Genomic DNA, 230,686 nt, shown 5'->3' on the forward strand with positions numbered 1-230,686 from the left:
AAAAAGAGCGCGCCCGTTCACACCGTTTCACCTCAATTCCGGTAAAAACCAACCTGACTGAAGTTCAGGTCGCACGCTTTGCCGTGAATCAATATCGCTTTCCTGGCGTCGAAGTTAAAGGCTATAAACGCCGCTATTACCCATACGGCTCTGCGCTGACCCACGTAATTGGCTACGTATCGAAGATCAACGATAAAGACGTAGATCGCCTGGACAAAGACGGCAAACTGGCTAACTACGCGGCAACGCATGACATCGGCAAGCTGGGTATTGAACGCTATTATGAGGACGTGCTTCACGGCCAAACCGGGTATGAAGAAGTAGAAGTGAACAACCGCGGCCGCGTCATTCGCCAGTTGAAAGAAGTGGCGCCGCAGGCCGGGCACGATATCTATCTCACCCTTGATTTGAAACTCCAGCAGTATATTGAAACGCTGCTGGCGGGCAGTCGTGCCGCCGTGGTGGTTACCGACCCGCGTACCGGTGGTGTTCTGGCGCTGGTATCTATGCCGAGCTATGACCCGAATCTGTTCGTGGATGGTATCTCCAGTAAAGATTACTCCGGGTTGCTCAATGACCCGAACACCCCCTTGGTTAACCGCGCCACACAGGGTGTTTACCCCCCTGCTTCGACGGTTAAACCTTACGTTGCGGTTTCTGCGTTAAGCGCAGGCGTTATCACCCGCAATACCGGCCTGTTCGATCCGGGCTGGTGGCAGCTACCGGGCTCTGAAAAACGTTACCGCGACTGGAAAAAGTGGGGGCACGGCCATCTGAACATCACCCGCTCTCTGGAAGAGTCCGCGGATACGTTTTTCTATCAAATCGCCTATGATATGGGGATTGACCGGCTTTCCGAGTGGATGAGCAAATTTGGCTACGGCAAATATACGGGCATCGATCTTGCCGAAGAGCGCTCCGGCAATATGCCAACCCGCGAGTGGAAGCAAAAACGGTTTAAAAAGCCATGGTATCAGGGTGATACCATTCCCGTCGGCATCGGCCAGGGTTATTGGACAGCAACCCCAATCCAGATGAGTAAAGCGCTGATGATCCTTATCAACGACGGTTTGATAAAAGTCCCGCATCTGCTGATGAGCACGGCAGAAAACGGCAAGCAGGTGCCGTGGGTACAGCCACACGAACCACCCGTTGGCGATATTCATTCTGGTTACTGGGAAATCGCAAAAGACGGTATGTACGGTGTCGCGAACCGCCCTAACGGAACTGCGCATAAGTATTTTGCTGGCGCGCCTTACAAAATTGCGGCGAAATCCGGTACCGCGCAGGTCTTTGGCCTGAAAGCTAATGAAACCTATAACGCACATAAGATCGCCGAGCGTTTACGTGACCACAAGCTGATGACGGCCTTCGCCCCCTATGATAAACCCCAGGTCGCTGTCGCCATGATCCTTGAAAACGGCGGTGCGGGTCCGGCGGTGGGTACCATTATGCGCCAGATCCTTGACCATATTATGTTGGGCGACAACAACACCAATCTGCCTGCGGAAAACCCAGCGGTTGCAGCAGCGGAGGACCAATAATCGTGACGGATAATCCGAACAAAAAAACATTCTGGGACAAAATCCACATAGATCCCACAATGTTGCTTATTTTGCTGGCTCTGCTGGTTTACAGCTCACTGGTCATCTGGAGCGCCAGCGGCCAGGATATTGGCATGATGGAGCGCAAAGTCGGCCAGATCGCAATGGGCCTGGTCATCATGGTAGTGATGGCGCAAATTCCCCCCCGGGTGTATGAGGGCTGGGCGCCCTATCTCTATATCTTTTGCATCATTCTGTTGGTGGCGGTAGACGCCTTCGGCGCCATTTCCAAAGGTGCGCAGCGCTGGCTGGATTTGGGTATCGTGCGTTTTCAGCCTTCTGAAATTGCCAAAATCGCCGTGCCGCTGATGGTTGCGCGCTTTATTAACCGTGACGTTTGCCCACCATCGCTAAAAAATACCGCCATTGCGCTGGTGCTGATTTTTATGCCCACGCTGCTGGTCGCCGCCCAACCAGACCTCGGCACTTCAATTCTGGTCGCCCTTTCCGGTCTGTTTGTCTTGTTCCTTTCTGGTTTGAGCTGGCGCTTAATCGGCGTTGCGGTGGTTCTGGTCGCGGCGTTTATCCCGATACTGTGGTTCTTCTTGATGCATGATTACCAGCGTCAGCGCGTCATGATGCTGCTCGACCCGGAAACCGATCCGCTGGGCGCGGGTTATCACATAATTCAGTCTAAAATTGCTATTGGCTCCGGCGGGTTACGCGGCAAAGGCTGGCTGCATGGTACACAATCGCAGCTTGAGTTTTTACCCGAACGCCACACCGACTTTATCTTTGCTGTCTTAGCGGAAGAGCTGGGTCTGGTGGGGATCTTGATTCTGTTGACGCTCTACATTTTGCTGATTATGCGCGGATTATGGATCGCTGCCCGCGCGCAAACCACCTTTGGTCGCGTCATGGCGGGTGGCTTAATGTTGATATTATTCGTTTATGTCTTCGTAAATATTGGTATGGTGAGCGGTATTCTGCCCGTGGTTGGGGTTCCACTCCCACTGGTCAGTTACGGAGGCTCGGCACTTATCGTGCTGATGGCCGGGTTCGGGATTGTTATGTCGATCCACACCCATAGAAAAATGTTGTCGAAAAGCGTGTAAGGGGTACGCAATGCGTAAGCAGTGGCTTGGTATCTGCATCGCAGCAGGAATGCTCGCGGCGTGTTCGAGTGATGATGGTCAGCAACAGGTTGCTGTCGCGCCGCAGCCTGCGGTGTGTAATGGTCCGATTGTTGAAATCAGCGGGGCCGATCCGCGCTTTGAACCCCTGAACCCAACGGCGAATCAGGACTACCAGCGTGATGGTAAAAGCTACAAAATCGTGCAGGATCCCTCCCGCTTTAGCCAGGCCGGACTTGCCGCTATCTATGATGCGGAACCAGGAAGCAACTTAACCGCGTCTGGCGAAGCGTTCGACCCGATGCAGCTGACCGCTGCGCATCCGACGCTGCCTGTCCCCAGCTATGCCAGAATTACCAATCTGGCAAACGGCAGGATGATCGTCGTGCGCATTAACGATCGCGGGCCTTATGGCAACGATCGCGTGATTTCACTTTCGCGCGCCGCAGCCGATCGTCTGAACACCTCCAACAACACTAAAGTGCGTATCGACCCAATCATCGTCGCCCAGGATGGTTCATTGTCCGGACCGGGTATGGCTTGTACCACGGTCGCGAAACAAACTTATGCCTTGCCTGCGCGTCCTGATTTAAGCGGTGGCGGCAATATGGGAAGCATGCCTTCGCCATCGGATGCAGGTCAGCCGCAAGGCGATATTCGTCCGATCAGCAATTCCACGCTGAAAAGCGATGATCCAACCGGTGCGCCAGTAAACAGCAGTGGATTCCTCGGTGCGCCAACCACGCTCGCATCAGGCGTGCTGGAAAGCAGCGAGCCGACTCCGGTGCCGCAATCGACAACCACCGCACCGGTCACGTCAACCGCGCCGGCAGCAACACCAGCCGCCGTCACAGCTCCTGCGCCTGCGGCAACTGCCAACGGACGCTATGTGGTTCAGGTTGGCGCAGTCAGCGAGCAGTCGCGCGCGCAGCAGTATCAAAAGCGTTTAAGCCAGCAGTTTGGCGTTCCTGGCCGGGTGGTACAAAACGGCGCAGTCTGGCGTATCCAGATGGGGCCGTTTGCCAGCAAAGCCGAAGCCTCCACATTGCAGCAGCGTCTTCAATCCGAGGCGCAATTACAGTCCTTCATCACCGGCGTGTAATAACGTAAATCAGGTATCTGAACTGTCAGTTTCTGTAAATGACATTAACAAAGTCACGCGGAAAGTCAGATGCCTGCCAGTTATGCATTTGCTATAGTAGGGCACTTTTTTAAATTTCATCACGGACGTCGTAGTTCAGACCATGAAGACCACTTTTTCCGCTCGTTTCGTGCAGCGTATGGCGCTCACCGCGGCTCTCTGCGCAGCCTCTCTCTCTGCTGCCCATGCCGATGACCTGAATATTAAAACCATGATCCCGGGTGTTCCGCAGATCGATGCGGAGTCGTATATCCTGATTGATTACAATTCAGGTAAAGTTCTGGCAGAACAGAACGCAGACACTCGCCGCGACCCCGCCAGCCTGACCAAAATGATGACCAGCTACGTCATCGGCCAGGCGATGAAAGCCGGGAAATTCAAAGAAACCGATCTGGTCACCGTCGGCAATGACGCATGGGCTACGGGCAACCCGGTCTTCAAAGGTTCATCGCTGATGTTCCTCAAGCCAGGCATGCAGGTTCCTGTTTCTCAGCTGATCCGTGGTATTAACCTGCAATCCGGAAACGACGCGTGCGTGGCGATGGCAGACTTCGCAGCCGGTAGCCAGGATGCTTTCGTCGGCCTGATGAACAGCTATGTGAATGCGCTGGGCCTGAAAAACACCCACTTCCAGACCGTTCATGGTCTCGATGCTGACGGTCAGTACAGCTCGGCTCGCGACATGGCGATGATTGGTCAGGCTCTGATTCGCGACGTGCCTAACGAATACTCTATCTATAAAGAAAAAGAGTTCACCTTTAACGGCATTCGTCAGTTAAACCGCAACGGCCTGCTGTGGGATAACAGCCTGAATGTCGACGGTATCAAAACCGGTCACACCGATAAGGCTGGCTATAACCTCGTTGCATCCGCAACCGAAGGCCAGATGCGTCTGATCTCCGCCGTTATGGGTGGTCGCACCTATAAAGGCCGAGAAACCGAAAGTAAAAAACTGCTGACCTGGGGCTTCCGTTTCTTCGAAACCGTGAACCCGTTGAAAGTGGGTAAAGAATTTGCCTCAGAACCTGCCTGGTTTGGTAACACCGATCGTGCGTCGTTAGGCGTTGATAAAGACGTCTACCTGACCATTCCGCGCGGCCGCATGAAAGACCTGAAAGCCAGCTATGTGTTGAACACCACTGAACTGCACGCCCCGCTGCAGAAAAACCAGGTTGTCGGCACTATCAACTTCCAGTTAGATGGCAAAACCATTGAACAGCGTCCGCTGGTGGTGCTGCAGGAAATCCCTGAAGGCAACTTCTTTGGGAAAATCATTGATTACATTAAATTAATGTTCCATCACTGGTTTGGCTAAAAATCGAACACTTGAAAGTGTGATTTACGTCCCCATATACTAGGTATCCAGATAACTCCCACGCGCAGTGGGAGTTATTATTTTTTGATGTAACGCCGGAGCTGACATGAAAACCAAACTTAACGAACTGCTTGAATTCCCTACTCCATTTACTTACAAAGTAATGGGGCAGGCGTTGCCTGAGCTGGTTGATCAGGTGGTTGAAGTGGTACAGCGCCATGCGCCAGGTGATTACTCTCCGACGGTAAAACCGAGCAGCAAAGGCAACTACCACTCGGTCTCAATCACCATCACTGCTACACACATTGAGCAGGTTGAAACGCTGTACGAAGAATTAGGCAATATCGATATCGTACGCATGGTGCTGTAAAAACCTGTCGGTTACCCGCTGCATCCCCGCTCGGGTAACCCCTCCCCCCTGTGATATACTTTTCCCCTCTTTAACATTCTCTACGGAGATGCCGTTTTGTATCAGGATAAAATTCTGGTCCGCCAGCTCGGTCTTCAACCTTACGAGCCAGTCTCTCTGGCCATGCATGAATTTACCGATACCCGTGATGAAAACAGTCATGATGAAATCTGGCTGGTAGAGCATTATCCTGTCTTCACCCAGGGTCAGGCAGGTAAAGCTGAGCACGTATTGATGCCGGGAGATATTCCGGTGATCCAGAGCGATCGTGGCGGTCAGGTGACCTACCACGGGCCAGGCCAACAGGTTATGTATGTGCTGTTGAACCTGAAGCGTCGTAAACTTGGCGTGCGCGAACTGGTTACGCTGCTGGAGCAAACCGTCGTGAATACCCTTGCGGAAATCGGCATTGACGCCCACCCGCGAGCCGATGCGCCTGGCGTATATGTGGGTGAGAAGAAAATCTGTTCTTTGGGATTACGTATCCGTAAAGGATGTTCATTTCACGGCTTAGCGCTCAACGTGGATATGGACTTGTCGCCTTTCCTGCGTATCAATCCTTGCGGTTATGCCGGAATGGAGATGGCGAAAGTATCGCAGTGGGATAGCACAGCCACGACCGAGAGCATTCGCCCCCGCCTGCTGGCCAACATCTTCGCGCTGTTGGGTAACCCACCGCACGAGTACATTGCGGACTGAAAATACGGTCATACTTTGCCACGGCATATGTTGTGGCAAATGGCACAAAACAACAACTATTTTACATTTTGCCAGCCTGTCAGGCTGCTTTCTGGCCCGTTTCAATGATATACTGCGTATCACTAATTCAAAAATAGTTGATAAATGCAACATTCCCTTGAATTGAAACGCTTTCCTTCGTAATTCGCAACTGGAACACGCAAGCTATGAGTAAACCCATTGTGATGGAACGCGGTGTTAAATACCGCGATGCCGATAAGATGGCTCTTATCCCGGTAAAAAATGTGGCAACAGAGCGTGAAGCCCTGCTGCGTAAACCGGAATGGATGAAAATAAAACTGCCAGCTGACTCCACTCGCATCCAGGGCATCAAAGCGGCAATGCGCAAAAATGGCCTGCACTCTGTCTGCGAAGAAGCTTCCTGCCCTAACCTGGCTGAATGTTTCAATCACGGAACAGCAACCTTTATGATCCTCGGCGCAATCTGTACTCGCCGTTGCCCATTCTGTGACGTTGCCCATGGCCGTCCGGTTGCTCCTGACGCCAACGAGCCGTTAAAACTGGCTCAGACGATTGCGGATATGGCGCTCCGCTATGTCGTGATTACCTCCGTTGACCGCGACGATCTGCGTGACGGCGGCGCTCAGCACTTTGCTGACTGCATCACCGCGATTCGTGAGAAAAGCCCGTCGATTAAAATCGAAACGCTGGTGCCTGACTTCCGTGGCCGTATGGATCGCGCGCTGGATATCCTCACAGCCACGCCGCCGGACGTGTTTAACCACAACCTCGAAAACGTACCGCGTATTTATCGTAATGTACGCCCTGGGGCTGACTACAACTGGTCGCTGAAGCTTCTGGAACGCTTCAAGGAAGCGCACCCGGAGATTCCGACCAAATCGGGTCTGATGGTGGGTCTGGGTGAAACCAATGCTGAAATCATTGAGGTCATGCGCGACCTGCGTAGCCATGGCGTGACCATGCTGACGCTGGGGCAGTATTTACAGCCAAGCCGCCATCACCTCCCGGTTCAACGCTATGTAAGCCCGGATGAGTTCGATGAGATGAAAGCAGAAGCCATGGCTATGGGCTTTACCCACGCTGCTTGCGGTCCATTCGTGCGCTCTTCATACCATGCTGACATGCAGGCCAAAGGGCTGGAAGTGAAGTAATCGTGTAATACTCACTTACATATCAGCAATAAAAAACCGGCAAATCGCCGGTTTTTTTTCATGCAGAGTTTGCAGTATTACTCTTTATGAGAAAGCTTCTCAGCCTGAACGCTACCATCAGCCTCTTTCTTGGCATCGGCATTATCGTCGTTCATTGCTTTCTTGAAGCCCTTGATTGCCGTCCCCAGGTCTCCACCCAGAGTACGTAACTTCTTGGTACCAAACAGCAGAACAACCAGTGCGGCAACCACCAGCAGTTTGGTAATACTAATCTCACCCATAGATACCTTCTTGACTTAAACCAGGCTACATAAAGCGCCATATTAACCTGAGAATATTAACGGCCTTTCGACGCGCGCACACAATAGCAATCTGTAACAAGGTGAATCAAGCCTTGTTTAAAAAAACGTCATAATAATTGCGGTGGCGCAAAGCGTCGGTTACTTAACACCGGAAGTTGTGCCCTGACCTGCCTCACCCGCTCGGCGGAAACCTCGGCCATAATGAGAGCGGGCGTTTCAGCCGCCGCCGCAATAGTCACGCCAAAGGGATCGATGACCCGGCTTTGGCCGATATTCTTGTTACCGCATTCTCCAGCCGCAACCAGATAACACGTGGCATCCAGCGCTCTTGCCGCCAAAAGCGTGGCCCAATGATGCTCTTTTAACGATCCCCGCACCCAAGCCGCAGGTAAAACGAGAATCTCAGCCCCCTGCAACGCGTGCGCCAGCGCCAGCTCAGGGAAGCGCAGGTCATAGCAGGTCATTAGCCCTACTTTTAATCCGCCTACGTCCAGCAGCGGTGCTATGGCGTCCCCTGCATCGACATTACGTGACTCCTGAATCGAAAAGGCATCATAGAGATGTAATTTAGCGTAATGGGCCACTACCCGACCAGCCCGTAGCGCCACCAGCATGTTAAATGCCCGGCCTGGCACAGAGGGAACATGAATCGTCAGGATTGTCGTCATCTCATTTTGTGCGCTTTCTCGCAACAAATGCGTCAGAAACCCGCCTTCCAAAAGCTGAGCTGATTTCACTGACAGGTCAGGGTCTAAATCGTCACGCGCCAACAATGCCTCCGGTAATACCAGTAGCGACGCCCCCTCTCCAGCAGCCTGAGACATCAGTAAGGCGCAGGTTTCTGCATTTTTTTCCCATGAAGGTCCCACGGCAAATTGCCCTGCTGCAACGAACATATTCCCTCCAGAAAACTTTGTTAAGCTCGCCAACAACAATTATTCAGCGTTACACTCACCCTCTATACAATCAAATAGCAGGATTACGCAGTGTTACAACTCCTTTTAGCGGTTTTTATCGGTGGTGGCACAGGTAGCGTAGCAAGATGGATGTTGAGTATGCGGTTTAACCCGCTGCATCAGGCCATTCCATTCGGTACGCTGGCTGCAAACTTACTTGGCGCATTTATCATTGGTATGGGTCTGGCATGGTTTAATCGCATGACAAATATTGACCCAATGTGGAAGGTGCTGATTACTACTGGCTTTTGCGGGGGACTGACAACGTTTTCCACTTTCTCTGCTGAGGTAGTGTTTTTACTGCAGGAAGGACGCTTTGGTTGGGCTATGGTGAATGTACTGGTTAATCTGTTGGGATCATTCGCGATGACCGCCCTGGCATTCTGGTTGGTATCTGCCTCTCCCGCACATTGAAGCGAAAAAAACCCGCAATTAAGCGGGTTTTGAATGCTTGCTGTCGTATGCTTACAGAGCGATTACGTTTGCAGCAGAAGGGCCTTTGGCACCGTTAGTGATTTCGAACTCTACACGCTGACCTTCAGCCAGAGTTTTAAAACCATTGGTCTGGATTGCAGAGAAGTGTACGAACACATCTTTGCTGCCATCTTCCGGAGTAATGAAACCGAATCCTTTGGACTCATTAAACCACTTAACGTTACCTTTAATCTTAGACATCAAAATTACCTTTACATGAAAAATAGACACAAATGCTGTGTCGGGTATCAGTACAACAATTGTGGTGCACTTTGTCCAGTCGAACTTTATCAAAAAGTGATAAATGTCGCGTTATTTTTCAGTTAAACTTCCTATCACTATGTTTTTAAAAGGCTTTCCAATAAACCACCTGACAATACAGGTAGTACATCAAAACTGGAACCGCATCCACGCAAAGTAGACGTTGCCGTTGTTATACGTTCCAGGAATGTAGGTCATCTGAAACGTTGCCGGACCATAACCAATTGATGCCAGCGGTAACAGCACCGGTACCGGAATGTAGTTCCAGTTATCACGCGCGGTGAAACCGGCGGTAAAGCCGAGACCTGTATGGAAGTTTTCATCAGCCAGCGGTCGCCAGGTTTTTTCCCAGCCATAGCCGCCAATGGGTTCCCATTTATTGTAGGAATCCTTAAACGCCATGATATAAAGTCCGTGCCAGTTACCTTTATCATCCCAACGGGATTGACCAAACCCTGCACCCCACGGCCGTTCATTGTAGCGATCCGTTTTTTCTTTATCGTAGGCAAAACGCGCATGCCAGGTAATAGCAGGTACATACAGATCATAATGTTCCGGCTGCTGCCAGGTCTCACTGACATTATCTTTAAAAGTAGCAAACCAGCCTTTATCTTCAGCAGCAGCCTGGGAAGTGAAAGCTAACTGAATAAAAATAAATGAAAAAATGAGAAAATATCGTTTAGCGAAAATCACAACTTAATTACCATCCTGGGATTTATTATTAATTTTAGCAAACCCAACCTTAATGTCAGCTTAACAAAAATGCGCAAATAAAAAATCAGAATATTCCTCAGCCTATAACCTACCCCTTTATTTACTGAGCCATTTCATAGGAACTATTTTCTCTTTATTGCCAATAAATTGTGCTTTCCTGCGGCGAGAGTTAAATAACATCACAATAAATTAACAATAAAGCATCAATATCACCACAAAACACACACACCAACGCTGCGCTTCACAGTTTTTTATTGTGATATTCTTTTTTTAATCGCGATGCTGAAAAAACGGCTTAGCCATCGCTTGAATCCGTATTTTTATTGATTTCAATCAGCAAGAGTTATCGGTTTATTAGGCACATTCTGTCACCACTTTTTACTTTTTTTAGTTTTTTAACTTTCTGGGCAGCAATGCGACAGGGGAAACAATGTTGACATTTATTGAACTCCTTATTGGGGTTGTGGTTATTGTGGGTGTAGCGCGCTACATCATTAAAGGTTATTCCGCGACAGGCGTACTGTTTGTCGGCGGTCTGGTTTTGCTGATTATCAGTGCGTTGATGGGCCATAAAGTTTTGCCGTCTAGCGCAGCAACAACGGGCTATACGGCAACAGACATTGTTGAATATATTAAAATTTTGCTGATGAGCCGTGGCGGCGATCTCGGCATGATGATTATGATGCTGTGTGGTTTTGCCGCCTACATGACGCATATTGGCGCGAATGATATGGTGGTTAAGCTGGCCTCTAAGCCGCTGCAGTATATCAATTCACCTTATCTGCTTATGATTGCCGCCTATTTTGTCGCCTGCCTGATGTCCCTGGCGGTCTCTTCAGCAACCGGTCTGGGCGTATTGCTGATGGCGACATTGTTCCCGGTCATGGTTAACGTTGGGATTAGCCGTGGCGCCGCAGCGGCCATTTGCGCCTCCCCAGCCGCTATTATTCTTTCGCCAACATCCGGTGATGTAGTGCTGGCTGCAAAAGCCGCGGAAATGCCGCTGATCGATTTCGCGTTTAAAACCACGCTGCCAATTTCCATTGCCGCCATCATTGCTATGGCGATTGCCCACTTTTTCTGGCAGCGTTATCTGGATAAAAAAGAGAACATTTCTCATGAAATGTTAGATGTGGCTGAAATTACCACTACCGCCCCGTCGTTTTACGCCATCTTGCCATTTACCCCGATCGTTGGCGTCCTGATTTTCGATGGAAAATGGGGCCCACAGCTGCATATCATTACGATTCTGGTGCTGTGCATGCTCATCGCTGCTGTACTGGAGTTCGTACGAGGATTCAACACCCAGAAGGTTTTCTCGGGTCTGGAAGTCGCCTACCGTGGTATGGCGGATGCCTTTGCTAACGTGGTGATGCTGTTAGTCGCGGCGGGCGTTTTTGCCCAGGGTCTGAGCACAATCGGCTTTATTCAGAGTCTGATTTCTATCGCCACCTCGTTTGGCTCCGCGAGCATTATTCTGATGCTGGTACTGGTGATCCTGACTATGCTGGCGGCAATGACCACGGGGTCCGGTAACGCACCGTTCTATGCCTTCGTTGAGATGATCCCGAAACTGGCGCACTCTTCTGGCATTAACCCGGCTTACCTTGCTATCCCGATGCTGCAGGCATCAAACCTTGGACGCACAATCTCTCCGGTCTCCGGTGTGGTTGTCGCTGTCGCAGGGATGGCAAAGATCTCTCCGTTCGAAGTAGTGAAACGTACCTCGGTTCCGGTACTGGTTGGACTGCTGGTTGTGATTATCGCAACTGAAGTGATGGTGCCGGCGACGTCCGCCCTGATTGGCGGTTAACGATAACTGTCAGCATCTGACCTTGATACGCAAAATCATTTAAGCTGCATCAAGGCGGCAAGTGAAGACATCCCCAGTACCATAGATAATTATGTGACTGGGGTTTCTTCACGCCGCCCACAAAGAGGCAGCTTCAAGGATGACGTGAATTAGCCGCCGTGATAAATACGCTGCGGCCTCCCCACCTTACCGTGAATAATCTCCGCAATAATCAAATGACGGCTGGCACAGTACTCCAGGTAGCGCCTGGAGGTGGTACGGCTGATAGTGAGCGCCTGGGCGATCGTTTCCGCAGTATGATGTACCGTCGGATCGGCAAATAATTTCAACACCGCATTCAGCGTTAACGCATCAATTCCGGTCGGCAAATCGCCTTTCGGTTCGCCGCGCGCATAAGCATTAAACATTTCATCAATCTGCTTTTGACTGGCGCTGTCATTACCGGCCAACATGCGTCTGCGCTGTTGATAACGCGTCAGCGTCTGTCCCAGGCGCTCGTAGGCAATGGGTTTGACCAGATAATCAAACGCGCCGCTGCGCACGGCCTCGGAGACCGTTTCCATGTCGCTGGCCGCCGTGGTAAACACCACGCCCCCCGGATAACGCGTCTGGGTTAGCTCATGCAACAACGTAATTCCCTTGCCGTCCGGCAAGTAGTTATCGAGCAGAATCAAACCGGGCTTAAAACGCTCAATCATCATCCTCGCTTGCGCAAGATTACCCGCCAGCCAAATCTGGCTGAAGCCGGGTATATGGCGGATATATTCAGCATGCATTTCCGCCAGTAGCGTTTCATCCTCAACGATCAATAGCGTTAATGGTTCCGTCATTATTTTTTTTCACTTTCGGAAGAAATAAAGAAAATAAGGTGCCGCAGGGGGAGTTATCTTCGAGTGTAATCACCCCGTTACAGCGCCTCACATAACTTGCAATCAGATACAAACCGATGCCATGTTCACCTGGTTCATCGGTACGGGTGCTCACACCCTGTTCAAATATTTTTTCACGCAATGCTTCCGGTACACCGCATCCCTGATCGGCAACTTCGATGATCACGTCATCCCCTTCATCGCTCAAATAGAGTTCGACGATCTTGTTGCCTTGCTGGGTGGGCAAGCTCGCTTCAAATGCATTATCAAGCAGATTGCCAACAATTGCTGCAAACTCTGTGCTATCCAGCCCCTCGGGGAGTTGATGCAGTTGACTGCCAGGAACGATAGTCATAGTGAGGCCCAGTTCACGCGCACGCTGCACCTTGCCAAACAACAGACCGGCTACCTGACGATCGGCAAACGCGCCGCGCAGGCTGTCAATCAGTTGCTGTTGCGCCTGCGATTCCCCCTGCACCATTGCCAGCACCCGGTCATACTCTTTCATTTGCAGCAGGCCATTAATGGTCGACATCCAGTTAAGGTGTTCATGACGCAGCGTTCTCAGGCTCTCTACATACTGTTTGATCTGCGTTAATTGCGCATTAAGAGTAGCAATTTCATCTTTACTACGAAAACTGATGATTGCCCCAAGCAGTTCATCGCCGGAGCGAATCGCCTCACGGTTAGCGATAACGCTCAGGCCATTAAAGTTCACCATCGCGTCCTGTCGTTTTTCCGCAATCTGCTGGGTGAAAAAGTCAGTCGGCTGAACCACTTCACTAACCGGTTTTCCAAGCCACTTTCGCCCTGGCGAAGACAGCCCAAGCATTTTCCTCGCGCTGCGGTTTATTGCAGTGATATACCCATCAGGGTCCACGGCGATCAAACCTTCATATACCGAGCTGAATAGCGCTTCCTGCTGACGCACTACCCGCGCGATTTGCTTAGGCTCCATCCCCAACATCTGCCGGCGAATATGGGCGGCAAATAACCAGGAGAGCAGCATAAGTACCAGCAACAGCAGGATAAACACCCCTGCCATTGGGAGTAAAAAGTCCGATCGCCAGCTATCGATTTTACTGATCAGATAGCCAATTGAGACCACGCCAATGATTTTGCCATCGTCATCAAAGATGGGCGTTTTGGCGCGCATCGCCATCCCAATGGACCCTTTGCCGGTAATAAAGTAACTTTCCCCTCTTTCCAGTGCGCCGGGTTTGGTGAACTGCATCGGGTAGCCAATTTTTTCCGGATTTGGGTGGTAAAGGCGGACAGAGTTGGTATCCCCGATCACCACATAGTCGAAGTCAGTCCCGCTCTGCAGTTTGTCGGCAATGGTCGCCAGACGCTTGTAATCACGATGCTTCACCGCCGCGATGATACTGTCGTTAGAGGCGATGATTTTGGCCTGGTTCATCGCCATATCGCGGACATGCGTTGCCAGATAATCTTCAAAACTGGCGGTAAAGTATTGTGCTAACGCGGCGATAATAAAAACAGAAACGACCAAAATAAGCAGAAAGATACGCAATGGAAACGCCAGACTGCGAAAAAAAGGAAACCGTGTTTTATTTTTCTGCTCTGCCATATTTCTTCCTCAGCGACGTTACCCGAAACTTATTTCTCATTGTAGTTGTAATAAAAATGTTTTATTTGCAAGTCGCGGTATAAAACAGGATCGTTGCAGATTCCCCACCTTAAATCAATTAAACAAATTAAAACCACACGCTATTTCGGAGTTAAATTAATTAAAAAACTTAAAACCATAAAACACATTAAAACCTTCTAACTTATTGTGAAATAAATCAAAAATTACCTCCAAAATACTCCTTACGATGTATGCAGCAGGGAAAAAAAGAAATACTCCGTAATAAAAAAACATTCCCTTCAATTGCAAACAAGAAGTTATCAGGTTGCTAAACAGAGCAACAAAAACAGAAACCCAGTAACAAATATAGCATCGGGGCTCTATTCACTATGTTCGGTAATAATATATTCACGCAAGTTAAACGCTCAGAAAATAAAAAGATGGCGGCTATCGCGCAATTTCTGAAAGAGAATGATTTGAGCGTTGATACAACTGTCGAAGTATTTATCACCGTCACCCGTGATGACCGCCTGATTGCCTGCGGCGGCATTGCCGGCAATATCATAAAGTGCGTCGCCATCTGCGAATCCGTAAGGGGTGAAGGCTTAGCGCTGACGCTGGCGACCGAGTTAATCAACCTCGCCTATGAGCGCCACTGTACTCACCTCTTCATCTATACCAAAACCGAGTACGAGTCGCTGTTTAAGCAGTGCGGTTTTTCTACGCTGACCAGCGTTCCCGGCATTATGGTGCTGATGGAAAACAGCACCACACGTCTGAAACGCTACGCTGAATCACTGGCGAAACAGCGCCATGAAGGAAAAAAAATTGGTTGTATCGTCATGAACGCCAACCCATTCACCAACGGACATCGTTTTCTGATCCAACAAGCAGCCGCGCAATGTGACTGGCTGCATCTGTTTTTGGTGAAAGAAGATACCTCGCGTTTTCCGTATGAAGACCGACTGGATCTGGTGCTTAAAGGGACAAAAGACATTCCACGTTTAACCGTTCATCGCGGTTCGGAATACATCATTTCCCGCGCCACATTCCCGTGCTACTTCATCAAAGAGCAGAGCGTTATTAACCACTGCTATACCGAAATAGACCTGAAAATCTTCCGCCAGTATCTGGCCCCGGCTCTCGGCGTCACGCACCGCTTCGTCGGTACCGAGCCGTATTGCACCGTCACCTCCCAGTACAACAACGATATGCGCTACTGGCTGGAGACCCCAACGCTTCCCGCCCCACCGATTGAACTGGTGGAAATTGAGCGGCTGTGCTTCCAGGAGATGCCGATTTCTGCCTCCTGGGTGCGCAAGCTGCTGGTTAAAAAAGATCTCACGGCTATCGCATCCCTGGTCCCTGACGCCACGCTGCACTATCTGCAAAGCATGGTTGAGCGGGCCTCATCGGGTGCGGCAGTCCGCCAAAATACCCCCGCATTAGCAACAGGTGAAAAATGAAAATAAACCAGGCAGCCGTCGCAGGCACACTCGAGTCCGGTGATGTGATGATTCGCATCGCCCCACTCGATTCGCAGGATATTGACCTGCAGGTTAACAGTAGCGTCGAAAAACAGTTCGGTGATGCCATCCGGGCCACCATTCTGGACGTTCTGTCCCGCTACAACGTACGCGGCGTGCAATTAAATGTTGATGATAAAGGCGCACTGGACTGCATTTTACGTGCGCGACTGGAAGCACTACTGGCCCGCGCTGGCGGTATTCCTGCACTGCCATGGGAGGATTGCCAGTGATTAGTGAATCTTTGCAGCAACGTAAAACCCGTACCCGCCGCAGCATGCTGTTCGTACCGGGCGCCAATGCCGCCATGGTCAGCAACTCGTTCATCTATCCGGCAGATGCGCTGATGTTCGACCTGGAAGACTCCGTCGCGCTGCGCGAGAAAGATACTGCTCGCCGTATGGTGTACCACGCGCTGCAGCATCCGCTGTATCACGACGTTGAAACTATCGTGCGCGTAAACGCCCTCGACTCCGAATGGGGCATTAACGATCTCGAAGCCGTGGTACGCGGCGGCGCTGACATCGTGCGTTTACCGAAGACCGATACCGCGCAGGACGTCATCGACATCGAAAGCGAAATCCTGCGTATCGAGAAAGCCTGTGACCGTGAGCCCGGCAGTACCGGTCTGTTAGCCGCCATCGAATCGCCGTTAGGCATTACCCGCGCGGTAGAAATTGCCCACGCTTCCGAGCGCCTGATCGGTATTGCACTGGGTGCGGAAGATTATGTGCGTAACCTGCGCACTGAGCGCTCTGCGGAAGGGACTGAACTGCTGTTTGCCCGCTGCTCTATTTTGCAGGCGGCACGCTCTGCCGGCATTCAGGCGTTCGACACCGTTTATTCCGATGCCAACAACGAAGCGGGTTTCCTGCATGAAGCCGCACACATCAAGCAACTGGGTTTTGACGGTAAGTCGCTCATCAACCCGCGCCAGATCGAGCTCCTGCACAACCTGTACGCGCCGACACGCAAAGAGCTGGCTCACGCGCGCCTGGTCGTGGAAGCCGCTGAAGCCGCCGCTCGCGAAGGCCGTGGCGTAGTTTCCCTGAACGGCAAAATGGTCGACAGCCCGGTTATCGAGCGCGCCCTTCTGGTTATCTCCCGTGCAGAACTTTCCGGCATTCGCGAAGAATAAGGCAAAAAAATGACGCAGAAAATCGAACAGTCTCAACGCCAGGATCGCGTGGCGGCCTGGAGCCGTCATGCAGAAAGTGAGCTTTCCGCTTATCAGAGCACCGCAAAAGTAGAATTACAGGCGCAAAAACCGCGCGACAAAAAGCTGTGCGCTAACCTGGAAGACGCCATTCGTCGTTCAGGTTTACAGGATGGAATGACCATCTCTTTCCACCACGCTTTTCGCGGTGGCGATCTGACGATTAACCTGGTGATGGACGCCATCGCCAGAATGGGCTTTAAAAATCTGACGCTGGCCTCCAGCTCCCTGAGCGACTGCCATGCTCCGCTGGTTGAGCACATCCGTCAGGGCGTGGTCAGCCGTATTTACACCTCCGGGCTGCGTGGCCCGCTGGCGGAAGAGATCTCGCGTGGCCTGCTGGCCGAGCCTGTGCAGGTCCACTCCCATGGCGGCCGTGTACACCTGGTGCAAAGTGGCGAACTCAGCATTGATGTGGCGTTCCTCGGCGTACCGTCCTGCGACCAGTTTGGTAACGCTAACGGCTATACCGGTAAAGCGTGCTGTGGTTCACTGGGCTATGCCCGCGTCGATGCCGAAAATGCAAAACAGGTTGTCCTGCTGACTGAACAGCTGCTGACCTATCCGCATAACCCGGCCAGCATTACGCAGGATCAGGTGGATCTGATTGTACAGATCGATCAGGTCGGCGATGCGGACAAAATCGGTGCTGATGCGACACGCATGACCACCAACCCGCGAGAACTGTTAATCGCCCGTAGCGCGGCAGACGTCATTGCTAACTCCGGTTACTTCAATGAAGGCTTCTCACTGCAGACAGGAACCGGCGGCGCTTCTCTGGCCGTTACTCGTTTCCTGGAAGACAAGATGCGCAGCCGCGATATCCGTGCTGACTTCGCCCTGGGCGGCATCACCGCTACCATCGTTGACCTGCACGAAAAAGGCCTGATTCGCAAACTGCTGGACGTACAGAGCTTTGACCGTAACGCGGCTGAGTCGCTGGCCCGCAATCCAAACCACATTGAGATCAGTGCCAACCAGTATGCCAACTGGGGCTCAAAAGGCGCCTCCGTCGATCGTCTGGACGTCGTGGTGCTGAGTGCGCTGGAAGTTGATACCAGCTTCAACGTTAACGTACTGACCGGTTCTGACGGCGTACTGCGCGGCGCATCCGGCGGTCACTGCGATACTGCGGTTGCCGCTGCGCTTTCCATCATTGTCGCTCCGCTGGTTCGCGGACGCATCCCGACGCTGGTTGATAACGTCCTGACCTGCGTAACCCCGGGCTCCAGCGTAGACATCCTGGTCACTGACCACGGTATCGCCGTTAACCCTGCGCGTCCGGAACTGGCTGAACGTCTGAAAGAAGCCGGTATGAAAGTGGTGTCCATTGAATGGCTGCGCGAACGTGCACAGCAGCTCACCGGTCAGCCACGCGCTATCGAATTCACCGACCGCGTGATTGCCGTTGTGCGTTACCGCGATGGCTCGGTGATTGACGTTGTGCATCAGGTGAAGGAATAAGCCATGCGCCTGCTCCCTGAACACGCCACCCAACACGCGGTTTCGATTCCCGAGCTGCTCGCCAGCCGGGATGAGAGACAAGCAAGGCAACATGCCTGGTTGACGCGTCATCACGCGCCACTGGTCTCATTTACCGTGGTCGTACCGGGTCCGATTAAAGACAGCGCATTAACCCGTCGCATCTTTAATCACGGCGTAACCGCCCTGCTCGCGCTGGCGGAAAAATCCACCTGGATTATCAGGGAGCAAACGGCGCTGGTTTCTGCCAGCGGTCCGGAAGGTCTTTTGTCTATTGAGGCCCCGGCCCACGATCTCAAGCTCGCCACGATTGAACTTGAGCATTCACATCCGCTGGGACGGTTATGGGACATCGATGTCCTGACCCCTGAAGGGGAGATTCTGTCCCGGCGTCATTTCGCACTCCCTGCCCGCCGCTGTCTGCTGTGCGAGCAAAGCGCTGCCGAATGCGCGCGAGGTAAAACCCACGCGCTTTCCGACTTACTCTCTCAGATGGAGGCACTGCTGCATGATGCCGATTCCCGCAACATCAACCAATAACGCAGTCCTTCCTCTGGATCTGCCTGACGCTTACGCAACGCTTGCGTGGCGGGCCATGTTGACTGAAGTCAACCTGTCGCCCAAACCGGGTCTGGTGGATCGTATTAACAACGGCGCACATAAAGATATGGCGCTGGAAGATTTTCATCGCAGCGCTGAGGCAATTCAGGCCTGGCTGCCGCGTTTTATTGAATATGGGGCGTTTAGCGCACAGCTGTCGCCTGAAGATGTGTTGAAAGGACTGCGCCCACTGGGCATGGCCTGCGAAGCCGATATGTTTCGCGCCACCGAGGGGGTAAACACCCATAAAGGGAGCATCTTTTCACTGGGGCTGCTGTGTGCCGCCATTGGCCGACTGCACCAGCTCCAACTGACTGTTACCGCTGAAACCCTTTGCTCAACGGCAGCAACATTTTGCCGTGGCCTGACCGAGCGCGAACTGCGCCAGAACAATCAACAACTCACGGCTGGCCAACGTCTTTATCAGCAACTGGGATTAACCGGCGCACGGGGCGAAGCCGAAGCGGGATACCCGCTAGTCATCCAGCATGCCCTGCCGCACTACCGCGCACTGCTGACTCAGGGCCGCGATCCTGAACTGGCGCTACTCGACACGTTATTGCTGCTGATGTCTATCAATGGCGACACCAACGTGGCTTCACGTGGCGGCGCAGAAGGTCTGCGCTGGCTACAGCAGCAGGCCACCGCTCTATTGCAGCAAGGGGGGATTCGCACCCCTGCCGATCTCGAATACCTGCGCCAGTTCGACCAACAGTGCATTGAACGCAACCTCAGCCCAGGAGGCTGCGCCGACCTGCTGATCGTCACCTGGTTCTTAGCTCAGATTTCACAAGTTCATCATTATCACAATTAAAGATCCTTTCCGGAGAATCACACACATGTCTTTAGCAAAAGATAAAATATGGAAATTACTGGCCCCATTGGTCGTAATGGGCGTCATGTTTCTTATCCCTGTCCCTGATGGAATGCCCCCGCAAGCCTGGCACTATTTTGCCGTTTTCGTGGCAATGATTGTCGGGATGATCCTGGAGCCAATCCCGGCAACAGCGATAAGCTTTATCGCCGTAACGATCTGCGTCATCGGCAGCAACTATCTGCTGTTTGATGCTTCAGAGCTGGCCGACCCGGCGTTTAAAGCGGGTAAGCAAGCGCTGAAATGGGGTCTGGCAGGCTTCTCCAGCACTACCGTGTGGTTGGTGTTTGGCGCGTTTATCTTCGCGCTGGGCTATGAAGTCACCGGTCTGGGTCGTCGTATCGCGCTGTTCCTGGTAAAATTCATGGGTAAGCGCACCCTGACGCTGGGCTACGCGATTGTCATCATCGACATTCTGCTGGCGCCGTTTACACCGTCCAACACCGCGCGTACCGGTGGTACCGTATTCCCGGTTATCAAAAACCTGCCGCCGCTGTTTAAATCATTCCCAAACGATCCGTCCGCGCGCCGTATCGGCGGATATCTGATGTGGATGATGGTAATCAGTACCAGCCTGAGCTCCTCTATGTTCGTTACCGGTGCTGCACCTAACGTGCTGGGTCTGGAATTCGTCAATAAAATTGCCGGTATTCAAATCAGCTGGTTGCAATGGTTCCTCAGCTTCCTGCCGGTTGGTATTATTTTGCTGATCGTTGCTCCGTGGCTGTCCTATGTTCTTTACAAGCCAGAAGTTACTCACAGTGCTGAAGTTGCCGCGTGGGCTGGTGATGAACTGAAAACCATGGGTAAACTGACGCGTAAAGAGCTGACCCTGATCGGTCTGGTTCTGCTCAGCCTGGGTCTGTGGGTCTTTGGCGGTAAACTGATTGATGCGACCGCTGTGGGTCTGCTGGCAGTCTCGCTGATGCTGGCGCTGCACGTTGTCCCGTGGAAAGACATCACCCGTTATAACAGCGCATGGAACACCCTGGTTAACCTCGCCACGCTGGTCGTTATGGCGAATGGTTTAACCCGTTCAGGCTTCATCGACTGGTTCGCCAACACGATGAGCTCGCACCTGGAAGGCTTCTCGCCTAACGCGACCGTGATCGTTCTGGTGCTGGTGTTCTATTTTGCTCACTACCTGTTTGCCAGCCTTTCCGCACACACCGCCACCATGCTGCCGGTTATTCTGGCCGTCGGCAAAGGCATCCCGGGCGTTCCGATGGAACACCTGTGTATCCTGCTGGTACTGTCCATCGGTATCATGGGCTGTCTGACTCCGTATGCAACTGGCCCTGGCGTTATTATTTACGGCTGCGGTTATGTGAAGTCCAAAGACTACTGGCGTCTGGGTGCTATCTTCGGCGTTATCTACATCTCTATGCTTTTGCTGGTCGGCTGGCCGATTCTGGCAATGTGGAGCTAATCATTCGGGTTCCCGCCTGATGAAAATGATGCCAGTCAGCTAAACCTGACTGGCATTTTTTATGATTAAATAGATGATATTCAGAATTGATATAAGTATCCGAAATCATCATGACATCAACATGGCGTTATTCTTCGCTGCTGGCAGCACTTCTGCTCCCAGTTTCTGTAGCTCAGGCCGACGAACTTCAGGCAAAACAGTACGCTGATTTTGACAGCTACGTGCTGGCCCTCTCCTGGCAAACCGGATTTTGTCAGAGCCAACACGAGAGAAATCGTCAAGAGCCCGACGAATGTCGTCTGCAAAAAGAGAGCGCGGACAAAGCAGATTTCCTGACCGTTCACGGTTTATGGCCCAGCCTGCCAAAATCCATAGCCGCCCGTGGAGTAGACAACCGCCGCTGGATGCGCTTTGGCTGCGCAACTCGCCCTATTCCCAACCTGCCTGAAGCGCGCGCCAGCCGTAAATGCGCGGCTCCCGAAACGGGCCTGTCGCTGGAAAGCGCGGCAAAACTCAGTGCCGTAATGCCCGGTGCTGGCGGGAGATCCTGTCTGGAACGTTACGAATATGCCAAACATGGTGCCTGTTTCGGTTTTGATCCCGACGCATACTTCGGCACGATGGTACGGATGAATAATGAGGTTAAGAACAGCGAGGCTGGCAAATTCCTCGCGGAAAACTACGGCAAAACCGTCAGCCGCAGCGCATTTGACGCCGCCGTCGCTAAAAGCTGGGGCAGAGAGAACGTCAAAGCCGTGAAGCTAAGCTGCCACGGCAATCCGGCCTATCTCACAGAAATCCAATTGACCCTGAAAGCCGACACCATTAACCAGACGTTATCCGCACAGTCATTCTTACCGCAACCGCATCCGGGTAACTGCGGTAAACAGTTTATTATCGACAAAGTGGGATACTGAAAATAACGACCGGCGCGGCAAGCTGGCGTCGCTCCATATGGTTAGCGTTTTGAACGGGCATCCGGGCGAATTAAATCAAAGCGGTGTGTTTCACTGATCGAATAATACGCCGTTGGCCCGCCCGCACGCAGTACCGGTTTTGCTTTCGCCGTCTGGTAGATGCCGCCTTCCAGTAGCGTTTCATCAATATGAATACCCACCACTTCTCCCAGCACCAGCCAGGTTTCAACAGGCGAACCATCAGCGGTGGTCAGTTGCAGACTTTGCGATAAGCGACACTCAAAATTGACCGGGCTTTGCGCCACGCGCGGCACGCTGACTATCCGACTATCTGCTTTGCTAAGCCCGGCGGCAAAAAACTCATCCTCGCCGTGAGGCAAGCTGGCTGACGTTTCGTTCATCGCGCTGGCCAGCTCAAGAGTCGTCAGATTCCAGACAAACTCACCGGTGTCGATAATATTCTGCACGCTATCTTTCCAGCCGCTGCTGGCGAAACCGATAATCGGCGGGTGATAATTAAAGCAGTTAAAGAAACTGTACGGTGCAAGGTTATGCCGACCGTCGCTGTCGCGGGAGGCAATCCAGCCAATAGGGCGCGGTCCAATGATGGCATTCAGCGGGTCATGCGGTAAGCCGTGTCCTTGTGATGGTTGATAGAAATACATAGTGTTCTCTGTTGAAGTTAACATCAGCGCAGCACAAATTATGCTTCGCTCATCTCCCTGGAAAAAGAAGATCAGCGTAGAACAATCCGCTAAAGATTACGATTGAATAAAGTTGAGCAGATCGCCGTTGATCTGTTGTTTATGGGTAGTGCAAATGCCATGCGAACCGCCAACATACACCTTCAACTGCGCGTCAGACAGTATTTCCGCCGCAACCTTTCCGCAGGTTTCAAACGGGACAATCTGATCGTCATCACCATGGATCACCAGCGTCGGGATAGTCATCTTTTTGAGATCCTCACGCAGGTCAGTTTCTGAAAACGCGTGAATACAGTCGTACAACGCTTTAATGGAACCTTGTAAGCCCTGTTCAACAAAGCTTTCACGAACGGCTTTCGACGCATTTACGCCCGGGCGGTTGTAGCCATAAAATGCAGCGGTCAGTTCATAGAAGAAAGCAGCGCGATCGTTTATCACTCCCTCACGGATGCCATCAAACACCCCTTTCGGCACACCATTTGGGTTAAAGTCGGTCTTGATCATTATGGGCGTCACCGCGCCGATTAACACCGCTTTGGCTACCCGCTGCGTTCCATGGCGTCCAATGTACCTCGCCACTTCCCCGCCCCCGGTAGAGTGTCCGACATGTACGGCATCTTTAAGATTGAGATGTGCGGTAAGTTCAGCCAGATCGTCAGCATACTGATCCATATTGTGACCATCCCAGGGTTGGGCTGAACGCCCATGCCCACGCCTGTCATGGGCGATCACCCGAAATCCTTTCGACCCGAGGAACAGCATCTGATCCTCAAACGCATCTGCCGTCAGCGGCCAGCCATGGCTAAAGACGATAGGCTGCCCACTTCCCCAATCTTTAAAATGCAAATAGCTGCCGTCTTTCAAGGTAAGTTTGTCGTACTGGCTCATGAGATCTCCTGTCGCGGAACACTGAGTTGTTTGACGCGCCCGCAGCGAGCGCTTAAAAAGCATAATGCAAATTGGAGAACGATCGCGTTTTTCGGCTAAAATCACACCATACGCAACAATATTGATGATTTGCCTGAATGTGAACTAAATCACTTCAAACCAGGGGTAAGTCTCAGTATCATCATAAAAGCTAAACCCTTGCCGCCTGACGGTGAGGGTTTTCTTTTGGGATTATTTACCTGCGCACCCGCAGTATCGACGACATGGAGTAACAAATGTCCAGACCAACTATCATCATTAACGACCTCGATGCGGAACGCATTGACCGCCTGTTGGAGCAACCTGCGTTTGCTGGTTTACCGATTGCCGACGCCCTGAACGCCGAGCTGGATCGTGCCCAAATGTGTTCACCAGAAACCATGCCGCACGATGTCGTGACCATGAACAGCCGCGTGAAATTCCGCAATCTGAGTGATGGCGAAGTCCGTGTGCGTACCCTGGTGTATCCGGCCAATATGACTGACAGCAGCACACAGCTTTCGGTAATGGCACCTGTTGGCGCTGCACTTCTGGGCCTGCGCGTTGGCGACACCATTCACTGGGAACTACCAGGCGGGACCTCAACACACCTCGAAGTCATTGAGCTTGAGTACCAACCTGAAGCTGCGGGCGACTACCTGCGCTAACTCTGTCTTATCAAAGCCACTCGCTTTATCTTACAGGGGATGCATCCGCATCCTCTTTCCGGTTAGTCCCCAGTTCCTGACTCTCACCTTATCTCCTGTTCGCAAAACATAAATCTGTGTCGTGACTGACAGAATCATTTTTAATACTATGCTGATATGTGTTCATGTAATGACAAGGAGAATGTTTATGTACAACACAATCATAATGCCTGTTGATGTATTCGAAATGGAACTGAGCGACAAGGCTATTCGCCATGCAGAATTTCTGGCACAGGAAAACGGGGTTATTCATCTGCTGCATGTGCTGCCAGGCTCAGCAAGCTTAAGCCTGCACCGCTTTGCAGCCGATGTCCGTCGTTTTGAAGAGCATCTACAACACGAAGCGGAAACTCGTCTGCAAACGATGGTCGGTCACTTCAGCATCGATCCTTCCCGTATTAAACAACACGTCCGCTTTGGCAGCGTACGTGACGTCGTCAACGAGTTGGGTGAAGAGTTGAATGCGGATGTGGTCGTCATTGGATCGCGCAACCCATCAATCAGCACTCATCTGCTCGGCTCAAACGCTTCCAGCGTTGTTCGCCACGCTACTCTGCCAGTGCTGGTTGTACGTTAATAGCCTCTAATTTGCTAAATAAATATCCTCCGGCATAGCCGGAGGTTTTTCGGATGCGCCTATAAGGCTCTGTTACCAGCCGCGCCCTAACAGGCGCATACGATCTGACATTTGCATCAGACTTCGTTACTTACGGCCCGTAAACGGGCTACCCGCATAAGGGATCGATAACTGCTCACCCATTTTATCTTCTGCAAGCTGGTGCTTTATGTATTCCTGTATCTTCACCGTGTTCTTACCCACCGTATCTACGTAGTATCCCCGGCACCAGAACTCTCTATTCCTGTACTTGAATTTCATATCCCCAAACTGTTCATACAGCATCAGACTGCTTTTCCCTTTCAGATACCCCATAAAGCCGGATACGCTCATTTTGGGTGGGATTTCCACAAGCATATGGATATGATCCGCACAGCATTCCGCTTCCAGGATCCGCACGTTTTTCCACTCACACAGCTTTCTTAAGATGCTGCCTATCGCCCTGCGTTTCTCACCGTAGAATGCTTGTCTCCGGTATTTGGGCGCAAAAACTATGTGATATTTACAGTTCCATCGGGTGTGCGCTAAGCTCTTTTCGTCCCCCATTGGGACCCCCTTTTGATTTCTTGTTAAACATTTGCAGTTGCCAGACCGCAATGTGTTTTAACAAATCAAAAGGGGTTTTAATAACTGGCCCAAAGCTGAAAGCTTTCCGGAACCCCCAGCCTAGCTGGGGGTTTTCTGTGCACAAGAAAACCCCTGCCAGGTTAATGCCTGGCAGGGGTGACCATGAAAACGTAATGCAGGTTGATATAATAAAGAAAACGCCTCATCTTTCTTTGATGAAACTAATGATCAGACTCATTAAATGAATGTGTTACACGGTTTATTGTTTCAAGAATTGACAATCTGAAAGCGTGGAAATAAAAAACCGCCAGCGGATGGCTGACGGTTTTGGCATTGCAGGTGAGTCTTACTTTTTTTATGCTACTGTCGTGCGAATCAGATAATCAAACGAACTCAATGAGGCCTTCGCGCCTTCACCGGTCGCGATGATGATCTGCTTATACGGTACGGTGGTGCAGTCACCAGCGGCGAAAACCCCTTTCACGCTGGTTTCGCACTTGGCATCGATGATGATTTCACCCATGCGATTACGCTCGACGGCACCTTCCAGCCAGTTGGTGTTTGGCAGCAGACCTATCTGTACAAAGATACCCGCCAGTTCCACACTGTGAACGTCGCCACTCACGCGGTCACGATACTCCAGGCCGGTGACTTTGCTGCCATCGCCTTTCACTTCTGTCGTTTGCGCATTCAGAATAATATCGACGTTTTTCAGACTGCGAAGCTTATTCTGCAGCACCTGATCAGCTTTCATTTCAGGTGCGAACTCCAGCAGCGTCACATGTTCAACAATGCCTGCCAGGTCAATAGCAGCTTCAACACCGGAGTTGCCGCCACCAATCACCGCAACGCGCTTGCCTTTGAACAGCGGGCCATCGCAGTGCGGGCAATAGGTTACGCCTTTGGTGCGATACTGATCTTCGCCCGGAACGTTCATGTTGCGCCATTTCGCACCGGTGGCAATGATAATGCTGCGTGCTTTGAGCACCGCGCCGGATGCCGTTTCAATCTGATGCAAACCGCCTTCCTGCGCCGCCGGAACCAGTTTACTTGCGCTCTGGCTGTCGATCACATCAACATCATAGTCATCAACGTGTGCTTTCAGCGCGCCCGCCAGTTTCTGGCCTTCGGTTTTCGGTACCGAGATGTAGTTTTCAATATCAACGGTATCAAGAACCTGACCGCCAAAACGTTCGCCCATCAGACCGGTGCGAATACCTTTACGTGCAGAGTACACTGCCGCTGCCGCCCCCGCAGGACCGGAACCGACAATCAGCACGTCATAAGCATCACGTTTGTTCAGCTCTTGTGCCGCACGTTTTTCTGCGCCGCTATCTACTTTCGCCACGATCTCAGTCAGCGTCATACGCCCCTGACCGAACTCTTTGCCGTTCATATACACCGCCGGAACGCCCATCACGTTGCGATCGGTAATTTCGTTCTGGAATGTACCGCCGTCAATCGCCGTATGCTTGATGCGTGGATTCAGTACCGACATCAGGTTCAGCGCCTGTACCACGTCCGGACAGTTATGACAGGAAAGCGAATAATAGGTTTCAAACTCAAAATCACCGTCGAGATCGCGGATCTGCTCCAGCAACGCCTGCGCCTCTTTTGACGGATGACCACCGGTCCACAGCAGCGCCAGCACCAGGGAGGTAAACTCATGGCCCAGCGGAGAACCGGCAAAGCGCGGCCCCTGGTGAGAACCTGGATTGGTGATCAGGAACGATGGCTTGCGTACCGCCAGAGTATTGTCTTCTTTAAAGGTGACTTTTTCTGACAGTTCAGCAATTTCAGTCAGCAGTTCCTTGATTTCTGCCGATTTAGCGCTGTCATCCAGCGTAGCAATCAGCTCAACAGGTTTGGTCAGTTTCTCAAGATAAGCCTTGAGCTGGGTTTTCATATTTGTGTCGAGCATTCTTCTTCCCTCTCTGAAAACATCATCATGCAAGCCGACTTTGCGGGACTGCATTAATGCAACTTGCGTCATGGTGCTGGAATGAAACAGGCGCAAACTGCGCCTGTGGAATGGCCGGATGCACTGCGTTTATCCGGCCTACAAATTATGCGACTTAAATCTTACCGACCAGATCTAAGGATGGAGCCAGGGTCGCTTCGCCTTCTTTCCATTTCGCCGGGCAAACTTCACCTGGGTGAGAGGCAACGTACTGTGCGGCTTTAATTTTACGCAGCAGGTCAGACGCATCACGGCCGATACCTTCAGCGGTAACTTCGATTGCCTGGATGATACCCTGCGGGTCTACAACGAAGGTTGCGCGGTCAGCCAGACCTTCATCTTCACGCATGTTGTCGAAGTTACGGGTCAGGGCGCCAGTCGGGTCGCCGATCATCGCGTATTTGATTTTCGCGATGGTGTCAGAGCTGCTGTGCCATGCTTTGTGGGTGAAGTGGGTGTCAGTAGATACGGAATAGACATCTACGCCCAGTTTCTGCAGTTCTTCGTAGTGGTCAGCCACATCACCCAGCTCGGTCGGGCAAACGAAAGTAAAGTCAGCCGGGTAGAAGAAGAAGACGCTCCAGCGACCTTCGGTATCTTTCTCGGTTACTTCGATGAACTCACCGTTTTTGAACGCCTGGTTTTTGAAAGGTTTAATTTTGGTATTAATCAAAGACATCTGTACTTCCTCCGTGTTTTCGTTGAGAGATAAGTTAACGAAAATCTCTTCGCAGGGCTAATGCGTTTCCTTTATCAAATCAATAAGCGTTAACTAACAACCCACTCAAACTCATGTTGTGAACCTAAAGATAAAAGTAAAAAAGGCCCCCTTTGCAGGGAGCCTCATTACCCGAGCTACCCGCAGGTAACGTCAGTGCCAGCAGGGCTGGCTATGTGTTGCGCTCTACATTACCTTAACAAAGGTCGTAACAGCGATTGGGATTACATCACCCCACTCAAGAAAGGGCAATCGACAGACGGTCGATCTTACCTATGGCTGCGATAGGTTTTGCAACTTAGCCCCCTTTCCTTCTGATTTTATAAGGAAAATCAATGTTTAAACGTACCTTACTCTTAACCCTGCTTCCTGCCGTGGTGCACGCCGAAGAACTTCCTGCCCCCGTTAAAGCTATTGAGAAACAGGGCATTACTATTCTCAAACCCTTCGACGCGCCGGGTGGAATGAAGGGCTACCTGGGAAAATACCAGGATATGGGCGTTACTATCTATGTTACGCCTGACGGCAAACACGCCATTTCCGGTTATATGTATAACGAAAAAGGTGAAAACCTCAGTAATACGCTGATAGAAAAAGAGATCTACGCCCCTGCCGGACGCGAAATGTGGCAGCGAATGGAAAAAACATCCTGGATTCTGGACGGGAAAAAAGAGGCTCCAGTCATTGTCTATGTGTTTGCCGATCCCTTCTGTCCCTATTGCAAACAGTTCTGGCAGCAGGCTCGCCCGTGGGTAGACTCAGGTAAAGTTCAGTTGCGCACATTACTGGTTGGCGTAATTAAACCCGAAAGCCCGGCTACCGCCGCAGCGATTCTGGCCGCAAAAGATCCGGCCAAGACCTGGCATGACTATGAGGCATCCGGTGGGAAAATGAAGCTACAAATCCCGACCTCCGTCTCACCGGAGCAGATGAAGGTATTGAATATCAATCAAAAGTTGATGGATGATTTAGGCGCCAACGTCACGCCGGCTATCTATTACATGAGTAAAGACGATACGTTACAACAGGAAATCGGCTTACCGGATAAGGAGAAATTAAACATTATCATGGGTAATAAATAAATGTGAAAAAATGAGTGGTTGTTATCATTCCCATGTCAATCACTCATTTAGATTAACTTTTTTGGTCAAAATTACGCAACATGTGCTATTTTTAGTTTAAATTAATAATTCATTAAGCACACAAACATAAACCACAAGAATATTCACAACTTAAAATATTTCAAAATTAAATTTTTCAAAACATGACCATCACAGGAAGGTATGTATGGCTAACCTCTATGACCTTAAAAAGTTCGATCTCAATCTATTGGTTATCTTTGAGTGTATTTATCAACATTTGAGTATCACTAAAGCTGCCGAAACTTTGTATATCACCCCCTCTGCCGTTAGCCAGTCACTGCAACGGCTACGCACACAATTTAATGACCCACTGTTTATCCGCTCCGGAAAAGGCATAACACCAACGATTATGGGGATTAACCTTCATCATCATCTTGAGAAAAATCTCAACAGTCTGGAGCAGACAATAAACATCATGAATAACTCCAGTCTGAAGAAAAAATTCATTATTTACTGTCCACAACTACCAACAATTATCAACATCGAGGAAATTATTCATTTTGTCAGAGAAGAATCGCATGTCGAAATTGAGCACCATAACATACTCATCACTGCTGAAAGTACGGAAAATCTGTTGGCTTACAGAAAAGCAGATTTAGTCATTGCTACCGCTCCAGTGAGTAATCGCTCGATAATATGCTCGCCATTTAAAACTGTCGAAACAATATTAGTTTGCAACAAAAATCATCCGAGAATTAATGGAGAAAGTACGCTTGAAACAATATTAAAAGAACAGTTCACGCAACTTATTTCTGAAGATACAGGTGTTAAGGAATACTGGCAACAAACCAGCACATTGCTGGCTAATCGAGATGTTGGCTTCCGCAGCGACTCATTAATAACGATCATTAACATTATTTCAAATACGGACATCATAGGTCTGCTACCAAGAGATATTTACGAACAATATACCGGATCATTTAATTTAAAAGAGATCTGTATCGATATTCCCTTACCAAAAATAAATTTATTTTTGATGTATAACAGAGCATCACTCAACAATACTGGCTTCGTTAATTTAATTAATAAAATAAATGATAAACATGATCAAAGAACTACCAAGTAGAACTTTACCTATTCATTTTAAATATTTATGAATGAGCATAATTCAAAATAACCATGAATGTATTAAAACGTTGCACCTGGAAAAAATTAGCATATCTTATTGTCAGCATTTGTTATTGTTTTAAATAATAATTTTGATATGAGTTTAATATGTCTATTTATAAAATCCCGCTTGATCAAAACGTGCTGGACGCCGCTCTGGAGCGCATAACCTGGGCGCTGGAAACTCTGCCTCGAGTTTGTGTCTCTTTCTCCGGCGGGAAAGATTCAGGACTGATGCTACATCTGACAGCTATGCTTGCACGCCAACTGCATAAAAAAATTGACGTACTATTTATCGACTGGGAAGCCCAGTTTTCCTGCACTATTGATTATGTTGAGGCGCTTCGTGCACGTTATTCTGATGTCATCGAGCGCTTTTATTGGGTGGCTTTACCGCTCACCACCCAGAATTCCCTCTCTCAATTTCAGCCAGAATGGCAGTGTTGGGAACCAGGTACTCCGTGGGTTCGCCAGCCTCCCACGGATGCCATAACCGATCCAGAGTATTTCTCCTTCTATCAACCCGGCATGACCTTTGAACAATTTGTTCGCGAGTTCGCTGACTGGTATTCAGAGAAACGTCCAGCCGGCATGATGGTCGGGATCCGCGCCGATGAGTCATATAATCGTTTTGTCGCCATTGCCAATTCGCAAAAGCAGCGCTTTGCCGATGATAAACCCTGGACCACCAGCGCCCCCGGCGGGCATACCTGGTATATTTACCCGATTTATGACTGGAAAACTGCCGATATCTGGACCTGGTTCGCAAAAACCAGAATGTCGTGCAATCCCTTATACAATCTCATGTATCAGGCCGGTGTCCCAACACGTTACATGCGTATTTGTGAGCCCTTTGGCCCGGAACAGCGTCAGGGATTATGGCTATATCACGTCATTGAACCCGAGCGCTGGGCAGCCATGTGCGCCCGTGTCAGCGGTGTAAAAAGTGGCGGAATTTATGCCGGTCAGGACAACCATTTTTACGGGCACCGCAAAATATTGAAACCCGAACATTTAAACTGGCAGGAATACGCCATGCTGCTACTCAATAGCATGCCGGAAACGACCGCTGAGCATTATCGCAATAAAATCGCCATCTATTTGCAGTGGTATAAGAAAAAGGGCATGGACAATATCCCGCAAACTCAGGAAAAAGATATTGGCTCAGCGGATATTCCGTCGTGGCGGCGTATCTGTAAAGTCCTGCTGAATAACGACTACTGGTGCCGGGCTCTGTCATTCAGCCCCACAAAACCCAAAAACTACCAACGTTATAATGAACGCATGAAAATAAAACGCCAGCAATGGGGAATCTTATGCAACACCGACTAACTCAAGAACTCACTGGTTTTCTTTCTGGGCTGTCAGAAGAAGAACGAATTGAAGCAATCAACCAATTCAGAATGGCTATCCACAGCGTCAGCCCTTTTCGTGAAGAGCCAGTAGACTGTGTACTATGGATTAAAAACGAGCATATCTCACCCAATGACTATAACCCTAATAACGTTGCGCCTCCGGAGAAAAAGCTGCTGCAGAAATCCCTCGAAGCAGACGGATTCACGCAGCCCATCGTGGTAGTTCACTCCACGGCGGAAGAATACGAAATTGTCGATGGTTTCCACCGTCACGAGCTAGGTAAAAGTAAACCGTCGCTGAAATCACGCCTGCATGGCTACCTGCCGGTCACCTGTTTACAGCGTGAACGCCATGAACGCATGGCAGCGACAATTCGTCATAACCGTGCCCGTGGGCGGCATAAAATTCATGCCATGTCGGAAATCGTTCGTGAATTATCACTACTGGGATGGAGCGCAGAGAAAATCAGTAAAGAGTTAGGTATGGACGACGATGAGGTTTTACGTCTGAAACAAATTAACGGTCTGCAAGAGTTATTTGCCGACCGTCGCTTCTCCAAAGCCTGGACAGTAAAATAACTACAGCGCAACCAGACGTTCGGCTGCCGCCAGCAGCGTCGATTCTTGCTTGGCAAAACATAGGCGAATCAGCTTATGCGGGAAAGGATCGGCGCAGAAAACCGACAACGGGATCGCGGCAACGCCCACTTCTTTGGTCAGCCACTGGCAAAACTCAACGTCGTTAAGTGTGGAGACGGCACTGTAATCGACCAGCAGAAAATAGGTACCTTCACACGGTAAAATTTCCAGCCGGCTGTCACGCAGCGCGCTCACCAACACATCGCGTTTTTTCTGATAAAAGGCTGGCAACTCACGATAGTGTGTTGGATCCTCCCGCAGCATATCCGCCAGCGCCAACTGAGCCGGCGTATTAACTGAGAACGTCAGATACTGGTGTACCTTGCGTAATTCAGCGCTAATGGCGGCAGGCGCAACGCAGTAGCCGACTTTCCAGCCGGTCATATGGTAGGTCTTCCCAAAAGATGAAACGGCAACGGCGCGTTCGCGCAGCTGTGAATGCGCCAGCACGCTGGCATGTCCTTGTCCGGCGAAGCAAATGTGCTCATAAACTTCGTCGCTGATGACAAAGATCTCGCGTTCTTTAATTGCTTGCCACAGGGCATCAAAATCGGCGTGATGCCATACGGTGGCGGAAGGGTTGTGCGGCGTGTTAAGGATCACCAGTCGGGTACGTTCGCTGAGTACAGCGCTAAATTCCTGCCAGTCGACGCGAAAAGACGGCGGTTGCAGCGCGATACGTTTAACTACGCCGCCGGATAATTCGACCGCGGGCGCATAGCTGTCGTAGCTCGGGTCAAAACAAATCACCTCATCGCCAGGACGCACCAGCGCCGTAATTGCGGCGAACAGCGCTTCTGTGGCCCCTGCCGTCACGGTCACTTCACTATTCGCATCAGGTTTATAGCCGTACAACTGCGCGGTTTTATCCGCAATGGCTTCGCGCAACGGCTGTACGCCCGTCATCGGCGCATACTGGTTTGCGCCATGCGCGACGTGATACGCCAGACGTTCCTGCAAAAAGAGTGGCCCGTCAAAATCAGGAAATCCCTGCGAGAGGTTAATGGCCTGATGCTGCTGCGCCAGCGCGCTCATTTGCGTGAAGATAGTGGTGCCAAGATTAGGCAGTTTGCTTTGCGGAATCAGCGGGTTATTACTCATTATTATTATCCCAGCGGGTGATGTTGTGGTTGAAGCCACTATAGCACGATGCTAGTATTTGGCAATCAAGACGTTCAGACGTCTATATAAAAATAACCTGCATTGACAGGACAGCCAAAAGGACAACACAACATGAGTAATACCGAGATTCGCGTCGTCACCGGCCCGGCCAACTATTTTTCCCATCCCGGCAGCCTGTCAAGACTCAACGATTTTTTCACCGCAGAGCAACTCTCACGCGCCGTCTGGGTTTACGGTGAACGCGCCATCGACGCGGCCCGCCCTTATCTGCCTGAGGCATTTCATCTTGCCGATGCCAGGCACCTGCTGTTTACGGGACATTGCAGCGAAACCGATGTTACTCAACTGGCAAAAGAGTCAGGAGACAATCGCAGCGTGGTGATTGGTGTGGGCGGCGGGACATTGCTCGACACGGCCAAAGCGCTGGCTCGTCGTCTGGGTCTGCCTTTTGTCGGTATTCCTACTATCGCAGCGACCTGCGCCGCATGGACACCGCTCTCCGTCTGGTACAACGATGCAGGCCAGGCGCTGCATTTCGAAATTTTCGCTGACGCCAATTTCCTCGTGCTGGTCGAGCCAGAGATCGTTCTCAATGCGCCTGAAGAATACTTACTGGCGGGGATCGGCGACACGCTGGCGAAATGGTACGAGGCAGTCGTGCTCGCACCTGAGCCGGAAAACCTGCCTCTGACCGTACGTCTGGGTATCCATGCTGCGCAGACGATCCGCGACGTCCTGTTGGAAAGCAGCGAGCAGGCGCTGGTCGATAAGCAACAAGGCACGTTAAGCCGCACATTTTGCGATGTAGTGGATGCAATTATTGCCGGAGGCGGCATGGTCGGCGGTCTGGGTGAGCGCTACACCCGCGTGGCGGCGGCGCATTCGGTACATAATGGCCTGACCGTGCTCCCGCAAACGGAGAAGTTTTTACATGGCACCAAAGTGGCGTACGGCATACTGGTGCAAAGCGCGCTGCTGGGACAAGATGATGTGCTGGCGCAGTTAATTACCGCCTATCAGCGCTTCAACCTGCCAACCCGGTTGGCTCAACTGGACGTGGACATCAACAACCGCGCCGAAATCGACAACGTGATTGCGCACACCCTGCGCCCGGTGGAGTCCATTCATGCGCTGCCGGTAACGTTAACGCCACAGACGCTGCGCGCAGCGTTCGAAAAAGTAGAATCGTTTACGGTGTGATTATGGTGTGGGATGCCTGATGGCGGCAACGCAGCGCCCCCCTGGTGCTTACTAGAGTAAGTGACCAGGGTGAACACGCCTGCAGCTTGAATGATGAAGAGCATTAACAGCAGCGTGCGCCGCCTTTCCCCCCGTAGCGCGCATCCTGGCGTTCGCGGAAAAATTCTTCGTAGGTCATTGGCGTCAGGTCCGGATGCGTGACGCGCATATGCTCAACATAGTTGTCGTAATCCGGCACACCTATCATTAATCGGGCGGTTTGACCCAAATACTTCCCGGCTTTAGAGAGCGTTTCAAACATAGTGGTTCCCTGTCGAACAAACGCCCTCCCCATTCAGGAGAGGGCTCGTTGGTTAAGAGAATATTAGTGCGCGCCTTTCGCCTGCGCCACGATCTCTTCGACATTCTCAGGCATCGGTTCGTATGGCGTTTCTTTCGACGTAGGTTTGTCCTCTTTCAGTGCTGCCAGTGCAGTTTTGATGGAGAACAGACCCAGCACCACAACGACTACCATGAAGAAGATAGTGAGACCCGCATCCAGGCGGTTGTTAAACACCAACTGCGTCAGCTGCGACTGAGTGTACTGCGCCGGAATATTACCGCTGTCGATCATCGCCTGGAACTTGTTAGCGATGGCGAGGAAGCCAATTTTCGCATCCGGGCTAAACGCTTTCTGCCAGCCGGCGGTCAGGGTACAAATCAGCAGCCAGGCCGTTGGCACCAGCGCCACCCACGCGTAGCGCTGACGTTTCATCTTGAACAGCACCACCGCGCAAAGCATCAACGCCATACCGGCCAGCATCTGGTTGGCGATACCAAACAGTGGCCACAGGGTATTAATACCACCCAATGGATCCACCACGCCCTGGTGCAAGAAGTAACCCCAGGCCAGCACGCACAGCGCCGTTGCCAGCAGGTTCGCAGGCAGCGAATCGGTACGTTTCAGACCCGGTGACACCACGCCCAGCAGATCCTGCAGCATAAAGCGTGCGGCACGCGTACCGGCGTCTACCGCCGTCAGAATAAACAGGGCTTCAAACAGAATGGCGAAGTGATACCAGAACGCCACATCCATCATGCCGCCCAGCGCACCATGCAGAATATACGCCATGCCCACCGCCAGCGTCGGCGCACCGCCTGCGCGGGAAATAATGGATTGTTCGCCGACATCGTTCGCAATCTGATGCAGCGTATCAGGCGTGATAACAAAGCCCCAACTGCTCACAACCTGTGCCGCTGACGCAACCACATCGGTGGTTCCGGCAGGTGCCAGTACAGCCATCGGGCTGTTCATCGCAAAGTAGACGCCCGGGTCGATAACGCAGGCCGCCACCAGCGCCATAATGGCGACAAAGGATTCCATCAGCATCCCGCCGTAGCCAATAAAACAGGCCTGACCTTCATTCGCCAGCATCTTCGGCGTGGTGCCGGAGGCAATCAGCGCGTGGAAACCAGAGACCGCACCGCAGGCGATGGTAATAAACAGGAACGGGAACAGGTTACCGCTCCAGACCGGGCCTGTACCGTCAACAAACTTGGTCAGCGCAGGCATGGTCAGCGTCGGACGCATGATCAGAATCCCTACCGCCAGACCAACAATGGTACCGATTTTCAGGAAGGTAGAGAGATAATCACGCGGCGCCAGCAGCAGCCACACCGGCAACACAGCGGCGACAAAGCCGTATCCCACCAGCATCCAGGTCAACTGTACGCCGGTAAAGTCAAAGTACGGTGCCCAGGTCGGGCTTTCAGCCACCCAGCCGCCGGAAATAATAGCAAACACCAGGAATACCAGACCGATGACCGACACTTCACCAATGCGGCCCGGGCGCAGATAACGCAGGTAAATCCCCATGAAGATCGCCAGCGGGATAGTAAAGGCGACGGTGTAGGTTCCCCACGGGCTGTGGGTCAGCGCTTTCACGACGATCATCGCCAGTACCGCGAGGATAATCACCATGATCATAAAACAGGCCACCAGCGCAATGACACCCGCCGTTGGGCCCATCTCTTCTTTCACCAGTTCGCCAAGGGAACGCCCATCGCGACGGGTAGAAACAAACAGCACCATAAAGTCCTGCACCGCCCCCGCCAGTACCACCCCGGCAAGCAGCCAGATCATACCCGGCAGATAGCCCATTTGCGCCGCCAGCACCGGTCCAACTAATGGACCCGCTCCAGCAATCGCCGCGAAATGGTGGCCAAACAGCACTTTTTTATCGGTAGGAACATAGTCCAGACCATCGTTATGACGCACAGCTGGCGTCATACGCGTCGGGTCCAGCGCCAGTACATTTTTCGCGATGTACAGGCCGTAGAAACGGTAAGCGATAAGGTAGACACAGACCGACGCCACGACTATCCACAACGCGTTGATCTGTTCGCCACGATTTAATGCGATATAGCCGAGGGCAAATGCTCCCATAACGGAGAGCACTGTCCAGACGAGGTACTTCCCTGATTTATTCATACTTGGTTTTCCGTTGTCCTGGTCAGAGAGATGTTACATTTTGTTTCTATAACATCTTTTCTGAATTTAACAACCTGACAACCATGTAAACCCGAAGTATCACTGAGTATTTACATTGCATTGTTAACTGGATCACTTCATTTAGCCGTTAACCCTGCAATTTCATTTTACTTTGTCGGGCGACTCACCCCATCACCGCAGTGCCTAAACGACAGGTACAACAGCGTCGTCCCTGCTCATCGAAGATGACGATTTCCCAGCTTTGACTCTGGCGCCCGAGGTGCAGCGGCTGGCAAACGCCGCGCACTTTCCCCTGCGCAACCGCCCGATGGTGCGTGGCGTTCAGTTCCGTACCCACCACACACTGCCCGTCGCGAGTCATCAGATAACCCGCCATCGAACCCAATGTTTCCGCCAGGGCCGCCGACGCGCCGCCGTGCAGCAGACCAAACGGCTGATGCGTCCTGCTATCCACCGGCATTTCTGCTTCCAGCACATCATCCCCCAGTCGGGTATAGACCATGCCTAAATGCGCCACCATCGTGTTCTGACTGGTGGCATTCAGTTCATCCAGCGTTAAATGACGTTTCCAGATCATCGTCATGCCCCCAGCGTGGAGCCGCCGTCCACCACGATATCCTGAAGCGTAATGTGGCTCGCCAGATCGGAAGCGAGGAATAAAATCGTGTTAGAGATTTCCTGTGGACGAGCGATTTTCCCCAGCGGAATGCCGAGCTTAAACTGCTCGCCAAACCCACGAATGCGCTGTTGCTCCGCGTCATCGCTGACCCACAACGTACGCTGCATGTCGGTGTCGGTCGAGCCTGGCGAAACCACATTGCAACGCACACCGCTGCCTGCCAGTTCAAGTCCGACGGTCAGTGCCAGGTTTTTCAGCGCGGCTTTTGACGCACCGTATGCGCTCATACCGATACGCGGCGTGTGCGCCGCATCCGACGCGACGGTCACGATTGCCCCGCCCTGCTGGCGACGAAACTGCGCCATCGTCTGCTGAAACAGATTGAACGCCCCACCAACGTTAACCGCAAACGTCTGCTGCCACTCCTCAATACTCAGCGCATCGGTGGCCCCCATACGCAAAATACCCGCCGCATTGACCAACACATCCAACCGCTCGCGCGTTTGCAGGACGCGCTGACACACCTCAGCCACCTGTTCAGCATTCGCCACATCCAGCACTTCGGTGGCAAACGGGTAGTTATCCTGAGAAAATTCACGATCGAATCCTGTCACCTCAGCACCCGCTTTCACAAACGCCAGCGCGGTGGTGTAGCCAATCCCTTTTCCCGCGCCGGTTACCCAGACGGTTTTCCCTGCGAAGTCAAATCCTGACATTACTTCACCTCGCGAGAGAGCAGCGTCCACCAGGCGTCAATGGTCGGGTTTTTCGCCAGCATCACGAAGTCAATATCGCCATGAACCTTACGCCAGCGCGCCGCCAGCGCCATCATGCGCACGGAATCCAGTCCGTAGTCGATCAGGTTTTCGTCATCCATCGGTTCTTCGGACTCATCGAGCAGCGGCAGAATAATGCTGCGTAACGCATCTTTGCTGGCCGGTACCGGCGTCGGTAATAATTCCTGAGTCATCACCACACGCCCTGAGCGTCCCGCCACGTATTTCAGCGACATCAGATGTTCGTCACGGCTAAAGTCTGCCAACGCATCGGCAACCATAAACGGCTTGATGTCGCGCATAAAGGCGTCCGTTGCGGTGGTCATACAGCCAATATGCGCATACACGCCGGTAATGATCAGTTGATTACGTCCGGTTTCCTTAAGCATCTGTTCCAGCGGGGAGCGATGAAATGCGCTGTAACGCCATTTCACCAGAATGGTATCCGCTTCATCCGGCGCCAGCGCCTCAACGATTTTCTGCTGTTCCGGCGAACGCGTCAGTCCCGGTCCCCACATATCATTGAGCAGAGCGCGGTCTTCATCACTCTGTTCTTTCGGCTGAGCGGTGTAATACACCGGAATGTTATGCTCTTTGCAGTACTGACGCAGTGCGGCGATGTTAGCGACGACCTGCTCCATCATCGGGCAGTTATCGCCCCAAAAGCCGATAAAATAGTCCTGCATGTCGTGGATCAGCAGTGCGGCGCGTTCGGGGTCAAACGCCCAGTCCACTTTGTTCACCGGAACATCAAGCGCCGTGGGTAGCGCATAAGCCTGCAGTTTAGGAATTGCCATCTCTTATTCTCCTTCAGGCCAGTGAACGTGATGCCAGCCACTGACGTAATTGTTTTTTATCTACTTTCCCAACCGGAGTCAGCGGTAACGACTCAACGCACTCTACGCGGTCAGGTAATTTAAATTCCGCTACGCCCTGTTCGCGTAGAAAACGACGCACCTGCACCGCTCGCAGCGGCTCTTTTACCACCAACCAGGCACAGCTTTTCTCGCCCATCAGTTCGTCATCCATACTGACCAGCGCGGCATGGATCACCATCGGGTGGCGCAGCAGCAGGTTTTCAATCTCTTCTGCAGCGATCTTCTCTCCACCGCGGTTGATCTGATCCTTCTCGCGTCCCTGGACGGTGATGTAGCCATCTCGATCGATGGCGATCAGATCGCCGGAGCAGTAAAAACCGTTGGCGTCAAAGGCGCTGGCATTGTGCTCAGGACTGTTGAAGTAACCGCGGAAGGTGTATGGGCCACGCGTCATAAGGCGCCCGGTTTCTCCCTCGGCTAAAGGGTTGCCGTCAGCGTCTGCTACCCAGACTTCATCATCGGGACACATCGGGCGGCCCTGGGTATTGATGATGCGTTCAGGACTGTCGTCCAGACGGGTGTAGTTCACCAGCCCTTCCGCCATGCCGAAGACCTGCTGCAGCTGGCAGCCAATCTCCGCCGGAATACGCGCCGCAAGCGAGGCGGAAAGCCGAGCCCCACCGACCTGTAGCAGCGTCAGCGAAGCCAATTGCGCATTGCTCCCCCACTCCGCAATTGCTTGCAGCCACAGGCTCACCGCTGGCGGCACCAGCGCCGTGACGTTAACCTGATGCTGTTCAATCAGAGGGAAGCACAGGGTGGCGCTCGGGTCAGCCGCCAGCACGACGGTGCCACCAGCCAGGAATACCCCCAACGCGCCAGGCGAACTCATCGCGTAGTTATGCGCCGCCGGGATCGCGCATAAATAACGCGTTTCCCCGGTGAAGCGGCAAATCTCATTGCTGCGACGCACGCTGTAGTAGTAATCGTTATGGGTACGAGGAATCAGCTTTGGCGTCCCGGTAGTCCCACCAGAAAGCTGGAAATAGGCCACCTCATCAGCAGGCGATGGCGTGGCGGAAAAATCAGTCGCAGGCTGGCTTATCGCCGTTTGCAGATTGTGTTCGCCTTCATCATTGCGCAGTTGCACCACGCGCACTGAATTGTGTTCAGCCACAAAAGCGTTAAGAAAATCGTCTCCGCTAAACAACGCATGCTGACGATCGGCAATCAGCAGCGCAGGTTCGATCTGTTTGGCATAGGCGTTAAGTTCGTTTCGCTGATGGCTGAATAATGCCAGCACCGGGGCTACGCCCAGCTTGAGCAGCGCAAAGAAAGTGATATACAACTCAGCCACGTTGCCCAGTTGTACCAGCGCGGTTTCGCCGGGTTTGATCCCCTGACGGCGCAGGCTGCAGGCGAGATTGTCAGTGGCCTGATTCAGTTGGCGATAGCTCAGGTGGCGTTCGCCATCGATCACCGCCGTATGGTCGCTGTCGGCGTGACGGGTCAGAATGTCGGTCAGCGGCAAATCCTGCCAGTAACCTTTTTCACGATAGCGGCGGGCAAACTCCTCCGGCCAACGGGTGAAAGGAATACTCATTATCGCTCCTTAGAGGCCTGGTCAATAAGGCTCTTAATGCAGTCCAAAAACATTCAACATCGTGGAGAGTTTGGCTCCCGTTTCACGCCATTCCGCAACCGGAGACGAAGCCGGAACAATCCCGGCACCGGCAAAGAAACGTACCTGATTACGCAGCAGCTTCGCACAACGGATCGTCACCACCCATTCGCCGTTACCTTGGGCATCACACCAGCCGACAATGCCACCGAACAGTTCACGATCGAACGGCTCCAGCTCGGCGATAAGTTTGCGCGCAACCTGATGCGGGAAGCCGCTCAGCGCAGGCGTCGGATGCAGCAGGCACGCGAGCGTCAGGGCGTTTTCTTGCGCGTTGGCTTTACCCTCAAACGGCGTGCCGAGGTGCCAGAGCGTAGGCGTGGTGACCAGTTGCGGAGAAGAAGGGAGTTGCAGTTCACGGCTGCGATCGCGCAGGACATTTTTCATGGCCTGCGTCACCAGTTCGTGCTCATGGCGATCCTTTTCGGACGCCAGCAGGCGGATGCCCGCCTCACGGTCCAGCACATCGTCCGGTTGACGACGTGCCGAGCCTGCCAGCGGTAATGAGCTGAAACGATCGCCTTCTTTGCGTAACAGCAGTTCCGGACTGGCGCCAATCAATACGCCACCGTCTTCAAGGGGAACGTGAAAGTTGTAGCTCGCCGGATTTTGCGCCACCAGGCGCTCCAGCAGCGCCCCGCTGTCAATATTGGCATCAGCGGTGATATCGATCAGGCGTGACAACACCACTTTGTCGACTTCCGGGGTTGCCGTCAGCGCAGCCGCACGAGCGACCATATCTTCAAAGAAGTTCTGTTCCGGGATCGATTTACGTTCAACAACGTTCAGCGACTGATGCGCGTTAAAGTAACGAGATGATTGCTGCTTCGCCGTTCGGGAGAACGTCTGCCACGACTGGGGAATAAACAGCGATGACGGCTGGCGGGTGTCAAAAGGAATCGCCCCGACCATGATGGGGTTAGCGATACCCTGCGCTTTGGCATCAGCAAACAGTGCATGCATTTTTTGTTGGAAAGGGCTGTCTGGCGAATCGCCATCGATTGCCGGTTCCGCATAGCGGGCGAAGCATCCTGACGTCGTAAAACTACGGTACGGCGACATAAAGAAAAAACTGTCGGGAGCGAGCGTCGGCATAGTCTGCGTTTTTTCCTCGGCCAGTGACGTTTCCATATCATCCTCCAAAAATGATAAAAGCTCTAATAATGATTATCATTTATATTTTCGGTCGCTAACCTAAAAGCAAAGCGGCGGTATGTCAACTCTTGTGGCAGCACAATGTGCGACTTTGACTTGCATCCTTGTCCACTAACAATGAAAATGAGAAGCATTACTTATACTGATAACAGGATGCTGATTCGTGAGTCTCCCCTCTTTTTGCCGCACCGTGCTCTTACTGGCAGGTTTGTCTATTTCAGGAATTTCTTCAGGTTATGCCGCCGACTGGCCGCGTCAGGTTACCGACAGTCGTGGTACGCATACGCTGGAACATAAGCCGCAGCGAATTGTCTCCACCAGCGTCACCCTCACCGGCTCGCTGCTGGCAATTGATGCCCCGGTCATCGCCAGCGGCGCTACTACGCCGAACAATCGCATCGGCGATGCACAGGGCTTTTTACGCCAGTGGAGCGAAGTGGCAAAGGCGCGCAAACTGAGCCGCCTGTATATCGGCGAACCGAGCGCTGAGGCCGTGGCGGCGCAAATGCCGGATCTGATTCTGATCAGCGCCACCGGGGGAGATTCAGCCCTCGCGCTATACGATCAGCTGTCCACCATTGCGCCAACGCTCATCATTAATTACGACGACAAAAGCTGGCAGTCTCTGCTGACGCAGTTAGGTGAAATTACCGGTCAGGAGCAACAGGCGGCTGCGCGTATTGCCGAGTTTGATAAGCAACTGCAGGCGGTCAAGCAGCGTATTACCCTGCCGCCGCAACCGGTCAGCGCGCTGGTATACACCGCTGCAGCGCACAGCGCCAACCTGTGGACGCCTGAGTCGGCGCAGGGCAAGCTGATGGAGCAGTTAGGTTTCACCCTGGCACCGCTGCCTGCCGGATTGCACACCAGCCAGAGTCAGGGCAAACGCCACGATATCATCCAGCTTGGCGGTGAGAACCTGGCGGCTGGTCTGAACGGCGAAGCGCTGTTCCTGTTCGCTGGCGACAACAAAGATGCCGACGCCATTTATGCTAATCCGCTGCTGGCACATCTGCCTGCCGTGCAGAATAAACGTGTTTACGCCCTGGGTACGGAAACCTTCCGTCTCGACTACTACAGCGCGACCTTGCTGCTGCAACGTCTGTCAGCTCTCTTTTAATCGCCAGCGCCGGATACGGCTAACGCCTTATCCGGCCTACAAACCGTAGAGGACAACGCTATCCGGCATTCACAGGCATTTGTCGGAATCGGCGCACTTCTCCCAGCAACAGCAGCAGTAGCAGACCGACAATCACCAGCCCAAACCCACTTACGCTTGCCGAAGCAACCGGTGTCATCATCGCCCCCAATCCCCCTAACAGCGCCGCGCCGATCGCATCTCCTGTAACGTTCTGCGCAGTCCACAAACCGTTAATTCGCCCGAGCATCGCTTCTGGCGTCTGCGTCTGTAACAGGGTGTACTGCAACAAAGAGCTGACCGCACTCAGCCAGCCGAACAGCGCCAGGCAGACAACGCCAAGCTCCCAGACCGGCATCAACCCAAACAGACCGATAGCCAGGAACGAAGCCACGGTCGATACCAACATGATCAGTCCCGGACGAACGCTGTGCGCCAGTTGTCCGCTGGTCAACGCGCCCACCGCCGCGCCAAGAGGAATGGCCGCATACAGCAGACCTATTTGCGCACTCGACATTTGCCAGTTAATCGCCAACGCGGGATACAACACGCGCACGGCGCTCGCCATAGTCAACAGACCGCCAAGCAGCGCAATGCCGCCAATCAGCGGGCTGGCAAGCAGAAAGCGAAATGCCGCCAGCAGCGATTTTAGCGGATGCTCGCGCGGCTGCGGCGGAGGTGGCAGCGCGGGAAGGCTCAGCAACGGCAGCAAGGTAATGAAAGTGCCCGCGGCCGCCAGACCGTAGTTCCACGCCACGCCACCGGTCGCGAGCAATACCCCGCCAAGCATCGGCGAAATAACCGAACCCAGACGTACCGTCAGCATGGTAATCGCCCCGGCCTGCATCAAATTCTCCCGGCCAACCAGCGCCGGTGTTGCCGCCAGCAACGCGGTCACGCCCAGCGAGGCAAAGAAACCGTCCCATAAGCCAAGCAAATAAATCGCCAGTAACGACGGTTCGGGCAGCAGCGCATTCAGACACAGACCAATAAAGCCGATTCCGCAGGTTCCACGAGCCAACAGGATCACTTTTTTACGCTCATAGCGGTCGGCCAGCACCCCGCCCACCATCAGACCAATAAACATTGCGCTGCCTGTCAACGTCACTGACAAACCTACCTGCCAGGTCGACTGGGTCATCATCTGGATCTGTACCGGAACCGCCACGCCGAGTAGCCCCAGAGAGACAATGGAAATAAAACGGGCGAGGAAGACGGCGCGAAATGCAGGGTGGGTCTTTAACAGGCTGAGATTGAGCAGCCAGGATTGTCGATTCATTACAGAGCCTTACCAGGTACTTTTTCAATATCCATTCGATGGCTGCACATGCTAACATATCCAAATAAGATCGATAACGATAATTACTATCATTATCAGGGAAGTTGATATGTCATGCTCTGTTTCCGCGACACGTGCCTTCGCCGTGCCCGGACTATTGTTATTACTTGTTCTCACCACGGTATTAAGTCTGGTTATTGGCGCCAAGTCGCTACCTGCCTCCGTGGTGCTGGATGCACTTACCGGCAGTTGTCAAAGCGCTGATTGCACCATCGTGCTGGACGCGAGACTGCCGCGCACGCTGGCGGGGCTGCTCGCCGGTGGGGCGCTGGGTCTGGCTGGTGCATTAATGCAAACGCTCACGCGTAACCCTCTCGCCGATCCCGGCATTCTGGGCGTTAATTCCGGTGCCAGCTTCGCTATTGTGCTGGGAGCCGCGCTGTTCGGTTTTTCCTCTGCGCAAGAGCAACTGCTGATGGCCTTTTCCGGGGCGCTGGTCGCGTCGCTTATAGTGGCCTTTACCGGCAGCCAGGGCGGCGGGCAGTTAAGCCCGGTACGCCTGACGCTGGCGGGCGTTGCGCTGGGCGCGGTGCTGGAAGGATTATCCACCGGAATCGCCCTGCTCAACCCGGATGTCTACGATCAGTTGCGTTTCTGGCAGGCCGGTTCATTGGATATCCGCAGCCTGCAAACGCTGAAGGTCGTCCTGGTGCCGGTACTGATTGCCGCGGCTATCGCGTTGTTCCTTAGCCGTGCTCTGAATAGCCTGAGCCTCGGGAGCGACACCGCCACCGCGCTTGGCAGCAAAGTCGCTCGCACGCAGTTTATTGGCCTGTTGGTGATTACCGTACTGTGCGGCAGTGCGACCGCGATTGTCGGCCCTATCGCCTTTATCGGCCTGATGATGCCGCATATGGCGCGCTGGCTGGTGGGGGCAGATCACCGTTGGTCGCTGCCCGTTACCCTGCTGGCAACCCCCTCTCTGTTGCTAATTGCCGATATCATCGGTCGCCTGATTGTCCCCGGCGAACTGCGCGTTTCAGTGGTCAGCGCATTTATCGGCGCGCCGGTGCTTATCTTTCTGGTACGCCGGAAACCGCGCGGGGGTGGCGCATGATGCACCTCTCCCGCCGCCTGATAGTCAGCAGCCTGCTGCTGGTTGTAGGTTGTCTCGCCGTTGGCTTGTGGAGCCTGCGTAGCGGCGTCGTTACGCTGGAAACCCAGCAAATTATTGCCGCTCTGCTTGGCGATGCGCCGCGCAGTATTACGCTGGTGGTGACCGAATGGCGTTTGCCACGCGTGCTGATGGCGCTATTGATTGGCGCGGCGCTCGGCGTGAGCGGTGCAATATTCCAGTCGCTGATGCGCAACCCGCTGGGCAGCCCGGATGTGATGGGTTTCAATACCGGTGCCTGGAGCGGTGTGCTGGTGGCAATGGTGCTGTTCGGACAGCATCTCACCGCTATCGCGCTTGCGGCCATGGTTGGCGGGGTCCTGACGTCTCTGGTGGTCTGGGCGCTCGCCTGGCGCAATGGTATCGACACCTTCCGGCTGATTATTATTGGGATCGGCATACGCGCCATGCTGGTTGCGTTCAACACCTGGCTACTGCTGAAGGCATCATTAGAAACCGCGCTGACCGCCGGACTGTGGAACGCCGGATCGCTCAATGGCCTGACCTGGGCCAAAACCTGGCCTTCTGCCCCACTGATTATCCTTATGCTGGTGTGCGCCACGCTGCTGGTGCGCCGGATGCGTTTACTGGAAATGGGTGATGACAGTGCCTGTGCGCTTGGCGTCAGCGTAGAGCGCTCACGTCTGATGATGATGCTGGTTGCGGTTGTACTGACCGCTGCCGCCACCGCGCTGGCTGGCCCTATCTCGTTTATTGCCCTTGTCGCCCCACATATCGCGCGGCGGATTAGCGGTACATCGCGCTGGGGATTAACCCTGTCGGCGCTGTGTGGCGCGTTGCTGCTGTTGATGGCGGATTTATGCGCCCAACAGCTGTTTATGCCTTATCAGCTTCCGGTGGGCGTTGTCACCGTAAGCCTCGGCGGTATTTATCTTATCGTCTTGTTAATTCAGGAGTCCCGCAAAAAATGATCGAATCAGTAGCCCGTTTGCGTGGCGACCAGTTAACGCTGGGTTATGGCAAATTTACCGTAGCGGAAAACCTCAATGTGTCGATTCCAGACGGTCACTTCACCGCAATTATCGGGCCAAACGGCTGCGGAAAATCAACGCTACTGCGCACGCTTAGTCGTCTAATGACGCCCGCGCACGGTAAGGTCTGGCTCGACGGCGAGCATATCCAGCACTATGCCAGCAAAGAGGTTGCTCGCAGAATAGGTTTGTTGGCGCAGAACGCCACCACGCCAGGTGATATTACGGTACAGGAGCTGGTTGCCCGTGGGCGCTACCCGCACCAGCCATTGTTTACCCGTTGGCGAAATGAGGATGAAATCGCGGTCTCAAACGCAATGCAGGCGACGGGAATCACTCATCTTGCGTCACAAAGTGTGGATACCCTTTCCGGTGGACAACGCCAGCGCGCATGGATTGCGATGGTGCTGGCGCAGGAAACGTCGATTATGCTGCTCGATGAACCTACCACCTGGCTGGATATCAGCCATCAGATCGATCTGCTGGAGCTGCTGAGTGAGCTAAACCGGGAGAAAGGGTATACGCTGGCCGCCGTTCTGCACGATCTTAATCAGGCGTGTCGCTATGCGACGCATCTGATTGCGTTGCGTGACGGAAAAATTGTTGCCGAGGGTGCGCCGAAAGAGATCGTCACCGCGCAGCTTATTGAAAAAATCTATGGTCTGCGCTGTATGATTATCGACGATCCGGTTGCCGGAACGCCGTTAGTGGTGCCGCTTGGGCGCAATAAATAGCAAGATTTACCGTCTGGCGGACTGCTCGCCGCCAGACGAAATGTCATCACACCAGTTGTTGGTCAATAAACGTCATTTTTTGCTTACGCGCCACCATGGCGTAATTCAGCAGAACACCACCACACGCCACCATGCCACCCAGCAAAGCTGCCAAAATAACGATCATCGATTTTGCCGGACCATCTTTATGCACTGGCAGCGAAGGTGAAAGTTGATATTTAAATGGCGTAAATTTTACATCATTCACATTCATAGCTAACAGCTGTTCAACGTGATATTGGCGGTTACGTAATTCACCGTTAATTTCAGCAACATCCGTTACCGACTTTTCTATTTCTAATTTACGTGCAATGCCGTCAGCGCCCAGTGAAATAGAGAAATCAGGGTCATCTTTCACCGCCTGGCCATTACTGTAGACCGGTTTTTTAATCCCAGCGGCATTCGCAATTTCCAGTGAATAATGCAGTCGCTGGATTTTGGCGTCCAGTTGATTCTTAAGCCTGATGCGATCCATCTCCAGTCTTTCTTTCTCAAAGCTGGTTTTGATGGACAGTTTATTGCGAATATCTTCCAGCGTTTCTTTCACCACAGCATCAGAAATATACTGGATATAGCCCTTCAGCACAGACTGGGCTTCTTCAGCCTGGGGCGCGGTAAAGCTTAGCGTCCATGCGGTATACAGCGAAGTCTCATTCTTTTTTCCCACATTGCTGTCAACCGCGTTCATTTTTTCACTGAGCCTGACAATTGCCCGATGCAGGTCCATTTCATCGATATCCGCGCCTTTCAGTTGTTCCATCACGTAAGGAGAAGAACGCAGATACTCTTCCAACAATGAGGGCGACTGAAATTTTTTGATAAACAGATTAAATACTTCACCACGGCTAACGTTAATATCCATATCCAGCACGCGCAATTTGGTCAACGTATTTTCGAGGTTCTGCCACTGGACGGGCTCGGCCGGCGTCACGATGGCCTGACTGGTCCATTTTTGCGGTAGTAGAAAAGAGACCAGAATACCCACACAGGCAAAGGCGAAAACGGTCGCCATAATTTTCGTCCTGGCGCGCCATAAGATTTCGATAAGATTAACTAAATCGATTTCATTAGCATTTACCGCTGGCTGAGGATATGCAGTAAAATCCGAAACGTTATCTTGCTTAATATTTAATGATGACATGTGTGTGACCTGAGATCCGTACCCAAAGAAGAACATTTCCGAAAGAGAAGTCTACCAGTTAGTAAGATTTATCCAAAACACTCTTTGTGCTCGAAGCCCTACCAAAAATTATATTCGGAATTTATTCACCCTTTTAATCGCCCTCATCACACCAAAAAAGATCAACCCCATAACATAATTATTACATCATGGGGTTATTTGATCGTCGCGATAGTAAGATTCGCTTTGTTACACCGAATTATTGATCAAGGTGTTTATTATTGGCCCTATCGCCTCAAACGAGCTGGGAGAGATAATATCGACATGCGCGCAGTCCTGACGATATACATCCAGACTGGATATCCACGGTGACCAACTGCGTTCAGGACTGACCCCCGGCACTAAGGTGCGCTCAGCAACGAACAGCGTGGCGTGACCAGCAAACGGCACGCTGTGTGCCGTGGTGAGCAGGCGAACCGCATCGGCGTAGTTGCCTTCGATAGCATTAAATAAGGCCTCTGACGCATTCCCCTGCTGCGCTGCCAGAAACGCTTCACGTTCACGCTCGATCTCGGCCAGTACCGCGGGATCCAACCCATTGGCCTCCTTTTCCTGCCAGTTTTGCGTTTCCGGCGGCCAGGTATCCAGCAGCCCCAGGAATGCAACTGTCTCTCCTCTGGCATGTAAGCGTGCGGCGATTCCCTGCGCCAACGTCCCCCCCAGCGAGTAGCCTAATAAATAATAGGGACCATGAGGCTGCTGGCTGAGCAGCGTTGCCAGGTGATGTTCGCATACCGCATCAAGGTTTTCCGCCGTCTGCATAGGGCCATCCGGTCGCGGCGACTGAATGCCAATAATCGACCACTGCGGACTGAGGTAACGCGACAGCACGCTAAACTGCCAGGCGAAACCCGACGCCGGATGGAAGCAAAACAGCGTTGGGCCATGACTTTCACGCAGCGGCAGCAGCGTTTCGAATCCCAGACGCTGCGACTGTTCATCATCATTGCTCTCCAGCAGTGCACTCAGTTGTTCAACAGTAGAAGCCACCATTATCTGCCCAGGCGTTACCTGACGCTCAAAAATCTGGCTCAACTGCGCTGCCAGCTTCATCGCCAGCAGCGAATGTCCGCCAAGCGCAAAGAAGTCAGCCTCTACGTCATTAACCTCGCAATCCAGCAAAGCCGCAAAAGACTGCGCAATGGCGGTTTCAGTCCCTGCTCGCGGCGCACGTCCTGACGTACGCGACGTCAACTGCGGCATCGGCAGCGCTTTACGATCCAGTTTACCGTTTGCACTCAGCGGCAGCTCCGCCAGTTGCAACAATACCGTCGGCACCATATGCGCAGGCAGTTTTTCACGCAGAGTTTCCCGCAATGCAGACGTATCCAGCGGTAACCCCGATTGCGACACCAGATACCCCACCAACTGTCGCGCATCGCCGCCTGTCGCCGCCGCCTGGTTGAATACGCAGGCGTGGGCAACGGCATGTTCGACATCTGGCAGTTGCTGCATCACCCGATCAATCTCACCGAGCTCAATGCGCTGTCCGCGAATTTTAAGCTGGTCATCGCTGCGCCCGAGGTATTCCACTGCGCCATTCTCCAGCCAGCGCGCCACATCCCCGGTACGGTACATGCGTTCACCAGGGTTAAACGGATCGGCGATAAAGCGGCTCGCGGTTAGATCCGCTCGCCCCAGGTATCCTTGCGCCAGTTGGATCCCCGTCAGATAGAGATCACCTGCCACGCCAAAGGGCACCGGGCGCATCATGGCGTCCAGGATCCGTAAACCGGTATTCCATACCGGATAGCCAATCGGCACGCTATTGCCCGTTACGGCAGCGAGATCGTCCCCCCAGGCCGGATACCAGCTCACATCGACTGCCGCTTCCGTTGGCCCGTATAAATTGTGCAGTGGCGCATGAGTCAACTGTTCCCATTCGCGGCATAAATCTGCAGGTAAGGCTTCGCCGCTGCAGAATACCCGTTTCAGCGAGGCACAGCTCTCCCGCGCGGTTTCCGGCGTCAGTGAAGCAACAAAAGCGGCCAGCATAGAGGGAACAAAGTGCGTGGTCGTCACCCCTGACTGCGCAAAGAACTGCTGCATCGCCAGCGGATCGCGGTGCGCTTCAGGTTCTGCCATGACCAGTTTTGCCCCGGCAATAAACGGCCAGAAAAACTCCCATACCGAGACGTCAAAACTGCACGGCGTTTTTTGCGCCACCACATCATCGGCGGTCAGTGGATAGTGATTTTGCATCCACAGCAAACGGTTAACGATGGCTGTTTGCCCAACCATCACCCCTTTTGGTCTGCCGGTAGAACCGGAAGTAAAAATAATATAGGCCGTATGATTAGGTTGAGATAGCGCCAGCGGTGCAGCATCCTCTTCTGGCAGCGGCGCGTTGTAGCACATACTTTCCAGCTCCGGAATATCGCTAAAGCGCGCCAGTTGCTCTTCGGTCGCGATCAACAATTTTGGCTTCGCGTCTTCGAGCATCATCCGCAGGCGATCGTCCGGGTATCCGGTATCCAATGGCAGCCAGGCGGCTCCCGCCTCAACAATACCGTGCAGCGCCAGCGTGAGGAACACGGAACGCGGTAATGCCACGGCAACGCTGTCACCAGGCTGTACGCCACGCTCGCGCAGGCGGCGCGCCAGCGCCACAACCTGTTGGCGCATTTCACGATAGCTAAACTGATAGCGGGCATCAGCGAGCGCCGGGGCATCCGGCGTTTTATCGGCCTGCTGTGCCACCAGCGCACTCAGCGTGGTGGACGGGATCGCCACAGTCGTGTCGTTAATCTTCGCCAGCCGCTCATGTTCTGTCGGCAACAGCATCCCGGCATCGCCGCAGCATAGCGACGGATTGTCGGCAAACTGCGCGATAAGCGCGGTTAAACGTGATGCATGTTGCGCCAGCGTCGCGGCATCGTAGCGCTGTTTATTGGCCAGGATTTCAATACTCAGCCCGCCGTTTTCATCCGGGAACAGCGCCAGCTCCAGATCGTTCACCGGGCCTGTCGCCAACGTATGGGTTTGCGCCTGAACGCCAGGAATATTCAGCTGATAGTCGAATATTTTCACGTTCAGTACCGGGCCAAACAGCGGTTCGGCACCGGCTGCGCGCCCGCTGTCGCGAACAATTTGCTCAGCATCATATCGCTGATGTCGGCGCATTTTCTTCAACTGTGCGGCCAGTCGTTGGGCAAGTGCAGGCAAGCTTTCTGCCGCATTCAACTGCACGCCAAATGGCAGGACGTTTAAAACCGGTCCGGTGGACGTGAGCGCCGCCGACCCCATACGCCGCATAAAGATAAACCCGGCGGCATATTCCATTCGGCTGCATAAACGTCCGAGCCACAGCGCCACCAGCGCAAGGGCCAGATCCGCACGCTGAACGTCTGGCATACGTGCCGCAAGCCGGCGAAACTCCCCTTCAGGCGCGGTTAACTTCAGACGAATAATATCCGCGCTGGCCGACCGACCTGGCAGGGGTTTGTTAGACAGCGAAGCCGGAGGTGGGAGTTGCTTTCGCTGCTCGGTCCAGAAGGCGCCGTCGCGTTGCCAGGCATCGCTTTGCCGATACTGTTGATACTCTTCCACCACCTCAGAAAATGGCGTAAAAGGTGATTCCGGCGTGGGCTCGCCATGCAGCCATGCGCGGTAAATCGCGGCTATCTGGCGGGTAATGGCCGGGAAACTGAAGCCATCAACCAGCAGATGATGGTAACGCTGATACCAATACCAACGCTTTTCTCCCACCTGAATGAGCAGGTGAAAAACCAGCGGCTTAGTGCCATCAGCACGGATGTCCTGCTGCAGGTCTGCCTGCATCAAGGCGCGCGCTGCCGCATGCGGATCGGATTTTTCGCGCAGATCGATAATTTCTGGTGGCGCAAAGGCAAGCGCAGAGTCTACCCATTGCCAGACCTCGCCGTTATCTTCGCTAAACCGCATCCGTAGGGTATCGGCCTGCTGTAGACCCACCACTACCGCTTTCGCCAGCAACGGTGCGTCCAGTTCGCCGGTTAATTCTACGTAGTGCGCCACGCTCCACGCAGAGGGCAATGTGGAGAGTTTTTCCGCCATCCAGATCCCCGGCTGAGCCGCAACTAACGGTAAACGTTGAGTCATGGAGCCTCCTGCACATCGACGTAGTTCGCTGGCGTCAGCGTGGTCCAGTTTGCATCCAGCCATTGCTGGCAGGCTTCCTGTGATTGGGGTTCGCACGCGACCGTCCAGCCAGCAGGAAGTGAGCATTGCTGCGGCCAAAGGCTAAACTGACGTTGGGGATTTTGCAGAATGTAAAACTGGCCCTGCGGATTATCGAAGGGGTTACTGAATTCCATACTCAACTCCTGTCGTGGAACATCGTCCGGTTAAATCGTGTCGGTAAGCGGTTGCCAGAGCGTGATCAGCCCTTGCATCAGTCCGCCGCGCCAGCAAAGCGCATCGTGTCCACCATCAACCTGACGCCAGAAAATAGACTGTGGTGCAGAGGGTAACTGGGCATAAAGCGCCTGATTTGCGCGATAAATAATGGGTTCGCGGATCCCGGCTTCCAGGACAATACGCAGCCCCTGGGCGCTTATCTTTCCGCTCTTCAGTTGCTCAACGATCGCCCCATCCTGATGACCACCGCGATGCGGCCACCAATAAGAGCCCGACTGGCTGAGCACGCAGCCAAAGCGCGCGGGCCAGTTAAGCCCGGCATACAGCGATGACAGCCCGCCAAAACTTTGCCCGGCGACGACGGTACGCTGCGGGTCGTCACTGAACGCGGTCGTGGTCTTCACCAGCGGCAATAGTTCCTGCTGTACTGCCAACCAAAAATCCGCATTACACGGCAATTCGCGGCTGCGGTGAGCCGTGTCGATGGTATCAATCAGGAGATAAACGGCGGGCGGGAGGTGTCCGCGATGGGTGAGTGAAGTCAGCGCAGGCCAGACCGGCATACTTTGTGCCCAAAACTGTCCGTCCAGCAGGATAGCCAGCGGACGCGCTTCCGGTTGGGCTTCACCAGTGGTAAACACCCACACGCGGCGTGTATTGCCGAGTCTGGCGCTACGCCATTGCAGGCAAACTGCGGGCGAGTCGGGGTTTTCAGGTCGATCCCATCCCGGTTGTACGGGTGCATAAGGCATTTCCAGCGCAGACACCGCATGGCCACGACCGCCCTGCCAACTCTGCGGATTGAGGGGATCGGCAATGGCCTGCGGCAACAATTGCCGCCAGCCTTCACGCAACACGGTTCGGTCAGGGGCTTCGCCCGGCGTCTGCGCGGCAAAAATATCATTTCGTTCTGTTGGGATAAAACAGTAACTGCCGCGCCAGTTGGCGCTGAGGGAAACACTCCAGCACCAAACATTTGTTCCGTCAATGCGTTGCATCGACTGCGGAGTGGCATTTTGATGGTGGTCGGTGACGCCGGTGATATAGACCCATACGCGATGAATGGCTGACTCTTTTTCCGTTCCCTGCGGGTCGCGCCACCAGAAGGTTACCCGATAATTTCCGTTGTCTTCACGCTCCCACTCCGGGCCTTTTTTTGACTGCCACCACGCCTCGCTTCCCATCTTTAACGTCGTCACCGCCATAACCCCATGTTTATTGTCGAATTTTATGATCTAGCGTGAAATATATTGATAATATTATTGATAACTATTTGCATTTGCAATAGCGTATTGTCGCGCTGTGGGAAGCGCGCACAGTTTTTCACCACTTATAAACCGGCCTGGCGCTGCGTACTTTTTCTGGAATGGAGGGTTTACGCGGATGCGGGCGACATCAGACCAAATGCCGCACCACGGCACATTGGTACTCGTGGCTAAAAGAACAGCAGGACATACAATGAACAACAAGATTCATTCACTGGCCTTATTGGTCAATTTAGGGATTTACGGGGTAGCCCTGCCAGCGATGGCAGAAGATCAAACCGATAGCGCCGCTGTCTCTCATGAAGACACCATCGTGGTTACCGCCGCCCAGCAGAACCTGCAGGCACCGGGCGTTTCAACCATTACCGCTGATGAAATTCGTAAGAATCCTCCCGCTCGCGATGTGTCGGAAATCATCCGTACCATGCCAGGCGTCAACCTGACCGGTAACTCAACCAGCGGTCAACGCGGCAACAACCGCCAGATCGATATTCGCGGCATGGGGCCGGAAAACACCCTGATTCTGATCGACGGCAAACCGGTAACCAGCCGTAACTCTGTGCGTCAGGGCTGGCGCGGCGAGCGTGATACCCGCGGCGATACCGCATGGGTTGCTCCGGAAATGATCGAACGTATTGAAGTGCTGCGTGGTCCTGCCGCGGCACGCTATGGCAACGGTGCAGCTGGCGGCGTGGTGAATATCATCACCAAGAAAGGCGGCGATGAGTGGCATGGCTCCTGGAATACCTATTTCAACGCCCCGGAACACAAAGAAGAAGGCTCGACCAAACGCACCAACTTTAGCCTGAATGGCCCGCTGGGCGGGGATTTCAGCTTCCGCCTGAACGGTAACCTCGACAAAACCCAGGCCGACGCGTGGGATATTAACGATGGTCACCAGTCTGCACGTACGGGCGACTACGCAGATACCATGCCAGCGGGTCGTGAAGGGGTAAAAAACAAAGATATCAACGGCCAACTGCGGTGGGATTTTGCGCCAATGCAATCGCTGGAGTTTGAAGCCGGCTACAGCCGCCAGGGCAATCTATACGCTGGCGACACCCAGAACACCAACAACGATAACAAAACCAACGGACTGGTAAAAAAATACTACGGTAAAGAAACCAACCGTATGTACCGTCAGAACTATGCGCTGACGTGGAACGGCGGCTGGGACAGCGGCATTACCACCAGCAACTGGGCGCAATACGAACATACCCGCAACTCCCGTTTGGGTGAAGGTCTGGCAGGAGGTCTTGAAGGGCTATTTAACAGTAATCATTTTACCGACACTGACCTGGCGGATGTCACCCTGCACAGCGAAATTAGCATTCCATTCGACCTGTTGGTTAAACAAAATCTGACGCTCGGTACCGAATGGAACCAGCAGCGCATGAAGGACATGAGTTCCAATACTCAGACCTTTATGGGCGGTAATATTCCTGGGTCCAGCAGCACCAACCGCAGCCCGTACTCAGACGCAGAGATTTTCTCTCTGTTTGCTGAAAACAACATGGAGCTGACCGACAGCACCATGCTGACGCCAGGTTTGCGTTTCGATCATCACAGCACTGTGGGCGATAACTGGAGTCCGTCCCTGAACCTGTCCCAAGGTCTGGGCGATGATTTCACCCTGAAGATGGGGATTGCGCGCGCCTATAAAGCGCCAAGCCTGTATCAGCTCAACCCGAACTACATTCTGTACAGTAAAGGTCAGGGTTGCTACGCCACCGGCTCCGCGACCGGTATTGGTTGCTACATGATGGGCAACGATGATCTGAAGGCCGAAACCAGTATCAACAAAGAGATTGGTCTGGAGTTCAAACGTGATGGCTGGCTGGCCGGGGTAACCTGGTTCCGCAACGATTATCGCAACAAGATTGAAGCAGGAACCGTACCATTAAGCAGAACATCGATTACCCAGAAAAACCCGACCACAGGTAAAACAACAACAACCTACACCGATATCTATCAGTGGGAAAACGTGCCTAAAGCGGTGGTGGAAGGTCTGGAAGGGACGTTGAACGTGCCGGTTAGCGAGACCGTAACCTGGACCAACAACATTACCTACATGCTGCAAAGTAAGAATAAAGAGACCGGCGAACGCCTGTCGATTATTCCTGAATACACGCTGAACTCGACCCTGAGCTGGCAGGCACGTGAAGATCTGTCATTGCAATCCACCTTCACCTGGTACGGCAAACAGCAGCCGAAAAAATACGATTACCAGGGGAAACCGGTGACCGGCAGTTCAGCCCAGGAAGTGAGTCCGTACAGCATTGTCGGCCTGAGTGCGACCTGGGATGTGACGAAAAACATCAGCCTGACCGGCGGCGTGGATAACGTCTTCGACAAACGTCTGTGGCGTGAAGGTAATGCCCAAACCACCAGCGACAACAAAACTGGCTATTACATGGCGGGCGCTGGCGCGTACACCTATAACGAACCGGGCCGGACGTGGTTCATGAGCGTTAACACACACTTCTGATAATGTTTTTCCCTCTCCTCGCTGCGGGGAGAGGGAAACCGTAAGAAATCATGCACACAACGCACATCCCGCTCCCTTTCGCAGATCATACGCTGCACATTGTCGAATTTGATCCCGACACTTTCCATGAGCACGACCTGCTCTGGCTCCCCCACCACACTCAGCTCCACTCCAGTGGGCGTAAGCGTAAAGCTGAGCACTTAGCGGGGCGTATTGCCGCAGTCCACGCACTGCGTGAATTTGGCCACAAAACCGTGCCCGGCATCGGTGTGCAACGCCAACCGTTGTGGCCGCAGGATCTGTTTGGCAGCATCAGCCACAGCGCAACAACGGCGCTGGCGGTCGTATCAACGCATCCCATTGGGCTGGATATAGAAGCTATTTTTACACCACAAACCGCAGTTGAGCTGGCTGATGGCATTATTGATAACCACGAACATCAGATTTTGCAGCATACCTGCCTGCCCTTTCCGCTCGCCTTAACCCTGGTATTCAGCGCAAAGGAGAGCCTGTATAAGGCGTTTTCCAATCAGGCATCGGGGCTACCAGGTTTCACCAGCGCAAAAATCACCGCACTCACGACTCAGCAATTAACATTACAAATCATGCCGTCATTTTCGGCAAACCTCGGCAATCAAGAAGTTAACGTTCATTGGTTTCAGCGTGATAAAAATATCGTGACGCTATTTCCATTCTCACCATCAGGATCGTGATCCTTTTCTCTTTTTAAGAAATTAGCTGCGCAAATCGTAGACAGTTCGATTATCTCGACTTATCGTTATCTTGAATAATAAATCATATTTGAATAAATATTCAAAGTGGAGAAAGAGATGAACAAGACCTTGATTAAATCCGTATTACTGGCCTCGATCCTTACCACATCGGGTTCGCTGTATGCTGCCGACAACGGACTGATTGCGATTATTACCCCTTCTCACGATAACCCGTTTTTTAAAGCCGAAGCCGACGGTGCAGTCGCCAAAGCAAAAGAGCTGGGATACGCCACGCTGGTTGCCTCTCATGATGATGACGTCAATAAACAAAACCAACTGATTGAGACTGCTATTGCTCGTAAAGCAAAAGCGATCATTCTCGATAATGCGGGTGCAGATGCCACCGTAGGGCCGCTGGAAAAAGCCAAAGCAGCGGGTGTAGCTGCTTTTCTGATCGATCGCGAAATCAATAAAACCGGCATCGCGGTCGCGCAAATCGTGTCGAATAACTATCAAGGCGCACAGCTCGGCGCAGAGAAGTTCGCCAGGTTACTGGACGGAAAAGGGAAGTACGTTGAACTGCTGGGACGTCAATCCGACACCAACGCCCATGTACGCTCGCAGGGGTATCACGATGTACTCGATGACTATCCGGACATGAAAATGGTAGCCCAGCAGACGGCAAACTGGAGCCAAACCGAAGCCTTTACCCGAATGGAAGCCATTCTACAAACCAACCCAGATATCGTAGGCGTGATCTCAGGTAACGACACTATGGCGCTGGGTGCAGAAGCCGCACTAAAAGCGGCGGGGAAAAATAATGTCATCGTGGTCGGTTTTGATGGCAGCGACTACACCCGCGATTCAATCATTAATAAAAGCAATATTAAAGCGACAGTACTGCAACCCGGCTGGCAGCAGGCACAAATGGCTGTTGAGCAGGCGGATTACTATCTGAAAAACGGCAAAGCCCAGAAAGAAGAAAAACAGCTCATGGATTGCGTGCTGATTGACGATACCAATGCCAGCAAGCTGAACAAGTTCAACCTGAGCCACTAAGCGGAGGCACTATGTCGTTAACACAATGGGGTGCCGCGCTGGTTGGATGCGCCACCCTGTTGCTGACGGCCTGTACGGTAGTTGACCTCGACGAAAACGGCAAACCAATTATCCCGGCCGATCCTCAGGCCAAAGCCAGTTTCGACAACCAGACTCCCGATCAGATCGCGCAACAAACCTGGCAATCCCGCGTCCTGGAAGCGGCACAGCAACATGTTCTGGATGCTTCAGCGCTGACCACTCGCCTGAAGGCCCCCTCACCCGCTCCTGAAAGCGTGTTTGTACGCCTGACCAGCCAGATTGATAGCGTCGACACCACCAATGGGCGAGAGCACACCATCGTGGTGAGGGTCAATGATATGCCCGTCACGATTCAGATTGGCCCGGTAATGCGTGGCAATGCTATTCGCGATGCCAGTGGTTTCAAGTTTGAAGATTTTACTAACCAGGTTCAGTTTGCCCAACTGTCACGGGCTTATAACCGTGAAGCGGCGAAACAGTTACCCGCCGTAGACACTAGCTGGCAAGGGAAAACTGCCACGGTGCTGTTTGCCGTGACGTTGAATGCTGGAAAAGCGGAAAACGCAGCAGCACTGACGCTGGAACAGGAGGCTCACTAATGCGCAATACCTCAGCTGATGACATCATCCTGCGCACGCATGCCATTTCAATGCTGTTTCCCGGCACAATTGCGCTGGACAGCGTCGATTATCAGGTCTGGCGTGGCAAGGTGAATGTGATTATTGGTGAGAATGGTGCGGGGAAATCGACGTTGATGAAGATCCTCGCTGGCGTTCAGCAACCCAGTAGCGGTGAGATGTCGCTCAATGGAAATCCCGTGCGCTTTGCCAGCACCCGGGATGCTGCGGCACATGGAATTGGTATGGTGCATCAGGAGCTAAACCTGTTTGAGAACCTCTCCGTCGCGGAAAACATTTTCCTCGGTCGGGAGATTCAAAAAGGCATGGCTCCCATTAATGAGGCCGAGCAAGAGAAACGCACCGCGGAATTATTAACCCGGCTCGATCAGCCGATATCACCGCGCGACCTGGTTGGCAATCTCAAAGTAGGGCAGCAACAGCTGGTCGAAATCGCCAAAGCACTGGCTGAAGATGCAGATATCCTGATTCTTGATGAACCCACCTCAGCGCTCAGTAAAACTGAAGTCGAGATTCTGTTTCGCGTGATCCGTGAACTTACTCGCCAGGGCGTATCGATAATCTATATCTCCCATCGCCTCGAAGAATTGATGGCAATTGGCGATGTGATCACTATTTTACGCGATGGTAAATTTCAAGCCGAAGCCAAGGTTAGCGACATCGATGTCCCGTGGATTGTGCGCGAGATGTTGGGCAGTGATCCGGTAAGCAACTTTCTCGAACCCGGCCGCACGTTTGGAGCTCCGGTTCTGGAAGCTGAACATATCACCTGCGTGAATACCGCTGGCAGCGCAGTCGTCAATGACGTCACCTTTAACGTTCATGCCGGTGAAATTGTCGGTATCTATGGACTTATGGGGGCTGGGCGAACCGAATTGTTCGAGTGCTTGTTAGGTACTGAGCGCAACTACCTCGGAAAACTGTGGCTCGACAGCAAACCGGTCCCGCAGCGCTTAACCACCGCCGATCGCATCCGTATGGGAATGAGTCTGGTGCCGGAGGATCGCAAGCGCACAGGGATTTTCCCCATTTCATCCGTCGCCACCAATCTGACCATTGCCAGCCTTTGGCGGCGTCTGCAACGTGGCTTTGCCATTGCCCGCAAAGATGAAGAGGCCGTGGTCGCCAGCACAATTGGCAATCTGTCGATAAAAGTCTCCTCGCCAGAGGTTGAAATTCAGGCGCTGAGCGGGGGGAACCAGCAAAAAGTGGTGATTGGTCGCTCTCTGCTCACCAATCCAAAAATTCTATTTCTTGACGAACCCACACGCGGCATCGATGTCGGGGCGAAAGCCGATGTGTTCCGCATGATGGTCCAGCTTTCCCAGCAGGGTATTGCTGTGGTCTTCTCCACCTCAGATTTAAAAGAAATTATGGCGGTTTCTGACCGCATTCTGGTGATGTCCGGCGGCAAGCTAACTGCCGATATCGCCCGCGATCGTGCCGAAGAATCGGCGCTGGTAACCGCAAGTGCTCAGGGGTTCTGATATGAAAACACTACAATCTGCCGCCATCGCGCCTCGCTCCACAGTCGCCTTCTCTCGGGAAAATATCCTGCTACTAATCCTAAAACTGCGCACTTTTATTGCACTGTTTTTAATCGTCGGGTTCTTTGCCTTCACCGTACCGGGATTTCTCTCTGGCGGCAGCATGGTCATTATGATCAAGCATATCGCCATTAACGCCTTTCTGGCTCTGGGGATCACGTTTGTCATTATTACCGCCGGGATTGATCTCTCAATTGGCGCTACGCTTGGGCTGTGCGGCATGGTCGCGGGATGGCTAATCACTAAAGGCATTGTATTGCCAATGTTCGGCATCGCAATTTTCCCCAGCGTCTGGGTGATTGTGCCTGTCGTCTTGTTGATTGGTGGGCTGATTGGCGCGGCAAATGGTTGGATCATCACCCACTATAACGTCGCACCGTTTATTTGTACGCTCGGAACCATGTACGTTTTGCGCGGGGCGGCGATGCTGACCTCCGATGGGCAAACCTTTCCCGGGCTTTCCGGCAATCCGCAGCTCGGCAATACCGGTTTTGATGAGATTGGTGCCGGTACACTGTTTGGGATTCCGTGGGCCATCTGGATGATGATTGTGCTGGCACTGGTCATTGCTTACGTCGCTCGTCGTCTACCCTTTGGTCGCCACGTTTACGCCATTGGGGATAACGAACGCGCTGCTGAGCTGTCAGGGGTAAAAGTAAAACAGGTGAAAATCTGGGTGTATACCCTATCCGGACTGTGTGCCGCGATTGCTGGAATTGTGGTCTCGGCACAGCTTTCCGCCAGCCATCCGGCCAACGGTACGGCATTTGAGATGAACGCCATTGCCGCAGTGGTTCTCGGCGGTACGTCACTGGCCGGTGGACGGGGCACGATTTTAGGCACGCTGATTGGCGCTTTCGTTATCGGTTTTCTGGCCGATGGTCTGGTGATGATGGGCGTCAGCGAGTTCTGGCAAATGGTGATTAAAGGTATCGTGATTATCGTCGCGGTCATCATCGACCAGATGCAAAACCGGATGCAGCAAAAAGCCGCGGTGGTAGCACAAAAGGCGGCGATGGAAAGTCAGTAATCCCCTCTGAAAAGTCTGATATGCACAACCAGACAGCTCCAGGGGCCTCCTGGGGCTGTCAATTGTTTAACTCACCGTGACATCACCCTTTCACCAGACTGCGGGCTGTCGGGTAGTCGGTGATCAATACGTCAATATAATTCCCCTGCAATGCCCCGCGTATCGCATTCTGTTTTTCCACACCACCAGCCAAAGCAATCACGTGGTTACACTCCCGGATCTGCGAAAGCTCCATTCCGATGACCGGGTCTTCCTCATGGCTGAGTACCGGGTTACCTGCTGCATCGTAATAATGCAGACAGATATCGCCTACTGCGCCGCGCTCGGCGAGCAGTCGCAACATTTCTTCGTTGTAGTAGTTGCCTGAGTTTTTCAGCAATTGAGAAGGCTCCAGTTCGCCAATACCGACAATTGCCACATCCACTTCAGCAAACTTTTCAACCACCGCGGCAACGTCAGGGCTGTTAACCAACCGTGTACGCTCTTCAACCGAATGCTCAATACTTTGTGAAGGCAGCAGCCAGGCCGGACAGCCAAGGTGCGCTGCCAACTGTTGCGTAAGAATCGTGGCCTGCACGTTACCATTCGGCCCTACGCCGCCCAGCAGTTGGATCACCCCCGCCGCACGGATATTTTGCGGGTGCATCTCATCGACCATACAGCGAATGGTGCTACTCCAGGAGGAAATTCCAACCAGATCCTCGGCACGCAGGCGGGTTTCAACGTAATGCGCCGCCGCACTGCCAATAGCATGCTTAATTTGCGTATTGCTGGGGTTGTCACCGACATCCACGACAATCGCCTGACGAATACCAAACTGCTCTTCAATGGCTTTTTCCAGCGCCACAAAGATATTGGTCGGCTGTACGACGGTGATTTTCACCAGCCCTTCTTTCTGACAACGCGTTAAAGCACGGGAGACAAAGGACTGCGACAAATGCAGCAGCGTGGCGATTTCAGACTGTTTTTTATTTTCGGCGTAGTAAAGCGTGGCAATCTTAACCAGCAACCGCTGTTCATCCTGCTTTGACATGGCATTCCCCCTGATAAACTGCCTGTTATTTTTATTCATACCTGAATAGATAACAAGTCATCAGTACCTTTCCAGTTATCACGTTAGTGTGATCCTTTTCTCTTTTCTCCAAAATTTGGTGGCACAAGCCGTAGACAAACCGCCAGACAAGGCATATCTTTAATCATGAATAATAAATCAGTAGTGAATATTTATTCTAACCAATAACGACTGACTGTTTTATCTGCAGATTACGTAGTGGGTAGAGAGACAGTTGCACTACTGCACTCACATGGAATATTTATTCATTCAAGATTAAACATTCAAGAGGTGTCTTATGAATCCGTTTTCGCTCTCAATACCAGAGCTAGAAAAGAAAGCACGTGCCGTGCGTCGCCGCATTATCGTGTTGAATGCTGAAAGCCCGGCTGGCGGGCACACTGGCGCAGACCTGTCGCAGGTTGAACTGCTGACAGCACTCTATTTTCGTATCCTGAATTGCTCCCCGGAGATTAAAGAGAGCGACGAGCGCGATATCTACATCCAGTCAAAAGGTCACGCTGTGGGCGGTTACTACTGTGTCTTGGCAGAAGCCGGTTTTATTCCTGTGGACTGGCTGGCGACCTATCAACACGCTGATTCGCATCTGCCGGGACATCCGGTAAAACATAAAACGCCAGGAATTGAATTGAATACCGGAGCTCTTGGTCACGGTCTGCCGGTTGCAGTAGGGATTGCGCTGGCGGCTAAACGCAGCAACAGCAAACGCCGGGTGTTTGTCGTCACCGGTGATGGTGAACTGGCCGAAGGCAGCAATTGGGAAGCAGCACTGGTCGCTGCCCACTATAAACTGGATAACCTGATTATCATCAACGACAAAAATAACCTCCAGCTTGCCGGATCAACCAAAGAGATCATGAACACCGATCCGCTGGATGAAAAATGGCGAGCCTTCGGTATGCAAGTCACAGAGTGTCGCGGGAACGATATGAGCGATGTGGTGCGCACGCTGGAAGGATTAACCCCTGAAGGCAAGCCATATGTCGTCATTGCACACACCACCAAAGGAGCTGGGATCTCTTTTATCCAAGGACGCCCGGAATGGCACCACCGCGTGCCAAAAGGAGAAGAAGTTGAACTGGCGCTGGAGGAATTGAAAGATGCGTAATAGCGAACACCTCGCCACCGTCATGGTGAACACGTTAATTGCCGCGGTCAAACGTGGAATGGATGTTGTGCCGGTGGTGGCTGACTCAACATCAACAGCAAAAATCGCCCCATTTATGAAGGAATTTCCCGGTCGTCTGGTCAACGTGGGTATTGCCGAACAGACGTTGGTCGGTGCTGCTGCCGGACTGGCGCTGGGCGGTAAAATCGCCGTCACCTGTAACGCTGCGCCCTTCTTGATTTCACGGGCCAATGAGCAAATTAAAGTCGACATTTGCTACAACAATACCAACGTGAAGTTGATTGGCCTGAACGCAGGGGCCAGCTACGGACCGCTCGCCAGTACGCACCACAGCATTGATGATATTTCCGTGCTACGCGGTTTTGGCAATATTGAGATTTACGCCCCGTCCTGTCCGGTGGAATGCCGACAGATTCTCGATTACGCCTTAAGCCACATAGGTCCGGTTTATATTCGCCTGGATGGCAAAGCCTTACCCGAATTACACGACGAAAACTACCAGTTCGCGCCGGGTAATATCGATATTTTGCGCAAAGGAAAAGATGTCGCACTGGTGGCAATGGGCTCAACTGTGCATGAAATTGTCGAGGCTGCCACAGTGCTGGAACAGGCGGGTATTGACGCCAGCGTAATCAGTGTACCGTCAATTCGTCCCTGCAATACCCAACAGTTACTGGCAGCTTTAACCCACTGCAAGGCAGTGGTTAGCGTGGAAGAACATAACATTAATGGCGGCGTGGGAAGTCTGGTGGCTGAAGTGCTGGCAGAAGCTGGCTGTGCCATTCCACTGCGTAGATTGGGGATTGCCGATGGCCAATATGCAATCGCAGCCGATCGTGCAGCAACGCGCGCACGCCATGAAATTGACGCGGCGGGTGTCGTGAAAAACGCCACCGCACTGTTGCTGGCAACACGATAAAACAATAACAACAACAGAACACTTACTGGAGAAAGCGATGTCACGAATTCCTCATCAGTTGACCATGGCGGTGATTATTGGCAATCGGGGATTTTTCCCGAGCTATCTGGTTGCTGAAGCCCGCGAACAAGCCAGCGTGCTCTTTGAGCGGCTGGGCATTAACACCATAATGCTCAACGAAACGCAGACAGAACTCGGCGGTGTTGAAACCCGTCAGGATGCGAAAGTTTGTGCTGAACTTTTCCGCGCTCACCGCGACAAGATTCACGGTGTGGTGGTACTACTGCCGAACTTTGGCGATGAAAAAGCGATAGCGGAAACGCTGCGACTTTCCGGTTTAGATGTCCCGGTTCTGATCCAGGCGCAGGAAGACAACCTAGATAAAATGGGGCTTGCCACTCGCCGTGACAGCTTCTGCGGCAAGATCTCCCTGTGCAATAACATGCGCCAGTACGGTATTCCGTTTACGCTAACCACCCAGCATGTCTGCGACCTGTCAGGCGAGGTGTTTGCACAAGACCTGAAACGTTTCGAACAAATCTGTCGCGTGGTCGCCAGCATGCGCGGAGTTCGCGTCGGCGCTATCGGCGCACGTCCAGCCGGGTTTAATACCGTCCGTTACAGCGAAAAATTGCTCGAAAGACTGGGTATTGCCGTTGAAACACTGGATCTGTCTGAAGTCTTTACCCGCATCAAACGACTGCGCGACGACGATATCCGGGTGGATGAAAAACGCCGCCTGTTGATGGATAACGCCGACGCCAGCGCCATTCCAGCCGACAAACTGGTCACCATGGCAAAACTGTTTGTCGTTATCAGCGAATGGGTCATCGCTAATGATATTGATACAACTGCCATCCAGTGCTGGACCTCGCTGCAGGAAAATTTGGGCATCAACGTGTGCTCAATCATGAGCGTGATGTCCGGGCAGTTAATGCCCAGTGCCTGCGAAGTGGATGTGATGGGCGCGTTGTCAATGTACGCCCTCGCCAGCAGCAACTTAAGTCCAGCATCCATTGCCGACTGGAACAATAATTTCGGCGACGATCGTGATAAATGCGTTCTTTTTCACTGCGGTAATTTCGCATCAGCCAGTCTGGACAGCCCGAAGATGGGGACGGCGGATATCATCGGTACCACCGTCGGTAAAGAGAACACCTGCGGTGCAGTTCATGGTCGTATGAAAAGCGGTGCCTTGACCTACTTCCGCCTGAGTACCGACGATTTAACCGGCGAAATCAAAGCCTACGTCGGTGAAGGGCTATCGGTTGACGATCCGCTGGACACTGTCGGCTGCCGAGCGGTAATCCAGGTACCTCATCTGGAGAACCTACTGGCCTGGATTTGTCGTAATGGCTTTGAGCATCACGTGGCAATGAACCATTCCGCCAGCGCAGAGGTACTGCATGAAGCTTTCACCCGCTATCTCGGGGTGGATACCTTTTTTCATCGCTAATACTCAGGGAAACCGAAGGGCTGGAGAAAACAATGTCAGCACAAAAAGACATTATTATTGCGCTTGATGAAGGCACCACCAATGCCAAAGCCGTAGCGCTGGATGGTCAGGGAAACGTGGTCGCGAAGTTCTCCCGCGCGCTGGCGATCCACACGCCCCGTGAAGGCTGGGTTGAACAGTCAGGTGATGCACTTCTGGACGCATCGCTGGATGTTGTGGCACAAGCCATTACCTGCGTCGGCGCACAACGCGTCGCAGCGCTGGCGATCAGCAATCAACGTGAAACGGCGATAGGCTGGTATCGTGCCAGCGGTCGCCCTCTCGGCCCTGCTATCACCTGGCAATGTTCGCGCACGGCCGATTTTTGCCGTGCATTACGTGAACAGGGGCACGAGGCGTACATAAAATCCATCACCGGATTACCCGTTGCCCCACTCTTTTCCGCCTCTAAAATGCGCTGGCTGCTGGAATCAGTTCCCAACGGTATGACGCTCGCACAGCAAGGGGAAATATGTCTCGGGACCATCGATAGCTGGTTACTGTGGAACTTAACGCACGGCGAGGAATTTCGTTGCGACATCTCCAACGCTTCACGCACGCAGTTGCTCAATCTCAACAGCGGACAATGGGATAACGAGATGTTGGCTCTATTCGGTATCCCGCAGCAGGCGTTGCCCGAAGTTTGCCCTTCCAGCCACCATTTTGGCGTAACAAAAGGTCTGGAGAGGATACCTGATGGAATCCCTATTCTGGCGATGATTGGCGACTCTCATGCTGCGCTTTTTGCCCATGGGTTGGGTATGGAAGGCTGCGTCAAAGCGACCTATGGCACCGGATCTTCCGTTATGGCACCCGTATTCTCGGCGCAGTCCGAGGTGAGCGCGCTGGCAACGACCATAGCCTGGCATGACGGTGACACCCTGGTCTACGGGCTGGAAGGTAATATTCCGCATACGGGAGATGCCGTCGCATGGATGGCCGATAGCACAGGTCTTAGCGAATTACCGGAAGAGCAACTGCTTCATGAGCTCAATACGCTGCCCGCCACGGTTGACTCCACGCTGGGCGTCTATTTTGTTCCGGCCCTTACCGGGCTGGGCGCGCCCTGGTGGGATGAAGATGCCCGGGGGTTGATTCACGGTCTCAGCCGCGGAGTGAAACGCGCACATCTGGTACGTGCGGCACTGGAGTCGATTACCTATCAGATTGCCGATGTTGTTTTAGCGATGCGCCAGCACAACGGTTTTCGACTCAGCGCGTTAATGGTTGATGGCGGGCCAACAAAAAATGACTGGCTAATGCAGTATCAAGCCGATTTATTGGGCTGTCCGGTGATGCGCAGCGATATCCCTGAACTTTCCGCTATCGGTGCCGGATTGCTGGCACGCAAGAAGCTGCAAGGTGCATCTACCAGCCAGTTGCGAGATTATCTGCCCGATCACGTATCGTTCCAGCCAAACATGGCGCGCCATGGGAGATTGCAAAAACGCTGGCATGAATGGCAAGGAGCCGTCGAACGCACCCGTTGGCAAACCCGTTAATAAATCAACGCTAATGATAAATGCGCCCGCAGCCATAACTGACTGTGGGCGCACTGTTAATTCTTCAAAAGCGAGCTACTGCGGCTGACACGCCGCCAGAGATCGGCGTTGCTGCCCTTTTTCGTCGAAGTTGTCGGCAGCCAGCCAGCGCTGCAAAACAGCGTCGCACTGGGGCCATTCGCTATCAATCATCGATAACCAGTCGCTGTCGCGATTACGCCCCTTGCGCACAATCTTCTGGCGAAAACGTCCTTCGAAGATAAACCCAAGGCGCTCCGCCGCCCGACGGGAAGCCGTGTTCAGAGAGTCACATTTCCACTCCACGCGACGATAGCCCAACGCAAACGCCTGGCGCAGCAACAGCCAGATGCTTTCGGTGCCGAGTACCGTATTTTTCATGCGCGGTGACCAGGTTACATGACCAATTTCAACCGAACCATGCTCCCGTTCGATCGCCATAAAGCACACCAGTCCCACCGCACGACCGGAACCCTGTTCAATGACAGCATAGGGAACCAGAGAGGCATCCGTGGATTTGCCCTCTACCCAGCAAGCTGTGGCCTCAACGCTCATGGGGCGAGAACTTGCAAGCCAGGTCCAGTCGCGATCGTCTGGCGCCTGCGCGTAAGCATCAAACAGATCGGCGGCATGGCTGTCGGCATCCAGGGGAACCAGTCGACAATATTGCCCTGCAAGTTCTTCCCGCGGCAGTACGGCGGCACCATTCCAGTCAGGCACAATATCGCCGACGGTCTGTCCATAAAGATTAATTTCCGGCACGATTCAACCCCTGTTGCGAAGTAAAAAATAGTTATAACACCGGCCATTTCGCCTTCAAAGCATCGCGGGGGGATTTCTGACAACGAACAGAAAATCAGCGGCCCTTCTATATGCAGCTTGCAAGATGACGCGTCTATACTGATTAAAAATCAACGCTGAAGAGAACACTATGTCCCTACCCGATTTTCATGTTTCTGACCCTTTTACGTTAGGCATTGAACTGGAAATGCAGGTGGTCAATCCTCCGGGCTACGACCTGAGCCAGGACTCTTCCCGACTGATTGACGCCGTAAAGCCGCAGCTCACCGCCGGAGAAGTAAAGCACGATATCACTGAAAGTATGCTGGAGATGGCGACCGGGGTTTGTCGCAATATCGACCAGGCGAGTGCTGAATTATCCGCCATGCAGCAGATAATCTCGCGGGTTGCTGCCGAGCATCACCTCGCCATCTGTGGCGGCGGTACGCATCCATTTCAAAAATGGCAACGTCAGGAAGTCTGCGATGACGAACGCTATCGGCGCAACCTGGAAAATTTTGGCTATCTTATTCAGCAGGCGACGGTATTCGGCCAACATGTGCATATCGGCTGCGCAAACGGCGATGATGCTATTTACCTCCTGCACGGCCTGTCGCGATTTGTTCCCCATTTTATTGCACTCTCTGCCGCCTCACCTTATATGCAGACGTCCGACACGCGGTTTGCCTGTGCGCGGCTGAATATTTTCTCCGGATTTCCCGATAATGGCCCGATGCCGTGGGTGAATAACTGGCAGGAATTCGAGGGGTTATTTCGTCGACTGGCTTACACCAGCATGATTGATAGCATTAAAGATTTACACTGGGATATCCGCCCCAGCCCGCACTTTGGTACCGTAGAGGTTCGCGTCATGGACACTCCGCTAACCCTTGAACACGCAGTCAATATGGCGGGACTTATTCAGGCTACCGCCCACTGGTTGCTCACTAAACGGCCATTCAAGCACCAGGAGCGTGATTACCTGCTGTATAAATTTAACCGTTTTCAGGCCTGCCGCTTTGGCATGGCGGGAATCATCACCGACGTCAATACCGGCGATGGGCACCGCCTGTCAGATGACACGCTACGGCTACTGGAGAATGTCGCCGCTTCTGCGGACAAAGTAGGCGCGACCAGCGCGATTGAATCCTTACGCCTGCAGGTTAAAAATGGTCATGATGAAGCGCAGAGCATGCGTGATTTTGTCGCCGATGGCGGATCTCTGAGTGGTCTGGTGAAAAAACATTGTGAGATTTGGGCCGGGCTGTAAGCGTGGCGTTTGCGTTGCCCACAGAGATCCCGGACAATGGCTTTTTAACTCAAGTTTAACAATACAATGAAACACCCGCTTGAATCACTGATGACCGCCGCAGGGATCCTGCTGCTGGCTTTTTTGTCTTGCCTGCTGCTGCCCGCCCCCTCACTGGGCATTGTGCTGGCGCAAAAACTCGTCGCCACCTTTCATCTAATGGATCTCAACCAATTTTATACTTTGCTGTTTTGTCTGTGGTTTTTACTGCTGGGGGTGATTGAATATTTTGTACTGCGTTTTATCTGGCGGCGCTGGTTCTCGCTGGCGGATTAGACCCGCGAGAACCCTTTGCCGTTAATGCGTTCGGCTATGATTTTCTTTGCGATACGCGCCCGGCGGCTGGCTGAACGTACGGGTGAAAATTCGCGTAAAGGTCTGCTGCGAATCGAATCCGTATTTCAAACAGATGTCATACACTTTCTGGTCGGTATCGCGTAGATCGCGCGCCGCCAGTAGCAGCTTACGCTCGCGGATGTAGCGCCCGAGGCTTTCACCTTTGTACTGCATAAAAAGACGCTGCAGGTGCCATTTGGAATATCCCGCATGGCGTGCAATATCATCAATGCGCAATGGCTGATTCAAATTATCATCAATCCATTCAACAATCGTATCAATGACCTGAGCAGAAATCGTCATCATGCTCTCCCCTGTATTCATTGAGTCGCCTGTTGCCACCAGGCCGTAAACGGTTGGTCCGGTTCGGACAGTATTACCGGTTCACCCAGCATTGGCGTCAGTAGTCGGTAATCCTGACGACGGCTGGCAAGCGCCAGTCGTTTGTAAGGATCATCCCAAGTATGTTTCGCCAGAACGAAACGGCCGGCATGCCCTGGCAACACGGCTTTCGCATGCAGATCGGCCGCAGCCTGCGCCGTCTCTTCTGGCATCATGTGAATAAACTTCCAGTCCTGGTCATATTGACCGTTCTCCATAATCGCCAAATCAACCGAGCCAAACTGCTCACCGATGGCTTTAAAATGCGGTCCATAGCCGGAATCTCCGCTGTAATAAACGTTCTGCTCCGGCGTTTCGAACATGAAGCTCGCCCATAGCGTCTGGTTGCGCTTGATACCGCGCCCCGAAAAATGACGAGCAGGCAGCACATGAACGATCAGTGAATCCGTCACTCTGACGGACTGATTCCAGTCCCGCTCTTCGATTATCTCGCTGCGCATCCCCCAGTAACGCAGATGCGACCCTACGCCGAGCGGCGTAATCACCCGCTTAATTTTCGGCATTAACGCCTTGATAGTGGCGAGATCCAGATGGTCATAGTGATCGTGCGAGATAATGAGCAGATCGATCTCCGGCATCGTCTGCGCAGTCCACGGATAATCCCCGGCAAAGGCTTTGTTCAGGAATGAAAACGGTGCGGCATAATTGCTAAATACCGGATCAATCAGGATACGTTGACCCGCCAGCTGCAAATACCATGAGGAGTGGCCCAGCCAGACCAGAGTATCCTGCTGTGGCGAAAGTCCGGCGAGATCGGTTGCCACCAGCGGTAACGGCTGCGCCGGGCGCGCATTATCACGCTTAGCGACCAGAAATTCCCACCAGGCCGCCAGCATGCCTTTGTTGCCGGTATAGCCCGGTGTCGGCACCTGGTTATGAAACTGTCCATCACGATAGTGAGGTGACTGTTCAACCAAACTCAGTTGTGCCCCTTGCGGAGCCTGACCAAACCCGGCATTGAGTACAAACGGTAAACTTGCAGCTGCGGCAATTAGCATAATAACAACCACACAAACTGTGAGACGCTTCATATCCTGACCTTAAACGCGCCCCTTTCCGCTGGTTTGCGCGACTGACTCTTGATTATGAGTGAGTAAGCACTCATTATAGAAATCGAAAGTTCGCCGTCAAGATGATTTTCAATCTTTGACATTCGCCGTTGCGGTGCTGCAAAGGCCGTGATTCAATCATGTTTTTTACAGACTTAAGGGTAAAGTGTAGTGGCTCGTCCGAAGAGTGAAGACAAAAAACTGGCATTACTGGAAGCTGCAACCACAGCATTTGCACAATCAGGCATTGCGGCATCTACCGCCGTGATAGCCCGCAATGCAGGGGTTGCGGAGGGGACGTTGTTTCGCTATTTCGCGACCAAAGATGATTTGATCAACGAGCTTTACCTCTTTTTGAAGCAAGACCTTTGTCAGTCGATGATGGCAAATTTGGATCGATCGGTGACCGATGCCAAAACCATGACTCACTACATCTGGAACAGCTACATTAGCTGGGGCCTGAACCATACCTGCGGGCATCGCACGATTCGTCAGTTGGCCGTCAGCGAGAAAATCAGTAAAGAAACGGAACAGCAGGCTGACGATATGTTCCCGGAACTGCGCGATCTTTGTCATCGCTCCGTACGACCTGAGTTTATGTCTGACGAGTATCGCGCCTTTGGCGACGCGCTGTTTCTTTCTCTGGCAGAGACCACCATGGAGTTCGCCGCCCGCGACGCGGCTCGCGCAAAAGAATATATTTCGATGGGATTTGAGGCGATGTGGCGCGCACTCACCCGTGAGGAAAAATAATGGACGGCCAGACTTTACATGCCTGTGCAAAGCGCCTTGCGCTCGAACTGCCTTTTACCGAGCACTGCTGGCCATTCGGCCCGGAATACGATGTCTTCAAAGTCAGCGGCAAAATTTTTATGCTGGTCTCAGAGCTTCGCGGACGCCCGCTGGTTAACCTGAAAGCCGATCCGCAAAAGTCACTGTTAAACCAGCAGATCTACCCCAGCATTGAACCCGGCTATCACATGAATAAAAAGCACTGGATATCGGTCTACCCAGGCGACGACATTACCGAGTCATTACTGACGGAGTTGGTAAATGATTCATGGCATCGCGTCGTAGACGGCCTGGCGAAGCGGGATCAAAAACGCCTGCGTCCAGGTTGATTTATCGTTAACTCCGATAAGTGTTTTTGCATTTTCCTGTCTTATCTTTTTCTTGCTAACCCTGTACCCTGCTGAAACAAAACGCACCCGCAGGGTATGAAAAATCACCAGGAGTAGTTATGGATATTGTTTCTGTCGCCTTAAAACGTTACTCCACTAAGGCATTCGATCCGAATAAAAAACTGACCGCTGAGCAGGCCGAAAAATTAAAAACGCTGCTGCAGTTTAGTCCGTCCAGCACCAACTCTCAGCCGTGGCACTTTATCGTTGCCAGCACTGACGAAGGTAAAGCGCGCGTAGCGAAATCCGCAGCCGGCGGCTTTGTATTCAACGAACGTAAAATGCTGGATGCTTCCCACGTCGTGGTGTTCTGCGCCAAAACGGCGATGGACGATGCCTGGCTGGAGCGCGTGGTGGATCAAGAAGAGCGCGATGGCCGTTTCGCCACCCCTGAAGCCAAAGCCGCAAACCACAAAGGGCGCACCTTCTTTGCCGACATGCATCGCAAAGAGCTGAAAGATGACAACCACTGGATGGCAAAACAGGTGTACCTGAACGTCGGTAACTTCCTGCTGGGCGTGGCGGCGATGGGTCTGGATGCGGTGCCGATCGAAGGTTTCGATGCGGCGGTGATGGATGCAGAATTTGGCCTGAAAGAAAAAGGGTTCACCAGCGTAGTTGTGGTCCCGGTGGGTCATCACAGCGTAGAAGATTTCAACGCCGCGCTGCCAAAATCTCGTCTGCCGCTGGAAACAACACTGACGGAAGTTTAATCCCCGCATTTGCATAAGCTCTACACAGCGGTCATCATAGACCGCTGTTTATTAAGGAGACGTTATGCAGGAATTGATATCTCAGGTAGAAGAACTCGGCATTGAAATAAATCACACCACCTCACTGGTAATGATTTTTGGCATTATTTTTATCACCGCCATTATTGTTCACGTTATTTTGCACTGGGTGGTATTACGCGCATTTGAAAAGCGCGCCAACGCCAGCTCCCGCCTGTGGCTACAAATCATCACGCAGAACAAGTTATTTCACCGGCTGGCATTCACCCTGCAGGGTATCATTGTCAATATACAGGCCGCACTCTGGTTACAGAAAGGCAGTGAAGCAGCAGAAATATTAGTAACCTGCGCACAGCTGTGGATCATGATGTACGCCCTGTTGTCCTTGTTTTCCCTGCTGGACGTCATTCTCAATCTGTCGCAAAAATTCCCTGCCGCATCGCAATTGCCGCTAAAAGGCATATTTCAGGGCATCAAGCTCATCAGCGCTATTGTCGTCGGAATATTGATGATTTCCCTGCTGATTGGTCAGTCACCGGCAATATTGATAAGCGGTCTGGGTGCCATGGCCGCCGTGTTAATGCTGGTGTTTAAAGATCCGATCCTCGGGCTGGTGGCCGGAATACAGCTTTCAGCCAACGATATGTTGAAATTGGGTGACTGGCTGGAAATGCCTAAATACGGCGCAGATGGCGCGGTGATTGATATTGGCTTAACCACCGTAAAAGTGCGCAACTGGGATAACACCATCACCACTATCCCAACCTGGTCACTGGTATCGGACTCTTTTAAAAACTGGAGTGGGATGTCGGCTTCCGGTGGGCGACGCATTAAACGCAGCATCAGCATTGATGCCACCAGCATTCATTTTCTTGATGAGGATGAGCGTCAGCGGCTGCATAAAGCGCACCTGCTGAAACCGTATTTGACCACGCGCCATCAGGAAATTGACGAGTGGAATCAGCAGTTAGATGCACCTGAATCAGTATTAAACCACCGTCGGATGACGAATATTGGCACCTTCCGCGCCTATCTGAACGAATATTTGCGTCATCATCCGCGGATTCGCAAAGATATGACGTTAATGGTGCGCCAGCTTGCGCCAGACGATCACGGCTTACCGATCGAAATTTATGCCTTTACTAATACGGTGGTTTGGCTGGAATATGAAAGTATTCAGGCTGATATTTTCGACCATATATTCGCCGTGATCGAAGAATTTGGCTTGCGCATTCATCAGTCACCCACCGGAAATGATATTCGCGCGCTGTCAGGCGCGTTTCAACGATAACGCTCAGGTACTGGCGCGTGAAATATAGCGCCAGTCCATCATCACCCTTTCCGTCTGCGCGTCAGGATTTTCTATTTTATTCAGCAGCAATCCTACCGCTTTGCGGCCTATATCCCGCGAGGGCTGCTCAATGGTCGAAAGCTGTGGGGAAACCATTTCTGCCAGTTCCGTACCGTCGAAGCCCACGACGGCGATATCCTGCGGGATCTGTAATCCGGCATTGAGAATAGCACGCATCGCGCCAGCGGCCAGCGTGTCCGATACGGCAAACACCGCGTCGGGTTTCACCTCTGCGGCAAGCAATGTTTTCATCGCCGCAATTCCTGCGCTGGAACTTAATTCGCTGGCGTATTCTACGGCCTGATACTCAAGCGACAGCGCATGCAGCGCCGCTTTATAGCCACGTTCGCGCAACCGGGCGTATTTATAACTCAGATCATGATTGATTAGCGCAATGCGTCGATAGCCCTTTTCCACCAGGTGAGATATTACCGACTGCGCAGCGTCAACATCGTTAATCCCTACGCAGGAAACCGCGCCTTTATCAGCATATTCCGCACACTGAACCCAGGGAGCGTCGCCAATCAGCGTGGTCAGTTCCGGTAATTTTGAGAATGCATCCATGGTGATAATGCCATCAACGATTTTCCCAGACAGCAACTTTAGCGCCGATTTTGAGCGGGCGGTATCCGAGCCGGAATTACACAGCAAAATGCGATAGCCATTCTTTTCCGCCTCTTCTTCAATGCCTTTAACAACCTCTGCACAAAAAGGGTTGGCAATGTTGGAAACCATCACCAGAATCATCGAGCTGCGTGCCGTACGCAGCTGACGAGCCAGCAGGTTGGGCTGATAATTGCTTTCTTTAATAGCCTGTAGCACGCGCTCGCGATTTTTGGCTTTGACGGTATCACTGTGATTCAGCACACGCGATACCGTCGCCACCGACACACCGGCAAGCTGGGCGATTTTTTGAATAGACATAACGACGACAAGTCCTGCGGTTTAGGCTTTACGTTGAGGCTACCATAAAATCACTGCCCGGCGAACCGGGTGCGTGTTTAGCGCTGCACTGATACCCAGCGCTGCTGCTGATGGCTTTTTATAATCGCATCAATGATATACATCACATCCGCACCATCAGAAAATGACGCAAATCGACGCTCCGCCGTCGCGGGCATTTTGCCTGCCTGCACCGCCTGATAGAACTGCTGCATCATATTCTTGAACGCATCCGGCCAGCCCTCAATATGCCCACCCGGAAAGTGCGCACTGGCAGCAACATCCGCATTCATCAATCCTGGGTCATCCGTCAGGATCTGGTTCGCCTGCTGACGGTGCCCGATCCAAAGCTGTTGCGGCGTTTCCTGATCCCAGTGCAGTGAACTCTGGCTACCGTTAATTTCAAAGCTCAGGTGATTCTTGCGCCCGGCACTCACCTGTGAAACGCTAAAGCAGCCTTTGCTACCATCGTCAAAACGTACCAGCACCGATCCACAATCTTCCGTCGTCACCGCTTTATTCTCAAATTGCAGGTCAGCCGTTTGCTGGCCAAACGTAGCGTTACTGGCGATGCTGGCTTTTCGTACCGGCCAGACGATAGCCAGATCGGCCATCACCTCGACAATACGTTTTCCAGTGACGAATTGCACCGTGTCACACCAGTGGGAACCGATATCCGCTACCGCCCGTGAGTTGCCGCCTTGTTTGGCATCGACCCGCCAGTTGTAGTCAGTTTCCAGCAGCATCCAGTCCTGCAAATAGCTCCCCTGGACAGCAAACAGACGCCCTACGCTACCGCGCCTGACCATGCTGGCAGCCTGTTGTACCATCGCAAACTGACGATAGACAAAGCTCACCCCGTGCACCACTCCTCCCTGCTCCGCCAGCGTTTCCAGTTCACGAGCCTCATCAGGCGTCATACACAGCGGCTTTTCTGAAAACACGTGCAGACCCGCGCGTAAAATCTGCCGATTGATGTCGGCATGCAGATGATTCGGCGTACAGTTATGCACCACCTGCAGTCCGGGATGCGCCAGCATCGCCTCAACGCTGCCGTACGCGTGAGGAATATGAAGAGCATCTGCACGTTCCTGGGCAACCGCCAGCGAGCTATCGCAGAGCGCCACCACGTTCACACCGCCGAGTCGACGCAACGCCTCGATATGTGCAGGCCCAATAAAACCGCTGCCAATAATGCCAACCTGTATCATTTGCGTACCTCATCGCCAGCGGCGAAATCATCAAATGCGCGTGAAGAAACCGGAATAATATGGCGGCGTATAAAATCACTCCCCTCACGCGCCCCGGTTTGCGCGTCTTTCAGGCAACACTCCCATTCCAGTACCGCCCAGCCAGGGAAATCATATTGCGTGAGCTTGCTGAAGATGGTTTTGAAATCGACCTGACCGTCCCCCAGGGAACGGAAACGCCCAGCGCGATCGAGCCACGGCTGATAACCGCCATAGACACCACTGCGGCTACTGGCGTGGTACTCAGCGTCCTTGACGTGAAACGCTTTAATGCGCGAGTGGTAAACATCGATAAACCCAAGGTAATCCATCTGCTGCAATAACAGATGGCTCGGGTCATAGAGAATGTTGCAGCGAGGATGATGATTAACCAGCGCCAGAAAGCGCTCAAACGTTACGCCATCGTGCAGATCTTCACCGGGATGGATTTCAAAGCAAACATCCACCCCATGATGATCAAAGCGATCGAGAATGGGCCTCCAGCGGCGCGCCAGCTCCAGAAAAGCCTCTTCAAAGCGCTGACGGTTATGCGGTGGCCACGGATAAAAGAAGGGCCAGGCGAGCGAACCTGAAAACGTAGCATGCGCCGTCAGCCCCAGCCTTTGCGAAGCCGCAGCGGCCTGGTGGAGGGTTTCGATGGCCCACGCCTGCCTGGCCTGCGGATTAGCGCGTACAGATGGCGGAGCAAATCCGTCAAAAGCGTCATCGTAAGCCGGATGGACGGCAACCAGTTGGCCTTCAAGATGGGTAGATAGTTCGCTAATCACCAGCCCATGCCCGGCCAGCATCCCACGAATATCATCACAATAGGCCTGACTTCTGGCTGCTTGTTCGACATCAAACAAAGACTTGTGATTACACGGGATTTGTAATGCCTTATAGCCCAGCTCCGCCGCCCATTTTGCCACGCCTTCCAGGGTGTTAAATGGGGGGCGATCCCCGATAAATTGCGCCAGAAAAATGCCAGGCCCCTTGATGGTTTTCATAACCCCTCCTGAAAATTACGCCTGCTCTTTGTCGTCATACTTGAAAGAGAAAAGGAAAATCACGGCAATCACTGCGGCAGCCACTGCCGGGATCCACCAGAATGTGGTCCACGCCTGAGGCACCGTTTGCCCCGCCACCAGACGGTTGTAAAGTGCGCCTGAAATTTGCGAACCAAGCAGCATACCGATCCCATAGGTAAACATAACGATCATGCTTTGCGCCTGACCTTTAACTTTCTCCCCGGCGATACGATCGGTGTAAATAAAGCCGACCACGAAGAAGAAGTCGTAGCACACGCCGTGCAGCAGAATGCCGAGATACAGCAGGAATCGGCCCTCTTCGCTGATGCCGAGGGCAAAGAATGCGTAGCGCACAAACCAGGCGCACATCCCGATTAACAACATGTATTTCACGCCCAGACGCCTGAACAGGAACGGGATCACCAGCATGAAGAAAATTTCAGACATCTGACCAAACGACATCGCCGTACTGACATCGCCAACGCCCGCATCAGCCAGAAACGACGCGGTATATGCGTAATAGGTTCCCAACGGTACAGAAATAAGCGTCGCGCAGAGCGAGAAGACAAAAAAGTGACGAACCTTGAGTAAGGCGAAAGCATCCGCACAAAACAGATCGCGCACTTTTACCGGCAGTCCTTTCGCCGGTGCGGGCGTGTTGGGCAACGTCAGGCTGTAGAGCGCCAGAATCACAGAAATAACCGCCGCCAGCGTAAAGATTCCGGTAGTATCCGAGATTCCGGTTACGCCGATAAAAATCCCCGCGACAATCCAGCCAATGGTGCCAAACACCCGCACCACCGGGAAAGTTTTGTCTTTATCCGACAGGCTATGAAAAGCAATGTTGTTGGTAAGCGCCAGCGTTGGCATGTAGCATAATGTGTAGCCAAACAGCAGACCAATCAACAGCGCACCGTTTTGCGCCACCAATGCCTGCGGAACAAACCAGAGGATCGCCGCGCCTGCAAGGTGCATCACCGCCATCACCTTTTGCGAGGCAAAGAAGCGGTCTACCAGCATCCCTAAGACGAACGGCGACAGAATAGAGGCAATGGGCCCGGCTGAAAACGCATCGCCAATCAGCAGCGACATGTTGTGCTGGCTCATCACCAGCCCCAGCGTGACAGACCAACTTCCCCAGATAAAGAACTGTAAGAACATCATTAGCGACAGCCGGGGTACCAGCAGCCGGTACTGTACGCTCTGTTTTCCACTACTTTCGGTTGTTGACACCATTTTTTGCCTCACCTTTAAAAAGTAATCGATTACAAAATAGATTCAATAGAAAAGTAATCGATTACAAAATAAAGATCCTGCCAGCAAAGGCAAAATTGCGAGAGCGGTCACGATAAACATTGAGAGAAGATCCGCTCCCATCCTGACGATGGGAGCGGTAGAAACTTAGCGGGACTTACGACACAGCAGTTTGAAGGCAACGAACAGGAACAGGATCCACACCGGCAGGAGAATAGCTGACAGGCGCATATCGTCCATCGTACACATCAGCACCAGAATCATGCCAAGGAAAGCAATACACAGGTAGTTCCCTGCCGGGTACAGCAGCGCTTTGAACTGCGTCTCACGTCCCTTACGACGCATCGCCGCCCGGAATCGCAGATGGGCCAGGCAGATCATAATCCAGTTCAACAGCAGCGTCGCCACAACCAGCGCCATCAGCAGGCTAAAGGCCTTTTGTGGCAGGACATAGTTGATCAGTACGACCAGAGACGTAATAGCACCGGAGAGGATCAGTGAATTCACCGGTACGCCGCGACGGCTGACGCGGGTTAAGAACTTCGGCGCGTTCCCCTGGACAGAGAGACCAAACAGCATACGGCTGTTAGAGTAGACGCCACTGTTATATACCGACAGCGAAGCCACCAGAATGACAAAGTTCAGCGCTGAAGCCACCACGTTGCTATCAAGATTATGGAAGATCATCACAAACGGGCTGCTGTTGGATTTCACCTCCACCCACGGGTACAGCGCCAGCAGCACCACCAGAGAACCGATGTAAAACAGCAGAATACGGTACACCACCTGGTTTACCGCCTTTGGAATGCTTTTCTGCGGATCCTGCGCTTCTGCGGCAGTAATCCCGATAAGCTCAAGTCCGCCAAAGGAGAACATAATCACCGCCAGCGACAGGATCAACCCGTTCCAGCCGGTGGCAAAAAAGCCGTTGTAACGCCACAGGTTATCAATGCTTGCATGTTCCCCGCCGTGACCGGAAAACAGCATCCACAGGCCAAAACCAATCATGCCGATAATGGCCAGCACTTTAATCAGCGCAAACCAGAATTCCGTTTCGCCATACAGACGTACGTTGACCAGGTTAACCGCGTTGATGATCACGAAGAATGCCGCGGCCCAAATCCAGGTCGGGACATCGGGCAGCCAGTACTGCATGTAGATCCCAGCCGCGGTCAGTTCCGCCATGCCAACCAGCACAAACATCACCCAGTAGTTCCAGCCGGACAGAAACCCCGCGAACGGTCCCCAGTATTTATAGGCAAAATGGGCAAACGATCCGGAAACGGGTTCTTCCACCACCATTTCGCCCAGTTGACGCATAATCAAAAAAGCGATGATCCCGGCAACGCCGTAACCCAGTAACACCGCAGGTCCCGCCATCTGAATAGCCGGGCCAATGCCCAAAAACAGGCCGGTACCAATTGCGCCGCCCAGCGCAATTAATTGAATATGGCGGTTTTGCAACCCCCGCTGAAGCGTCGGCTCATTCGTTGACGCGGCATCAGACACGCTGGTGTCAGATGCAGTTGACGCGTTTTTCACGCCCTTCCCCTGTGTCGTTTTTATTGAAGGGGCTTCTTTTAACATTTCAACCTGGTTGTCGCAAGGCGCAATAAGGACCCGCTGTGCCCGTGGCATTGCGTTTGTTCATAATTACAGTGAATTATTCTGGACGAAAAGGCATCGCAGGCCACAGAATGCGCTTTACTGTTTTTCTAACATTTTCAAACGGGTGAACCCGCTGTGTTTCAGCCACTCGTTTTTGAGCCAGGCCAGGCAACGACTGTCATGAATAAGATCATCAAACGACTGGAAATCGTCAAAAGCGCTATTGAACTGGAAGATGAGGAGATTATTTTCCAGCAGGTAGATCATCTGAAAAATGAGCCTATGTCAGTCTTGCCAGGCGCCATCGTTCAGGCGCTCGAAGCACGGCGCTTTAGTGATGCCCTACGTGAAATCACGGCCTGGCTGCAATCTCAACGGGCAGTTTCAACGTGGCAGGATCCTGCCATTGCCGCCAGTAAACTGGAACTAAAAGCGCTCGAAACACAGCTGCGTGACCTGATCGATAAGCGCAACACGCGCATTCAAATCCTCGATGATTTCAACGATCTGTATCATCTTCGCCTTGGGCCTCTGATGAGCCGGATCCTCGAGTTGCGTAAACAGCTCGCCGCCAGCGCCCAGCGCAAACAGGAAGCGGAGCGAAAACGCCGGGAACAAGACTATCAATCCTGCCAGCACTATATTTCCCAGGCAGTTGATCAACTGGCCAGGCTTAAGCAGCTCTGGATGAACCAGAATTCAGATTCGCGCGAATCGGTGGAAACACGTCAACGAATTCAGCAACAAACGGAGCTTATTACCGCCCTGCTGGCGGAGATTCGTGAGCTGGAAAACGACTTTTCTCGCCAGGACGACAGCGCAGCCCGTCAGGCACAGGAAGAAGCCAGCCATGAATATAATGAATATCAGGAGCAGCAGCAGGATGCGCAACATCGTTTTAGCCGGGACCAACGACTTTCTTCTGAAGAGCGTAATGAGTTAAAACGCCTGTGGCGTCAGGCCAGCCGTCTTTGTCATCCGGACGTGGTGGCGGACGATCTGAAAGAGAAAGCGCATCAGATGATGGTGCAGCTTAACCAGGCGCGCCAGAATGCCGACCTTGCTGCCGTTCGGGCGCTACTGACTCAATTGCAAAGCGGCCTCGAACCGATGATGGCGAGTGACCGATTGAACGATCTGCAGCATTTACGCAGCAAAATACAGCAGCTCAGAGAACAAATTAACGCACTGCTCAAAGAGATTACCGAACTGGAAGCTGAGAACGCCTGGCGCCTTGCCACTTCCGTGACGGATAAAGAGGCTTACTTCTCCGATCAACAACGGGCGCTTACTGAAATCCGCAATACGCTGGAACAACAGGTGCAACAGGTTGAGCAGGAGCTGTTGGCGGGCTAAGCGCTATCAGCGATAGCAAGCAGAAAATATAACATCTTCAAGCGAGATTTGAAGATTAAGCACTAAATGATAAAAATAGCACAAAATGCTTAGTTATTAAGATAGGTCAGAGTTATCACCTTAAATGCTCGAATTTTAGGTCGATAACTGCAAATAAGACAATATTTCTCTCTCCCGCCGCTCTCCCTCTCTCTTTATCCTGGCCTTGATTAAGAATTCTCCTACCTGCCAATAGTCCCATTAAGAAGAATGGTTATCTGTTTGAAATATAAGATTTTTCATATAAATCCCCTCCAGTATAAATAGGAATACCCTGTCTTTATAGAAATGGCTGAAACATTATTCGCGTGATCCATAAGCGAAATCTATCAATCATTTACTCAGAGCTGAAATAAACGATTTATCTTAAATTTTAACAAAGTGTAATATCTACTTTAAGAATAGTTAATGATTCAAATTAATACAGAAAATATCTGTTGAATCTGCAATAAATAAGGATGCGTTCACACCAAAGAACGTCATACGAGATTTAATTAACATTTCATGCGTCGCAAGAAACTCTTTTTTTAGACTAAAAAAAGAGGCGACCGCCTGCACCAAAATTTCAAGGAGATCGTTATGTCTAAGGCTATTTTTTTGGGTGAATCAATTTATCCCTGGCTAGGCATGCGTGAAATCCTACGTGGTTCATCATTATATATTGATATCGCGTACTACTCCTCTCAGACGCTTTCTGCCGTCAACATAATCCCTTATGAAATGGATTGCATCATTATTAATCCTGACAACTCAGATTTTTTAAAATATGCCAGGATTATCCGCAACATGGCTTTACGCCCTGCCACAAAAATTATTGTTTTGGCAGATGAAGCTACTTTTTCTATTTTTCAAACCGTTTGCGGGAGGAACATGCTGTTCCTCGATCAAGACGCCAGCCTTGATCGGTTACTGCATGCCGTGACGTGCATATCACAAAACAAAAAACCAATTAATATCAAAGAAATAAATAACAAAATCACAGCAAACGAATTTAACGTAATGATGATGCTTGCCCGGGGTTGGTCATTGACTCAAATCGCTGGGGCATCACAAAAAAGTGAAAAAACCATCGGGGCGTACAAAAGCAACATTGCCAGAAAACTCGGGAAAAATAACACCCGGCTCAAGTACACCATTTCTCACTATAGCCAGCCGTAACTGACTTATTTAAGGACAATTATCACGGTTATTATTTAAAAGATTTTCTTTCGGCTCACTTTTTAATTCCGCATCGCACGGAAGGGAATCCTATTTCCAAAAATCTATTACCGGGTAGCACATCCGCGTGCCAACCATAGCCAACAACTCAATGTATTAACAATACACATAACAGGAATGTAGACGAGGGTTATATATGAACAAAGTTTACAGCATTATTTGGAACGCGGCGCTCGGTATCTGGGTGGTCGTTTCCGAATTAACCAAAGGAAAGAAAAAAAGCAGCTCACGTAAAACTGTCGCCGTACTGGCGGCCGGCGCATTAAGCGCCGCTTCAATGCAAGCTTCAGCAACTCCGATTATCGATATCGGTGGACATAATATCTTCGCCGACTACCAGACAGGTATTTCTGTTGGGGATTATGAGGGTGTCCACGACTACGGATTTTTATATGAAGATATCACTGCTGGTGAGGCACTCAATATCAGCGGCGCGATCCCAACCATCAGTCCGGGTCAAAGTGGCGTTGTTGAATCAACGACCATCAGAGAGCTACTGCAAACCGGCAAAATCACCCTGCAGGCCACCAGCCCTGCCCAGGGCGTAAAAACGATTACTACTGCCGAGGAACTGGCGGAATACCTGACTTATAACCAATCATCAACGCCTTCGCAGAGCACAGAATTTGAGATTAACGACCCGGCGTTCCCCGGCGAAAAAACAACTATTAAAGTCTTTGATACCAATGCGTTAAGTAACTTTCTTACCGAATCACAGATTGGCGATTCGGCATTAAACACTTACGATCCGACGCAGTCTAAAATCTACAAACAATTTGGCATCGCGCTGGCGACAAACGGCTCCACGGCCAATCTGAATATTGGCGACGACACGCTCAATGTACGCGCCAAAGCCAATACCATCGAATTACTGGCCAAAGACTCCTCCTTACTGGAGGCTCAGGACGCGGGTAGCCAGGTTTACTGGCAATCCGATAACTTTATAAAATTTAACGCCGCCCCGGTTATTCCTGAAAAAACCTTCGCCGGCTCAGCGCAAACCTCCGTGTTTGGCGATGATGTCACGCTCATGACCTACGGCTATGATACGGACGGCAAAGTCGTCGAAACGGGTGAGCGCACATTTAACATCACCAACACGCAGGAGTTGGCCGAATTTAACGACTGGCTGTTGGGCAATAGCAGCGACGCGGCGGAAAACCCGGAAGGCGAAAAAGTCAGCCAAATCCAGCTGTGGCTGGAAGCGAATGAAGTCACTACCGTCACCGCAGCACAAACGAAGTATGCCGAGCTGATTGATGGTCTGATCAATTCCAGCAAGCCCTCAGACGTGCTCAGTTGGGATTACGACGTCTGGACAGACGGCTTATCGCATGCCAATAACGCGACCGCTGACCGCGGTGAGCTGCATGCTATTTACGCCAACGGCGCAGGCACCTCCGGCACCCTGAACAAAGATGCGATTCTTGCCGTTGACGGCAGTATTAATGGCGTCATGAAAGCCGTTGATAGCGGGGTTATCACAAACTTTGGCGAACTGAACGCATTACGAACGTCTACCGGGCAGAGCCTGGCGATTGGCATGCTGGCAAAAGACGCGACGGCAACCAACAACGGGATGATCAACTCCGGGCTGTTTATCGATAAAGACGGCAACCAAAACGTCAACAGCTATGGCGCATTTGGTATGCAAGGTCAAGGCACCAGCCAGATCGCTAACAACGGCATCATCAACCAGGCGATCACCACCGATAACTTTGGTACCGCTTCGGCAGCCGATCCCTGGAGCAAAAACGTCCCCGCTTCTTCGCTGACGCTGGCGATTGGTATGCAATTGTCTGACGATGCACAAGGGGTCAACAACGGCGATATTAACGTCGTAGACGGACGTAAAAGCGGTACATCCTTTGCCAGCGGCACCGCTTATGGCGTAGAAGTCGCCGGGAATGCCACCTTTACCAACGCTCAGAATGCCTCTATTTATCTTGGTCGCGACGCAAGCGATCCGTCTAAAGATGTCACCATGGCAGGCGGTTCCAGCCTGAGCGCCGGTATTATGATCAAGAGCACCAAAGAGGTGATTAACAACGGCCTTATCACGCTGGGAACCGGCGTCCGTAACGCCGCGGGGATTTTGGTCGGAAATGCCACGGGCAACGTCCTCAATACCGGCAATATCGTGATCAATGGCGGTTCTAAAGGGGGCAGCAGTAAAAACTACGGCATCTCCGTACACGACAGCGGCGCAGAAAATAATCAGGAAATCCGTAACGACGGCAAGATTAACGTGAATGGCACCAACAACGTAGGGATCCACGTTAGCGCCAATAACAAAAATGCCGAAGTCACCACCAGCGCTGCAGGCGCTATCGTGGTGGACGGTGAAGGCGGCGTCGGTAACCGTAACTACGCCATCTGGGCGGAAGGTGACGCCAACGGTCAGGCAGTGGTTAACGTCTATTCCAATATTACGCTGGATAAAGCCGGTAACATCGGCGTCCACGTGCGTGATAACGCCATCGCTAACGTTGACAGCTTAAGTAGCCCCTCATTTAACAGCACCGATCAGATTGGTTATTACCTGTATGGTAAGGGCGCGACCGCCAATATTGGTCAGGCGGTGATGAATGACAACGGTCAGGATCGCACCACCATTTTCCGTATCGCCAATGGCGCATTGCTGGCCGGTAATACCACTAACCCGAAAGATCAGTCCACCTCCAACCTGGATTTGACTCTCAGCGGTAACAATTCCGTGGGCGTACTCGCCACCGGCGCAGGCAGTAACGTAGATACCGGTGAAGCAACGTTCACCGTTAAGGGTACTGACTCTGCGGCGCTGGTTATCGAAGGCGGCGCGAAAGGGACCATCAGCGATAAAACCACCATCAATTTAACCGGTGAAAGAACCGTTGCCGGGGTTGTGGATGGTCAGGCGCATCAGTTGAATGGTAATACGCAGGGCAATGCCACGAGCACGACCCTGACCTCAAACGCGAAGATCACCTCTGAAGCCAGCGGCAACAAGGTAATCGCCTATGTGGCGAGGAATCTGGGCAACCTGATCCTCGATACCAAATCGATTATCGATCTGGCCAGCGTCGACAGTATCGGTGTCGATGTTCAAAAAGGCGGTAGCTTAACCAATAACTCCTCCCTCGCCCTGCATGTCAGCAACGGCATCGGCGTACGCGCCTCAGGCTCCAGCGCGCAGATTAATAAGCTGGGCAAAATTCAGGTTGATGATGGCACCGCTGGCGTTCTGTTAACCCAAGGGGCAAGCCTGCTGATTAACGGTATGACTGGCGACAGCATTACCACCGATGGCTCCGCTGACGGTATTCGCCTGGCCGAAGGCGCTGGCGCTCTGGCCGCGCAAAGCGTGATGATCCGCGCTGATGGTACCGGTGCCGGTATTCAAAACGATGCCAACAACACCAATATCACGCTGCGTGATGTCACCATCGACTCCAACGATGGCCCAGGGATCCGCACCAGCGTGGCGCTGACCATGAACGATGGGCTGAACAACATCCTCAACGTCAACGGTAAAGGTACCGGCTTCGCCTTTGAACAACGCAATGGCGACGCGGTGACGGGCAATCTAACCATCGGCAAAGGTTATACCATTGAGGTACTAAACAGCGAAGGCAGCGGTATTCGCGCCAATACGGACGGTCGTATCACCACCAATGCCGACATCAACGTGCATGACAGCGCAGGTGGTTCAGCAATCATCGCGAAAAACGTTAGCACATTGACCAACAGCGGCAAGATTATCTCTGCCAGTACCACCTCACCGGTAATAGACGCCAGCGGCGACAGCAGTAAAGCCATCACCAACACGGGAACCCTGCAGGCCATCAACGACTCGGCCGTGGCAGTTCAGTCTGGTAAAGGCAATGACACCATCGATATCAGCGGCGGTGTGACCAGCGGCGTAATCAACACCGGTGAAGGTACGGATACCTTCAACTGGCGTAGCGGCTCTTATGCTGGCGAAGTGAATTTCGCGGGTACTGGCGGTAACAATAAAGCCAACATCGGCAATGTGACGCTGGATAAAACGCGCCACATCCTTACCGCAGCGGGAACGGGCAACGCCCTCACCTTCACTGATACAAAAGATGCGAAGATTGGTACGCTGGCTAGCGACAACTTGAATACCGGTACCAACATTGGCACCGGCTGGGATTCACTGACCATCAGCGGGTCAAATGCAGATGTACGCATCGTTGAAAACCTGAATCTGGCGAGCGAAACCCTTGCTGTAAACAATGGCGCCACGCTGCGTACCGGCGACCACGTCGAACCAACCAGCACTGCCGCAAGCATTGGCGATTACAATGTCACCACCCAGGGCGCAGACAGCAAGGTTATCTTCGATACTCAGGGGGATACCTCAACAGCACAGATCTATCGCGGCATCATCAGCGGCGACGGGAAATTTGAACGTGCGGCGGGCGGCACCACGGTGTTTACCGCCAACAATAGCTACACCGGCTCTACCACCATTGATCAAACCGGTACGCTGCAGTTAGGTGACGGTGGAAATGAAGGCGAAGTGAGCGCCGTCTCTGACATCATCGACAACGGCGTGTTGGCGATTAATCGCGCCAACACCGTGCTGCTCAACGGTGTGATCTCCGGTATCGGCGCGCTACAGCAAATCGGCGGCGGCATTACCCGTCTGAACGGTAACAATACCTATACCGGTAACACCACCGTTACCAACGGCACGTTGCTGGTGAATGGCGATCAAAGCGCGGCGCGCGGCGTCACCACCGTCAGCGGTACGTCCACACTTGGCGGTAAGGGCATTATCGGCGGTAACGTGCTGATGAACGATGCCACAACCATCAGCGCCGGTGACGGCGGTGCGGGTACGCTATCTGTTAACGGTAATCTGCAGCTTGGCAGCAAAACGACCTCCGCTTTCGAACTGGGGCAGGCCTTTACGCCAGGCGGTGCGCTAAACGATCTGGTGAACGTGGCAGGCGATCTGCAACTGGACGGGACCCTGGATGTTACCACTTCGCAAGGCGGTAACTTCGGACCGGGCGTGTACCGTATCTATAATTACGGCGGTACGCTGGATAACCAGACGCTGGAGCTGGGCGCAATACCGGACAGTCAGGATAAGAGCAATATTTTTGTCCAGACCTCTATCGACAAACAGGTCAACCTGGTGAACGCCAACGGCGTTACCCTGCAATTCTGGGACGGGGCGACGGTAAGTCAGAGCCACGGCGCGTCGGGCATTGAGGGCGACAGCAAAATTGACGGTGGCGATGGCAAATGGATGGCGATCGGCAGTCAGGGTGATAACAACTGGACCACGGCAACGGGCGAAGGTAACGCACCTTGGGCGCAGAAGTCCTTTGCCGTCTTCACCACCAAAGGTGGCACCGTTACCGTGGATAACGCCGCAGGAGAAGTTAACTTCTCCGGGGCACAGTTTGACGCCGATGGCTATGTCGTTAAAGGCGACGCACTTAACGCTTATGCCACCACGGAAAACGCGACCCACGCCGGCCAGACGCCGGGAACCGGTGAACTGCTGCTGCGCGTTGGCGCGGGTGGCGCGGGGCAAAACTATACCGCGACCATTGAGTCCGTCATCCGCGAAGCCAGCACGACTGACAAGCTGACGCTGGTGAAAACCGACCTTGGCCGTCTGATCCTCAGCGGTGATAACGCGTATCGCGGCGGCACACGCATTGATGGCGGTACGTTGCAGATTTCCGCCGACAGCAACCTCGGTCAGAGCGGAACCGACCTGGCTATCAACAATGGCTCCACGCTGCAGATGGGTGCGGACCTGACCAGCAATCGCACCATTGCGCTGGGCGCGAATGATAACGCGGCGGTGTTTGACCTCAATTCACATAACTTCACGCCAACCGGTGAGATTACCGGCGACGGTAAACTGAAAGTCACCAGCAGCTCAAGCGATGCGGGCAGTACCCTGTCGCTCAATCGCGCGAACAGCTATAAAGGCGACACAGAAATTGCCGGTACCGGAAATGCCAACAATGTGACGGTCAACGTCAGCAAAACCGGGGCCTTTGGTAGCAATGAAAGCAGCACCGTGAACGTCAATAACGGGGCAACGCTCAATGTCAGCGGAACAGAGACCAGCCTGAAATCCCTGACCATGAACATCGCCGACAGCCTGTTAACACTGGCGGATAACGTCACCGCCGCGAGCGCAAAACTGAACCTGACGGGCACAGCGAAAGCGCTGTTAACCGATAATGCCACCGCGGGCGAGGCGACGGTTAACGTGTCAAAAGACAGTACGTTGGCGCTGGAAGAAAACGCCAGCGGTGGTTCTGCTAGCGTGAATAACAGCGGACTGATGACCTTTGCGGACCAGGCGTTAGCAGAGAATACCGTCGTTAAAAACCTGGCGGGCGGCAAGGTCGATATCAGCGCAGTCGACAGCGCAACATCTATCGGCTCGTTGTCCGGCGCGGGGAATGTCGAACTGGGCAATAAAGAATTGTCGCTGGGTAATCTGCACCTTGATGACACCATCAGCGGCATTATCAGCGGCAACGACGGCAGCCTGGTGAAAATCGGTGACGGCACGTTAACGCTGACCGGCGATAACACCTGGACCGGCACCACGGACGTCAATGAAGGCGTACTGCTGGTCAACGGTAATCAGTCTGCCGCGACCGGTCAGGTGACGGTGAAATCTGGGGCAACGCTCGGCGGGAACGGTATTATCGGCGGCGCGGTTGATGTACTGGATGACGGCCATATTACCGCGGGTGCGGCCATCAACAGCGTGGGTAAACTGACTACCGGTTCACTGACGCTCAGCGATAACGCACAGCTTGATTACCAGTTTGGTCAAGCCTATACCCCAGGCGGAGCCTTCAATGACCTGATAGATGTGAATGGCGATCTGACGCTCGACGGTAAGCTCAATATCCAGACCTCTCCAGGCGGAAGCTTTGACGTTGGTGTTTACCGAGTCATCAACTACACCGGCACACTAACCAACAATGTGATGGACATTGCCGACGCGCCGGAAGCTGCGGACAGCCTGTACGTACAAACCTCGGTTAAAAACCAGGTTAACCTGGTCAACCATGCCGGGCTGACGCTGCGCTTCTGGGACGGCACCGGCGGTGAGAATGGCGAGCTGAAAAACAACGGCGTCATCAACGGCGGCGACGGTATCTGGCAATCCAGCCAGGGTAATGACAACTGGACAACGGATGAATCAACGCCAGAAGGCGCGCTGAATGCACCGTTTACCGATGCCGCGTTCGCCGTCTTCCAGGGTGAAGCGGGCAATGTAACCGTCGATAACAGCAAAGGCGACGTCATCATCAGTGGCGCACAGTTCGCCACCGATGGTTATCGCGTGGGCGGGGAAGCCATTACCACCGATACGGCTAATACGCTGATTCGCGTCGGCGATGGCACAGTAGACGGCGCTAACTACACCGCGACTATCGACAGCGTGATCCGCGGTACCGGCGGCCTGAATAAAGGCGACCTCGGTACGCTCATCCTCACTGGTGACAACACCTACAGCGGTGGAACCACCATCACCTCAGGTACGCTGCAGGTGGCGGGTGATACCAACCTTGGCGCACCAGAGACGGGAATTACCTTTAATGGTGGTACGCTGAAATATGGTGAAGCGTTTGATACCGCTCGTCAGGTGACTCTGGAATCCGGCGGCGGGACATTCGACACCAACGGACATAACGTTTCTCTGCTGACGGAAGTCGAAGGTAACGGTCAGTTGACCAAAACTGGTAAAGGCTCCCTCACCCTGACGCTGGATAACACCTACACCGGTGGCACCACCATCGAGCAAGGCGTTTTACAGCTGGGTAACGGCGGTGATATCGGCAGCATTCAGGGGGATATCGTTGATAACGGCGTACTCAACGTCAATCGTGGCGATACCCTGGCGCTGACCGGTAATATCAGCGGCGAAGGCCAACTGCATCAAACCGGCAGCGGTGTTACGGAGTTGCATGGTGAAAACAGCTACAGCGGCGCAACGCTGATTGCCAACGGTGTACTGCAGGCGGGTAATACCAACACTCTGAGTAGCGCATCACACCACTACGTTGTAGCTGACACTACCCTCAACACGCAAGGTTACAACCAGACGGTAGCGGGACTGAGCAACGGCGGCGATGTTTCACTCATCGGCCAGCAGACTGGCACAACGTTAACCGTCAAAGGGGATTACACCGGCGAAAAAGGGACTATCAACATGGCGGCCACACAAAATGGCAGCGGCGCAGGCATTGCCGACCGTCTGATTATCGATGGCGGTAAAGCCAGCGGTAGTACGCTATTGGATGTCGATGGTTCTGGTCTCGGCGCACCAACTATTGGTGATGGTATCGAAGTGGTAACCGCGCTCAATGGCGCAACCACTACGGCACAAACGTCACGAGACGCCTTCCATCTTGCCGCCGATCGTATGGCAGCAGGCGCATTTGAGTATCAACTGCATGCGGGTAACGCTCAGGGTCAGGGTGAAAACTGGTATCTGAGAAGCGAATATCGTCCAGAAACTATGCTGTATTCTGGTCTCGCCAGCGTCGTTCGTCAGGGCGACATCAGCCTGTTAGGCAACATGCACCAGCGTATGGGGGACGAGGTTAAACCGGGTATTGATGAAGACAATCGCGCCTGGGCAAGAATGATTGGCTACTCCGGTAAAACCAAACTGGATGATGCGGCTGGAACGCAAACCAGCTCCCACACCATGGGGATTCAGGTTGGCGTCGATATGTATGCCAACGAAAGCTGGAAAGCCGGGATGTATACCAGCATTCTTGATATCGACAGCAACGTGAAAGGCACGAAGACAGGCAGCGACGGCAAAGGCGGCAACATCGACGACAACGCGTTTTATGTCGGCGGCTACGCCACCTGGTTCTCGGGCGACGGGATGTATGTTGATAACGTCCTGCAATACGGTAACCATAAATCCCGCCTGGCGGCGACCGGTAACAACGGCTCGTATACAGTCAGAGGCAACACGCTGACGGCGTCAACAGAAGTGGGTAAATCGTTCCGTTTAGGCGCCAGCGCATGGAGTCTGGAACCTCAGGCTCAGTTGATCTATCAATACAGCGACTTTGATAACGGGCGGCTTGATGGTGTGACCCAAACGAAAGTGAAAATGGATACCGCGGATTCCTTTACCGCCCGTCTGGGCGTGCGTCTGGTCGCTGACTATGACACCAACCATGGCAAATTCCAGCCTTACGGCAGGGTCAACGTCTGGCAGGGTCTGGGTTCAAAAGACAAAACGCACTTTAGCAATGCGGTAGCCACCACCACGCTTGAGTCTTCACAACAGTACTCCAGCACTGAAGTTGCAGCCGGTCTGTCATGGTCTATCGACAGAAACCTGCAGGTTTACGGAGAACTGGGTACGCAATTTAGTAACGGTGGCAGTAAGTCGCAGGTTGAAGCACCGGTTAATGCATCAATTGGCTTTAAGAAATCGTTCTAAGCTGACATAAACTCGCTAGCCCTCTGTTTAACAGGGGGCTTTTTTTTGCCTGTCCCGGATACAAAGCTACCTGATGCGCTTAACGTATCAGGCCTACGGACTTATTTTATAGGCAGGAAAAGCGCGGGAGCAGCCCTCTGGCAACGCGAAACAATCGAGGTTCAGGGGAACAACAGAGAGGGAGAAGATTAAGGATTATACTGCGTCAGGAGTAACGGGATCTCTTCTGCCAACACCGGGGGAGAAATGAAAAAGCCTTGAATTTTGTCACAACCAATCTGCATCAGCCGGTCCAGTTCGGACTGGGTTTCCACCCCTTCAGCAAGAACTTCAATACCAAAATTGTGCGCCAGTGAAATGATACCCTCGACAATCTTTGTTGAGCGGGTATCGGGTTCAATGCCGGCGATAAATTCCTTATCAATTTTTAAGGTATCAAAAGGATATTTCAACAGATAGTTAAGATTGGCGTGGCCAGTTCCAAAATCATCAAGGGCAATTTTGACCCCTATCGCCTTCAGCTCCGTCATATTTTTAGCCGCGACCTGACTGTCGCACAGCGGCGACGTTTCCGTGACCTCTATCTGGCATCGATGGGGCGGGAGACCACATACAGTAAGATTTTTTCTGACGCGTTGGGGTAACAGCGGATCGCAGAACTCAAGCGCGGAAATATTGACGGACAATACAAGGGGCTCTGGCCAACGGGTTGCCACATCCCAGGGAGTGTGGGTAACCATATCTTCAATTGACATGATATTGCCGCTGTCTTCCAGCAAGGTAATAAAAACATCGGGAGAGATCATCCCCATCTGGGGGCTATTCCAACGCATTAATGCTTCAAACCCGCTAATACGCTGATTACGCAAATTAAAAATTGGTTGATAAACCATATAAAGCTGACTGGTATTCAATGCCTTTTCAAGCGCGGTTAACACCTCACTAGAATTAAACATTCCTCTCTCCCTCAACAAATCATAAAAATTAAAAACCAGTCAATATCACTCCCGAATTGTATCTACTATTAGGTGTGTTACATCAGAATAGAATGGCCAGGTTAGGGTAAAAAAGACATACGATGGGTAAATCTGACAATTAATTTATTTAATTCCGAGGTATTGGTCAGTCCCAGCTTGGTGACGACCCTCATTTTATGCGCCTGGATAGTTTTATAATTCAGGCTGACTAACTCTGAAATTTCTCTGGCGGTATATCCGTTTACCAATAAATTCAGAATCTGCTGCTCTCTCTCGGTTAATCTTTTCTGTGAACGATACAGCCGGGGATTCCATTTCCCGGCCGTTAACGACGCCAGTTGACCGAAATCGCGCAGTGAAGATTTCTCCGTCAAAACTATCGTTTTTTCAACATATAATAACTCTACACATAATTTCGCCACCAAACTATCAGCAATAATTACCACGACATTATTATAAAACTTGAAGCGGTTTTTATTCAAAAACTGCACGATAGCTGAACATGGTTGTTCGTTATCAATGATATTAAAAACCATGGTTTGATGCTGGCATAATGATGACTGATGCAACATATCCTCAAACTGGAATGTTTGTATCGGTACATGTTTGCTTGTCAGGTAGGCGAACAAACCGTTGCCCACAAAATTATCACTGCCACACATCAACATCCTGTTCATCGCTCCTTATCAGCATCAAATCTTGTTACTCATTAAAAATTTAATAATAATCTTTTCGACCTCAGCCTCTTCACGACGATTTTTAAAATCGAACTCACATGAGATCTGATGACAGGCATACAATTGATTATCCTCATCAAATTCATTGATCATGACGACATCGATCACTTTCAAATCCAGCTGTAAACTGCCAAACGTATCAAAATCCAGCGCGGCATTTTTAATCACCGCATCTTTATAGAGAAAACGGGAGTTCACATCTTTAACAATTAATGCACAACCGCCCTGCGAGATGTTTTTAATCTTCAGAGAGTAGTTTTCTCCGTTTTTGTAACGACCAAAACAGAAAAAGTCGTAACCCTTCAGGAAGGAAAAACGCTGATTTTGTCGCTGCTGGGCAAAGAAAATCATATCTGGGATGAAGTAGGATAATCCTGCTTGTGCACCTGCTGATAAGGTTTGTTCGAATCTGGCACTAAATTTTACAATCCCACTTTCACTGTGCAGGATAAAGTACTGGACCTTTTCAGGAACAATATCTTCGTGTCCGGAGATGACAAACCGCTCGAAATCAATCTTCTCTAACTGCGTGATAACACTATGGTTTTCACATAAAACTTCCAGTTTCGTTTTCTTGTGCAACTCTTCACGAAGGGTAGCGATGATTTCAAACTTGTTGTCCTTTGCTAATCCAAAGCTCATTCTAAAACCCTTATTTCCATATTTAAGATATGTCTCGCTTGTGGTTACTCACAAAACGCAAGATCAGCATCCACCCCTGGTGCTTAATTACCATAGTGGATTCCATGTCGAACAGTTGGTTAAAAATTAAGTTTTTAACTATCTTTAGCCATTTATTGATACGTAAAAACATTTAATCAAAGTTAATTCTAGCTGAAGCCATGCCTAAAACCACATGAAGTTGTTGGCTAACTATAACAAAAGAGAATAATAAATTTTTTTGAGATGTCATTTTGAGATAACAAATAGCAAGAACTACACAGAAAAAAAATAGAGGGAAATGAATGGGTTTTGATGGAAGGACCACGCAGTATGCGGACTGGCGTGCTATCGCAAGAAGAAGAGAAAATGCTTACGGCACTATATCATTAACCAGGAATATAGCTCCGACTAGTTATTGTGAAAAAGTGAATAATTATAATTCACCTGTAAAATGAATTTACCTTAGGGCAGAAAAAAGGCCAGCATCCTGCTGGCCCGGTAATTACCGAATCGAACTATAGAGGCTTACAGTCTTACAGAGGGTACAACGTTAAAAATTCAATACTTTTGCTTAATAATTGAGCGCGATGAATCTGCGATGATCATCACCGCTCCCGCCAGCATTAATGTGTCTTTCAACACCAGACGCCCGGCTCCAGACAAGTACGGAAAACCGTGGTGCATATCGCCCAGTGGCATCACCCATGCTTCCGGTGTGGTAATTAAAAATGATAACGTCACAATCGGAGTAGCAAATGCCAGTACGCCACCAATTAATCCCAACCAACGGCTAACAGGATTAGCCAGCACCAGCAATGCGATCAGCACTTCGACTACGCCCAAGCCATTGGAGAACGTATAGGTGTTATTCGCCTTCTGCCATTCCCGCTCCTGCGGTTTAAACTCACCTTCGTGGGTTAAATGCTGCTTATATTCTTCTGGATGTTCATAAAAAAATGACATTACCGGACTATTGGCAACAAATGGCGTAATACTATCGGCTTCGTAAGGTACAAATTTCAATAAGCCAATCCAGATAAAAACAATGGCAATACTCAGGCGAATCAATGTTAATCCAATTCTATCGCCCTTGCTGAGTAAACGCAGATACTTTTCCATTCAGACTCTCCTCACTTGTACAAAATTGCGGTTGCGTGAGTGCTGCTATCAATGCGCATTGAGGTGATTTTCCAGGAAGTTGCCTTCTTTTCCTGCGCCAGTCTGGCGATTGCATGTTCAACAACAGAAGGTGCAGCGGCAATTGCCGACACGCTGACGCGGGCTACTTCGACCGGCTGTTGTGCCAGTGCAGAAAATGTCACCGGCGCAGTCAGTAAAGCAGTCAACAATAATGAAGTTTTAAGCATGTTCATTTCTATTTCCATTAACAAGTGATTTCACTCGTAATAGAATAAAACATTGTTGCTTATCTTATTTCCTCCATAACGCCAGAATAACTGTTCATGAGTATTTCTTTGTATATGATAAAAAAAAGCCCCACACAGGTGGGGCAATCATGCAGACTATATTATTATTTTATAAGAGAGAAGAGATCGTTTAGTGATTCGCTCATACTCGGATGAGTAAATATTTGATCGCGCAATGTCGTGTAAGGTAAACCAGCATCCATAACGGTTTTAATGATATTAATCATCTCATGAGAATCCACGCACAGCAGCGATACGCCTAATATCTGTTTCGTTTCGCGATTTACCACCGCTTTAAGTACGCCACGCGTGTCATTCATCACCCGTGCACGCGGGATAGCCGCGACAGGCAGGGTGACAACCTGGACCGCCGCGCCGCTGGCGCGAGCTTGTTCTTCTGTCATCCCCACGCGGGAAAGCGGCGGCGTCATAAAAACAGAATACGGTACGTTTTGGCGATCGCCGGTGTTACGTAATCCCTCGCCTAACAGGTTGTCGCGCACAATACGGAAGTCATCCAGCGAGATATAGGTGAATTGTAACCCCCCCGTCACATCGCCCATGGCCCAGATATTGTCTGCCGAAGTACGCAGATATTTATTCACTACAATGGCACCGCGCGCGTTGACATCCACACCCGCTTTCTGCAACTGCAGATTTTCAGTTGCCGGTTTGCGACCCGATGCCACCAGTAGCGCATCCACAGTCTGGACGCCTTCCGGCATTTGCACCTGCACCGCGCCGTCATGGGACGAAACCGCCTGCACCCTGGCATTGAGGATAATCTCAACCCCTTTGTCGCGTAAAATGTTGGCGATAGCGTCGGCAATATCCCGATCTTCGCGGGCTAAAAACAGTGGGGCGGCTTCATAAATGGTGACCTTACTGCCAAAGTCGGCAAACATTGATGCGAATTCAACACCAATATAACCGCCGCCCAAAATCCCCAAACGTTCCGGACGTTGCGTCAAATTTAACAACCCGGTGCTGTCAAACACGCCCGGTGTAGTCATTAACCCTGCCACGTTTGGCATCGTTGCCTGTGCGCCGGTATTAATAAAGATCTTTTCGCCGCTTAGTTCAATCTCGCCTGTTGGCTGCACGACCCGCACCGTATGGTTATCAATGAATTCAGCACGACCTTCAATCACATCTACATTTTCCAGATCGGCAAGATTATGGAAGTTTTTATCACGCAGAAAGCTGACAACGGAGGCCTTACGCTGCATCGCCGCAGCAAAGTCATGCTGAAGTTCAGCATCGTGTACCAGGGTTTTGGTGGGAATGCAGCCGATATTGATACATGTCCCGCCATACATGGTGTTTGACTGTTCAACAATCGCCACTCGCCAGCCCGTTTTCGCCAGGGTAGCCGCCAGCGTTTTACCCGCTTTGCCAAATCCGATAATAATCGCCTGATACTGATTCATGCTGTCTCTCCGCCATGTCACTGTTCGTTTGTTGAACTGAAGTATAGGTTTAACGATGCATGAGCAATGTATCCATATCGCGCAAATTACTGTCAAATCGTCTAAATCACTACGTTCTCTCTTCCACTCAATCTATCGAGACAATAAACTAACACCATAAATTTATTTAATAAATAATGAGTAACAGCGTTACTTCATCTCGACAAGCATCAACAAGAACTGCTCAGGAGTCTTTATGGATGCACTTAGCCGATTACTTATGCTTAACGACCCGCAGGGCTCGATTGATCAAAACTGCCTGCTGAGCAGGGACTGGCAACTGCCGCACGCGGCGGGTGAGCTGTCCGTTATCCGCTGGCATACGGTAACCCAGGGATTTGCTCAACTGGATATGCCAGACGGAACGTCTTCTACGTTACGCCCTGGAACAATAGTCATTCTGCCTCAAAACTCCGCGCATCGGCTGTGCCAGACAGGGGAAGAACAAACGCATATTGTCTGCGGAAGCCTGCGATTGCAGGCTTCTTCACGCTATTTTTTAACCGCCCTTCCGGAAGTATTAATACTGGCACCAGAAGATGACAGTCCCATTAGCCACTGGCTGAAGGCCATGATTGCGCTGATGCAGCAGGAATACATCAACGATCTGCCTGGCTCCAACATCGTTTGCAGCCAGCAATGCGCTACGCTGTTCGCGTTAGCCGTTCGAGAGTGGCTATCCCAGCCGACCCCCGCTAAAAATGTGCTGAATTTACTGCTGCACCCAAGGCTGGGTGCCGTTGTCTTCATGATGCTGGAGTCACCGGCTTTTCCCTGGACTGTCGAAGAACTGGCAAAGCGTGCCCATATGTCGCGGGCCAGCTTTGCGCAGCTATTTCGTGAAGTCTCAAACGCCACGCCGCTGGCGGTGTTAACCGAGCTACGCCTGCAATTCGCCGCCCAGATGCTGTCACGCGGATCGCAGCCGTTGATCGTTATTGCCGAGTCGGTGGGTTACGCCAGCGAATCATCGTTTCACAAAGTCTTTTTACGGGGATTTGGCTGCACGCCGGGCGAGTACCGCAAACGCGTGAAAGCGCTGGCGGCATAACGCACCGCCTGCTTCGGCAACAAAACCGACGCAGGCGAGCGCTTCAAGGCACTACTTTTGGCTGCGATGCCTGTGCAGCCACATCAGCTTATAAGCTGCCGGAATAATAAACAGCGACAGCAATGGCGCGGTAATCATGCCGCCAATCATCGGCGCGGCAATGCGGCTCATCACTTCTGAGCCCGCCCCTGTCCCCCACAAGATTGGCAACAGGCCCGCGATAATCACCGCCACGGTCATCGCTTTCGGACGCACGCGCAGCACCGCGCCGTGATACAACGCTTCATCCAGCTTATCCGCCGTAAAGGTTTGCGGATTTTCCAGCGCAGGCTCGGCTTCAATAGCATGGCGCAAGTACATCAGCATCACTACGCCAAACTCCGCGGCAACGCCAGCCAGGGCGATAAACCCGGTTCCGGTCGCAACCGACATATGGAACCCCATCCAGTAGAGGAACCAGATCCCCCCTACCAGCGCAAAGGGCACGCTGGTAATAATCAGCAGCGCTTCACCAAAGCGACGGAAAGCCAGATAAAGCAGGACGAAGATAATCATCAGCGTCATCGGCACCATCAGTTTGAGCTTATGGCTGGCGCGTTCAAGCAGCTCGAACTGCCCGGAAAACGCCACGCTGGTCCCCGGCTTTAACTGTACGTTTTCAGCGATCGCTTTTTTCAGATCGTTCACCACCGAAACCATGTCACGGTCGCGGGCGTCGATATAAATCCAGCTGGTGGGTCGTGCATCTTCGGTTTTCAACATCGACGGACCAGAAACCACTGTCACATCTGCAACATCAGCCAGCGTGATTTGCTGCTTCATGGGCGTCAGAATAGGCAGATTACGCAGCGCTTCCGGGCTATCACGATAGCTCTGCGCATAGCGAAGGTTAATCGGATAACGTGCAATCCCTTCCACCGTTTCGCCCACCATCGCGCCTCCGACCGCTGAGGTGACAAACAACTGTACCGCGCCAACGGTCATACCGTAGCGGGCTGCTTTCTCCCGATTAATGTCCACATTAATATAGCGCCCGCCCACCAGCCGCTCAGCCAGAGCCGAAGCGACGCCCGGCACGGTTCTGGCTACCTCTTCGATTTGTTCCGCCGTGGCGTCGATATCAGCCAGAACGTTACCTGACACCTTTATCCCAATCGGGCTTTTGATGCCGGTAGAAAGCATGTCGATACGGTTACGAATAGGCGGAACCCACAGATTCGCCAGCCCTGGCAAGCGCACGGTTTTGTCGAGTTCGGCGATGATTTTGTCCATCGTCATCCCCGGACGCCACTGATCCTGCGGCTTCAGTTGGATCGTTGTTTCGACCATTTCCAGCGGCGCGGAATCCGTTGCGGTTTCCGCCTTACCGGTTTTACCAAACACACGCGCCACTTCCGGAACGGTCATGATCAGCTTGTCGGTTTTTTGCAGCATATCCGCCGCCTGCGCCGCCGAAATTCCCGGCAGGGTTGACGGCATATACAGTAGATCGCCTTCGTTAATCTGCGGCAGGAATTCACCACCGACTTTATTCAGCGGGTAGATAACCGTCAGTATTGAAAGCACCGCCACCAGCAGGGTGGTTTTAGGCCAATGCAGCACCTTCAACAACAGCGGATGATAAATACGGATCAGGAAACGGTTAAGCGGGTTACTGCTTTCCGCCGGTATTTTGCCACGGATCCAGAATCCCATCAGGATCGGAATGACGACAATAGCCAGAAACGCCGCGCCTGCCATGGCATACGTTTTGGTGAACGCCAGCGGGCCGAACAGTCGCCCCTCTTGCCCCTCAAGCGTGAAAATAGGGATAAACGACAGGGTGATAATCAGCAAGCTGATGAACAATGCCGGGCCGACCTCTACCGAGGCATCGGTAATGACCTTCCAGCGCGTTGCGTTATCCAGTTTTTCATCCGGATGCTGATGTCCCCACTCTTCGAGCCGCTTATGGGCGTTTTCAATCATCACGATCGCGGCATCGACCATCGCCCCGACGGCAATGGCAATGCCCCCAAGCGACATGATATTGGCGTTCAGCCCCTGGAAATGCATCACGATAAACGCGATACACAGTCCCAGCGGCAGGGAAATAATCGCTACCAGCGCCGAACGCAGATGCCACAGGAACAGCGCGCACACCAGCGCAACAACGATAAACTCTTCCAGCAGCTTATAGCTCAGGTTATCAATAGCGCGATCGATGAGCTGACTGCGATCGTATGTTGTAACTATCTCAACGCCTTCCGGCAGGCTGCTTTTCAGCGTGTCGAGTTTGGCTTTAACGGCGGAGATCACTTCACGCGCATTTTTACCGGAACGCAGAATTACCACCCCGCCCGCCACTTCGCCTTCACCATTCAGTTCGGCGATCCCACGGCGCATTTCCGGCCCAATTTGCACACGCGCGACATCGCGCAGGTAAACAGGTACACCGTCGGCCCCTGTTTTCAGGACGATATTATTGAAGTCATCGAGCGTTTGTAGATACCCACTGGCACGGACCATATATTCCGCTTCAGCCATCTCTACAGACGAGCCGCCCGCCTCCTGATTCGACGTATCCAGTGCAGATTTCACCTCCGCCAGGCTGATGCCATATTGCGTCAGCTTCATCGGGTCGATAACAACCTGGTACTGTTTAACCACGCCGCCTACCGAGGCCACCTCTGCCACGTTCGGAATCGTTTTTAACTCATACTTTAAAAACCAGTCCTGAAGAGTACGTAACTCTGCCAGATCGTGTTTACCGCTGCGATCGACCAGCGCATATTCAAAGATCCAGCCGACGCCCGTGGCGTCCGGTCCCATCTCCGCGCTGACCCCTGCCGGTAATTTCCCCTGAACCTGGTTGAGATACTCCAGTACGCGCGAGCGCGCCCAGTAAGGATCGGTGCCATCTTCGAAAATGACGTACACATAGGAATCACCAAACTGCGAGAAACCACGCACGGTCTTCGCGCCCGGTACCGACAGCATGGTGGTGGTCAGCGGGTAAGTCACCTGATTTTCAACGATTTGCGGTGCCTGCCCTGGATAGCTGGTTTTGACGATCACCTGAACATCAGAGAGATCGGGCAACGCATCAACCGGGGTATTGATGATGGTCCAGGTTCCCCAGATACTGAGAAACAGCGCCCCCATCATCACCAGAAAACGGTTTGCCACCGAACGGCGGATAATCCATTCAATCATTTATCATGTCCTCAGTGTGAATGGGTCGCCTGGGCTGGCTTTGCGGATGCGTCTTGCGCACCACTGTTCTGCGCGCGCATACGGTCCAGTGCGCCAGAGATATTCGCCTCGGAATCAATCAGGAACAGACCACTGGACACCACTTTTTCACCTTCAGTCAGGCCTGAGCGGATAGCCGTCAGCCCTTGAGATTCATGGAATACCGCAACCTGCTTCGGTACAAATCGACCTTCGTTATCGACGGTGATCACCCGTTGCTCGGTGCCTGTATCAATCAACGCCTTTGAGGGGATCAGCAGCATCGGTTCACTTTGCGTTTTCAGTTGCAGGTAAGCATTCATCCCCGGCTTGAGCGCCTCATCAGGGTTATTGACCTGCAAACGGATCTGCAGCGTACGCGTGGAGGCATCGACACTAGGTAAGATATTCCACTTGCTAATGGTGAAAGGCTTATCCGGCCAGGCGGGCACGGTGATGGTAAATTGCGAGGCGTCTTTGATCAGCCAGGCGATAGATTCCGGGACCGACGCGCTGACCCATACCGGGTCCATCCCCTGAATTTTCGCGACCACATTGTCTTTGGAAATGTTCATGCCGGTACGCAAATCGAATGCGGTAATCACCCCATCAATAGGGGCTTTCAGGGTAAAGCGAGTCTGAATTTTACGCGTCGATTTTAAGCGCTGAATATCCGCTTCCGGCATACCGGCCAGACGTAATCTCTCCAGAATCCCTTCCACCTGTGTCGCGCTGCCGCCGGTCTCCCGCAGTAACAAATATTCGCTCTGCGCCTCAACCCAGTCGGGAATCGTCAGATCGATAAGCGGCGCACCTTGCTTAATTTTGTCGCCCACGGTTAGCGGGTAAACCTTCTCGATAAAGCCTGCGGAGCGGGCCTGGACAATAACAAACTGGTATTCGTTATAGCTAACGTTAGCCGGGAAAGTTTGCGCATAGTGCAGCGGGCCACGGCGCACAGGTTCTGTTTTCAGACCCAAATTTTGGGTCTGAGTGGGATCGATACGCACGCCAGGCGCTGTCGCGCTCGCGGTCTCTTCATCGGCATATTTCGGGATCAGATCCATATCCATAAACGGTGATTTACCCGGCTTATCAAAGCGTGTGTTCGGGTACATGGGGTCATACCAGAACAACACTTTTCTGGCTTCTTTTTGCGAAGCCTGCCCGGTTTCAGCCGTTACGTTTGCTGATGAATAATAAGTATAAATACCGACAGAAATAACCCCACCGGCAATCATGCCAGCGAGAATAAGCGCGGTATTTTTAATATTTAAAGACGCCATAGTGATTTCCATTGCGCGATAGTCTCACCCGCATTTCGAAGAATCCGGGCAAGAATAAAAGAGACCTGCGAGAACGTTATTTACTGATGTGAATATCGCGTAACACAGAGATATTTCCCTGCTGAACAAACGTAAACACAACCTTATCGCCGGGTTTAATATCGTCAGCCTTGGTGTCGGCAACCCGCGTAAAACGCATCGTCATGGCAGGCCAGTTCACCGCGGGAATGGGATCATGCTTGATCGTGATTTTTTTACTTTCTTTATCAATAGCTTCAATCACCCCGGTGGCGCTAATGACGTCTTCCTGTTGGGCCGCTGGCTGCATGTTCATCATCTCGCCATGCTGATGCTCATTGGCCTGAGCGTTAAACATGACCACAGAGAAAAAGCTAAACAACACGGCTTTGGCGGTAGTATTCATACTTGATGCTCCTGAAAAGTTAATATTAAGGATTACTCCACCCAACCGCCGCCTAAGGCAGCAAACAGCTTAATTTCATTAACCTGTTGGGCGTAATTAAGATCGAGCAGCGATTGCTGCGTAGCGAATAAAGAACGTTCGGCGTCCAGTACTTCGATGTAGCTAACCGCACCATTTTGATAAAGCGCTCTGGCGCGTTGTAAGGTGATTTGCAATGACGTCAGGTAGCGCTGCTGACCACTAATTTGATCGGCAATGCTTTGGCGCAACACCAGCGCATCCGCCACCTCTTTAAACGCGTTCTGAATTTTTTGTTCGTAATTAACCACCGACTGCTGTTGGCGAATTTCAGCGAGGTCGAGATTGGACTGATTACGTCCGGCGTTAAAAATGGGAATATCTATTTTGGGGACAAAATTCCACATGCCGCTGGTCGCATTAAATAAGCTGGAGAGATCGCTGCTGCTGCTGGAAACTGAACTGGTCAAGGTAATCGACGGGAAAAACGCTGCCCGTGCGGCGCCGATATTGGCATTCGCCGCCATTAATCCGTGTTCAGCTTCCAAAATATCCGGGCGCTGCAACAGGATTTGCGACGAGAGCGATGGCGGCAGCGTTACTGGTTTGATATCCCCGCTGCTGCGCATCTGGTCGTTGGGTAATTTCCCGTACGTACCCAGCAACAGTTGCAGCGCGTTGTTGGCCTGCGCCAATTCACCTTTACGCTTCGCGATTTCGCTGCGCGTGCTTTCAATCACGCCCCGCGCCTGTTCCAGCGCCAGCACGTTGGTGCTTCCGGTCAGCAACTGCTTCTCAACAAAAGCGTAAGAACGCTGATAGTTTTGCAGCGTTTCTTCAGCAATTTGCAGTTGTGCATAAGCCAGACGCTGATTGAAATAACTTTGCGATACGTTGGAGATTAATGAGATGTGTACCGCCCGACGCGCCTCTTCGCTGGCAAAGAAGTTCTGTCGCTCGGCTTCACTCATATTTTTCAGCCGCCCAAAGAAGTCCAGATCGAAACTAAGACTGAGTCCAGCTTCGAATTCACGATCGGTGCTGCTATCGCCTTTTAATTTGCCGCTGTAAGTACCACTGGAACCTGCCGTGATTTGCGGATAGCGGTCAGCGTCCGTGACGCCATATTGCGCTCTCGCTTCCTGAACTTTTAGCACTGCCATACGTAAATCGCGGTTATTGACCAGCGCCTCGCCAATCAGCGCCTTTACCTGGGAGTCAACGAAGAAGCTCCGCCAGCCCGTGTCCTGATATCCCACCGGTGCAGAAACCAGGGCATTCTGGCTTAAGGAGAATTGCTGCGGCACAGGCAATGTCGGACGCTGATAATCCGGCGCCAATGAACAACCGGCGAGAACGAATACAGCGCTGAGGGTAAGAAGCTTAAATTTGCTCATAGTTCTTCTCGTCCTGACCGGACTGATGGCCCTAAAAAATGTAGGAATTTATAGCGTTGTACTTTAACGAAGTGACTCTGTTTAAGCGGTGACAGGAAAATGACAAAACTGTCATTTTCCCAATAACCGATTGCTATCCGATCCCGCTTCCCTAGAATTGAAAGTCCGCACAACCCGTGTGAGAAGGAGAATGCGATGAAGGTGTTGATAGTCGAAGATGAGAAAAAAACCGGTGAATACCTGACGAAAGGCCTGACGGAAGCGGGTTTTGTCGTGGATTTAGCGGATAACGGCCTGAACGGGTACCACCTGGCGATGACCGGCGATTACGACCTGCTCATACTCGACATCATGCTGCCGGATGTAAACGGCTGGGATATCGTACGGATGCTGCGTTCCGCTAACAAAGGGATGCCCATTCTTCTCCTCACCGCGCTGGGTACCATCGAACATCGGGTTAAAGGTCTGGAATTAGGCGCTGATGATTATCTGGTCAAACCGTTCGCCTTCGCCGAACTGCTGGCTCGGGTCAGAACGCTGCTGCGCCGCGGGGCGGCGGTGATTGTCGAAAGCCAGTTTCAGGTCGCGGATTTAATGGTCGATCTGGTCAGCAGAAAAGTCACCCGCAGCGGGACGCGTGTTACTCTGACCAGCAAAGAGTTTACCCTGCTTGAGTTTTTCCTGCGTCATCAAGGGGAAGTTTTACCCCGCTCGCTGATCGCCTCCCAGGTTTGGGATATGAATTTTGACAGCGATACCAATGCCATCGACGTCGCCGTTAAGCGTCTGCGCGCCAAGATTGATAACGATTTTGAACCGAAACTGATTCAGACCGTACGCGGCGTGGGATATATGCTTGAGGTTCCTGATGCCCAGTAAACGATGGCGGCGCCCTTTTTCGCTGGCGACACGACTGACCTTTTTTATCAGTCTGGCGACAATTGCTTCATTTTTCGCCTTTGCATGGATAATGATCCACTCCGTGAAGGTCCATTTCGCCGAGCAGGACATCAATGATTTACAAGAGATCAGCGCCACGCTGGAGCGGATTATTAACCAACCCAACGAGCCAGAATCACGCCGCCTGGAAACGCTAAAAAACGTGGTTGAGGGCTACTCGAACGTCATTATTTCTCTGGAAGACAGTAAGCAGAAAGCCATTTTTCATTCGCCAAATGCGCCGGATCTCCGGCAATTTATCGCCAGCGCAAGACCGGATAAAAATGCCCATGCCAGCAATGTTTTTATTATATCCGGCCCAACACTGCAAACGTCCAAACATATTCACGGACAAAAAACGTCGTCTAACTGGCGAATGATTCGCCTGCCGGTAGGAAAGCTGACTGATGGAAAAGCGGCATATACGCTGTATCTGGCGTTATCGATCGATTTTCATCTGCACTATATTAACGACCTGAAAAACAAACTGATTATGACGGCATCGCTGATTAGCATGATGATTGTATTTATCGTGCTGTTCGCTGTGTATAAAGGCCATGAACCGATCCGTAATGTCAGTCGGCGCATCCAAAATATCACCTCAAAAGATCTTGATGTGCGCCTCGATCCGCAAGCGGTCCCTATTGAACTGGAACAACTGGTAAGTTCGTTTAATCACATGATCGAACGCATCGAGGATGTATTTAAACGTCAGTCGAACTTCTCGGCGGATATTGCCCATGAGATCCGCACGCCAATAACCAACCTGGTCACACAAACGGAAATTGCGCTCAGCCAAACCCGTAGCCAAAAAGAGCTGGAAGACGTGCTGTATTCCAATCTTGAAGAGTTTGGTCGTATGTCGAAAATGGTAAGCGACATGCTGTTTCTGGCGCAGGCAGACAACAATCAGCTTATCCCGGAAAAGACAGCGCTTAATCTGGCCGATGAGGTTGGTAAAGTGTTCGATTTTTTCGAAGCCTGGGCAGAAGAGCGCGAGGTTGGCTTACGTTTTGAAGGACGCGCATGCTGGGTTTCAGGCGATCCGTTAATGCTACGCCGGGCAATGAGTAATCTGCTTTCAAATGCCATGCGCTACACGCCAAAGGGCGAGTCGGTAACCGTGCGGGTGAAAGAGGCGGATGGCCTGGTCCAGATAGTCGTGGAAAATCCCGGCCCCCCCATTCCCCCACAGCATCTATCGCGGCTATTTGATCGTTTTTATCGGGTTGACCCTTCGCGACAGCGTAAAGGCGAAGGCAGCGGTATTGGCCTGGCGATTGTGAAATCGATTGTTATCGCCCATCAGGGGAAAGTCTCGGTGACATCCGATCAGCTTGCCACCCGTTTTATTCTGACGCTGCCCAAGCATGCGATGTAATTTATGATAATGGCGTTGATACCTTAAACAATTCGAGTTGCAGGAAGGCGGCAAGAGAGGGAATCCCCAGTCAATTACTTAAGTAAATGACTGGGGTGAACGAGCGCAGCCAACGCATATGCAGCTTGAAGTATGACCGGTATATATATCATCACCGATTCTCTGACATAACCGTCATAGTCCTGTCACGCCGCTGACAGCCCTCACCAATTATAATTTCTTCCGTAAACCCAAACAGGAGAAATATGATGAATAAGATATCTTCTTTTTTCGCTATCGCGTTTTTTATTTCAGCTGGCGTTAATGCGGCAGACGCCCCCAAAATGCATCAACAGGCCGCAGCAGCCCATGAAATGATGAATAACAGCAGTGCCCCTGCACATCAACAAATGGCGCAAGAACACGTCGCGCAGACGAATAATTCAACGTCAACGCCATCCCAGGCACGCCCTTTTTCACAAATGAATAAACATGAAAAAGCGATGGTCGTTCACCAGTCAGTGAATAACGGTCATTCATATGCCCATGAGGTTCAGGCCAGGCAGCACAGCGCACAGATCCCCGCGCAAGGGTAACGTTGCTCTGTGTTGAATAAAATGTCCATCAATACGCTATGTATGAATATTGCGGACAAAACGCGCCACGCAGGCCTGTACATTTACAAGCCTGCGTTCCTGCCATTAATGTCAATATTAATATTTCTTTAAACACTTCATTAAAAAGTAAATATAATTAAGCGTTTTATCTTACTTGTATAAAATACGTAATTCACCTACTTATAATGTTGCATATTACAGCCCCCACGCTCTCACCATTAATATAAATTAGGATTCCCCCTGGTATGCGTCATTAATATTTAATGGGAGACTGCCGTCGTCGTAAACATGACATTCGAACAGTTCGTATTCCTATAAATAAACTTAATGATGATAGTGAGCAAAAAATGAAAAAACGTCTGCTGACCCTCTTTGTCCTCGGCCTGACAACGGCCACAACGGCATGCGCAATTACCCCGGCAATGCAGAAAAAGTATGAACATTCAGGTTGTACACAAATGAGTGAACTCAATGGCTGCGATATCAATAAATCCTATCAGTGGAACCGCGATCATGGTTTTATTGAGAACGGCAACAGCCAGCAGAGCCGTCATCATCGTCATGGTGAAGAGCAGCAAAATACCGCTGACCGGGATAACCACGATAATGCCGATATTTACGGCAAATTCAGCGGAAATTACGTAGCCAAATTTGCCAATGGTCAACGCAGCGTTGATATTCACGTCGAGGGTTCCAGCGTGTACGTCAATGGTAATGAAGTGCGTGACGTAAATACCTATCAGGATACGATGACCTTCCGTGTCGGCTATGCCACTTACACCATTAAAACGAATGGTCGCGGTAGCTGGAATGACAGCGATGCCGGGAATGCTGGCAAAATTGTGCGCGAGTAACGGATACCGCCACAATGAAAAAACTGATTTCCACGTTGGTTATTATGGCTAGTCTGTCGGGCTGTGCCGAACATCCTTACCTTTCTGCAACCGCTGCTGGTATTGGGGCCGCAGCAGTTGCCACGGCGATCGCTAATCACAAAAACCGTGAAGCCAACCGTGATAAAGAGCATGAACGCCAGGAGCGCGAGCAAAGGGAGAACCAGCATGCGTGGCGGCATCGTCACCATCACTCCGATGATGACGGCCATTACTATCACCGCTAAGTCAGCACAAAGAGCGCTGCGATCACAGCGCTCTCAACGGTCATGTATTACAGTATGCCGTTTTAATACTGGAGTCAGGCATGGCATTAACCCTCACGGTATTGCTTGAAAACAGGCGCGCTGCGAGCGCAGATAAATCATTACGGGCAAAGCCTGGATTAAGTCTGTTAGTTCAGGATGAAACCACCACCATACTATTTGATACCGGCCCGGACGACAGCTTCATACTTAACGCCGCGCAAATGGGTGTAGACCTGACGCAATTGACCGCCGTGGTTCTTTCGCACGGCCATTACGATCACTGTGGCGGCGTGCCGTGGCTGGCGGATAACAGTCGTATCATTTGCCATCCCCAAATAGCCTGCGAGCGGTACGCCTCAATAACCCTGGCGGGAACGCCAAGAAAAATAAAAAAACTCTCGCGTGATAACGACTACTCTCGACTAATCATGGAATACACCCGTGAACCGTTGGCGATCAGCGATCGATTTTTGTGGTCCGGCGAAATTAGTGTCGCCACTCCACAGGCCTATGGCGTTATTAGCGAGAAAACACCTCAACCGGATTACATCAGCGACGAAGGCGTATTGATCTATAAATATGATCGCGGGTTAGTCATCATTACCGGATGCGGGCATCGGGGAATAGAGAATATCGTACGCCATTGCCAAAACATCACCGGCGTTAACCAAATTTACGCCCTCGTCGGTGGGTTCCATTTACGCACTGCCTCCCCCGCTAAGCTATGGCGAACCCGACAATTTATTAAGCAACAACAGCCAGAAAAACTACTCGGCTGTCATTGCACCGGTTCGTGGGGTCGATTGTGGCTACCGGGAACTGACGCCCCGGCAACGGGAGATGTGATTGTGCTGGCAGAGTAACGGCGATAAGACATTGCCGAAACAGCAATAAAAAACGGGAACCTTACGGCCTACTGCCGATCAGTTAAATCTGTTTTGCTGTTCAGATAAAAAACGCAGGTGGGCAGGTGTGGGCTGGTCCGGCTGAAAATTGCTGACGAGTTTCCGTAAGGCAGGGAGAACCCGCAGGGATGCGGGTTCAGGGCGCGTTTTGCAGGAACGCTACCTCGCGCCCGGCCCGGTAGCCTGGAGGAATAAACGGAGGGGACCGCGGAGCGGCAATTTTCCCGCCGGGAGCCGGGATTGTTAAGGGTACGGCGATAGTACCCTTAACACGTTCACAGGGAGGATCGTTTCAGAGAAGTGACAAACATAAGGTGAACGTAGCAATATACCGGAGGCAATAGATTCATTACCTCCGTATGTGCCACTCTCCGTTATCGCTACGGCCACTCATCCTCGTTAATTGCCAGCATTCGAGCCTTACGGCCCCCGCTTTTCAACCATCATTACAGAGTGACGATTGCTGGCTCATCAAAGACGGTGAGTTTTGGCGCTTCGCCGGTGAATTTCTCTGCGTATACCAGGCTGGTATTCCCCGCGCAGCCATTCGCCAGCCTTGAGGTTGGGATATCCGCCGTCAGCACGTTCGCGCCGCCATTTTTGCAGATACCGTTCTCAATATCTGGCCATGCGCCTTCATGGATACAGATGATTCCCGGTTTGATACCGTCACTGATGTGTGCCCCCACCAGCACCTGTCCACGCGCGTTCCATACGCGTACCAGATCGCCCTCGGCAATACCTCTGGCTTTCGCATCATCCGGGTGAATCGTTACCGGCTCACGATTGGCAATCGCGTACTCTTTGCGCAGCGAAGCGTAGTTCAACTGACTATGCAGACGATGTGCCGGGTGCGCCGTCAGTAGCTGCAGTTGATCTTTATCCGCAGTTCCTTTCCATTCATCGGGTTCAATCCATGACGCATGCGGCGGGCAATCTTTGTATTGATAGCCTTCAATCGTTTTTGAGTAGATTTCTATCTTACCGCTCGGCGTTCCAAGCGCATTCATCACCGGATCGCTGCGGAAATCCGCGTAGCGTACATATTTGTTATTCTTTTCATTCTCACGCATTTCGATCAGTTTGTTTTGCTGCCAAAACGCGTTGAACTGAGGCATGGCGATACGCTGGGCGCGGGCGGCTTTTTGCGCGGCATCATAGAACTGCTTCAGCCACGCCATTTCATCTTTGCCCTCGGTGTAGACCGCCTTACCGCCAGGCTTGAGCATCTCCGCCAGATCGGCAAATACGTCAAAATCACTGCGTGCTTCAAACTGCGGCTCAATGACCTGCTTCATCGGCACCAGATGTTGGTTACTGTAATCACCGGTCATGGTCAGATCGTTGCGCTCAAACGACGTGGTGATCGGCAGGACTATATCGGCATGTTTGGCCGCTGCGGTCCAGTAGCACTCTGAGATGACAACCAGTTCAGGCTTCTGCTAGGCTTTGATTAAACGGTTAGTATCCTGATGATGGGTAAAGTTAGCGCCGCCCGCCCACCAGATCATTTTGATATCCGGGAAGGTTTGCTCTTTACCGTTATGCTGATATTTGCCGCCTGGATTTTCCAGCGCTTCGACAATTCGCGCTACCGGCAGGCTGATCACCGCATCGGAAACCGCCCAGTCGTTACCCGCAGATGACCCACCCTCAATTTGGGCGGAGATGGCTGGCAATACTCCCCCGGTACGCGTTGGGTTACCGCCGTTGGAATAGTGATAAGAGAACCCGAAACCACCGCCTTCGGTACCAATTTGCCCCAGCATCGCCGCCAGAGTCACCAGCATCCAGTGTTTTTGCTCACCGTATTGCTGGCGCTGAATCCCCCAACCCGCCATGAGCATGGTTTTATTGCTGGAGAAAATTTCCGCCAGCTTCTCCAGTTGCTCAGCAGGCACGCCGCACACGCCGGAAGCCCACTCGGCGGTTTTCTCTATTTTGTCGCTCTTGCCGAGCAAATACTCTTCAAACTGCGGATATCCAGTGGTGTATTTTTCCAGGAAGGCTTTGTCATGGAGATTTTTCTTCACCAGCGTATGGGCGATCCCTAACATCATCGCCACATCGGTCCCCATATGTGGCGCAATCCAGGTTGCATTATCACCAAAGAACTCAATGGTTTCGGAACGCATCGGATCGATGGCGATGACGCTTTTCCCTGATTTCTTCAGCAGATTAAAGTATTCAATCCCCTGTTCATCCGTGCTGCTCCAGGCAATCTTGAGGGTATTGAGCGGGTTCATCCCCCACAGCACCACGACCTGACTGTGCTCAAGCACCATCGGCCAGGTGGTTTGCTGCTCATAGACTTCAACCGATCCCACAACGTAAGGCATGATCACCTGCGCGGCACCGGTTGAATAATCTCCGGTATGACCTGCGTAACCACCGGCCATGCTCATATAGCGTTGCAGTAAGGTTTGCGCTTTATGCAGAACGCCGCTGGAGCGCCAGCCATAAGAACCAGCAAATATCGACGCCGGGCCATAGCTGCTACGGATCCGGCTATGCTGCTCATGTATCAGTTTCAGTGCCTGCTCCCAGCTAACCCGCACGAAAGGATCGCTTCCACGTTTACCATCCGCATTACCCGGGTTTTCCAGATAGCTTTTGCGCACCATCGGATATTTTACGCGGATATTGGTATGGACCTGATCCGGCGCGGTTTGCTGTAACGAGTTCGGCACCGTTTTAGGCAACGCGCCTTTTGAGGAAACCACTTTGCCATCTTTTACTTCCACGTATACCGCGCCCCAACGCGCTGCCGTCAGAATCGCTCCGCCATTTTGGCCTTCGGCCCAGGCCGGCATTGGGATCACCGAAGAAATCGCCATTGTCCCGGTTGCCGCGCCGGCCGTCTTAATAAAGTCACGTCTTGTGAGTTTCATGATTTCTCCTGATTTATCGCTTATTTGTTCATGTCTTTAGCGTTGTACTGGAAGTAACGGCTCAGGATATCCAGTTCGTTTTCACTGATATTGGTGCGAGCGCCCATCCCTTTTGCTACTGAAGGCCAGGCGTTGAGCGTGAAATGATTCGCTGGAATTGGCGCATGGCAGCCCGCGCAGTACACATTGTCGAGTTTGCGTGCGTAATCCCACATCGGTTCACGGCTGGCGAGAGCGGAACCGCTCCATTCACCCTGCAGCACGACATCTCGCCACACATTGCCGTAATCATCTTTTTTCCAGTCGGAGAGGATCTTCAGCGATTGCTGACCTTTTTCACTCAGGCTGGCAAGAATCAAACGCTGTCCTGCCGCGTAGTAAATGACCTGTTCATTTCCCTGCATCTGGCTACCGCGAATCTCGACCTGTCGCGTATTGTCCGTTGTTTTCAGAACCTGCATTTTTGTTGCCGGGTAAACGGTTCCCAAATCGCCCAGCGCAGTGTTGCTTACGGCATAAAGCTCTGTTGCCGAAGCAGGGGTGGAGGCGGACTGCGCTTCAAGCCCTTTGAGCGCGCTGTCATCCATTTTTATTTCAGGTGGGAAATGGGCGACGCCTTTGTGGCAATCAATACAGGTTTGCTTTTCCTCGATGCCCATTTTGTGCATTTTCTGGGCCTCTGCGCTTTGTGCGGCAAGATCCATCGCGTCCATGCTGTGACAGCTACGGCAGGTCGCAGAATCGCTCGCTTTTAGCTGTGCCCAAACGGTTTGCGCCATCTCCAGACGGTGTTCTTCAAATTTTTCTGGGGTATCGATTTTTTTGGTTATGAACTGATGATAAACATCTTTTGAGGCTCGCAGTTTAGCCACCAGATAATCCAGGCCGCCCTGGGGGATATGACAATCAGCACACTCTGCACGAATACCTTTCTGATTCTGAAAGTGAACCGAACCGGTATATTCCTCATACGGTGCCTGCATCGTATGACACGACAAACAGAATTCCGTGCTTGAGGTTTTGTGCAACGTCCATTGCCCTGCCAAAACGATAACAGCACCAAGAACAATGCACAGCAGCATCGTCCCGAGGATGGTTTTATTTATTTTTCTCATCTTTTATTCCCACAAGATGAATACCCTTTAATAGGTAGACAATAATTACCCTAACGCGGCTACTTATTGATATTCATCAAACGCAGAGGGAAATGAGAATCAGCATGTGGGTAAGTTTGAAGGCGCTCGCATAATTAATACGAACGAAATTAAATATAAAATACCTTTTTAAATTCAGACAATTAAACCAAATCCAAGGTTTAATTAACCATTAATTATGGAAACGTCAGAATAAAAGTTTGATGAGTGCTGAATGGCATTAAAATTATGCCCTTGGCAATAGTCGCTATATAATAAAATATACAATAAAAAAACATAAAAACGAACCCTTTTCTATTACGAGATAACACGTATTAATGAAGATACCCCTCTTGTGGTTGTGCTCAGATATACATTCACGACAAGACTTGTGACACACAGCTATCATTGACGCACATTTATGCATGCAATCTTGATCTGGTCGCTTATTATACAGATTCGATTTTCGCTACACTCTGGGTAGAGGTAAACAAACAGGAGGTAGTGAATATGTATCGCTCAATTCTGGTGCCCATTGATATCTCTGAAACCGATTTAACCCGCCATGTTGTTCCACAGGTCCTGGCGCATGCCAAAACCGCTAAGGTCCACTTTTTAGCCGTTATTCCTACCGTTCCGTTCTATGCCTCGCTGGGGCTGGCTTACTCAACAGAATTCCCGGACAGAAGCGGTCTGCAGGCCAAGGCCAGCGAAAAACTCGAAGAGATTATTAAGCAGTTCAATATTCCTGCAGGCAGGAGTCAGACTCACGTCGTTTACGGCCCGCCGAAGGATCAGATCCTCAAACTGGCGGAGGCGGTAGACGCTGAGCTTATTGTTATTGCCTCACATAAGCCTGGTTTTAGCACTTATCTGCTGGGTTCAACGGCGGCTGCCGTAGTACGCCATGCAAAATGTCCGGTGCTGGTTGTGCGGTGATAGGGTCAAAATGGGGGCGAATTTGCACTAACGTTTATAAGTTAAGCATTATTGAGCACATGTGATTCTTGCTCAGGGTTCCGTTCACCTCAGCGGTAAATGTAGCAATATACCGGAGGCAACAGATTCATTGCCTCCGGATGTCCCACTCTCAGTTACTCATTACGGCCATTCATTTTCGTTAAAATGACAAGCATTAGAGCGAATGCATTCCCGTTGTTCTGTGGCTTAGGCCATCACTCAGTTCTGAATATCCAGCCTGACCAGTGCCAGCAACAGCTGACTCAGCGCGCCATAGAAACCAAAGTCATCATAGCGGCGGCATTTGGCGGTGAATTCCGGTAACCAGCGTAACAGCCCCGCCAGCGTTTCTCTGCGCAGCGCATCAATACGCTGGCGGCTAAGCCCGGACTCTCCCAGAGAAAAATGCAGATGACTCAGCAGTTCGATAAAAATTGCCAGATGATCGGCTGACTCGCTAAACGTTTCGCTTACCTGCATGCCAGCATCGGCTAACAATCGTTTAATGACCCCGTAATTCGGCCCTCCTTCAAGATGGGCCGACGCATAGGGTAACGCCGCGTGTTTTTCCGTCATCAGAAACAGGCTACAAAAATCAGCCGCCAGTTCGAGGGTTGCGTCCTCACGCACCTGAAGCGCAGCAATTTTCTCCTCCAGCTGAAGGACTTCCGCTTCAAGCGACGGTTCACCTTTTAGCACCGCGAACCACTCAGCCATTTCGCTGGACTGCAAAAGTGCCAGGCTGTCATCGTCACGTTCCCGGGAAAACAACTGCGCCAGCCAGGCGTAAACACAGGCCATCTGTTCTGTTGTCAGGGAAGAGTGTTTTATCATGACGATACCTTCTCCGCCGGAACATATTCGCACTGCGCCACCATTTTTATCGGGCCGCTAAACGCCGTCACGTTATCCACCTTGCCGGTATATTTCTCAATTTCCACCAGCGTAGTATGAGCGCTGGTCGCCTGCGCCAGTTGAGACGTGCCGATATCGATTGTTAATACGTTTGGATTGCCGTATTTACACAGCGCCCCAGTTTCTCCGCCGTTATCAGGGTCGTACCAGGCACCTTCATGAATACGCGCCACGCCTGGCGAGTAGAGATCGGAGACAACCGCCCCGGCCAGTACTTGTCCACGTGCGTTAAACACACGGACAATATCACCGTTGCGAATCCCCCTGACGCTGGCATCCTGCGGGTTGATAAACACCGGCTCTTTACCACTTACCGCATAATGCTTACGCAGCGCTTCAGATTCACAAAGCTGCGAGTGCAGACGGAAATCAGGGTGAACAGATTGCAGATGCAGTGGCCAACGCTGCGACCCGGGTCCACCATGTGAGCGTTCGATTTTCTCAAACCACATCGGATGCCCCTGGCAGTCGTCATACTGCATACCGGCAATGGTTTTCGAGAAAATTTCGATCAATCCGCTCGGCGTGCCCAGCGGCTCAAGATCGGGGTCTTCGCGGAATGCCTGATGACGTACAAACATCTGCGGATGTTCGAATTCAACGTACTCTTGCTGATTCCAGAAAACGTCAAAAGCGGGGAGATGAACGCCGCGCCCTTTCCCCTGCTGGCTTCCTTCCTGCCAGATCCGTTTCAGCCACCCCATCTCATCCAGCCCTTCGGTAAAGGCTTCTTCACGATTAAAGCGGCGGCAGAGATCGCGGAAAATATCGAAATCATTACGTGCTTCAAATTGCGGCTGCACCAACTGTTTCATGGCGATAATGCCGCGGTTGGAGTGGTTGCCATACTGGTCAAGATCGTTACGCTCAAACTGGGTCGTCGCGGGCAATACGATGTCAGCGAATCGACAGGTCGAGGTCCACTGATTATCGATGGCGATAACGGTTTCCAGCTTACGCCAGCCCTCAATAATACGATTGATCTGCTGGTGACGATGGAAAGGGTTGGTCCCGGCAAAAACGCACATCTTCAACGGCGGCAACTTGACGGTTTTGCCGTTCCAGTTAATTTGTTTACCCGGCTCAAGAATCGCATCGATAAAACGCGCGATCGGGATGGTGCTGCTGTACCCCTTATAATCAGTGCTGTCATGCACAGGAGGTACGGTAGTGGAGCCAGAAAAACCGCTCAGGATAATCCCTTTGCGGCTTGGCGTGCCCGCGCCGTTATAGTGCCAGCCAAAGCCGAAGCCACCGCCGGGTAAGCCGATTTGTCCAAGCATTGAGGCCAGCACCACGATCATCCACGCCCACTGTTCCCCGTGCTGCATACGCTGGACGCACCAGCCGGCAATAATCTGCGTTCTTCCGCCCGCCATTTGCCGCGCCAGTTCACGAATCGTATCGGCATCAATCCCGCATATTTTTTCCGCCCACTGGGCATCTTTAGGCTGTCCGTCACTTTCCCCCAGCAGATAAGGCAGAAACTGCTCAAACCCTACGCAGTAGTTATCGAGAAAATGCTTATCGTAGAGCTTCTCGGTATAAAGCGTGTGCGCCAGCGCCAGCTGTAGCGGCACATCGGCCTGCGGATTCACGGCGACGTGTTTAACCTTGTCGCGGCCCAGGTAGTCGTGCGTCGAGGTGATGACCGGATCAACGCTGATAACCGAGATCTCGCCGCGCGCCACTTTTTCTTTCAGTTGTTCGTAGTATTCATAAACATCATGATCCGGGCACCACCAGTTCGCCTGCTGGTTTTTAATCAGGTCGGAACCCCACAGCACAATCGTTTTGCTGTTTTTCAGCACCAGCGGCCAGGAGGTCTGCTGTTCATATACCTCCATTGACCCGACCACGCGCGGCAGAATCACCTGGGCTGCACCAGTGGAATAGTCGCCCCCGGTACTTACGCTGTTGCCGTGCAGCGCAATGGCGCGCGCCAGCATCCCCGAGGCGTTATGGAACATGCCGGTTGATTGCCAACCGCTGGCCGTCAGCAGCGCGCTCGGGCCATAGGTCTTCTGAATTCGCTCCAGCTCCTGATAGAAGAAGTCAAGCGCTTCATCCCACGAAACGCGCACAAAGCGGTTATCTCCACGCTGCGTGGTATCGCTCTGATGGCGTTTACGCAACCAGTCGACACGGACCATTGGATAGCGAATACGCGCCCCGCCATGCACGTGGTCCGGCAGTCCGGCGATCATTTTTGACGGGTACTTATCACGCTCAAACGGTTTGGCTTCAATAAAACGCCCATCAACCACGGTGGCGCGGATTGCCCCCCAGTGAGATCCGGTCAGGATCCCCTCTTTGACGCCAGTTCCCTGCACCTCTGCGGCGTTGGCGCTGCGCGGTGTGAGCAGCGAAGGTCCTAACATACCAGCGACGGTCAAGCCGCCCAACTGCAGTAGAAAACGACGGCGAGATGCCTGAAAGAGATCGTTATTTTTCATTGCTTTCTCCCTTATCGCCATGCGGCTTGTCCGTGGTGTCAGAGGCATTCATCTGCAGATATTTCAGTAAGGTACGTTCTTCACGTTTATCCAGACTGGTAAATCCAATCATGCCGTTCAACGTGCCAATCCAGCCGTTGGCGTCAAAGTGTTCTTTCTCAGGTGCGCCGTGGCACTGGTTACAGGTTCCGTTATAGAGCGAGTCGGCATAAGCCCAGATTGGCTTAATGTCGTTAACCATATCGCCCTTCTGCATCCAGGCGGTGGCCTGCAGCTTGCTCCACTGCGTATTCGTTTCCGCGACGGTCGTTTGCTCCAGGGTTTTCACGTGCTGCTGGATGTCGCCACGAATGGAGGCCACAAAAATGCGTTTACCCGGCAATTGGGCCAGCACGCGCTGACGCCCGTTACTCTCTGTCCAGCCCACAATTTCAATTTGCAGCCAGTCGCCGTCACGCTTTAACACTTTTACTTCAGAAGCAGGCAGCAGTGAGCCCGCAGGTTCTTTATCCCCTTTGGCGGCATAAATAGGTTTGATGTCCAGGGAATAGAGCGTATCGCCATCGTCGTTTGCGTTGGCGCGTAACTGGTCAAACTGCTTGCGGAAACCGCTGCTCATATCGGGAAGCTGATGCGCAATACCTTTATGACAGTCAATACAGGATTGATTGTCCTTGGCCGCAATCTTCATCTGACGCGCAGCTTCAGGGTGCTGTTTCGCGTGATCCATCGCATCATAGTTATGACAGGAACGACAGGTCGCGGAGTTGTTCTCCTTCATTCGCGCCCATTCGCGCTCCGCCAGCTCGGCACGTTTGGCTTCGAATTTCTCAGGAGTATCAATAGAGTGGGCAACAAAGGTCTGGTAAATATCGTTGCTGGCCTCCAGCTTACGTTTCACCATGCCAGGGATATCGGATGGAATGTGGCAATCATGACACTCTGCGCGCACCCCGGAGGCATTCTGAAAATGCGCAGACTGTTTATATTCTTCATAAACCGGCTGCATGCTGTGGCAGCTCACGCAAAATTCGGTTGAACTGGTTAATTTAATGCCAACGTGCGGTAAGACGATCAGCGCGATACCGACCACCATCCCGATGACGACCAGCGCCAACACTGACCAACGTGCGCTCGGTCTGAGCAGCGCCCTCCATAGTTTCCGCATAATAGCCCCTGTAAATATATGGTTTAGTTACAGAGGATCTTATTTCGCAAATGTGAACGGCAACACTGGTCAGGATGAATGGCTTACGGCACAATGTGAACAGATATGAACAGAAAGAGACAACAACCAGGATGTCGCATCACATTGTCATTGTTGAGGATGAACCCGTTACCCAGGCACGATTACAGGCTTATTTTGAACAGGAAGGTTATCACGTCTCGGTCACAGCCAGCGGAGCCGGCCTGCGTGAAATCATGTCACAACACTCTGTCGATCTTATTCTGTTAGATATCAATCTCCCGGATGAAAATGGCTTAATGCTGACCCGCGCCCTGCGTGAACGCTCAACGGTGGGGATCATCCTGGTCACGGGTCGTAGTGACCAAATTGACCGTATCGTTGGCCTGGAAATGGGGGCTGATGATTATGTCACCAAGCCGCTGGAGCTACGTGAACTGGTGGTGAGAGTGAAAAATTTACTCTGGCGTATCGACCTTGCCCGCGAGGCGCGACCGGAGGCTAAAGACAACTGCTATCAGTTTGCCGGGTATTGTCTGAATGTCTCCCGTCATACTCTGGAACTGGGCGACGAGGCAATCAAACTCACCCGCGCCGAGTATGAAATGCTGGTCGCGTTTGTCACCAATCCGGGGGAAATTCTCAGTCGCGAACGTTTACTGCGCATGCTTTCGGCACGACGGGTAGACAATCCGGACTTACGCACCGTGGACGTACTGATCCGCCGTTTACGCCACAAGCTGCGTGCTGATTTACTGGTAACGCAGCACGGGGAAGGTTATTTTTTAGCGGCTGACGTGTACTGATACAGATAAACAGGACGGAATCCGCCGGGTGACAACGAGCACTTTACATGCTGGCTGTCGGCATTTTTCGGGGTGAGCACCAGGATCGGTGGACTGATATTTTCCGGCACCGGTTGTCCTTGTAATACTCTGATAGCCTGCTGAATCGCCAGTTCACCTTGCCAGACCATTTGATCGCTGGCAGCCATAATGATTCTTTCGCGTTTAAGCCCGCGATACACCTGATGCGACAGATAAAAAGAGACGACAGTTAACGGCGCGCCCTGATTGCGCTTCTCCCCCATTGCCGCTTCAGCAGCAATTGCTGTACCGGCCACCACGTCGGCATCCGGGTGACGCTCAAGCATCTCCTGCAACAGATTACGCTGTATTTCAATATCATTATCGCCCAACGCCACATCCACGATGCGCACCTGACTGCCGGCAATCGCCTGACGGAACCCGGCCACCATCTCACGACTGCCCCCGGCGTCATCAGGTCCTGGCAATAATAAGACCTTTAGCGGTTTGCCCGCGCTCCACTTAACCAAATAGCGGCCTGGCTGATAACCCATCTGGAACCACGGAACCCCAACCCGGGCTTTTACCGTTGCGTCATGGATAGCATTCACCACCTCGATAACCGGTAGCGTGCCAACCTGTGCCTGCAAATCCGGAAAAGTCGTCGTGCTGCTGCCCAACAAAATGGCATCCGCGCCCCATTGCTGGCATTGAGCGATTTGTGATTTTTGCGTGTCGAACTGGCGATACCCTCCCGCCTCGAGCACCTTCAGGCTTACGCCGTATTTTTTCGCCGCCTCCAGCATGCCGTAATTCACGGAAAGCCAGTAGGAATCCTTCAGGCTGGGATACAGCGCGCACAGTTTCCAGACTTTGTTTGCAGTAACGTCCGTTAGCGGTTCCGGTACTGCCTGCTGGGTATCCGGCCAGCGCAGCAGTGCAGACCCGGTCGCGTGACCTAAGCCGGGAAAAAGTGTGATAAGCAGGAAAACCAATACGCGCATGATAGCCTCAACATTGATAAGGCTTTATCCTAGTTGCTTTCCTCTTTTGGACTCAACCTTTTTAATCTGTGGCGACCCGACAGTGAATTTATCTCTGACCAAACGACTGTGGATAGGCTTCGGGCTGATGGCGGCACTGACCCTCATTAGTACGCTGGTTGGCTGGTATAACCTGCGTTTTGTCAGCCAGGTTGAGCAGGCCAATACCCAGGCGCTGATCCCGACCATGGACATGGCGCGCCAGCTCAGCGAAGCTAGCGCCTGGGAACTGTTTTCCGCGCAGAATCTGACCACCGCAGATAATGAAAATATGTGGCTGGCTCAGGGGCGTATGTTAACCGCCCAAAGCCTGAAAATAACCGCTTTACTGAAAACCCTGCGCGAGCAGGGCTTTGATACGTCGGCCATTGAACAACAGGAAAAAGAGATCGCCCAGTCGTTAAGCCATCAGGGGGAGTTGGTTGGCGAACGTCTGAAACTGCGCGATCGGCAGCAACAGCTCAGCCAACATATTGTTGAGGCTACCGCCGACGTTGCCGAAATGGCGCGCGGTCAGGCCAGTAATGCCGCCACCTCGGCGGGCGCTACGCAGGCAAGCATTTATGATTTGATTGAGAGCCATCAGGGGCAGGCGGCAGAACACGCTCTCGACAGGCTTATCGATATCGATCTGGAATATTATAACCAGATGAATGAACTGCGCCTGAGCGCGCTACGCGTGCAGCAAATGGTGATGAATCTGGGGAATAACCAGGCGCAGAATAACCTTGCAGCGCTGGAAACCCAGCTTAATGCCGCCGTCAGAGTGCTTCACCGCCGACAAATACGCATTGAAGATCCGGTGGTACGCACTCAGGTTGCCGGCGCTGTAAATTCGATAAGCCGTTATGTCGATCTACTGGCCCTGTATCGTCAGGATAATGACATCACCACCCGCTTACAGATCTTATCGCAGAACAATATCGAGCAATTTACCCGTTTCAGTAGCGAAGTCAGTCAGTTGGTAGACATCATTGGCCAACGCAATCAGACCGGGCTGGCGCATCTCAAACAAGCCAGCCAGCGCGGGCAAACGCTGCTGCTGCTGTTAGGTGCGGTGTCATTGTGCTTGTTAATTCTCATTCTTTGGCGCGTAGTTTACCGCTCGGTCACGCGTCCGTTGGCGCAGCAAACCCAGGCGTTACAGCGTCTGCTTGAAGGTGATATTGACTCCCCATTTCCGGAAACCGCGGGCGTTCGCGAACTGGATACTATCGGGCGGTTGATGGATGCCTTTCGCGGTAGCGTTCACGCCCTTAATAGCCATCGCGAACATCTGGCCGCTCAGGTAAAAGCTCGCACCGCCGAACTGCGTTCTATGGTGTCTGAACACCGTCAGGCGCGGGCAGAAGCCGAAAAAGCCAACCAGGCAAAATCGGCGTTTCTTGCCGCCATGAGCCATGAAATACGCACCCCGCTGTATGGGATCCTCGGCACTGCGCAGTTGCTCTCAGACAATCCCGCTCTGGCGCAGCATCAGGAGAATCTGCGCGCAATCACCGACTCTGGCGAGTCTCTGCTGACCATCCTCAACGATATCCTGGACTATTCCGCCATCGAAGCGGGCGGAAAAAATGTGGCGATCGGCGATGAACCTTTTGAGCCCAGACCCTTGCTGGAAAGTACGCTTCAGCTCATGCATGGTCGCGTTGTGGGTCGCCCGGTCGTGCTGGTTACGGATTTTGCCGACGATGTCCCCGACTCCCTACGCGGCGATCCGCGCCGCATTCGGCAAATCATAACTAACCTATTAAACAACGCGCTGCGCTTTACCGATCGCGGACACATCACCCTGCGTAGCCGATGTAAAGACCAGGACTGGTATATTGAGGTTGAGGACACGGGATGCGGGATTGACCCTGTCCATCAGCGCGATATTTTTCAGCCGTTTGTTCAGGTTAGCGGTAAACGTGGGGGGACCGGGCTTGGACTCACTATCAGTGCCAGCCTTGCGCAGGCGATGCAGGGAGAACTGAGCGTCACCAGTACGCCGGGAGTCGTAAGCTGCTTTCGTCTTCGTCTGCCATTACGGGCTGGCGCGATGCCGGTAGCTAAATCCGTTCCACGTGCCATATCGTTACAGGGTTTACGCTTACTGCTAATCGAGGATAACCCCCTCACGCAGCGCATCAGTACAGAAATGCTCACCCTCAATGGCGCCCAGGTCACCGCTGCCGACAGTGCGGCTGCGGCGCTCACCATACTGCAGCAAGACGCCCAGTATAATGCCGCGCTGGTTGATTTTGATCTTCCGGATATCGACGGCATCACGCTGGCGCAACAGTTAACCCGCGAGTTTCCGACGTTAAAGCTAATAGGCTTTAGCGCACACGTCATCGACGAAACGCTAAGCCAAAGAACCAGCACCCTGTTTCTCGGCGTTATTCAAAAACCGGTTCCCCAGGATGAACTCAGTCGGCTCATTACCCATTATCTGCACGGTAACGCCCCTCTCCCGGTTGCATTAGAAAATGACGACCAACGGTTAGATACCCAGCAATTAGCCGGGGATATCCAGCTAATGGGATGGCAAAAGGTGCACGAATGGTTAGCGCTCTTTAAGCAACACACCCTTCCTGTATTAGATGAGATTGACGCAGCGCGCGCAGCATATGAGTACGAGAAGATAAAACGTCTGGCACATCAGCTAAAAAGCAGCTGCGCCAGCATGAGGATGCGTTCTGCCAGCAGGATGTGCGCAGCGCTTGAACAGCAGCCGCTAGCTGATTTTTCACTCAGAGAGGAAGTACAACTAAGTCTTACAGAAGTGGAAATGTGGTTGGCAAAAGAAAATTTGTCGCGATTAGCAGAAGCTGAACATCAGAAGTGACGTTGAAATGGTACGCCCTGTAGGATTCGAACCTACGACCTACGGCTTAGAAGGCCGTTGCTCTATCCAACTGAGCTAAGGGCGCATTGCGAAGTGATTACTTCATGCAGATGAAACGCGTGAATTATACGGTCAGCGCTTGCTGAGTCAATGCCTTTTGTTTCGGTTGCTGGCGAAGTGTACGAATGTTGATTTTTTCTGCTCGTTCAAAGGTATCCAGGAAATCACCTGGTAACAACTCAGCCCGCAAAACGTCAGATTTAGGGATACATGTATTTAGAATATTTATGATTTTGCTTAACATTCCTTTATCCCCTCTCCAGTGGTCAGGAACTCTTTAATGTTAAGTATCGCCATCAAGGAAGAAAACAGTCACTTCGAACATGGACTGAAAATCATCATCTCCCATCTGGCAAATCAGTGGCATCAGGAGATTAGCTTTTTACCTGTCGAAGATATCGATCGCGCTGAAATCGCGTTTATCTCACTGGATGAAGATTGGCTCAGCGCCGATTGTTACATGGTTCCTGTCCACACCAGGCGCCAACACCGGGTGGTCATCTGTAGCAAAAACGACAAAGATAAGCTAATGTTCCGCCCCTGCCTGTACATGTTGCCACTGATTTATCGGGAAGATGACGTCGACGAGATAACCAAAAAACTGGTCCTCATCCTGCAAAAACGCGCACTGCGCACTAGCGTGCCCGCGACTATCTGCCATTACTGCACCACCCGCAACTTTTCTATCGAAGAACGCCAGTTCTTAATGTTTCTCGCCAGCGGGTATACGTTAGCCGAAACGGCTCATCTGCTCTCAGTCAGTGATATCCAGGCCAAAGCGACCCGCCGCAGCATTATGAAAAAACTGCATGTGAAAAACGATCAGCAATTCTTAAGATACATCCGCGCACATCTGAACTTTCTGCAAAATTAGACGGGGTGTCTCTGCCTAATTTTTATTGAGAAATATCTCATCATCGATTAAGCATCGGCTCCTACTGTACCTGGCTTCAGGCTGCGAGAATAATCCGGCCATACTATTTCCGGGGTAACAGAAAGACACACCCGGTAATATTTTATCTAATCTCAGAGAGAGGTTGAACTGGATAAAACGATCTTTTGGGCATTGAGTAAGACATCAGAAAACTTCCGGCAGATTATTCTGATGGAGTACGCAATTGCCAGTCTGATGATTGTTGAAGCACTGAAACCCAACGGCACAAGTCAACTCACATTTGCGCTGACAAAAGTTTGGTTCAGGGATGCCTGTAGTCAGCAATTTATCCAGACCTGCCGCAACAGAAATGGAATGGAAAAGGATGCACAGTGCAAAACGCCGGGACCGCTATCGCCGTATACGAAACGCTAACTGTAGCTGGCAATTTCCCCACTGTACCTCACAGGTATTTGACCGGATCGAGTATCTGGCGCAAAAACTCGAATACACCTTACCGGACGGCACTATATCTCAGGCGATAATTACGACAGACTACTATCTGGCCTATGCGCTGAGTCGACATTTATTCTCAGGTACTCGCGCGGCGATCTTCCAGAGCGTTGAATCGACTTTGCTCAGCCTGCAAGAGCCGGTAATTAGCCAGTTAGTGATTGACATTGAAAGCTTAACAACCCCTTATTTCGATATACTTGAAAGCCTGCGCCAGCTAATTAAGAAGCATAATGACATCCAAATCTTCATAATGCTTTCCAGTCGCGATGAAGACCTCACTACATTTATTTCACTGTCCGGTCCATTTTATATCTTGCCACGCAATTTGCGCCTCCCCGAGATGCGCCATGCCTTATTATCTCCGGTTCTTAACTATATTCATTCCAGGCGTATAAATCAGCTCGACTGGGAGCTGATTACCTTACTATTACAGGGTAACTCCTTAAAAAAGATTGCATTGTTACAGGCACAACCCTACCACCGTATCATTTATCGCCTGAATCAGTTGATTACGCGCCTTGGATTACCCAGCAGGCAGCGCTTTTTGCATCTGATCCACCGCCTCAACGTTACCTCTACCCATTTAATTTAACACCATAACTCATTGTGCTATAAGATTTTTTAGGAAATTACTTATTTTTAAATAAGAAAACAGATCTAATTTTTACAAATATTTAATATTTACAACTATTCCTGGTATTATGCCTGGAGCCACTCCCACACTTAACCTTACTGATCCTGTGCATTTCAATAAAAAATAGTCCTATTGCAGCCTTAACAAAACCTAAACAATTGGTTTATTGTGTCGTTTTTACTGTTTAAAAAAAATTTTCAATCTGCCATAATTCGAACCACAGATAAATAATACCAATAGTCATTAACACATCTGGATCTTTCAGAATATCCTAACTGACATTAACAACCAGGATGTTGTAAGTCTTTTCCGAATGAGCAGAGCAGGTATAATCCCCACAGTTTCCTGATTAATTGTTAGTTTTCCCGGTGTGAAATGGATTTTCCACAAATTCATTGTTCTGCAGAAGAACAACCGAATAAACAAGGATGAAATAATATTTATTCGGCTCTCCCTCAGAACAATTCTTGGCTATTTGACAATATTATAACGCCTGATGTTTTATCAAATTCGCAAGATACGCAAACAGTTTGAGGCATACAACAATGAAACCAGCATCCGTTATCATTATGGACGAACACCCTATTGTCAGAATGTCGATAGAAGTACTACTCGAGAAAAACAGTAATATTCAGGTAGTGTTGAAAACCGATGACAGCCGTACGGCAATAGAACATCTGCGCACGTACCCTGTCGATCTTGTCATCCTGGATATTGAACTGCCTGGTTCTGATGGGTTTACATTACTCAAAAGAATAAAGTCATTGCAGGAGAAAACTCGGGTACTGTTTCTGTCCTCAAAATCCGAGTCATTTTATGCCGGTCGTGCTATCCGGGCCGGTGCAAATGGGTTTGTCAGTAAACGAAAGGATCTCAATGATATCTACAATGCGGTAAAAATGATTTTATCGGGATATTCCTTTTTTCCTTCGGATACCCTTAATTTCATTAACAATATAAATGCACAAAAAGGCGTCTTACATGACATGCCGCTCTCTAACCGTGAAGTTACCGTTTTGCGTTATCTGGCAAACGGGCTATCCAATAAGGAAATTGCTGAGCAGTTGTTACTCAGCAATAAAACGATTAGCGCTCACAAGGCTAATATCTACTCCAAGCTCGGGTTGCACACCATCGTTGAGCTGATCGATTACGCAAAAATGCATGAATTAATGTAATAACACTCCCGGCGAGATTTCGTTCGGGAGTGTTTTGTTAGCGCATTGATTAGTTATAGTTAATCATGAACGTGGCATCAGCCCTGGCAATGCCAGGCTGAACCCCAGCAGCTAACGCGATATAGTTTGCGAAAAAGGTCAGCGTGGCGTTGCCGTTCTCATCAATCCCCACCGTCTGACTGGCCTGCTCGAGCGGCAATCGCGTACGGTCGCTGTCGTGCAGTTCGATCGCCACCTTTTGCGCCATCACCGCGTCATCAAGCGCCAGCAACGTCGTGCCCGGGGCCGGAGTTCCGGAAAACGTTATCGAAGCGGAACCCGGCGGGCAGCCTTCTAGCTTCAGCGTAAACGCGACCGGTTGAGTAGTATCTCCGCTGGTCTGAAGCTGCTTGGTCGGCCAGGTGCCTAGCTCCACGGACTTATTGCTGTCGCTGGCAATTACCGCGCAGGTAAAGTCCACCACGTTTCCGCGCAGTTCAATATTGATTTCCCCCAGCGACGAAGCGGCATGGCACAACGAGCTGAATGTCAGCAGGCACACCATTGCCAGAAGTGTCCCTGCGGCTGGCGTTTGCTTGTTAGTCATAATCCACTCGCAGATAGCCACGGGCTGTAAAAGGTCCTTCGGTAGGCTTATTGCCCGTTACGCTAACCGGCCATGTTCGAATACCCACGCTCGCCGCGGCGTTATCATCCAGTTGAAACGGGATAGTGCTGGACAGATTATTGGGCGTCAGCGGTTTACCGCTGCTGTCGGCGACAATAAAACCTAAATCGGGATTGTCAGATACCATCATTTGCCCGGTGGCTTTCTCGGCCTCTACACGCATGGTTAAGTAGGCCTGTGCAGCGACGTTGGTGCATTTTATCGCTACCGTTTTGGTCTGCGGATTGATGCCTTCAGGCCGGTTTCCCGCTCCTGCCTTGCTAAACAGCGATGCGCCAATATCACCAAAATCAAACTCGACAATCTGCCCGGCGTTTACTTCGCAGTTTTGTGGAACCTCCACCTTGCCGCTGTAGCTGATGGTATAAACCGGCACGCTTAGCGCATCTCCGGTACTGGTCGTGACATAGACGCTGAACATCGTCTGCCGCGGAATCGGCACCATGTTAATAAACGGGCGGATTACTTTGAGCTTAAACACCAGCTTTGAATCCATCACGCCAAAAGGCTGCTGCTTAGGTACGTTTGGGTGAGTCCCCATGCGAATGTAATTACGCGGGGGATAAAATAACCCGGCATAACTATCGGTTATGCTCATGGCCCCCAGCAGGTAGTCATTGAGCTTCAGATACTGGAAGCCGCCTTCGGTACTTTGAACCGGAAGTTCAGTGACATAGCTTCGATAGGTGTAATTTACCGTTGTCCCGGCCGGACAGGTGGCATTCACGCCAACCCAGCCAGATTTTTCCGGTAACGTCACCACCTGTCCCGGCTGGTTGTTACTACTGTTGAAGACATTCGACAGATCGTAAAAAACATCCGTTGGCGTGCCATTCGAGTTTTGGCAGACCGTCGCCCAGGACGAATGGGCCATCAGCAGTAAAGCGCTTCCCAGTAACAAACCCGTTTGTCGTTTCATCGTATTATTCCTGTCGTGCTGACGGAGATTCGCACGTCACGTTCGTGAGCGTTACCGCTTGTTTCAGGCTCTCCTCTGGCAAGGCATAGCGCGCCACGCAGCGCGCGTTTGCGCCTTCCCCCCATTGGATCAACAACTCGCCTTTTAGCGGCAGGCCGCTCAGGTAGATTTGCCCGTCTTCACCCACCATGCTGGTCACGCCGCTGGTGTTTTCACGCACGACGGAGCCAAACGGCACTGGTTTACCGGCATGTTTGGCGGTAATCAGCGCCCGCACACCGATTCGTGTATCAAACGCCGCCCGCACCAGCGCCCCTTGCGTTGGCACTACGCTACTGACGTTATTCTCCACATCGGTATTGTTGTTCATGGAATTGGTGTCTAACGCGACGCGGTTATAGCGATAGACGGTGGCATATGGCATCACCGCGTATCCGCGCCAGTCGGTTTGAACGCCGGTCTGGTTCTCTATCCGTACACCCTGCGCACCCGGCGCTTTAATCAGCACGTTGGTATCGCCCAGAGGCTGACTGAGCGTAATGCCGTCCGCATGCCCCACTACGCCGCCGGAGAGCTGCCAGTTGTAGTCATGCTGGTCACGGTCGTAGTTGTAACCCACGCCCAGCGTACCGTAGGCCGCCTGCCAGTTGGCGCTGGCATTTCCGCTATAGCCATTGGTGCTGCTGTGCCCCTGATTCACGCTGTAGCTCAGATTGCGCCCATCCAGCAACGTACCGCCGATCCCGCTCTGCCAGCTGTTCTGTCCGTTGCTATTACGGTTGGCATTAAAGGTGGCGTAGGTGCGATCGAGGGCGTTATCACGCGAGTAACGCCGTCCGCTCAGCAGGCTGAACGGTACAGACATATTGAACGCCAGAATACGATCGGTGTCGGAGATGCCAACCGATTCATTCCACGACCAGGAGAGTGAATAGCTAATCCCCTGCCAGCCGCTGGCATAGCCCAGTTGATACCAGGTATTGGTGTCTGAAGTATTCCAGTACGTCTGCTGACTACCCGAGATATACAGCGATCCGTAATCCCCCAGATTCTGCGAAATGTTGATCTGGAAACGGCCCTTTTTGCTGTAGCTCAGGTTGTGGTAACTCGTCACATTGGGCACGTCGTGGCGATTGCCCTCACTGTCGTATTCGTACTCATAGCCTTCCATACTGCGATACGCCACATCGTCGAGGGTATAGAATCCACGCGTTGAGTAGCGATACCCCAACAGCTGGAAGTTAGTGCCAAAATTGTTCAGCGATTTCGCATACAAGAAACGTAGAGACTGCCCCTGGTGCGTACTGTCATCCGCCAGTTGGCTGCGCGCATGGGTGAGATCGACAGAAACCGCCCCCCAGTCCCCCAGGTTTCGACCGGTGCCTAAAACCACCGCGGTGTAACGTGAGGCCAACTGCGTACCACCGTATGCGGTATAGCCCTCTGGTAACCCGGCAATTAATGTTCCCTGAAAAAAGAACGGTGAAGATTGCTGGCTATTGCCGCTGCGAAAATCCCCGGCGACAACGTCATATTTGAAACGCCCTTCTCGTTGTAATAAGGGAACGGTGGAGTACGGCACCGTATAGCGTTGCTGGCTGCCGTCCTTCTCATCCACCGTGACCTCAAGATCACCGCTGGATGACGTTGGGTTGAGATCGGTTATCGAGAAAGCGCCGGGTGAAACATAGCTTTGATAAATTACATAGCCATTCTGACGAATGGTCAGTTTCGCTGCGGTACGCGCAATGCCGCGCACGGTAGGCGCGTAGCCCTGTAAGCTGTCGGGATACATACTGTCTGAGGAATAGAGCCGCGCACCGCGAAACCCGACGCTGTCAAAAACGTCGTTGCCAGTGTTGCTGTCGCCCATCACCAGTTCGCCCTTCAGCGGGATAATTGCGCGCTGAAGCCATGTACCGATGTTTTTCCAGCTTTGTGAGTGGTATCCGTCGCCCTTGGAGTAGCTCCACGCACCGTTGTTTCTCAGCCGCCAGGGGCCATAGTTCAGACCACTGAGCATACTGAGGAAATAACTGTCAGTATCACTGCCGCGGCTGCCGGTAAAGCTGTAGTTAACCAGTGCGGCTGGGATCCCTTCATCCCACTCTTCCGGTGGAATATAGCCGCGCGCGCTGTTTAACATTGACGCCTGTGGCAGGCTGACGTTTAAGCGCAGGGTAGAAAAATCAAACGCAATCTCGCTGCCGGGAATCGCCTCAGGTAGATTGATACAGGTATCGTTCGGATCCTTACTGAGTGCCGGAAACGCGGCGATATTGACGCCAAGGCGCTTCACCCAGTCGAGTCCAAAGCACGGCATCAGCCCACCGGACTTCTCCCCGGCTTTTGCCGCACTGGTAGTAAAACGAATATCCTGAGTGGCAACAAACTCATCGTTGCGCCAGATATCCACGCGATAAACGCCTTCAGGCTGGTGATTGCCTTTTTCAAAACGTGATAAATCCGCCACGGTTGCCGTATCCGCAGATAAAAAGGCCGGATTAAAATAGCTTTCCCCATAGCTTAGAGAGGGAAAGAGCGCCGCCAGCGTGGACAACGCCACCCCCGCCAGCGGTGGCGTAACCCCCGGTAACAGGCCAGGAAAATACGTTGTCTTATTCATCGTTATCTCAACGCACACTAACCGTTTTGGCCGGGGTCACAGCGCCATAATCGTTGACCGTCTGGAACGTGACGTTGCCCTGAACGCCCGTGGGTAGCAGGACCTGCGCATCGCTTTTCGGCGCAACCATCACGTTATCGACCTTCGTTTTCCCCACATTGAGATTGACCAACGTGACGTAGTACGCTGACGGATTGTTGATTTTCAGGTGGTTGCCGGAGCGGGAAAAGGTCAGCATTCCTGGTGCATCTTCCGGGATTTGCGGCAGATTATTCGGACGAACGAAAAGTTTGATGCGTGACAGAATTGCCAGTTGCAGAACGTTTTTGCCCTCAAGGCTGTTTTTATTGACTGACGGAATGGCTTTGACGTTCATCCAGAACAGCGACTCACGGTCTTTGGGCAGCGGTTCACCGGCATAGATGATACGCAGCGTGTTTTCGCTTTTGGGTTCACTAACAAACAGCGGAGGCGTAACCACAAACGATTTTTCTTTAGCGCCGGCGCTATTCTCAATCCATGAATTTACCAGGTAACGTTCTTTGGTATCGCTATTGCTAATAGACAGGGACGTTTGTTTAGCATCGGCCGGATAAATAACGCGAGTGGCGCCTAATGCAATGCCTCCGGCAGCCTGAACACTGGCAGCAGAAAATAAGGCCAGTAAAAGGATAAAACCTGATTTTAGATAATTAAACATAGCTAAAAATACCTTTGATGCGATTATCGTTGGGAAATAAATCAGGGATAAACCAACGTAAACCACACGTCTGAGCGAAGCGTTCCCGGCGTTATATTTTCCGAGACAGCCCGATAGCGGGCAGTGAAATGAAACGTCATCTCTTGCGTTATAATCGGCGCATAATGAAGCGGCAGGGCATTCGGTATAATTTGCCGTTGGCGCTCGTCAAATAACGCCAGACCAATCCCCGAAGCCGCAGACGCATCGCCGCTGGCAAGAAAAACCTGCGGATCTTCCGCTGGCGTCACGCCCGCAAACGCAATCCCAACATGGTCATAAACATCGGAGCTGCACGACGTTAAGCGCAGTGAAAACGGTACGTTGGTAGAGGCGAAGCTTCCCGTCCCAGAGAAAGCATTGGTGCGATACTGCCCCATTTGCACCCGCATATCCTGACTGTCAGTGGCGACCGTACAGGCGCCGTTGACGAGCTGCCCCCGTAAGTGAACTCGGCCACTTTCCAGTATTACCGTATGTGAAAGCACAGGCATTACGCACAGCATTCCCGCCAGCGCCACGCCTTTCCCTATCATCTGCCGCATCCTTCATCATCCCCGGATATTGCCTCATCCATTGAGGCGAACGTCATCCTTGCGCAAATCAAAACGGCTTATTCGTACTTCATGATGAATGTCGCGTCGGCATTTGCCTGACCCGGCGTTGCGCTTGCGGCAGTGGCTTTGTAACGTGCAGAGAAACGCAGGGTGTTGGTCCCTTCTACCAGCGCCTGAGCGGTAGAGAAGGTTGCGCCATCCGGCTTCAGCGCGGTGGACGTATTGTCCAGAATTTCAATCCCAACACCGCCTGCAGTGGTACCGTTGTCTGCAGAAGTGACGGCCAGCAGGTTGTTATTGGTAATATCGGACTGGCCAGAGAAAGCAACGGCTGCGGTTGCGGCAACGTTCGGGTCACAGTCGTTCAGCACGATAGAGAACGGAATTTGTGCTGTAGTGTCACCCACTGCGGCAAAACTGGCAGTACGATACTGGCCTAACGTCACAACCTGATCGGATGACTGAGTACTGACTGCACAGGCTGCATTGACCAGTTCACCTTCAAAATGCACAGTACCGCCGCTAACGCTTACCGGATCGGCTGCAACCGCTGCACCGGCGACTAACATCAGGCTGGCAATAACAGAAGAGGTCATTAATTTACGTTTCATGGATTTCCCTTGAATTACACACATCCGGCTCCGGCATCCTGCGGGACCCGTTTGAATCATTATCGACATTAAATGTCAGGCTAATTATCTCTGCATCCTGTAAAGATATATATCGCATGAGAATTAGCTAACCTTTTACCCCAACTCTCCTGAGTATTTGATTCACTAATTATTCCTCGCGAATATGACTATTCGTCACAGCGATAAATTAAACATTTCAATTAATGAAAAATACCTGCAAATCCTTTTAATGACCCTGGCTAATTCTTAATGGGACCCAGGAAAAATCTGTGTGGGAATGAGGTAAAATCCCTCATAATTAACCCTAACAGACTGGTTTGTGGCGCATTACCCCTGAAAATACCAGGGTGATGAGTTGTTTCATTCACGTTAATTTTAATTAGCATGCTCATTAATTATCCGTAAGGCTTAAGCCTCTGTACTGACCCCATTCGCAGATCGTGACGCCCCCTGGCGCACGTAAAAATGCAAACGAAAACTGACAGCACGTCCCGCTTCTGACAAAATAGCGGCATCCCCTTCGATTTAACGTAACAGACGGAATCCTCTCTCTGATGGCAGCAAAGATTATTGACGGTAAAACGATTGCGCAGCAGGTGCGCTCTGAGGTTGCTCAAAAAGTTCAGGCGCGTTTAGCGGCTGGATTACGCGCCCCAGGCCTGGCTGTTGTGCTGGTAGGTAGCAACCCGGCTTCGCAGATTTATGTCGCGAGTAAACGCAAAGCCTGTGACGAGGTGGGGTTTGTCTCCCGCTCCTATGACCTGCCTGAAACCACCAGCGAGGCGGAGCTGCTCGAGCTGATCGATACGCTCAATGCAGATACCACCATCGACGGTATTCTGGTCCAGCTGCCGTTACCTGCGGGTATCGACAACGTTAAAGTTCTCGAGCGTATTGCGCCGGATAAAGACGTTGACGGTTTCCACCCGTATAACGTTGGTCGCCTGTGCCAGCGTGCGCCGCGCCTGCGCCCGTGTACTCCGCGCGGTATTGTGACTCTGCTTGAGCGTTACAATATCGACACCTACGGTCTGAATGCGGTCGTTATTGGCGCGTCGAATATTGTTGGCCGCCCGATGAGCATGGAGCTGCTGCTGGCTGGCTGCACCACCACCGTCACCCACCGGTTCACCAAAGATCTGCGTCGCCATGTAGAGCATGCAGACCTGCTGATTGTTGCCGTCGGCAAACCTGGCTTTATTCCCGGCGAGTGGATCAAAGAAGGTGCGATTGTGATTGATGTCGGCATCAACCGTCTGGAGAATGGTAAGGTTGTTGGCGATGTGGTCTTTGAAGATGCCGCCGCACGCGCGTCATACATCACGCCGGTACCCGGCGGCGTAGGCCCAATGACGGTCGCCACACTTATCGAAAACACGCTGCAGGCGTGTGTTGAATATCATGATGTAAAGGACGTTTAAGATGGCCACATTTTCACTGGGTAAACACCCACACGTTGAACTCTGCGATTTACTGAAGCTGGAAGGCTGGAGCGAAAGCGGCGCCCAGGCAAAAATTGCTATTGGCGAAGGGTTAGTGAAGGTCGATGGTGCGGTAGAAACGCGTAAACGCTGCAAAATCGTTGCCGGACAGACCGTCAGCTTTGAAGGCCACAGCATTAACGTCGTGGCGTGATCCCTGGTGCCGGATGAGGTTAACCCCTGTCCGGCCACTTCCTCTCTCCTTTTCAGATAATGACTTCATCACCACTTCACAGTGAACTGTTAGCATGTTGTTTTTCCACACGAAGCGATCATCATGCCAACAATCGTTACCCACGCTGCCGTTCCACTCTGTTTAGGATTAGGTCTCGGGCGTAAAGTCATCCCCCCGCAATTACTGTTTACTGGCGTCATTCTGGCTATGTTGCCGGATACCGACGTACTGTCGTTTAAGCTTGGCGTCGCCTACGGCAACGTGTTTGGTCACCGCGGTTTTACCCATTCGCTGCTGTTCGCCTTCGTAGTGCCGCTGCTCTGCGTATGGATGGGTCGACGATGGTTTAAGGCAGGCTTAATTCGCTGCTGGCTATTCCTGACGGTTTCACTGCTGTCGCACAGCCTGTTGGATTCGGTCACCACTGGCGGCAAAGGCGTCGGCTGGCTGTGGCCGTGGTCGGATGAACGCTTCTTTGCACCGTGGCAGGTGATTAAAGTCGCCCCGTTTGCGCTATCACGCTACGCCACACCATACGGGCACCAGGTGATAATTTCGGAGTTGATATGGGTATGGCTACCGGGAGTTATGATGATGGGTGTGCTGTGGTGGTATCGGAAATATTAATTTGCCGGATACGACAAGCGTCTTATCCGACCGACATTCGTACATTGATTGCCGGACAGGGCGCGAGCCGCCATCCGGCAATCAATATCATTACTTACGGCGCCAGGTAGTGCCCTGCGGGCCATCTTCCAGCACGATACCCATCTCATTGAGACGGTCACGCGCGGCGTCAGCTGCCGCCCAGTCTTTGGCTTTACGGGCATCCAGACGCTGCTGGATTAACGCTTCAATTTCAGCAACTTCACCGTCATCCGCCTGCGCACCGCTTTGCAGGAATGCTTCAGGCTCCTGTTCCAGCAGGCCCAGCACGCTGGAAAGCTTACGCAGATGCGAAGCCATACCGTTAGCCGCCGCCATATCTTCACCCTTCAGGCGGTTAACCTCACGCGCCATATCAAACAGCACGGAGTAGGCTTCCGGCGTATTGAAGTCATCGTCCATCGCTTCAATGAAGCGCGCTTCAAAGGCTTCGCCACCGGCTGGAGCAACGGACTTATCGGTGCCGCGCAGCGCGGTATACAGACGCTCCAGTGCAGAGCGCGCCTGCTTCAGGTTCTCTTCGCTGTAGTTTAACTGGCTACGGTAATGACCAGACATCAGGAAGTAGCGAATGGTTTCGGCGTCGTAGTATTTCAGCACGTCACGCACGGTAAAGAAGTTGCCCAGCGATTTGGACATTTTCTCCCGGTCAACCATCACCATCCCGGAGTGCATCCAGTAATTAACGTATTCACCGTCATGCGCACAGGTAGATTGAGCGATTTCGTTTTCATGGTGCGGGAACATCAGATCCGAACCACCGCCATGAATATCAAAATGGTTGCCCAACTGTTTGCAGTTCATCGCCGAACATTCGATGTGCCAGCCAGGACGACCCGCGCCCCACGGAGACGGCCAGCTCGGCTCGCCTTCTTTGGACATTTTCCACAGCACGAAGTCCATCGGGTTGCGCTTCACATCAACCACATCAACGCGTGCGCCCGCCTGCAGCTGATCCAGATCCTGGCGTGACAGCTGACCATAGTTAGGGTCAGTCGGCACGTCGAACATCACGTCGCCGTTATCAGCGACATATGCGTGACCTTTGGCAATCAGCTGTTCAGTGATTTCAATAATCTCAGCGATATGGTGCGTAGCGCGCGGCTCCAGATCCGGGCGCAGAATATTCAGCGCGTCGAAATCGCTATGCATTTCCGCGATCATTCTGTCGACCAACGCCACAAAGCTCTCGCCGTTTTCATTCGCGCGCTTGATGATTTTGTCATCAATATCGGTAATGTTGCGCACATATTTCAGCTTATAGCCGAGGAAGCGCAAATAGCGCGCGACAACGTCGAAAGAAACGAAGGTACGTCCGTGGCCAATATGACAGAGATCGTAAACGGTAATACCACACACGTACATGCCGACTTCCCCGGCATGAATAGGTTTGAATTCCTCTTTTTGGCGCGTCAGTGTATTAAAGATTTTTAACATCGAAGATTCCGTGTAGACGTGTGTGGATAGTAAAGTCTGTATAATACCCATAATTTAGACCGGAAGCAGCACACTTTGCGAGGTGATCGCAGCTTGCGGTTATGCTATAACACACCCCTAACTCTGACCCTTCACGGGGTCGAAGCACCAATCTATCGGAACAGGATGCAAAAATGGTTACTTTCCACACTAATCACGGCGATATCGTAATCAAAACGTTTGATGATAAAGCGCCTGAAACAGTTAAAAACTTCCTGGACTACTGCCGCGAAGGTTTTTACAACAACACCATTTTCCACCGTGTTATTAACGGTTTCATGATCCAGGGCGGCGGTTTCGAACCGGGCATGAAGCAAAAAGCCACGAAAGAAGCGATCAAAAACGAAGCGAACAACGGTCTGAAAAACACCCGTGGTACGCTGGCGATGGCGCGCACTCAGGCTCCGCACTCCGCAACCGCACAGTTCTTCATCAACGTTGCAGACAACGACTTCCTGAACTTCTCCGGCGAAAGCATGCAGGGTTGGGGTTATTGCGTGTTTGCCGAAGTTGTTGAAGGCATGGACGTGGTTGATAAAATCAAAGGCGTTTCCACTGGTCGCAGCGGTATGCACCAGGATGTGCCAAAAGAAGACGTCATCATCGAAAACGTGACCGTCAGCGAGTAATCGTGACGACACTGTTTATTGCAGATCTTCACCTCTGTACAGAAGAACCGGCGATCACCGCCGGTTTTCTGCGTTTTTTAGCCGGTGATGCGCGAAAAGCTGATGCACTGTACATTCTCGGCGACCTGTTTGAAGCCTGGATTGGCGACGACGACCCAACCCCACTGCATCATGAAATAGCCGCGGCGATAAAATCACTGGTTGATTCCGGCGTTCCCTGCTTTTTTATTCACGGCAACCGAGATTTTCTGCTCGGCAAACGTTTTGCCCGTGAAAGCGGCATGAGCTTGCTGCCTGAGAAAAAAGTACTCAACCTGTATGGCAGCAAGGTATTGATCATGCATGGCGACACTTTGTGTACAGACGATGCAGGCTATCAGGCGTTTCGCGCCAAAGTACATCAACCCTGGCTACAGAAGCTGTTCCTCTCCCTACCTCTGTTCGTTCGCCAACATATCGCCGCGAAAATGCGCGCCAATAGCAAAGCGGCCAACAGCAGCAAGTCACTGGCGATCATGGATGTGAATCCGCAGGCCGTCATCACCGAGATGGAAAAGCATCAGGTCCAGTGGTTAATTCACGGCCACACCCACCGCCCGGCAGTCCACGAGCTTACGGCCAATGAGCAACCCGCTTTCCGTGTGGTATTAGGCGCATGGCACACCGAAGGGTCGATGATCAAAGTCACGCCAGATGACGTTGAACTGATCGCATTTCCGTTTTAATTCCGCAGATATCCAGTTCCTCTTTACACAAAACTCGTTGCGATGTAGCCAACTACAAAGGCTGCCTGAAGGGTGAAGTGTAAAGCGCGCAATCGTTTTCCTTGACGGCGAATTATGCTATTCTCTGTGGCCTCAAAAGTCGAGTGTAGTGCATCACAGGAGTTTTCAGACGCATGTCTTCCCGCAATAACCCGGCGCGTGTCGCCATCGTGATGGGGTCCAAAAGCGACTGGGCTACCATGCAGTTCGCCGCCGAAATCTTCGAAATTCTGAACGTGCCGCATCATGTTGAAGTCGTCTCCGCCCACCGCACCCCTGACAAGCTGTTTAGCTTCGCCGAAAGCGCAGAAGAGAACGGCTATCAGGTGATCATTGCCGGTGCGGGTGGCGCTGCACATCTGCCGGGCATGATTGCGGCTAAAACGCTGGTGCCTGTTTTAGGCGTCCCGGTGCAAAGCGCGGCGCTGAGCGGCGTAGATAGCCTTTACTCCATCGTACAGATGCCGCGCGGTATTCCGGTCGGAACGCTGGCTATCGGCAAAGCGGGCGCGGCAAATGCGGCCCTGCTGGCAGCACAAATTCTGGCAACACACGACAAAGCATTACACCAGCGTCTGAACGACTGGCGCAAAGCACAAACCGACGAGGTGCTGGAGAATCCGGACCCGCGAGGTGCGGCATGAAGCAGGTCTGCGTACTCGGTAACGGTCAGCTAGGGCGCATGCTGCGCCAGGCCGGTGAGCCGCTGGGCATTGCGGTCTGGCCCGTCGGGCTGGATGCCGAACCAGCAGCGGTCCCTTTTCAGCAAAGCGTGATCACCGCTGAGATTGAGCGCTGGCCGGAAACGGCACTCACCCGCGAGCTCGCGCGCCACCCGGCGTTTGTTAACCGCGACGTTTTCCCGATTATTGCCGACCGTCTGACGCAAAAGCAGCTTTTTGACAAGCTCGGCCTGGCAACTGCGCCGTGGCAACTGCTGGCGGATAAAAGCGAATGGCCTGCAGTATTCGACAAACTCGGTGAGCTGGCGATCGTGAAACGTCGCGTCGGCGGTTACGACGGTCGTGGGCAGTGGCGTTTGCGCGCAAATGAAACCGAACAACTGCCGGACGACTGCTACGGCGAGTGCATCGTTGAGCGGGGAATCAACTTCTCTGGTGAAGTCTCACTGGTTGGCGCTCGTGCGCACGACGGTAGCACCGTCTTCTATCCGCTGACCCATAACCTGCACCAGGACGGCATTCTGCGCACCAGCGTGGTCTTCCCGCAGGCTAACGCCAAACAGCAGAAACAGGCCGAAGCGATGCTCTCTGCCATCATGCAGGAGCTGGGCTATGTCGGCGTGATGGCGATGGAATGTTTCATCACCCCGGAAGGTCTGCTGATTAACGAACTGGCTCCACGCGTGCACAACAGCGGGCACTGGACGCAAAACGGTGCCAGCATCAGCCAGTTTGAGCTGCACCTGCGCGCCATTACCAACCTGCCGTTACCCACGCCGGTAGTGAACACTCCTTCGGTGATGGTAAATCTGATTGGTAGCGACCTGAACTATGACTGGCTGAAACTGCCGCTGGTGCATCTGCACTGGTATGACAAAGAGGTGCGTGAAGGGCGTAAGGTGGGACACCTGAACCTGAGCGACAGCGATACCGCGCGTCTTAGTGCGACGCTGGAAGCGCTTATCCCCCTGCTGCCGCCGGAATATGCCAGCGGTATTATCTGGGCGCAGTCAACGCTGAAATAAGCCATTAATGCCGGGGATTTGATTTTATCCTTCCCCGGCCCCTCCTCTGGCGCGTAAAATCCCCTCCATTGCTGTTTTTGTATTTTCAGGATCACACATGAACGATGGAACGGACTATCGCGCAATTTTGCTCGCTGGTACGCCTATAATCGATGTACGCGCCCCCGTCGAATTTCTGCAAGGCGCAATGCCGGGCGCAATCAACCTTCCTCTGATGAACGATGACGAACGTGCCGCCGTGGGTACCTGTTATAAACGTCAGGGACCCGAGGCAGCCCTCACGCTCGGCCATCAACTGGTCTGCGGCGAGACTCGCCAACAACGTATGAAGGCCTGGCTGGATGCCTGTCGTCAAAATCCTGCGGGTTATTTATGCTGCGCGCGCGGCGGTCAGCGTTCGCACATTGTGCAGCAGTGGCTGCACGAGTCCGGGATTGACTACCCGCTGATACACGGCGGCTACAAAGCCCTGCGTCAGGCGGCGATTCAACTGACTGAAAAATTAGTGCAAAAGCCGATCGTCTTAATTGGCGGCTGTACCGGGAACGGTAAAACGCAGCTGGTGCAACAGCAGCCGAACGGCGTGGATCTCGAAGGTCTGGCGCACCATCGCGGTTCCTCGTTTGGTCGCACCGTTGAACCGCAGCTGAGTCAGGCGAGTTTTGAAAACCTGCTGGCGGTCGAAATGCTCAGAACCGACAGACGTCAGGATCTGCGTCTGTGGGTACTGGAAGATGAAGGCCGCATGATCGGGGCTAATCATCTGCCTGAGTGCCTGCGTGAACGCATGACCCAGGCATCTATTGCAGTGGTGGACGATCCTTTTGAGCGTCGTCTGGAGCGACTGCGCGAAGAGTATTTCGTGCGGATGCACCACGATTTTACCCATGCTTATGGCGAGAGTCAGGGCTGGCAGGAGTATAGCGAGTATCTGCACCACGGCCTGTTTGCTATTCGCCGCCGTCTGGGGTTACAACGTTTTGCCGAGCTGACCGCCCTGCTCGACGTGGCTCTGCGCGAACAGCAAGCGACGGGCAGTACCGACGCCCATATGGGCTGGCTGGTACCGTTGCTCAACGAGTATTACGACCCGATGTATCGTTATCAACTGGAAAAGAAAGCCGCGAAAGTCGTCTTTCGCGGCACATGGCAGGACGTTGCCGACTGGCTTAACGCACAGTGATCAGTGTCTGTCGCGCTTATCCGCGCGTTTCGCCAGCCAGTCGCCCAGCACCTGAACGACCTGCACCAGAATAATCAGCGCCACCACGGTGACGATCATGACCTGGGTTTCGTAGCGGTAATAACCAAAGCGAATCGCCAGGTCGCCTACCCCACCGCCGCCAACGATTCCGGCCATCGCGGAGTAACCGATCAGACTCACCAGCGTTATCGTCAACCCACGCAGCAGACCCGCGCTCGCTTCAGGTAACAGAACGGTGCAGATGATGCGCATCGGGCTGGCGCCAAAGGCTTCCGCCGCTTCAATAATGCCTTTATCGACTTCACGCAGTGCGCTGTCGACCAGACGGGCATAAAAAGCGATTGCCGCCACCGAGAGCGGGACCGACGCCGCAATCGGCCCAATGGTATTTCCGAGTAAAAACTGGGTGAGCGGCAGCAGCAGCACCAGCAGGATCACAAACGGCACCGAACGGATGATATTCACCAGCACGGAGCTGAGCAGATACACAAAACGGTTTTGCCAGAATAAATGCCGGTCGGTGACAAAAATAAGAAAACCGAGCGGCAGACCGCCAATAATCGCCAGCACCGTAGAGATACTTAGCATCTGAAAGGTTTCATTAAACGCCAGCGTCAAATCAGGCAATAAATCATCCACGAATCACCTCCACCTGTGCCGTGCGTTGACGAATATGTTCCACGGCGACATCCACCGCAGAAGGGTTATGCGGCGCGGTCAGTTGCACCACCAGAATCCCCAGAGCACGCTCGCCGATATATTCAATTTTGCCGTGCAGAATGTTCACCGCCACACCAAATTTAACCGCGACTTCAGACAACACCGGCTGTTCCGCCGAATCGCCGATGAACAGAATTTTCAGCAACTGGCCAGGCAAATGCTGGCGCAAGCGTTCGGGTAGCGTCAGATTGAGGGTATGCGACACCAGTTGCTGCGTGAAAGCGTGCTGCGGGTGAGCAAAAACGTCAAACACCTCACCGGACTCCACCACCTTGCCGCCGGACATCACCGCCACACGATCGCAAATCGATTTGATCACGTTCATCTCGTGCGTGATCAGCACGATCGTGATCCCCAGCTGTTGGTTGATCTGCTTAAGCAATGCCAGAATAGTGGCCGACGTTTCCAGATCCAACGCAGAGGTCGGTTCATCACACAGCAGCACATCGGGGTGATTGGCAATCGCACGGGCAATACCAACGCGCTGCTTTTGCCCGCCGCTGAGCTGCACAGGAAAGCGGTTCGCCTTGTCAGACAGCCCCACCAGCGTCAGGATTTCGCTGACGCGTGGGCCAATTTTACTGCGCTCCCATCCGGCAGCCTTCAGGCTGAAAGCGACGTTTTGCGCCACGGTACGGGTATGCATCAGATTAAAATGCTGAAAAATCATCCCAATACGCTGACGGGCTTTACGTAGTTGCGCCCCTTCCAGCGCGGAAATTTCTACGCCGTTAACCTTTACGCTTCCCAGGCCTGGTCGCGTTAAGGCGTTCAGGGTGCGCAGCAGCGTACTTTTCCCCGCGCCGCTGGTCCCGACAATGCCAAATATCTCACCTGCGCCTATGCGCAAGCTGACGTCATCAACCGCCCGGGTTGATGGTCCACGGCCTGCGCTAAAATCCACGCAAACCTTTTCTATCTCAATCATAGCCACCTCAGAAATGCGAAAAGGGCAGTCGCCGCTGCCCCTGTTAACCTTGTGCGCAGCGATTATTGGGCTGCCGACATCCATTCCGGTTTCTGGAAGGCGCTGTAGATATTTTGCGGATCGTCGATCACCGCGCGATACGCCGGAGATTTCACCGCCGCCACAATATCTTTCGCGAACGGTTTATCCGCATCTTCACTGCGTACCGCTATGATATTTTTCAGATTTTCGTCCAGATGCTCTTGCTTGATGGCGCTGGCGAGATCCAGTTTTGCCGCCACAGCAAAGTTACCGTTGACCAGCGCGCCTGTCACACCGTCCAGGGTACGCGGCAGCTGTGCCGCTTCCAGCGGTTTAAACACCAGCCCTTTCGGGTTGCTGGCGATATCGCGCTCAGAGGCTTTAGTCGGATCGATAGTGTTTTTGATGGTAATAAGGCCAATAGACTGCAGGAAACGCAGACCGCGAGCCAGATTGGTTGGATCATTGGAAAGCGTGATCACATCCCCTTTTTTTAACTCATCCAGGCTTTTGATTTTATGTGAGTAAAAACCCATCCCGGCCGTCGGGACCACAATCAGCTTGCTCAGCTTCAGTCCTTTATCAGCGGTGAATTTGTCAAAGTAGAGCGAGTGCTGGAACAAGTTGGCATCAATACTGCCGTTGGAAAGCGCCATGTTCGGCTGCACGTAGTCGCTGAATTCGCGCACCACTACCTTATAGCCTTTCTCTTTCAGCGTAGGGGCAATGGCCTGTTTCACCATATCGCCGTACGGCCCAGGTGCGACGCCAAACACGATGGTATGCGGGTCACTGTTCGCATGAGCAAGTTGTAATCCACAGGCCAGTAACAGCGCTCCGGTCGCGACGCGTAAACTCTGACGCAATCCCATAATTTCTCCATTTTAACGTTGTGGTGTCATGTCTCACGCCGTTCTTGCGGCGTTGTTCTTGTTGGCCTGTTAACAGGCTGATTGTTAACATGACACAGATCACAACCTGCTGTCCTTGAAATTATTTCATGATGTTGCGGGATATGTCGTTGAATGTACGTTGAAGGTACTAATGTGTTTTTCAGCAAAGGATAGTAAAAAACCGGATAACCTTCTGGTTACCCGGTTTTGGCAGGGAAATTGACTTAGAAGTCGTAACGCAGACGAACCAGGTTCATATCACCCAAATCGTCGGTGCTGGAGGTGAAGACGTGTTCGTAATCCACACGGAAACCGTAGTCCAGCTGGAAGCTGATACCCACACCATTGTCGGTACGCAGGTAGTTACGACCATTCACGTATTCAATACGGTCGCCCATAACGTAGGGTTGAACGGATTTCAGCGCATACTGACCAACCGGGAAGGTGTAACCCGCGAAGTATTCCAGACCCCAGGCATCACCGGCAAAGTAATCGTTAACGGAGACTTTTTTGGTGGTCATGAAGTTTTGATACCAACCGCCGCCCATCGAGAAGGTCCAGTTGTCCGGTTTCCAGCTCAGCGCGGTACCGACGATGTTTTGATCGTAGGTTTTGCTGGTGTCGCCACGCATTTCCGCGCGGGTGTAGTTCCACGCCGTACCCCAGGTCAGGTCATCGGTGATGTGATAATCCACACCCAGCGAGCCACCGCCTTTACGCTTGTAGCGCAGACCGTTGTTCGGGTTGTAATCATCGCTGAACAGATAAGATGCGTAGAGATCAACATCGCCAACCGTTTTCTTATACTTCAGTGATTTACGCGTACGATAGGAACCATCATAGTCGCCATTGATACCGTTACCTGGTGCCTGACCGATCATGTCGTAGTCCCAGATATCCGTTTTCGCACCAACCACATCATAGTAAATGCTGTTCTGTTGACCGAAGGTCAGCGTACCCCAGGTCGCACTCTTCAGACCGGTGTACAACATACGACGCGTGGTATCGTTGGCGCCGTTAGCATAGTGATTATCCCAGTTGAACATTGCCGGGAAGTTTACGCCCAGCTCGTAATAACTCACCCAGCTGATGTCATCAAACAGATAGTAATCAGCGGCGAAGCGGAAACGCGTCCCGCCGTCGAAACCATTACGTTTGTAGCCATTCTTACCATCATCACCGGCCATATTCTGGAACTGCGGACGAATACTCCCGCCGACGGTGAAGTTAAGACGGCTCAGCGGGTTGCCCGCCTGTGGTTCTTGTTTCAGGACCGTGATTTCCGCCTGGGAGGCGAACGTCGTTAATGCCACTGCTGCGCCGATCGATACCGCCAGCGCCGTTTTTTTTATAGTCATTATTTGTACCTTGATAGATAGCCTGCCAATTATTCAGCATACAAATATTAACGTTTATTAATACACTCGTGTTGTCGGGTTTTTATTGTTCTGTGCTGTTAAATATCAATGAGTTATCAATTTGTGCTACATAGATAAAAAAACGCACCGATTTAAAAAACCGGTGCGTACTCATCACGAATATGAATTAACTACTGAACTGACGGAACAGCGCTTTGCCTTTTAGCAGACGTGAACCGAGCCATCCGCCGCATAGCGAGAGCAACAATGCCCCACAAAGCGGCAACACGACCCACAGTCGCCAGTCTGGCTCCCACGGAAAATCAAACACTCGGGTTTGCAGCACCGCCAGTGCGGTTTCCGCACCGATGGCAGCCACCAGTCCGGCGACCATCCCGAGCATGGCAAACTCGCACCATAGCGTGGTACGCAGCAGCTTCTTACCCGCGCCCAGCGTGCGCCAGACCACCAGTTCCTGATGACGCTGACGCATTCCGACCTGGACCTGCGCCAATAGCAGCAACATACCGCAAGCGGTAACCAGCACCACCATCACCTCCAGTGCCCGGCTCACCTGCTCCAGCACCTGGCTCACCTGTTTGAGGATTGCGCCAATATCCAGCAGGCTGATAGTCGGGAATTCGCGGTTAAGCTGCGTCAGCATGCCGTTGCCGTTCTCCCAGCGAAAGCTGGTTAACCAGCTTTGCGGCTGAGCGTCCAGCGCGCCGGAGGGAAAGATAAAGAAGAAGTTGGGGCGCAGGCTTTCCCAGTCCACTTTGCGCAGACTGCTGACCGTGGCGCTGAAATCCTGGGTATCGCCCATAAAGGTCACCCGATCGCCAAGTTTGACGTTCAGCCGTTTCGCCAGCCCCTCTTCCATCGAGACTTCGCCCGCTTTTGGCGGCCAGCTTCCGGCAACGATCGGGTTATGATCCGGTCGGGTATCCTGCCAGGTCAGATTAAGCTCACGGTTCAGCGCCTCATCGTGATTGCCTTCGGTCGGCTTCTCATTGATCGCCGTCAGACGCGCCCGCACAATCGGATAGAACGATTCCGGGATCACCTGATGCTCAGCCAGGAAAGCCTTGAGTGGAACCACCTGTTCGGTGGCAATGTTGATGAGAAAATAGTTCGGGCTTTCCGGCGGCATTTGCTGCTGCCAGCGGTCGAGCAGGTCGCCACGCAATACCAGCAGCAGCGCCAGCAACATAAAGGAAAGCGAAAATGCCGACAGCTGACTGAGCGTTGACCACGGCTGGCGCAACAGCCGACTGACCGCTAAACGCAGCGGCAGCGAGGTGAGCGTCAGGCCACGCAGCACGTTGAGCAGCATCCAGCCGAGCACCCCGCACAAAAGCGCCAGCACTACCGCTCCGGCCAGCACAGCCCACAGCAGCGGACTTCCGCCCATCAGTCCGGCGAGCAGGGCAATCACGACTATCAATACCACCGGCAAATAAAACTTCAGCGGCCAGACGTTTGCCACCACGTCACGGCGCAGTACCCGCAGTGGCTGGGTCGCCAGCAGCAAACGGTAAGGGCGTAACCCCACCAGCAGAGAAATGACCGTCATGGTGCCTAATGCCCATAGCCACGGCCAGGGACTGGCAGGCGGCAGTTCGCCAGGCAGTACCGGCTTAAGTAATACCACCAGCACGCGTTCAAACAACAGCCCGAATAACCCTCCGGTCACGCCAGACAGCACCAGCACCATCAGCCATTGACCAACAATTAGCCTGCGCAACTGTGATCTGCCCGCGCCAAGGGTTTTCAGAATAGCCACCAGATCGTAACGACTGCGGCAGTAATGGCTCATCGCCACGGCAACCGCAGCGACCGCCAGCAGCAGGGTTAGCAGCGCCGACAGCAGCAGGAACTGTTGCGAACGCTCCAGTGATTTCCCCAGCGCCCCTTCATCCTGCTCCAGCCCATACCAGCGCTGTTCAGGCTTTAACTGCGGGAGCAGCCATTTTTCATAGGCTTCCAGTTGCTGCGGTGTCCCGCCAAATTTATAGCGCCAGGTCACCCGGCTTCCCGGCTGGACCGCCGCCGTTTTTTCGACATCCGCCATGTTCATCATCAGGCGCGGCGCTATCTGGAACGGATTAAAACCGGCGTCCGGCTCCTGCACCACTTCCCCGGCGATGCGCAGCGTGGCATCACCCACATCGATGGAATCACCGATTTTTAAGTTCAGCAACGCCATCAGACGCGGAGCCAGCAGCACCGAGCCAGGCTGAGGTTTCAGTCCCGGCGGATTGGTTTGCAACGTGCCATACATCGGATACACATCATCCACCGCTTTGACGTTCGCCAACTGCGGTGTATCCCGGGCAAAGGTCATAGTGGCAAAGGTCAGCTGTTCGCCCACTTTCAGGCCACGCTGTCGCGCCTCGTCAATCCACGCTTTCGGCACGGTACGCGAACTTTGCAGCGACCGATCTCCCGCCATAAACTCACGGCTTTGCTGGCTCAACCCTTTTTCCATACGATCGCTGATATTGCCCAGCGCCAGCACGCAGGCCACGGCCAGGCTCAGCGCCAGCCAGACAATCAGTAATGAAGGCGAGCGCCATTCGCGCCAGAACCAGCGTGCAATCATGCCTCCTCCTGCAACTGTCCGTTCACCAGGCGTAAACGCCGATCGCAACGCGCCGCCAGTTGAGAATCATGGGTCACCAGAATCAGGGTGGTGCCATGTTCCCGGTTCAGAGAAAACAGCAGGTCGGCGATTTTGTCTCCGGTCTGCCGGTCCAGATTGCCCGTCGGTTCATCGGCAAACAGCACGTCAGGGCGACCGTTAAACGCCCGCGCCAGCGCTACGCGCTGCTGCTCCCCGCCGGAAAGCTGGGCCGGAAGATGATCAAGACGTTTTCCCAGCCCCAGTTGCTCCAGCAACGTTTTTGCCCCGTCGCGACTTTTTCCGCTGTTTTCACCGCGCAACAACGCGGGCAACTCGACGTTTTCCAGCGCGTTTAGGGTCGGAATTAACATGAATGACTGGAAGACAAAACCCACGTGTCGCGCCCGCAGCTGTGCCCGGGCTTCTTCATCCATGGTGTGCAGCGCCTGCCCCACCAGGCTGACTTCACCGCTGGTGCCATCGTCCAGCCCGGCGAGGATCGCCAGCAGTGTGGATTTTCCTGAACCCGACTCGCCAATCAGCGCAATGGTCTCGGCGCGTTTGACAACCAGTTCAACTCCGGTAAGGATGGATAGCTCATGATCACCCTGACCGACGGATTTCTTAAGATGATGAACTTCAACAATGTTTTCCGCTGGCATTGGCCTTTCCTGTTCCTGGTCCTGTTAACTTTCCGCGCCGCCGCAGCGGACACGTTATTAATTCTGGGTGACAGCCTGAGCGCCGGATACCGTATGTCCGCCAGCGCCGCGTGGCCTGCGCTACTTAATGATAAATGGCAAACCAAAACGCCGGTGGTGAATGCCAGTATTAGCGGCGACACCTCGCAGCAGGGTCTGGCCCGTCTGCCTGCATTACTGAAGCAGCACCAGCCGCGCTGGGTGCTGGTCGAACTTGGCGGCAACGACGGTCTGCGCGGTTTTGCGCCTGCGCAAACCGAACAAACCCTGCGCACGATTCTGCAGGATGTGAAAGCAGCAAATGCCGAACCGCTGCTGATGCAAATTCGTCTGCCGGCAAACTACGGTCGCCGTTATAATGAAAGCTTTAGCGCGATTTATCCAAAACTCGCCAAAGAGTTTGATATACCTCTGCTGCCCTTTTTTATGGAAGAGGTTTATCTGAAACCCCAGTGGATGCAGGATGATGGTATTCATCCTAACCGTGACGCCCAGCCGTTTATTGCCGACTGGATGGCGCAACATCTTACTCCTCTAGTAAATCACGACTCGTAAAACAACGGAGATCCTGACAGGTAAAGTTATGCAAAAATCGGTCTTAATAACAGGATGTTCCAGCGGAATCGGTCTGGAAAGCGCGCTTGAGCTAAAGCGCCAGGGTTTTCAAATTCTGGCAGGCTGTCGCAAACCTGACGATGTGGCGCGTATGAACAGCATGGGATTCACCGGCATATTGCTGGATCTGGATTCACCCGAGAGCGTAGATCGCGCGGCTGATGAGGTGATCGCCCTGACCGATAATCGTTTGTATGGGATCTTTAACAACGCCGGATACGGCGTCTATGGCCCACTGCCCACCATCAGCCGCGAGCAGATGGAACAGCAGTTTTCCGCCAACTTCTTTGGCGCACATCAGCTTACCATGCGCCTGTTACCCGCTATGCTACCCCACGGCGAAGGACGAATTGTGATGACCTCGTCGGTAATGGGATTGATCTCAACGCCGGGACGCGGGGCCTATGCCGCCAGCAAATATGCGCTGGAAGCCTGGTCCGACGCGCTGCGTATGGAGCTGCGCCACAGCGGGATTAAGGTCAGCCTGATTGAGCCAGGCCCTATTCGCACCCGCTTTACCGAAAACGTCAACCAGACCCAGAGCGATGCTCCCGTCGAAAACCCCGGAATTGCCGCGCGTTTTACGCTGGGGCCACAAGCGGTTGTCGCCAAAGTGCGTCATGCGTTTGAGAGCGACAAACCAAAGCTGCGTTATCCGGTTACGCTGGTGACCTGGGCAGTTATGCTACTGAAGCGCCTGTTGCCAGGCCGCATAATGGACAAAATTTTACACGGTTGAGTTGAAGCACGCGCGTCAGCCCCCATGTAACAAGAAATCGACAAAAGAGAGTAACTCCATGTCCACACAGAATATTGTTAACATTAACGAATCGAACCTCCAGCAGACCCTTGAACAGTCGATGACCACGCCGGTCCTGTTCTATTTTTGGTCTGAGCGCAGCCAGCATTGTCTGCAATTAACGCCGGTACTGGAGAGCCTTGTTGCTCAGTACAACGGTCAGTTTATTCTCGCCAAGTTAGACTGCGACGCCGAGCAGATGATCGCCTCCCAGTTTGGTCTGCGCGCGATCCCCACGGTTTATCTGTTCCAGAACGGTCAGCCGGTAGATGGATTCCAGGGCCCGCAGCCGGAAGAGGTTATTCGCGCGCTGCTGGAGAAAGTGTTACCGAGCGAAGAAGAGCTGAAAGCGCGCCAGGCGATCGAGTTCATCGAAGCCGGCAATCACGCTGATGCGCTGCCGCTGCTGAAAGAAGCCTGGCAGATCTCCAATCAGAGCAGCGAAATTGGCCTGCTGCTGGCGGAAACGCAAATCGCCCTGAACCGTTCAGACGAAGCTGAAGCGGTACTGAAAACTATCCCGTTGCAGGATCAGGACACCCGTTATCAGGGCCTGGTGGCACAGATCGAACTGCTGAAGCAGGCGGCTGATACACCTGAAATCCAACAGTTGCAGCAGCAGGTCGCCAGCAATCCACAGGATGCGGCGCTGGCAACTCAACTGGCCATTCAGTTACACCAGGTTGGACGTAACGAGGAATCGCTGGAATTGCTGTTCAGTCACCTGAAGAAAGATCTCACTGCAGCCGACGGTCAGGCGCGTAAAACCTTCCAGGAGATCCTTGCCGCACTGGGCACCGGCGATGCGCTGGCCTCGAAATACCGCCGCCAGCTGTACGCGCTGTTGTACTGATCCGCTGCATTTGCCTGATGGCGCTTGTGCTAATCGGGCCTACAATCTCCCCGTAGGCCCGCGCCATCCGGTACTCCATTAGGTTTTTTTCAAATGCGTCACCACCAGTTGGTGACGTGAATTATAGAACTTCCGATAGGTCAGGTAGCAGGCGATAATGGTTGACAGACTGGCGGTCGAAAGCAGCATAAACGTCACCATAATCTGATACTTAATCGCTTTTACCGGATCAATACCTGCAAAGATCAACCCGGACATCATCCCCGGTAAACTCACCAGTCCCACGGTCTTCGCTGAATCGATCGTCGGGATCAGCGAAGCGCGAATACTGTCGCGAATCAGCGGCGCGGAGGCCACTTTCGGCGTCGCACCGAGGCTGAGTTTTTCCTGAATTTGCTGCTGTTCGCTGTTAAACCGCTGCCCCAGATTGTTGTAACACAGCCCTACCGCAACCATCGCATTGCCTGCAATCATGCCGGAAATTGGGATCACCTGCATTGGGGTAAACTCGATAGAGCCTGACAGAACCAGCACCGCCAGCGTTAACCCCGCCCCCGCCGTGATGGCGATAAATGACGAGAGAAAAGCTTTATCAATATATTTACTGCGCTTTTGCGCGTTATAGGCCGCGTTGAAACAGATAAACAGCACCATCAATAAGGTCAGAATGCTGTGGTTAACGCCGAAAATATATTTCAGCACATAACCAACGATAATAAGCTGAACCACCGCCCGGCAAACGCTCCAGAGAATATCTTTTTCCAGCGCCAGTTTTTCTTTGTTGCTGATCAGTATCGCGACCACCACCAGCATCATCGCTAACGCCAGTGATTCATTGGTAATATTATGCTCGTTCATTGCTTACTTCCTGCATTTCCCCGGCGTGCGGTTGAAGGGTTATGACATTATCCGCATGATTAATTTCATCTTTGTCGTGCGTCACCCACAGCACAGCAATATTCTTATCGCGAACATAGTGGTGAATTAATTCGTTCACATTCCGTTTATTGGCTTCATCCAGCGCGCTGGTAATTTCATCAAGCAGCAGGATTTTTGGCAGAAACTGTAAATTACGAATTAACGAGACGCGTTGCTTTTCGCCGCCAGACAGCTCATTGATGTTTTTTTTGAGGATCGTTTCGGGTAGCTCAAAACGGGCCAGATCGGCAAGAAACACATCCGGATCCGGACGTTTATCGCGGATTTGCCAGGGGAAAATGAGGTTGTCGTAAACGGTGTCACCAAACAACGCGGGCGTTTGCGCACAATAAGAGACCTGCTGGCGATATGTTTCAGGCTTAAGAGTGTTTATCTCCTTGCCCTCAAAGAGAATCTCACCGGCATTCGGGCTAATTAATGACGCCACAATCTTGAGTAACGTACTTTTACCGCAACCAGACTGGCCGGTAATCAGCTTAAATTCTCCGGCCCGGAGATTAAAACAGATGTTATTGAGAACCTGCGTCGCCCCTGCCTGCCATGCGACATTTTTTAACTGAAGCAGAATGCTGCTTTCTTCCATTACCAATCCCTTTTTTACCTCTTTCGTGCAGACAGTCTATCCCTGTAATTTATTATAGGGGAGCCCACCCTGATAAATCGGGTATAATTTGACTAATGAGGCAGTAAAGGACAACACAACAGGAGGTTTCATCAATGCTCATTTTTATTCCTATTCTCATTTTTGTCGCGCTGGTCATCGTCGGTGCTGGCGTCAAAATCGTCCCGCAGGGATATCAGTGGACGGTCGAGCGTTTTGGCCGTTACACCAAAACCCTGCAACCGGGTTTAAACCTTGTTGTACCGTTCATGGACCGCATCGGTCGTAAGATCAACATGATGGAACAGGTGCTTGATATCCCCTCTCAGGAAGTCATCTCCAAAGACAACGCCAACGTCGCGATCGATGCCGTCTGCTTTATTCAGGTGATCGACGCGCCAAAAGCGGCTTATGAGGTCAGCAACCTGGAACTGGCGATCATCAACCTGACCATGACCAACATTCGTACCGTTCTCGGCTCGATGGAACTCGATGAAATGCTCTCCCAGCGCGACAACATTAACACGCGCCTGCTGCATATCGTTGACGAGGCCACGAATCCCTGGGGCATCAAAATCACCCGTATTGAAATCCGCGATGTGCGTCCGCCGGCGGAACTTATCGACGCCATGAACGCGCAGATGAAAGCCGAACGTACCAAGCGCGCCTATATTCTTGAAGCGGAAGGGATCCGTCAGGCAGAAATCGTCAAGGCCGAAGGTGAGAAGCAGTCGAAAATCCTCAAAGCGGAAGGTGAACGCCAGTCGGCATTTTTACAGGCTGAAGCGCGTGAACGTTCCGCAGAAGCCGAGGCTCGCGCGACGCAGATGGTTTCGGAGGCCATTGCAGCCGGGGATATTCAGGCCGTGAACTACTTCGTGGCGCAGAAATACACCGAAGCGCTGCAGCACATCGGTTCGTCGAATAACAGCAAAGTGGTGATGATGCCGCTGGATGCCAGCAGCCTGATGGGGTCTATTGCCGGGATCGCCGAACTGGTGAAAGACAGCGCCAGCGAACGGAAAAAATCATGATAGCGATGATTCTGGTGCACCCGCACATCTTCTGGCTCAGCCTCGGCGGTCTGCTACTCGCCGCCGAGATGCTGGGCGGTAACGGCTATCTGCTGTGGAGCGGCGTGGCGGCGGTGATTACCGGCCTGGTAGTGTGGCTTATCCCGCTTGACTGGGCGTGGCAGGGGGCGATGTTCGCCGTACTCACCCTGCTGGCGGCCTGGCTGTGGTGGAAGTGGCTGGCAAGGCGCGTACAAGATCAGAAACCCGCCGACAGCCATCTTAACCAGCGCGGGCAGCAGTTGGTTGGCCGTCGATTTATTCTGGAAACTGCCCTGGTCAATGGCCGCGGACATATGCGCGTCGGCGACAGCTCATGGCCCGTCAGCGCCCGCGACGATTTGAGCGCCGGAACGCAGGTTGAAGTTATTGCCGTTGAGGGAATTACCCTGATTATTACAGCGGTATCACACTAAAAAGACAGGAAATAAGACTATGGTCAGGAAGACACCCCTTACCTTTGCCCTTTGCTCATTATTGGTCGCCGCCCCGCAGGTATTCGCCTCTTTCGATATGGAAGACTGCAAATGGAGCGACGACAGCTGCCTGCTGAAAGGCTCGCCCACCTTCAATCCGGAAAACGACAGCCGTGATAACCTGCTGCGGCTGCTGAGCCAGGAGAAATCATTTGCTCTGCCGGTGCAGTCGATGCCGGCGGACATCACCCGCTCCCGCGATTTCTATTTTGCGTATCATCCGCAGTGGGATGACATTGCCCCGCAGCCAGCCGCAGCGCAGGTATCTGCCGAAGACAGCCCCCTGTCCCGACAGATAGCCGAACTGAACATTAGCGCAGACGAAATAAACGTCAACGACGCTGAGCTTGAGAACCGTCATGTTTCGAACAATACCGCGAGCGTCAGCGCGTTTTTTGCCGCACTGCTGGCCGACTCAGCGTTAACGGCAAATCAGCGTCAGGCCCTGGCCCAGGCGCGTACAGGACTGTTATCCGGGGCAACCCGCGAGCAGATTGAGTCATCGCTTGCCACTCTCCCGGCAGATTCTCCAGCTCAGTCCTACAAAAGCTATCTGGCAGCGGCCGCCAGTTTTTATGCCGGTGATTATGCCAGCGCCGAACAGGATTTCGCTCAGCTAGCCAAAAGCGATCGTCCGTGGCTGGCTGAGACCGCGCAATACATGCTGATACGTGCGGCGTTGAACAAAAGCAGCCAGAACAGCGTGGGCGAGTACGGCGATTTTGATATCACAAAAATTAACCGCGAGGACGCTTCTCAGGCTCAGACGCTGGCGCAAGCCTATCTGCAACACTACCCGCAAGGCCTGTACGCCGCTTCCTCACACGGTATGCTGCGTCGTATCAACTGGTATTTACAGGCGTGGCCGCAATTGGCGGGGTTGTATGAGCAGACGCTTCAGCAATCGGCTGACGCACAGCAACTGCGTGAGATCGTCATCGAATACGATAATGTCTACGGCATGACGTTCTACGAACAGTCCGTGGTGGAGGCTTTCCCGGATGCGCCGCTTGTCAGCTATATCGAACTGCTGCGCGCGTTGCGCCTGAATAACAACAACAAACCAACGCTGACGCAGGCCCAGCTTGACGCCAGCAAACCGGTGTTTGAGCAGAGCCAAAAACTGCCGCTATGGCGCGATCTGCAGCTGAATCTGTGGCTGGCAACGGGCAACTACGCGGCGATTATTTCGGCAGTTACCCCGGCGCAGAAACTTCCGGCCCACGATACGCTGGCCTTCAGCGAACAGGTGCTGTACGGCGAAGCGCTGATGGGCCAGCAGAAATGGACCACGGCACGTGATTTCTGGCAGACATTGCTGAAGCTCAGCCAGGACAACGAACAGCAGCAGTATGTGCAGGCTAAGCTAGCCGCGACGCTGGTTTATAGCGGCGACGTGGCGGCAATTTTCGCCCCAGAAAGCGCAGTAACCAACCTGCGCTTTCGCTCGCAGGTGCTGAAAACCCAGGCAACGCCTGAACTACTGCGCCAGCAAGCCGTCCACGGTCCTAATAACGAAGAGCGTACCATCGCCCTGCATACGCTGCTGGTGCGGGATCTTACTGAGCATCGCTTTGACGACTGGCTGAATGACAGAAAACTGGCCAGCGCCATTACGCCGCCGGTCATTGGCGAAGCGTTTGATGACGTTAATCTGAGTATTTTCGACTGGAACGGGGACTCTGCCGAGAGCGGTTATACCTGTCGCAGCCTCAATGAAACGGTAACGGTTCTGAGCAAAAAAGCGCATGATGCCCACGCCCTGAACTGCTTAGGCGAATTTTTCCGCACTACGCAAACCCACGTTGATTTATGGAAAAACAGTTCCGGCAACGATGTGCTTGAATCAGCAATCTCGCGCAAGAAACCGTTCGGCCAGTTCGACAGGCAAAGCTACTACCAGCAGGTGATCACATCGCCAAAAGCAGAGGTTGAAGATAAGAGCTTTGCGCTGTATCGCGCCATCATGTGCTATGCGCCGTCAGGCTCTAACGAGTGCGGCGGTGAGGAAGTGGATAAACTACAGCGTAAAGGCTGGTTCACCCAACTGAAAACGCAGTATCCGGGAAGTCCGTGGGCGCAAAAACTCAAATACTACTGGTAACTGCGCTACTGCTCGGCCAGGCACAGGCGGCGGAGATCGTCGCCGCCCGTGAACATCCGGCCTTCTGGCTATGGTCCGGAGTGAAGGCCAGTGACGAGCTGAAAAACGCACAAACAGTCTATCTGCATCAGGGCGAAGTCCTGGTTCGTTCAGGTAACGTGGTGTTCCAGCGTCTAGGACTGCCGGTTAATCGCCTGACTTTCCCCTCTATCTGGTTGACCGTGCGCTTTACCACGCTCGACGTACCGGAGGAGATTCCGGCGCGCATCATACGCTTGATGCAACGCTGGCAGGCGGCCGGGAATCACGTCATCGGCCTGCAGGTTGATTTTGACGCGGCGACCCATCAGCTTGCCGATTACGCCTACTTTCTGCAGCAGTTACGCCAACGGCTACCGACCGAGTTTGCACTTGGCGTAACCGGACTACTGGATTGGGCAAAAACGGGCGACGTCGCCACGCTGAACGCGCTGGCGGTCGATGAACTGGTGGTCCAGAGCTATCAGGGACGTCACACGGTACCGAATTATCAGGCGTATCTGCCCGCCCTCAGTCGTCTGCGCATTCCATTTAAGCTGGGGCTGGTACAAAACGGTAGCCGGGACCCGCAGGCTGAAGCACAGCTTGAGAAATCACCGTGGTACCGCGGCACGGTGGTGTTTATGCTTAATCCGCCACTCCGTTAAGCCTTCGCTTTATGGTGGCAGCAGCCGGAGAGATTATCAATAATCGGGCATTCGGCGCTGTCATCGCCAGGGCAACTCTCCGCCAGCGCCAACAAATGCAAGCGCATAGCCTGCAGCTCGCTGATATGGCGCTCAATGTCCGCCACCTTTTCTAACGTACGCTTTTTCACATCTGCGCTGTGACGCGCCGGATCGTTAAACAGGTTCACCAACTCGCCGCACTCTTCCAGGTTAAAACCAACCTGTCGTGCCTGTCGTAACAGCGTAAGCTCATTCAGATGCTGTTGGTTGTATGTGCGATAGCCATTTTCGCTACGCAGCGGCGGCGTCACTAACCCCTTTTCTTCGTAAAAGCGTATCGCTTTGCTGGTTAAACCGGTTTTTTTCGCAACATCGCTAATATTCACATTTCCCCCGCTGATCTTGTTGGTACTGAGCCACATTATAGCCCACATTGCCGTAATCCTTTACCCAAGAACCCCGCGCATCTTCCACCATCACAGCGATACACAAATCCTTTTAATTCACATTGTTATATCCGATTCAGATCACATTTCAGCATTTATTGACCACGCAAAATTGACTCAAATCAAAAGATGTATCGGTTCTGCACCTTTCATCTTGAACAAAGGGAAACAATTTTATATACAAATGCGAATGATAATGATGATCATTTACATTCAATAAAGGTTCTCTTATGTTGCCACGGATTAACCAAAGGCCATTTATTCTTTCAGCCCTGACATTATGCATGTCCGGCGCTACTTTTGCAGCGACCTCTCCAACACACGGTTCAACGTCCGACGAAGATACGGTGATCGTTACGGCTAACCGCACAGAAAGTAGTCTCTGGGATAGCCCGGCAACCATTCAGGTTATCGATCGCCAGACGCTACAAAACTCCACCAGCGTTTCTCTTGCTGATGATTTACAAGATATCCCCGGCGTCGAAGTTACCGATAACGCTCTCGCAGGTCGGAAACAAATTCGTATCCGTGGCGAAGCTTCTTCGCGGGTGCTGATTTTGATAGACGGCCAGGTCGTCAGCTACCAACGTGCCGGACAAAACTACGGAGCCGGTTTACTGATTGACGAATCCGCGCTGGAACGCATTGAAGTGGTCAAAGGCCCTTATTCTGTCCTCTACGGTTCGCAGGCAATTGGCGGCGTCGTGAACTTTATAACCAAAAAAGGCGGCGATAAGCCTTTGGGTGGTAGCGTTAAGGCTGTTTATAACTCCGCAACGGCAGGATGGGAAGAGTCAGCGGCAGCCTGGGGAAGCATCGGTAACTTTGACTACCGTATCAATGGCAGCTATTCCGACCAGGGGGATCGCGATACACCTGACGGAAGATTGCCCGACACCAACTTTCGTAATAACGGCCAGGGAGTGTGGCTTGGCTACAACCTCGATCGCCACAAAATTGGACTCTCACTCGACCGTTATAAGCTATCCACTCAAACCTGGTTTGACGATCCCGAAGGTCAGTTCGACGACTTTAGCGTCAAAATTCCTAAGCTGGAACGCGAGAAAATCGGTCTTTTCTACGACTACGCGGCCGACGGGGATTACCTGAAGAACATCCATTTTGACGCATACACCCAGACAATAGAGCGCAAATTTGAAAACCGGGTCAAAACGACCCAGATTATCCCCAGCCCGATGATTAAAGCGCTGACGGTAAGCAATCAAACCAATACCAACGACAAACAATATACCCAGGGTGTAACGCTGCAGGGCAATATCTCCCTTCCGGCTAACAACACGCTGGTGATTGGCACTCAGTATCAGCATGACAAAATAAAACAGGACACGGACGGCAGTACGCGCCAGACCGCGGCTACCGGCTTCTTCGATACGCAAACCCGTACCCTGTCATATAACGAAGCGGAACAAAGCAACACCTCACTGTTCGCGCAAAACGACTGGCGCTTTGCCGATGACTGGACGTGGACCGTGGGCGCACGCCAGTACTGGCTGTCTTCGAAACTCAATCGCAACGATACGCAAACCATGCAAAGCAGCGGCACCACCTGGCAATCCACCGGGGGAAATTCCGTTCACGATGATGAACTGGTGACCTCGACCAGCCTGCGCTATTCCGGCTTTGAAGATCTTGAACTCCGGGCTGCATACGCCCAGGGCTATGTCTTCCCCACGCTTACTCAGTTGTTCATGCAGACATCCGCCGGCGGCAGCGTTACCTACGGCAACCCAAACCTGAAGGCTGAACACTCGAATAACTATGAGTTGGGCGCGCGGTATAAAGGGAATATATGGCTGATTGACGGTGCTATTTATTACTCCGAAGCCAAAGACTATATCGCCAGTCTGGCCTGTTCAGGCCAACCCGTTTGCAACGGCAACACCACCTCTTCCCGCGGCGGCTATTACTACTACGACAACATCGATCGTGCCAAAACCTGGGGCATGGAATTAACTGCAGAATACAACGGCTGGGCGGTTTCCCCCTACCTGAGCGGTAATCTCATTCGCCGTCAATACGAAGGCAACACCATAAAAACCTGGGATACCGGCGAACCCACGCTGACCGGGCGCGTTGGCCTGAAACATACCTGGTTGATGAATGTCGCTAACGTGACGTCCGATGTCTTTATTCGCGCGGCGTCCCGCGCCAAAGATAATACCGGCACCACGGAAATAAACTACCCAGGCTGGGCCACGCTTAACCTCGCATTCAACACCGAGTTTGGTCCGCAGGACCAGTATCAGGTCAACCTCGCGCTCAACAACCTGACCGACAAGCGTTACAGAACCGCGCATGAATCTATCCCAGACGCTGGTTTCAATGCCGCTGTTGGCTTTGCGTGGAATTTCTGACGATGAAAAAACTCATGATTGGCTTACTGAGCCTCGCCTGTGTTTTCAGCGCCCAGTCCGCTGACCGCCTGGTGGTAGCGGGCGGTTCGCTTAGCGAACTGATTTACGCCATGGGCGTCGGCAACCGGGTGGTTGGCGTCGATGAAACCACCTCGTACCCACCTGAAACTGCCGCACTCCCGCATATCGGCTACTGGAAGCAGTTAAGCAGCGAGGGCATTTTATCGCTGCACCCAGACAGCTTTATCACCTGGCAGGATGCAGGCCCTCAAATCGTTTTGGATCAGCTCCGGGCGCAGAAAGTTAACGTCGTTACATTGCCGCGCGTACCGGCCACCGTCGAGCAGATGTACGCCAACATTCGGGAGCTGGCTCAAACGCTGCGCATTCCTGAACAAGGTGAAGCGCTGGTCAATCGCCTGCATCAACGTCTGGATCGTGTTCAGCACAGCGTGGCGGCGAAAAATGCGCCGGTCAAAGCCATGTTCATTCTCTCCGCTGGCGGCAGCGCGCCGCAGGTCGCCGGCAAGGGCAGCGTTGCCGATGCCATTATGACCCTTGCAGGTGCACAAAATGTCGCCACCCACGCGCAGTATAAAAGTTACAGCGCGGAGTCGCTGATCGCCGCCAACCCGGAGGTGATCGTGGTGACGTCGCAAATGGTGGATGGCGATCTGGCTCGTCTGAGCGCGATTGCCGGTATTACCCACACTGCGGCCTGGAAAAATCAGCGCATTGTGGCGGTAGACCAGGCGCTGATTCTGGGTATGGGGCCTCGCGTCGCCGATGCGGTTGAAGCCCTGCACCAGCAATTCTGGCCTCACTAACTGGATTTATAAAAAAGAATGAAGACTGAACACTCGCTGGATCTCACCGCGCATTTTGCGCTTGAGGGAAGTCAGCCCTTTAAGGATCGCCGCGCCACAATGCCATGGCGCGGGGCGATCCCGATTGCCAAAGAGCTATTGTCACAAACCTGGCAGGATGTTATCAGCCAGCCTACCCCGCCACGTAAACGGCTGGTGTACTTGCATATCCCTTTTTGTGCAACGCATTGTACTTTCTGCGGTTTTTATCAAAACCGGTTCGAAGAAGATCACTGCACCCGCTACACCAACGCGCTGTTGCGCGAAATAGAGATGGAAGCCGATAGCGCGTTACATCAGTCAGCCCCAATTCACGCCGTCTATTTTGGCGGCGGTACGCCTTCAGCGCTGTCAGCACGGGATCTGGGCAGAATCATCACCGCGCTGCGTGAAAAGTTACCGCTGGCGCCGGACTGCGAAATTACCATTGAGGGACGAGTGCTCAATTTTGACGATGCGCGAATTGATGCCTGCCTTGACGCTGGCGCCAATCGGTTTTCGATCGGTATTCAATCTTTTAACAGCCGGATCCGCAAGAAAATGGCGCGCACCTCAGACGGCCCGACCGCAATTGCCTTTATGCAGGGGCTGGTAAAACGGGATCGTGCCGCCGTGGTATGCGATCTGTTGTTTGGTCTGCCAGGACAAGATGCAAAACTGTGGGGCGACGATCTGGCGATTGCCCGTGACATCGGCCTCGACGGCGTAGATCTTTATGCGCTGAACCTGATCCCCAATACACCGCTTGGCAAAGCAGTTGAAACCGGGCACACAACCGTTCCCTCTCCCGCCGAACGTCGCGATCTCTATCTTCAGGGTTGCGATTTCATGGACAGCGCGGGCTGGCGCTGCATCAGCAACAGCCACTGGGCGCGTACCACGCGTGAACGCAATCTGTACAACCTGCTGATTAAACAGGGAGCGGACTGTCTGGCATTCGGCTCAGGCGCCGGGGGATCAGTCAATGGCTATTCCTGGATGGTCGAGCGCAATCTGACGACATGGCATGAATCTATCGCCGCCGGGAAAAAACCGCTAATGATGATGATGCGTACCGCCGAGCGTAGTTTCCAGTGGCGACACACTCTCCAGGCGGGCATTGAAACGGCCCGCGTCCCGCTGGATGAACTGACGCCTCATGCACAAAAACTGACCCCGCTACTGACCCAATGGCATCACGCAGGACTGACGCGAGATGCCAGCACCTGTGTGCGCCTGACCAATGAAGGGCGTTTTTGGGCGAGCAATATTTTGCAGTCTCTTGATGAACTTATTCAGGCACTTAACGCGCCGCGCATTGCGGTAGAACAACCATACCAGGAGTGAATTATGAGCCATGTCTCTTTACAGGATTTTTTGAAAACTGAACCGGACGGTACGCTGGAAGCTATCGCTGCCCAGTACAACACCACGCTGCTGGAGGTGGTGAAAAACCTCCCCTCCCCGACGCTGGTTTCCGGCGATCAATTTGATACCGTCTGGGAAACCGTCAGCGAATGGGGCAAAGTCACCACCCTGGTCCATACTGCTGATGTCATTCTGGAATTCACCGGTGAATTACCTTCCGGATTCCACCGTCATGGCTACTTCAACCTGCGCGGCAAAAAAGGCATGACCGGTCATATCAAGGCAGAAAACTGTACGCATATTGCCCTGATTGAACGCAAATTTATGGGAATGGACACCGCGTCCATTCTCTTCTTTAACCAGGCGGGTAGCGCGATGTTCAAAATTTTCCTCGGTCGGGATGAACATCGACAGCTACTGGCCGAACAGGTCAGCGCCTTTCACGCGTTGTCTTCATCTTTAAAGGAACATGCCTGATGGCTCCATGGCTCATTTTTGGTGCGGGTGGTAGCGGCGTCGGTGCGAAAACGCTTGAACTCGCACTGGCGGAACAACGTCCGGTGATTGCTGTCGTTCGCAACGCACAGGTCGCTGCTGGGTTGCAGGAAAAAGGTGTGCAGGTCTTCATCGGCGACGCCTGCGATAGTCAGGTCACCGCCTGTGCCTGTCGCGCAGCGGGTCAACATGCCACGGTGATCTCCTCCATGGGCGGCGCACAGGACTATCTGGCGCACAGAACCGTCATTGATGAAGCAGAAAAAGCGGAGATCAAGCACATGATTCTGGTGACCTCACTCGGTTGTGGTGACAGTTGGCCTTTTCTTTCTTCACGCGCAAAGGCCGCATTTGGTCAGGCTGTACGGGAAAAATCGTTGGCTGAAAGCTGGCTACAAACCAGTCGACTGGACTACGCCATTCTCCGCCCCGGCGGTTTGCTGAACGGTGCAGCCACCGGCCAGGCGCAACGAATACAGGCTCAGGAGTGTCACGGCTTTGTAATGCGTGCAGATGTTGCGAAGCATATTCACGAACTGGCCACTGCGCCAGCACTTAATAACCAGATTTACAGTTTGGTTGAGCCGGGACTGAAACCCGCGTAAACCCCTCACGGCGCGGGAACTCCGCGCCGCAAAGACGTTATGGAGCGTTACGTGCTTAAGGACTCGCTTTCTTCCGTCAGCATCCTGACGGGTCTTTCTCTTTTGCTGGTTGCTCTGATGCTCTTCGGTGCCAGCCAGGGGGCGCTGAACATTAGCTTCAGCGCCCTGTTCAACGACGAATATCGTGATATCTGGTTAAACATCCGCTTGCCTCGCGTGCTGCTGGCCGTTCTGGTCGGTGCTGCGCTGGCGACGGCAGGGGTCATCATGCAGGGACTTTTTCGCAATCCGATGGCCGATCCTGGCCTGCTTGGCGTCAGCAGCGGCTCCGCGCTGATGGTCGGCATCGCGATAGTTATCCCATTTTCGTTCCCCGTAGTGCTGGTGCTGTATGAGCAGATGATTTTTGCCGTCGCAGGCAGCATGGTGGTCTGCACGATTATTTTCCTGATAAGCCAGCGTCATAACCACGGTGGAATGATGCAACTGCTGTTAGCCGGTATCGCTATCAATGCCCTGTGCGGTTCGGCTATTGGCGTACTGAGCTATGTGGGCGACGAGCAGCAGCTACGTCAACTTACATTGTGGATGATGGGAAATCTCGGCCAGGCCCAGTGGCCAACGCTGTTGGTTGCCAGCACGTTTGTTCTTCCAGCCATTGTTGTAACCATCTGCATGGCGGGAACGCTTAATTTACTGCAGTTGGGTGATGAAGAGGCGCATTACCTCGGCGTAAACGTCAAACGTAAGCGTCAGCAGTTACTGTTGCTCAGTTCGCTCCTGGTTGGCGCTGCGGTTTCCGTCAGCGGCGTAATTGGTTTTATTGGCCTGGTGATCCCACATCTGATCAGAATGACGACCGGTGCCGATCATCGCTGGTTGATTCCCTGCTCTACGCTGGCCGGTGCCTGTTTACTTCTGATTGCCGACACGTTGGCCCGCACACTTGTTCAGCCAGCCGAAATGCCCGTTGGCCTGTTAACCAGCCTGATCGGTGGACCGTATTTCCTGTGGTTAATACTGCGTAGCCGGAGAGTGTCATGATCGTCGCTGAAAATCTGGTCTACCACATTCAGGGAAGACGACTGACCGACGACGTTTCCCTGAAGCTACCTGATGGAGAGATCATCGCGATTCTTGGCCCGAACGGAGCCGGGAAATCGACGCTGCTACGCCAGCTTACGGGATATCTGCAGCCCCACAGTGGGCGTTGTAGCATGTTTGGCAAGCCGCTGGACAAGTGGTCAATCACCGAGCTGGCAAAAACCCGTGCCGTGATGCGTCAGAATAGTCATATGGCCTTCCCGTTTAGCGTTCAGGAGGTCATTCGCATGGGCAGACATCCGTATCGTACGCGCAACACGGGCGATGAAACGGAGTACATCATGGCATTGTGTGATTGCCAGACGCTGGCCGCACGCGATTACCGGCATCTCTCGGGAGGAGAACAACAACGGGTACAGCTGGCGCGCCTGCTGGTTCAGCTTTGGGAGCCCGAGCCTGGGCCGAAATGGCTGTTTCTTGATGAACCCACCTCCGCGCTGGATATTCACCACCAGCAGCACCTTTTTCGTCTGCTACGTCGTCTGGTGCGTGAACGGCAGTTTAACGTCTGCTGCGTCCTGCACGATCTCAACCTCGCGGCGCGCTATGCCGACCGCGTGGTATTGATGGAGCGCGGCAGGATAGTTGATAACGGATATCCGCAGGATGTCCTGAAGCAACGGTCGCTGAACGCGCTGTACGGTGCCGATCTCACGGTCATAAATGAACCGGAGCATCGAACGCCGATTATCGTCCTCAATCAATAACAGACCGGGAACCCCTGGCGTGGCGTTCCCGTTTTTCTCCCTTTACACCCTTTTTTCACCTTTTCTAAAAACGCCCTTGACCTTCCCCTTGCTGGAAGGTTTAACCTTTATCACAGTCAGTTAATCCTGCAAAAAAGGAGTTGGTTATGTCTCAAACAATCGATCTAACCCTGGACGGCCTGTCCTGTGGTCACTGCGTAAAACGCGTTAAAGAAAGTCTGGAACAACGTCCGGACGTTGAGCAAGCGGATGTCACCGTGACAGAAGCGCATGTTACCGGGAGCGCCAGCGCAGAAGCGCTGATTGAAACCATTAAACAAGCCGGTTACGGCGCGGAGTTAAGCCACCCAAAGGCTAAACCGCTGACGGAGTCATCAATCCCGTCGGAAGCACTGGCAGCGGTCCCTTCCGAGCTTCCGGCAGCTACGGCTGATGATGACAGCCAGCAGTTGCTGTTAAACGGCATGAGCTGCGCCAGTTGTGTGACCCGCGTACAAAATGCATTGCAAAGTGTACCGGGCGTCACGCAGGCACGGGTAAACCTGGCGGAACGCACTGCGCTGGTAATGGGCAGTGCCTCCGCCGCAGATTTAGTACAGGCGGTTGAAAAAGCGGGCTACGGCGCAGAAGCGATTGAAGATGATGCTAAGCGTCGCGAGCGTCAGCAAGAAACCGCCGTGGCAACCATGAAACGTTTTCGCTGGCAGGCAGCCGTCGCGCTGCTCCTGGGTATCCCGGTGATGGTATGGGGCATGATTGGCGACAACATGATGGTGAGCGACGACAACCGCAGCCTGTGGCTGATGATTGGTCTGGCAACGCTTGCCGTGATGGTTTTCGCGGGCGGTCACTTTTACCGCAATGCGTGGAAAAGCCTGATGAACGGCACCGCGACCATGGATACGCTGGTGGCGCTGGGTACGGGGGTGGCATGGCTCTATTCCATGAGCGTCAACCTCTGGCCGCAATGGTTCCCGATGGAAGCGCGACACCTCTATTATGAAGCCAGTGCCATGATTATCGGTCTGATTAACCTCGGACACATGCTGGAAGCGCGGGCTCGCCAACGCTCGTCTAAAGCACTGGAAAAACTGCTCGATCTGACACCGCCGACCGCGCGGGTCGTCACTGACGAAGGTGAAAAGAACGTGCCGCTGGCAGAGGTGCAGGCTGGAATGTTGCTGCGCCTGACCACCGGTGACCGCGTTCCGGTTGATGGCGAAATCACTCAGGGTGAAGCCTGGCTGGATGAGGCCATGCTGACCGGTGAGCCGATTCCACAGCAAAAAGGTGCAGGCGATAGCGTCCACGCCGGTACGGTCGTACAGGACGGTAGCGTGCTGTTCCGCGCCAGCGCTGTTGGCAGTCACACCACGCTGTCGCGCATTATTCGTATGGTGCGCCAGGCGCAAAGCAGCAAACCGGAGATTGGCAAACTGGCCGACCGCATCTCGTCGGTGTTCGTTCCGGTCGTGGTCGCCATTGCGCTGGTCAGTGCGGCTATCTGGTATTTCTTTGGACCGGCGCCGCAGATTGTCTATACGCTGGTAATCGCCACCACCGTCCTGATTATTGCCTGCCCTTGTGCGCTGGGTCTGGCAACGCCGATGTCGATTATTTCCGGCGTCGGGCGTGCCGCTGAATTTGGGGTGCTGGTACGTGATGCCGATGCGCTGCAGCGCGCCAGCACGCTCGATACCATCGTGTTTGATAAAACCGGGACGCTAACTGAAGGCAAACCACAGGTTGTCGCCATCAAAACGTTTGGCAATACCGACGAAGCGCTGGCAATTCGTCTGGCAGCGGCCCTTGAACAGGGTTCCAGCCACCCGTTAGCCAGGGCGATTCTGGACAAAGCAGGTGATGTCACGCTGCCGCAGGTCAACGGTTTCCGTACGCTGCGCGGTTTAGGCGTCAGTGGCGAAACGGAAGGTCATTCGCTGCTGCTGGGAAACCAGGCGCTGCTCAATGAACAGCAGGTAGATACCACTGAAATGGAGGCTGAAATCACCGCTCAGGCTTCCCAAGGCTCAACCCCAGTACTGTTAGCGATTGACGGTAAAGCGGCAGCGCTGTTAGCGGTACGTGATCCTCTGCGTAGCGACAGCGTGGCAGCACTCCAGCGTCTGCACCGCGCCGGGTATCGTCTGGTGATGCTCACCGGCGACAACCCAACGACCGCCAACGCCATTGCCAAAGAGGCGGGTATTGATGAGGTGATTGCTGGCGTTCTGCCGGACGGTAAAGCCGAGGCGATTAAACGTCTGCAGAGCCAGGGGCGTCAGGTTGCCATGGTCGGTGATGGTATCAACGATGCGCCTGCACTGGCTCAGGCTGACGTAGGGATTGCCATGGGTGGCGGCAGCGATGTGGCGATTGAAACCGCCGCGATTACGCTGATGCGCCATAGCCTGATGGGCGTTGCAGATGCGCTGTCTATCTCCCGGGCAACGCTGCGCAATATGAAGCAGAACCTGCTCGGCGCGTTTATCTATAACAGCATCGGTATCCCCGTTGCCGCCGGGATTTTGTGGCCGTTCACCGGAACACTGCTCAACCCGGTCGTTGCCGGAGCGGCGATGGCGCTCTCCTCCATTACCGTGGTGAGCAACGCTAATCGACTGCTGCGCTTCAAACCTAAAGAGTAAGCCTTTACCGGATGTCGCTCTGAACGGAGCCCCAAATCATTCGCGTTGCCTCAAAGCTGCAAGTATAAAAACCCCAGGAGCATAGCCAATTATGTGACTGGGGTTTTTGCACGCTGCCAATAAAGAGGCGGAGCGAATGATGAAGTGTATTTGCACCTTCCAGGACCACGCGCTAGCATGGAAGTCTACTTAGGGAGGCCGTATGGATCTGTTGTACCGGGTAAAATCATTTTTCACCGCGCTACGCGGCAACCACTATACCTGGCCTGCCATCGACATCTCCTTGCCCGGAAACCGCCATTTTCATCTGATTGGCAGTATTCACATGGGCAGCCGCGATATGGCGCCTCTGCCTGCCAAATTACTCAAAAAGCTCCAGCGTGCCGATGCGCTCATTGTCGAAGCCGATGTTTCCGGCGACGACGCGCCGTTTGCCAACCTTCCGACCTTTGCCGCACTGGAAGAGCGCATCAGCCCAGAGCTGCTAGATAATTTGCACAAAGTCACCGACGAGCTGGGTATTTCCCCTTCCCTGCTGTCTACCCAGCCGCTGTGGCAAATCGCCATGGTCTTGCAGGCAACGCAGGCGCAGCAGTTGGGGTTGCGGGCAGAATACGGCATTGATTACCAACTTCTGAATGCGGCAAAACAGGTGCATAAACCCATAATCGAGCTGGAAGGCGCATCCAGCCAAATCGAACTGTTGTGTCAGTTACCCGATAACGGACTGGCTCTGCTGGACGATACCCTGACGCACTGGCACACCAATGCCAGACTGCTACAACAGATGATGGGCTGGTGGCTTAAAACGCCGCCACGCAATAGCGAACTCACTCTACCCAATACTTTTAGCCAGTCGCTGTATGACGTTTTGATGCATCAGCGTAATGCGGCCTGGCGCGATCGACTCAGGGCGATGCCTGCCGGTCACTATGTTGTAGCCGTTGGCGCGCTGCATTTGTATGGAGAAGGAAATTTGCCGGAGATGTTACGGTAAAAAAATGGCCAATATTGCTATTGGCCCGTCAAAGAGGAATTTCATCATTATTATGATCCCGACGCTTAAAGCATCGGTGTAGTTCGATTGTCGCTCAAAGTCATCATCCTGCCAACACTATTGCGCAAGATGGTACTATTTTTTAGACAGACATCAGGCGTATGCTTGTGTCGTATTTTGTCTGGGCCAGGAAAATTGCTATGACACCCGCCGTTAAATTACTCGAAAAAAACAAAATTTCTTTCCAGATCCACACCTACGATCACGATCCGTCCGAGACGAACTTTGGTGACGAAGTGGTACGCAAGTTAGGTCTGAATGCGGACCAGGTCTACAAAACGCTACTGGTTGCCGTGAATGGCGATATGAAGCACCTGGCGGTTGCCGTTACGCCGGTAGCCGGTCAACTGGATCTCAAAAAAGTCGCCAGGGCGTTGGGAGCCAAAAAGGTCGATATGGCCGATCCGATGATCGCGCAGCGAACCACCGGGTATCTGGTAGGCGGCATCAGCCCGCTGGGGCAGAAAAAAAGATTGCCGACGCTCATCGACGCTCCCGCCCAGACGTTTGACACCATTTATGTGTCCGGCGGCAAACGCGGGCTGGATATTGAACTGGCAGCGGGCGATTTGGCGAAAATTCTGGATGCGAAATTCGCCGATATCGCACGCCGTGATTAATTGTCTTTTGCCCGGTGATACGGCGATTGAGCCTACTGCGATTACAGGGCGTGATTGGTGAAGACAGTTTGGACTCGGCCAGCGCGCAAGAACCGGAGCGTAGAGGTAATAAGTAGGATTATTGGGCCGCCATGAAGGGCGGCCCGGAGGAGCGGATAAAATGATGCCCCAAATTGCCCTGTTACTGCCAGCTTACCTCGCCCTTCGGCTCATACGCACCAGCATCGAGCGGTGAGTTCTTCTGCACGTACTCTTTCAGCACCTCCGCATCAATAAACCCGGTATTCACATAGCCAGGCTTGTTATCAATTCGCGGATAGCCATCGCCGCCGGTGGCATTGAAGCTCAGCGTTGCCATGCGATAGGTTTTGGCTGGATCAACGGGTTCGCCTTTAATTTTCAAATCGTTAAGCTTGCCGTCTTTCGCCACGAAGCTGACGTTGGCAAACTGCGGATAGGCCCCGGAATCCGGCTTCATTTGTGCCACGGCGGTCAGATAGTCAATCACCTCTTTCCCGCTCATGTCGGCGTACACCACGATGTTACCGAACGGCTGCACTTTCAGCACGCTCTTATAGGTGATATCACCGCCTTCGATGGAGTCACGGATACCGCCGCCGCTCATCACGCCAAAATCAGCGCTGGTTCGCGCCATTTGCGCAGCCAGCAGTAAATGCCCCATGTTGGTCTGTACGAAACGGACTTTGCTACGGTCGCCTTCGAGGCGCGCATTGACGCTACCAATTTTCACATCGAGCTGCGCTTTACCTTTATTCTGGAACGGCGTCAGCAGAGAAAGCATTTGCTGATTTTCTGCAATTTCCGGGGTGTAGAGTACGCGCTCACTTTTACCGTTGTCCCAGGTCACTTTTTTCTTAAGGTTGACGGGGATGAGCTGGTAGTTAACCATTTTCATTTCGCCATTGCGGAACTCAAAGTCCGCCCGCCCCACGTATTTCCCCCACTCATGCGCCTGCACAATCCAGATCCCGTTTTGCTTGTCTGGCGCACACGGCGTACCCGGTACGTAATCAACCTGCTTCTTGTTTTCCGCGGCCATACATACCGGATCCTGCGAGTGACCACCCACAATCATTGCCAGCGATCCCGCCGGCAGGCTGCGCGCCATTTCTACGTCGCCAGGCGCGTTCGAGCCGTGATTGCCATTGTCATAATGTCCCATATGGGTGGTCGCAATAATGATGTCCGGCTTTTCCCCCATGTTCAGTTCCTGGATAACCAGTTTGGCTTCATCAGCAGGTTTACGGAACTCAATATCGGTAAAGAACTCTGGGTTGCCAATTTTCGCCGTATCGTCAGTGGTTAAACCGAGTACGGCAATTTTTAAATCCTGGCGCTTAAAGATGGCCCACGGCTTAAACAAACGCTCGCCGGTGCTTTTCTGATAGATATTGGCCGAGAGAAACGGGAATTTGGACCATTTTTCCTGCTGGCGCAATACGCTAAGCGGATTATCAAACTCGTGGTTTCCGACCGCCATCGCATCATAGCCAATCAGGTTCATTCCGCGAAAATCAGGTTCCGCATCCTGCAGATCAGACTCCGGTACGCCGGTATTAATGTCGCCACCGGAAAGCAGCAGTACACTGCCTCCTTCCTCAGCCACCTCTTTACGAATACCGTCCACCAGCGTTTTTTGTGCCGCCAGCCCGTATTCACCGTATTCGCTGCGCCAGAAGTGACCGTGATGATCGTTGGTATGCAGAATAGTAATTTTGTAGGTTTTATCTTTTTCGTACGCCTGTGCAGGTTGACCTGCCAGCGCAAATGCGGCTAATAACGCCAGCGCCACGCCCCGTTTTAAAAACTTCATATTTCACTCCCTGACTCAATATCAACCGCCATACCCGTTATCCTTCAAATTACATGTGCGTTGGCTGCGCTCACTTCCCCCTGTCGCTTATGCAGTAAGCTCCTGGGACTCTCGCGTTTGCCGCCTACCTGTAAGTCGAATTAGTTCGGGCATAAAATTACAGCTACTGAAAATAATAGCCGAAAATGTTTTCAGAAATGAGACTTCCTTCAAACACCTTCCGCAGGTATGTTAGTCAGGTAATAATAACAAATTAGATTACCCTCATAATCGCAACCCAAACAGAAGTGACTTTCTATGGCAATAAGTGAACCAACCCAGCCAGTGGCTGGCGCGTCAGCGTCGGTTGCTAAAGCACGCACCTCATTTGGCATTTTAGGGGCAATCAGCCTCTCCCATCTGCTAAACGATATGATCCAGTCGCTGATCCTGGCGATTTATCCGCTATTGCAGTCAGAGTTCTCGCTGACGTTTATGCAGATAGGGATGATTACCCTGACCTTCCAGCTTGCTTCCTCACTGCTGCAACCGGTTGTGGGTTACTGGACGGATAAATACCCGATGCCGTGGTCGCTGCCCATTGGGATGTGCTTCACGCTGAGTGGGCTTGTTTTGCTGGCCATGGCCGGCAGTTTCCATATGGTCCTGCTCGCCGCAGCGCTGGTTGGTACCGGCTCTTCGGTATTTCACCCGGAATCATCCCGCGTGGCGCGAATGGCCTCCGGCGGTCGTCACGGTCTTGCCCAGTCAATTTTCCAGGTTGGCGGCAACTTCGGTAGCTCTCTGGGACCGTTACTGGCGGCTGTCATCATCGCGCCATATGGTAAGGGTAATGTGGCTTGGTTTGTGCTGGCTGCGTTATTAGCGATTGTCGTTCTGGCGCAAATCAGCCGTTGGTATGCCGCGCAGCACCGGATGAGTAAAGGAAAACCGAAAGTCGCCATCGTGAATCCGTTACCACGGAATAAAGTGGTACTGGCGGTAAGCATCCTGCTGGTGCTGATTTTCTCCAAATACTTCTATATGGCGAGCATCAGCAGCTATTACACCTTTTATCTGATGCAAAAATTCGGATTATCGGTACAAAATGCCCAGTTTCACCTGTTTGCCTTCCTGTTTGCCGTCGCAGCCGGGACGGTGATTGGTGGACCATTGGGCGATAAAATTGGCAGAAAATATGTTATTTGGGGCTCTATCCTCGGCGTAGCACCCTTTACCCTCTTTTTACCCTACGCAACGCTGGAATGGACCGGGATTTTAACCGTGATCATTGGTTTTATCCTCGCATCGGCGTTTTCTGCCATTCTGGTCTACGCGCAGGAGCTGCTTCCTGGCCGTATCGGCATGGTTTCTGGGCTATTTTTCGGTTTTGCCTTCGGCATGGGCGGCTTGGGAGCCGCGGTGTTAGGGCTGATTGCCGACCATACCAGCATCGATTTGGTCTACAAAATATGTGCTTTCCTGCCACTACTGGGGATACTGACCATATTCTTACCTGATAACCGACATAAAGCGTGATTTCCTGACGGCCAAAAGTAAATTTTGGCCGTCAGACTTACAGTAGCCATCAGCCTTTGCCTCTCACATACCGCTGTACTTTTCCGATCCGTGCTTTTTTACGTCTAAAATCCTATTTTCATCAAAATTCAATAATTATTCACAAACAAAAACATCAAAATTGTCATAAACTATTACTCGTCGTTTGAGTTTTCAGGATTATCACAGCAACCAAAGGAGACGGAATGCATCACGCCACCCCGCTTATCACCACCATTGTCGGCGGCCTTGTGCTCGCTTTTATATTAGGCATGATTGCCAATAAACTACGTATTTCTCCTCTGGTGGGATATCTGTTAGCGGGCGTTCTGGCCGGTCCATTTACACCTGGTTTTGTTGCTGATACCAAGCTAGCGCCTGAACTGGCCGAGCTTGGCGTAATCCTGCTGATGTTCGGCGTGGGGCTGCACTTTTCGCTGAAGGATTTGATGGCGGTAAAGTCTATCGCCATTCCCGGCGCGATTGCCCAGATAGCGGTGGCAACGCTGCTGGGCATGGCGCTTTCAGCAGTGATGGGCTGGTCGCTGATGGTTGGGATCGTGTTTGGTCTGTGTCTTTCAACCGCCAGTACCGTAGTGCTATTGCGTGCGCTTGAAGAAAGGCAGCTCATTGACAGTCAGCGCGGGCAAATCGCCATTGGCTGGCTGATTGTCGAAGACCTGATGATGGTGCTGACGCTGGTTCTCCTGCCAGCCGTCGCTGGAATGCTGGAAAAAGAAGATGTCGGCTTTGCCTCGCTGGCCGTAGATATGGGCATTACCATCGGTAAGGTGGTGGCGTTTATCGCAATTATGATGCTGGTTGGTCGTCGCCTGGTGCCGTGGATTATGGCCCGCAGCGCCGCAACCGGCTCACGCGAACTGTTTACCCTGTCAGTCCTCGCCCTCGCATTAGGTATTGCATTTGGCGCAGTGGAGCTGTTCGATGTCTCCTTTGCACTGGGGGCATTCTTCGCCGGCATGGTGCTGAACGAATCTGAACTGAGTCACCGTGCGGCGCATGACACCCTGCCGCTGCGCGATGCGTTCGCCGTACTGTTCTTTGTTTCCGTCGGGATGCTCTTTGATCCCATGATTCTGATTCAGCAACCGCTGGCGGTGCTGGGCACGCTGGCGATTATCATCTTTGGTAAATCCCTTGCCGCCTATTTCCTGGTGCGCCTGTTTGGTCACTCCCAACGCACAGCGCTCACCATTGCCACCAGCCTGGCGCAGATTGGTGAATTTGCCTTTATCCTGGCGGGTCTGGGCATGGCGTTAAACCTGCTGCCGCAGGCCGGACAGAATCTGGTGCTGGCGGGGGCGATCCTGTCTATCATGCTTAACCCGGTGCTGTTCGCGGTGTTAGAAAAATATCTCGCCAAAACAGAAACGCTGGAAGAACAGACGCTGGAAGAGGCTATTGAAGAAGAGAAGCAAATTCCGGTGGATATCTGCAATCACGCCCTGCTGGTTGGCTTTGGGCGCGTCGGTAGCCTGCTGGGCGAGAAATTGATGGCTGCGGGGATCCCGCTGGTAGTTATCGAAACCTCACGCACCCGAGTGGATGAACTGCGCGAGCGCGGGATCCGCGCGGTGCTGGGGAATGCCGCCAACGAAGAAATTATGAATCTGGCGCATCTGGATTGCGCACGCTGGCTGCTGCTGACCATTCCCAATGGCTATGAAGCGGGTGAAATTGTCGCTTCAGCACGCGAGAAGTGCCCGTCGATTGAAATTATCGCCCGCGCGCATTATGACGACGAGGTGGAATACATTACCGAACGCGGCGCCAATCAGGTCGTCATGGGTGAGCGTGAAATCGCCCGTACCATGCTGGAGCTGATTGAAACGCCGCCTGCTGGTGAGGTGGTCGTTACAGGCTGATGTCGTTGCCGGATGACGCTATCGCTTATCCGGCATGTGCATGATTTAACGATCCCAGTACGACTCTTCGAGGCTATCTTCGCGTTCCGGCAAACCGCGCGTCAGGCGCGGGGAATGCTGGTTCAGCACCTGATAACTCACGCGATTCGCATATTTACACACCTGGGCTAACGACGAATAGGTCAGCCAGGTGAACTTGTGCTTGCTGGAGTTAGGCACGTTGCTGCGGTGATAGCTGTTAGCGGTAATATCATGCAGCAATGCCGCCAGCGCGCCGTCGCCAGCGCCGTTGGTATTCATGATCTTCTCTGGCCCGCCCATATACGGTGCGATGTGCGAATACACACGCAGAGGATTGGTACAATCTTTATGGCGCATGGCGCGGCTAAACTCGTACTGGTTGAATTCGGCAATGGCCCCAGGCAGCAGCGGATGCTGAGTTTTACGTTTAACTTCTTCTTCCGTAAAGCCCGCCATATAAAGACCCGCCGGTCCCGCTGTGCACAGCACCAGATCCACCCAATCCAGCGCCTTGTCGGACGCCAGCAGCGGATCGTTTTCGCCGGTCAGCGCTTCGGCCTCTTCTTCATTCATCGCCAGAATTGAAACATGCTCTTTCAGGAATGCCTGCCACCACTGCGGATTATCGGCAATGACAAATTTGGTGCCCAGCGTCAGTACCACCGGTACATTGTGTTTTTTAGCAAATTCGATCGCCTTCATGGTCGCTTCCGGCATTGGCTCGCCCGGCTCGCAGCGCACCAGATAAGACGTCAGCACCAGCGCGGACGCTCCGGCAATCACCGATTCAGGGATGCTATCCGCCCGCAGCTTGTTCATATGCCCTGGGCTGATTGCAAAGGTACGCTCACCGGACTCGCCAATCAGCGTAAAGCAGCGACCAATCGGTCCATCTACGCCCTGCAGGTAGTTCAGATCGGTACGACTGGAGGTATTGCATAAATAGCGGTACGCATAGCTGCCAATCTCGATGTTGCTGCACATCACACCCAGCAGCACCGAGCGGTCATCCGCCAGCACAGAGTAGTTGTGCATCGTATTACCGATAGTACCGCCCGCAAACTGATGGGTGATCAAATTTTCACGCACCAGTTCCTGGTAGAGCGCTTCAGCGACATCATCTGCAATCACCAGAGAGTGCCCGGCACTTAATCCATAACGTTTTACAAAGTTATCATCAACTTTAGCTTCAATATCCACCAGCGTCTGGTCAATACCCACCACCCAGGCTGCGCTGGTTTCATTTTCTGGCTGAATTTGTTGCAGCAACGGATCGCGCGCGCTGACGGGAAAATAGTGTTTGGATTTACGTTTACCGGGAAATTTCATGGTCGATTTTACGGGTGGTTAGCTGAGCGATGCATGGTAGCACATTCCCCGCTGCGCATGCGATGCGGCGCTGAGTTTCAATATCGGACGGTGAGATCGCAGTTTATCCGGGATGAATTTCTACAATAACTCACCTTCACAAGGAGCGCTTTATGAAGCCGGAAAACAAGATCCCCGTACTCGACAACATTTCGGATGAAATGAAAAGTGTGGTGAATTTTCATCGCGAAGATTTGCCACCGTGGCCCGCTGCCGATGACTTTGTGGCCCAGCGTAAACACTACATTCATGAACGGCAGTTGTGGAATGCCGATGCCCCACAGATGAATACCCGAGAATGCGTTATTTCCACCGCATACGGCCCCGTTGCCACACGAATTTACGCTCCGCTGCCCCATAGCCAGGCGACGCTATATTACCTGCACGGCGGCGGTTTTATTCTCGGTAATCTGGATACCCACGATCGCATTATGCGTTTACTGGCGCGCTATACGCAGTGCACGATCATTGGCATCGACTATTCGCTTGCGCCAGAGGCCCGCTACCCGCAAGCCATCGAAGAGATTGTCGCCGTCTGTCAGTACTTTTATCAGCACGCTGGCGATTATTCCCTTAATGTGAATCATATTGGTTTTGCGGGCGATTCCGCCGGGGCCATGCTGGCGCTTGCCAGCGCGTTGTGGTTGCGGGATAAACAAATTGCCTGCGGCAAGGTGGCTGGCGTGCTGTTGTGGTATGGGCTTTACGGCCTGCAGGATTCACTGAGCCGACGGCTAATGGGCGGAGCCTGGGATGGTTTAACTCGCGAGGATCTGCAGATGTACGAAAACGCGTACCTGCGTAGCGCCGACGATCGCGAATCACCATACTATTGCCTGTTTAATAACGACCTGACGCGCGACGTACCGCCGTGCTTTATCGCCGGTGCGGAGTTTGATCCGCTGATTGACGATAGCCGCTTATTGTTCCAGACGCTACAGGCGCATCAGCAGCCCTGCCAGTACAAAATGTACCCCGGCACGTTGCACGCCTTCCTGCACTATTCGCGGATGATGAAAACCGCCGACGATGCGTTACGGGAGGGCGCGCGTTACTTCAGAGCGCAGCTTTAACGGTAGGCTGCGGTCAGTTTAACCATCATTTCGATATGTTCCGGTGTGGCATTCAGCGCCGGAATATACTCATATTGCTTACCGCCTGCCTCAAGGAAAATCTCCCGGTTTTGCACCGCTATCTCTTCCAGCGTTTCGAGACAATCAGCCGCGAAGCCCGGACACATGACCTGGATATGTCGGGTCCCTTTCTCCGCCAGCATTTTTAACGTTTCATCGGTATATGGCGTTAACCACGGTTCACGGCCAAAACGAGACTGGAAGGTCATCATCACTTTTTCCGGCGGCAAGCCAAGCGCAGAAACCAGCTCACGAGTCGTATCGCGACAGCGCTGCGGGTAGTCATCGCCTTCATCGGCGTAGCGCTGCGGAATGCCGTGATAGGAAAGCAGCAGCAAATCGGGTTCACCATGTTGAGCAAACGAATCACGGGCGCTCTTGGCCAGCGCATCAATGTAGCTGCTGTCATCAGCGTAATCACGAATAAATGAGATACCAGGAATACTGCGTTTACGCGCTAAGATTCGCGCCAGTTCATCCCAGACTGCCGCCACGGTAGAACAGGAATATTGCGGGTACAGCGGTAACACCACCATGTGTTCAACTCCGCTTGCCAGCAGTTCATCGACCGCGCTTTCAAGCGACGGTGAACCGTAGCTCATCCCCAGCGCGACAGGCGTATTTGGCAGACGTTGTGCCAGCGCCTGCTGTTGCGCCTTGCTGTAGACCATCAGCGGGGAACCGTCTTCCATCCAGATTGACTGGTACAGCTTCGCCACGCGTGGCGCACGCAGCGGCAAAATCACACCACGCAGCAGCGGCCACCACAGCGCAGGTGACGTATCGACTACGCGTTGATCGCTTAAAAACTGGCGCAGGTAGCGCTTAACGGCTTCGGGGGTTGGGGCATCGGGAGTGCCGAGGTTTGCCAGCAGGATACCGGTTTTCGTCTGACGCATTACCGCCTCTTATCGATTCAAATTGTTGATAATTGTAGCGGAAAAGCGATAAAGAAGAACTAATTGCTGTGAAAGGTAAGACGAGAATTTGCCTGATGGCGCTGCGCTTATCAGGCCTACATAAAATCGTAGGCCGGATAAGGTGTTTACACCGCCATCCGGCATTGACTGCGCTAAAACTTAACCGAGGATTTTTTCCAGCGCTGCGCGAACGTCAGCCACAGCCTGGGTGCCATCAACTTTCGCGTATTTGGTGTTACCCGCCTGCGCTTCTTTCGAGTAGTAGCCGATCAGCGGAGCGGTCATCTGATGGTATTCCACCAGGCGCTTACGTACGGTCTCTTCCTGATCGTCTTTACGGGTGGTCAGCTCTTCGCCGGTCACGTCGTCTTTTCCTTCAACCTTAGGCGGGTTGAATTTGATGTGGTAAACGCGGCCAGAAGCAGCGTGTACGCGACGACCCACGATACGGTCAACGATCAGCTCATCCGGAACGTCGAATTCAAGAACGTAGTCCACGTTGATGCCTGCTTCTTTCATGGCATCAGCCTGCGGAATAGTACGCGGGAAGCCATCAAGCAGGAAACCATTACGGCAGTCTTCCTGAGCAATACGCTCTTTTACCAGCGCGATCACCAGCTCATCAGTCACCAGCTTACCGGCGTCCATGATGTCTTTCGCTTGTTTGCCCAGCTCGGAGCCAGATTTCACGGCAGCACGCAGCATATCACCGGTGGAGATTTGCGGAATACCATACTTCTCCATGATGAACTGAGCCTGAGTTCCTTTACCCGCGCCCGGAGCGCCAAGCAGAATGATACGCATTACGAAAATCCCCTTAAAGGTTGTCGATATTTTTTAAAAAGCGCTAAACGATACCACCATCACGCAATTGGCTCAAGGAAGACGCCCGACGCTGAAACGGTTAACGGTGGGAAAATTAAAAATGAGGAGAGAAAATGCCGGATCGCGGTGTAAACACCGTATCCGGCCAGGGATCGACGAGATGGTGTAAGCCGGACACGCGTTAGCGTCATCCGGCATTACCTTACGGCTATCAGGACACCAGCAACTGGTTCATACGACGAATGAACTGGTTCGGATCTTCCAGCGTGCCGCGTTCAGCAAACAGCGCCTGATCCAGCAGCAGTTCAACCCACTCTTTGAACTGTGCTTCGTCCTGGGTATCCGCCGTGCGTTTGACCAGCACGTGGTCCGGGTTGAGTTCAAAGATATATTTCACTTCCGGTACGGCCTGGCCAGCAGCTGCGAACAGTTTCGCCATCTGGGTGCTCATTTCGTCCGCATCGGTGGTAACGATGGCCGGCGTGTCGGTCAGACGGTGAGTCAGACGCACTTCTTTTACGCGATCGCCCAGCAGGGTTTTCACGCGCTCAACGAACGGCGTCAGCGCTTTTTCCGCTTCTTTTGCCGATTCGTCAACGTCATCCGCCAGCTTGTCGATGGACTCGTCAGCTTTGGCTACGGACTGGAATGCCTTACCGTCGAACTCGGTCAGGTAGTTCATCATCCACTCATCGATACGGTCAGAAAGCAGCAGCACTTCGATGCCTTTCTTACGCAACAGTTCCAGGTGCGGGCTGCTCTTCGCCGCCGCATAGCTGTCTGCGGTGATGTAGTAGATTTTCTCCTGCCCTTCTTTCATACGCGACACGTAGTCTTCCAGCGACACGGTTTGTGCGGAGGAGTCAGTGTGCGTGGACGCGAAGCGCATCAGCTTAGCGATCGTTTCCTGGTTAGCGTTGTCTTCCGCCGGACCTTCTTTCAGTACCAGGCCGAACTGTTTCCAGAAGGTCTGGTATTTTTCTGCGTCGTCTTTCGCCAGTTTTTCCAGCATCTGCAGTACGCGTTTGGTCAGCGCGCTACGCAGGTTACGGGTGACGGTGCTGTCCTGCAGGATCTCACGAGAAACGTTCAGCGGCAGATCGTTAGAATCTATCAGGCCACGCACAAAGCGCAGGTAATTCGGCATAAACTGCTCGGCGTCGTCCATAATGAACACGCGCTGAACGTACAGTTTCAGACCATGCTTGTGATCGCGGTTCCACATATCCCACGGAGCCTGAGATGGGATGTACAGCAGGCTGGTGTACTCCTGCTTACCTTCCACACGGTTATGACTCCAGGTCAGCGGATCAGTGAAGTCGTGCGCGATATGTTTGTAGAATTCGTTGTACTCGTCGTCTTTGATTTCCGACTTGTTACGGGTCCACAGCGCCTGCGCCTTGTTGATCTTTTCCCAGGAAACTACGGTCTCGCCGTCTTTCTCTTCGGATTTTTCGATCTCTACCGGCAGCGCGATATGGTCGGAATATTTGCTGATGATGGAACGTACGCGCCAGTCATCAAGGAACTCGTCTTCGCCTTCGCGCAGATGCAGCGTGATTTCGGTGCCGCGATCGTCTTTGGTGATGTCGGCAACGGTGTACTCACCTTCACCCGCAGATTCCCAGAACACACCATTTTCCGGTTTATCGCCCGCTGCGCGGGTACGCACGGTGACTTTATCCGCCACGATGAACGCAGAGTAGAAGCCAACCCCGAACTGGCCGATCAACTGGCTGTCTTTTGCCTGATCGGATCCCATGGATTCAAGGAAAGATTTAGTACCGGATTTCGCAATGGTCCCCAGATGATCGATAACGTCATCACGATTCATCCCCACGCCGTTATCGGCAATGGTCAACGTACGCTTATCTTTATCGAAGGAAACACGCACACGCAGCTCACCGTCACCTTCATACAGGTCCGGGTTAGACAGTGCGCGAAAACGCAGCTTGTCTGCCGCATCCGAGGCGTTAGAGATAAGCTCACGCAGGAAGATTTCTTTATTGGAATACAGAGAATGGATCATCAGGTGCAGAAGCTGTTTTACTTCTGACTGAAAACCACGAGTTTCTTGTCCTTTCATGTAGGTCTACCTCAACAATGCCATTTTCAATGGTAAAAACAGGTTGAGGGTGAAATGGGGACAAGCGGGAAGGATTTCAAGCGGAAGCCGCCGTCGCGGCCTCCGTTTGTTCAGAATTTAATCTTGTGTCGTCCTGCCAGAGAGTGCGACAGCGTGGTGCCATCGACCATTTCCAGCTCGCCACCAACCGGAACGCCATGGGCGATACGGCTGGCTTCAACGTCATATTGCATGCAAAGCTCAGCAATATAGTTGGCGGTCGCCTCTCCTTCGACCGTGGGATTGGTCGCCAGGATCAGTTCGCTGATTTGCTCAGATGCCAGCCGCTGCTCGAGACGATCCAGCCCGATATCATCAGGACCAATACCGTCCAGCGGAGACAGGTGTCCCATCAGCACGAAGTAACGTCCAGAAAATTGCCCGGTTTGCTCAATGGCGTAGATGTCCGCCGGACTCTCCACCACGCAAATCTGACCGTTTTCCTGGCGACGCGGGTTCGAGCAGATGTTGCAGACGTCTTGTTCTGTGAATGTGCGGCAATCGGCACAGTGGCCGATTTCCGACATCGCCTTCGTTAACGCCTGCGCCAGACGCATCCCGCCGCTGCGATCGCGCTGAAGCAGCGTGAACGCCATGCGCTGCGCAGACTTCGGGCCAACGCCCGGCAGACAGCGCAGAGCTTCCATAAGCTGAGTTAACAGCGGGCTGGTTTGCATCAGAACGGCATCTTAAAGCCAGGCGGCAGCTGCATTCCGGAGGAAACAGAGGCCATCTTCTCTTTCTGCGTCTCTTCAATACGGCGCGCGGCGTCGTTGAATGCCGCAGCAACCAAGTCTTCCAGCATCTCTTTGTCGTCTTCCAGCAGGCTTGGGTCGATCTCCACACGACGGCAGTTATGCGCGCCGTTGATGGTTACTTTTACCAGACCCGCGCCAGATTCACCGGTCACTTCCAGCTTGGCGACTTCTTCCTGCATCTGCTGCATTTTTTCTTGCATCTGCTGGGCCTGTTTCATCAGGTTACCCAGACCGCCTTTACCAAACATAGGCTTCTCTCTCAATCACGTTAAGGGATGACGACCGTCAAACCGTAATGGCTGACGATCAAATGGGGCGAATACTCTCTTCGTCCAGGTCCGCATCGAAAAAACGACGCAGCGTCTGAATGTTATTATCCGCAATAATCGACTCACGCGCCTGCGCGAGTTTCTCTTCATAAATGGCCTGACGCCACTCCAGCGGCGTGCGCACCGCTGGATTATCATCTTCAACGATGGTCAATTCAACCGTTGACCCTGTTAAGGAACTCAATGCTTCGGCCAGTTTTTGCTGCGCGCCGCTGGAGTTAAGGTGTCGCTGCGTGGAACGCAGGTGCAGGCAAACCACGTTGCCATTCTCTTCTTTCCAGGCATTAAGCGCCACCTGCTCCACCAGTTTAGGCAGCGAGAGCTGGCTTACCTGTGCGGCCCACGGGTCGCGTTCGATGGCCTCAGCCGCCAGCTTTGCCGCCAGTTCTGGCGTTTTTTCATGCTCAAGCGCTTTTTTCAGCGCTTTCGGCGTAGCGACGACCTCTTTGACTTCTGCAACAGGATTGGTCGCTTTCCAGCGATACGCTTCTTTCTTCGCTGGCGCTTTTTCCAGCGCAGAGACCGCTGGACGCGCCTGAACACGTTCCGACACCGAAGCCAGTCTTTCCAGCGCAGCATTATTCACCGGCCGCGCGCGGGAAGCGGCTGCCGGTTCACTCTTTTTTGGTTTGGTTGCTCCCTGAGCGCGTTGCAGTTGGCTGCGTGCCGCCAGCACCTGGCTGGTAGCATCGGAGAGCGGTACATTCTGTTGCTGTTGCGCTGCCGCAGGCTGCTGCGGCACCTGCGTCGGGTTCATCACCGCAGTGGGTGCGACCGGGGCAAAAGACTGTCGCGGGGCTTCAGGTTCCGGGAGCGGCATGCGCGGATGAAAAGCCAGCGCACGTAGCAGCGTCATTTCAACGCCCATTCGCCTGTCCGGCGCATACGGCAGTTCTTTGCGCCCGATTAACAGGGTCTGGTAGTAAAGCTGCACATCGGTTGGCGGGACGATTCGCGCCAGTTCGCGCATACGCTGTTCAATGGCGGCCATATCGCTGCCGAGCGCGGCAGGTGAAAGCTGAACCATGGCAATACGATGCAGCAGAGCCGACATCTCAACCAGTAGCGCTTCCCATTCAATACCGCGCGCGGCGGCATCGTTCACCAGCGTCATAACGCGTTCGCCGTCCGCAGCCACAACCGCTTCAACCAGCGAGAGCGCCTGGTCGTCGTCCAGCGTGCCGAGCATGGTGCTGACCGCGTCGGTCGAGACCTGACCATCGCCGCTGGCGATCGCTTGATCGGTCAGACTCAGCGCATCGCGCAGGCTGCCGTCCGCGGCGCGAGCCAGCAGTTGCAACGCACGTGGCTCATGGGCGATATGCTCTTCTTTGAGGATATGCTCAAGCTGATGGCGAATCTGTTCGACATCCAACGCTTTAAGATGGAATTGCAGACAGCGCGACAGGATAGTCACCGGCAGCTTCTGCGGATCGGTAGTCGCCAGCAGGAACTTAACGTGCGCGGGCGGCTCTTCGAGCGTTTTCAGCAGGGCGTTAAAACTGTGGCGCGACAGCATGTGCACTTCGTCAATCAAATAGACCTTAAAGCGACCGCGCGCTGGCGCGTACTGGACGTTATCCAGCAGGTCACGGGTGTCTTCGACTTTGGTGCGTGAGGCGGCGTCGATTTCAATCAGATCGACAAAGCGCCCCTGCTCGATTTCACGGCAGTTATCACACACGCCGCACGGCGTAGCGGTGATGCCGGTTTCACAGTTTAATCCCTTCGCCAGCAAACGGGCGATTGACGTTTTCCCGACGCCACGGGTGCCGGAAAACAAATAAGCATGATGAATACGCCCTAACGACAAGCCGTTCGCCAGTGCCGTCAGCACATGTTCCTGGCCGACGACGTCAGCAAAGGTTTGTGGGCGCCATTTTCGGGCTAAGACCTGATAACTCATTGGCAGGCTCTGAAAGGCTGGAGGGTGGATTCACAGGGGGATAATGCTAACACAACCTCGCAGCGACGGCGAGGTTGTGTGTCTCGGTATTAATCTGCCGAGATAAGATAGCCCGAAATTAGTGGCCCGGGAATGGAACCAGGCTATAACAGGTCAGTCCCTGCTTTTCCAGACGCTGCTCGCCACCCAGATCAAACAGGTTAATGATAAATGCAGCATCGGTCACTTCGCCACCCAGACGGCGGATCAGTTTCACGGTTGCTTCAATCGTGCCGCCGGTTGCCAGCAGGTCGTCCACAACCAGAACTTTATCACCAGGTTTGATGGCATCTACGTGGATTTCCAGTTGATCGGTGCCGTATTCCAGCTCATAGCTCTCAGCAATAACTTCACGCGGAAGCTTACGGGGTTTACGTACCGGAACAAAACCAACGCCCAGACCCAATGCTACCGGCGCGCCAAACAGGAAGCCACGCGCTTCGGTACCAACCACTTTAGTGATACCCGCATTTTTGTAGCGTTCAACCAGCAATTCAATACTGAGGGCGTAGGCTTTCGGGTCTTCCAATAAACTGGTGACATCACGAAAAAGAATGCCCGGTTTTGGGTAATCGTGGATGCTTTTGATGCTATTTTTGAGAAACTCAAGCTGCTGTGCAGTCGCGGTCATAAGTTTGTGCCTGATTAATACAGTATTACTTCACGGCGCACTATACACTTCATCCTCGACGTATCTTGAATGATTTTGAGTCTGTATAAGAGCCAAGGTTACACGTGCTTAACCTTTGACCACCTGCGCCTGTGCTCGAAAACGGTCGAATTTACTGGCTGTGAGAGACAATTGCAACAGCGTTTATTGCGCTTTACTGCTTTTGTTGTTTTTCATCAATCACCGGGATCCGCCACATAAAAATCAGTAAACAGGCGAGAATAACCAGCAGCAGGCCGCGTACCCACATCATATTGACCAGCCACAGTGAAATACTAAACGTTACCAGGATCAACAAAATAGCGCGCGGCTTTGCTCCCGGCGGCATCGCGCGGTGTTTTTGCCAGTGGCGCAGATACCCGCCGAACCACGAACGGTACAGCAACCAGTCGTGAAAACGCGGCGATGAGCGAGCAAAACACCAGGCGGCCAGCAAGATAAACGGCGTTGTCGGCAACAGAGGCAATACAACGCCCAGCGTTCCTAACACTACCGCTATCCAGCCTATGATGATTAGAATAATGCGTTGCATAATATGAATACTTAACACAGAGAATCGCTACTTTATCATAACAGTTCTCATTTTCATCGGAGTGTTGTCGTGAAAACCGTCATGCTGCTTCAGACGCTCGAAAACCAGCTTAACCGCTTGCGGCAGCGTTGTGCCCCACTGGCACACCATGCCACGCTTAGCGCCCGCTTTGACAGGCATCTGTTTCACACCCGCAGCACGTTGCTACAGGCCTGTCTGGATGAAGCTGATGATAATCTCACTGCTCTACGTCGCGCAGTTGAACAGCAACAACTACCACAAATTACCTGGCTTACGGAACACCTTGCCTCACAGTTAGAGGCGATTTCACGTGAAACCGCCAGTTGGTCGCTCCGGGAGTGGGACAGCGCCTCTCCTGGCCTGGCGCGCTGGCAGCGTAAGCGAGTTCAACACCAGGAGTTTGAGCGCCGCCTGGTTGAAATGACGCGTGAACGTAAAGAACGCCTGGCACAGGTTACGGGCTTTGAAGAACAGCAAAAACTGCATCGCGAAGTAGAGGCATTCGAGGCACGACTGGCACGCTGTCGTCATGCACTGGCAAGAATAGATAATGTGCTGGCGCGTTTAACCCGCTAATCCCCGGAGAATTTATGTCATTAAAGAACGCCCCAGATGAAGTCAAACTGGCCGTCGATTTGATTGTTCTGCTTGAAGAGAATCAGATGGAGCCTGAAACAGTTCTGAAAGCACTGGAGATTGTGAAGCAGGATTACGAGAAGAAACTGCTCTCTTTATCTAAAAAAGAGCGGTAACTGAAAACCTGATGGCTTTGCACTTATCAGGCCTACGAATGAATCGAAGCTCGCAGGCCTGATGATTATTTCTGTTAACCTACCGAAGGCGTCGGATCGTCACCTTTAATGATGTCACGCTTAACCTCGGTCACGGTGTCACCTTTCGCGTTATGCAGATGAACTTCGAGCTGGTTAAAGGCGATATCAATGTCATTTTCACGGCACAAACGATCGACCGCCCGGTTAAGTTCATCAACCGTGTGGCTACGATCGCGCAATTCACGCACGTATAAACGCAGCTCATGATCCAGCGTGCTGGCGCCGAAGGCGGTAAAGAACACTGCAGGCTCCGGATCGTGCATCACTTTCGGGTGTTCTGTCGCCGCCTGCAACAGCACCTTCTTCACTTTGTCCAGATCCGAACCATAAGCCACGCCAATGCGGATCACCAGACGCGTGGTGGTATCGGAGAGCGACCAGTTGATCAAACGCTCCGTCACGAATGCTTTGTTCGGGATGATCACCTCTTTGCGATCGAAGTCAGTAATGGTGGTGGCACGGATGCGGATCTTGCTGACCGTTCCGGAGAACGTACCGATGGTCACGGTATCGCCGATGCGTACCGGGCGTTCAAACAGAATAATCAGACCGGAAACAAAGTTACCGAAAATTTCCTGCAAGCCGAAACCAAGACCAACCGAGAGAGCAGCGGCCAGCCACTGTAGCTTATCCCACGAAACGCCGAGCGATCCGAAGACCGTCATCGCACCAATGGCGATGATGGCGTAATTCAGGATCGTGGTGATCGCATAAGAAGCCCCCTGGCGCATCTTCAGTCGCGAGAGCACCAGCACTTCCAGCAGGCCGGGTAAGTTGCGGATCAGCGCCCACGCGACCATTGACGCAATAATCGCAAACAACAGGCTGCCCATGGTGACGTCTTTCACCACTGCCGCACCCGCTTCGGTGCCGTTGTAATGCCAGAGCGTTATGCTGTCGAGATAGCTGAACACGGTGATCAAATCAGACCAAATGGCCCAGAACAGAACACCAAACAGGGCAACCATCACCAGCATGGTTATACGCAGCGTTTGCTGGTTAACCTGCTCCAGCGCAATAGTCGGTTCTTCCTGCGGCTCTGCGCCTTCGGCCCCTTCTTTCACCAGGTTTTGACGACGCGCTAACGCACGACGCCAGGCGATACGGCGAGCCGCTACGCTCAACCCTCGCAGCACCGTCTGGTACAGCAGATTCCAGAGGATAACCAGATAGACCGTTTCAATCCAGCGGCCCGCCAGGCGCAGCGTGGTGTAGAAATACCCTGTCGCCGTCAGCACCATTAATGCAATCGGAATAATAGACAACACGGTAATGGTGACCAGACGCAGACCATGCGACTCTTTGTCACGCCAGCTTTCGCGGCACATCGGCCATACCAGGAAGGCGATCAGCAGCAGGTTGAGGAAAATGACCACCTGGCCAAGCACATCGTCCATCAAATTAAGCGGCGACAGCTCAGCAATGACCGACCAGAAGTTAAGCGGCAACAGCGCAAGGCTAATACGCACAATCTGGCGACGCCAGTGGCTGGTCTGCTTCGCTGGCATACCAAAATGACGTATCGCCACGCCATCTTTTTCCAGCACCTTCCAGCACAGACCAAACACCAGCCAGAAGATGGTCATCTTCTTACTGAACGCCCACAGCAGGTCGCTAATATTCAGTTGCATAGTCAGCAGAATCAGACCCACCGCGAGGATAATCAGACACGCCGGCAAGGCTCTGATGAGATCGATCAGAATCGCTTTTGGCGTATTAAGCTGACTGTCATTGCGCAGGTTCCCCACCGCGGCGGCTAATTTTGCCTGATAATCCTTCAGCCACTTCAAACGCCAACGGATTAACCCGGCGATAAGCAGCAGCGGCAGCCCTGCCAGGAACGCAATAAACACGGCGGGCCAGGCTTTTTCCCAGTTCACCGTGATTTTCATCGACTTAAACTGGTCTTTTAGGGTTTGCGGGAAGGCTTTGATCCAGTCCCAGTCCATCGGACGGTTACTGTTAACCCAGAAGATTTGTTGCGTGAGGATCTCTTTCAGGTTTTTCGACACGCTCATTAACTGCTGCTGGTTGATTTGCAGATTAATCGCCATCATCAACTGGTTGCCCAGCTGCTTATTTAGCTGATCCAACAGTTCACGACGCATATCCACGACCTGCAGCAGGGCATCATGGACTTCAGGGTTAACGTCGTTGCTGTGCCCTTCTTCCAGTTTGGCGACAAACGCATCATTCTGGAACAACGTATCGCGCTGCTGGTTGACTTCGAACTGCTCCAGACGCAAATCGGCGATCCGGTTGGTCATATCGGCAAGCTCATCCGCCGACGGCAGCGTTTGTTGTTGCTGATATAAAATGCGCGACAGCAGCAGACTGCCTTTCAGAACGGCGATCTGCTCTTTAATGTTGCGTTCGGATTGCAGCGCGCGGTCAAGCCAGTTTTTGACCTTGATATTTTGCTGCATCAGGCTGTTGCCGTTTTCAGTCGCGGCAATCAGGCGCTGGCTGAGCTGATGGTTAACATCAAGTTCCTGCTTCACTAACGGATTGGACTGAATACGCTCGGCTTCGTCCGGCGTTACCGCTTCCTGTGCCGTCTTTTCGGTTAACGTCAGTCGTTTGCTGTTCACCGCCTCTTGCAGGAGCTGGAGCTGGTGTTCAAGGCGGTTAGTGTGCGCCGTCACATAATCGCGTTGTTTTTGCAGGGTATCCTGCAAAACGGTATTCCCTTCGAGGCTCTTACGCTGCTGGTCGATCTGCGCGTTCAGCAACGCTTGCTGCGCCTGCAGCAGCACCTGCTGGCTGGGGCGTAAAGCCGCCTCTCCCACAGTGGTGCCATCGAGTCGATTGCGGATTTGCTGCATCTGTTGCGACGCGGTGTACATCGCATTTTGTACACGCTCTGGCTGTGTCTGCAGCGATACCAATTGGCTGTTGTAAGCGGCCAGATCGTTTTGCGAGCTTTGCAGGTCATCCAGGACCTGCGACACGCGCGACTCAAGCTGTCGTAAGGAGAGCGTACTCAGCGTTTTTCGCGTTTCATCGTCATTATCGACATCGCTAAGCGAATTTAGCGCATCCGTCGCCTGACGCATTTTCTCCGGCGCCTGGGCAACTTTTTGCCGAAGCTGTACGGTTTCATCCTTCACACGATCGATTTTATCCAGCGTGGCAATGGTATCGATGAGATCCTGTTGAACCAGCTTATCCTGTGCGGAGAGATCTTTTTGTTTATTCAGCGTGTCTAACTGGCTCTGAATATCCGCTTTCGTCGGCAGTTCACCACTCTGTTGCGCCCGCGCAAATGCAGATGACTGGCAGGATAGCAAAAGAATGAAGAAAAGAATGGTAATAGCAATAAGATGCTGTGAACGTTTATAGAGCTGCAACATAGTCATGAGAATGAAGGTTTCTGAACCGGAAAAGTGACCGAAAATAGTCAAGCGGCAAGAATATCACGGCTGTGACCGGCAGAATAGCAGGAGGCAAAATGACCAGGAGAATTCCTGGCACAGACCCAGAGAGTTAACAGGTTTCCGCTACGTTAACCCGCAAGGTTGGGCAGAGAAGACACATCTCAAGCAGCACGGCGACGTATTCCCGAGCCTCTTTTTTCAGATCAAAAGATTCAGGGGCAAATAACCAGTTCTCGATAATTCCGGTAACATAACTACGCAGCAGCACCGCCACGCGACGCGTGTTCAGATTTTCCGGCAGCATGTTGGCGTTCATGCAGTGCCACAATGTTTGTTCGATACGGTCGTAATTTTCAATACACAGACTGCGTTGAGCTAGCTGAACTGAGGCCATTTCCCCGACAAATTCGCATTTGTGGAATATAATTTCCAACAATAAACGTCGGCGTTCTTCTGTCACGGTAGCTTCAAGAACGTAAATTAAAATTTCTCTTAATACTGATAGTGGATCGTCGGGGAATTTTGCCTGATACTCAGTCTCTAACTCATCAATGTTAGGTTTTGCTAGCTCCCAGATTTCACTGAATAAATCCGATTTGTTTTTGAAATGCCAATAGATCGCGCCGCGCGTGACACCAGCGGCTGCTGCGATCTCCGCAAGCGAGGTGGATGATACCCCTTGTTGCGAAAACAAACGCAGAGCAACATCGAGAATGTGCTGTCGAGTTTCCTGTGCTTGTTGTTTGGTTTTTCGTGCCATAGGTCAGTGAATTTACAGGCGTTAGATTTACATACATTTGTGAATGTATGTACCATAGCACGACGATAATATAAACGCAGCAATGGGTTTATGGGCTTTCAGCCATTGATCAATTTGAAATCGGACACTCGAGGTTTACATATGAACAAAAACAGAGGGTTAACGCCTCTGGCAGTCGTTCTGATGCTCTCAGGCAGCTTAGCGCTAACAGGATGTGACGACAAACAGGCCCAACAAGGGGGCCAGCAGATGCCAGAGGTTGGAGTTGTTACGCTCAAAACTGAACCTCTACAGATAACAACCGAACTCCCGGGTCGCACCAGTGCGTATCGCATTGCAGAAGTTCGTCCTCAGGTTAGCGGTATTATCCTGAAGCGTAATTTCACGGAAGGTGGTGACATCGAAGCGGGTGTATCTCTCTATCAGATTGATCCTGCTACTTACCAGGCCGCTTATGAAAGCGCAAAAGGCGATCTGGCAAAAGCACAAGCCGCAGCAAATATCGCTCAACTGACGGTCAAACGTTATCAGAAACTGTTGGGTACTAAGTACATCAGTCAACAGGATTACGATAGTGCACTGGCAGACGCACAACAGGCGAACGCCTCCGTTGTCGCCGCGAAAGCCGCGGTAGAAACTGCACGCATCAATCTGGCTTATACCAAAGTGACGTCGCCGATCAGCGGCCGCATTGGTAAATCATCCGTTACTGAAGGCGCTCTGGTGCAAAACGGTCAGGCAACCGCACTGGCAACCGTTCAGCAGTTGGATCCCATCTATGTGGACGTGACGCAGTCAAGCAACGATTTCCTGCGCCTGAAACAAGAGTTGGCCAACGGCACGCTGAAGCAAGAAAACGGTAAAGCGAAAGTCGAACTGGTGACTAATGACGGCATTAAATTCCCGCAGTCCGGTACGCTGGAATTTTCTGATGTCACGGTAGATCAAACCACCGGGTCGATTACGTTACGCGCAATCTTCCCTAACCCGGATCACACCTTACTGCCGGGTATGTTCGTCCGTGCTCGTCTGGAAGAAGGGACTAACCCAACTGCATTACTGGTTCCACAGCAAGGCGTTACCCGCACACCGCGTGGCGATGCCAGTGCATTGGTTATCGGTGCAGACAACAAAGTTGAAACCCGTCAAATTGTCGCCGCACAAGCGATTGGCGACAAATGGTTAGTCACTGATGGACTTAAACCGGGCGACCGCGTGATTGTCACTGGGCTGCAAAAAGTACGTCCTGGCGCGCAGGTAAAAGCGCAGGAAATCACCGCTGATAACAACCAGCAAGCTGCAAGCGGTAGCCAGCCTGAACAGTCCAAGTCTTAACTTAAACAGGAGCCGTTAAGACATGCCTAATTTCTTTATCGATCGCCCAATATTTGCGTGGGTGATCGCCATTATCATCATGTTGGCAGGGGGGCTCGCGATCCTCAAATTGCCGGTAGCGCAATATCCGACTATTGCACCGCCAGCAGTGACGATCTCCGCGACCTACCCTGGCGCTGATGCCAAAACAGTACAGGATACTGTTACGCAGGTTATCGAACAGAATATGAACGGTATCGATAACCTGATGTACATGTCCTCAAACAGTGACTCCACGGGTACCGTGCAGATCACGCTTACCTTTCAGTCTGGTACTGATGCGGATATCGCGCAGGTACAGGTGCAGAACAAACTGCAGCTGGCAATGCCGCTTCTGCCGCAGGAAGTACAACAACAGGGTGTGAGCGTTGAGAAATCATCCAGTAGCTTCCTGATGGTTGTCGGCGTAATCAACACCAACGGCACCATGACGCAGGAGGATATTTCCGACTACGTGGGCGCCAACATGAAGGATGCCATCAGCCGTACTTCAGGTGTGGGTGATGTTCAGCTGTTCGGTTCCCAGTACGCGATGCGCATCTGGATGGATCCGAACAAACTGAATAACTTCCAGCTGACGCCGGTTGATGTGATTAGCGCCATCAAAGCGCAGAACGCCCAGGTTGCAGCCGGTCAGTTAGGCGGTACGCCGCCGGTGAAAGGCCAGCAGCTTAACGCTTCGATTATCGCGCAAACCCGTCTGACCTCCGCCGATGAGTTCAGCAAAATTCTGCTGAAAGTGAATCAGGACGGTTCCCAGGTGCGTCTGCGTGACGTAGCGAAAGTCGAACTGGGTGGCGAGAACTACGACATCATTGCGAAGTTCAACGGTAAACCGGCATCCGGTCTGGGTATCAAGCTGGCGACAGGCGCTAACGCCCTGGACACCGCAAACGCTATCCGCGATGAACTGAAGAAGATGGAACCGTTCTTCCCGTCAGGTCTGAAGATCGTTTACCCGTATGACACCACGCCGTTCGTGAAAATCTCTATTCACGAAGTAGTGAAAACGCTGGCGGAAGCCATCATCCTCGTGTTCCTGGTAATGTATCTGTTCCTGCAGAACTTCCGCGCGACGCTGATTCCGACTATCGCCGTGCCGGTGGTGCTATTGGGTACGTTTGCCGTCCTTGCGATTTTCGGCTTCTCGATAAACACGCTGACGATGTTCGGGATGGTGCTCGCCATCGGCCTGTTGGTGGATGACGCCATCGTTGTGGTCGAGAACGTTGAACGTGTAATGGCTGAGGAAGGGCTACCGCCGAAGGAAGCAACACGTAAATCGATGGGCCAGATTCAGGGCGCACTGGTTGGTATCGCTATGGTGCTGTCAGCGGTATTTATTCCGATGGCCTTCTTCGGGGGATCTACCGGTGCAATTTACCGTCAGTTCTCCATCACCATTGTTTCGGCGATGGCGTTATCAGTCCTGGTGGCATTGATTCTGACCCCTGCCCTGTGTGCGACCATGCTCAAACCGGTTGCTAAAGGCGATCACGGAGAAGGCAAAAAAGGTTTCTTCGGCTGGTTTAACCGCATGTTCGATAAGAGCACGCACCATTACACCGACAGCGTGGGCGGTATTCTGCGCAGCACCGGTCGTTATCTGGCGCTGTATCTGATCATCGTCGTGGGTATGGCCTATCTGTTTGTTCGTCTGCCAAGCTCGTTCCTGCCGGATGAAGACCAGGGGGTATTCCTGTCAATGGCTCAGCTGCCAGCGGGTGCAACGCAAGAGCGTACCCAGAAGGTGCTGGACGAAATGACGGATTACTATCTGACCAAAGAAAAAGCGAACGTTGAATCGGTGTTTGCCGTTAACGGCTTCGGTTTTGCAGGACGTGGTCAGAACACCGGTATCGCGTTCGTGTCTCTGAAAGACTGGAGTGAACGTCCAGGCGAGGAGAACAAGGTTGAGGCAATTACTCAACGTGCGATGGGCGCATTCTCGCAGATTAAAGACGCGATGGTCTTTGCTTTTAACCTGCCAGCGATTGTGGAGTTAGGGACCGCGACCGGTTTCGACTTCCAGCTGATTGACCAGGCAGGTTTAGGTCATGAGAAGCTAACCCAGGCGCGTAACCAGCTGTTTGGTGAAGTTGCGAAACATCCTGATCTGTTAGTCGGCGTACGTCCTAACGGTCTGGAAGATACGCCGCAGTTCAAGATCGATATCGATCAGGAAAAAGCGCAGGCTCTGGGTGTATCCATTAGTGATATTAATACAACGCTGGGTGCAGCATGGGGCGGAAGCTACGTAAATGACTTCATCGACCGTGGTCGTGTGAAGAAAGTTTACATCATGTCTGAAGCGAAATACCGTATGTTGCCGGAAGATATTGGAAACTGGTATGTCCGCGGTAGCGATGGACAGATGGTACCGTTCTCCGCCTTCTCTACCTCACGTTGGGAATATGGTTCACCACGTCTGGAACGCTATAACGGTCTGCCTTCCATGGAAATCTTAGGCCAGGCCGCACCGGGTAAAAGTACCGGTGAAGCCATGGCAATGATGGAGGAACTGGCCAGCAAACTGCCATCCGGTATCGGCTATGACTGGACCGGTATGTCCTACCAGGAACGACTGTCCGGCAACCAGGCCCCTGCTCTGTATGCCATTTCACTGATTGTCGTATTCCTGTGTCTGGCGGCATTGTACGAGAGCTGGTCAATTCCGTTCTCCGTCATGCTGGTGGTACCGTTAGGTGTTATCGGTGCATTGCTGGCGGCAACGTTCCGCGGCCTGACCAACGACGTTTACTTCCAGGTAGGCCTGCTCACAACCATTGGGTTGTCGGCGAAGAACGCGATACTTATCGTCGAATTCGCCAAAGACTTGATGGATAAAGAGGGTAAAGGTCTGATAGAGGCGACGCTGGATGCGGTCCGCATGCGTTTACGTCCGATCCTGATGACATCGCTGGCCTTTATTCTGGGCGTAATGCCGCTGGTTATCAGCTCCGGCGCAGGCTCCGGCGCGCAGAACGCCGTTGGTACTGGCGTAATGGGCGGGATGGTGACGGCAACCGTGTTGGCTATCTTCTTTGTTCCGGTGTTCTTTGTGGTGGTACGCCGCCGCTTTAGCCGCAAAAGTGAAGATCTTGAGCATAGCCACTCAGTAGACCATCATTGATAGATCTCTAAAGATAAGGCCGCGCAAGCGGCCTTTTTTCAGGAAAAATCATAAAAATTACTTATTGCTATTTCGTTTATTTTCTCCAGGGTAAATAAGCGATATAATCCCTGTAGCCTTAAAGGCTATTCTTAAAAATCATTGAGAGTTCTTATTTACTTTAATAAATATTAAGATTATTCCTGGTAAGCGGTTCACATTGTCGATTGTTACCTTTCGTTGCTAAACCTAATCAAGATAACTCGATGATTGCCCGAAGAATAAAGAAATTGTCCGATTCCGAATAACCGCATTTATCTGTTAAAATGTAAAAATGACCTGACATCATAAGTTTGCATAATTGTAATTTTTCGTGATATGACGATGAAATCTTTTTTAGACTAGATTATAGTTAAATCATCAGGAGTCGCGGGCAAGTTCCAGGTAGTCTGTTGTATCCATCCCGAAGGTGTTCGGTTAGTTTAAGCCACGAAGAAGGGGATGCGTTATGGATGAATACTCACCCAAAAGACATGATATCGCGCAGCTTAAATTTCTCTGCGAAACCCTGTATCATGACTGTCTTGCAAACCTTGAACAAAGTAACCATGGCTGGGTTAATGACCCTACCTCTGCCACCAGCTTGCAGCTCAATGAACTGATAGAGCATATTGCAACCTTCGCACTTAATTATAAAATTAAGTACAATGAGGACAATAAGCTGATCGCGCAGATAGATGAATACCTGGATGACACTTTTATGTTGTTCAGCAGTTATGGTATTAATACGCAGGATCTGCAGAAATGGCGGAAGTCAGGTAATCGACTGTTTCGCTGTTTTGTCAATGCCACCAGGGCTAATCCTGTTAGTTTGTCTTGTTAAAAATTATTACAATCATAGGTAAGATTTATGTCCGATAAACCATTAACTAAAACTGATTATTTGATGCGCCTGCGACGTTGTCAGACAATTGACACACTTGAGCGCGTTATTGAAAAAAATAAATATGAATTGTCCGACAACGAACTGGCTGTATTTTACTCAGCAGCAGATCACCGCCTTGCTGAATTGACCATGAATAAGCTCTACGACAAGATTCCAACTTCTGTTTGGAAATTCATTCGCTAATTGCTCACGGGTTAAGTCAGGTATAGCGGTACATTTGTCTGGCTGACCATTTTCGTATTTACAATGGTTATTTAAATCAAATCACGTGACTACGATCACAGCGAAGAAGTGGGAACGTTCCCCTTGTTTGCATTGCGTTTTACTGTGTTGAAATGACCTCCAGTACACAGGAAATTCGTAATGAGTAATGAAAAGCAAAAAATGATCGCCGGTGAACTTTATCGCCCGGCGGATGAAACATTGCGCCACGACCGACTACGCGCTCGTCAGTTGACCCATCGCTACAATCTCACCGCTCCCGATGAAAAAAATGCGCGACAAGCTATCCTGCATGAGCTGTTGGGCCAGAGCGAAGGGGCTTACATTGAACCCTCTTTTCGTTGTGATTACGGCTATAACATTTATCTCGGTAAAGAATTTTACGCCAACTTCGACTGCGTTATGCTCGACGTCTGCCCGATCCATATTGGCGACAACTGCATGTTAGCCCCAGGAGTCCATATTTATACCGCCACCCACCCGCTGGATGCCACCGAGCGAAACAGTGGCATGGAGCTCGGCAAACCCGTGACTATTGGCAACAACGTCTGGATAGGTGGACGCGCAGTGATAAACCCTGGCGTAACGTTGGGTGATAACGTGGTTGTGGCCTCAGGCGCGGTGGTCACGAAAAGCGTTCCGGCAAACTGCGTGGTTGGGGGCAATCCCGCCAGGATTATCAAAACGCTGTGATCTTAAATGTAACTGTTATGCTAAATTGTGGTTAATCTGTTACTTTCTTCAAAAGGTATCCCCTTTTAAAATAGGGCGATCGCATCTGAATATCGCAGACACTACAAAGGCAAGAGATGACAGAAATACAGCGCCTGCTTACCGAAACCATCGACGACTTAAATATTCGCGAAAAGCGCGACAACAAACCGCGCTTTAGCATCAGCTTTATTCGCAAACATCCCGGCCTGTTCATCGGCATGTATGTTGCGTGGTTTGCCACGCTGGCGGTGATGCTGCAGTCAGAAACGTTAGTCGATTCAGTATGGCTGCTGGTGGTTCTGTTCGTCATACTCAACGCGTTTTTCTTTTTCGACGTTGCGCCGCGATACCGCTTTGAAGATATCGACGTACTGGATTTCAGAGTTTGCTATAACGGGGAATGGTATAACACGCGCTTTGTCCCCCCTTCACTCATCGATACCATCCTGCACTCACCTTCCGTCGATAGCGAACATAAAGCGCAGCTGCAAAAGATGATATCGCGTAAGGGTGAACTCTCGTTTTACGATGTCTTTACGCTAACCCGTCCCCAGACCAGCCAGTAACGACATCTCAACACAGATAAAAAAAGTGCGTCCCGATGAAGGAAACGCACTTTAATCCCTGAAATGTTGGTAAAGAAACTAACGTCTTTTTTTACGACCCTGAACAGCTTTAAAGCGCGGATTCGTTTTGCAGATTACGTACAAACGCCCTTTGCGTTTCACTATCTGGCAGTCAGGATGACGCTGTTTTGCACTACGAAGTGAATTGAGTACCTGCATCTTAACCTCGCTTAGTGCCAATAAAATGACCAAAACGTTTCTGGAAACGTGCTGCACTGCCTTCGTTATCAAAGGTTTTTTGTTTCCCGGTATAGTACGGATGCGATTTGGAAGAGATATCCAGGGTCACGTAAGGATACATTTTCCCCTCAAACTCAATCTCACGTTCCGTTTTAATGGTCGAGCCGACCTTAAAAAATTCATTGGCGCTGGTATCGTGAAACACCACAGTACGGTAAAAAGGATGAATATCCGGCTTCATGGCAACCTCGATTTGTTACGTTATAACATAACCATCAAAATACACCACTCTTGTATAAATCACAACCTGGTTTACGCGATTAAGAGTTAAACGGGATGATAAGTGGCCGTAAATATATGATGCCAATCGAATAGCTTTTTCGGCTTTCGGATATACTTTCCCTACGCTGTGTTAATAAGGATATCACTGTGATAACACGACATCTGATAAGCCTGGTGACTGGGGTGCTGTTTCTTTCCATCCTCGCGCCCGTAGGTTTAAGCCTGTGGCTGGCGCATCGTCAGGTCGAAACGAAATTTATCGATGAACTCGATATGTTCTCAACCCGAGTCGCATTACGTACGGAACGCGTAGGTGAACAGGCCAAAAAAGCGTTGCGCCATATTGAAGCTTTTCAGGGTGAACCTTGTAGTGAAGAGCATCTGCTTGAAATGCGTCGTTTGTCATATAGCTATCGCTATATTCAGGAAGTGCTGTACCTCAAAGATAACGTTCCACAATGCTCATCCCTGGAAAAAAGAAGCCAGGCAGCCGCGTTTCCTCCAGCAATGAAAATCACGCCCGATGGCTACCACGCATGGTTGACCATGCAAAACGATTTGGGCATCAAGCGTTTTATGGCAGCATTAGGTAGCAAGCATTACGTCGTGATGATCGATCCCGGTTCTTTTATTGATGTCATCCCGTTTGGCTCATGGCCGATTGAAGTCGCTATCCTTGGTACCGCGCGTAACACGGTGGTAGCCAGTAGCACCGATCTGCCACCGGATGTTTTACAACATATGCAACTAGAGCATTCGATTACCCATCTGCAGAAAGACGGCAGTATTTATAACGCCCGCCCCTTCCCCGAACTGGGCATTACGGTTGTAACCTGGGCATCCACTGTACCTTTGCAAAAGAGCTGGCACCGACAAGCGCTAATCTGGTTACCGGCAGGGATCCTCCTCGGCTTACTCACCGCAGCCTTTATTCTGCGTATTTTGCGCCGTTTACAGTCCCCTCATCACCAGTTGCAGAACGCTATCCAGCATCGGGATATCAAGGTCTACTACCAACCGATTATCTCGCTCAAAACGGGGAAAGTGGTCGGGGCAGAGGCGCTGGCTCGCTGGCCACAGGCCGACGGGAGCTATCTGTCGCCTGAGATTTTCGTCGCACTGGCGCAAGAGACCGGGCTTTCAGAGCCGCTCACCCGTTTGATTATTGAAAGCGTATTTGACGATTTAGGAAAATGGTTGCGTCAATATCCCCACCAGCATATATCCATTAACCTTGAGTCAGCCGATCTGACCTCCGAAACGCTTCCAGCTCTGTTAAGCCAGAAGGTGAACCACTGGCAACTTAAGCCTGCACAAATCGCGCTGGAACTGACCGAACGCGAATTTGCCGACCCAAAAAACAGCGCGCCGTTTATTGCTAAATACCGACAGGCAGGCCATTCAATCTATATTGATGACTTTGGTACCGGCTATTCAAGTCTTAGCTATTTGCAGGATCTGGATGTGGATATCCTGAAGATCGACAAATCGTTCGTCGATGCGCTGGAGTACAACAACGTCACGCCACATATCATCGAGATCGCGAAAACGCTGAAGCTGGAGATGGTGGCAGAAGGTATTGAAACCGAGAATCAGGAAGCCTGGCTACGCCAGCACGGCGTGCAGTACGGTCAGGGCTGGCTCTACAGTAAAGCGCTGCCGAAAGCGGAATTTATTCTGTGGGCAGAAAAACGGCTTTAGCATGGCTGTTGATGTTGAGATGGCTGGCGGCACGCCGCACAGCCAGTCACATCACTCTTCCATAATGGGCGCAAATCCACCGTAGATCATTCGCTTGCCATCAAATGGCATAGATTCACCGAATTCCTTCATACGGGGATCGGACATCATCTTCTGATTCGCCGCATCGCGGACCTCTTTGGAAGGGTATTCAATCCAGCTGAATACCACTTCTTCATGATCCTGCGCTTTCACAGCCATGCGAAAATCGGTCAGTTTGCCGTCGGGGACATCATCTGCCCAGCACTCCACCACGCGCAATGCACCGAACTCCTTGAAAAGCGGAGCTGCTTTTGCCGCCATCGCAATGTACGCCTCCTTGTTTTCAGCGGGTACGGCAACCACAAAGCCATCAACATACTTCATGAGAAAAACCTCCGAAGTGTACTGCGCGGCAAGCCGATTCCGGCCGCGTCAGTCGAGGTTAAGTTTAGTCGCCAGCAGGCGATCGTGCCCCAGGCGCATTCCTGATACGAATACGCGCCTGCGGCTGATGGCAAAACCATGGCAGGCAAATTTGAATCAGCGGCCCAATAGCCAGTGCATACAGCACCGTTCCAAACCCAACGGTTCCCCCCAGCAGCCAACCAATAAGCAACACGGACACTTCGATTGCGGTTCGAATTCGTCGTACTGGCCAGCCGGTACGCGCGTGAATTCCAGTCATCAGACCGTCACGCGGGCCCGCGCCAAAACCGGCACCAATGTACAGAGCGGTTGCTAACGCATTCAGTATCACCGCTGACACCAGTAGCCCGCTGCGCGCCAGCAGGGATTCAAATCCCGGAATCACCAGCAGCGCGACATCTGCCGCCAGCCCAATCATAATCACGTTGCTTAACGTGCCAAACCCTGGGCGCTGGCGTAGCGGTATCCACGCCAGAAGCACCAACACACCCACGGCAATAATCACCACGCCGATATTCATCGACAGTAAATTTGCCACCCCCAGGTGAAACACGTTCCACGGATCGGCCCCTAAATCGGCACGGACAAACATCGCCGTCGACACACCGTACAGCGTCAGCCCGATAAACAGCTGAAGTAAACGACGCAGCATGTTCTTCCCCTCTTACTCTCAGATAACTTTCATCTTCACCGCAATTGGCACTATGATTAATGTCCAGTTTTCAAAAAGTGGACTGCTATGTCATCTCGCCGTTACGGAAGCCAGTCTTTGCAACGCCTGCTCGGACACTGGCAGGAAAGTCCCTCGCGAACGCCCATCTGGCGACAGTTGGCAGAAGCGTTACGTTTGCTGATCCTCGATGGGCGACTGGCGCTGGATAGCCGCTTGCCCGGTGAACGCGAACTCGCTGCCGTTCTGCAAGTCAGCCGAACCACCGTCGCCAGCGCCATGGCGCAACTGCGTGAGGAGGGATATCTGGAAAGCCGACATGGTAGCGGTTCACGGGTGATCCTGCCGGAACACATTCGCCATGTGCCAACGCGGACCAGCACTGGCACAGCGCTTGATTTGTCCACGGCAGCGCTGAGTGCCGGTCCTGAAATTCATCAGGCTTACCAGCAGGCACTGTTCGCAATGCCGCAGCATCTGCTGAGCTCCGGGTATCTACCGCAGGGACTGTCGGTTTTGCGTGAATCCATCGCCCGGCATTATTGCGAACGCGGACTCCCGACGCAGCCCGACGAAATAATGGTCGTGAACGGCGCGGTCAGCGGTCTGGCGTTGATCCTGCGTTTACTCACCGGCCCCGGCGATCGCGTAGTGGTAGATCACCCCACTTATCCGCTGGCCATTGCAGCAATACAAGGGGCGTCATGTCGCCCCGTCGGCGTGTCGCTGCCCGAGCACGGTTGGGATACGGCGGGTCTGGTCGCCACCATCGCGCAAACTGCACCGAGAATGGCCTATCTGATGCCGGATTTTCACAACCCGACCGGGCGCTGTATGGACACCGCTACTCGCCAGGTCGTGGCAGATATTGCTGAAAGAACCCGCACGACGTTGGTGGTCGATGAGACCATGGTGAACCTGTGGTATGACGCCCCACCGCCACCGCCGCTTGCCGCATTCAATCGCGATGCCCCAATCATCCTGCTCGGTTCAGCAGGGAAAAGCTTTTGGGGCGGATTACGTCTGGGCTGGATTCGGGCGTCGGCGCGTACCATTGCCGCGCTGGTCCAAACCCGCGACACCTTCGATTTGGGCTCCCCGGTGCTTGAACAACTCGCCACCAGTTGGCTGCTGGATAACGCCGAGGACTTTATTCCTGACAGAAGACGCCGACTCACATCACAGCGAGACCTGTGCTCGCACCTGATGAACTCACATTTCCCGGAATGGCAATTTACCCAGCCACAAGGAGGGCTCTCTTTCTGGGTTGAACTGCCTGATACGCTGGCGACGCTCTTTGCCACGCGCGCCGAAAGCGCAGGCATTCAGTTGGGAACCGGTACGCGGTTCGGCCTTGATGGCGCATTCGACCGCTTTTTGCGTATGCCCTTCACGTTGCCGGATGACACAGCGTGTGCCGCCTTCAGAGTGTTGCAACCCATTTGGGATAGCCTGCGTTTGCAGGCCAGCGGCGGGAAAATGCGTAAAATAATCTAAACGACGAGTTAAAGGACTCGCTCTTGAATGCCGTGATGGACGAGGAGGTCCTGGCAATACTACCGCTGAGGAGGAACCGGAAAACCCTTCAGGGAAATCACGAAATTCTCACCGTCTTTCTTAATTTTTGCCCCGGCATCACACCAGTCGGAGGCAATACGGAAGAACTCATCGCTGCCGACATTCCAGCTCAGACGAACGTGTTTCACATAACCGGAGCGCAGCATTTCACAGGCTTCGCCATAATTACAGGCGGTTGAGAGCGATTGTTGTTTCATTTTTTCTTCTTCAGTAATCTTCGCAATGCTTTGATTTCTTTAGGAGTCAGTGCGTCAACTACGGATTCTTCCGTATGCTGGCTATCGATATCCTCAGCGGAGACTCCCACCTCTTCAATGGCGGAAAACGCGATTAGTAGCAGTTTTTCCGTGGCGATACTCAAATTTTCATTATGCACTTCAGCATAATGGCGAAGCTTTTCTTTTAGCGCCTCATCAACTTTGACATTCAATACAGCGGTCGACATCGTAGAAAATCCTTGTGGTCAGCCACAACACTCCGGATGTAAGACCATGTCATTACACCGCAATGGCGGCGGCAAAAGCTCAAATAACATCCCCAAAACACAGTGACAGTATTTGATGACAATAAAATGACGATACGATGACAAAGAAAAGAAGATAAACAGAAGAGAAATTGCCGGACGGCAGAATTGGGTGGGGGCCCTGCCATCAGCCATTAGCCATTAGCCATTAGCCATTAGCCATTAGCCATTAGCCATTAGCCATTAGCCATTAGCCATTAGCCATTAGCACCAAATTGTGTTGTTTAATCAATTTGTTATCATGTTAGCACTACAACAGAACGGTACCACTCTCGATAGTACCGTTCAGCACAAAATCTTGCAAGGTAACGTGTCATAAGGGTTGGGTACTGGACCTGTACTTATAGAAATTTATAGTGTCAGAATGGACTGACCTCGCCCCGGTAGACGATCCTGCCCTATAGTTGGACTGAGGCCTCTTGAGGTTGTTCACCAACGCAGTTCTGATGTAGGCAAGAAAGTAACTGCAACAACCATATCTGCCATGTCATAGCGGATTTGCATTGTGATTGGGATGTGGAAATCTTCAACAGTAAATCTCTCAATCCTGCCGATTTCCTGCTTCATGATTACCCTCGGCGGAATACTATTTTCTGGCTCACCAAAGTTTTCATGCACCCACTGGCAAGACATGCTTTTCTTAAGCGGCGTTGGTAACTCATTAGGGAATGTCCAGTTTCCCAAAGTATCATGTTGTATACTTAATGTAATTTCTTTCAGTACTCGGCCTTCGCGTTGGAAAGCTAAAAAAACACCTTCTTTCGCCATATCAAGGCTAATCGTTGGTGAACCTGATGCACCTTTGGGGTCACTTTTATAGGTTATCAACCCAGAATCAACCAAATCTTTATAAGATTTACCTAAACTACGGATCAATGCTTCAACATTTACTGTCATTAGTACAATCCTTGCTCTGTATTTAGCTTGTGCATCTTAGCTCTGGCGGATTCAAGTTGTTCTTCGGTGGCCCCATACTCTTTAAGAGCAGGTTTTATTGCATTAAAATTCCGATCCAGGGCACTCCTCAAATTCTTCGCATCCCCTGTTGTAAGTATCCCGCATAATCGTGCCATTCACATTTAGAGATCCTCCGGCATACTCAATCTGCCAACTAATAAGTAGATCACTATGCGTAAAGCCCGTTTTACTGAGCATCAGATCATTACCGTAATTAAATCGGTTGAAGCCGGACGAACCGTTAAAGATGTCTTCCGGGAGACCGGTATTTCTGAAGCCACCGACTACATCTATGGACTACCTCCGTTTTGCAAGTACAGAATCTGGTTTTGGGTTGTTGTTTACATCTGTCCGGCATCAAGAAAACTAACCTGTGCCCAAATGGGTAATCCGCACATAATCGCCTCAACAACTGGACGGCCTCTGAGGCCAATATAATAGTCAGGTTCCGATTGTGCAGGTGCAACCTGTTATCATTTTTCAGTACACTGCAACTCGTCTGGCTGAGTACTAACTTCCAACTGCCTGATATTCGGTATCGTTTCTCAGCATCGACCAGATTATTCTCGCGTTCTTGTTAGCGACCGCCACGGTCGTTTTATTAAACCCGCGCCGTTCCTTTAACTGGTTAACCCACTGATGCAGGCTGCCATCATTGTTATTCGTGGCAACTCTGACGACAGCGCGGGCACAATGAATAAAAAAGTGTCCGCAATTGCTTGTCGCCTTTTTCGTCATATTCATCAGTACCTGCTTGTCGCCACTCGAGTGCTGTCGTGGAACCAGACCAGGCCATGCGGCAAAGCGACGACCATTTTTAAATTCAGTTCCTTTGCCAATCGCGGCAACAACAGCCGTGGCTGTTTTAGGACCAATACCTTTAACTTTGGCAATCCGCTGGCAGGCTTCTGATCTGAGTAGAGGTATATGCCTCTCGCTTTTGGGATACTGGCTCGCGATCCTTTTGGAGCAATCCCTCAAAGGGATTTTGAAAATCATAGTCACTACGGTGTTTCAGCCATCGGAAAAACCCAATGATTTTCTTAACATATTTGTTCTTTGTAGGAATCGCGACATCCAGCCCGCTAATGAGTTCAGCAGCCCTGCTACGCTTAAATACCTGCTCAGTGGAGCTAAAGTACTTATCAATACAGCGTTTGATAGAAGAAACTTCCCTTTCACAAACTTCACGGCTTTTAAACTCAACGTATTGCTCAGCATGTAATTTTAGCTCGCTAAGCGACAAGTCTGAATGAGGGGATTGGATCAAATCGATTGTAGTTGCGGAAGTTTCAGTAATCGGCCAAGGGCGATCTGAAAAGCGTAAAGATCGCTTTGTCGCTTCAGTCTTTGAACTAGTACCTAACGAACGACGAAACTCACCGCGTTTACCACAAGGTAAAACGTTTACTTTCCGGTAATACCAGATCCCATGACGAGAGAGCATAAGAGACATCTTGTAGCCTGCTGGTGATACACAGTTTTTGTACCACTAAGGCTATGGGGGAGAGATTTCAGTACTTTAGCGTATAGCTATCAAGTACTTACCCAGAAATGGGTGGGGGCCCTGCCAGCTACATCCCGGCACACACGTCATCTGCCTTGGCTGCTTCCTTCCGGACCTGACCTGGTAAACAGAGTAGTGTTGCGGGAGAACCAACAGAGCCCCCATTGAGAGCGTTGTTAACCAACGCGCAGGCGCATTATCACTGCTGCACCCTGTAATTGCAACCCATCCAGCATCGGATGCTGTTTTCTTGTGCAATGCGGCTTCACTCCTTCGCCATTCGGCATTATGCTGGAGGATTAGCGCAGGAATAAATGATGGATATACAGGACTCTTTCCCCCAACGCGTCTGGCAAATTGTCGCTTCAATCCCCGAAGGTTTCGTCACCACGTATGGCGATGTTGCCAGGCTTGCGGGATCGCCGCGCGCTGCGCGTCAGGTAGGCGGCGTGCTTAAGCGTCTCCCCGAAGGCAGCACCCTGCCCTGGCATCGGGTGGTCAATCGCCACGGGGCCATTTCGCTGACAGGTCCCGACCTACAACGACAACGTCAGGCGTTGCTGGCTGAAGGAATAGTGGTTTCAGGAAGCGGACAGATCGATTTACAGCGCTATCGCTGGGTGTACTAACCCTCTCCAGGCGGAGAGGGTTACAACGACCTTAGTACTGCGTGGGAGCAGGAACCGCAGATGACGGATTCACCTGGGTTGGTGACGTTGACGGAACCGTGGTAGTAGCCCCACCGCTCGCCTGAACCGGTACTGCTGTTTGCTGTACCGGGACCAGCGTCAGGTCGGCTTTAGTCCCACCCTGATTGATGACCGTCTGAACGGTATCAGTAATAAAGACCAGTTTATCATTTACCGTAATAGCCGCACTCAACAGAATACGGGCGTTAGGTTGAATATCTGCCGGGTTGAACGGTAATACAAAGCTGAATGGCGCTTGTTTACCTTCAGTACGAACCGCTTTTTGCGACAGCACTTTTGACGGCGCATCGGCCAGTGAAGCATCTGACAGCGTAACGGTTAGCACCGCATCGGGTGGCAAGGCCACTTTCTGACGGATCCATACTGTCCCGGAGACATTTGGCTGCTGAATTTTAGACTGTGTGTCAGAAATTGACGTATTAGGGCTTGGCGCAGGTGTCTGAATATCAGCGCTTTTATCGGCACAGGCCGCCAGAGCGACTGCAACCGCTAAACCACTTACCATGTGCACGAGTTTCATTAAATTCTCCTTATCATCTATGCACCAGCGAGAACTTTCCTCGCCAGAAGAGTGGTTAACAAAAACATAACGTGACTAAGTGTGGCACAAGACAGCTATTTTTGCCTGTAATAGGCCAGTAATTCAGACAATTGCACCCATCGGACCACTTTTAAAATTGCGTTATACTCTGCCTACCTCGCTGCGACATCGATATCACCTGGAGAGCACGTATGAGTCTGGCACTGAAAAATTTGCTGACATTGTTAAATCTGGAAAAAATTGAAGAAGGACTCTTTCGGGGCCAAAGTGAAGACTTAGGGTTACGTCAGGTTTTTGGGGGACAGGTTGTCGGTCAGGCGCTATATGCCGCAAAAGAAACCGTACCGGAAGAGCGTCTGGTACACTCTTTTCACAGCTACTTTTTACGCCCCGGCGATAGCCAAAAGCCCATCATCTATGATGTGGAAGTCCTGCGTGATGGTAACAGCTTCAGCGCGCGCCGCGTTGCCGCGATCCAGAATGGTAAACCCATTTTTTACATGACTGCCTCTTTTCAGGCACCGGAAGACGGATTTGAACATCAGAAAACCATGCCGGATGCGCCGGGTCCCGATGAGCTGAAATCAGAAACGGAAATTGCCCGCTCAGTGGCGCATTTGCTGCCGCCGCTGTTGAAAGAAAAATTTATCAACGATCGTCCGTTGGAAGTACGCCCTGTCGAGTTTCATAACCCCCTAAAAGGTCACGTCGCACCTCCGACGCGCCAGGTATGGATCCGCGCTAACGGCGTGCTGCAGGACGATCTGCGCGTCCATCAGTATCTGCTGGGTTATGCCTCAGACCTGAACTTCCTGCCTGTTGCGCTGCAACCGTACGGGATTGGCTTCCTGGAAAAAGGGATTCAGATCGCCACCATTGACCATTCCATGTGGTTTCACCGTCCGTTTAATATCAATGAATGGCTGCTGTATAACGTCGAGAGTACTTCGGCATCCGGTGCCCGGGGCTTTGTACGCGGAGAGTTTTATACCCAGGATGGCGTGCTGGTCGCTTCTACCGTACAGGAAGGGGTAATGCGTAATCGCAATTGAGAATTACCGGATGGTGGCGCAAAAGCGTTGCCATCCGGCAAATTGAGAATCAGGCGTTGTAAGCGTTCTCGCCGTGACTGTTTACATCCAGACCTTCGCGCTCCTGCTCTTCCGGTACGCGCAAACCAACCGTCATATCCGCCAGCTTATAGCCAATGAAAGCCACCACGCCAGACCAGACGATGGTGATCGCCACGCTTTCCAGTTGCACCAGCAGCTGATGCCCCATGGTCACGCCCTCGGCAAATCCCACGCCTCCCAAAGAGCTGGCAGCGAAAACTCCGGTCAGGATACAGCCGACAATGCCGCACACGCCGTGAACGCCAAACACGTCACACGGATCGTCCACACGCAGAAAACGCTTCAGCATGGTCACGCCCCACAGGCCTGCCAGACCCGCAACGACACCGATAATCAGCGCGCCGCCGACACCGATATAGCCACATGCAGGTGTTACGCCCACCAGACCCGCAATGGCACCAGAGCAGGCGCCCAGCAGAGACGGTTTACCACGCAGCGCCCATTCACCGAAGATCCATCCGAGGATGGCTGCAGCGGTGGCGACCACGGTATTGACGAAGGCCAGTGCGGCGATTTCATTTGCCGTACCCGCTGAACCAGCGTTAAAGCCAAACCAACCAATGTAGAGAATAGCGGTACCGGTGAAGACCATCGGCAGGTTATGCGGTTTAAAAGCTTCTTTGCCAAAACCGACACGTTTGCCAATCAGATACGCGCCTACCAGACCGGCAATCGCCGCGTTGATGTGCACAACCGTTCCGCCGGCAAAATCCAGCGCGCCGTGGGAAGCCAGCAAGCCGCCGCCCCAGACCATATGCGCAATGGGGATGTACGACAGCGTTAACCATACCACCACAAAAATCAGCACCGCGGAGAAGCGAATACGTTCAGCCAGCGCACCGACGATTAGCCCAACGGTGATGCAGGCGAACGAGCCCTGAAAAGCAACGTGAATGTACTGGTAGAAGCTCCCCGTTACCGCCGTCAGCGCAATATTCTTCAGTAATACCCAGTTGAAGTTACCGAAGAAATTATTTCCTTCACCAAAGGCCAGTGAGTAGCCATAAACCACCCATAAAATACAAACCAGAGCGAATGTCACCGTGACCTGAGTCAGCATCGACAGCACGTTCTTACCGCGAATCAAACCGCCGTAGAACAGCGCAATGCCAGGGATGGTCATAAACAACACCAGCGCGGTACAGATCATCATAAAAGCGTTATCCGCTTTATCCGCAACCGCCGGTGCCGCCATCGCCAGTCCCGGCAGCAGCGCCAGTGAAGCAATACCTGTTTTCATCGTTGCTATCTTCATTTTTTGGTTTCCTATCACTGTGTGCCAGACGTTACAGTGCGGCTTCGTCGGCTTCGCCGGTACGAATACGAATCACACGTTGCAGCTCGGCGACGAAGATTTTGCCGTCGCCAATTTTTCCGGTGTATGCCGCCTTACTGATGACATCAATCACGCCATCCAGTTGGTCGTCGGCAATCGCCACATCAATCTTCACCTTGGGCAGAAAATTGACGCTATATTCAGCCCCACGGTACAGCTCAGCATGACCTTTCTGTCGGCCAAACCCCTTCACTTCGGTGACGGTCAGCCCCTGAATACCAATAGACGACAATGCTTCACGGACGTCTTCCAGTTTGAACGGTTTGATTACCACGGTAACCAGCTTCATAGATCCCCTCCAGTCAGAATTCAGTAGTGGCTGCAGATACACGAGAGGAATATTGCAAGGGATGTGCCAGAAATGAAAAAGGCGGGATGATTCAGGTTCTCAGGGTACTTCCGGGAGAGAAAAAGAAAAAACGCACTATAACGGTGCATAGTGCGTTACATTTTTGCACCAGATTGTTGATTGCCGGATGGCAGCGTAAACGCCTTACCCGGCCTACGAGACCGCGCTGGCCGCAGACCGGGTAAGCGCCGCGCCATCAGGCGATAACAGAATCGTCTTGCGTACTGGCGGCTAACTCTTCACCCGCCAGTTGCAGCTGATACATCTGCCAGTAACGGCCTTGCGCCGCGAGTAATTGCTGGTGCGTACCACGCTCAACCGCCTGACCGCGATGCAGCACCAGAATGGTGTCCGCATCGACAATCGTCGATAATCGATGCGCAATCACCACCAGCGTGGTGTGTTCACGTACCGCCGCCAGAGCTTGCTGAATGGCCTGTTCAGTACCGGAGTCAATACTGGCCGTCGCTTCGTCGAGGATCAACACCTGTGGCGTTTCAACCAACACCCGCGCCAACGCCAGCAGCTGTTTTTGACCAACGGAGAGATTATTGCCCTGCTCGCCCAGCCGGGTATGAATCCCCTCGCTCAGACCTCGCGCCAGTTCTGCCAGTTGCACGGTCTCCAGCGCCTGCCATACCCGCTCTTCTGAGATATCGCGGCCCAGCGTGACGTTCGCCAGGAAGGTATCTGCCATCACCACCGGATCCTGCTGCACCATGGCGATGCCCTGACGTAACGCACCGTGGCTCAGTGAAGACAGCGGCCGTCCATCAAGGCGGATTTCCCCCTGCGTCAGCGGGTAGTAACCCATCAACAGACTGGCGAGCGTGCTTTTACCACTGCCGGTGTGTCCGACCAAAGCCACAAAGCTGCGCGAAGGCACGGACATACTGATATTTTGCAGCACCAGATTGTCGTCGCGATAGGCAAATGAAACGTTATCCACCTCAATGTCCCCGCTCTTTAGCGGTCGCTCATCTTCACCATAGCGCTGACGTGGCCCATCCATCAGTTCGAACACTCGCTCACCGGCGACAACCGCCTGCTGCAGCATTGATTGCTGAGTGGTCAACTCGATCAGCGGTTCGTTCAAACGGCCGAGGTAGCTGATAAACGCGTATAGCACGCCAACCTCGATCGAGCTGCCAGAGGTAAAACTGAACAGCATCAGCAATCCGCAGAGGATCAGCGCCGAGAAAAGGCTAAGCAGCGGGCGCAACAAAAAACCATCCAGTCGCAGGGTTTGCATACGCGCCATATAGTGCGAGCGGCTTGCTTCGCCCATTCTCTCGCCAAATCGCGCCTGCTGGCGGAACTGCTGGATAACACTCATGCCGTTGATGACTTCGTTAAAGCCATCGTTAATATCCGCCAGATAAGCGCGAACCCGGCGCACAATCGGGGTGCTGTAGCGTTGATAAATCACCATCACCACCAGCACGGCCGGGAAAATGGCCATCGCCACTAACGCCATACGCCACTCAAGGCTGAACATCGCTACCAGCATGGCGCCAATTAATGCCGCACTGCGCAGGACTGTTGCTACCACCGTCACGTACAGGTCGCGAATAACTTCGGTGTCGTTGGTCACGCGGGAGATTAGCTGCCCGACAGGTTGAGTATCAAAGGCGCTGAGCGGCTGGCGCAGCGCAGCGTCCATTACGTCGGTGCGCAACTGTTGTACTACGCCAACTGCCGCCTGGTTAAACAACAATGACTGCGCGTAATGCAGGCCAGCCGCCAGCAGTTGTAGACCGATATATGCCGCAACCAGCCCGGCGACCATCGCCAGCGGCAGATTATTCTTCGCCACCATGTTATCGATAAAATAGCTAATCAGCAGCGGACCGCTGACTTCCGCCGCAGCCGCCACCCACAGCATGACTACCGCAATAGCCAGCTGTTTTCGCCATGGAGAGCCATACGCCAGCAATCTTTTTAGGGTCGGCCATAATTGCCCAAAACTACGCATTAGCCGCCTCCTCGTTTATCTCTGGTGCATCAGTCAGCGCCGCTTCCAGTTGCTGATAGCGGTACATATCGCGATACCAGCCAGGCTGCTGCACTAACGCATCATGCTCGCCGCGCTGGGCAATATGCCCATGCTGCATCACGATAATCTCACTGGCTTCCGTCAGGGCCGATAAACGGTGGGCGCTAATAATGACGGTTCTGCCTTCGCCCCACTGGCGCAGGTTATGCAGGATCTGATGTTCGGTACGACCATCTACCGCCGACAGCGCATCATCCAGAATCAGGATTTCAGCGTTCAGGAGTAGCGCTCGAGCGATAGAAATACGCTGTTTTTGCCCACCAGACAGCATCACCCCACGTTCGCCCACTTCGGTGTCGTAGCCCTGCGGAAGACGTAAAATATCCTCATGAACGCTGGCAAGGCGTGCCACATACTCGATCTCTTCCTGCGTGGCCTGAGGGCGTCCTAACGCGATGTTATTGCCAACGGTATCCGAAAACAGGAATGGCGTCTGGCTGACAACTGCCAGCCGGCTGCGCCAGCTATCCAGTTGTAATCGCGTTAAGGGGGTATCATGAAAGCGCACATCGCCGTGGGTGATATCAAAATGACGCTGAATCAGCGACAGCACCGTACTTTTCCCCGCGCCGGTAGGCCCACAAATGCCCAACATCTGCCCAGGTTTAAGCTGGAAGTTCACATTTTCCAGCGCCGGGTGTGCCGTTTGCGGGTAGCAAAATTCGCGAATCGCCACCGCCAGCTCCCCACGCCCTTCCGGTACCGGTTCAGTGCCGTCATCCACCACCGGCGCTTCAGACAGCATGGCGCGAATACGGCTGTACGCCGCGCTGCCACGTTCGACGATGTTAAACATCCATGCCAGCGCCAGCATCGGCCAAATCATCAAACCGAGATACATCATAAAGCTGGTGAGCTGGCCGAGCGTCAGCGAGCCGTGCACCACCATCCAGCTTCCCCCAGCAATCGCCAGTAGGTTAGCCATGCCAATGGCGATATAAATCGTGGGATCAAAACGGGCGTCAATGCGCGCCACGCGCAGGTTTTTCTTACCGGTATCTTCGGCATCGGCGGCAAATAATGCCGATTGCCGATCCTCCAGACCGAAGGCCTTGATCATGCGAATACTGGTCAGGCTTTCCTGAGTACGGTCGTTGAGACTGGAAAACGCCGCCTGCGCCAGCTTAAAGCGATTATGGAGTCGATCGCCGTAACGTTTGATCATCAACGCCATCACCGGCATCGGCAGCAGCGCAATTAACGTCAGCTGCCAGCTTATCTGCGTTGACATCACGATCAGCACCGCACATCCCATCCCATTACCAGCGAATCTACCAGCGTCAGCACGCCTTCTCCGGCGGCAAATACGACCCGATCAACATCGTTGGTCGCACGCGCCATCAGATCGCCCGTGCGGTGACGCAGATAAAATTCTGGATGCTGGCGACTCAACTGACGGTAATAATCTTCCCGCAGCTCAACCGCCAGTTGGTAGGATGCGCCAAACAGCAGCACGCGCCAGACATAGCGCAACAAATAAACCACCACTGCAATCAGGGCAATTGTTCCCACCCACATCAGCAGCCACTCGGTGGTGAAGCGTTGAGTCGTCACGCCATCCACAATGATCCCGACCACTTTCGGCGGAATAAGCTGAAGGATAGCGATGATGATAAGCAGGGCCACCGCCCCGAGGTAGCGACGCCACTCCCGGCGGAAGTACCAGCTTAATTGAGCAAATAATCGCACGCGTTATGTCCTGACAAGATTTCCGGCAATAAGCGCCGGGAGAGTTATTCAATAGGGAGAGCAGTTGTGTATTTAATCTGTTCCATCGCAAAGCTGGAGGTGACGTCAGACAGGCCCGGTACGCTGTTCACCAGGCGCTTATAAAATTCATCGTAGCTTTTCATATCGGCGACCTGCACTCGCATCAGGTAATCATATTCCCCTGCCATACGCCAGAACCCCAGAACCTCCGGCATACCGGTGACTTCGGTGACAAAGCGGCAATACCATTCACTGCTGTGATGCTGTGTCTTAATCAGCACAAACGCGGTCAGCCCCAGCCCCAGTTTTTCTGGATCTAACAGGGCGACTCTACCCAGCAGGATACCGTCATCCTCAAGCCGTTTGAGGCGTTTCCAGCAGGGGGTGGTAGTCAGATTAACGGCATCTGCTAACGCCTGCAAAGAAAGGGTGCAGTCCTGTTGCAGTAAGCTAAGCAGCTTACGGTCAATTTTGTCTAACATATCCACTCCACAGAGAAGAATTTTCTCCTTACATTCTATTTTAAAGGCTAAATGGCAACAATTTTTTCCGTGCTTTTCGCTATTCTTGGCACAAAATGACAAATGGATATCTATTAATGATGAATAGCTCCTGGGTTAAAAACGCCATCAATGAAATCAACGCGGATTATCAGCGTTCTGCGGATACGCATCTCATTCGTCTGTCGCTACCGGCGTTCCCGGGCATTCAGATCTATTTAAAAGATGAGAGCACGCATCCCACCGGGAGCCTGAAGCATCGTCTGGCGCGTTCACTGTTTCTGTACGGATTGTGCAATGGCTGGATTAAAGAAGGCACCACCATCATTGAATCATCGTCCGGTTCAACGGCGGTCTCCGAAGCTTATTTCGCCCGACTGTTAGGGCTGCCGTTTATTGCCGTCATGCCTTCTTGTACGGCGAAGCGTAAAATTGAACAGATTGAGTTTTACGGCGGTCGCTGTCATTTCGTGGAAAGCGCCTGTGAAATCTATGCGGCCTCTGAACAACTGGCGCGTGAGCTGAACGGTCATTACATGGACCAGTTCACTTATGCTGAGCGCGCTACCGACTGGCGTGGCAATAACAATATTGCTGACAGCATCTTCCGTCAGATGCAGTGCGAGCCCAACCCCGTCCCCCGCCATATTGTAATGAGCGCCGGAACCGGCGGCACCTCTGCAACCATTGGCCGCTATATTCGTTGTCAGGGCTACGATACTCGCCTGATGGTGGTGGATCCGGAAAACTCAGTCTTTCTGCCCTTCTGGCAGGATCGCGATGCAACGTTACGCAGCCCGGTAGGAAGCAAAATCGAAGGCATCGGCCGCCCACGTGTCGAACCCTCCTTCATTCCTGACGTAGTCGATGAAATGCTGCGCGTACCGGATGCCGCAAGCGTGGCCACCGCACACTGGCTGGAAACGCAGTTGGGCCGCAAAGTCGGCGCTTCAACCGGCACCAACATGTGGGGAACGCTGCAACTTGCCGCCCGTATGCGCGATGCCGGAGAAAGCGGTTCACTGGTCACGCTGCTGTGCGACAGCGGCGAACGCTATCTTGAAACCTACTACAACCCGCAGTGGATCGACACGCACATCGGTGATTTAACGCCGTGGAAAGCGGAACTCACCCGGCTTCTGAACACCCATTAATGGGATAAAAAAAAGCCAGACGCGAAGTCTGGCTTGCTGGAAGGGATCTCTCATTCGGGGGAATAAGGTAGATGCGGATTGTCCAGCCAATGCGTCAAAAAGTGTGACACCGCCTGATTGCGGCAATGCCCAATCACCGACAAATGCGGCAGTTCAGCAATCAGTTGTGGCATCGCGTTACCCATAATCAGGCCGCGCCCAACGCTGCCTAACATTTCGCGATCGTTCATGGCATCACCAAACGCCATACATTCGGCCATTGAATAACCTAAGTGGTCGCTTAGTACCGCCAGCGCCGATCCTTTGTTACAGCCCAGCGGCAGCACCTCAAGGCAATCAACCGCGGAAAAACAAAGATTTGCCTGCTCACCCAGCGCCTCATTCAGTTGAATGCGTAATTGGATCAGGGAGTCATGATCCCCACAGAAACAGACTTTCGTTACCTGATGAGCCGGGATACGTTTCACATCGACGATCTGGTAGCGAAATCCGCTATACACATGCGCCTGTAGCAGCGATGGGATCTCTTGTCCGGTGAACCAACCGTTGTCATTAAAGACATGCATGCTGGCTGTAGTATCCCACTTCTGATGTAACACGATATCCGCCACAGTCGGATCCAGATCCTGACGGTGCAATACATCGCCCTCAACAGAGTGAATGCGCGTGCCGTTACCCGTGATCAAAAAGGCGTCCAGTGAGATAGAACCCAAAATATGGCGCATCTCAAGCACATGGCGGCCGGTGGCAAATGTCAGGGTAATCTCGCGTTCACGCAGGCGCGCCAGCGTTGAAAGCGTTTCGTCACCTAAATGGTGATTCGGCATCAAAAGGGTGCCATCCATATCAAATGCAGCCAGACGAGCCATTTCTTTCTCCACACTGTGACGCGGTTAACTTGTGATTCAGTATCACCTGAGATATACGGAAGTAATAGTGAATAGATAAAATGAATTGTTCCGGGTTTATTACACAAAATCATTCAAGTTGCATCCAGGCGGCAAGTGAATGAACGTCCAGGAGCATACAGTGACTGGGGGGAATTAACGCCGCCAACAAAGAGGCAGCTTGAAGGATGACGTGTATATGAGATTGTTGAATCGCCTGAATCAGTACCAACGCCTGTGGCAGCCTTCGGCGGGAGAACCGCAGTCGGTGACCGTCGGGGAGCTGGCAGAACGCTGTTTTTGCAGCGAGCGCCACGTGCGTACCCTGCTGAAGCAAGCGCAGGATGCTGGCTGGCTGGAGTGGCACGCCCAGTCGGGGCGTGGGAAACGCGGGCAGCTGCGCTTTTTGGTGACGCCAGATTCGCTACGCAGCATTATGATGGAACAAGCGCTGCAAAAGGGGGAGCAACTTAGCGTACTGGAGCTGGCTCAGCTGGCGCCGGGAGAATTAAGAACGCTGCTCCAGCCGTTTATGGGTGGTCAGTGGCAAAACGACACGCCAACCCTGCGCATCCCCTATTACCGCCAGCTCGACCCTTTGCACCCTGGATTTCTCCCCGGTCGCGCAGAGCAACACCTCGCCGGACAAATATTCTCGGGCCTGACCCGGTTCGACAGTGTTACGCAACGCCCCTGCGGAGATTTAGCCCACCACTGGAATATCTCCGCCGACGGCCAGCGCTGGGATTTCTATATTCGTTCCACCCTGTACTGGCATAACGGCGATGCGGTCAGCAGCACACAGCTACATCAACAGTTGCTGAAGCTGTTAGAGCTACCCGCGTTAAATAAACTGTTTATCAGCGTAAAGCGCATTGAGGTGACGCATCCCCAGTGCCTAACCTTTATTTTGCATCGCCCCGACTTCTGGCTGGCGCATCGTCTGGCAAGCTACAGCAGTCACCTGGCACATCCCGAACTCCCGTTTGTTGGTACCGGTCCGTTTCGGTTGACGCTGTTTACCCCAGACCTGGTGCGCATCGAGAGTCACGATCACTACCACCTGAGTCATCCGCTACTAAAAGCCATTGAATACTGGATAACCCCGCAGCTTTTCTCCCAGGATTTGGGCACCAGCTGTCGCCATCCGGTTCAAATTGCAATTGGTAAACCCGAAGAGCTTCCCATGCTAAGCCAGGTAAGCAGCGGGATCAGCCTCGGTTTCTGCTATCTCACGCTCAGAAAAAGCGCGCGGCTGAATACGCAGCAGGCCCGTCGCCTGGTCAATATTATCCACCGCTCTTCCCTGCTACAAACGCTTGACGTGGATGAAAACCTGATCACGCCAAGCAATGCGCTGCTGCCGGGATGGACGATCCCCCAATGGGATGAACTGGACGACGTGCCGCTACCGGAAAAACTTACGCTGGCCTATCACCTGCCGGTAGAGTTGCACGCCATGGCTGAACAGCTTCGCCAGGCGCTGGCGCTACTCGGCTGTGAATTAACGCTTATTTTTCATAATGCTAAAAACTGGGATGGCGACCATCCTTTAGCCCAGGCCGACCTGATGATGGGCGACAGGCTGATTGGCGAAGCACCTGAATATACCCTCGAACAGTGGCTGCGCTGCGATCAACTCTGGTCACATGTATTGAGCTCGCCAGCATATACTCATCTGCAAACCACCCTGGATGCCCTGCAAATCCAGGCCGATGAGGATGATCGTCATGCGGCTTTACAACACGTTTTCGCCTCGCTGATGCATGACGCGACCCTGACACCGCTGTTCAATTATCACTATCGTATTAGCGCTCCGCCGGGCGTGAACGGCGTACGCCTGAACCCTCGCGGCTGGTTTGAATTTACCGAAGCCTGGCTACCGCCTCCGTCGGCGTGAAGAAGCTGGTCGGCGACACGCCCAGGCGCTACCATAAGGGTTTCGTTATTTGTCAGGAAAAACCATGAAACGTGCCGTTGTTGTATTCAGTGGGGGTCAGGACTCCACAACCTGTCTGGCGCAAGCGCTGCATCAGTATGATGAAGTGCACTGCGTGACCTTTGATTATGGTCAGCGCCATCGCGCTGAGATTGATGTCGCACGTGACCTGGCCTTAAAACTTGGCGCGCGTGCGCACAAGGTACTTGATGTAACGCTGCTCAGCGAACTGGCCGTCAGTAGCCTGACCCGCGATAACATTCCGGTACCCGATTACGAACCGGATGCGAACGGCATTCCCAATACCTTTGTGCCAGGACGCAATATTCTGTTTTTAACGTTGGCGGCGATTTACGCGTATCAGGTGCAGGCGGAGGCGGTCATTACCGGCGTTTGTGAAACGGATTTCTCTGGATATCCGGACTGCCGCGATGAGTTCGTCAAAGCCCTGAACCATGCCGTAAGCCTGGGAATGGCGAAAGATATCCGCTTTGAAACCCCGCTGATGTGGATCGATAAAGCCGAAACCTGGGCACTGGCCGATTACTGGGGCAAGCTGGACCTGGTACGCGAAGAAACGCTGACCTGTTATAACGGCATCAAAGGTGACGGTTGCGGTCACTGCGCGGCCTGTAATCTGCGCGCCAACGGCCTGAACCATTATCTGGCAGATAAACCGGCAGTGATGGCGGCAATGAAGCAGAAAACAGGACTAAAGTGATCGATTTGCCGGATGGCGGTGCACGCACCTTATCCGGCTTTCGACATTCACCGTGGTCAATATCGCCCGTAAGCCTGATAAGCGAAGCGCCGTCAGGCTTCCTTCCATCACTTCACCATCTGCTCCAGTTTTTCGCGCAACTCCCCTTCCAGCGGTAGCGCCTTTTGCGTTTTCAAATCAATACAGACGAAGGTAATCAACGCGTCTGCCACCACCTGTCCTTCCGGCTCCAGGGTGATAGTCTGGTTCAACACACCGCTTTTGCCATTTAACTGTTGCACCTGACTGGTAATGGTCAGCAGGTCGCTCAGCACCGCAGGGCGGCGGTAGTTAATGTTAATATTCACGACCACAAAAGCGATGTTGTGTGCGGTCATCCACTGAAAGCTGTCGCTGTTTTCCAGGCCATCCCAGCGGGCTTCTTCCAGAAACTCAAGATAGCGAGCATTGTTAACGTGCTGATAGACATCAAGATGAAAACCACGAACTTTGATTTGTGTTTGCATAGCGCAGGAGCCTTACGTTGTTTTTATAGGAACACACTTCAGGGTAAGAGGTCATAACTGGTATGACCTCTACAGTCTGGCAAACTTTCAGCACTCTGCAAGTTATTAAAGTGTTAAAACTGCCAGATTGCGCTCTACCAGCGAACTCCCCATGCCCGGCACCTGCTTTAAGTCCTCCACCGTTTTAAACGGCCCGTACTCCTCACGATAGCTGACAATCGCCTGTGCTTTCTTCAGACCTACGCCATTCATGACTCGCGCTAAATCCTCCGCAGAAGCGCTGTTGATGCTTACCCTGGTGCCTTCATCATCGCTCGCTTTAGCCGGTTGCGTGGCTTTGCTTTGTGCTACTCCCGTAGCATCCACTTTGGCTTGAGTCGCCTGGCTTTTGGCGACTGGCTCTGCAGCCAGTGCGCTTTGAGCCATACCGGCGCAGGTCAATGAAAGGGTAATAAGCAGGGCTTTGATTCCATGTTTCATACTGTTTTCTCCTTGTTTGTTAACAGTGGAATCACGATAGCGAGGTGCAGAACGGCAGACAAACGGCAAATATCAGAAATGGAAAAGGCCGCGAAAGCGGCCTTTGGTTGATACAACTTTTTGCAATTTTTTGCGAGTAGCCTCGGTTATTGCTGCTGTTCCAATGCGTCACCGACTTTAATTTTTGCGGCTTTACGCAGGTTGCTCATCAGCGCTTCAAAGACAATCTGCGCATTGTTCTGGGTAATCCCCTGAACCATCGCTTTCTTCTGCTCTTCAGGCATAGAACCGGCTTTCACCTCGTCCAGCGCCAGCAGTACAACGTTACCCTGCATGTCGTTCGCCACGCCGTAGCTCGGTTTGTCTTTCGCCGGCAGGCTCAGGCCAAAGGCCGCCTGACTCAGCGGATCCTGACCCGTACGGCTCAGCGTTTTCGCCTCGCCAAAGCTCAGACCCGCCGCTTTCATGGCTTCATCGCCTTTACCAGCTTTCAGATCCGCCAGCAGTTTATCGGCATCAAGCTTCGCCTGCTGCTCTGCTTTATTGTGCTTAACAAGCGCAGTTACCTGATCTTTCACTTCAGCCAGTGGTTTAACGGCTTCAGCTTTGTGCTCTGCAATACGCAGTACAAACGCGCGATCGCCATCCACGGTGATGATGTCGGAGTTACTGCCAGGCGTACCGTTCTCACCAACCAAACCACCATTGAAAATGATGTCAGCGACCGGTTTGAAGTTCAGCTCTTCCGGCAGGCTGTCACGGCTAAACCAGCCCGTTTCAACCGCTTTCATACCCGCCGCCTGCTCCGCGCCCGCCAGGGATTCGTTATCGTTGCTGGCGGCATCGCTCACTTTCTGCTGCAGCGCATAGTAGGCATCCAGCGCTTTTTCCTGCTTCACTTTCGCCGCAATGTCGTCGCGGGCTTCGCTCAGCGGTTTAACCTGCGCAGGCTGCACGTCGTCAAGACGCGCAACGAGGAAACCAACGGAAGACTTAATCACACCTGACAGCTGGCCTTTCTCTTTCAGACCGGCATTCTTCAGCTCATCCGGGGTGGTGGAATCTTCCAGCCATCCCATATCGCCGCCTTTACGGGCAGAGATGATGTCAGCAGATTTTTCTTTTGCCAGCGCAGCGAAATCACCGCCTTTGTTCAGCTCGTCCAGTACCGCTTTGGCTTCATCTTCCGTTTTGGTCTGAATGATGCTGTAGCGGTTACGCTGCGGCTGAGTGAACTGATCCTGATGCTGGTCATAATAAGCCTGAATATCAGCATCGCTGGCCGTCTCCTGCATAGCAGCAGCATCCAGCTTGATGTAGCTCACGCGGAACTGTTCCGGCGTCATAAAGTTGTTTTTATTCTGCTCGTAGTAGCTGGCAACTTCCTGCTCGGTAACAGACTGCTTCGCGGCCAGTGCGTTAACGTCAATTGTCGCCTCGCGAACGATACGCTGCTGTGCGACCAGCGCCGCCAGCTCGTCCGTTTCGCCTTTCAGCATGAAGTCCGTACCGGCAACGCCGTTAATCAGTTGCTGGGTAGTAAGCTGATTACGTAATGCCTGAGCGTACTGGTCTGCGGTCATTCCCATCTGATTAACAATCGCGTTGTAGCGATTGTTATCAAATTTACCGTCCACCTGGAACGCAGGCGTGGCGAAAATAGCCTGTTTAACCTGATCGTCGCTGATGTTGAGATTAAGCTCGCGGGAGTACTGATCCAGCAGCGCTTCGTCAATAAGACGATTCAGCACCTGCTGACGCAGCGTTTTCATGTAGCCTTCGTTCGCAGCCAGTTCGGAGTATTGATCGCCCAGCTGTTGCTGCATGCGGTTACGTTCGCTGTTGAACGCATTCTCGAACTGCCCGCGGCTAATCTCCTGGCCATTCACTTTGGCGGCGAAGTTATTGCCCCCGCCAATCAGGTAACCACTCACGCCGGTCAAAATGAACGACACGATAATGATACCGAAAATAATCTTGAGCACGAGACTGTTAGCAGCCGTGCGTAAGCTGTCCATCATGGTGTAACCACACTCCGCTGTAGATGACTATACGCGTTATCTCTCAAGCCGCCTGCGCGTTGTCACAACAGCGGCGGCAAGGATTTTGAGTATATATGCTTCACGCAGCATAGCGTTTCCTGAACGCTGCGTACAAAGGCCTATTGTGACAAGAAACAGGGGCAATTGTCAGCCCACAACGCGTAGAAAGTACCGGAATTACAAATAAAAAAGGCACATCAGTCGATGCGCCCTTGTACTTCGTCACATCCCCAAAGGGGAAATCACTTAGTTTACCGCGTCTTTCAGTGCTTTACCTGCACGGAAGCCCGGTACTTTAGCCGCGGCGATGGTGATCTCTTTACCTGTTTGCGGGTTGCGACCAGTACGGGCAGCACGCTCTTTAACGGCAAAAGTACCAAAACCTACCAGCGCTACGTCATCACCTTCTTTCAGAGATTCGGTAACAGAAGCAATAATTGCATCTAACGCACGTCCAGCCGCAGCTTTAGAGATATCAGCCCCTGCAGCAATTTTGTCGATCAGTTGAGATTTATTCACTCTTCTCTTCCTCTTTATAATTTATATCGCACCTGAATCCTTCAAAGTGCGAACGCGCAGCAGTTATATCAGGCCTGCCATGCCCTTACAACACCCGTTAATGATGGCAAGCCCAATCCGTCATCTAAATTAGCTATACAAAAAAAGGCTGGCAAGTCCGAAATGGCCTGCCAGCCCTGTTTTTATTAGTGCTCTTTGCGCGAGGTCACTATTTTGCGGTCACAACCTGCATTCCGGAGGGCTCATTTTGCAACGCGAGCGTCAGAACCTCCTCAATGCGTTTCACCGGATGGATGTCCAGATCGGCAATTACGTTGTCCGGAATCTCTTCCAGGTCACGTTTGTTTTCGTCTGGAATTAAGACCGTTTTAATACCACCACGGTGTGCTGCCAGCAGTTTTTCTTTCAAACCACCAATAGGCAGAACCTGGCCACGCAGGGTGATCTCGCCGGTCATCGCCACGTCGGCGCGAACCGGGTTACCGGTCAGACAAGAAACCAGCGCGGTACACATGGCAATACCCGCACTTGGACCGTCTTTCGGCGTCGCCCCTTCAGGTACGTGAACGTGGATGTCGCGTTTTTCGTAAAAGTCCGGATTAATGCCCAGTTTTTCCGCGCGCGCGCGCACCACGGTCAGCGCAGCCTGAATGGATTCCTGCATGACTTCACCCAGAGAACCGGTGTAGGTCAGCTTACCTTTACCCGGTACGCAGGCGGTTTCGATGGTCAGCAGATCGCCGCCCACTTCCGTCCATGCCAGACCGGTTACCTGACCAACGCGGTTTTCGTTGTCCGCGCGGCCATAGTCAAAGCGCTGTACGCCCAGGTAGTCGTGCAGGTTGTCGCCATTGATCTCAATATGTTTCAGCGACTTGTCGAGCAGCAACTGTTTCACCGCTTTACGGCACAGTTTGGAAATTTCACGCTCCAGACTACGCACGCCAGCTTCACGGGTGTAATAACGAATAATGCCCACAATGGCGCTATCGTCGACCGTCAGCTCACCTTTTTTCAGCGCGTTACGCTCAATCTGTTTCGGCAACAGATGACGTTTAGCAATGTTCAGCTTCTCGTCTTCGGTATACCCGGACAGACGGATCACTTCCATACGATCCAGCAACGGTGCGGGAATATTCATGGAGTTAGAGGTCGCTACGAACATCACGTCGCTGAGATCGTAGTCCACTTCCAGGTAATGATCGCTGAACGCCACGTTCTGCTCTGGATCCAGCACCTCAAGCAGTGCGGAAGCCGGATCGCCACGCATGTCGGAAGACATTTTGTCGATCTCATCAAGCAGGAACAGCGGGTTTTTAACGCCCACTTTAGCCATTTTCTGGATCAGTTTACCCGGCATCGAACCAATATAGGTCCGGCGGTGACCGCGAATTTCAGCTTCATCACGCACGCCACCCAGCGCCATACGGATGTATTTACGTCCGGTTGCTTTAGCGATGGACTGTCCCAGAGAAGTTTTACCTACCCCCGGCGGCCCAACCAGGCACAGGATCGGCCCCTTGATTTTATTCACACGGCTTTGAACCGCGAGATACTCAAGAATACGGTCTTTGACACGTTCCAGACCGTAATGGTCGGTATCGAGGATTTCCTGAGCCTGACGCAGATCTTTTTTGACCTTGCTACGCGCATTCCATGGCACCTGAACCATCCAGTCGATGTAGCCACGGACTACGGTCGCTTCCGCTGACATCGGAGACATCATTTTCAGCTTCTGCAGTTCTGCTTCCGCTTTCTCTTTTGCCTCTTTCGGCATTTTCGCCGCGTCGATTTTACGCTTCAACGCTTCGTTTTCGTCCGGCGCATCGTCCATCTCGCCGAGCTCTTTCTGAATGGCTTTCATCTGCTCGTTCAGATAGTACTCACGCTGGGATTTTTCCATCTGCTTTTTCACGCGGTTGCGAATGCGTTTCTCAACCTGCAGCAGATCGATTTCAGACTCCATCATCGCCATCAGATATTCCAGACGTTCGTTAACGTCGGACATCTCCAGTACGGACTGCTTGTCAGCAAGCTTCAGCGGCATGTGCGCAGCGATGGTGTCCGCCAGACGTGCAGGATCGTCAATGCTGTTCAGCGACGTCAGCACTTCGGGCGGGATTTTCTTGTTCAGCTTGATATAGCCTTCGAACTGGCTGATAGCGGTACGCACCAGCACTTCCTGTTCGCGCTCATCAATAGCAGGCGAGTCGAGGTACTCCGCTTTCGCAGAGAAGTGCTCGCCGTTGTCAGACAGCGCTGAAATACGCGCGCGCTGTAACCCCTCGACCAGCACTTTTACGGTGCCGTCAGGCAGTTTCAGCATCTGCAAAATAGAGGCCACGGTCCCGACGGTGAAAAGATCGTTTACACCCGGCTCATCCGTTGACGCTTCTTTCTGGGCAACCAGCATGATTTTTTTATCATGGTCCATAGCCGCTTCCAGACAACGGATAGATTTTTCCCGCCCTACAAATAAGGGTATGACCATGTGCGGATAAACCACCACATCGCGCAACGGCAATACGGGGATTTCAATGCGTTCAGAACGCTCAGGATTCATAGAGCTCTCTCTTAGTTTAGTTTCCGCCAGGTAATCAGGTGGTACGACTGTGCTCCACACCACCTTTAACATGTATGTCAGTATATGGGGATGTTTCCCACACATTCAACGCCATGTTTACGGAAAAATAAAAGGGGAGATAAAATCCCCCCTTATTAATTAAATGTCTGTATGAATTGATGAATTATTCGCCAGATGCCTGCTGCGCTTCCGGCTTACCGTAAATCAGCAATGGCTTGCTCTGGCCGCCAATCACCGACTCATCGATCACCACTTTTTCGACGTCTTCCATAGAAGGCAGATCGTACATGGTGTCAAGCAGCGCGGCTTCGACGATAGAACGCAGACCACGAGCACCGGTTTTACGTGCCATCGCTTTCTTGGCGATCGCATCCAGCGCTTCCTCACGGAATTCCAGATCAACACCTTCAAGATTGAACAGCGCCTGGTACTGCTTGGTCAGGGCATTTTTCGGCTCTTTCAGGATCTGGATCAGCGCTTCTTCACTCAGTTCGCTCAGCGTCGCTACAACCGGCAGACGCCCGATGAACTCAGGGATCAGACCAAATTTGATCAGATCTTCCGGCTCCACCTGCGACAGCAGTTCACCTTCACTGGCTTTATCAGACTGCGCTTTTACCGTTGCGCCAAAACCAATGCCGGAGCCCGTTTCAACACGGTTAGCAATGACTTTATCCAGACCGGCAAAGGCACCGCCGCAGATAAACAGGATCTTGGAGGTATCAACCTGCAGGAATTCCTGCTGAGGATGTTTACGCCCCCCCTGCGGAGGAACGGCAGCAACCGTACCTTCGATCAGTTTCAACAGCGCCTGCTGTACGCCTTCGCCGGAAACGTCACGGGTAATGGACGGGTTGTCAGACTTACGAGAAATCTTGTCGATTTCATCGATATAGACGATCCCGCGCTGTGCTTTCTGCACGTCGTAATCGCACTTCTGCAGCAGTTTCTGAATAATATTTTCAACATCTTCACCCACATAACCAGCTTCGGTCAGCGTGGTGGCATCGGCCATAGTGAACGGAACGTCCAGCAGGCGTGCCAGCGTTTCAGCCAGCAGCGTTTTACCGGAACCCGTCGGGCCAATCAGCAGGATGTTACTTTTGCCCAACTCGACGCCATTGCTGGTGTCGCCGTTGCGCAGACGTTTGTAATGGTTGTATACCGCGACCGCCAGCACTTTCTTCGCCTGCTCCTGACCGATAACGTAATCGTCCAGGTGGTTGCGAATTTCATGTGGCGTCGGCAGCGCACTGCGTTCACGGTGCGGTGCTACTTCCTTAATCTCTTCGCGAATGATGTCGTTACATAAATCAACACATTCGTCGCAGATATACACGGATGGTCCGGCAATCAGCTTACGCACTTCATGCTGGCTTTTGCCGCAAAAAGAGCAGTACAACAATTTGCCCGAGCCATCTTTGCGTTTATCTGTCATGGGTCAAAACCTCTTCTTTGTTCTTTGTGCCGCACACGACGACGCAAATGCCATTCTCAGGCGCAAGACGCTAGTCAGCGTTGTGCCGCTCCAGGTAATTATAGCGGTACACCTGCGCGCTGGGCATTAATTACGATGGGTCAAAATCGAGTCGACCAGACCGTACTCTACCGCTTCAGAAGCGGAGAGGAAGCGATCGCGCTCGGTATCACGTTCAATCTGCTCAAGAGATTGACCCGTATGATGCGCCATAAGTTCGTTCATGCGCCCTTTTACCTTCAGGATTTCACGGGCATGAATTTCAATATCCGTTGCCTGGCCCTGGTAACCGCCCAGAGGCTGGTGGATCATGACGCGAGAGTTAGGCAGGCAAAAACGTTTACCTTTCGCCCCGGCAGTCAGCAGGAACGCGCCCATTGAGGCCGCCTGGCCCATACAAATGGTGCTGACGTCCGGCTTAATAAACTGCATGGTGTCATAGATAGACATCCCGGCAGTGATCACTCCACCAGGGGAGTTGATGTACAGGTAGATATCTTTTTCTGGGTTTTCTGCTTCCAGGAACAGCATCTGCGCCACGATCAGGTTAGCCATATGGTCTTCGACCTGGCCGGTCAGAAAAATGACGCGTTCCTTAAGTAGACGAGAATAGATATCAAAAGAGCGCTCACCACGTGAGGTCTGTTCAATGACCATCGGCACCAGCGCCATATGGGGTGCAAAGTTATCTCGTTCGCCGCTGTATGACATTTCCGTCTCCTGGATAAAATTTGAAAAAACCTGCTGTGCTGATTGTAACCTTATGGACGGATTATCAGCTAGTCCCTCAGTAATGGGTACGACATCGCCATAATTCAAGCATAACAATCTTTTGTTGTAACGCTAACACTGAAACGCTGTTTTCGCACTCTTCCCATGCAAAATCCGTGACAAAAAAAAACCCGCCACCAAAAGGTGACGGGCTTGCGTACGAAATTCGTGCTAAATAAGCGACGAATTACGCCTGCTGGTTCATCAGCTCGTTGAAGGAAGTGGCTTTTTCAGTCACTTTCGCTTTCGCCAGAACGGCTTCAACAGCCTGCTCTTCCAGAGCGACGTTACGCATGTTGTCCATCAGCTCTTTATTTTTGCTGTAGAACTCAACAACTTCTTTCGGATCTTCGTAAGCAGAAGCCATCTCTTCGATCAGGCCTTTAACGCGATCTTCGTCAGCTTTCAGCTCGTTGGTACGAATCACTTCGCCCAGCAGCAGACCTACAACTACGCGACGCTTAGCCTGTTCTTCGAACAGTTCACGCGGCAGTTCCAGAGCTTGTTTTTCGTTGCCGCCAAAACGCTGTGCAGCCTGACGACGCAGAACGTCGATTTCGCTGTCGATCAGAGCAGCCGGAACGTCGATGTCGTTAGCTTTTACCAGACCTTCGATCGCCTGAGATTTAACGCGGTTACGCACAGCGCCTTTCAGCTCACGTTCCATGTTTTTACGTACTTCAGCGCGCAGACCCGCTACGGAACCATCTTCAACGCCGAAACGTTTGATGAATTCTTCAGTCAGTTCCGGCAGTTCGCGCTCTTCAACTTTCTTCAGGTTGATAACGAACTTAGCGGCTTTACCTTTCAGGTTTTCAGCGTGGTACTCTTCCGGGAAGGTCACATCGATAGTGAACTCTTCGCCAGCTTTGTGGCCTTTAACGCCTTCTTCAAAGCCTGGGATCATACGACCCTGGCCCATCGCCAGTACGAAGTCAGACGCTTTGCCACCTTCTAACTCTTCGCCGTCTACAGAGCCGGTGAAGTCGATGGTTACACGGTCTTCTGCATCAGCAGCGCCGTCTTTGTCTTTCCAGGTAGCCTGCTGCTTACGCAGGGTGTCCAGCATCACGTCAACGTCAGCGTCGGTGACTTCAACAACCGGTTTTTCAACTTCGATTGCTTCCAGGCCAGTCAGCTCAACTTCCGGGTAAACTTCGAACTCTACCGCGTAAGTAAAATCTTCACCCAGTTTGTATTCGCCCGGAACGTAGTTCGGTGCGCCAGCCGGATTGATTTTTTCTTTGATGATCGCGTCAACGAAGTTGCGGCTCATCAGGTCGCCCAGAACGTCCTGGCGAACAGACGCGCCATAACGCTGAGCAACAACATTCATCGGTACTTTTCCTTTGCGGAAACCGTCAATACGCACTTTCTTCGCTACGTTGACCAGCTCGCTTTTCACAGCGGTCTCGATGCTGTCAGCAGCGATAGTAATCGTTACACGGCGGCCAAGGCCTTGAGTGGTTTCAACTGAAACTTGCATCTTGTTACCTCAAAAAATCACAGTGCTCGGTCAACTCTTCTCCGCAAGCACAGGTTGTTGGCTTCGCGGAACTGGGATGTTCTCATAAGCAATCACATTCCCTGTCGTCAGAATCATCCCGAAGACATTCCGAAAAATAAGACGCGCATTATAGCGGCATCACTTTTATGAGTCGAGAACGGTTATCGCGCGTTGCTGCGGCTTTTTTCACAATTCCCGGCTAATTTTTGTCTGAATACTGTACGACTGCCCCAGAATTCAGACAAAACAAAACGGCCCGCAGGCCGTTTTCACATAATCTGTAGCAACATACTGGAAAAGCGTCGGTTGTTGCAAATCCGTTTTTACGCGATGCTTCCCGCCCCACGACACGGAGGCGATGCAAAAATCGTATCCTGCAACGCTTCCCACTCCTTAATGGTGTAGGTATGCAGGGCAAGTGCATGAACGGTTGTGGAAAGCTCCACCGTTAAGGTGCTGTAAATCATCCGATGACGATTCAGAAAACGCTCACCTGTAAAGCGATCGCTAACCAGCACAACCTTAAAGTGGCTTTCAGAACCTGCCGGGACATTGTGACGATAGCTTTCATCCACAACTTCGAGGAACACGGGTTGGAACGCTGCCCTTAATTTTTCTTCTATTTGCTCACGAATCATCATGAAGTTTTTCCTCCGACAACGCTGAGATGTCACCCATCCCTTTAAATACTAGCCGCTTTTACCGCTTTCATTACACCTTAGCAACAAAAAATTAGCGTTTGTCTGATTTTCTCAGCCAAATGGATGAAGTTCACTAAATCCTCACTTCGATTTATTGCAAAAAGTCCGTTTATGGTCTCCACAAAGACATAAAACTGACAACACAATGAATTTACATGCGTTACCCACTTCCCCTCATCGTTGGCGATGTTATGATGGCGGGAATTTTCTCCAACCATACAATTTAGATTCGCTGAGAGCCCTGGCATGTTTAAAAAAATCCTCGTCCCGTTTGTCGCGCTGTTTATGTTAGCTGGATGCGCAACGCCGCCGACCACTATTGAAGTTTCCCCGAAAATTACCCTGCCACAGCAGGACCCGAGCCTGATGGGTGTGACCGTTAGCATCAACGGTGCCGACCAGCGTCAGGATCAGGCGCTGGCAAAAGTTACCCGTGACAACCAGCTTGTTACCCTGACCGCGTCCCGCGATCTGCGCTTCCTGCTGCAAGAAGTACTGGAAAAACAGATGACCGCACGCGGTTATATGATTGGGCCAAACGGTGCTGTT

General features: G+C 52.5%; 203 protein-coding genes, 1 tRNA gene, 1 other RNA gene, 5 pseudogenes and 1 other annotated feature (2 of these 211 cut by a window edge). Of the genes and pseudogenes, 105 read left to right on the plus strand and 105 right to left on the minus strand.

The features are described 5' to 3' along the window. The 7 genes from mrdA to lipA form a co-directional block, all read left to right on the plus strand. Positions 1-1,544, plus strand: partial view of a peptidoglycan DD-transpeptidase MrdA gene (gene mrdA / locus HV237_RS17070; protein WP_016152233.1) — the 3' portion only. 358 nt of this gene lie to the left of the window's left edge; the window shows 1,544 of its 1,902 coding nt (coding positions 359-1,902); its start codon lies beyond the left edge, outside the window; the stop codon is at positions 1,542-1,544. A 2-nt stretch (positions 1,545-1,546) separates the two neighbouring features. Then, the gene (gene mrdB, locus HV237_RS17075; protein WP_006685529.1) at positions 1,547-2,659 is read left to right on the plus strand and encodes a peptidoglycan glycosyltransferase MrdB; all 1,113 of its coding nucleotides are present in this window, start codon (positions 1,547-1,549) and stop codon (positions 2,657-2,659) included. 10 nt (positions 2,660-2,669) lie between these two features. Beyond that, complete coding sequence (rlpA, locus tag HV237_RS17080) at positions 2,670-3,779, plus strand: endolytic peptidoglycan transglycosylase RlpA (RefSeq protein ID WP_047359497.1); 1,110 nt, start codon at positions 2,670-2,672, stop codon at positions 3,777-3,779. A 142-nt stretch (positions 3,780-3,921) separates the two neighbouring features. Then, positions 3,922-5,133 carry a D-alanyl-D-alanine carboxypeptidase DacA gene (dacA, locus tag HV237_RS17085; RefSeq protein ID WP_003022711.1) on the plus strand — a complete coding sequence of 404 codons (1,212 nt, stop codon included), beginning with the start codon at positions 3,922-3,924 and terminating at the stop codon, positions 5,131-5,133. Between the two features lie 106 nt (positions 5,134-5,239). Next, positions 5,240-5,503: a DUF493 family protein YbeD gene (ybeD, locus tag HV237_RS17090; protein ID WP_003022706.1), complete on the plus strand. Its 264-nt coding sequence runs from the start codon at positions 5,240-5,242 to the stop codon at positions 5,501-5,503. Between the two features lie 96 nt (positions 5,504-5,599). After that, positions 5,600-6,241, plus strand: coding sequence for a lipoyl(octanoyl) transferase LipB (gene lipB / locus HV237_RS17095; protein ID WP_016152231.1), 642 nt, complete (start codon positions 5,600-5,602; stop codon positions 6,239-6,241). 206 nt (positions 6,242-6,447) lie between these two features. Further along, the gene (gene lipA / locus HV237_RS17100; RefSeq protein ID WP_003022702.1) at positions 6,448-7,413 is read left to right on the plus strand and encodes a lipoyl synthase; all 966 of its coding nucleotides are present in this window, start codon (positions 6,448-6,450) and stop codon (positions 7,411-7,413) included. 77 nt (positions 7,414-7,490) lie between these two features. Here lipA and tatE read toward each other — a convergent pair whose 3' ends face one another. After that, positions 7,491-7,694, minus strand: coding sequence for a twin-arginine translocase subunit TatE (gene tatE, locus HV237_RS17105; protein WP_016152230.1), 204 nt, complete (start codon positions 7,692-7,694; stop codon positions 7,491-7,493). Between the two features lie 128 nt (positions 7,695-7,822). Next, the gene (locus tag HV237_RS17110; protein WP_016155964.1) at positions 7,823-8,611 is read right to left on the minus strand and encodes a deaminated glutathione amidase; all 789 of its coding nucleotides are present in this window, start codon (positions 8,609-8,611) and stop codon (positions 7,823-7,825) included. Between the two features lie 90 nt (positions 8,612-8,701). Here HV237_RS17110 and crcB point away from each other — a divergent pair, with 90 nt between their 5' ends. Then, a complete protein-coding gene (gene crcB, locus HV237_RS17115) occupies positions 8,702-9,085 on the plus strand; it encodes a fluoride efflux transporter CrcB (RefSeq protein WP_003831281.1) in 384 nt (127 codons plus the stop codon). A 51-nt stretch (positions 9,086-9,136) separates the two neighbouring features. Here the strand turns inward: crcB and cspE are convergent, their stop codons facing one another. Together cspE and pagP are read right to left on the minus strand one after the other, a co-directional pair. After that, a complete protein-coding gene (gene cspE, locus HV237_RS17120) occupies positions 9,137-9,346 on the minus strand; it encodes a transcription antiterminator/RNA stability regulator CspE (protein ID WP_000034825.1) in 210 nt (69 codons plus the stop codon). Between the two features lie 189 nt (positions 9,347-9,535). Next, on the minus strand, positions 9,536-10,099 hold the full coding sequence (gene pagP, locus HV237_RS17125) for a lipid IV(A) palmitoyltransferase PagP (RefSeq protein ID WP_016155963.1): 564 nt from the start codon (positions 10,097-10,099) through the stop codon (positions 9,536-9,538). Between the two features lie 451 nt (positions 10,100-10,550). Between pagP and dcuC the strand changes: the two genes are divergently transcribed. Beyond that, on the plus strand, positions 10,551-11,933 hold the full coding sequence (gene dcuC / locus HV237_RS17130; protein ID WP_016152227.1) for an anaerobic C4-dicarboxylate transporter DcuC: 1,383 nt from the start codon (positions 10,551-10,553) through the stop codon (positions 11,931-11,933). A gap of 149 nt (positions 11,934-12,082) precedes the next feature. Here dcuC and dpiA read toward each other — a convergent pair whose 3' ends face one another. Together dpiA and dpiB are read right to left on the minus strand one after the other, a co-directional pair. Continuing rightward, positions 12,083-12,763: a two-component response regulator DpiA gene (gene dpiA, locus HV237_RS17135; RefSeq protein ID WP_016152226.1), complete on the minus strand. Its 681-nt coding sequence runs from the start codon at positions 12,761-12,763 to the stop codon at positions 12,083-12,085. Continuing rightward, complete coding sequence (dpiB, locus tag HV237_RS17140) at positions 12,732-14,393, minus strand: sensor histidine kinase DpiB (protein ID WP_047359498.1); 1,662 nt, start codon at positions 14,391-14,393, stop codon at positions 12,732-12,734. The genes dpiA and dpiB overlap by 32 nt, the downstream gene beginning before the upstream one ends. 389 nt (positions 14,394-14,782) lie before the next feature. Here dpiB and citC point away from each other — a divergent pair, with 389 nt between their 5' ends. From citC to rna, 8 genes are all read left to right on the plus strand, one after another. Beyond that, positions 14,783-15,859, plus strand: a complete 1,077-nt coding sequence (gene citC / locus HV237_RS17145; protein ID WP_016152224.1) for a [citrate (pro-3S)-lyase] ligase — start codon at positions 14,783-14,785, stop codon at positions 15,857-15,859. After that, entirely contained in the window at positions 15,856-16,152 is a 297-nt protein-coding gene (gene citD, locus HV237_RS17150; RefSeq protein ID WP_003831276.1) for a citrate lyase acyl carrier protein, read from the plus strand. The genes citC and citD overlap by 4 nt, the downstream gene beginning before the upstream one ends. Beyond that, positions 16,149-17,057, plus strand: a complete 909-nt coding sequence (locus tag HV237_RS17155; RefSeq protein WP_047359499.1) for an aldolase/citrate lyase family protein — start codon at positions 16,149-16,151, stop codon at positions 17,055-17,057. Before citD ends, HV237_RS17155 begins: the two co-directional genes overlap by 4 nt. A gap of 9 nt (positions 17,058-17,066) precedes the next feature. Next, positions 17,067-18,599 (plus strand): citrate lyase subunit alpha, encoded by a 1,533-nt coding sequence (gene citF, locus HV237_RS17160; protein ID WP_047359500.1) that lies wholly within the window; start codon positions 17,067-17,069, stop codon positions 18,597-18,599. A 3-nt stretch (positions 18,600-18,602) separates the two neighbouring features. Next, positions 18,603-19,157 carry a citrate lyase holo-[acyl-carrier protein] synthase gene (gene citX / locus HV237_RS17165; protein WP_047359501.1) on the plus strand — a complete coding sequence of 185 codons (555 nt, stop codon included), beginning with the start codon at positions 18,603-18,605 and terminating at the stop codon, positions 19,155-19,157. Further along, entirely contained in the window at positions 19,126-20,031 is a 906-nt protein-coding gene (gene citG / locus HV237_RS17170) for a triphosphoribosyl-dephospho-CoA synthase CitG (RefSeq protein WP_047359502.1), read from the plus strand. Before citX ends, citG begins: the two co-directional genes overlap by 32 nt. Positions 20,032-20,056: 25 nt before the next feature. Continuing rightward, a complete protein-coding gene (citT, locus tag HV237_RS17175; protein WP_016152219.1) occupies positions 20,057-21,520 on the plus strand; it encodes a citrate/succinate antiporter CitT in 1,464 nt (487 codons plus the stop codon). 110 nt (positions 21,521-21,630) lie between these two features. Next, entirely contained in the window at positions 21,631-22,437 is an 807-nt protein-coding gene (gene rna, locus HV237_RS17180; protein WP_047359503.1) for a ribonuclease I, read from the plus strand. Between the two features lie 41 nt (positions 22,438-22,478). Here rna and HV237_RS17185 read toward each other — a convergent pair whose 3' ends face one another. Further along, positions 22,479-23,102 (minus strand): flavin reductase family protein, encoded by a 624-nt coding sequence (locus tag HV237_RS17185; RefSeq protein ID WP_047359504.1) that lies wholly within the window; start codon positions 23,100-23,102, stop codon positions 22,479-22,481. A gap of 96 nt (positions 23,103-23,198) precedes the next feature. Further along, positions 23,199-24,029, minus strand: a complete 831-nt coding sequence (locus HV237_RS17190) for an alpha/beta hydrolase (RefSeq protein ID WP_047359505.1) — start codon at positions 24,027-24,029, stop codon at positions 23,199-23,201. 275 nt (positions 24,030-24,304) lie between these two features. On the opposite strand from HV237_RS17190, the gene rnk reads away from it, so the two are divergent. Both rnk and uspG read left to right on the plus strand, forming a co-directional pair. Then, on the plus strand, positions 24,305-24,715 hold the full coding sequence (rnk, locus tag HV237_RS17195; RefSeq protein ID WP_005120853.1) for a nucleoside diphosphate kinase regulator: 411 nt from the start codon (positions 24,305-24,307) through the stop codon (positions 24,713-24,715). A 187-nt stretch (positions 24,716-24,902) separates the two neighbouring features. Continuing rightward, entirely contained in the window at positions 24,903-25,331 is a 429-nt protein-coding gene (gene uspG, locus HV237_RS17200) for a universal stress protein UspG (RefSeq protein ID WP_016152215.1), read from the plus strand. A gap of 126 nt (positions 25,332-25,457) precedes the next feature. Here uspG and tnpA read toward each other — a convergent pair whose 3' ends face one another. From tnpA to ahpC, 3 genes are all read right to left on the minus strand, one after another. Then, positions 25,458-25,916, minus strand: a complete 459-nt coding sequence (gene tnpA, locus HV237_RS17205) for an IS200/IS605 family transposase (RefSeq protein WP_079778750.1) — start codon at positions 25,914-25,916, stop codon at positions 25,458-25,460. A 376-nt stretch (positions 25,917-26,292) separates the two neighbouring features. Continuing rightward, positions 26,293-27,858, minus strand: coding sequence for an alkyl hydroperoxide reductase subunit F (ahpF, locus tag HV237_RS17210; RefSeq protein ID WP_016152210.1), 1,566 nt, complete (start codon positions 27,856-27,858; stop codon positions 26,293-26,295). Positions 27,859-28,012: 154 nt separating this feature from the next. After that, complete coding sequence (ahpC, locus tag HV237_RS17215) at positions 28,013-28,576, minus strand: alkyl hydroperoxide reductase subunit C (protein WP_004859485.1); 564 nt, start codon at positions 28,574-28,576, stop codon at positions 28,013-28,015. A gap of 374 nt (positions 28,577-28,950) precedes the next feature. On the opposite strand from ahpC, the gene dsbG reads away from it, so the two are divergent. From dsbG to HV237_RS17235, 4 genes are all read left to right on the plus strand, one after another. Continuing rightward, positions 28,951-29,697 (plus strand): thiol:disulfide interchange protein DsbG, encoded by a 747-nt coding sequence (gene dsbG / locus HV237_RS17220; RefSeq protein WP_047359275.1) that lies wholly within the window; start codon positions 28,951-28,953, stop codon positions 29,695-29,697. A gap of 205 nt (positions 29,698-29,902) precedes the next feature. Beyond that, complete coding sequence (locus HV237_RS17225; RefSeq protein ID WP_053388572.1) at positions 29,903-30,823, plus strand: LysR family transcriptional regulator; 921 nt, start codon at positions 29,903-29,905, stop codon at positions 30,821-30,823. Positions 30,824-30,972: 149 nt separating this feature from the next. Beyond that, the gene (locus HV237_RS17230) at positions 30,973-32,196 is read left to right on the plus strand and encodes a phosphoadenosine phosphosulfate reductase (RefSeq protein ID WP_047358077.1); all 1,224 of its coding nucleotides are present in this window, start codon (positions 30,973-30,975) and stop codon (positions 32,194-32,196) included. Continuing rightward, positions 32,181-32,798 carry a ParB/RepB/Spo0J family partition protein gene (locus HV237_RS17235; protein WP_046275109.1) on the plus strand — a complete coding sequence of 206 codons (618 nt, stop codon included), beginning with the start codon at positions 32,181-32,183 and terminating at the stop codon, positions 32,796-32,798. Before HV237_RS17230 ends, HV237_RS17235 begins: the two co-directional genes overlap by 16 nt. Here the strand turns inward: HV237_RS17235 and HV237_RS17240 are convergent, their stop codons facing one another. Further along, positions 32,799-33,959 (minus strand): pyridoxal phosphate-dependent aminotransferase, encoded by a 1,161-nt coding sequence (locus HV237_RS17240; RefSeq protein WP_047358076.1) that lies wholly within the window; start codon positions 33,957-33,959, stop codon positions 32,799-32,801. A 132-nt stretch (positions 33,960-34,091) separates the two neighbouring features. Here HV237_RS17240 and HV237_RS17245 point away from each other — a divergent pair, with 132 nt between their 5' ends. Continuing rightward, a complete protein-coding gene (locus HV237_RS17245; RefSeq protein ID WP_047358075.1) occupies positions 34,092-35,180 on the plus strand; it encodes an oxidoreductase in 1,089 nt (362 codons plus the stop codon). A gap of 103 nt (positions 35,181-35,283) precedes the next feature. Here HV237_RS17245 and HV237_RS17250 read toward each other — a convergent pair whose 3' ends face one another. The 7 genes from HV237_RS17250 to entC all read right to left on the minus strand — a co-directional run bounded on the left by HV237_RS17250 (position 35,284) and on the right by entC (position 42,696). Continuing rightward, on the minus strand, positions 35,284-35,481 hold the full coding sequence (locus tag HV237_RS17250; protein WP_019076244.1) for a YbdD/YjiX family protein: 198 nt from the start codon (positions 35,479-35,481) through the stop codon (positions 35,284-35,286). A gap of 63 nt (positions 35,482-35,544) precedes the next feature. Further along, positions 35,545-37,650 carry a pyruvate/proton symporter CstA gene (gene cstA / locus HV237_RS17255; protein WP_016152202.1) on the minus strand — a complete coding sequence of 702 codons (2,106 nt, stop codon included), beginning with the start codon at positions 37,648-37,650 and terminating at the stop codon, positions 35,545-35,547. A 184-nt stretch (positions 37,651-37,834) separates the two neighbouring features. Beyond that, positions 37,835-38,248 (minus strand): proofreading thioesterase EntH, encoded by a 414-nt coding sequence (gene entH / locus HV237_RS17260; RefSeq protein WP_029139447.1) that lies wholly within the window; start codon positions 38,246-38,248, stop codon positions 37,835-37,837. A gap of 2 nt (positions 38,249-38,250) precedes the next feature. Next, positions 38,251-39,006: a 2,3-dihydro-2,3-dihydroxybenzoate dehydrogenase EntA gene (gene entA / locus HV237_RS17265; RefSeq protein ID WP_047358074.1), complete on the minus strand. Its 756-nt coding sequence runs from the start codon at positions 39,004-39,006 to the stop codon at positions 38,251-38,253. Further along, positions 39,006-39,863: an isochorismatase gene (locus HV237_RS17270; protein WP_016152199.1), complete on the minus strand. Its 858-nt coding sequence runs from the start codon at positions 39,861-39,863 to the stop codon at positions 39,006-39,008. The genes entA and HV237_RS17270 overlap by 1 nt, the downstream gene beginning before the upstream one ends. A gap of 13 nt (positions 39,864-39,876) precedes the next feature. Beyond that, on the minus strand, positions 39,877-41,487 hold the full coding sequence (entE, locus tag HV237_RS17275) for a (2,3-dihydroxybenzoyl)adenylate synthase EntE (RefSeq protein WP_047358073.1): 1,611 nt from the start codon (positions 41,485-41,487) through the stop codon (positions 39,877-39,879). 33 nt (positions 41,488-41,520) lie between these two features. Beyond that, positions 41,521-42,696, minus strand: coding sequence for an isochorismate synthase EntC (entC, locus tag HV237_RS17280; RefSeq protein WP_016152197.1), 1,176 nt, complete (start codon positions 42,694-42,696; stop codon positions 41,521-41,523). A 187-nt stretch (positions 42,697-42,883) separates the two neighbouring features. Between entC and fepB the strand changes: the two genes are divergently transcribed. Further along, positions 42,884-43,840 (plus strand): Fe2+-enterobactin ABC transporter substrate-binding protein, encoded by a 957-nt coding sequence (gene fepB / locus HV237_RS17285; RefSeq protein ID WP_016152196.1) that lies wholly within the window; start codon positions 42,884-42,886, stop codon positions 43,838-43,840. Positions 43,841-43,898: 58 nt separating this feature from the next. Here fepB and entS read toward each other — a convergent pair whose 3' ends face one another. Further along, positions 43,899-45,137, minus strand: coding sequence for an enterobactin transporter EntS (gene entS / locus HV237_RS17290; protein WP_016152195.1), 1,239 nt, complete (start codon positions 45,135-45,137; stop codon positions 43,899-43,901). A 109-nt stretch (positions 45,138-45,246) separates the two neighbouring features. On the opposite strand from entS, the gene fepD reads away from it, so the two are divergent. From fepD to fepC, 3 genes are read left to right on the plus strand one after another with little or no spacing between them, the layout of a single operon-like run. After that, positions 45,247-46,254 (plus strand): Fe(3+)-siderophore ABC transporter permease, encoded by a 1,008-nt coding sequence (gene fepD, locus HV237_RS17295; RefSeq protein ID WP_047358072.1) that lies wholly within the window; start codon positions 45,247-45,249, stop codon positions 46,252-46,254. Then, a complete protein-coding gene (fepG, locus tag HV237_RS17300) occupies positions 46,251-47,243 on the plus strand; it encodes an iron-enterobactin ABC transporter permease (protein WP_016152193.1) in 993 nt (330 codons plus the stop codon). Before fepD ends, fepG begins: the two co-directional genes overlap by 4 nt. Next, positions 47,240-48,037 carry an iron-enterobactin ABC transporter ATP-binding protein gene (gene fepC, locus HV237_RS17305; protein ID WP_046275116.1) on the plus strand — a complete coding sequence of 266 codons (798 nt, stop codon included), beginning with the start codon at positions 47,240-47,242 and terminating at the stop codon, positions 48,035-48,037. Before fepG ends, fepC begins: the two co-directional genes overlap by 4 nt. A 46-nt stretch (positions 48,038-48,083) precedes the next feature. Here fepC and wzz(fepE) read toward each other — a convergent pair whose 3' ends face one another. The 4 genes from wzz(fepE) to fes form a co-directional block, all read right to left on the minus strand. Further along, positions 48,084-49,217: an LPS O-antigen length regulator Wzz(fepE) gene (gene wzz(fepE), locus HV237_RS17310; RefSeq protein ID WP_046275117.1), complete on the minus strand. Its 1,134-nt coding sequence runs from the start codon at positions 49,215-49,217 to the stop codon at positions 48,084-48,086. A 228-nt stretch (positions 49,218-49,445) separates the two neighbouring features. After that, a complete protein-coding gene (entF, locus tag HV237_RS17315) occupies positions 49,446-53,336 on the minus strand; it encodes an enterobactin non-ribosomal peptide synthetase EntF (RefSeq protein WP_047358070.1) in 3,891 nt (1,296 codons plus the stop codon). Beyond that, positions 53,333-53,551 (minus strand): MbtH family protein, encoded by a 219-nt coding sequence (locus HV237_RS17320; protein WP_016152190.1) that lies wholly within the window; start codon positions 53,549-53,551, stop codon positions 53,333-53,335. The genes entF and HV237_RS17320 overlap by 4 nt, the downstream gene beginning before the upstream one ends. A 30-nt stretch (positions 53,552-53,581) precedes the next feature. Then, on the minus strand, positions 53,582-54,799 hold the full coding sequence (gene fes / locus HV237_RS17325) for an enterochelin esterase (protein WP_047358069.1): 1,218 nt from the start codon (positions 54,797-54,799) through the stop codon (positions 53,582-53,584). Positions 54,800-55,052: 253 nt separating this feature from the next. Between fes and HV237_RS17330 the strand changes: the two genes are divergently transcribed. From HV237_RS17330 to HV237_RS17355, 6 genes are all read left to right on the plus strand, one after another. Beyond that, positions 55,053-57,347, plus strand: a complete 2,295-nt coding sequence (locus HV237_RS17330) for a TonB-dependent siderophore receptor (RefSeq protein ID WP_047358068.1) — start codon at positions 55,053-55,055, stop codon at positions 57,345-57,347. Between the two features lie 50 nt (positions 57,348-57,397). Then, positions 57,398-58,060, plus strand: a complete 663-nt coding sequence (entD, locus tag HV237_RS17335) for an enterobactin synthase subunit EntD (RefSeq protein ID WP_047358067.1) — start codon at positions 57,398-57,400, stop codon at positions 58,058-58,060. A 117-nt stretch (positions 58,061-58,177) separates the two neighbouring features. Further along, complete coding sequence (locus HV237_RS17340; RefSeq protein WP_047358066.1) at positions 58,178-59,119, plus strand: D-ribose ABC transporter substrate-binding protein; 942 nt, start codon at positions 58,178-58,180, stop codon at positions 59,117-59,119. A gap of 11 nt (positions 59,120-59,130) precedes the next feature. After that, positions 59,131-59,739 (plus strand): DUF2291 family protein, encoded by a 609-nt coding sequence (locus HV237_RS17345; RefSeq protein ID WP_016152185.1) that lies wholly within the window; start codon positions 59,131-59,133, stop codon positions 59,737-59,739. Then, the gene (locus HV237_RS17350; RefSeq protein ID WP_176443253.1) at positions 59,739-61,265 is read left to right on the plus strand and encodes a sugar ABC transporter ATP-binding protein; all 1,527 of its coding nucleotides are present in this window, start codon (positions 59,739-59,741) and stop codon (positions 61,263-61,265) included. Before HV237_RS17345 ends, HV237_RS17350 begins: the two co-directional genes overlap by 1 nt. 1 nt (position 61,266) lies before the next feature. After that, entirely contained in the window at positions 61,267-62,355 is a 1,089-nt protein-coding gene (locus HV237_RS17355; RefSeq protein WP_016152183.1) for an ABC transporter permease, read from the plus strand. Positions 62,356-62,437: 82 nt separating this feature from the next. Here HV237_RS17355 and HV237_RS17360 read toward each other — a convergent pair whose 3' ends face one another. Next, positions 62,438-63,388 carry a sugar-binding transcriptional regulator gene (locus HV237_RS17360; protein ID WP_047358065.1) on the minus strand — a complete coding sequence of 317 codons (951 nt, stop codon included), beginning with the start codon at positions 63,386-63,388 and terminating at the stop codon, positions 62,438-62,440. Positions 63,389-63,704: 316 nt separating this feature from the next. Here HV237_RS17360 and HV237_RS17365 point away from each other — a divergent pair, with 316 nt between their 5' ends. Genes HV237_RS17365 through HV237_RS17380 form a run of 4 tightly spaced genes read left to right on the plus strand, consistent with a single transcriptional unit; the run spans position 63,705 to position 68,472 of the window. After that, a complete protein-coding gene (locus HV237_RS17365) occupies positions 63,705-64,535 on the plus strand; it encodes a transketolase (protein WP_016152181.1) in 831 nt (276 codons plus the stop codon). Further along, the gene (locus HV237_RS17370; RefSeq protein WP_047358064.1) at positions 64,528-65,475 is read left to right on the plus strand and encodes a transketolase C-terminal domain-containing protein; all 948 of its coding nucleotides are present in this window, start codon (positions 64,528-64,530) and stop codon (positions 65,473-65,475) included. The genes HV237_RS17365 and HV237_RS17370 overlap by 8 nt, the downstream gene beginning before the upstream one ends. A 37-nt stretch (positions 65,476-65,512) precedes the next feature. Beyond that, entirely contained in the window at positions 65,513-66,931 is a 1,419-nt protein-coding gene (locus tag HV237_RS17375; RefSeq protein ID WP_047358063.1) for an L-fucose/L-arabinose isomerase family protein, read from the plus strand. Positions 66,932-66,963: 32 nt separating this feature from the next. After that, the gene (locus HV237_RS17380; RefSeq protein ID WP_047358062.1) at positions 66,964-68,472 is read left to right on the plus strand and encodes an FGGY-family carbohydrate kinase; all 1,509 of its coding nucleotides are present in this window, start codon (positions 66,964-66,966) and stop codon (positions 68,470-68,472) included. Between the two features lie 75 nt (positions 68,473-68,547). Here HV237_RS17380 and HV237_RS17385 read toward each other — a convergent pair whose 3' ends face one another. Next, positions 68,548-69,252: a GNAT family protein gene (locus HV237_RS17385; protein ID WP_047358061.1), complete on the minus strand. Its 705-nt coding sequence runs from the start codon at positions 69,250-69,252 to the stop codon at positions 68,548-68,550. A 169-nt stretch (positions 69,253-69,421) separates the two neighbouring features. Between HV237_RS17385 and HV237_RS17390 the strand changes: the two genes are divergently transcribed. Both HV237_RS17390 and HV237_RS17395 read left to right on the plus strand, forming a co-directional pair. Then, on the plus strand, positions 69,422-70,540 hold the full coding sequence (locus HV237_RS17390; RefSeq protein ID WP_019076232.1) for a YbdK family carboxylate-amine ligase: 1,119 nt from the start codon (positions 69,422-69,424) through the stop codon (positions 70,538-70,540). A 66-nt stretch (positions 70,541-70,606) separates the two neighbouring features. Continuing rightward, complete coding sequence (locus HV237_RS17395) at positions 70,607-70,855, plus strand: DUF1158 domain-containing protein (protein WP_016152175.1); 249 nt, start codon at positions 70,607-70,609, stop codon at positions 70,853-70,855. Positions 70,856-70,876: 21 nt separating this feature from the next. Here HV237_RS17395 and HV237_RS17400 read toward each other — a convergent pair whose 3' ends face one another. Together HV237_RS17400 and HV237_RS17405 are read right to left on the minus strand one after the other, a co-directional pair. Continuing rightward, the gene (locus tag HV237_RS17400; protein WP_003021996.1) at positions 70,877-71,218 is read right to left on the minus strand and encodes a RamA family antibiotic efflux transcriptional regulator; all 342 of its coding nucleotides are present in this window, start codon (positions 71,216-71,218) and stop codon (positions 70,877-70,879) included. A 17-nt stretch (positions 71,219-71,235) separates the two neighbouring features. Further along, entirely contained in the window at positions 71,236-72,348 is a 1,113-nt protein-coding gene (locus tag HV237_RS17405) for an MBL fold metallo-hydrolase (protein WP_016152174.1), read from the minus strand. 189 nt (positions 72,349-72,537) lie between these two features. Here HV237_RS17405 and HV237_RS17410 point away from each other — a divergent pair, with 189 nt between their 5' ends. The 4 genes from HV237_RS17410 to HV237_RS17425 all read left to right on the plus strand — a co-directional run bounded on the left by HV237_RS17410 (position 72,538) and on the right by HV237_RS17425 (position 75,569). Further along, on the plus strand, positions 72,538-73,119 hold the full coding sequence (locus HV237_RS17410; RefSeq protein ID WP_016152173.1) for a TetR/AcrR family transcriptional regulator: 582 nt from the start codon (positions 72,538-72,540) through the stop codon (positions 73,117-73,119). Then, positions 73,119-73,487 carry an MmcQ/YjbR family DNA-binding protein gene (locus HV237_RS17415; RefSeq protein ID WP_047358059.1) on the plus strand — a complete coding sequence of 123 codons (369 nt, stop codon included), beginning with the start codon at positions 73,119-73,121 and terminating at the stop codon, positions 73,485-73,487. Before HV237_RS17410 ends, HV237_RS17415 begins: the two co-directional genes overlap by 1 nt. Before the next feature lie 119 nt (positions 73,488-73,606). Continuing rightward, positions 73,607-74,260, plus strand: a complete 654-nt coding sequence (nfsB, locus tag HV237_RS17420; protein WP_016152171.1) for an oxygen-insensitive NAD(P)H nitroreductase — start codon at positions 73,607-73,609, stop codon at positions 74,258-74,260. A gap of 64 nt (positions 74,261-74,324) precedes the next feature. Continuing rightward, complete coding sequence (locus HV237_RS17425; protein WP_016152170.1) at positions 74,325-75,569, plus strand: mechanosensitive ion channel family protein; 1,245 nt, start codon at positions 74,325-74,327, stop codon at positions 75,567-75,569. 3 nt (positions 75,570-75,572) lie between these two features. Here HV237_RS17425 and HV237_RS17430 read toward each other — a convergent pair whose 3' ends face one another. The 5 genes from HV237_RS17430 to pheP all read right to left on the minus strand — a co-directional run bounded on the left by HV237_RS17430 (position 75,573) and on the right by pheP (position 81,624). Next, positions 75,573-76,553 (minus strand): LacI family DNA-binding transcriptional regulator, encoded by a 981-nt coding sequence (locus HV237_RS17430; RefSeq protein WP_016152169.1) that lies wholly within the window; start codon positions 76,551-76,553, stop codon positions 75,573-75,575. 77 nt (positions 76,554-76,630) lie between these two features. Continuing rightward, complete coding sequence (locus tag HV237_RS17435; protein WP_047358058.1) at positions 76,631-77,782, minus strand: Gfo/Idh/MocA family oxidoreductase; 1,152 nt, start codon at positions 77,780-77,782, stop codon at positions 76,631-76,633. Continuing rightward, on the minus strand, positions 77,779-78,807 hold the full coding sequence (locus HV237_RS17440) for a sugar phosphate isomerase/epimerase family protein (RefSeq protein ID WP_047358057.1): 1,029 nt from the start codon (positions 78,805-78,807) through the stop codon (positions 77,779-77,781). The genes HV237_RS17435 and HV237_RS17440 overlap by 4 nt, the downstream gene beginning before the upstream one ends. A gap of 15 nt (positions 78,808-78,822) precedes the next feature. Then, positions 78,823-80,064, minus strand: coding sequence for an MFS transporter (locus HV237_RS17445; protein ID WP_047358056.1), 1,242 nt, complete (start codon positions 80,062-80,064; stop codon positions 78,823-78,825). Between the two features lie 165 nt (positions 80,065-80,229). Further along, positions 80,230-81,624 (minus strand): phenylalanine transporter, encoded by a 1,395-nt coding sequence (pheP, locus tag HV237_RS17450; protein ID WP_135107957.1) that lies wholly within the window; start codon positions 81,622-81,624, stop codon positions 80,230-80,232. Positions 81,625-81,870: 246 nt separating this feature from the next. Between pheP and HV237_RS17455 the strand changes: the two genes are divergently transcribed. From HV237_RS17455 to HV237_RS17465, 3 genes are all read left to right on the plus strand, one after another. Beyond that, complete coding sequence (locus tag HV237_RS17455) at positions 81,871-83,046, plus strand: DNA repair protein (protein WP_047358054.1); 1,176 nt, start codon at positions 81,871-81,873, stop codon at positions 83,044-83,046. 618 nt (positions 83,047-83,664) lie between these two features. Then, a complete protein-coding gene (locus tag HV237_RS17460; RefSeq protein WP_047358053.1) occupies positions 83,665-84,243 on the plus strand; it encodes a LuxR C-terminal-related transcriptional regulator in 579 nt (192 codons plus the stop codon). 196 nt (positions 84,244-84,439) lie between these two features. Continuing rightward, on the plus strand, positions 84,440-93,772 hold the full coding sequence (locus HV237_RS17465; RefSeq protein WP_047358052.1) for an autotransporter outer membrane beta-barrel domain-containing protein: 9,333 nt from the start codon (positions 84,440-84,442) through the stop codon (positions 93,770-93,772). Between the two features lie 188 nt (positions 93,773-93,960). On the opposite strand, the gene HV237_RS17470 is transcribed toward HV237_RS17465, so the two are convergent. The 6 genes from HV237_RS17470 to rclA all read right to left on the minus strand — a co-directional run bounded on the left by HV237_RS17470 (position 93,961) and on the right by rclA (position 99,006). Beyond that, entirely contained in the window at positions 93,961-94,728 is a 768-nt protein-coding gene (locus tag HV237_RS17470) for an EAL domain-containing protein (RefSeq protein ID WP_016152160.1), read from the minus strand. A 101-nt stretch (positions 94,729-94,829) separates the two neighbouring features. Beyond that, on the minus strand, positions 94,830-95,417 hold the full coding sequence (locus tag HV237_RS17475; protein ID WP_046275132.1) for a helix-turn-helix transcriptional regulator: 588 nt from the start codon (positions 95,415-95,417) through the stop codon (positions 94,830-94,832). A gap of 24 nt (positions 95,418-95,441) precedes the next feature. Next, complete coding sequence (locus HV237_RS17480; protein ID WP_016152158.1) at positions 95,442-96,128, minus strand: PilZ domain-containing protein; 687 nt, start codon at positions 96,126-96,128, stop codon at positions 95,442-95,444. 579 nt (positions 96,129-96,707) lie between these two features. Next, positions 96,708-97,268: a reactive chlorine resistance membrane protein RclC gene (gene rclC, locus HV237_RS17485; protein WP_047358051.1), complete on the minus strand. Its 561-nt coding sequence runs from the start codon at positions 97,266-97,268 to the stop codon at positions 96,708-96,710. 11 nt (positions 97,269-97,279) lie between these two features. After that, positions 97,280-97,516, minus strand: a complete 237-nt coding sequence (rclB, locus tag HV237_RS17490) for a reactive chlorine resistance periplasmic protein RclB (RefSeq protein WP_029139445.1) — start codon at positions 97,514-97,516, stop codon at positions 97,280-97,282. A 164-nt stretch (positions 97,517-97,680) separates the two neighbouring features. Further along, positions 97,681-99,006 carry a reactive chlorine resistance oxidoreductase RclA gene (rclA, locus tag HV237_RS17495; protein ID WP_047358050.1) on the minus strand — a complete coding sequence of 442 codons (1,326 nt, stop codon included), beginning with the start codon at positions 99,004-99,006 and terminating at the stop codon, positions 97,681-97,683. 235 nt (positions 99,007-99,241) lie between these two features. Between rclA and rclR the strand changes: the two genes are divergently transcribed. Next, a complete protein-coding gene (gene rclR, locus HV237_RS17500) occupies positions 99,242-100,096 on the plus strand; it encodes a reactive chlorine-specific transcriptional regulator RclR (protein ID WP_047358049.1) in 855 nt (284 codons plus the stop codon). A gap of 51 nt (positions 100,097-100,147) precedes the next feature. Here the strand turns inward: rclR and HV237_RS17505 are convergent, their stop codons facing one another. The 4 genes from HV237_RS17505 to HV237_RS17520 all read right to left on the minus strand — a co-directional run bounded on the left by HV237_RS17505 (position 100,148) and on the right by HV237_RS17520 (position 106,434). After that, entirely contained in the window at positions 100,148-103,291 is a 3,144-nt protein-coding gene (locus HV237_RS17505; protein ID WP_047358048.1) for a CusA/CzcA family heavy metal efflux RND transporter, read from the minus strand. Between the two features lie 11 nt (positions 103,292-103,302). After that, the gene (locus HV237_RS17510) at positions 103,303-104,595 is read right to left on the minus strand and encodes an efflux RND transporter periplasmic adaptor subunit (RefSeq protein WP_047358047.1); all 1,293 of its coding nucleotides are present in this window, start codon (positions 104,593-104,595) and stop codon (positions 103,303-103,305) included. A 76-nt stretch (positions 104,596-104,671) separates the two neighbouring features. Further along, positions 104,672-105,019 carry a cation efflux system protein CusF gene (cusF, locus tag HV237_RS17515; protein ID WP_047358046.1) on the minus strand — a complete coding sequence of 116 codons (348 nt, stop codon included), beginning with the start codon at positions 105,017-105,019 and terminating at the stop codon, positions 104,672-104,674. A 32-nt stretch (positions 105,020-105,051) separates the two neighbouring features. After that, positions 105,052-106,434 (minus strand): efflux transporter outer membrane subunit, encoded by a 1,383-nt coding sequence (locus HV237_RS17520; RefSeq protein ID WP_047358045.1) that lies wholly within the window; start codon positions 106,432-106,434, stop codon positions 105,052-105,054. A gap of 195 nt (positions 106,435-106,629) precedes the next feature. On the opposite strand from HV237_RS17520, the gene cusR reads away from it, so the two are divergent. From cusR to HV237_RS17550, 6 genes are all read left to right on the plus strand, one after another. Beyond that, positions 106,630-107,313, plus strand: a complete 684-nt coding sequence (gene cusR / locus HV237_RS17525; RefSeq protein WP_047358044.1) for a copper response regulator transcription factor CusR — start codon at positions 106,630-106,632, stop codon at positions 107,311-107,313. After that, positions 107,303-108,754, plus strand: a complete 1,452-nt coding sequence (locus HV237_RS17530; RefSeq protein ID WP_047358043.1) for a Cu(+)/Ag(+) sensor histidine kinase — start codon at positions 107,303-107,305, stop codon at positions 108,752-108,754. The genes cusR and HV237_RS17530 overlap by 11 nt, the downstream gene beginning before the upstream one ends. Positions 108,755-109,002: 248 nt before the next feature. Further along, positions 109,003-109,329: a hypothetical protein gene (locus tag HV237_RS17535; RefSeq protein WP_047358042.1), complete on the plus strand. Its 327-nt coding sequence runs from the start codon at positions 109,003-109,005 to the stop codon at positions 109,327-109,329. 368 nt (positions 109,330-109,697) lie between these two features. Further along, positions 109,698-110,204: a hypothetical protein gene (locus tag HV237_RS17540; protein ID WP_047358081.1), complete on the plus strand. Its 507-nt coding sequence runs from the start codon at positions 109,698-109,700 to the stop codon at positions 110,202-110,204. A gap of 14 nt (positions 110,205-110,218) precedes the next feature. Further along, positions 110,219-110,470, plus strand: a complete 252-nt coding sequence (locus HV237_RS17545; RefSeq protein ID WP_047358041.1) for a membrane lipoprotein lipid attachment site-containing protein — start codon at positions 110,219-110,221, stop codon at positions 110,468-110,470. A gap of 80 nt (positions 110,471-110,550) precedes the next feature. Continuing rightward, positions 110,551-111,354, plus strand: coding sequence for an MBL fold metallo-hydrolase (locus HV237_RS17550; protein WP_047358040.1), 804 nt, complete (start codon positions 110,551-110,553; stop codon positions 111,352-111,354). Between the two features lie 488 nt (positions 111,355-111,842). Here the strand turns inward: HV237_RS17550 and HV237_RS17555 are convergent. Further along, positions 111,843-114,287 (minus strand): annotated as a pseudogene (locus HV237_RS17555) (trimethylamine-N-oxide reductase 2). A 20-nt stretch (positions 114,288-114,307) separates the two neighbouring features. Next, entirely contained in the window at positions 114,308-115,402 is a 1,095-nt protein-coding gene (locus HV237_RS17560) for a NapC/NirT family cytochrome c (protein WP_016155916.1), read from the minus strand. A 528-nt stretch (positions 115,403-115,930) separates the two neighbouring features. Between HV237_RS17560 and uspF the strand changes: the two genes are divergently transcribed. Continuing rightward, positions 115,931-116,359, plus strand: coding sequence for a universal stress protein UspF (gene uspF, locus HV237_RS17565; protein ID WP_016152141.1), 429 nt, complete (start codon positions 115,931-115,933; stop codon positions 116,357-116,359). Between the two features lie 240 nt (positions 116,360-116,599). Here uspF and torD read toward each other — a convergent pair whose 3' ends face one another. From torD to torC, 3 genes are read right to left on the minus strand one after another with little or no spacing between them, the layout of a single operon-like run. Then, positions 116,600-117,214, minus strand: a complete 615-nt coding sequence (gene torD, locus HV237_RS17570; RefSeq protein ID WP_019076213.1) for a molecular chaperone TorD — start codon at positions 117,212-117,214, stop codon at positions 116,600-116,602. Next, complete coding sequence (gene torA, locus HV237_RS17575; RefSeq protein ID WP_016152139.1) at positions 117,211-119,751, minus strand: trimethylamine-N-oxide reductase TorA; 2,541 nt, start codon at positions 119,749-119,751, stop codon at positions 117,211-117,213. The genes torD and torA overlap by 4 nt, the downstream gene beginning before the upstream one ends. Next, a complete protein-coding gene (gene torC, locus HV237_RS17580; protein ID WP_016152138.1) occupies positions 119,741-120,919 on the minus strand; it encodes a pentaheme c-type cytochrome TorC in 1,179 nt (392 codons plus the stop codon). The genes torA and torC overlap by 11 nt, the downstream gene beginning before the upstream one ends. 131 nt (positions 120,920-121,050) lie before the next feature. Between torC and torR the strand changes: the two genes are divergently transcribed. Next, positions 121,051-121,743 carry a two-component system response regulator TorR gene (torR, locus tag HV237_RS17585; protein WP_016152137.1) on the plus strand — a complete coding sequence of 231 codons (693 nt, stop codon included), beginning with the start codon at positions 121,051-121,053 and terminating at the stop codon, positions 121,741-121,743. On the opposite strand, the gene torT is transcribed toward torR, so the two are convergent. Continuing rightward, positions 121,716-122,747 carry a TMAO reductase system periplasmic protein TorT gene (gene torT / locus HV237_RS17590; protein ID WP_047358039.1) on the minus strand — a complete coding sequence of 344 codons (1,032 nt, stop codon included), beginning with the start codon at positions 122,745-122,747 and terminating at the stop codon, positions 121,716-121,718. The two genes, torR and torT, sit on opposite strands and share 28 nt — an antisense overlap. Before the next feature lie 82 nt (positions 122,748-122,829). Between torT and torS the strand changes: the two genes are divergently transcribed. After that, entirely contained in the window at positions 122,830-125,616 is a 2,787-nt protein-coding gene (gene torS / locus HV237_RS17595) for a TMAO reductase system sensor histidine kinase/response regulator TorS (RefSeq protein ID WP_181541578.1), read from the plus strand. Between the two features lie 8 nt (positions 125,617-125,624). On the opposite strand, the gene HV237_RS17600 is transcribed toward torS, so the two are convergent. Both HV237_RS17600 and HV237_RS17605 read right to left on the minus strand, forming a co-directional pair. Next, positions 125,625-125,701 (minus strand) — tRNA-Arg (locus HV237_RS17600). Between the two features lie 39 nt (positions 125,702-125,740). After that, positions 125,741-125,920 (minus strand): hypothetical protein, encoded by a 180-nt coding sequence (locus tag HV237_RS17605; RefSeq protein ID WP_016152134.1) that lies wholly within the window; start codon positions 125,918-125,920, stop codon positions 125,741-125,743. Between the two features lie 36 nt (positions 125,921-125,956). Here HV237_RS17605 and fimW point away from each other — a divergent pair, with 36 nt between their 5' ends. The 3 genes from fimW (at position 125,957) to fimZ (ending at position 128,878) form a co-directional block, all read left to right on the plus strand. Continuing rightward, the gene (gene fimW / locus HV237_RS17610; RefSeq protein WP_016155913.1) at positions 125,957-126,550 is read left to right on the plus strand and encodes a fimbria biosynthesis transcriptional regulator FimW; all 594 of its coding nucleotides are present in this window, start codon (positions 125,957-125,959) and stop codon (positions 126,548-126,550) included. 385 nt (positions 126,551-126,935) lie between these two features. Continuing rightward, a complete protein-coding gene (locus HV237_RS17615) occupies positions 126,936-127,658 on the plus strand; it encodes a hypothetical protein (RefSeq protein ID WP_047358038.1) in 723 nt (240 codons plus the stop codon). A gap of 587 nt (positions 127,659-128,245) precedes the next feature. Further along, a complete protein-coding gene (gene fimZ, locus HV237_RS17620) occupies positions 128,246-128,878 on the plus strand; it encodes a fimbria biosynthesis transcriptional regulator FimZ (protein WP_016152131.1) in 633 nt (210 codons plus the stop codon). Between the two features lie 49 nt (positions 128,879-128,927). On the opposite strand, the gene sfmF is transcribed toward fimZ, so the two are convergent. The 6 genes from sfmF to fimA form a co-directional block, all read right to left on the minus strand. After that, on the minus strand, positions 128,928-129,464 hold the full coding sequence (gene sfmF / locus HV237_RS17625; RefSeq protein ID WP_047358037.1) for a fimbria assembly protein: 537 nt from the start codon (positions 129,462-129,464) through the stop codon (positions 128,928-128,930). Next, positions 129,457-130,419: a type 1 fimbria D-mannose specific adhesin FimH gene (gene fimH, locus HV237_RS17630; RefSeq protein WP_230330236.1), complete on the minus strand. Its 963-nt coding sequence runs from the start codon at positions 130,417-130,419 to the stop codon at positions 129,457-129,459. The genes sfmF and fimH overlap by 8 nt, the downstream gene beginning before the upstream one ends. A gap of 49 nt (positions 130,420-130,468) precedes the next feature. Next, on the minus strand, positions 130,469-133,090 hold the full coding sequence (locus HV237_RS17635) for a fimbrial biogenesis usher protein (protein WP_046276060.1): 2,622 nt from the start codon (positions 133,088-133,090) through the stop codon (positions 130,469-130,471). A 7-nt stretch (positions 133,091-133,097) separates the two neighbouring features. Beyond that, positions 133,098-133,790 (minus strand): type 1 fimbria chaperone FimC, encoded by a 693-nt coding sequence (fimC, locus tag HV237_RS17640; RefSeq protein ID WP_016152127.1) that lies wholly within the window; start codon positions 133,788-133,790, stop codon positions 133,098-133,100. Positions 133,791-133,831: 41 nt separating this feature from the next. Next, positions 133,832-134,365 (minus strand): type 1 fimbrial protein subunit FimI, encoded by a 534-nt coding sequence (gene fimI / locus HV237_RS17645; RefSeq protein WP_047358036.1) that lies wholly within the window; start codon positions 134,363-134,365, stop codon positions 133,832-133,834. Positions 134,366-134,442: 77 nt separating this feature from the next. After that, positions 134,443-134,997 (minus strand): type 1 fimbrial major subunit FimA, encoded by a 555-nt coding sequence (gene fimA, locus HV237_RS17650; RefSeq protein ID WP_032946983.1) that lies wholly within the window; start codon positions 134,995-134,997, stop codon positions 134,443-134,445. Positions 134,998-135,572: 575 nt separating this feature from the next. Here fimA and folD point away from each other — a divergent pair. From folD to HV237_RS17665, 3 genes are all read left to right on the plus strand, one after another. Then, the gene (folD, locus tag HV237_RS17655) at positions 135,573-136,439 is read left to right on the plus strand and encodes a bifunctional methylenetetrahydrofolate dehydrogenase/methenyltetrahydrofolate cyclohydrolase FolD (protein ID WP_003021887.1); all 867 of its coding nucleotides are present in this window, start codon (positions 135,573-135,575) and stop codon (positions 136,437-136,439) included. A 1-nt stretch (position 136,440) separates the two neighbouring features. After that, positions 136,441-136,653 (plus strand): ribosome-associated protein YbcJ, encoded by a 213-nt coding sequence (ybcJ, locus tag HV237_RS17660; protein WP_016152124.1) that lies wholly within the window; start codon positions 136,441-136,443, stop codon positions 136,651-136,653. A 123-nt stretch (positions 136,654-136,776) separates the two neighbouring features. Further along, entirely contained in the window at positions 136,777-137,301 is a 525-nt protein-coding gene (locus HV237_RS17665; protein WP_047358035.1) for a metal-dependent hydrolase, read from the plus strand. A gap of 90 nt (positions 137,302-137,391) precedes the next feature. On the opposite strand, the gene cysS is transcribed toward HV237_RS17665, so the two are convergent. After that, positions 137,392-138,777, minus strand: coding sequence for a cysteine--tRNA ligase (gene cysS / locus HV237_RS17670; RefSeq protein ID WP_006685638.1), 1,386 nt, complete (start codon positions 138,775-138,777; stop codon positions 137,392-137,394). A 173-nt stretch (positions 138,778-138,950) separates the two neighbouring features. On the opposite strand from cysS, the gene ppiB reads away from it, so the two are divergent. The 5 genes from ppiB to mnmH all read left to right on the plus strand — a co-directional run bounded on the left by ppiB (position 138,951) and on the right by mnmH (position 143,100). Further along, positions 138,951-139,445: a peptidylprolyl isomerase B gene (gene ppiB, locus HV237_RS17675; RefSeq protein WP_003021875.1), complete on the plus strand. Its 495-nt coding sequence runs from the start codon at positions 138,951-138,953 to the stop codon at positions 139,443-139,445. Between the two features lie 2 nt (positions 139,446-139,447). Further along, positions 139,448-140,170 carry a UDP-2,3-diacylglucosamine diphosphatase gene (lpxH, locus tag HV237_RS17680; RefSeq protein WP_047358034.1) on the plus strand — a complete coding sequence of 241 codons (723 nt, stop codon included), beginning with the start codon at positions 139,448-139,450 and terminating at the stop codon, positions 140,168-140,170. 173 nt (positions 140,171-140,343) lie between these two features. Beyond that, the gene (gene purE, locus HV237_RS17685) at positions 140,344-140,853 is read left to right on the plus strand and encodes a 5-(carboxyamino)imidazole ribonucleotide mutase (protein ID WP_016152120.1); all 510 of its coding nucleotides are present in this window, start codon (positions 140,344-140,346) and stop codon (positions 140,851-140,853) included. Next, the gene (purK, locus tag HV237_RS17690; protein WP_047358033.1) at positions 140,850-141,917 is read left to right on the plus strand and encodes a 5-(carboxyamino)imidazole ribonucleotide synthase; all 1,068 of its coding nucleotides are present in this window, start codon (positions 140,850-140,852) and stop codon (positions 141,915-141,917) included. Before purE ends, purK begins: the two co-directional genes overlap by 4 nt. Before the next feature lie 97 nt (positions 141,918-142,014). Then, a complete protein-coding gene (mnmH, locus tag HV237_RS17695) occupies positions 142,015-143,100 on the plus strand; it encodes a tRNA 2-selenouridine(34) synthase MnmH (protein WP_047358032.1) in 1,086 nt (361 codons plus the stop codon). Here mnmH and HV237_RS17700 read toward each other — a convergent pair whose 3' ends face one another. From HV237_RS17700 to ybbA, 6 genes are all read right to left on the minus strand, one after another. Beyond that, positions 143,101-143,760: a methionine ABC transporter permease gene (locus HV237_RS17700; protein ID WP_003831085.1), complete on the minus strand. Its 660-nt coding sequence runs from the start codon at positions 143,758-143,760 to the stop codon at positions 143,101-143,103. Continuing rightward, positions 143,753-144,769, minus strand: a complete 1,017-nt coding sequence (sfbB, locus tag HV237_RS17705; protein WP_047358079.1) for a virulence-associated ABC transporter ATP-binding protein SfbB — start codon at positions 144,767-144,769, stop codon at positions 143,753-143,755. The genes HV237_RS17700 and sfbB overlap by 8 nt, the downstream gene beginning before the upstream one ends. A gap of 62 nt (positions 144,770-144,831) precedes the next feature. Further along, positions 144,832-145,662, minus strand: a complete 831-nt coding sequence (locus HV237_RS17710; RefSeq protein WP_047358031.1) for a MetQ/NlpA family ABC transporter substrate-binding protein — start codon at positions 145,660-145,662, stop codon at positions 144,832-144,834. Positions 145,663-145,907: 245 nt separating this feature from the next. Further along, positions 145,908-147,041, minus strand: coding sequence for a porin (locus tag HV237_RS17715; RefSeq protein WP_047358030.1), 1,134 nt, complete (start codon positions 147,039-147,041; stop codon positions 145,908-145,910). A gap of 187 nt (positions 147,042-147,228) precedes the next feature. Further along, positions 147,229-149,643: a putative ABC transporter permease subunit YbbP gene (gene ybbP / locus HV237_RS17720; protein WP_047358029.1), complete on the minus strand. Its 2,415-nt coding sequence runs from the start codon at positions 149,641-149,643 to the stop codon at positions 147,229-147,231. Beyond that, positions 149,640-150,326, minus strand: coding sequence for a putative ABC transporter ATP-binding protein YbbA (gene ybbA, locus HV237_RS17725; RefSeq protein WP_016152113.1), 687 nt, complete (start codon positions 150,324-150,326; stop codon positions 149,640-149,642). The genes ybbP and ybbA overlap by 4 nt, the downstream gene beginning before the upstream one ends. Here ybbA and tesA point away from each other — a divergent pair. From tesA to HV237_RS17740, 3 genes are read left to right on the plus strand one after another with little or no spacing between them, the layout of a single operon-like run. Then, positions 150,294-150,920 (plus strand): multifunctional acyl-CoA thioesterase I/protease I/lysophospholipase L1, encoded by a 627-nt coding sequence (tesA, locus tag HV237_RS17730; protein ID WP_085951033.1) that lies wholly within the window; start codon positions 150,294-150,296, stop codon positions 150,918-150,920. The two genes, ybbA and tesA, sit on opposite strands and share 33 nt — an antisense overlap. A 28-nt stretch (positions 150,921-150,948) precedes the next feature. Next, positions 150,949-151,719, plus strand: coding sequence for an SDR family oxidoreductase (locus HV237_RS17735; protein ID WP_019076196.1), 771 nt, complete (start codon positions 150,949-150,951; stop codon positions 151,717-151,719). Between the two features lie 58 nt (positions 151,720-151,777). Then, positions 151,778-152,632, plus strand: coding sequence for a co-chaperone YbbN (locus HV237_RS17740; RefSeq protein WP_016152110.1), 855 nt, complete (start codon positions 151,778-151,780; stop codon positions 152,630-152,632). A 78-nt stretch (positions 152,633-152,710) separates the two neighbouring features. On the opposite strand, the gene fetB is transcribed toward HV237_RS17740, so the two are convergent. Together fetB and fetA are read right to left on the minus strand one after the other, a co-directional pair. Beyond that, complete coding sequence (gene fetB, locus HV237_RS17745) at positions 152,711-153,490, minus strand: iron export ABC transporter permease subunit FetB (protein ID WP_047358028.1); 780 nt, start codon at positions 153,488-153,490, stop codon at positions 152,711-152,713. Further along, complete coding sequence (gene fetA, locus HV237_RS17750) at positions 153,477-154,154, minus strand: iron ABC transporter ATP-binding protein FetA (RefSeq protein ID WP_047358027.1); 678 nt, start codon at positions 154,152-154,154, stop codon at positions 153,477-153,479. Before fetA ends, fetB begins: the two co-directional genes overlap by 14 nt. Positions 154,155-154,288: 134 nt before the next feature. On the opposite strand from fetA, the gene HV237_RS17755 reads away from it, so the two are divergent. The 4 genes from HV237_RS17755 to HV237_RS17770 are packed head-to-tail and all read left to right on the plus strand — an operon-like array spanning position 154,289 to position 158,511. Then, a complete protein-coding gene (locus HV237_RS17755) occupies positions 154,289-155,206 on the plus strand; it encodes an SPFH domain-containing protein (RefSeq protein WP_016152106.1) in 918 nt (305 codons plus the stop codon). Then, entirely contained in the window at positions 155,203-155,661 is a 459-nt protein-coding gene (locus HV237_RS17760; protein WP_016152105.1) for an NfeD family protein, read from the plus strand. Before HV237_RS17755 ends, HV237_RS17760 begins: the two co-directional genes overlap by 4 nt. 19 nt (positions 155,662-155,680) lie before the next feature. Beyond that, a complete protein-coding gene (locus HV237_RS17765; RefSeq protein WP_047358026.1) occupies positions 155,681-157,825 on the plus strand; it encodes a hypothetical protein in 2,145 nt (714 codons plus the stop codon). Continuing rightward, the gene (locus HV237_RS17770; protein WP_047358025.1) at positions 157,795-158,511 is read left to right on the plus strand and encodes a DUF3142 domain-containing protein; all 717 of its coding nucleotides are present in this window, start codon (positions 157,795-157,797) and stop codon (positions 158,509-158,511) included. Before HV237_RS17765 ends, HV237_RS17770 begins: the two co-directional genes overlap by 31 nt. Here HV237_RS17770 and cueR read toward each other — a convergent pair. Then, on the minus strand, positions 158,508-158,918 hold the full coding sequence (gene cueR, locus HV237_RS17775) for a Cu(I)-responsive transcriptional regulator (RefSeq protein ID WP_029139441.1): 411 nt from the start codon (positions 158,916-158,918) through the stop codon (positions 158,508-158,510). The two genes, HV237_RS17770 and cueR, sit on opposite strands and share 4 nt — an antisense overlap. Before the next feature lie 290 nt (positions 158,919-159,208). Between cueR and HV237_RS17780 the strand changes: the two genes are divergently transcribed. From HV237_RS17780 to ybaK, 10 genes are all read left to right on the plus strand, one after another. Beyond that, positions 159,209-161,353, plus strand: coding sequence for a TonB-dependent receptor (locus HV237_RS17780; protein WP_047358024.1), 2,145 nt, complete (start codon positions 159,209-159,211; stop codon positions 161,351-161,353). Positions 161,354-161,355: 2 nt separating this feature from the next. After that, positions 161,356-162,180 (plus strand): ABC transporter substrate-binding protein, encoded by an 825-nt coding sequence (locus HV237_RS17785; protein ID WP_016152100.1) that lies wholly within the window; start codon positions 161,356-161,358, stop codon positions 162,178-162,180. Between the two features lie 18 nt (positions 162,181-162,198). Next, positions 162,199-163,545, plus strand: a complete 1,347-nt coding sequence (gene hutW, locus HV237_RS17790) for a heme anaerobic degradation radical SAM methyltransferase ChuW/HutW (RefSeq protein ID WP_047358023.1) — start codon at positions 162,199-162,201, stop codon at positions 163,543-163,545. Positions 163,546-163,548: 3 nt separating this feature from the next. Further along, on the plus strand, positions 163,549-164,043 hold the full coding sequence (gene hutX / locus HV237_RS17795) for a heme utilization cystosolic carrier protein HutX (RefSeq protein WP_016155886.1): 495 nt from the start codon (positions 163,549-163,551) through the stop codon (positions 164,041-164,043). After that, the gene (chuY, locus tag HV237_RS17800; RefSeq protein ID WP_046276074.1) at positions 164,043-164,666 is read left to right on the plus strand and encodes an anaerobilin reductase; all 624 of its coding nucleotides are present in this window, start codon (positions 164,043-164,045) and stop codon (positions 164,664-164,666) included. Before hutX ends, chuY begins: the two co-directional genes overlap by 1 nt. 51 nt (positions 164,667-164,717) lie before the next feature. Next, positions 164,718-165,710 (plus strand): iron ABC transporter permease, encoded by a 993-nt coding sequence (locus HV237_RS17805; protein ID WP_016152096.1) that lies wholly within the window; start codon positions 164,718-164,720, stop codon positions 165,708-165,710. Continuing rightward, the gene (locus tag HV237_RS17810; protein ID WP_047358022.1) at positions 165,707-166,477 is read left to right on the plus strand and encodes a heme ABC transporter ATP-binding protein; all 771 of its coding nucleotides are present in this window, start codon (positions 165,707-165,709) and stop codon (positions 166,475-166,477) included. The genes HV237_RS17805 and HV237_RS17810 overlap by 4 nt, the downstream gene beginning before the upstream one ends. A gap of 146 nt (positions 166,478-166,623) precedes the next feature. Next, on the plus strand, positions 166,624-169,125 hold the full coding sequence (gene copA / locus HV237_RS17815; RefSeq protein ID WP_016155883.1) for a copper-exporting P-type ATPase CopA: 2,502 nt from the start codon (positions 166,624-166,626) through the stop codon (positions 169,123-169,125). A 202-nt stretch (positions 169,126-169,327) separates the two neighbouring features. Continuing rightward, complete coding sequence (locus tag HV237_RS17820; RefSeq protein WP_047358021.1) at positions 169,328-170,122, plus strand: TraB/GumN family protein; 795 nt, start codon at positions 169,328-169,330, stop codon at positions 170,120-170,122. Positions 170,123-170,322: 200 nt separating this feature from the next. Continuing rightward, complete coding sequence (gene ybaK / locus HV237_RS17825) at positions 170,323-170,802, plus strand: Cys-tRNA(Pro)/Cys-tRNA(Cys) deacylase YbaK (RefSeq protein ID WP_016152092.1); 480 nt, start codon at positions 170,323-170,325, stop codon at positions 170,800-170,802. A gap of 181 nt (positions 170,803-170,983) precedes the next feature. Here ybaK and ushA read toward each other — a convergent pair whose 3' ends face one another. Beyond that, a complete protein-coding gene (gene ushA / locus HV237_RS17830) occupies positions 170,984-172,636 on the minus strand; it encodes a bifunctional UDP-sugar hydrolase/5'-nucleotidase UshA (protein ID WP_016155880.1) in 1,653 nt (550 codons plus the stop codon). A 297-nt stretch (positions 172,637-172,933) separates the two neighbouring features. Here ushA and fsr point away from each other — a divergent pair, with 297 nt between their 5' ends. Then, positions 172,934-174,154 carry a fosmidomycin MFS transporter gene (gene fsr / locus HV237_RS17835; RefSeq protein WP_016155879.1) on the plus strand — a complete coding sequence of 407 codons (1,221 nt, stop codon included), beginning with the start codon at positions 172,934-172,936 and terminating at the stop codon, positions 174,152-174,154. A 224-nt stretch (positions 174,155-174,378) separates the two neighbouring features. After that, the gene (gene ybaL, locus HV237_RS17840) at positions 174,379-176,058 is read left to right on the plus strand and encodes a YbaL family putative K(+) efflux transporter (protein WP_016152087.1); all 1,680 of its coding nucleotides are present in this window, start codon (positions 174,379-174,381) and stop codon (positions 176,056-176,058) included. A 45-nt stretch (positions 176,059-176,103) separates the two neighbouring features. On the opposite strand, the gene gsk is transcribed toward ybaL, so the two are convergent. After that, entirely contained in the window at positions 176,104-177,408 is a 1,305-nt protein-coding gene (gsk, locus tag HV237_RS17845) for an inosine/guanosine kinase (protein ID WP_016152086.1), read from the minus strand. A 152-nt stretch (positions 177,409-177,560) separates the two neighbouring features. Between gsk and aes the strand changes: the two genes are divergently transcribed. Next, a complete protein-coding gene (gene aes, locus HV237_RS17850; RefSeq protein WP_047358020.1) occupies positions 177,561-178,520 on the plus strand; it encodes an acetyl esterase in 960 nt (319 codons plus the stop codon). On the opposite strand, the gene hemH is transcribed toward aes, so the two are convergent. The 8 genes from hemH to HV237_RS17890 form a co-directional block, all read right to left on the minus strand. Beyond that, the gene (gene hemH / locus HV237_RS17855) at positions 178,517-179,479 is read right to left on the minus strand and encodes a ferrochelatase (RefSeq protein WP_016152084.1); all 963 of its coding nucleotides are present in this window, start codon (positions 179,477-179,479) and stop codon (positions 178,517-178,519) included. The genes aes and hemH overlap by 4 nt on opposite strands. A gap of 180 nt (positions 179,480-179,659) precedes the next feature. Further along, complete coding sequence (gene adk / locus HV237_RS17860; RefSeq protein WP_003021773.1) at positions 179,660-180,304, minus strand: adenylate kinase; 645 nt, start codon at positions 180,302-180,304, stop codon at positions 179,660-179,662. A 232-nt stretch (positions 180,305-180,536) separates the two neighbouring features. Further along, complete coding sequence (gene htpG, locus HV237_RS17865; protein WP_016152083.1) at positions 180,537-182,411, minus strand: molecular chaperone HtpG; 1,875 nt, start codon at positions 182,409-182,411, stop codon at positions 180,537-180,539. A 110-nt stretch (positions 182,412-182,521) separates the two neighbouring features. Further along, positions 182,522-183,127, minus strand: coding sequence for a recombination mediator RecR (gene recR / locus HV237_RS17870; RefSeq protein ID WP_016152082.1), 606 nt, complete (start codon positions 183,125-183,127; stop codon positions 182,522-182,524). Continuing rightward, on the minus strand, positions 183,127-183,456 hold the full coding sequence (locus HV237_RS17875) for a YbaB/EbfC family nucleoid-associated protein (protein WP_003021764.1): 330 nt from the start codon (positions 183,454-183,456) through the stop codon (positions 183,127-183,129). Before HV237_RS17875 ends, recR begins: the two co-directional genes overlap by 1 nt. 58 nt (positions 183,457-183,514) lie before the next feature. Then, a complete protein-coding gene (dnaX, locus tag HV237_RS17880) occupies positions 183,515-185,443 on the minus strand; it encodes a DNA polymerase III subunit gamma/tau (RefSeq protein ID WP_019076181.1) in 1,929 nt (642 codons plus the stop codon). After that, positions 184,118-184,182: a sequence feature (DnaX frameshifting element), on the minus strand. It overlaps the preceding gene by 65 nt. 118 nt (positions 185,444-185,561) lie before the next feature. Further along, positions 185,562-186,113, minus strand: a complete 552-nt coding sequence (gene apt / locus HV237_RS17885) for an adenine phosphoribosyltransferase (RefSeq protein WP_006685676.1) — start codon at positions 186,111-186,113, stop codon at positions 185,562-185,564. Between the two features lie 193 nt (positions 186,114-186,306). After that, a complete protein-coding gene (locus HV237_RS17890) occupies positions 186,307-186,684 on the minus strand; it encodes a DUF454 family protein (RefSeq protein ID WP_029139439.1) in 378 nt (125 codons plus the stop codon). A gap of 69 nt (positions 186,685-186,753) precedes the next feature. Between HV237_RS17890 and priC the strand changes: the two genes are divergently transcribed. Further along, positions 186,754-187,281, plus strand: a complete 528-nt coding sequence (priC, locus tag HV237_RS17895; RefSeq protein WP_016152078.1) for a primosomal replication protein N'' — start codon at positions 186,754-186,756, stop codon at positions 187,279-187,281. Positions 187,282-187,295: 14 nt separating this feature from the next. Beyond that, on the plus strand, positions 187,296-187,457 hold the full coding sequence (rsmS, locus tag HV237_RS17900; RefSeq protein WP_072058772.1) for a pleiotropic regulatory protein RsmS: 162 nt from the start codon (positions 187,296-187,298) through the stop codon (positions 187,455-187,457). Between the two features lie 74 nt (positions 187,458-187,531). Here the strand turns inward: rsmS and mscK are convergent, their stop codons facing one another. Together mscK and acrR are read right to left on the minus strand one after the other, a co-directional pair. Then, on the minus strand, positions 187,532-190,897 hold the full coding sequence (gene mscK / locus HV237_RS17905) for a mechanosensitive channel MscK (RefSeq protein ID WP_047358019.1): 3,366 nt from the start codon (positions 190,895-190,897) through the stop codon (positions 187,532-187,534). A 127-nt stretch (positions 190,898-191,024) separates the two neighbouring features. Next, positions 191,025-191,675 carry a multidrug efflux transporter transcriptional repressor AcrR gene (gene acrR, locus HV237_RS17910; protein ID WP_047358018.1) on the minus strand — a complete coding sequence of 217 codons (651 nt, stop codon included), beginning with the start codon at positions 191,673-191,675 and terminating at the stop codon, positions 191,025-191,027. A 141-nt stretch (positions 191,676-191,816) separates the two neighbouring features. On the opposite strand from acrR, the gene acrA reads away from it, so the two are divergent. The 6 genes from acrA to HV237_RS17940 all read left to right on the plus strand — a co-directional run bounded on the left by acrA (position 191,817) and on the right by HV237_RS17940 (position 198,609). Continuing rightward, positions 191,817-193,010 carry a multidrug efflux RND transporter periplasmic adaptor subunit AcrA gene (gene acrA / locus HV237_RS17915; RefSeq protein WP_016152074.1) on the plus strand — a complete coding sequence of 398 codons (1,194 nt, stop codon included), beginning with the start codon at positions 191,817-191,819 and terminating at the stop codon, positions 193,008-193,010. Between the two features lie 22 nt (positions 193,011-193,032). After that, complete coding sequence (acrB, locus tag HV237_RS17920) at positions 193,033-196,182, plus strand: efflux RND transporter permease AcrB (protein ID WP_016152073.1); 3,150 nt, start codon at positions 193,033-193,035, stop codon at positions 196,180-196,182. 487 nt (positions 196,183-196,669) lie between these two features. Continuing rightward, on the plus strand, positions 196,670-197,044 hold the full coding sequence (gene tomB / locus HV237_RS17925; RefSeq protein WP_003021733.1) for an Hha toxicity modulator TomB: 375 nt from the start codon (positions 196,670-196,672) through the stop codon (positions 197,042-197,044). 27 nt (positions 197,045-197,071) lie between these two features. Continuing rightward, complete coding sequence (locus HV237_RS17930; RefSeq protein WP_002892050.1) at positions 197,072-197,290, plus strand: HHA domain-containing protein; 219 nt, start codon at positions 197,072-197,074, stop codon at positions 197,288-197,290. Positions 197,291-197,470: 180 nt separating this feature from the next. Further along, positions 197,471-198,022 carry a maltose O-acetyltransferase gene (maa, locus tag HV237_RS17935; RefSeq protein WP_016152072.1) on the plus strand — a complete coding sequence of 184 codons (552 nt, stop codon included), beginning with the start codon at positions 197,471-197,473 and terminating at the stop codon, positions 198,020-198,022. 116 nt (positions 198,023-198,138) lie between these two features. Continuing rightward, positions 198,139-198,609, plus strand: a complete 471-nt coding sequence (locus tag HV237_RS17940; RefSeq protein ID WP_016152071.1) for a YlaC family protein — start codon at positions 198,139-198,141, stop codon at positions 198,607-198,609. A gap of 78 nt (positions 198,610-198,687) precedes the next feature. On the opposite strand, the gene ykgO is transcribed toward HV237_RS17940, so the two are convergent. After that, positions 198,688-198,828 carry a type B 50S ribosomal protein L36 gene (ykgO, locus tag HV237_RS17945; RefSeq protein WP_005125190.1) on the minus strand — a complete coding sequence of 47 codons (141 nt, stop codon included), beginning with the start codon at positions 198,826-198,828 and terminating at the stop codon, positions 198,688-198,690. Position 198,829: 1 nt separating this feature from the next. Beyond that, positions 198,830-199,090, minus strand: coding sequence for a type B 50S ribosomal protein L31 (locus HV237_RS17950; protein ID WP_016152070.1), 261 nt, complete (start codon positions 199,088-199,090; stop codon positions 198,830-198,832). A gap of 188 nt (positions 199,091-199,278) precedes the next feature. On the opposite strand from HV237_RS17950, the gene HV237_RS17955 reads away from it, so the two are divergent. Then, positions 199,279-200,832, plus strand: coding sequence for an EAL domain-containing protein (locus HV237_RS17955; RefSeq protein WP_047358017.1), 1,554 nt, complete (start codon positions 199,279-199,281; stop codon positions 200,830-200,832). A gap of 51 nt (positions 200,833-200,883) precedes the next feature. On the opposite strand, the gene HV237_RS17960 is transcribed toward HV237_RS17955, so the two are convergent. Together HV237_RS17960 and HV237_RS17965 are read right to left on the minus strand one after the other, a co-directional pair. Further along, entirely contained in the window at positions 200,884-201,237 is a 354-nt protein-coding gene (locus HV237_RS17960; RefSeq protein ID WP_003831033.1) for a DUF1428 family protein, read from the minus strand. Positions 201,238-201,301: 64 nt separating this feature from the next. After that, entirely contained in the window at positions 201,302-201,931 is a 630-nt protein-coding gene (locus HV237_RS17965; protein ID WP_016155872.1) for a membrane protein, read from the minus strand. An 87-nt stretch (positions 201,932-202,018) separates the two neighbouring features. Here HV237_RS17965 and HV237_RS17970 point away from each other — a divergent pair, with 87 nt between their 5' ends. Then, on the plus strand, positions 202,019-203,446 hold the full coding sequence (locus HV237_RS17970; protein WP_047358016.1) for a PLP-dependent aminotransferase family protein: 1,428 nt from the start codon (positions 202,019-202,021) through the stop codon (positions 203,444-203,446). Positions 203,447-203,505: 59 nt separating this feature from the next. Here the strand turns inward: HV237_RS17970 and HV237_RS17975 are convergent, their stop codons facing one another. The 3 genes from HV237_RS17975 to HV237_RS17985 all read right to left on the minus strand — a co-directional run bounded on the left by HV237_RS17975 (position 203,506) and on the right by HV237_RS17985 (position 204,947). Then, the gene (locus HV237_RS17975; RefSeq protein WP_016152066.1) at positions 203,506-203,724 is read right to left on the minus strand and encodes a hypothetical protein; all 219 of its coding nucleotides are present in this window, start codon (positions 203,722-203,724) and stop codon (positions 203,506-203,508) included. Then, positions 203,721-203,972, minus strand: a complete 252-nt coding sequence (locus HV237_RS17980; protein WP_016152065.1) for a hypothetical protein — start codon at positions 203,970-203,972, stop codon at positions 203,721-203,723. Before HV237_RS17980 ends, HV237_RS17975 begins: the two co-directional genes overlap by 4 nt. A 507-nt stretch (positions 203,973-204,479) precedes the next feature. Further along, a complete protein-coding gene (locus HV237_RS17985; RefSeq protein ID WP_181541579.1) occupies positions 204,480-204,947 on the minus strand; it encodes a DUF6392 family protein in 468 nt (155 codons plus the stop codon). A 231-nt stretch (positions 204,948-205,178) separates the two neighbouring features. Between HV237_RS17985 and HV237_RS17990 the strand changes: the two are divergent. Continuing rightward, positions 205,179-205,295: pseudogene (locus HV237_RS17990) on the plus strand (transposase); the annotation flags it as partial. A 222-nt stretch (positions 205,296-205,517) separates the two neighbouring features. Here HV237_RS17990 and HV237_RS17995 read toward each other — a convergent pair. The 3 genes and pseudogenes from HV237_RS17995 to ffs all read right to left on the minus strand — a co-directional run. Further along, positions 205,518-205,922, minus strand: a pseudogene (locus HV237_RS17995) (transposase); the annotation flags it as partial. Then, entirely contained in the window at positions 205,888-206,463 is a 576-nt protein-coding gene (locus tag HV237_RS18000; protein WP_240489671.1) for a hypothetical protein, read from the minus strand. The gene HV237_RS18000 and the pseudogene HV237_RS17995, both read right to left, overlap by 35 nt. Positions 206,464-206,572: 109 nt before the next feature. Further along, positions 206,573-206,669: signal recognition particle sRNA small type (gene ffs / locus HV237_RS18005), an RNA gene on the minus strand. A 150-nt stretch (positions 206,670-206,819) separates the two neighbouring features. Between ffs and HV237_RS18010 the strand changes: the two are divergent. Continuing rightward, positions 206,820-207,143 (plus strand): annotated as a pseudogene (locus tag HV237_RS18010) (MGMT family protein); the annotation flags it as partial. 31 nt (positions 207,144-207,174) lie between these two features. Here HV237_RS18010 and HV237_RS18015 read toward each other — a convergent pair. After that, the gene (locus HV237_RS18015) at positions 207,175-207,744 is read right to left on the minus strand and encodes a YbaY family lipoprotein (RefSeq protein WP_016152063.1); all 570 of its coding nucleotides are present in this window, start codon (positions 207,742-207,744) and stop codon (positions 207,175-207,177) included. Positions 207,745-207,956: 212 nt separating this feature from the next. On the opposite strand from HV237_RS18015, the gene tesB reads away from it, so the two are divergent. Further along, complete coding sequence (tesB, locus tag HV237_RS18020) at positions 207,957-208,817, plus strand: acyl-CoA thioesterase II (protein ID WP_016152062.1); 861 nt, start codon at positions 207,957-207,959, stop codon at positions 208,815-208,817. 49 nt (positions 208,818-208,866) lie between these two features. On the opposite strand, the gene amtB is transcribed toward tesB, so the two are convergent. From amtB to decR, 5 genes and pseudogenes are all read right to left on the minus strand, one after another. After that, positions 208,867-210,153, minus strand: a complete 1,287-nt coding sequence (gene amtB / locus HV237_RS18025) for an ammonium transporter AmtB (protein ID WP_008783954.1) — start codon at positions 210,151-210,153, stop codon at positions 208,867-208,869. A 31-nt stretch (positions 210,154-210,184) separates the two neighbouring features. Then, positions 210,185-210,523, minus strand: a complete 339-nt coding sequence (gene glnK / locus HV237_RS18030; protein ID WP_003021657.1) for a P-II family nitrogen regulator — start codon at positions 210,521-210,523, stop codon at positions 210,185-210,187. A 256-nt stretch (positions 210,524-210,779) separates the two neighbouring features. Then, positions 210,780-212,558: a SmdB family multidrug efflux ABC transporter permease/ATP-binding protein gene (locus HV237_RS18035; protein WP_047357702.1), complete on the minus strand. Its 1,779-nt coding sequence runs from the start codon at positions 212,556-212,558 to the stop codon at positions 210,780-210,782. Then, positions 212,551-214,328 (minus strand): annotated as a pseudogene (locus HV237_RS18040) (SmdA family multidrug ABC transporter permease/ATP-binding protein). Before HV237_RS18040 ends, HV237_RS18035 begins: the two are co-directional and overlap by 8 nt. A gap of 44 nt (positions 214,329-214,372) precedes the next feature. After that, positions 214,373-214,831, minus strand: coding sequence for a DNA-binding transcriptional regulator DecR (gene decR, locus HV237_RS18045; protein ID WP_016152059.1), 459 nt, complete (start codon positions 214,829-214,831; stop codon positions 214,373-214,375). Positions 214,832-214,947: 116 nt separating this feature from the next. On the opposite strand from decR, the gene HV237_RS18050 reads away from it, so the two are divergent. Continuing rightward, the gene (locus HV237_RS18050) at positions 214,948-216,003 is read left to right on the plus strand and encodes a PLP-dependent cysteine synthase family protein (protein ID WP_094168793.1); all 1,056 of its coding nucleotides are present in this window, start codon (positions 214,948-214,950) and stop codon (positions 216,001-216,003) included. A 50-nt stretch (positions 216,004-216,053) separates the two neighbouring features. On the opposite strand, the gene cof is transcribed toward HV237_RS18050, so the two are convergent. Beyond that, positions 216,054-216,872, minus strand: coding sequence for an HMP-PP phosphatase (gene cof / locus HV237_RS18055; RefSeq protein ID WP_047357700.1), 819 nt, complete (start codon positions 216,870-216,872; stop codon positions 216,054-216,056). Positions 216,873-217,089: 217 nt separating this feature from the next. Here cof and HV237_RS18060 point away from each other — a divergent pair, with 217 nt between their 5' ends. Together HV237_RS18060 and queC are read left to right on the plus strand one after the other, a co-directional pair. Next, positions 217,090-218,790 (plus strand): SgrR family transcriptional regulator, encoded by a 1,701-nt coding sequence (locus tag HV237_RS18060; protein ID WP_016152056.1) that lies wholly within the window; start codon positions 217,090-217,092, stop codon positions 218,788-218,790. Positions 218,791-218,854: 64 nt separating this feature from the next. Further along, positions 218,855-219,550 (plus strand): 7-cyano-7-deazaguanine synthase QueC, encoded by a 696-nt coding sequence (queC, locus tag HV237_RS18065; RefSeq protein ID WP_003021638.1) that lies wholly within the window; start codon positions 218,855-218,857, stop codon positions 219,548-219,550. Positions 219,551-219,657: 107 nt separating this feature from the next. On the opposite strand, the gene fadM is transcribed toward queC, so the two are convergent. The 9 genes from fadM to bolA form a co-directional block, all read right to left on the minus strand. Continuing rightward, the gene (gene fadM, locus HV237_RS18070) at positions 219,658-220,056 is read right to left on the minus strand and encodes a long-chain acyl-CoA thioesterase FadM (protein WP_016152055.1); all 399 of its coding nucleotides are present in this window, start codon (positions 220,054-220,056) and stop codon (positions 219,658-219,660) included. A 105-nt stretch (positions 220,057-220,161) separates the two neighbouring features. Continuing rightward, the gene (locus HV237_RS18075) at positions 220,162-220,536 is read right to left on the minus strand and encodes a helix-hairpin-helix domain-containing protein (RefSeq protein ID WP_047357699.1); all 375 of its coding nucleotides are present in this window, start codon (positions 220,534-220,536) and stop codon (positions 220,162-220,164) included. Between the two features lie 146 nt (positions 220,537-220,682). Beyond that, positions 220,683-222,557, minus strand: a complete 1,875-nt coding sequence (gene ppiD / locus HV237_RS18080; protein ID WP_016152053.1) for a peptidylprolyl isomerase — start codon at positions 222,555-222,557, stop codon at positions 220,683-220,685. A gap of 267 nt (positions 222,558-222,824) precedes the next feature. Further along, complete coding sequence (gene hupB / locus HV237_RS18085; RefSeq protein WP_003021629.1) at positions 222,825-223,097, minus strand: nucleoid-associated protein HU-beta; 273 nt, start codon at positions 223,095-223,097, stop codon at positions 222,825-222,827. A 208-nt stretch (positions 223,098-223,305) separates the two neighbouring features. Continuing rightward, positions 223,306-225,660, minus strand: a complete 2,355-nt coding sequence (gene lon, locus HV237_RS18090) for an endopeptidase La (RefSeq protein ID WP_016152052.1) — start codon at positions 225,658-225,660, stop codon at positions 223,306-223,308. A gap of 184 nt (positions 225,661-225,844) precedes the next feature. Next, on the minus strand, positions 225,845-227,119 hold the full coding sequence (gene clpX / locus HV237_RS18095) for an ATP-dependent protease ATP-binding subunit ClpX (RefSeq protein ID WP_003831013.1): 1,275 nt from the start codon (positions 227,117-227,119) through the stop codon (positions 225,845-225,847). 126 nt (positions 227,120-227,245) lie between these two features. Next, the gene (gene clpP, locus HV237_RS18100; protein WP_003021624.1) at positions 227,246-227,869 is read right to left on the minus strand and encodes an ATP-dependent Clp endopeptidase proteolytic subunit ClpP; all 624 of its coding nucleotides are present in this window, start codon (positions 227,867-227,869) and stop codon (positions 227,246-227,248) included. Between the two features lie 247 nt (positions 227,870-228,116). After that, positions 228,117-229,415, minus strand: coding sequence for a trigger factor (gene tig / locus HV237_RS18105; protein WP_181541580.1), 1,299 nt, complete (start codon positions 229,413-229,415; stop codon positions 228,117-228,119). A gap of 344 nt (positions 229,416-229,759) precedes the next feature. Beyond that, on the minus strand, positions 229,760-230,077 hold the full coding sequence (gene bolA / locus HV237_RS18110) for a transcriptional regulator BolA (RefSeq protein WP_016152051.1): 318 nt from the start codon (positions 230,075-230,077) through the stop codon (positions 229,760-229,762). A gap of 306 nt (positions 230,078-230,383) precedes the next feature. On the opposite strand from bolA, the gene HV237_RS18115 reads away from it, so the two are divergent. Beyond that, positions 230,384-230,686 carry the 5' portion of a lipoprotein gene (locus tag HV237_RS18115; protein WP_016152050.1) on the plus strand. The gene runs 276 nt beyond the window's last position, so only the first 303 of its 579 coding nucleotides appear in the window; the start codon lies at positions 230,384-230,386; its stop codon lies beyond the right edge, outside the window.

It is taken from the genome of Citrobacter sp. RHBSTW-00570 (assembly GCF_013739755.1).
Classification (GTDB): Bacteria; Pseudomonadota; Gammaproteobacteria; order Enterobacterales; family Enterobacteriaceae; genus Citrobacter; species Citrobacter braakii.

Excerpts from the sequence above, each read along its gene's own strand:
- rlpA (WP_047359497.1), top strand. The coding sequence starts at position 2,670 with ATGCGTAAGCAGTGGCTTGGTATCTGCATCGCAGCAGGAATGCTCGCG.
- dacA (WP_003022711.1), top strand. The coding sequence starts at position 3,922 with ATGAAGACCACTTTTTCCGCTCGTTTCGTGCAGCGTATGGCGCTCACC.
- ybeD (WP_003022706.1), top strand. The coding sequence starts at position 5,240 with ATGAAAACCAAACTTAACGAACTGCTTGAATTCCCTACTCCATTTACT.
- lipA (WP_003022702.1), top strand. The coding sequence starts at position 6,448 with ATGAGTAAACCCATTGTGATGGAACGCGGTGTTAAATACCGCGATGCC.
- tatE (WP_016152230.1), bottom strand. The coding sequence starts at position 7,694 with ATGGGTGAGATTAGTATTACCAAACTGCTGGTGGTTGCCGCACTGGTT.
- HV237_RS17110 (WP_016155964.1), bottom strand. The coding sequence starts at position 8,611 with ATGTTCGTTGCAGCAGGGCAATTTGCCGTGGGACCTTCATGGGAAAAA.
- cspE (WP_000034825.1), bottom strand. The coding sequence starts at position 9,346 with ATGTCTAAGATTAAAGGTAACGTTAAGTGGTTTAATGAGTCCAAAGGA.
- dcuC (WP_016152227.1), top strand. The coding sequence starts at position 10,551 with ATGTTGACATTTATTGAACTCCTTATTGGGGTTGTGGTTATTGTGGGT.
- dpiA (WP_016152226.1), bottom strand. The coding sequence starts at position 12,763 with ATGACGGAACCATTAACGCTATTGATCGTTGAGGATGAAACGCTACTG.
- dpiB (WP_047359498.1), bottom strand. The coding sequence starts at position 14,393 with ATGGCAGAGCAGAAAAATAAAACACGGTTTCCTTTTTTTCGCAGTCTG.
- citC (WP_016152224.1), top strand. The coding sequence starts at position 14,783 with ATGTTCGGTAATAATATATTCACGCAAGTTAAACGCTCAGAAAATAAA.
- citD (WP_003831276.1), top strand. The coding sequence starts at position 15,856 with ATGAAAATAAACCAGGCAGCCGTCGCAGGCACACTCGAGTCCGGTGAT.
- citF (WP_047359500.1), top strand. The coding sequence starts at position 17,067 with ATGACGCAGAAAATCGAACAGTCTCAACGCCAGGATCGCGTGGCGGCC.
- citX (WP_047359501.1), top strand. The coding sequence starts at position 18,603 with ATGCGCCTGCTCCCTGAACACGCCACCCAACACGCGGTTTCGATTCCC.
- citG (WP_047359502.1), top strand. The coding sequence starts at position 19,126 with ATGATGCCGATTCCCGCAACATCAACCAATAACGCAGTCCTTCCTCTG.
- citT (WP_016152219.1), top strand. The coding sequence starts at position 20,057 with ATGTCTTTAGCAAAAGATAAAATATGGAAATTACTGGCCCCATTGGTC.
- rna (WP_047359503.1), top strand. The coding sequence starts at position 21,631 with ATGACATCAACATGGCGTTATTCTTCGCTGCTGGCAGCACTTCTGCTC.
- HV237_RS17185 (WP_047359504.1), bottom strand. The coding sequence starts at position 23,102 with ATGTATTTCTATCAACCATCACAAGGACACGGCTTACCGCATGACCCG.
- HV237_RS17190 (WP_047359505.1), bottom strand. The coding sequence starts at position 24,029 with ATGAGCCAGTACGACAAACTTACCTTGAAAGACGGCAGCTATTTGCAT.
- rnk (WP_005120853.1), top strand. The coding sequence starts at position 24,305 with ATGTCCAGACCAACTATCATCATTAACGACCTCGATGCGGAACGCATT.
- uspG (WP_016152215.1), top strand. The coding sequence starts at position 24,903 with ATGTACAACACAATCATAATGCCTGTTGATGTATTCGAAATGGAACTG.
- tnpA (WP_079778750.1), bottom strand. The coding sequence starts at position 25,916 with ATGGGGGACGAAAAGAGCTTAGCGCACACCCGATGGAACTGTAAATAT.
- ahpF (WP_016152210.1), bottom strand. The coding sequence starts at position 27,858 with ATGCTCGACACAAATATGAAAACCCAGCTCAAGGCTTATCTTGAGAAA.
- ahpC (WP_004859485.1), bottom strand. The coding sequence starts at position 28,576 with ATGTCTTTGATTAATACCAAAATTAAACCTTTCAAAAACCAGGCGTTC.
- dsbG (WP_047359275.1), top strand. The coding sequence starts at position 28,951 with ATGTTTAAACGTACCTTACTCTTAACCCTGCTTCCTGCCGTGGTGCAC.
- HV237_RS17225 (WP_053388572.1), top strand. The coding sequence starts at position 29,903 with ATGGCTAACCTCTATGACCTTAAAAAGTTCGATCTCAATCTATTGGTT.
- HV237_RS17230 (WP_047358077.1), top strand. The coding sequence starts at position 30,973 with ATGTCTATTTATAAAATCCCGCTTGATCAAAACGTGCTGGACGCCGCT.
- HV237_RS17235 (WP_046275109.1), top strand. The coding sequence starts at position 32,181 with ATGCAACACCGACTAACTCAAGAACTCACTGGTTTTCTTTCTGGGCTG.
- HV237_RS17240 (WP_047358076.1), bottom strand. The coding sequence starts at position 33,959 with ATGAGTAATAACCCGCTGATTCCGCAAAGCAAACTGCCTAATCTTGGC.
- HV237_RS17245 (WP_047358075.1), top strand. The coding sequence starts at position 34,092 with ATGAGTAATACCGAGATTCGCGTCGTCACCGGCCCGGCCAACTATTTT.
- HV237_RS17250 (WP_019076244.1), bottom strand. The coding sequence starts at position 35,481 with ATGTTTGAAACGCTCTCTAAAGCCGGGAAGTATTTGGGTCAAACCGCC.
- cstA (WP_016152202.1), bottom strand. The coding sequence starts at position 37,650 with ATGAATAAATCAGGGAAGTACCTCGTCTGGACAGTGCTCTCCGTTATG.
- entH (WP_029139447.1), bottom strand. The coding sequence starts at position 38,248 with ATGATCTGGAAACGTCATTTAACGCTGGATGAACTGAATGCCACCAGT.
- entA (WP_047358074.1), bottom strand. The coding sequence starts at position 39,006 with ATGTCAGGATTTGACTTCGCAGGGAAAACCGTCTGGGTAACCGGCGCG.
- HV237_RS17270 (WP_016152199.1), bottom strand. The coding sequence starts at position 39,863 with ATGGCAATTCCTAAACTGCAGGCTTATGCGCTACCCACGGCGCTTGAT.
- entE (WP_047358073.1), bottom strand. The coding sequence starts at position 41,487 with ATGAGTATTCCTTTCACCCGTTGGCCGGAGGAGTTTGCCCGCCGCTAT.
- entC (WP_016152197.1), bottom strand. The coding sequence starts at position 42,696 with ATGGAAACGTCACTGGCCGAGGAAAAAACGCAGACTATGCCGACGCTC.
- entS (WP_016152195.1), bottom strand. The coding sequence starts at position 45,137 with ATGAATCGACAATCCTGGCTGCTCAATCTCAGCCTGTTAAAGACCCAC.
- fepD (WP_047358072.1), top strand. The coding sequence starts at position 45,247 with ATGTCATGCTCTGTTTCCGCGACACGTGCCTTCGCCGTGCCCGGACTA.
- fepG (WP_016152193.1), top strand. The coding sequence starts at position 46,251 with ATGATGCACCTCTCCCGCCGCCTGATAGTCAGCAGCCTGCTGCTGGTT.
- fepC (WP_046275116.1), top strand. The coding sequence starts at position 47,240 with ATGATCGAATCAGTAGCCCGTTTGCGTGGCGACCAGTTAACGCTGGGT.
- entF (WP_047358070.1), bottom strand. The coding sequence starts at position 53,336 with ATGACTCAACGTTTACCGTTAGTTGCGGCTCAGCCGGGGATCTGGATG.
- HV237_RS17320 (WP_016152190.1), bottom strand. The coding sequence starts at position 53,551 with ATGGAATTCAGTAACCCCTTCGATAATCCGCAGGGCCAGTTTTACATT.
- fes (WP_047358069.1), bottom strand. The coding sequence starts at position 54,799 with ATGGCGGTGACGACGTTAAAGATGGGAAGCGAGGCGTGGTGGCAGTCA.
- HV237_RS17330 (WP_047358068.1), top strand. The coding sequence starts at position 55,053 with ATGAACAACAAGATTCATTCACTGGCCTTATTGGTCAATTTAGGGATT.
- entD (WP_047358067.1), top strand. The coding sequence starts at position 57,398 with ATGCACACAACGCACATCCCGCTCCCTTTCGCAGATCATACGCTGCAC.
- HV237_RS17340 (WP_047358066.1), top strand. The coding sequence starts at position 58,178 with ATGAACAAGACCTTGATTAAATCCGTATTACTGGCCTCGATCCTTACC.
- HV237_RS17345 (WP_016152185.1), top strand. The coding sequence starts at position 59,131 with ATGTCGTTAACACAATGGGGTGCCGCGCTGGTTGGATGCGCCACCCTG.
- HV237_RS17350 (WP_176443253.1), top strand. The coding sequence starts at position 59,739 with ATGCGCAATACCTCAGCTGATGACATCATCCTGCGCACGCATGCCATT.
- HV237_RS17355 (WP_016152183.1), top strand. The coding sequence starts at position 61,267 with ATGAAAACACTACAATCTGCCGCCATCGCGCCTCGCTCCACAGTCGCC.
- HV237_RS17360 (WP_047358065.1), bottom strand. The coding sequence starts at position 63,388 with ATGTCAAAGCAGGATGAACAGCGGTTGCTGGTTAAGATTGCCACGCTT.
- HV237_RS17365 (WP_016152181.1), top strand. The coding sequence starts at position 63,705 with ATGAATCCGTTTTCGCTCTCAATACCAGAGCTAGAAAAGAAAGCACGT.
- HV237_RS17370 (WP_047358064.1), top strand. The coding sequence starts at position 64,528 with ATGCGTAATAGCGAACACCTCGCCACCGTCATGGTGAACACGTTAATT.
- HV237_RS17375 (WP_047358063.1), top strand. The coding sequence starts at position 65,513 with ATGTCACGAATTCCTCATCAGTTGACCATGGCGGTGATTATTGGCAAT.
- HV237_RS17380 (WP_047358062.1), top strand. The coding sequence starts at position 66,964 with ATGTCAGCACAAAAAGACATTATTATTGCGCTTGATGAAGGCACCACC.
- HV237_RS17390 (WP_019076232.1), top strand. The coding sequence starts at position 69,422 with ATGTCCCTACCCGATTTTCATGTTTCTGACCCTTTTACGTTAGGCATT.
- HV237_RS17395 (WP_016152175.1), top strand. The coding sequence starts at position 70,607 with ATGAAACACCCGCTTGAATCACTGATGACCGCCGCAGGGATCCTGCTG.
- HV237_RS17400 (WP_003021996.1), bottom strand. The coding sequence starts at position 71,218 with ATGACGATTTCTGCTCAGGTCATTGATACGATTGTTGAATGGATTGAT.
- HV237_RS17405 (WP_016152174.1), bottom strand. The coding sequence starts at position 72,348 with ATGAAGCGTCTCACAGTTTGTGTGGTTGTTATTATGCTAATTGCCGCA.
- HV237_RS17415 (WP_047358059.1), top strand. The coding sequence starts at position 73,119 with ATGGACGGCCAGACTTTACATGCCTGTGCAAAGCGCCTTGCGCTCGAA.
- nfsB (WP_016152171.1), top strand. The coding sequence starts at position 73,607 with ATGGATATTGTTTCTGTCGCCTTAAAACGTTACTCCACTAAGGCATTC.
- HV237_RS17425 (WP_016152170.1), top strand. The coding sequence starts at position 74,325 with ATGCAGGAATTGATATCTCAGGTAGAAGAACTCGGCATTGAAATAAAT.
- HV237_RS17430 (WP_016152169.1), bottom strand. The coding sequence starts at position 76,553 with ATGTCTATTCAAAAAATCGCCCAGCTTGCCGGTGTGTCGGTGGCGACG.
- HV237_RS17435 (WP_047358058.1), bottom strand. The coding sequence starts at position 77,782 with ATGATACAGGTTGGCATTATTGGCAGCGGTTTTATTGGGCCTGCACAT.
- HV237_RS17440 (WP_047358057.1), bottom strand. The coding sequence starts at position 78,807 with ATGAAAACCATCAAGGGGCCTGGCATTTTTCTGGCGCAATTTATCGGG.
- HV237_RS17445 (WP_047358056.1), bottom strand. The coding sequence starts at position 80,064 with ATGGTGTCAACAACCGAAAGTAGTGGAAAACAGAGCGTACAGTACCGG.
- HV237_RS17455 (WP_047358054.1), top strand. The coding sequence starts at position 81,871 with ATGAATAAGATCATCAAACGACTGGAAATCGTCAAAAGCGCTATTGAA.
- HV237_RS17460 (WP_047358053.1), top strand. The coding sequence starts at position 83,665 with ATGTCTAAGGCTATTTTTTTGGGTGAATCAATTTATCCCTGGCTAGGC.
- HV237_RS17465 (WP_047358052.1), top strand. The coding sequence starts at position 84,440 with ATGAACAAAGTTTACAGCATTATTTGGAACGCGGCGCTCGGTATCTGG.
- HV237_RS17470 (WP_016152160.1), bottom strand. The coding sequence starts at position 94,728 with ATGTTTAATTCTAGTGAGGTGTTAACCGCGCTTGAAAAGGCATTGAAT.
- HV237_RS17475 (WP_046275132.1), bottom strand. The coding sequence starts at position 95,417 with ATGTTGATGTGTGGCAGTGATAATTTTGTGGGCAACGGTTTGTTCGCC.
- HV237_RS17480 (WP_016152158.1), bottom strand. The coding sequence starts at position 96,128 with ATGAGCTTTGGATTAGCAAAGGACAACAAGTTTGAAATCATCGCTACC.
- rclC (WP_047358051.1), bottom strand. The coding sequence starts at position 97,268 with ATGGAAAAGTATCTGCGTTTACTCAGCAAGGGCGATAGAATTGGATTA.
- rclB (WP_029139445.1), bottom strand. The coding sequence starts at position 97,516 with ATGCTTAAAACTTCATTATTGTTGACTGCTTTACTGACTGCGCCGGTG.
- rclA (WP_047358050.1), bottom strand. The coding sequence starts at position 99,006 with ATGAATCAGTATCAGGCGATTATTATCGGATTTGGCAAAGCGGGTAAA.
- rclR (WP_047358049.1), top strand. The coding sequence starts at position 99,242 with ATGGATGCACTTAGCCGATTACTTATGCTTAACGACCCGCAGGGCTCG.
- HV237_RS17505 (WP_047358048.1), bottom strand. The coding sequence starts at position 103,291 with ATGATTGAATGGATTATCCGCCGTTCGGTGGCAAACCGTTTTCTGGTG.
- HV237_RS17510 (WP_047358047.1), bottom strand. The coding sequence starts at position 104,595 with ATGGCGTCTTTAAATATTAAAAATACCGCGCTTATTCTCGCTGGCATG.
- cusF (WP_047358046.1), bottom strand. The coding sequence starts at position 105,019 with ATGAATACTACCGCCAAAGCCGTGTTGTTTAGCTTTTTCTCTGTGGTC.
- HV237_RS17520 (WP_047358045.1), bottom strand. The coding sequence starts at position 106,434 with ATGAGCAAATTTAAGCTTCTTACCCTCAGCGCTGTATTCGTTCTCGCC.
- cusR (WP_047358044.1), top strand. The coding sequence starts at position 106,630 with ATGAAGGTGTTGATAGTCGAAGATGAGAAAAAAACCGGTGAATACCTG.
- HV237_RS17530 (WP_047358043.1), top strand. The coding sequence starts at position 107,303 with ATGCCCAGTAAACGATGGCGGCGCCCTTTTTCGCTGGCGACACGACTG.
- HV237_RS17535 (WP_047358042.1), top strand. The coding sequence starts at position 109,003 with ATGAATAAGATATCTTCTTTTTTCGCTATCGCGTTTTTTATTTCAGCT.
- HV237_RS17540 (WP_047358081.1), top strand. The coding sequence starts at position 109,698 with ATGAAAAAACGTCTGCTGACCCTCTTTGTCCTCGGCCTGACAACGGCC.
- HV237_RS17545 (WP_047358041.1), top strand. The coding sequence starts at position 110,219 with ATGAAAAAACTGATTTCCACGTTGGTTATTATGGCTAGTCTGTCGGGC.
- HV237_RS17550 (WP_047358040.1), top strand. The coding sequence starts at position 110,551 with ATGGCATTAACCCTCACGGTATTGCTTGAAAACAGGCGCGCTGCGAGC.
- HV237_RS17560 (WP_016155916.1), bottom strand. The coding sequence starts at position 115,402 with ATGAGAAAAATAAATAAAACCATCCTCGGGACGATGCTGCTGTGCATT.
- uspF (WP_016152141.1), top strand. The coding sequence starts at position 115,931 with ATGTATCGCTCAATTCTGGTGCCCATTGATATCTCTGAAACCGATTTA.
- torD (WP_019076213.1), bottom strand. The coding sequence starts at position 117,214 with ATGATAAAACACTCTTCCCTGACAACAGAACAGATGGCCTGTGTTTAC.
- torA (WP_016152139.1), bottom strand. The coding sequence starts at position 119,751 with ATGAAAAATAACGATCTCTTTCAGGCATCTCGCCGTCGTTTTCTACTG.
- torC (WP_016152138.1), bottom strand. The coding sequence starts at position 120,919 with ATGCGGAAACTATGGAGGGCGCTGCTCAGACCGAGCGCACGTTGGTCA.
- torR (WP_016152137.1), top strand. The coding sequence starts at position 121,051 with ATGTCGCATCACATTGTCATTGTTGAGGATGAACCCGTTACCCAGGCA.
- torT (WP_047358039.1), bottom strand. The coding sequence starts at position 122,747 with ATGCGCGTATTGGTTTTCCTGCTTATCACACTTTTTCCCGGCTTAGGT.
- HV237_RS17605 (WP_016152134.1), bottom strand. The coding sequence starts at position 125,920 with ATGTTAAGCAAAATCATAAATATTCTAAATACATGTATCCCTAAATCT.
- fimW (WP_016155913.1), top strand. The coding sequence starts at position 125,957 with ATGTTAAGTATCGCCATCAAGGAAGAAAACAGTCACTTCGAACATGGA.
- HV237_RS17615 (WP_047358038.1), top strand. The coding sequence starts at position 126,936 with ATGCACAGTGCAAAACGCCGGGACCGCTATCGCCGTATACGAAACGCT.
- fimZ (WP_016152131.1), top strand. The coding sequence starts at position 128,246 with ATGAAACCAGCATCCGTTATCATTATGGACGAACACCCTATTGTCAGA.
- sfmF (WP_047358037.1), bottom strand. The coding sequence starts at position 129,464 with ATGACTAACAAGCAAACGCCAGCCGCAGGGACACTTCTGGCAATGGTG.
- fimH (WP_230330236.1), bottom strand. The coding sequence starts at position 130,419 with ATGGCCCATTCGTCCTGGGCGACGGTCTGCCAAAACTCGAATGGCACG.
- HV237_RS17635 (WP_046276060.1), bottom strand. The coding sequence starts at position 133,090 with ATGAATAAGACAACGTATTTTCCTGGCCTGTTACCGGGGGTTACGCCA.
- fimC (WP_016152127.1), bottom strand. The coding sequence starts at position 133,790 with ATGTTTAATTATCTAAAATCAGGTTTTATCCTTTTACTGGCCTTATTT.
- fimI (WP_047358036.1), bottom strand. The coding sequence starts at position 134,365 with ATGATAGGGAAAGGCGTGGCGCTGGCGGGAATGCTGTGCGTAATGCCT.
- fimA (WP_032946983.1), bottom strand. The coding sequence starts at position 134,997 with ATGAAACGTAAATTAATGACCTCTTCTGTTATTGCCAGCCTGATGTTA.
- folD (WP_003021887.1), top strand. The coding sequence starts at position 135,573 with ATGGCAGCAAAGATTATTGACGGTAAAACGATTGCGCAGCAGGTGCGC.
- ybcJ (WP_016152124.1), top strand. The coding sequence starts at position 136,441 with ATGGCCACATTTTCACTGGGTAAACACCCACACGTTGAACTCTGCGAT.
- HV237_RS17665 (WP_047358035.1), top strand. The coding sequence starts at position 136,777 with ATGCCAACAATCGTTACCCACGCTGCCGTTCCACTCTGTTTAGGATTA.
- cysS (WP_006685638.1), bottom strand. The coding sequence starts at position 138,777 with ATGTTAAAAATCTTTAATACACTGACGCGCCAAAAAGAGGAATTCAAA.
- ppiB (WP_003021875.1), top strand. The coding sequence starts at position 138,951 with ATGGTTACTTTCCACACTAATCACGGCGATATCGTAATCAAAACGTTT.
- purE (WP_016152120.1), top strand. The coding sequence starts at position 140,344 with ATGTCTTCCCGCAATAACCCGGCGCGTGTCGCCATCGTGATGGGGTCC.
- purK (WP_047358033.1), top strand. The coding sequence starts at position 140,850 with ATGAAGCAGGTCTGCGTACTCGGTAACGGTCAGCTAGGGCGCATGCTG.
- mnmH (WP_047358032.1), top strand. The coding sequence starts at position 142,015 with ATGAACGATGGAACGGACTATCGCGCAATTTTGCTCGCTGGTACGCCT.
- sfbB (WP_047358079.1), bottom strand. The coding sequence starts at position 144,769 with ATGATTGAGATAGAAAAGGTTTGCGTGGATTTTAGCGCAGGCCGTGGA.
- HV237_RS17710 (WP_047358031.1), bottom strand. The coding sequence starts at position 145,662 with ATGGGATTGCGTCAGAGTTTACGCGTCGCGACCGGAGCGCTGTTACTG.
- HV237_RS17715 (WP_047358030.1), bottom strand. The coding sequence starts at position 147,041 with ATGACTATAAAAAAAACGGCGCTGGCGGTATCGATCGGCGCAGCAGTG.
- ybbP (WP_047358029.1), bottom strand. The coding sequence starts at position 149,643 with ATGATTGCACGCTGGTTCTGGCGCGAATGGCGCTCGCCTTCATTACTG.
- tesA (WP_085951033.1), top strand. The coding sequence starts at position 150,294 with ATGATGAACTTCAACAATGTTTTCCGCTGGCATTGGCCTTTCCTGTTC.
- ybbA (WP_016152113.1), bottom strand. The coding sequence starts at position 150,326 with ATGCCAGCGGAAAACATTGTTGAAGTTCATCATCTTAAGAAATCCGTC.
- HV237_RS17735 (WP_019076196.1), top strand. The coding sequence starts at position 150,949 with ATGCAAAAATCGGTCTTAATAACAGGATGTTCCAGCGGAATCGGTCTG.
- HV237_RS17740 (WP_016152110.1), top strand. The coding sequence starts at position 151,778 with ATGTCCACACAGAATATTGTTAACATTAACGAATCGAACCTCCAGCAG.
- fetB (WP_047358028.1), bottom strand. The coding sequence starts at position 153,490 with ATGAACGAGCATAATATTACCAATGAATCACTGGCGTTAGCGATGATG.
- fetA (WP_047358027.1), bottom strand. The coding sequence starts at position 154,154 with ATGGAAGAAAGCAGCATTCTGCTTCAGTTAAAAAATGTCGCATGGCAG.
- HV237_RS17755 (WP_016152106.1), top strand. The coding sequence starts at position 154,289 with ATGCTCATTTTTATTCCTATTCTCATTTTTGTCGCGCTGGTCATCGTC.
- HV237_RS17760 (WP_016152105.1), top strand. The coding sequence starts at position 155,203 with ATGATAGCGATGATTCTGGTGCACCCGCACATCTTCTGGCTCAGCCTC.
- HV237_RS17765 (WP_047358026.1), top strand. The coding sequence starts at position 155,681 with ATGGTCAGGAAGACACCCCTTACCTTTGCCCTTTGCTCATTATTGGTC.
- HV237_RS17780 (WP_047358024.1), top strand. The coding sequence starts at position 159,209 with ATGTTGCCACGGATTAACCAAAGGCCATTTATTCTTTCAGCCCTGACA.
- HV237_RS17785 (WP_016152100.1), top strand. The coding sequence starts at position 161,356 with ATGAAAAAACTCATGATTGGCTTACTGAGCCTCGCCTGTGTTTTCAGC.
- hutW (WP_047358023.1), top strand. The coding sequence starts at position 162,199 with ATGAAGACTGAACACTCGCTGGATCTCACCGCGCATTTTGCGCTTGAG.
- hutX (WP_016155886.1), top strand. The coding sequence starts at position 163,549 with ATGAGCCATGTCTCTTTACAGGATTTTTTGAAAACTGAACCGGACGGT.
- chuY (WP_046276074.1), top strand. The coding sequence starts at position 164,043 with ATGGCTCCATGGCTCATTTTTGGTGCGGGTGGTAGCGGCGTCGGTGCG.
- HV237_RS17810 (WP_047358022.1), top strand. The coding sequence starts at position 165,707 with ATGATCGTCGCTGAAAATCTGGTCTACCACATTCAGGGAAGACGACTG.
- copA (WP_016155883.1), top strand. The coding sequence starts at position 166,624 with ATGTCTCAAACAATCGATCTAACCCTGGACGGCCTGTCCTGTGGTCAC.
- HV237_RS17820 (WP_047358021.1), top strand. The coding sequence starts at position 169,328 with ATGGATCTGTTGTACCGGGTAAAATCATTTTTCACCGCGCTACGCGGC.
- ybaK (WP_016152092.1), top strand. The coding sequence starts at position 170,323 with ATGACACCCGCCGTTAAATTACTCGAAAAAAACAAAATTTCTTTCCAG.
- ushA (WP_016155880.1), bottom strand. The coding sequence starts at position 172,636 with ATGAAGTTTTTAAAACGGGGCGTGGCGCTGGCGTTATTAGCCGCATTT.
- fsr (WP_016155879.1), top strand. The coding sequence starts at position 172,934 with ATGGCAATAAGTGAACCAACCCAGCCAGTGGCTGGCGCGTCAGCGTCG.
- ybaL (WP_016152087.1), top strand. The coding sequence starts at position 174,379 with ATGCATCACGCCACCCCGCTTATCACCACCATTGTCGGCGGCCTTGTG.
- gsk (WP_016152086.1), bottom strand. The coding sequence starts at position 177,408 with ATGAAATTTCCCGGTAAACGTAAATCCAAACACTATTTTCCCGTCAGC.
- aes (WP_047358020.1), top strand. The coding sequence starts at position 177,561 with ATGAAGCCGGAAAACAAGATCCCCGTACTCGACAACATTTCGGATGAA.
- hemH (WP_016152084.1), bottom strand. The coding sequence starts at position 179,479 with ATGCGTCAGACGAAAACCGGTATCCTGCTGGCAAACCTCGGCACTCCC.
- adk (WP_003021773.1), bottom strand. The coding sequence starts at position 180,304 with ATGCGTATCATTCTGCTTGGCGCTCCGGGCGCGGGTAAAGGAACTCAG.
- htpG (WP_016152083.1), bottom strand. The coding sequence starts at position 182,411 with ATGAAAGGACAAGAAACTCGTGGTTTTCAGTCAGAAGTAAAACAGCTT.
- recR (WP_016152082.1), bottom strand. The coding sequence starts at position 183,127 with ATGCAAACCAGCCCGCTGTTAACTCAGCTTATGGAAGCTCTGCGCTGT.
- HV237_RS17875 (WP_003021764.1), bottom strand. The coding sequence starts at position 183,456 with ATGTTTGGTAAAGGCGGTCTGGGTAACCTGATGAAACAGGCCCAGCAG.
- dnaX (WP_019076181.1), bottom strand. The coding sequence starts at position 185,443 with ATGAGTTATCAGGTCTTAGCCCGAAAATGGCGCCCACAAACCTTTGCT.
- apt (WP_006685676.1), bottom strand. The coding sequence starts at position 186,113 with ATGACCGCGACTGCACAGCAGCTTGAGTTTCTCAAAAATAGCATCAAA.
- HV237_RS17890 (WP_029139439.1), bottom strand. The coding sequence starts at position 186,684 with ATGCAACGCATTATTCTAATCATCATAGGCTGGATAGCGGTAGTGTTA.
- rsmS (WP_072058772.1), top strand. The coding sequence starts at position 187,296 with ATGTCATTAAAGAACGCCCCAGATGAAGTCAAACTGGCCGTCGATTTG.
- mscK (WP_047358019.1), bottom strand. The coding sequence starts at position 190,897 with ATGACTATGTTGCAGCTCTATAAACGTTCACAGCATCTTATTGCTATT.
- acrR (WP_047358018.1), bottom strand. The coding sequence starts at position 191,675 with ATGGCACGAAAAACCAAACAACAAGCACAGGAAACTCGACAGCACATT.
- acrA (WP_016152074.1), top strand. The coding sequence starts at position 191,817 with ATGAACAAAAACAGAGGGTTAACGCCTCTGGCAGTCGTTCTGATGCTC.
- acrB (WP_016152073.1), top strand. The coding sequence starts at position 193,033 with ATGCCTAATTTCTTTATCGATCGCCCAATATTTGCGTGGGTGATCGCC.
- tomB (WP_003021733.1), top strand. The coding sequence starts at position 196,670 with ATGGATGAATACTCACCCAAAAGACATGATATCGCGCAGCTTAAATTT.
- HV237_RS17930 (WP_002892050.1), top strand. The coding sequence starts at position 197,072 with ATGTCCGATAAACCATTAACTAAAACTGATTATTTGATGCGCCTGCGA.
- maa (WP_016152072.1), top strand. The coding sequence starts at position 197,471 with ATGAGTAATGAAAAGCAAAAAATGATCGCCGGTGAACTTTATCGCCCG.
- HV237_RS17940 (WP_016152071.1), top strand. The coding sequence starts at position 198,139 with ATGACAGAAATACAGCGCCTGCTTACCGAAACCATCGACGACTTAAAT.
- ykgO (WP_005125190.1), bottom strand. The coding sequence starts at position 198,828 with ATGCAGGTACTCAATTCACTTCGTAGTGCAAAACAGCGTCATCCTGAC.
- HV237_RS17950 (WP_016152070.1), bottom strand. The coding sequence starts at position 199,090 with ATGAAGCCGGATATTCATCCTTTTTACCGTACTGTGGTGTTTCACGAT.
- HV237_RS17960 (WP_003831033.1), bottom strand. The coding sequence starts at position 201,237 with ATGAAGTATGTTGATGGCTTTGTGGTTGCCGTACCCGCTGAAAACAAG.
- HV237_RS17965 (WP_016155872.1), bottom strand. The coding sequence starts at position 201,931 with ATGCTGCGTCGTTTACTTCAGCTGTTTATCGGGCTGACGCTGTACGGT.
- HV237_RS17970 (WP_047358016.1), top strand. The coding sequence starts at position 202,019 with ATGTCATCTCGCCGTTACGGAAGCCAGTCTTTGCAACGCCTGCTCGGA.
- HV237_RS17975 (WP_016152066.1), bottom strand. The coding sequence starts at position 203,724 with ATGAAACAACAATCGCTCTCAACCGCCTGTAATTATGGCGAAGCCTGT.
- HV237_RS17980 (WP_016152065.1), bottom strand. The coding sequence starts at position 203,972 with ATGTCGACCGCTGTATTGAATGTCAAAGTTGATGAGGCGCTAAAAGAA.
- HV237_RS17985 (WP_181541579.1), bottom strand. The coding sequence starts at position 204,947 with ATGACAGTAAATGTTGAAGCATTGATCCGTAGTTTAGGTAAATCTTAT.
- HV237_RS18000 (WP_240489671.1), bottom strand. The coding sequence starts at position 206,463 with ATGTCTCTTATGCTCTCTCGTCATGGGATCTGGTATTACCGGAAAGTA.
- HV237_RS18015 (WP_016152063.1), bottom strand. The coding sequence starts at position 207,744 with ATGAAACTCGTGCACATGGTAAGTGGTTTAGCGGTTGCAGTCGCTCTG.
- tesB (WP_016152062.1), top strand. The coding sequence starts at position 207,957 with ATGAGTCTGGCACTGAAAAATTTGCTGACATTGTTAAATCTGGAAAAA.
- amtB (WP_008783954.1), bottom strand. The coding sequence starts at position 210,153 with ATGAAGATAGCAACGATGAAAACAGGTATTGCTTCACTGGCGCTGCTG.
- glnK (WP_003021657.1), bottom strand. The coding sequence starts at position 210,523 with ATGAAGCTGGTTACCGTGGTAATCAAACCGTTCAAACTGGAAGACGTC.
- HV237_RS18035 (WP_047357702.1), bottom strand. The coding sequence starts at position 212,558 with ATGCGTAGTTTTGGGCAATTATGGCCGACCCTAAAAAGATTGCTGGCG.
- decR (WP_016152059.1), bottom strand. The coding sequence starts at position 214,831 with ATGTTAGACAAAATTGACCGTAAGCTGCTTAGCTTACTGCAACAGGAC.
- HV237_RS18050 (WP_094168793.1), top strand. The coding sequence starts at position 214,948 with ATGATGAATAGCTCCTGGGTTAAAAACGCCATCAATGAAATCAACGCG.
- cof (WP_047357700.1), bottom strand. The coding sequence starts at position 216,872 with ATGGCTCGTCTGGCTGCATTTGATATGGATGGCACCCTTTTGATGCCG.
- HV237_RS18060 (WP_016152056.1), top strand. The coding sequence starts at position 217,090 with ATGAGATTGTTGAATCGCCTGAATCAGTACCAACGCCTGTGGCAGCCT.
- queC (WP_003021638.1), top strand. The coding sequence starts at position 218,855 with ATGAAACGTGCCGTTGTTGTATTCAGTGGGGGTCAGGACTCCACAACC.
- fadM (WP_016152055.1), bottom strand. The coding sequence starts at position 220,056 with ATGCAAACACAAATCAAAGTTCGTGGTTTTCATCTTGATGTCTATCAG.
- HV237_RS18075 (WP_047357699.1), bottom strand. The coding sequence starts at position 220,536 with ATGAAACATGGAATCAAAGCCCTGCTTATTACCCTTTCATTGACCTGC.
- ppiD (WP_016152053.1), bottom strand. The coding sequence starts at position 222,557 with ATGATGGACAGCTTACGCACGGCTGCTAACAGTCTCGTGCTCAAGATT.
- lon (WP_016152052.1), bottom strand. The coding sequence starts at position 225,660 with ATGAATCCTGAGCGTTCTGAACGCATTGAAATCCCCGTATTGCCGTTG.
- clpX (WP_003831013.1), bottom strand. The coding sequence starts at position 227,119 with ATGACAGATAAACGCAAAGATGGCTCGGGCAAATTGTTGTACTGCTCT.
- clpP (WP_003021624.1), bottom strand. The coding sequence starts at position 227,869 with ATGTCATACAGCGGCGAACGAGATAACTTTGCACCCCATATGGCGCTG.
- tig (WP_181541580.1), bottom strand. The coding sequence starts at position 229,415 with ATGCAAGTTTCAGTTGAAACCACTCAAGGCCTTGGCCGCCGTGTAACG.
- bolA (WP_016152051.1), bottom strand. The coding sequence starts at position 230,077 with ATGATGATTCGTGAGCAAATAGAAGAAAAATTAAGGGCAGCGTTCCAA.